We start from the raw sequence: 225,909 nt of genomic DNA on the forward strand, positions 1-225,909 counted from the left end.
CTGACGCCAAACTGGCTTGCATCCATGCAAGCCACCCTGCGGGCTGATCCTCCGCCCGCCCGCCGCTGCAGAGGGGCCCCGGGAAGAGCGCCGCGCCATCGTGGCGCGGACTCGGTGCGCCGCGGCGTTGCCGCGGCGAGAGCGCGGTGGCGTGCGGCTTTCGGTGCTTCCTCTTGCCTCCGATCGCCCTGAGCGTAGCCGCGCAGCGGCGAAGTCGAAGGGTGCGGTTGGCGGGAGCCCTTCGACTTCGGCCTTCGGCCTACGCTCAGGGAGAACGGCTGAGGGTTGGCGAAGAAGCGCGGTGCTTTGCTTCTGCTTTGTTTTTGTCTTTGCCTTGGCTCCATCCCGAGTGCGGGCCAGGAGGGCCCGCTGCTCTACCCGGGGCCCCTGTGCGGCGATGAGTTGGGTCGACAGGCCGCGCAGCGGGCGAGTCCATGGATGGACTCGCCTTTTCGCGCGGGCAGGCGACGGCATGGATGCCGGAGTTGAGGCAACGCAGGAGCGGTTGCCCGAGCCCGCTCGAAAAGCCCGACCCCGGCTCACGGACTTGCCGGGCAGGAAGCCCGGCAAGCGCCAAGCGGGGTGGCCTTCTCTTTGGTTACTTTCTCTTTACTCCGGGCATCCTGCCCTACGCCCTTCGGGCCAGCTTCGCTGTTCGCACGTGCTTCCTGCGCGTGCGTGGCCACGCAAAGAGAAAGTAACTCGAGCGCCGCAGGCGATCGAAAGCTCTTGCTCTGGGCCACACCAAACCAAAAGCGTCGCGACTGAAGTCGCTCCTACGAAGGGCCAAAGGCAGCGCGCACAGGGTGCGCTCCTACAAACAGCGGGAGCATCGTGGCTGAAGTCGCCCGCGCGCTACCTACCGAATCTTCTGCAACTGCGCCGGCGTCAACGCGCCGCTGATGCCGGTGCGGCTGCCGTCGGCGCGGATCACCAGGACACGCGGCGTTTCCCCGCCCCAGGTCGGGTCGAGCAGGAAATTGATCCGTTCGGGGCTGGCTTCGGCGTAGGCGCGGGCGGGATAGGTATCCATCTTCATGCGGCGCAGGCGTGCTTCGATCGCCGGGCGCTGGGCGATGTCGTCGGTGGTCACGGTGATCAGTTCAATTGACTGCGGATGCGCGCGCTGCAGCGTGGCCAGCGCTTCCAGGTTGGGTTCGCAATAGGCGCAGTCCAGTGCCCAGATCGCGATGATCCGCTCGCCGTGGGCGGGCGGTTGCAGCAGCGCGGGCACGTCGGTGGTGCCCAGCGGTTGCAATGAGGCGGCGCTGGCGATGGCGGGGATCAACAGCAGCAAGAAGCCAAGCAGGTATTTCATGGCGCGGGCTCCGTGGCGACCAGGCGGAAGCCATCGGCGGTATTCCATGCCACGAACACGTGCCCGTTTTTCCGCAGCAGTTGCGGCGAGCCTACGGCGACCGCGCTGTGGGCGATGTCGCGCGCGGGGCCGAAATGCGCGCCGTTGTCGGTGGAACGGCGCAGCGCCAGCGAGTAGCCGGTGGCGCTGACCTGGTTCCACGCCACCCAGACATCGTGGCCGTTTACCGCCACGTCGGCATGGCTGGCGCCGGCGGTGGCGATGGCCAGGCGATGGCGGGGCGCGTGGCCGGGATCGAGCTGGCCGTACCAGATCGTGGGTTGCGTTTTCGCCTCGTACCACACCGCGTGGCGGGTGCCGTCGGCGCCGATGGCCAGGCCCGGGCCATGATGCGGGCAGCCGGCGATCTGCCAGTCGCTGAAGGTGGCGCGCGTGGCCGTTGCGGCTGGCCCTTGCGTGGTCAGCACGGCGTAGGCGTGGTCGCGGATGTTGTCGCCATAGATGCTGCGGAAGAACGCGGCGACGTCGCCTTGCGGTGTTCTTGCCAGCGCGATGCGGCAGCATTCGCAGCTCTGGTCGACCAGCTTGCGTTCGGGAACGAAGGTGACGCCACCGTCGTCGGACCAGCTGTAGTACACCGCTGCGCCAAGGTACGGCTTCTTGGCGGCTTCCGCGTCCAGCAGGTCACGCTTGTCGATCCAGGCGATCACGATGCGGCCTTTTCCATCGACCGCCAACGCGTCGAAGCGGTGGGTGATTTCGGCGCGGTCGTGGTGCACGGTGATGGGCGCGGAGAAGTGTGCGCCGCCGTCGAGTGATCGGGCAAACCGCACGAAGCCGGTCCATGGCATGGCGCGCGGCTGCGACCAGCTCACGTAGAGTTCGTCGTGCGGGCCGAACGCCAGCTTGGGGCGGTTTTCGCCTTCGGCGTAGATGCGTTCGGGCTGCGTGTTCACCAGCGTCGGCGCGCTCAAGTGGCGGCCGTCGTCGTCGGAATGGCGCAATCGCACGTGGCCGTCCAGTGCATCCACCACCCACAGCCGGCCGTGGCTGTCGAAAGCGGCGCTGGCGCCCAGTTCCGGCGCTTTCGCCATGTGGCCCATGTCGTGCGCGACGACCAGCGGCGAGAGCAGGCACAGCAGGATGGCTAGCAGATGGCGCATCAGGTTCCCTCGCAGTGGCTTTGCTCCCGCCCCTGAAAACAGGGAGGAGCGTTGATTCACAACTCCCAGCGCACCTCGCCGAACCAGGTTCGGCCGGCGTAGGGGTGGTAGACCCAGTAATGCGTATCGGTGAGGTTGTCCACGCCCAGTGAAGCGGTCCACTGCGGCGCGAATTTCCAGCTCAGCTTGGCGTCGACGACGGTGAACGCGCTGACCGCGCCGTAGGTGTCCACGAAATCGCTGTTGTCCAGCGAGCCGTACTGGCGGCCCGAGCGACGCACGCCCAGCGACGCGTCCCAGCCATCGGCAAAGCGGTAATCGGCGAACAGGTTGGCGCGAAGCTTCGGGATGCGTGGGAAATGGTGGCCTTCGGCCCGCGGGAACTGGCGGTCACGCAGGGTCTTTGCATCGTTCAATGCGAGGCTGGCGGAAATGTCCAGTCCGGACGTCCAGACGTCCGTCAGCACCAGCTCGCCCTCGATGCCGCGCGAGCGCACCAGGTCGATGTTCTGCACGCTGGTGACGGTAGGTGTCACGGTGATGTCGGTTTGCGAGTAGAGCGAATCGGTGATGCGATCCTGGTACAGCGAGAGGCGCCAATGGCCCTTGTCCAGCTGGCGGGTCAGGGTGAGGTCGGTGGACTGGTCGCGCTCGGGGCGCAGCGCGGGGTTGTTGTTGACGATGGCGTTGGCGGCGATCGAACCCTGGAACAGCTCCGACACGGTGGGGTAGCGCACCGCCTTGCCGTAGGCCAGGCGCAACTGCCAGTCGGTGGCGAAATCCCAGGCCAGCGAGGCCTTGGGCGAGAAATCGGTGCCCTGGCGATCGGCGTAACGCAGGCTGCCGTCGGCATTGCCCAGCACGCCGCCGTAGGCACGCCACTGTTCCAGCCGGCCGCCCACGGTGAGCGCCCAGGCGGGCGCGAGGCTCCACACATCCTGCAGGTAGGCTGCGCGCGTCTGCGTGCGGCCGGCGAAGGTGCTGATCAGCGGGCCATCGGCTTCACCGGTCCACCACTGGCGGCTGTTGCGCACGCGCGAATCCAGCAGGTAGCGATCGCCATGAATGCCTGCATAGAGCATGTGCCGATCGCCCAGCGGACCGGAGCTGCGCAGGTCGAAGGTGTCCCAGCCCGAGCCGCCCTTGTCGGCGACCGTGCCGGCCGCGCCGGTCGGGGTCAGCGCGTTGCGGCTTTGCGAGCGCAGGAAATCGTAGTGGCTGGCGACGGCCGTCCAGCGCCAGCCGCTGTTGAATTTGCCGTTGAGCTCGATGCCGTAGAGCGCGTGGGAGTCGCTGGCGGATGAAGGTGCCAGACCGCTGGGCGGCAGGGTCCAGATCTGCCCGTTGGCATTGATGACGCCTTCGTCGACCAGCTCGCCCGCGCCATCGCGGATCAAGCTGCGCGTGCGGTCGTCGGCGCGGTTGTGCCACCAGCCGAGGGTGAACAGGGCATCGATGTGCTCGGTGAGGCTGACGCCCAGTTTCAGCTTGGCCTGCGTCTGCACCGTGTGCTCGATGGTGTTGGCGCCATAGACCAGCCGCGGCGAACCGTTGGGGTTGCGGTCCGCCGTCGCGCCCGTTACCGGCACCGCGGCGGCGGCATCGCCACCGGCGCGGGCGGTGGCGTACTGCATGGGTTGGCCGTGGTTGTCGAGCCGGTTCACCGACACCAGCCAGCTCCAGCGGCCCTGCCGGTTGCCCAGCGTGGCGGAAAGCTGGTGGCCGTCGTAGCGGCCGCCGGCACCGTAGGCGTCGCGGTAATCCTGGCTGAAGAACTGCGCGCTGGCGCTGGCCATCAGCCGGTTCGGCAGGACGGTGTGGATCAGCACGGTGGTGCCCAGCGAGTTGCCCGGATACAGCGCGGAGTACGGGCCGTACAGGATGTCGACCGCGCCGATCTCCTGCGGCGCCACCATGCCCCAGCGCGGCGCGCCGTCCCAGCCGTTGGTCATCAGGTTGGAAAGCAGCAGGCCGTCGGCATAGAGCAGGCTGCGCGCGCTCTGCAAGGTGCCGGTGTTGCGACCGCTGATGACGGCGTTGGGATCGCCGATATAGCGTTTGCGCACGATCATGTTCGGCGCGTATTTCAGTGCGTCGGCGCTGTCGCTGACGTTCTGCCGTTGCAACTGGATCCGGTCGACCCGCACCTGCACGCTTTCGGCGCTCATCACGTGGGTGTCGCTGGCATGCACCGAAACCGGCGCCAGCGTGGTGGCGGCGACGGCGGGTCCGCTGGCCATCGCCGGACTGGTGGAGATCGCGAGTGCGGCGGCGCACAGACCGAGCGGGAAGGCGTTCAAGCGGGACTCTGGATGGGGGTCTAGGGTTGCAAGGATAGTCCGATGGCACGCGCGCAAAAGATGGCGCGTTGTCGCAGTGGCGCGCGGACGTGATGGGATGGGCTGGCAGGGCGAAAGGTGCCCGTCCCGCATCTTTTGTAGGAGCGCACCCTGTGCGCGAATGCTTCTGCTTTCGCGAATCCCGAATCCCGAAAAAGCATTCGCGCACAGGGTGCGCTCCTACCGACGGCCGCGCGATTACTCGTCGCGGTCGGGCCGCTCGCGTACCGGATGCTTGCTGAGCTTGCGCTGCAGGGTGCGGCGGTGCATGCCCAGGCGGCGGGCGGTCTCGGAGATGTTGCCGTCGCATTCGGTCAGCACGCGCTGGATGTGCTCCCACTCCAGCCGGCGCAGTGCCAGCGGTTGTTCCGGCGCGTCGGGCAGTTCGCTGTCGTCGCTTTCGGCGTCGCCGTCGAGCAGGGCGCGCACCACCGCGTCGGCGTCCACCGGCTTGGCCAGGTAGTCGTGGGCGCCGCGCTTGATCGCCTCCACCGCGGTGGCGATCGAGGCGTAACCGGTCAGCAGCAGCACGCGGATGTCCGGCACCAGTGTGTGCAGTTCGGGGATCAGCCGCAGGCCGTTGTCCTCGCCCAGTTTCAGGTCCAGCACGCAATAGCGGGGATGATGGCGGCGCGCCAGTGCCCGCGCCTCGTCGAAGCTGGTGGCGGTGATGACCTCGAAGCCGCGCGAGCCCAGGGCGCGTGCCAGCACGCGGACGAAGGTGGCGTCATCGTCGACCAGCAGCAGCGGGCGGCCGGACAGCGGGCTCGGTGATTCGGTCATCATGGTCTCCATTCAGTGCCGCCATTTTGCCGCAAGTGCGGCGCGGGAAGGGATGCCGGCCGCGGGCGCGAGGATGCGGTGGCCGCCGTCACCGGTCACGGTGTCCCGGCGATCACCGCCAGCGGCAGGCGCAGGCAGACCTCGGCCCCGTTTCCGTGGTTGCCCGCGATGAGTTCGCCGTTGAGCCGCTCGGCCGTGGCCTCGGCCAGCGCCAGCCCGATGCCCAGCCCGGTCTGTTTCTGCGAGATGCCCAGTGCCAGCTGCTGCCCGCCTGCCACGAAGCCCGGCCCGTGATCGCGCACGCTCAGCTGCAGCCACTGGTTCTCGTGGTGCACGTCCAGCTCCACTTTCTGCGAATCGCGCAGCGCGGACGCGTCGGCGGCGTTGTTGAGCAGGTTCAGCAAGGCGTGGCGCAGGCCCGGCGGCGTGCGCAGCACGATGTCCGCGGTGGCGCTGTCCAGTTGCACGGTCAGGTCCGCCTCGGGGCGCAGCAACTGGAAACGCTCCAGGCAGCCGTGGATGAATTGCGCCACGCTCAGATGCTCGGGCTCCTGCGACAGCTGCGCCTGGCCGAACGCCACCATCTCGCGCAGGATGGTGCGGCAGCGATCCACCTGGCCTTCCAGCAGCGCCAGGTCGTCGATCAGCGGGGCGTCGGCCGCGTGTTCGCGGCGCAGCTCCGGCAACAGCGTGCGCATGGTCGACAGCGGCGTGTTCAACTCGTGCGCGGCGCCGGCGGCCTGGGTGGCGATGGCCAGGATGCCTTCGTCGCGCAAGGCGCGCTCGCGCACCCGCTGCACTTCCTGCTGCTGCAACCGCAACACGTTCGCCAGCCGGTTGATGAAAAAGCCCAGCAGCAGGGCGCTGATCACGAAGTTCACGCCCATGCCTGCCACGTGCAGCGAAAACCGGCCGCTGGCGTTTTCGTGCATCGCCGTCGGCAGCGGCACGTGCCAGTACAGCAGCACCAGGTAGGCGATGCCGGCCAGCGTGGATACCGTGGCGATCGCCCGCGCCGACAACGCCGCGGCGGACAGCGCGATGGGCACCAGCAGCAAGGTGATGAACGGGTTGCTGGCGCCGCCGGTGAAGTACAGCAGGTAACCGAGCACCAGCGTGTCGAAGGCGATGTGGCCGATGGTTTCCGCCTGGCGCACCGGCCACGGCTGGCGCAGCCGCCAGGCCGCGAACACCGCGAACACCGCCAGCAAGCCGATGCCGATCAGCAGCGGCAACAGCGGGATCGCCAGTTGCATCCACCACGCGCACACCAGCACCGCCACGCACTGCCCGGCGATGGCGCACAGGCGCAACCACGCCAGCGTGCGTGTGAGGGCGAACGGTCCGACGCGTTGGGTCAGTCGATGCATGGGCAGCGCGCTCGCCATGGAATCAGGAGGAGGGCGGGATGGTTTCGCTGTGCACCGGCGGCAGCGGGTCGTTGTTGGTGGCCGCGTCGGAGTGGCTGGCCGAGAGCTTTTTCATCAGCGGCAGCATGGCCAGCGCGATCGCGGTGCAGAACACGCCCGCCACGCCAAGCTGGTTGAACAGCCGGGTATAGATCGGCAGCGACACGGTCGGGTCGGCCACCTGCTGCGGAATGCTGGCGAAGTTCGCCACCACGCTGCCCAGGTACTGCGAAATGCCGACGGCGACGTAGTACGCGCCCATCATGAAGCCGCCCATGCGCGCGGGAACGTAGCGGGCGATCATGGCCAGGCCCAGGCCGCTGACCAGCAGTTCGCCCAATGAATACAGCCCGTAGCCCCACACCATGAACCACGACGAGATCTGGCCGTTGACCGCAAACCGCGCGCCCACGCCATACATGAAGAATCCGGCCGCCACCGCGGCGAAACCCCAGGCGAATTTCACCGCCACGCCGGGATTCTTGCCGACCTTGCCCAGCGTGTTGTAGATCAGCACCAGCACCGGGCTCAGCAGCACGATCCAGATCGCGTTGAGCGACTGGAACTGCTCGGGAATCCAGTTGAACAGGTGCAGGCCGAACAGGTCGAACGAGAGATCCACGTTCTTCTGCGCGAACAGGTTCAGCGAGGTGGACATCTGCTGGTAGAAGATGAAGAAGAAGATCGTCTGCGCGGTCAGCACCAGGGCGGCGATCAGGCCGGCGCGTTCGTGCTGCAGGCTGCTGCGGATCAGGTGGATGAAGATACCCAGGATCGCCACGCCCGCGGCGTACACGCACACCCGCGCCACCAGTTCGCTCTGCAGGATGAACGCGGCGACGAACACCATCGCCGCGCCGGCGGCCAGCAGGCCGCCCAGGCGCTTCACGTTCACCGGCTGGCTGTCCGCCGGCGCGCCCACGTGCGCCAGCGTGCGATGCATCAGCGAGTAGTTCAGCAACCCCAGCACCAGGCCGATCGCGCACACGCCGAACGCGGTATGCCAGCCCCAGGCGTCGCCGTATCTGGCGCCCACGTGATCGCGAATCCACGGCGTCAGCAGCATCGAGATGGTGGAGCCGATGTTGACCGCCATGTAGTAGATGGTGAATGCGCTGTCGATCTTGGTGTCGTCACCCTCGTAGATCTTGCGCACCAGGTTGCCGGCATTGGGCTTGAAGAAGCCGTTGCCCACGATGATCACGCCCAGCGAGCAATACAGCAGGAATTCGCTGCCCGACGGAATCCACAACATCGCGTAACCCAGGGCCAGCACCACCGCGCCCAGCAGCATGGTGCGGCGGGTGCCGATGAGCTTGTCGCCGACCCAGCCGCCGATCGCCGGCGTGGCGTAGATCAACGCCGCGGCCGCGCCCCACACCAGGTTGGCCTTGCTGTCGACGAAGCCCAGCCGCTTCACCATGTAGGTGACCATCAGCACCTGCATGCCGTAGAAGCCGAATCGCTCCCACATTTCGATCAGGAAAACGGTGCTGAACGAGCGGGTTTGCGAAACGGGGGGATTGCTGGTGGCCATTGACGGTTCCGTACACGATTCAAAACAACGGTGCGGCGGGCACGTGCGCCATGCGCGGCCGGCCCGCACCACAACCGGGCGAGGGTAACCCACTTCGCCACGGGCGCTAGCTGCACTGCGGCGTGACAGCGCCCGCAAATCGTGGGCGACTGGGCCGGGTTTTCGATGCCTGTGGCGGGCGTGCTGTGGCATCATCGGCGCTCGGCGCCATCGCCGCCTTACCGAGAGTTTCGTCCGCCATGCTCCATGGTTTTTGCCGCGAGGCCCTGCGGCCGCCGCTCCCCGATGGTCGATCGCGCCGCGAGGTTGCCGCGCATGGCTGCTGAAGGTTTTCGCGGCCCGCGGCAGGTCTGGAACGCCTTTCGCTGGTCGATGAAAGGCCTGAAAGCGGCATGGCGGCACGAGGCCTCGTTCCGGCTGGAGGCCTGCCTGGCGATCGTGGTGGTGCCGCTGGGCCTGTGGTTGGGGCACGGGCCGCTGGAGAAGCTGGCGCTGGTCGGCCCGCCGCTGCTGGTGCTTTCGGCCGAGTTGCTCAATTCGGCGATCGAGGCGGTGGTGGACAAGGTCTGCCCGGAGATCCACGAGCTTGCCGGCCGCGCCAAGGACATGGGCTCGGCGGCCGTATTCGTGCTGATGATGCTGGTGGTGCTGAGCTGGGCGCTGGTGCTCGGCCCGCGCTTTCTCGGCTGAGGCGTCTCGTGCGGCGCGGGGGCGCTGCACCGCAAAAAGGGGAGACAACATGGCTTGCGAAAATCCGCTACTGCGCGGGGCACTCGGCGTGCTCGCCTGCGCCCTGTGGTTGCTGCTTTCCCCTGCCGCGCAGGGCGCCGTAGCGCCGCTGTCCACGCGCGGCAACCAGGTGCTGATCGATGGCCAGCCGGGCAGCGTGTCGGGCAGCAGCTTCTTCTGGAGCAACACCGGCTGGGGTGGCGAGCGCTTCTACAACGCCCAGGCCGTGGCGTGGCTGAAAAAGGACTGGAACGCCGGCATCGTGCGCGCCGCCATGGGCGTGGACGCGCCCGGCGGCTATCAGGCCGATGCGTCGAACAGGCAGCGCGTCGTCACCGTGGTGGATGCGGCCATCGCCAACGACATGTACGTGATCATCGACTGGCACTCGCATCATGCCGAGCGGTACCGCGTGCAGGCGATCGCGTTTTTCCAGGACATGGCGCGCCGCTATGGCGATCGCGACAACGTGATCTACGAGATCTGCAACGAGCCGCTGGACGTGTCGTGGCGCGATACGCTCAAGCCCTACGCCCAAGCCGTGATCGCCGCCATCCGCGCGATCGACCCGGACAACCTGATCGTGGTGGGCACGCCGCACTGGTCGCAGGATGTGGACGTGGCGGCGGCTGACCCCATCACCGGCTACCCCAACATCGCCTACGCCCTGCATTTCTACGCCGGCACCCATGGCCAGGCCCTGCGGGACAAGGCACAGACTGCACTGGACAACGGTGTGCCGCTGTTCGTGACGGAGTGGGGCACGGTGAACGCCGATGGCAACGGCGCGGTGGCCGAGGAGGAAACCCGCGCGTGGATGGCCTTCCTCCGGGCCAACCGCATCAGCAACGTCAACTGGAGCATCACCGACAAGGCCGAAGGTGCCGCCGCGCTGGTACCCGGCACCCGCTCCACCGGTGGCTGGACCCAAGCACAGCTCACCGCATCGGGTACCCGCGTCCGTGCGATCGTGCGTGGCTGGCAGGAGCCTGATGCCAACGGCTGGCCAGGCCACCGCGTGCGCATGTCCTCGATTGCCGCCCTGGGCGACGCGCGCCCGGATTTGCGCGGGCCTGGCGGTAATGCTGCAATGGCGCCTCGACCGATCGGAGCCCCCTCCCCATGAAACTCCTGCGCCCTCTCGTGTTGCTGCTGCTGGCTTTCAGCCTCACCGGTTGCGGCTACAACGCCATCCAGAAACAGGACGAGGCGGTCAAGGCCGCCTGGTCCGAAGTGCTCAACCAGTACCAGCGCCGCGCCGACCTGGTGCCCAACCTGGTCAACACGGTCAAGGGCTACGCGCAGCACGAGGAAAAGGTGTTCACCGAGGTGACGCAGGCGCGCGCCAAGGTCGGCAGCCTGCAGGTCAACGCCGATTCGCTGGACGACCCGCAGAAGATTCAACAGTTCCAGGCGGCCCAAGGCGAGCTGGGCAGCGCGCTGTCGCGCCTGATGGTGGTCAGCGAGAACTACCCCGAGCTGAAGGCCAACGGCCTGTTCCAGAACCTGCAGGCGCAGCTGGAAGGCACCGAGAACCGCGTCACCGTGGCGCGCAACCGCTACGTGCAGGCGGTGCAGCAATACAACGGCATGATCCGCACCTTCCCCAACAACCTCACCGCCAGGATGTTCGGCTACAAGGTCAAGCCCAACTTCAGCGTGGACAACGAGAAGGTGATCTCCACCGCGCCCACGGTGGATTTCGGCAGCACGACGCCCGCGCCCGCCGCCACGCGTTGATGGATTTCCCGCGCATGCCGCGCTGGTGCGCCGTGCTGGCGCTGGCGCTGCTGTGGCCGTTCCTGCTGCAGGCGGCCGATGCCGTGCCGCAACTGAAGCGCCACGTCACCGATCTCAGCGGAACGCTCACCGCCGCCCAGGTCGACCAGCTCGACCAACAACTGGTGGCGCTGGAGCGCACCAAGGGCGCGCAACTGGTGGTGCTGATGGTGCGCAGCACCGGCGGGCAGGACATCGAAAGCTATTCGCTGGCGGTGGCCGAAGCCAACAGGATCGGCCGCAAGGGCACTGATGACGGCGTGCTGCTGCTGGTGGCCAGGGACGACCGTCGCGTGCGCATCGAAGTGGGCTACGGGCTGGAAGGCGCCATCCCGGACGCCGCCGCGGCGCGGATCATCCGCGAGTACATCGCGCCTAAGTTCCGCACCGGGGATTATTTCGGCGGCATCAACGATGCGGTCGGCGCGCTGACCCAGCTCATCAATGGCGAACCGCTGCCGCCGCCGGTGCGCGGCAACGGCGAACGCGAGCGGTCCGGTTCCGGCATCCAGGGCGCGCTGATGATGGGTTTGTTTGCCGCCCTGTTCCTGCGCGGTGCGTTGTCGCGCGCGCCTTCATGGTTGCGCGCGCCGGTGGGCGCAGTGGTGATCGGCGGCTTGCTGTGGCTGCTGATCTCGCTCGGCGCCGGCATCGTCGGCGCCATCGTCGGCGGCCTGCTGATGCTGTTGCCCGGCAGCGCGGGGCGCTCGATCGGCCACGGCGGTTGGGGCGGCTTCGGTGGCTTCGGTGGTGGTGGGTTCGGCGGTGGTGGCGGCTTCGGTGGTGGCGGTTTTGGCGGCGGTGGCGGCAGCTTCGGCGGCGGCGGATCGTCGGGGAGCTGGTGATGGGACTTTTCCGGCGACTGCGGGCAAACCTGTTCGGCAGCTGGTTCCAGTTGCGCCGGCGCTTTCCGGCCGCGCTGCTGGACGAGATGGCCGCGGCCATTGCCGCCGGTGAAGCCACGCATCTGGGCGAGATCCGTTTCGCGGTGGAATCGCGGCTGGCGCCGCTGGACGTGCTGGCGGGGCTCGATGCCGCCACCCGCGCCCGCCAGGTGTTCGCCCAGCTGCGCGTGTGGGATACCGAGCTCAACAGCGGCGTGCTGTTCTACGTGCTGATGGCCGAGCACCGTATCGAGATCGTCGCCGACCGCGGCATTGCCGCCAAGGTCAGTGCGGGCGAATGGGACGCTATCTGCGCCCGCATCCGCCATTGCTATGCCGCGGGGTCATGGCGCGAAGGCAGCCTTGAGGGCATCGCCAGCGCCCACGCCTTGCTGGCGCGGCATTTCCCCGCCGGGGACGACCACGGCAACCCCGACGAGTTGCCGGATCGGCCGGTACTGCTCTGACGCATGGCGGGGCGTGTCCCTCATGCGCCCTTGCCGATGTGCTTTTCCAGGAAGGCCTGCAGGCGGTTGTAGAACTCGATGTTGTTCTTCTCGTCGTAGAACCCGTGGCCTTCGCCCGGCTTGCTCAGCCATTCGTAGGGCTTGTGCGCGGCATCCAGTGCGGCGCGCATCGCCTTGGCCTGCGCGAACGGTGCGCGCTGGTCGTCCTCGCCGTGGATCAGCAGCACCGGCACGTCGATCCGGTCGGCCAGCTTGTCGGGGGAGTTGGCGGCAAGGTCGGCATCGTCCTTGCCGATGACCGTGTTGAGGTAGTTGCGGCCGGACTCGTCGCTCTTGATGTCGCCCTTCTTGTACATCATGGCCAGGTCGTAGATGCCGGCGTAGCCCACGGCGCACTTGAACATGCCCGGTGCGCGGATCGTGGTCATCATGGCCGAATAACCGCCAAAACTGCCGCCGTAGACGCAAATGCGCTGGGGGTCGGCATAGTTCTCGGCGATCGCCCACTTCACGCCGTCGATCAGATCCTGCTGGATGCGGGTACCCCACTTCAGGTAGCCGGCCTCCCGGAAATCCGCGCCGCGGCCGCCTGAACTGCGGTAGTTCACCTGCAGCACGAGATAGCCGCGATTGGCCAGGAACTGGGCGTCGTTGTCGTAGAACCAGTCGTCCTGCACGCCGACCGGGCCGCCGTGCGGAAGCAGAACCATCGGCAGGTCGTGCAGGCTGACGCCGTTGGGAATGGTCAGGATGGCATCCAGCTCGACACCGTCGTCGGTCCGGAAGTGCAGCGGACGTCGCTCGGCCATCTTTGCCGGATCGATCCACGGCGCCACGTCGAACAGCCGGGTTACCTTGTAGACGTGGGTATCGATCAGGAAATACGTCCCAGGGTCGCGGTCGCTGCGCACCGAGAACAGCAGCTTGCCGCCGTCCTCGCTGTAGTTGATGAAATCGACCAGCTTGCCGGGGAATTTCAGGCTCAATGCCTGATGCAGCTTCGCCTCCGGTGAGGTGGGGTCGATATAGCTGACCATCGGCAGCCCGGTGGCGGGCGTGGTGGCGAATGGCCGGTAGGGCAGCGCCGTCCACTGGATGTTTCCGATGTCGCTGAAGGCGTCGCTGGCGAGCGTCTTGCGGTTGCCGCCGTCCTCGTCCTGCTCCACCAGCGAGAGCGGCCCGCCGCCGGCATCGTATTTGGCGTAGACGCGCTTGCCGTCAGGGGCGGGAAAAAGCGGGGTGAAGCTGCCACCGATCGTGGCCGGGCTCAACTGCACCCAACCATGGGGGCCCTGGCGATAGACGACATAATCCCACTGCTCGTTGCGGCCGTACGCATAGATGGCCCGTCCCGCGGCGCCCACCATGAAGCCCAATCCGCCGACGCCGATCTTGCCGATCAGCTTTCGGGTATTGGCGGTCGCGTCGACGTCGTACAGCGTGCTGTAGTCGTTGTTGTCCCAGCTCTGCGTGGCCATGTAGAAGTGGCCATTGGCGGGCGTGGGCAGCCCGTCGACAAAGCCCCAGCCGCGGTCGGTGCCGCGCGTCGCCGCCCGCGTGCCGAACGTGCTTTCGAAACCGTACAGGTAATCCTGGTGTTTGCCGTCGATATCGGTGGCGAGGATCTCGCCGGTGCTTTTCGGCTTGTCGATGGAACCGAATTGCTTGCCCTTCTCAACCACCAGCCGGGTATTGCTCACCCAGGTGATGCCGGTCGCGAGCTCGTATCTGGGCAGCCGCAGCATGCTTATCGGGCGGCTCATGTCGCCCACGTCGTAGACCGCCAACATGTGCGAATCGCCGTCGATGGCGTTCATGTTTACCGCCAGGTGCTTGCCGTCCGGCGAGAGTGTCGGCATGGACAGCAGCGCGTGACGGGCGAAATCCTCGACCGGAATCAGGTCGGTCGCTGCCGCGGCGGCAGGCAGCAGCAGGCAAAACGCGGACAGCGCGGTCCGCACGAAGCGATGAGACATCGATTTTCCCCTGGTACGTTCCCTGTGAAGGCATCCGCCGCGGCACGCGCGGCGATCCGGTCGAACATGCATGGGCCGGCCTGCCACGCGCTCCCCCCGCGGAACCGGTCGGCTCCGGCCGATTCTAGCCACGGAAAAACGGGCCGGTAAGTGGGTGTCCGCGCATTCGCCGCCCGCTACACTAGGCAATTCACTGCCGGCCTGGACGCCATGTCCCAACCCTACGTCGTCGACTTCGATCCGGTTGCCTTCCAGCTCGGTCCGGTCCAGGTGCACTGGTACGGATTGATGTACCTGCTGGGGTTTTTCTTCGTGGCGGTGCTGGGGGAATACCGTCGCCGCCACGGCCGCTTGCCGGTGACCCGCGAGGCGCTGGGCGACCTGTTCTTCTACGGCATGATGGGCGTGATCGTGGGCGGGCGCGTGTGGTACATGCTGTTCTATTACGAGGGCGGTATCGGCTGGATCTGGCGCGATCCGCTGGCGCTGTTCAAGGTGTGGGACGGCGGCATGAGCTTCCACGGCGGCCTGTTGGGCGTGCTGGCGGCGGGCTGGTGGTGGTCACGGCGGCAGGCGCTGCACTTTTTCGACACCATCGATTTCGTGGCGCCGCTGGTGCCCATCGGCCTGGGCCTGGGGCGGCTGGGCAATTTCATCAACGGCGAACTGTGGGGCAAACCCGGCGACGTGCCGTGGGCGATGATCTTCCCGCAGGCGCCGGATCGCCTGCCGCGGCATCCCTCGCAGCTGTACGAGATGCTGCTGGAAGGCGTGGTGATGTTCGTCGTGTTGTGGCTGGTGTCGCTGAAGCCGCGGCCGCGTTATCTGGTTTCCGGGCTGTTCGCGCTGCTTTATGGCAGCTTCCGCTTCGCGGTGGAGTTCGTGCGCGTGCCCGATCCGCAGCTGGGCTACCTGTTCGGCACCTCGTGGGTGACGATGGGGCAGATGCAGTCGCTGCCGCTGATCGCGATCGGCGTGGTGCTTATCGCCATGTCGCGCCGCGCGCCGACGCTTCCGTTGGCGAGCGCCTAGCGGGCGATTTGCCGAAGATGTCGTTGTAGGAGCGACTGAAGTCGCTCCTACATTCAAAGGTCAGAAATTGCGGTCGCCGCCCAGGATGTCGCCCAGGCCGCCGAGTAGCGAACCCTCGCCACGGCGCTGGCCGCCGCCCTGCGGCGCGGCCGCCAGCATGCGGCCGGCCATGCGCGAGAACGGCAGCGACTGCAGCCAGACCGTACCCGGGCCGGTCAGCGTGGCCAGGAACATGCCTTCGCCGCCGAACAGCATGCTCTTGATGCCGCCCACCGGATGGACGTCCATGCTGACGCCGTCATGGAACGCCACCACGCAGCCGGTATCCACGTCCAGCCGCTCGCCCGCGGCCAGCTCGCGCTGCATCACGGTGCCACCGGCGTGCACGAAGACCCAGCCGTCGCCTTCGAGCTTCTGCATGATGAAGCCTTCGCCGCCGAACAGGCCGGTGAGGATCTTGCGCTGGAAGAAAATGCCCAGCTGTACGCCGCGCGCGCCGGCCAGGAAGGCGTCCTTCTGGCAGATCAGCCGGCCGCCATGGTCGGACAGCTTCATCGCCATCACGGTGCCGGGGTAAGGTGCGGCGAATGCCACTTTCGCCTTGCCCTGGCCGCGGTGGGTGAAGACGGTGGTGAACAGGCTTTCGCCGGTGATCACGCGCTTGCCGGCGGAGAGCAGCTTGTCCATGATGCCGCCGCCGGACTGGCCGCCGCTGGAGCCGTCGCCGAACACGGTATCCATCTGCACCGCCGATTCCTTGTACATCAGCGCACCGGCCTCGGCGATGGCGCTTTCGCCGGGATCAAGCTCGATCTCGACGAACTGCATGTCGGTGCCCACGATGCGGTAGTCCACCTCGTCCGCGCGGCTGCCACTCATCGATGGCACCGGCGGGGGCACCAGCGAGGTCTCACCGGCCAGCGCCGCCACGCTGCGGATCGGTTTCCATTCGGTGAAACCCTCGCTCCAGCAATAGCCGTCAGGCTGCCGCCGGGCCTGCGCCTTCGCCGCGGTATCGTCGAACGGCCCCAGCCGCTCGGTGTTCTTGCCGTAACTGAAATACCACTGCGCCATGGCGTCGTTCCCGTCGTTGGAAAAGCCCGAGTCTAAGCCCCGTTCGAATCGAGCGGGAGTGGCGAGAGACGCGGCCCCGACGGTTCGCGCGGGCGGCGTGGCCACCTATACTTGCCCGATGCGCGCCTATCTCGATCTGCTTCGCCACGTCCTCGACCATGGCACCGAAAAAAGTGACCGCACCGGCACCGGCACGCGCAGCGTGTTCGGCTGGCAGATGCGTTTCAACCTGGCGGAAGGCTTTCCGCTGGTCACCACCAAGAAGCTGCACCTGAAGTCGATCGTGCACGAGCTGATCTGGTTCCTGCGCGGCGACACCAACATCGGCTACCTGAAAGAACATGGCGTGCGCATCTGGGACGAATGGGCCGACGCCGAGGGCAACCTGGGGCCGGTCTACGGCCAGCAATGGCGGGCCTGGCCGACGGCCGATGGCCAAGCGGTGGATCAGATCCGCTGGGTGGTCGACGAGATTCGCCGCAACCCCGACTCGCGCCGCCTGATCGTCAGCGCCTGGAACGTGGGCGAGCTGCCGAAAATGGCCTTGATGCCATGCCACACGCTGTTCCAGTTCTACGTGGCCAACGGCAAGCTCAGCTGCCAGCTGTACCAGCGCTCGGGCGACATCTTCCTGGGCGTGCCGTTCAACATCGCCAGCTACGCCCTGCTCACCCACATGGTGGCGCAGGTGTGCGGCCTTGAGGTGGGCGATTTCATCCACACGCTGGGCGACGCGCACCTGTACAACAACCACATCGAACAGGCGCGGCTGCAGTTGACGCGCGAGCCGCTGGCCTTGCCGCGACTGGCGTTGAACCCGGCGGTGCGCGAACTGGGCGACTTCCGCTACGAGGACATCGCCATCGAGGGTTACATGTCGCACCCGGCGATCAAGGCCCCGGTGGCGGTGTAGCCATTCGACGCGGTGCGGGTCACCGCGGCCGTGTTCATCGCTAGAATGGGGACGCAACGCACCGTGTCCGCCGCAGGCTCCTGTCCGATCATCAAACTTTTGCCTTCCGGAGTTTCTTCATGGCCATATCGCTGATTGCGGCACTCGACGAGAATTTTGCCATTGGCCGCAACGGGCAACTGCCCTGGCATCTCCCCGACGACCTGCGCTGGTTCAAGCAGCTGACCGTCGGCAAGCATGTGTTGATGGGTTACAACACGGCCGTATCGATCGGCCGCGCCCTGCCGGATCGCACCAACCTGGTGTTGTCGCGCAAGCATGACGCGCCGTTCCCTGGCCAGATCACCGTGCGCTCGGTGGAAGAGGCGCAGGCGCGCTGCGGCACCGGGCTGATGGTGATCGGCGGCGGCCAGGTGTTTTCCGAAGCGTTGCACAAGGCGCGGCGGATGTACCTCACCTGGGTCAGTGCAGCCATCGAAGGCGCCGACACGTTCTTCCCCGGCGTGCAGTTCAGCGAATGGACCGAGGTGTCGCGGGTGCACCACCCGGCCGATGCGGAGCATGCCTACGCCTTCGACATGGTTGAATACCTGCGCAACAGCTGAGCGTCCCGGTTTCGCCGCCGTGCACGTGGTCGCGGCCGCGTTGATCGATACCGGGGGCCGGCTGCTGCTGGCCCAGCGGCAGCCGGGCAAGCACCTGGCCGGCGCGTGGGAATTTCCCGGTGGCAAGCTCGAAGCAGGCGAGACGCCGCTGGCAGCGCTGGCGCGCGAACTGCGCGAGGAACTGGGCGTGGTCGTGGAGCAGGCCGTGCCGCTGGTTCGCATCCCCTGGCGCTACGACCAGCGCGAACTGTTGCTGGATGCCTGGCGCGTCACCCGCTGGCGCGGCGAGCCGCAATCGCTGGAAGGCCAGGCACTGCGCTGGCAGCGCCCGACCGGGGTCGATCCAGCGCAACTGGCGCCGGCCGACCGCCCGCTGTTGCAGGCGCTGCGCTTGCCCACGCGTTATCCGATCACGCCGGCCAATGTGCCGCTTGCCCAACGCGAACGATGGCGCGAGCGGCTGGCTGCCGCGATCGGGCACGGCGAGCGCCTGCTGCAACTTCGCCTGCTGTCGTGGCCGCGCGCGGCAGTGCGCGAGCTGGCGGCGGAGTTGCTGCCACTGGCGAACCGGCACGGCACCGGCTTGCTCTTGAACGGGGATATCGAGGGCGCGCGTACGCTGGGCATTGGCGTGCATCTGAAGTCGTCGCAATGGGCTGCGTTGGCGGAGCGGCCGCTGCCGTGGCGGCAACTGATTGGTGCGAGTTGCCATGATGCCGGGCAGCTGGCGCGGGCCGTAGCGCTGGGCGCGGATTTCGCCACCTTGTCACCGGTGGCCGCTACAGCGAGTCATCCTGACGCCGCACCGCTGGGTTGGCCCGCATTCCACGCCTTGGCCGAGGCGGCCGCGTTGCCGGTCTATGCGCTGGGCGGCATGGACCCGTCGATGCTGGAAGAGGCGTGCGCGGCGGGGGCGCAGGGCGTGGCGGGCATCGGCGGTTTCTGGCCGGCGAACCTGTAGGAGCGGCTTCAGCCGCGACGCTCTTGCCTGGGGTGCGGGGCAAAGGCGTCGCGGCTGAAGCCGCTCCTACAAGAGCAGTGTCAAGGGGTTTCGTCCGGCGCCTGATCGCTTTCACCGTCGGCGGTCACTTCCTTCAGCAGCTGGAAAATCTCGCGGTAGGCGCGCGGCGGCTTGTTGGCGTCGCGCTCGCTGCGCGCCTGGCGGATCAGCGAGCGCAGGTGCTGACGGTCCAGGTCGGGATGCCGGGTGATCAGCGCCGAGAGCGCGCCTTCGTCGTCGCCCAGCAACTGCTCGCGCAGCGCTTCCAGCCGGTGCATGGCGGCCTTTTCCTGGCGCTGGCGATCGCGGTTCTCGCCCAGTTCGGCACGCACCGACTCGAATGCCTCGTCGCCATGCCGGCGCATGATCTTGGCCAGGTAGGCCAGCTGCCGCTTGTGCGCGATGTGGGCGGTGATGCGCCGCGTGGCGGCCACCTCGTCGCGCACGTCGTCGGGCAACTGCAGCTTGGCCAACCGGGTGGGCGGCAGCTCTACCAGCTGCCTTGCCAGGGTCAGCGTGGCCAGTGCCTCGCGGCGTTGCTGGGTGCGGCTGGGGCCGTAGTCCTCATCGGACAGTTCGGTCTGGTTGCGGCTGCGGCTGGGGCTCACGGTGTGTTCCTGTGGTGGGTCAGGCGTCGGCCTGTTCGAGGGCGAAGCGCGCTACCGGCACGCCGTCCACCTCGACGGTTTCGCTGAACATCGCCGCCGGTCGTACCCACAGGCCGCGCTCGCCGTACAGCGCCTGGTACACGACCAGCGGCTCCATCGTCTCGCTGTGCCGGGCGGTGCCCAGCACGCGATACGGCTGGCCCTTGTAGTGGCGGTAGACGCCAGCGACCACGGTCATGGCGGTTTTTTCCTGCTTTGGTCTGTCGCGCTTTTCATTTGGCCGCACCGACCCCATGTCGGGCAGTCGAGCGGTTGCGAACCGTGCATTCTACCCTCTTCAAATTGCAGGAAACCGATGTGAGCGAAGTGACCAGCCAGGATCGCAGCACCCGCGACAGCAGCCAGCAGGATCTGGACCGCCTGGCCGAACTGGCCGAGGACGTGATCCGCCGTGCCCGTGCCGCCGGCGCCAGCCAGGCCGAGGTGGCCGCCAGCATCGATACCGGGCTGAGCGTGAACGTGCGCCTGGGCGAGGTGGAAACGGTGGAGCACACGCGCGACCGCGGCTTCGGCCTCACCGTGTATTTCGGCCAGCGCAAGGGTTCGGCCAGCACCGCCGACCTGCATCCCGATTCGCTGCAGGCCACGCTGGACCAGGCCTGCGCCATTGCCCGCTATACCGAGGAAGACCCCGCCGCCGGCCTGGCCGATCCGGCGCGCATGGCCGATGCCTTTCCCGACCTGGACACCTGGCACCCGTGGGACATCGACACCGCGCAGGCGATCGAGCTGGGCATCGCGATCGAGGAGGCGGGCCGCGCCCATGCCGGCATTACCAACTCCGACGGCGCCGGCGTGCAGGCTGGGCAGGGGCTTTCGGTGTACGCCAACTCGCATGGCTTCGTGGGGCGCGAGCGCGGCACCCGGCATTCGCTGTCGCTTTCGCTGATTGCCGGCGACGACGACGGCATGCAGCGCGACTACTGGTACGACAGCGTGCGCGCGGCCGGCGATTTCATCAGCGCCAGGGCGCTGGGCGACAAGGCCGCCGAGCGCACGCTGGCGCGGCTGGGCGCGCGTCGCCTGTCCACGCGGCAATGCCCGGTGCTGTTCGCGCCGGAGTTGGCGCGTGGCCTGGTCGGCCACCTGCTGAGCGCGGTGAGCGGTGGCGCGCTTTACCGCCAGGCCAGCTTCCTGCTCGATCACGTGGGCAAGCCGGTGATGCCGGCCTGGCTCGACATCAACGAGCGGCCGCGGCTGCCGCGTGGCCAGGGTTCGGCCAACTTCGATGCCGAAGGCGTGGCCACGCGTGACAGCGCGCTGGTCGAGGGCGGCGTGCTGGCACGCTACGTATTGGGCAGCTATTCGGCGCGCAAGCTGGGGTTGGAATCCACCGGCAATGCCGGCGGCGTCCACAATCTCGTCGTGGAGGCGGGCAGCATCGATGGCACGCGCCACGATTTCGCGGGCATGCTGCAACGCATGGGCACCGGCTTGCTGGTGACCGAGGTGATGGGCCAGGGCGTGTCCACCATAACCGGCGATTATTCCCGCGGCGCGGCCGGCTTCTGGGTCGAGAACGGGGTGATCGCCTACCCGGTGGAGGAGATCACCATCGCGGCGAATCTGCGCGACATGTTCGCCGGCATCGTGGCGGTGGGCACGGACGTGGACCGGCGCTCGCACATCCTCACCGGCTCGATCCTGGTGGAGCGGATGACCGTGGCGGGGGAATAAGCAGGGCAACCGGGTGCGCGCAGCGAACCGCCTGCGGCCGCGCTGCGGGGCAGGCGACGATACTTGCGCAAACCGGCGTCAGCCTTGCTAGCATCGGCCCGACCGGCATTGGCCGGCGATTGCCAACGCAAGTTTCCACGCCAAGGAGATGCGTAATGAGCGTTCCACCCGAGTCTGTCATTCCGCCACCGCCGAGCGAGCCGCCGATGGTCGGCGAGCCTTCTGCCGAACAGCGCCAGTGGGCGATGTTCGCGCATCTTTCCGCGCTGGTCGGCGCCATCCTCACCGGCGCATGGGGCGGCGGTTGGGGTTGCTTCATCGGCCCGCTGATCATCTGGCTGATGAAGAAGGAAACCATGCCGTTCGTCGACGACCAGGCCAAGGAGGCGCTGAATTTCAACATCACCGTGGCCATCGTGGCGGTGGTGCTGGTGCTGCTGACCGTGATGACCCTGGGCATCGGCCTGGTCATCGCCATTCCGGTCGGCATCGTGGTCGGCATTGCCTGGCTGGTGTTCACCATCATCGCCGCGATCAAGGCCAACGAAGGCGTACGCTACCGCTATCCGTTCACGCTGCGGCTGGTGAAGTAGCGGTTCGTCGTCAGTGACCGAAAAAGGCAGCCGCGATGGCTGCCTTTTTCCTTTGCGGGGCGCTGGCGGCGCGGCGCTTCAGTTGGCGCGATCGGCCGCGTAGCGCGCCAGTTCCTGCAACAAGGTGCCGCGTGTGCCCAGTGGTGCGATGGCGGCCAGCGCGGTGTCGGTCAGCTCGGCCAAGCGTGCGCGCGAGGCGTCGAGGCCGATGATCGAGGGGAACGTGGGCTTGCCGGCGGCCGCATCCTTGCCGGCCGTCTTGCCGATCACGCTCGATTCGCCTTCCACATCCAGGATGTCGTCGCGCACCTGGAATGCCAGGCCCACGGCGCTGGCGTACTCGTCCAGCGCCAGCAGCACGTCGGCATCGCCGCCCGCAGCCAGTGCACCCAGTTGCACCGAGGCGCGGATCAGCGCACCGGTCTTGCAGGCATGCATGTGTTCGAGCTGGGCCAGCGTCAGCGGCTGGCCCACGGCGGCGAGATCCAGCGCCTGGCCGCCAGCCATGCCCTCGGCGCCGCAGGCGCGGCCAAGCGCGCGCAGCATGGCCATGCCGGTTTCCGGGCGGGTCTGGCGGGCGGTATCGTCGGCCAGGATCTCGAACGCCAGCGCCTGCAAGGCATCGCCGGCCAGGATGGCCATGGCTTCGCCGAACACGACATGGCAGGTGGGGCGGCCGCGGCGCAGCGCGTCGTCGTCCATCGCGGGCAGGTCGTCGTGCACCAGCGAATAGGCGTGGATCAGTTCGACCGCGCAGGCGGCGGCGTCCAGCTGCGGGCCATCCACGCCCAGCGCCTGCGCGGCGGCGTATACCAGCAGCGGGCGCAACCGCTTGCCACCGCCGAGCACGGCATAGCGCATCGCGCGGTGCAGGTCGGCGGGGGATTGGTCGGCGGCGGGCAGGCGGTGATCCAGCGCCTGTTCGGCGCGCAGGATCAGCGCTTCAAGATTCGGGTTCAAACGGCTGGGCGTTGTCGGGGGCATCGGGATCAAGCAGCAGGCGCACGCGCAATTCGGCCTGCTCCAGCGACTGCTGGCAGTGGCGATACAGGCCGATGCCGCGCTCGAAGGAGGTGAGCGATTCGTCCAGGCTCAGTTCGCCACCTTCCATCCGTGCCACCAGTTGCTCCAGCTCGTCCAGCGAGTGCTCGAAGTCGGCGGCGGGCGGTGTTGCGGATGCGGGAGCGGTCTTGGCCATGGCCCGCAACGCTAACGCAGTGACTGCGGGGAATCAATCCGAGAACGCGATCTGGGGGGAAGCCTCAAATCACAACGCGCTCGTCATGTATGAAGGCGCGAGCCCGCTCGGCACGTTCGCCTCCTCTCCCGCTTGCGGGAGAGGATTGAGGAGAGGGAGCGCGTTCCCATGGCGTCGGTCAACGCGGATCAGCGCGCCGGCCGCCATTGCGGGCGTGCGCCGGCTTGCCGAAAGATCGCCTCGCCGCGCGCGCTGGCCCAGCGGTCGGCCACGGCAATCAATTCGTCTCCGGCATACAGCATCGGACAGGCGGGGCGTTGCCAGGGCGGCACCATGCCTTGCTGAAACAGGTCGCGCAGCTCGCGCGTATGCGCATCGCCCGCCGGCTTGATCCTTTCGCCGCCGCGGCGCAGGCGCACGGTGATCGTCGGAGTGGGTTGCGCCTCGGATGTCCATTGAAGCTCGCCACCATCGGGCAGGGGAAGGCGCCCGCCATCTTTCCAGTCGGCTTGCCATTGCGGGTCGATGGCGGGCGCGGGCGGCACGCTCCACAGGCGTCCTCGCCAGATGTGCAGTTCGGTGCCGGGCCAGCGGATGCAGGGCAGGGTTCCGGGCCGCGATTCGCGCAGTTGCCGTTCGATCTGCCGGCGCTGGGCAGTGGTGGGTGCGGTCAGGCCGCGCGCATGCAGCCAGTGGTCAAGCAGCGGATCGCGCAGCGCGGGCGCCAGGGCAAGCCAGCCGTGGGCGTCGAGGCTGTCCGTGGCCGGATCGCGCAGGCGTTCCAGCGCCTGCAGCCACTGCGTGCGCAGCGCGTCGGCGGCGGCGCGGCTCAGCGCGGCGCTGTGCAGGATGGAGTCGGTCGCCTGCGGCCAGTGGGCCTGCAGCCGCGGCAGGATCTCGTGGCGCAGATAATTGCGTGACAGCTGCCTGTCGGCATTGCTGGGATCGTCGATGAAAACCAGTCCGTGCCGCTCGACGTACGCGCGCAATCGCGAACGCGGCACGTCCAGCAACGGCCGCCATAACTGGCCACGGCCCAGCGCCCGCAGCGCATGCATGGCGCCCAGCGCATCCGGCCCGGCGCCGCGCAGCAGCTTCAGCAGCACGGTTTCCACCTGGTCATCGCGATGGTGCGCCAGCACCAGCCGTTCGCCTTCGCGCAGATGCGCGGCGAAGGCCTGATGGCGCGCGCGTCTGGCCGCCGCTTCCAGCCCCTCGCCGTGACCGCCCACCCGCACGCGGACGATCTCGCACGGAATGTCGAGCGTGGCGCAGAAGCGCTGGCATTGCGCGGCCCAGGTGGCGCTGGCGTCATGCAGCGCATGGTCCACGTGAAAGGCGCGCAAGCCTCGCGCACGCGCCTGCCGCAACTGCGCCAGCGCATGCAGCAAGGCGGTGGAATCCGCGCCGCCGCTGAAGCCCACGCATAGCGGCGCGGCATCCGCGGCGGCCAGCGCGGCGGCGAGATGCTGCGGCAGCGTCTCGCTCATTTCTTTCCGGGGCGCGATCGCACGTAGATGTGCTTGCCATTGCCCACCTGGCGCTCCTCGGCGTCGAACAGGCCGATGGCGGCGATCAGCCCGCTGAGCTTGGCATAGCCGTAATTGCGCGAATCGAACTCCGGCGCGCGCTTGCTCACCAGGCTGCCCACGGCGCCCAGCCCGGCCCAGCCGGTGTCGTCCGCCGCGGCGGCCGTGGCTTCGCGCAACAGGTTCAGCAGGCGCGAATCCTGGCGCAGCTCCTGGGTGGTCATGCGGTGCGGCGCGTCGTCGGTTTTCTCCGGGCCGTCATCGCGTTCGGCCAGCACATCGGTGTAGACGAACTTGTCGCAGGCGGCCACGAACGGGGTGGGCGTCTTGCGCTCGCCGAAACCGTAGACGAACAGGCCCGATTCGCGAATCCGCCCCGCCAGGCGGGTGAAATCGCTGTCGCTGGAGACGATGCAGAAACCGTCGAAGCGATTGGTGTACAGCAGATCCATCGCATCGATGATCATGGCCGAGTCGGTGGCGTTCTTGCCGCTGGTGTAGCCGAACTGCTGGATCGGCTGGATCGACTGGGTCAGCAGCTGGTCTTTCCAGCCGCGCAATTGCGGGCTGGTCCAGTCACCGTAAGCACGCTTGACGTGGGCAGTGCCGTACTTGGCCACCTCCGCCAGCAACCCTTCGGCCAGCGATGGCTGCGCGTTGTCGGCGTCGATCAGTACAGCCAGTTTGGCGGCGTCGTGGGCCATGGCGGTTTCTCCCGCAAGGTTCGGAACCGTGATGGTAGCGCGCCCCGTGGATTGGCCAACGGCTTCAGTGCAGCACGCCCGCCGCCTGCAAGGATTGTTTCAGTGTCGTCGCATTGGACCAGCCGCTGAACTTCTTCACCAGCCGGCCGTGGCGGAACACGTAGAACGTGGGCATGGCCCAGCTGTCGAGCATCGACCACTCGCTGTCCTGCCACGCCACATGGATCGGTTGGTCGGGAAACTCGCGATTCCAGTCGATGACGGCGCTGAGGCGCTCGCCCTGGCTTGCCAGCCATATGGCGTCGGCGGCGAAGATGGGTCGCAGTTGCGCATCGGCCTCGATCGCACGGGCGGCGTCCCGCGAAAAATGGCAGGAGGCAACCACGACAATGCTCAAGGGGCGGGACAGGTCGAAGGCCTGGCGCGTCATGGTGCCGTCGTGCATGTCGACAGTGAGCGCCGTAGGTTGCCCCGCCGGCAATGCGACCGGTTTGCGAAAGGTCGGTACGGCCTCCGTCTCCATGCCACGATGGTGCAGAGCCAGCATCTTCGCGCCATCGAAATCGCGGCGGGCGACCAGTGCCTGGTGCAGCGTCGAGTAATCCTTGTCCGTTGCCATATGCCGACGTTGCATTTCGTCCAGGTCCATCCGCAATTGGCTGATATGCGTGTCGCTGGGCACGTAGTACACCGCTTCGTCAGCGGCACGCTTGAGCAATCTCAGGTCAACGGCGCCGAGCGAATGCAGGCGATCGGCGATCTGGTAGCGGCCAAACAATTTGTCGTAGCGCTGACCGGCAAGCGTGAAGCGCTGCGCTTCGGGCATCGCAAAGTCGGCCTGGTACAGCACGAACTGGTCATAGCGCTGCTCGAGGTCGCTTTCGGCGCAGGTCGTCACGGTGCACCCGCGAGCGCCGGCGTCCTGCCGACGTTCGTTCTCTCGGCGGGCGTGCTCCGCTGGAGCCAGGCCTGCCGTGGCGTACTCTTGCGCACCGAAAAGCGCCAGCAACTGCACGATCTGTGGATGCGTCAACTCCTCGTCCAGGTCGCGCAGTGGGATGCTGCGCAATCCCCGCGGACCGAAATCGAGTTGCGCCAGGAACCGTTTGCGCGCACCCGGCGACAGGCGATCGAGTGGCGAGGTACCGGCCGGGGTGTGTTGCAGATAGCGGGTCAGCGCGGCTTCGGAACGGATCGGCGGTTGCGCGGCAAGCGCCGGCGCCGGCGCCGGCGCCAGGGCCAGCGTGGCGTGGAGCACGAAAAGCGCAATGGTCTGCGGCAAGCGCTTCACGGGCGTTCGGCGCGGGCAGGGGACCCTTTGCGCGATGTGCGGGCCAACGCATCGTGTCATTTGCTTGCCCTTGGAGCCCCCCGGTGGCGCGACCTACTCCTGATACGCGCCGTAGCCGCGCAGGCGCTGGTAGCGTTGTTCCAGCAGGTCGGTCATCGGGATCGCCTGCAACTGGTCGAGCTGGTTGAGCAGCACGGCCTTCAGGCGTACCGCCATCGAACGCGGGTTGCGGTGGGCGCCGCCCAGCGGTTCGCGCACCAGCTTGTCGACCAGGCCCAGTTCCAGCAGGCGCGGGGCGGTCATGCCCAGCGCTTCGGCGGCGTCTTTCACCTTGTCGGCGCTTTTCCAGAGGATCGAGGCGCAGCCTTCGGGCGAGATCACCGAATAGGTCGAGTACTGCAGCATGATCGTGCGGTCGCCCACGCCGATGGCCAGCGCGCCGCCGGAGCCGCCTTCGCCGATCACGGTGCACACGATCGGCACCTTGAGCTCGGCCATTTCCAGCAGGTTGCGGGCAATCGCCTCGCTCTGGCCACGCTCCTCGGCGCCCACGCCGGGGTAGGCGCCGGGGGTGTCGATGAAGGTCAGCAGCGGCAGGCCGAAGCGCTCGGCCATCTTCATCAGGCGCAGCGCCTTGCGGTAGCCCTCGGGGCGAGGCATGCCGAAGTTGCGGCGGACCTTGTCCTTGGTGTTGCGGCCCTTCTGGTGGCCGATGATCATCACCGGCCGGCCGTCGATGCGGCCCAGGCCACCCACGATGGCGGCGTCGTCGGCGTACATGCGGTCGCCGGCCAGCTCGTGGAATTCCTCGCAGATCACGCCGATGTAGTCGAGTGTGTAGGGTCGCGCGGGATGGCGCGACAGCTGGGTGGTTTGCCAGGAATTGAGATTGCGGAAGATCTCCGCCGTCTTGATCTTCAGCTTCTCGCGCAGACGGCCGACTTCCTCGTCGATATTGAACGCCTGGCCATCGCTGGCGTGGCGCAGCTCCTCAATTTTCGCGTCCAGTTCGGCGATGGGTTGTTCGAAGTCGAGGAAGTTGGGATTCATCCGTTTTCTTTCGCTAACGATAGCCTTGCAGTATACCGCCATGGCTGGATTTCACGGGAACGCGACCGTATGGCGGCGTTCATCGCCCAACCGCCCGCAACGGGCCGGTTCTGGGCCGGTTTGCGCTATGGTCGGAGCCTCCGATTTCGCCCCCGGAACCCGCATGCCCATCGACAATGCCAAACTGGACCGCATCGTGGCCGAAGCGCGCCGCAACGCCGAGCAGCGCGAGCTGGGCTATCGCGAGCGGGCGCTGAAAATGTACCCCTGGGTGTGCGGCCGCTGCGCCCGTGAATTCACCCGCGCCAACCTGCAGGAATTGACCGTCCACCACCGCAACCACGACCACGATTTCAACCCGCCGGACGGCAGCAACTGGGAGCTGTTGTGCGTGTATTGCCACGACAACGAGCATTCGCGCCACATCGACCACGTGCGCGGCGGGGTGATGGCGGTGGACGAGGCGCCGCCGGCCACGGGCAATCCGTTTGCCGATTTGAAGGCAATGATGGAGCGGAAAATGTAGGAGCGCACCCTGTGCGCGAACGGCGGGCATCGCCCGCCACTGACCCAAAAGCATCGCGCACAGGGTGCGCTCCTACCCGGTCAAGGCAAGCTCAATCCTGCTGTTTGACGATGCGCAGGCGGGCGGCCTCGACGCCGGGCATGGCGCGGACGGCGCGCAGCAGGTCGGGGATGGCGTCCACGCGCCATTCGTCGCCGAGTTCCAGATCGGCCTGGGCGGCGTGGTTGCGGTAGTTGTGCAGGATCACGCTGGCGCGGCCGCCCCGGTAGCCGGCGAGCACGCGCTGCAATTGGGCGGGGAAGTCGGCGCCGATGCCGTCCAGCTTCAGGCGCAATAGCCGCGCGTGCTTGTGGCAGGCCTCGGCCAGGGAGAGCGCGCTGCGGGCGCGCAACTGGAAGCCGCCGCCGGAGAAGTCGTCGATGCGCAGGCCGCCCTCGACCACCAGGATCTGCTCGCGGGTGAGCAGCGGCGCGATCTGCTGGTACAGCTCGCCGAAGAAGCTCACCTCGATGCTGCCGCTGCCGTCCTCGATGCGCACGAACGCGTCGCTGTCGCCGCGCTTGCGCACGGCGGCGACCATGCCGGCGATGGTCCACGGCGTGTCGGGCCCGCGGCGGAAGCGGTTGTCGCCGTCATCGTTGCGGCGCGGCTTGGGTGGCTGGTAGCGATCCACGATCTCGCCCAGCGGGCAGGTGGAAAGCTGCGCCAGCTCGTCTTTCCACGGGTCGGTGGGGTGGCCCGAGAGATAATGGCCCAGCGTGTCGCGTTCGCCCTGCAGCTTCTGCTCCAGCGGCCATTCCGGCACCGTGGGCAGATCCACCTTCAACACCGGCGTCGCGCCGCCCATGGCCGCGCCGAACATGTCGTTCTGGCCGGACTGCTTGTCGCGCAGGTGCTGTTCGGCGGCCTTCATCGCATTGGGCAACTGCTCCATCAGGCTGGCACGCGTGGCCGCCAGGGCGTCCAGCGCACCGGACAGGATCAGCGCTTCCAGCACGCGCCGGTTGAGCCGCGTGGGATCGACGCGGCGGCAGAAATCGGCCAGGTCGGCATAGGCACCATGGGCACGTTCGGCCACGATCGCCTCGCAAGCGCCCTGGCCCACGCCCTTGATCGCGCCCAGGCCGTACTGGATCGTCTTCGGTTCGACCGCCACGAACATGTAATCGGACGCGTTGACGTCCGGCGGCCGCACGTCGATGCCCAGCGCCCGCGATTCGTCCAGGAAGGTCACCACCTTGTCGGTGTTGTCCATGTCCGAGGAGATCGTGGCGGCCATGAATTCGGCCGGGTAGTGCGCCTTCAGCCAGGCGGTCTGGTACGACACCAGCGCGTAGGCGGCGGCGTGCGACTTGTTGAAGCCGTAGCCGGCGAACTTCTCCATCAGGTCGAAGATGGCGTCGGCCTTCTCGCCGCTGAGCCCGTCCTTGGCCGCGCCCTCGCGGAACACCGCGCGGTGCTTGACCATCTCCTCGACTTTCTTCTTGCCCATCGCGCGGCGCAGCAGGTCGGCGCCGCCGAGCGTGTAGCCGCCCACGATCTGCGCCATCTGCATCACCTGCTCCTGGTAGACCATGATGCCGTAGGTCTCTTTCAGGATCGGCTCGACGCGCGGGTCGGGATATTCCACGTCCTCGCGGCCGTGCTTGCGCGCCACGAAACTGGGGATCAGGTCCATCGGGCCGGGGCGATACAGCGCCACCAGCGCGATGATGTCCTCGAAGCGGTCAGGCTTGGCGTCCTTGAGCATGCGCTGCATGCCGGAGGATTCGAGCTGGAACACGGCGACTGTCTGCGCCTTTTTCAGCAGATCGTAGGGCGCGGGATCGTCCAGCGGCAGGGCGGCGATATCCAGCGGCGCCTCGCCGGTTTTCGCGCGCCGCGCGTTGATCGCCTTTACCGCCCAGTCGATGATGGTGAGCGTGCGCAGGCCCAGGAAGTCGAACTTCACCAGGCCCACGGCCTCGACGTCGTCCTTGTCGTACTGGGTGACCACGCCGCCGCCGCCCGGCTCGCAATACAAGGGGGCAAAGTCGGTCAGCGGGGTCGGCGCGATCACTACGCCACCGGCGTGCTTGCCGGCGTTGCGCGTGAGGTTTTCCAGCTTCAGCGCCAGGTCGATCAGCGCGCGCGCGTCTTCATCCTGCTCGTAGAGGTCGCAGAATTCGTGCACGACGCGCTCGGGTTCCTTCTTCGCCTTTTCCGAGCGGTTCAGCGCGTCGGACAGGGTGAGGTCGAGCGGGCGCGGCGGGATCAGCTTGGCCAGCTTGTCGACCTGGCCGTAGCCCATGCCGAGCACGCGGCCGGAATCGCGCAGCACGGCCTTGGCCGCCATCGAGCCGTAGGTGATGATCTGGCTGACGCGGTCGCGGCCGTATTTGCGCGATACGTAGTCGATCACCTCGTCGCGGCGATCCATGCAGAAGTCGATGTCGAAGTCGGGCATCGACACGCGTTCGGGGTTGAGGAAGCGCTCGAACAGCAGGTCGAACTGCAGCGGGTCGAGGTCGGTGATCTTCAGCGCCCACGCCACCAGCGAGCCGGCGCCCGAACCGCGGCCGGGGCCGACCGGAATGCCGTTGTCCTTGCCCCAGCGGATGAAGTCCGAAACGATCAGGAAGTAGCCGGGAAAGCCCATCTTCACGATCACGTCCAGCTCGCGTTCCAGCCGCTGGTCGTAATCCTGGCGCGTGTGGTTGTTGGCCAGCGGCGCCAGCGCCAGCCGCTGCTCCAGGCCCTCGCGTGCCAGTTCGCGGATGTAGCTGTCCAGGTCGTGGCCGTTCGGCACCGGGAAATCGGGCAGGTAGTAAGTGCCGAATTTCAGTTCCAGGTTGCAGCGCCTGGCCAGTTCGACCGTGTTTTCCAGCGCCTCGGGCAGGTCGGCGAACAGCGCGGCCATTTCCTCGGGTGTTTTCAGGTATTGCTGGTCGCTGTAGTCGTGCGGGCGCTTGGGGTCGGCCAGCACGCGGCCCTGGTTGATGCACACGCGCGCCTCGTGCGCCTCGAAGTCGTCCTGCTTCAGGAAACGCACGTCGTTGCTGGCCAGCACGGGCAGGTTCAGTTCGGCGGCCAGTGCCAGGGCCTGCGTGTTCCAATGCTCCTCGTTCTCGCGGCCGCAGCGGGTCAGTTCCAGGTACAGCCGGTCGGGAAACAGTCGCGCCAGCGGCTGAAGCTTCGACAGCGCCGCGGGCGTGCCCTGGCTGAGCGCGACGCGGCCGGTTTCGCTGTCGCGCCCCAACAGCGCGATCAGGCCGTACGTGGCGTCGGCGGTCAGCCAGTCGGCCTCGACCAGGGCGCGACCGCCGTGCTGGCCTTCGCGCCAGGCGCGCGAGACCAGGCGCGACAGGTTGAGGTAACCGGCGTGGTGCTGGCACAGCAGCGTGAGGCGCCAGGGGCGCGGATCGCCCGGCGAGCTGATCCACAGGTCGCAACCGCCGATCGGCTTGATGCCGGCGGCACTGCATGCCTTGTAGAACTTCACCAGCGCGAACATGTTGCTGTCGTCGGTGAGCGCCACCGCCGGTATGCCATCGCGCACGCAAGCGGCGACCAGCGCCTTGATGCGGATGGTCGAGTCGACCAGCGAGTATTCGCTGTGCAGGTGCAGGTGGGTGTAGCGGACGGTCATGCAATCTTACGCGCTGAATCCATGCAGGCTACCGGTCGCCCTGCACATCGGCAAGATTGACATGTGCGCGGTTTGCGGCAGGAGCCGCGCGCGCTGCCGGCGTCAGAACAATCCCGGCTGCAACAACCGACCCACCGGCGCAAAGCTGCGCCGATGCTCGCGGCAGGGGCCAAGCTGTTCCAGCGAGGCCAGGTGCAGCGGGGTGGAATAACCCTTGTGCAAGGCGAATCCGTAGCCCGGGTGCACGTCCTCCATCGCCACCATCAGGCGATCGCGGCTGACCTTGGCCAGGATCGACGCGGCGCTGATCGCCGGCACCCGCGCGTCGCCGCCGATGATGGCGCGGCCGGGGCAGGGCAAGTCCTTCGGCAACTGGTTGCCGTCGATCAGGACTTCTTGCGCCGCGTGTTGCAGCCCGGCCACGGCGCGGCTCATGCCGGCCATGGTGGCGTGGAAAATGTTGAGGCGGTCGATCTCTTCCACCTCGATCATCACCACGCACCAGGCCATCGCGCGTTCCACGATGCGCGCGTACAAGGCCTCGCGCTTGGCCTCGGTGAGTTTCTTCGAATCGTCCAGCCCGCGTATCGGCCGCGAGGGATCGAGGATCACCGCCGCCACCGCCAGCGGACCGGCCAGCGGGCCGCGACCGGCCTCGTCGACACCGGCCACCAGCATGCCCCGGGTGGTGGCGACGTAACCCTTGCGACGGGAGAACGGGGTGGCGGCCCGTGTCCGCGTGGGACGCTCAAGCACGGGCATGGTCGTGCTCCAGCAACTCGGCCACCGCCGCGGCGGCGCGGTCGGCGGCGTGTTTTTCGTCGTTGCCGCGCAAGGCCTGGTGCAAATGCTCGAACGCCGCCACCACGGCGCCGCGGCGTTCGCTGTCGCGGAACAGCGCCAGCGTGGCGTCGGCAAGTTTCGCGGCGGTGCAGTCGTCCTGCATCAACTCGGGCACGGGCAGCTCGGGCAAGCCTTCGGCGCGCGCCAGGATGTTGGGCAGGGTAAAGATGTCGGTCTTCAGCATGTTCAGCGCGCGGGCGATGCGGTAGCTCATCGGCGCCACGCGGTAACCCACCACCATCGGCCGCTTGGCCAGCATCGCCTCCAGCGTGGCAGTGCCGGAGGCCAGCAATACCAGGTCGGCCGCCATCATCGCCTCGTGGGCCTGGCCATCGAGCAGCAAGGGCGCGCTTTCATCGCGCGCGCCCTTGGCCAGCATGGTTTTCAGCATGCCGTGCACCTGCGGGTTGGCGGCAGGTATCACCACGCGCAAGCCCGGAATGACCGCGGTCACGCGCTGCGCGGCGTCGATGAAGATCTGGCCCAGCCGCGACAGCTCGGACGGGCGGCTGCCAGGCAGCAACGCCAGCACGGGCGCCTCCTGCGGCAATTGCAGTGCCTCGCGTGCCGCCACCCGGTCAGCCACCAATGGAAAGCGGTCGGCCAGCGGGTGGCCCACGAAACGGGCGTCGACGCCGTGCCTGGCGTAGATCGCCGGCTCCATCGGAAACAGGCACAGCACGCGATCCGCGCTGCGGCCGATGTTGGCGGCGCGCTTTTCGCGCCATGCCCAGACCGACGGGCTGACGTAATGCACGGTGCGCAATCCCGCCTCTTTCAGGCGGCGCTCGACGGCCAGGTTGAAATCAGGGGCGTCAATGCCGATCACCACGTCGGGCCGCGTCTGCAACAAGCGGGCGACCAGCGTGCGGCGCAGGCGCAGCAGCCGCGGCAGATGCTTCAGCACCTCCACGAAACCCATCACCGACAGCTCGCGGATGTCGTGCCATGACTCGAAACCCTGACGCTGCATGCGCGCGCCGCCGATGCCCACGAAACGTGCCTGCGGATAGCGCCGGCGCAATGCCTCGATCAGGTCGGCGCCCAGCTGGTCGCCGGAGTCTTCGCCGGCGATGAGGGCGATGGTTGGGGGCTGCGTGTCGTTCATGCGAAAAGCAAAAGCCCGTGCCTGATTGCCCGATAAGCGAGGCGCTTATCGGGCGAGCGACCGCTCGCTGCGATCGATGAAATCCAGCATGGCGCGCACGTCGTCGCTGTCGCGCGCCTGCGTGGCCAGTTGTTCGCGCGCTTCGGGCAACGACAGGCCGGCCATGTACAGCGTGCGGTAGGCGCGCTTGATCGCGGCGATGCGCGCCGGGTCGAAGCCGCGACGCTTCAGGCCCTCGCTGTTGATGCCGCGCGGGCGGCCCTGCTGTTCGTTGGCCATGGTGACGAACGGCGGCACGTCGTGGCCGACCAGGCAGCCCATGCCGATGAACGCATGCGCGCCCACCTTGCAGAACTGGTGCACGCCGGAGTAGCCGGAGAGGATGGTCCAGTCGCCGATTTCCACGTGCCCGGCAAGCGCCGAGTAGTTGGAAAACACCACGTTGTTGCCGATCTGGCAATCGTGCGCGATATGCACGTAGGCCAGCACCCAGTTGTCGTTGCCGAGGCGGGTGAAGCCGCCACCGTCGCCGGTGCCGCGATTGATGGTGACGAATTCGCGGATCAGGTTGCGGTCGCCGATCACCAGCTCGGTGTGCTCGCCGCCGAACTTCTTGTCCTGCGGGTCGCCGCCGAGCGAGGCGAACTGGGCGATGCGATTGTCGCGGCCGATGCGCGTGGGTCCCTCGATCACCACGTGCGGCCCGATCGTGGTGCCCTCGCCGACATGCACGTCCGCGCCGATCACGCTGTACGCGCCGATGCTGACGTTGGCGCCGATGACGGCGGCCGGATCGACCTGCGCGGTGGGATGGATCGAGGCGGGCCGGGTCATTTCTCCGACCTCGCCGCACACATCAGTTCGCAGCAGGCCACCTCCTTGCCGTCCACCAGCGAGCGCGCCTGGAACAGGCCCATGCCGCGCATCACCCGCTTCTGCGTCACTTCGAAACGCAACTGGTCGCCCGGCACCACCGGCGCGGTGAAGCGCGCGTTGTCGACCTTGACCAGATAGAACAGCGGCGCGCCGACCAGGCCTTTGGCGCTGTTGCTGAGCTGGGTCAGCAAGCCGGCGGCCTGCGCCATGGCCTCGATGATGAGCACGCCGGGCATCACCGGGTGGTTCGGAAAATGGCCGTTGAAAAAGGGCTCGTTGATGGTGACGTTCTTCAACGCCACGATGCTGGTTTCCGGCACGATCTCGATCACCCGATCGACCAGCAGGAAGGGATAGCGGTGGGGCAGCAACTTCTGGATCTGTTCCACAGTCACCGGCAGGGCGATCGCCGGGGTGTTCTCACTCATGATTCTTGTCCTTTTCCAGCGCCGAGAGGCGGCGCGCGTACGCATCCAGATGTTTGAAGCGCGCGGCATTCTTCCGCCATGGGCGACTTTCCTGCAACGGTACCCCGGATGAATATTCGCCCGGCTCGTGGATCGAATGGGTGACCAGGCTCTTGGCGGTAATGGTAACCCGATCAGCCAGTTCCAGATGGCCGAGCACGCCGGCATTGCCGCCGATCATGCAATAGCGGCCGATTTTCGCGCTGCCTGCCACCGCCGCGCAGCCGGCCATGGCGGTGTGCGCGCCCACGTGCACGTTGTGGGCGATCTGGATCTGGTTGTCCAGGCGCACGTCTTCTTCCAGCACGGTATCTTCCAGCGCGCCGCGATCGATGGTGGTGTTGGCGCCGATCTCGCAGTCGTCGCCGATGCGCACGCCGCCCAGTTGCGGCAGCTTGATCCAGTGGCCGCCGCGGCGGTCGAAGGCCAGGCCGAAGCCGTCCGAGCCGATCACGGCGCCGGGATGAACCAGCACGCGCTGCCCCAGCGTGACGCGAACCACCAGCGTCACCCGCGCGACCAGACGCGAATGCGCGCCGACGGTACAGCCGTCGCCGACGATGCAATGCGGCCCCAGCACCGCGCCGTCGTCGATCACGGCGTCGTCGCCGATCACGCAGCACGGCCCGACGCTGGCGCTGGCGCTGACCCGTGCGGTTGGCGCGACCACCGCGCTGGGGTGGATGCCCACCGGCGCCGCCGGCAGGCGTTCGAACAGTGCCGCGATCTTCGCGTAGGCCAGGTACGGGTCGGCCGCCACCAGGGCGGCGCCCGGACACTCGGCCAGGTTTTCCGCACGAACGACCACGATGCCGGCGCGGCTGGCGGCCAGCTGGGCGGTGTATTTGCTGTTGGCGAGAAAGCTGAGCTGGCTCGGTCCGGCCGCCGCCAGGGTGCCAACGCCGTCCACGCGCACGCTCGCGTCGCCATGCGCGGCCAGGTCGAAGCGCTCGGCCAGTTCGGCCAGGGTGTAGCTGATGGTCGCGTTCACGGGTTTCTCCGAAGGCGCGAGTGACGCGAAACGGAAAAGCGCGGCATCGCCGCGCTCGTTTCCAGCATGTGCGGGGAGCGTGCTGTCAGAACTGGCTCCCGAAGGTGAACTGGATGCGCTCCTCGTAATGACGGTCTTCCTTCTGCGAGCGGACCGGCACGGCCAGGCTGATGATCAGCGGACCGATCGGTGCCTGCCACTGCAGCGACACGCCGGTGGAGGCGCGCAACAGGCTGGCGTCGAAGCTCTTGTAGTCCTTGTACGCATTGCCGACGTCCATGAACCAGGACACGCGCGCCGTGTTGATGTCCTTGAGGAACGGCAGCGGGATGAACACCTGCGCCGTGCCCAGCACCTTGAACGCGCCGCCGATCGGTTGCGCGTAGGAATAGTAGCCGCCGCTGCAGGTGCCGTTTTCGTTCATCATCGTACCGGCGGGACCGGCGCAGGCGCGCGGACCCAGCGTGTTGTCCTGGAAGCCGCGCACGTCGCGCACGCCGCCGGAATAGAAGTTCTGCCAGAACGGGAAGTCGTTGCGCCGGTCCGCCATGACCTGACCGGGGTTGGCCGTTTCGTAGGCCTTTTTCAGCACGTCGAACTGCTCGTCGCTGATGCCGTTCTTGCCGTAGGTCTGGCCGTAGCCGACCTGGCCGTCCAGGTACAGCACGAAGCCCAGGCCCACCGGCCAATAGTGGTTGGCCTCGGCAAAGAATTTCCAGTATTTCGCGGTCGAACCGGGCAGGGCGACGTCCACCGATGCCGCCAGCAGACCGCCACGGGTGGGCGCCCAGTAGCCGTTGCGGGTGTCGTGGTTCCAGCCCAGCGTGCCGGTCCAGGCATGCTCGGTGCGATGGCCCAGCTGGTTCTGGTAATCCACCAGCAGTTGCGGGCTGAAGCCGGGAATCGTGTTGATGCGGTTGCTGCTGACGCCCAGGCCCAGGCGCATGGAGTCGGTTTCGCCCAGCGGCAGGCCCAGATAGGTGGAGAACGCCTTGGTGCTCGTCTCGTAGTTGGCGAAATCCGTATTGCCGTAATCGGTCTTGGAATAGGTGGCGTTGTAGCCGATGCCAATGCCGTTGTCGGTGAGATACGGGTTGTAGTAATTGAGGTTGAAGCGGGTGTAGTAGCTGCTGCGCTCGCCGCTCACCGCGAAACTGTCGCCGCTGCCGAACAGGTTGTTCTGCGACACCGAGGCGGACAGGATCATGCCCGAATACTGCGAGTAGCCCACGCCGAACTGCATGCTGCCGGCGGATTGCTCCTCCACCTTCACCGTCACGTCGACCTTGTCCTGGGTGCCGGGGACCATCTTCTTGTCGATGTCCACCTTCTTGAAGTAGCCCAGCCGCTGCAGGCGGATCTTGGAGCGATCGATGGCGGCCTGCGAGTAGAACGTCCCCTCGAGCTGGCGCATCTCGCGGCGCAGCACGCCGTCCTCCGTGCGGGTGTTGCCCTGGAACACCACGCGGCGCACGTACACGCGCTCGCCCGGCTCGACGTACAGCGTGAGGTCGACGGTGCGCTTTTCCTTGTCCAGCTTGGGAATCGAGGTGACCTTGGCGAACGCGTAGCCCAGGTTGGCCAGCAGCGCCTTGATGCCGTCGGTGCTGGCTTCCACCGCGGCGCGGTTGAAGGTGTCGCCCGGCGCCACGATGATCATGCGCTGCAACGTCGTCTCCGGCAGCACCAGGTCGCCGAGCAGCTTCACCGCGCTGACCTTGTAGATCTCGCCTTCCTTGACGTCGGCGGCCACGTACATCGAGCGCTTGTCCGGCGCGATCGTGACCTGGGTGGAGTCGATGCCGAAGTCCGCATAGCCGCGATTCATGTAGTAGGACTGCAGCTTTTCCATGTCGCCGGAGAGTTTTTCGCGCGAGTACTGGTCGTTCTTCGAGTACCAGGACGTCCAGTTGGTGGTGCCCGATTCGAAATCGCTGCGGATCTCCTTGTCGGTGAAGGCATGGTTGCCGAGGATGTTGATTTCCTTGATCTTCGACGCCTTGCCTTCGCGGATCTCGATTTCCACCGCCACCCGGTTGCGATCCAGGTGGGTGACGTGCGGCAACACCGAGACGTTGTACTTGCCGCGGTTGTAGTACTGGTGGATCAGCTCCTGCCGGACCCGGTCCAGTGCCAGGCGGTCGAAGGTCTCGCCCTCGGCCAGGCCGATTTCCTTCAGGCCCTTCTTCAGATCGTCGGACTTGATGTCCTTGTTGCCGCGCAAGGTGAGCTTGCTGATCGATGGCCGCTCGACCACCTTGATCACCAGGATGTCGCCTTCGCGGCTGAGCTCCACGTCGGTGAAGAACTTGGTGTCGTACAACGCGCGGATGGCCCGCTGGGCCTGCGCATTGGTCATGCGGTCGCCCTTGTCCACCGGCAGGTAGTTGTAGACCGTGCCGGCCGCGATGCGGCTGAGGCCGTCGATGCGGATGTCCGACACCACGAAGGGCGCGAACGCCAACGCGTTGGCGGAGAGGGAGGCGAGCAGGAGCAGGGCGGCGACACGCTTCATCGTCGATTCCGATGGGTTATTTGGACGAGGCAGCCGGTACGGCCGCCTCGATCAACAGTGAAGCTAAGGACGAGTCCCGCTTCGAGAAAGTACTTGCACGTGGCCGCGGTGCATCGCGGAATCCGCCGTCGCGATGCCACGCACGGTGGCGTGCCGCGGCCATGCGCTGGTCGTGAAACGCTGACGTCACGACAGCAGCATGCGGTGGATATCGTTGTAGAACGCCAGCCCCATCAGGGTGAACAGCAGCGCCAGGCCAATGTATTGACCGACGATCATCACCTGTTCGCTGACCGGACTGCCTTTGACCAACTCGACAAGGTAATACAGCAGGTGGCCGCCGTCCAAGACCGGTATCGGCAGCAGGTTGAGGATGGCCAGGCTCAGCGATACCAGCGCCAGGAATTGCAGGAACCACGGCAGGCCCATGCTGGCCGACGCATTGGCCACCTCGGCGATGCCGATCACGCCGGAGAGATTCTTGGTCGATGCCTCGCCGGTGAGCATCTTGCCCAGCATGCCAAAGGTCTGGGTGGTATTGCGCCAGGTCGCATCCAGCGACGCGCCCAGCGCCCGCAACGGGCCGTAGTGCAAGGTGGCCAGCTCGGCCACCGGCGAACCCACGCCCATCACCCAGCGCGCCGGCTGGCCCTGCAGCGATTCGAAACGGGTGGTGACGTCCAGCTTCATCCGCTGGCCGTTGCGGTCGACCACCAGCGCCAGCGTTGGCGACTTCGCCGCCTCCTGCTGCACCAGCTCGCCGAACGCCGAGAAATCCGCTACCGGCTTGCCATTGACGCTGACGATGCGGTCGCCACCCTGCATGCCCGCCAGCGCGGCGGGCTGGCCGGGAATCACGGTAGCCGCGACCGCCGGTGGCGGCGCCAGCTTCAGGCCCAGTGTGTCGAGGTAGTGGCCCACGTCCTGGCCGGCGGGCAATCGATCCAGCGGCAGCACCAGCTGGCGTCGCGTGCCGTCCGCGTCGCGCACCGTCAGCGGCAACGGTTGACGACCCAGGGTCGCATTGGCCACCGCCGCCATGGCGTCGCTCCAGGTCGTCACCGGCTCGCCGTCGACCGCCAGGATGCGATCGCCCGCCTGCACGCCGGCCGCGGCCGCCATGCTGTTGGGCGCGGCGGTTACCACCGGTGCCACGTCGGGCTTGCCCAGCATGAACATGGCCCAGAACGCCACGATGGTGAAAATCAGATTGAACCCGGGACCGGCGGCCACGATGGCGATGCGCTTCCACACCGATTTGCCGGTGAACTCCTGCCCGCGCAGGGCCGGATCGACCTCGCCCTCGCGCGCGTCCAGCATCTTCACGTAGCCGCCCAACGGAATCGCGGCGATCTGGTACTCGGTGCCGTCGCGGCCGATCCGTTTCCAGATCGCGCGGCCGAAACCCACCGAGAAACGCAGCACCTTGACCCCACAGCGGCGCGCGACCCAGTAATGGCCAAATTCGTGAAAGGTCACCAGCACGCCCAGCGTGACCAGCAACCAGAATACCGAGCCGAAGAAGGAAGTCATCAAGTGCCGAAGTCGAGGAAAATCGCGGCCTACAGAATATCAGCAAGCATGCTGCAGAACGCGCCGCGCCGCGGCGCGGGCGATGCGGTCGCGTTCACATAGCGCCCCCACATCGACCACGGTCTGGGCCGGCAGTTCCGCCAGCACGCTCTCGACCACGTCGGCGATCGACAGGAACGGCAGCGCGCCGGCAAGAAACGCCTCCACCGCAACCTCGTTGGCGGCATTGAGCACCGCCGAGCTATCGCCGCCGGCACGCAAGGCCTGGTAGGCCAGCGCCAGGCAGCGGAAGGTGGACAGGTCCGGCGCCTCGAACGCCAGCGGCGCGCAGGCGGCCAGGTCCAGCGGCGGCACGCCCGATTCGACGCGTTCGGGCCAGGCCAGCGCGTGGGCGATGGCGGTGCGCATGTCCGGGTTGCCGAGCTGGGCCAGCACCGAGCCGTCGACGTACTCCACCATCGAATGCACCAGGCTCTGCGGATGCACCAGCACGTCGATGGCGTCGGCCGGCGCGCCGAACAGGTGGTGCGCCTCGATCACCTCCAGCCCCTTGTTCATCAGCGTGGCCGAGTCGACCGAAATCTTGCGCCCCATCACCCAGTTCGGGTGCTTGCAGGCCTGGTCCGGGGTGATGCCGGCCAGTTCGGCGCGCGTGCGACCGCGGAACGGACCGCCCGAGGCGGTGAGGATCAGCCGGCGCACGCCGCTGCGGGCCAGCTCGGGGCGCCCGCCGGGCAGGCACTGGAACACCGCGTTGTGCTCCGAATCGACCGGCACCAGCGCGCCGCCGCCGGCACGTACCGCTTCGAGCAGCAGCGTGCCGGCCATCACGATCGACTCCTTGTTGGCCAGCAGCAGGTGCTTGCCCGCCCGCGCCGCAGCCAGCGTGGAATCGAGCCCGGCGGCGCCCACGATCGCGGCCACCACGGTGTCGCACAGGTTGCCGGCAGCCGCTTCGGTGATCGCCTGATGGCCGCTGGCCACGTCGCAGCGCACGCCGGCGGCGGCCAGGCGTCGCGACAGTTCCGCTTCCAGCGCGGGATCGGCGATCACCGCCAGCTCGGGCCGGTGCCGCGCGCACAGTTCGGCCAGCGCGGCGACCTGCCGGTTGGCGGTCAGCACGGTGGCGCGGAAACGTTGCGGGTGGCGCGCGATGACGTCCAGCGTATTGCCGCCGATCGAGCCGGTGGCACCCAGTACGGCGACCTTCTTCATGCCCGGGCCGTCACGTCAGAGGCCCAGCAGCCACAGGCCGGCAGCGAATACCGGCAGGGCGGCGAACACGCTGTCCAGACGGTCCAGCAGGCCGCCGTGGCCGGGGAAGATGCTGCCCGAATCCTTCACCTTCGCGTGCCGCTTCATCAGGCTCTCGACCAGGTCGCCGACGATGGACGCGGCCACGGTCAGGCAGGCCAGCACGGCCAGGCCAACCAGCGAGGCGCCGCGCACTTCCAGCAGCCAGCCGCCGATCAGGGCGATCAGGGTGCCGGCGGCCAGCGCGCCGTAGGCGCCGGCCCAGGTCTTGCCCGGGCTGATCTGCGGCGCCAGCTTGCGCTTGCCGAAGGCGCGGCCGCTGAAATACGCGCCGATGTCCGCGCTCCATACGATCAGCAAGGCCAGCATGGTCCACCAGTGGCCGTGCACTTCGCGATCGTGGATCGCGATCAGCGCCATCCAAGCCGGGAAGATGATCAACGCGCCCGCCAGCAGCTTCAGCGTGCGGTTTTCGCGGGTGGGCGCGGCGGCGAAGGCGAAATGGCGCAACCACAGGCAGGCCACCAGCCACCAGGCCACGCCCAGCAGCAGCGCCAGCGGCATCGCCACGCTGGCATGGCCCCACCACAGCAGCGCGAAGGCCGCGATCGCCGCCAGCAGCAGCGCGACGGAGGCGGCGCGGCTTTTCAGGCCGGACAATTGCGCCCATTCCCACCATGCGGCTAGGAAGGCAGCGGCGCAAAGCAGCGCGAAAATCGCGGTGGGCGGCCACAGCACGATCGCGATCGCCAGCGGGGCAAGAATGAGGGCGGTGAGGACGCGCTGGATCAGCATCAGGAACCCTGGGCAGTAAGGGCGGCAACCTGCTCGCCGGTGCGGCCGTAGCGGCGTTCGCGGCGGGCGTAATCTTCGATGGCCCCGCGCAGGCACGCCTGGTCGAAATCGGGCCACAGGGTATCGGTGAAATAGAACTCGGCGTAGGCCGCCTGCCACAGCAGGAAATTGCTGATGCGCGTTTCGCCACCGGTGCGGATGAACAGGTCCAGCGGCGGTGCGTCGGCCAGGTTCATCCACTGGCCCAGGCAGGCCTCGTCGATCTGCTCCGCTTGCAGTTCGCCGCGCGCCACCGCGGCGGCGGCCTGGCGGCTGGCCTGCACGATGTCCCAGCGGCCGCCGTAATTGACGGCCACGTTCAATTGCAGCTTGTCGTTGGCGGCGGTGCGCGCCATCGCCGACTGCATGCGCCGGCGCAGCGGTTCGTCGAACGCGCTGAGGTCGCCGACGAACCGCAGCCGCACGCCGTAGCCGTGCAGCTCGTCCACTTCCTTGTCCAGTGCGCGCACGAACAGGCTCATCAACGCGCCGACTTCGTCCTGCGGCCGCTGCCAGTTCTCGCTGGAAAACGCGAACAGGGTCAGTGCCTGCACGCCTTCGCGCAGGCACGACTCCACCGCCTCGCGCACGGCCTTGCGGCCGGCATTGTGGCCGAAGCTGCGCGGCTGGTGGCGCGCCTTGGCCCAGCGGCCGTTGCCATCCATCACGATCGCGATGTGGCGCGGCACGGCCTTCCCGGGCGCGCCGGTCATGCGGCCGGCCGCGCGTGCCGGAATACGGCGGCGGCACCCGACGAACGCATCGTCAAATCGCCATCAGCTCGTCTTCCTTGGCTTTCACCACGGCATCGACGTCCTTGACGGCCTTGTCGGTGAGCTTCTGAATCTCGTCGTCCACGCGGCGGTCGTCATCCTCGGTGATCAGCTTTTCCTTGAGCAGATCCTTGACCTGCTGCAGGGCATCGCGGCGCACGTTGCGGATGGCGATCTTCGCGTTCTCGCCCTCGTGGCTGACCATCTTGGCCAGCTCGCGGCGGCGCTCCTCGGTGAGCGCGGGCATGTTGAGGCGGATCACGGTGCCGGCGGTGGTCGGCGTGATGCCCAGGTCGGAGGCCATCAGCGCCTTCTCGATCGGCGCCACCATCTGCTTTTCCCACGGCGTGATCACGATGGTGCGGCCGTCGGCCAGGCTGACCGAGGCGACCTGGGTCAACGGCATGTCCGAGCCGTAGTAGGGCACCTTGATGTTGTCGACCAGCGCGGTGCTGGCGCGACCGGTGCGCAGGCGCAACAGGTCGTGCTTGAGGGATTCGATGCTTTTGCCCATGCGGGTCTGGGCATCGTTCTTGATGTCGTTGAGCATGTGGCTTTCCCGAAGAGCTCTGGCAAGCGGACGATTATAGCAGCCGGGTCGCGTCGACCGGCGTCGTCGCGGTGCTCAATCGCCGCAGACGAGGGTGCCGATCGGCTCGCCGCGCATGATCCGCATCAGGTTGCCCGGCACGGTCATGTCGTAGATGCGCAGCGGCATCTGCTGGTCGCGGCACAGCGCGATGGCGGCGGTGTCCATCACTTCGAGCTTGTGCTCGATCACCTTGTCGTAGCCCAGTTGCTCGTAGCGTACGGCGTCGCTGTGCTTGGCCGGATCGGCGGTGTAGACGCCATCGACCTTGGTGGCCTTGAGCAGCAGGTCGGCGCCGATTTCCACCGCGCGCAGGGCGGCGGCCGAATCGGTGGTGAAGAACGGGTTGCCGGTGCCGGCGGCGAACAGCACGATGCGGCCTTTCTCGATGTGCCGGATGGCGCGGCGACGGATGTAGTCCTCGGCCACGTCGTGGATCTGGATGGCGCTGGTGACGCGGGCGAAACCGCCGCGTTTCTCGATCGCATCCTGCATCGCCAGCGCGTTCATCACGGTGGCCAGCATGCCCATGTGGTCGCCGGTGACGCGATCCATGCCCGCGGCGGCAAGGCCCGCGCCGCGGAAGATGTTGCCGCCGCCGATCACCACGCCGATCTGGATGCCGGCGCGCTGCACCTCGATGATCTCGTCCGCCAGGCGGCCGATCACCTTCGGATCGATGCCGTAGTCGGCATCGCCCATCAATGCTTCGCCGGAGAGTTTGAGCAGGATGCGTCGATACTTGGGCGGGTTGCTCATGGGGACTCCGGATTGTGTGAGGTAAACCGGCACATTGTAGCGGAGCGGCGGAACGATGAGTGACTGTGCGGGGCCGATAGCGTCGCCCTTCTCCCTCCCCTGCGCAGCGAGGGGAGGGTCGGGGAGGAGCGAAAAGCTCTACCCCCTCCCGGCCTCCCCCTGCAAGCAGGGGAGGGGCAACAACGTCGCGCCAACGAAAAAGGCCGCGGTTTCCCGCGGCCTTCGTTCTCGTCAAGCAGTCGGGATGGCTTACGCCAGGCCAGCCTGCTTCATCACCTCGGCGGCGAAGTCCTCGGTGACCTTCTCGATGCCTTCGCCCACCGCAAGACGGGCGACGGAGACCACGTCGGCGCCTTCCTTCTTCAGCGCGTCGGCGACGGTCACGTTGGTGTCCAGCACGTACGGCTGGCCCAGCAGGGTGACCTCGGAGATGATCTTGTTGACCTTGCCGGCCACGATCTTTTCCAGGATCTCGGCGGGCTTGGCCTTGTCCTTGTCCGACATCTGGCTCAGTGCGATGTCCTTTTCCTTGGCCAGGAAGTCAGCCGGCACGTCGTCCGCGCGCACGTACGGCGGGTTCATCGCTGCCACGTGCATGGCGATGCCCTTGGCCAGCTCGTCGGAGCCGCCCTTCAGGCCCACCAGCACGCCGATGCGGCCGCCGTGGATGTAGCTGCCGATCACGCCGTCGTTCTCGACGCGCACCAGGCGGCGCACTTCGATCTTCTCGCCGATGGTGGCGATCAGCGCCTTGCCCGCTTCCTCCACGTTGGCGGCGCCAGGGTAGGCGGCAGCCTTCAGCGCGTCGATGTCGGCGGCGCCGGAGTTCAAGGCCACGTCGGCCACGGTGTCGCTGAACTTCAGGAAGCTGGCGTCCTTGGCCACGAAGTCGGTTTCGCAGTTCACTTCGACCAGCACGGCCTTGCCGCTGGCCTGGGCGGCCACGATGCGGCCTTCGGCGGCGATGCGGCTGGCCTTCTTGTCGGCCTTGGCCAGGCCGGACTTGCGCAGCCACTCCATCGCGGTCTCGATGTCGCCGTTGTTCTCGACCAGTGCCTTCTTGCACTCCATCATGCCGGCGCCGGAGCGCTCGCGCAGTTCCTTCACCAGTTGGGCGGAAATATTGCTCATCGGTAGTCCTCTAATGCTTGAAAGCGCCGGGGCACGCGGCCCCGGCGCGGTTATCGCGTGCGGCGAAGGCAACGGCGGCAGGAGCCGCCGCTGTCGCGCTTACCTGGCGGCGGGAGCGCCGTCGCGCGAGCCACGGCCGCCATCGCGGCGCGGGGCGGACTTGCGCGGGGCGGCGTCGCGGCGCGGGCGGTCGACCTTGGCGACCGGATTGCCTTCCTCGTCCAGCTCGACGAAGTCGTTGCCGTCGCCCTGGGCGGCGGACGGCGCGGCGGCCTTGCCTTCCAGGATCGAGTCGGCAGCGGCGCGGGCGTACAGCTGGATCGCGCGGATGGCGTCGTCGTTGCCCGGGATGGCGTAGTCGACCAGGTCCGGGTTGTAGTTGGTGTCGACCACGGCGATCACCGGGATGCCCAGCTTCTTGGCTTCCTGCACGGCGATGTCTTCGTGGCCGATGTCGATCACGAACAGCGCGTCGGGCAGGCGGTTCATGTCCTTGATGCCGCCCAGCGAGGCCTGCAGCTTCTCGCGCTCACGGCGACGGGCCAGCACTTCGTGCTTGACCAGCTTGTCGAACGAACCGTCGGTCTCGGCCGCTTCCAGCTCCTTCAGGCGCGACACGGACTGCTTCACGGTGCGGAAGTTGGTCAGCATGCCGCCGAGCCAGCGCGAGGTGACGAACGGCATGCCGGCGCGCGCGGCCTCTTCGGCCAACGGCTCACGGGCCGAACGCTTGGTGCCGACGAACAGGATGGTGCCGCGCTTCTGCGCCAGGCCCGACAGGAAGTTCATCGCGTCGGTGAACAGCGGCAGGGTCTTTTCGAGGTTGATGATGTGGATCTTGCCGCGGGCGCCGAAGATGTACGGCGCCATCTTGGGGTTCCAGTAGCGGGTCTGGTGACCGAAATGGACGCCCGCCTCGAGCATCTGGCGCATGGTGACTTGTGCCATGGGGTATGACTCCGATTGTCGGTTCCCGTGGAGGGAACCTGGGGTTGGGACCTCCACGCATCCCCGGCTTCGACCGCGACCGCCCGGTTTGTTGGTGGGCGAGGCGCGGCACCCCGAAGACGGTGCCGATGCGTGTGTGGCGTTGGTTTGGGTGTTGTACCGCGGGGGGTTACAATCCCGGCTCGCTTTGCGCCGGGCGGCTGCCAAAACAGCCGCGTCAGATCAGCAAAACTCCGAAATTGTAGCCGGTGCGCCGGCCGAGCGGCAAGTCACCGGGTTCCGGGCGCTGCCGCCATAGAAAAGTGGAAGCCATGGCCATCACCCTGAAATCCCCCCAAGACCTCGAAGGCATGCGTGTCGCCGGCAAGCTGGCCGCCGAGGTGCTGGCCATGCTGGTCGAACACGTCAAGCCGGGCGTCACCACCGAGGAGCTGGACCGGCGCGCCTACGAGCACATCGTCAACGTGCAGAAGGCGATCCCCGCCAACGTGGGCTATCACGGCTTCCCCAAGACGCTGTGCACCTCGGTCAACCATGTGATCTGCCATGGCATTCCGAACGAGGGCAAGGTGCTCAAGGACGGCGACATCGTCAATCTCGACGTCACCGTGATCAAGGACGGCTGGCACGGCGACACCAGCCGCATGTACATCGCCGGCACGCCGTCGGTGCTGGCCAAACGGCTGGTCGACACCTCGTTCGAGGCGATGATGCGCGGCATTCGCGCGGTGCGTCCGGGCGCCACCCTGGGCGACGTGGGGCACGCCATCCAGCAGCACGCGGAGGCGGCCGGCTTCAGCGTGGTCAGGGAGTACTGCGGCCACGGCATCGGCAAGATCTACCACGACGAGCCGCAGGTACTGCACTACGGCAAGCCCGGCACCGGCGTGGAGCTGAAGAAGGGCATGACCTTCACCGTCGAGCCGATGATCAATGCCGGCAAGCCGCAGACCCGCCAGCTGCCCGACGGCTGGACCGTGGTGACCAAGGACCACTCCCTGTCGGCGCAGTGGGAACACACCATTGCGGTGACCGACGACGGCTTCGAGATCCTCACGCCCTGGCCGGATGCCTGAAGAGCCGGGATTCGGGATTCGGGATTCGGACGAGCAGGTGGTGGCGGCGTGCCCTTGCCGGTGCCTGAAGCGGCAGTGAGCGGAGACGGGTGAGCAGAGGGTCGGATGCGCGGCGCCGGGACATGGCAGACTGCCACTCTCGCTTCTCTCCTCTTCACTCACTCCTCGCTCCCGCATGGCCATCAACCCCCCAGTGCTTCCCCCCTTGCCGCGGCTGCCCGTGGCGGTGCCGCGTTCGGGTGTTTCCAGCGATGCGCGTCGTGCCCTGAGGCAATTGCTGGGCGATGTGGATCGCGGGCTGACGGTGGCCTTTCGCGACGGCGCCGATGCCAGCGTGCTGGCGCGCCGGCGCAGCGAATCGGTGGATCGCATGGTGGCCCACGTGTGGACGGCTTGCCTGGGCGAGGTCGACAACGCGGCGCTGTTCGCGGTGGGTGGCTACGGGCGCGGGCTGCTGTTTCCGTATTCGGACGTGGATCTGCTGGCACTGGTCGACGCCCCCGAGCCGGCGCGGTTGCGCGCGCTCGAGCAGTTCTTTGCCACGCTGTGGGACATCGGCCTGAAAGTGGGCCACGCCGTGCGCGAGCTGGCGCATTGCCGCGAGCTGGCATCGAGCGACGCCACCGTGTTCACCAGCCTGCTGGATGCGCGCCGGCTGGTGGGCGACCCCGCTTTCGACGCGACGCTGCGCGCGATCATCGACGATCCGCAGTTGTGGCCGCCGGCCGACTACCTGGCCGCGCGCCTGGCCGAGCGCGATGCCCGCCACGCGCGCTACGACGACACCGCCTACAACCTGGAGCCCAACATCAAGGACGGCCCCGGCGGCCTGCGCACGCTCGATTCGCTGCGCTGGCTGGGACGCCGGCTGGCCCATGCGGGCGGGTTCGAGGACATGCAGATCGAAGGCCTGCTCGATCCGGCCGAGCGCACCAGTCTGTGCGAGGCGGAGTCCACGCTGCGCCGCTACCGCTATGCGCTGCACCTGGAGGCGGGGCGTCCCGAGGAGCGCCTGCTGTTCGACTACCAGCGCGCGCTGGCCGCGCGGCTGGGCTTCGAGGACGAGCACGAGAAGAACCTGGGCGTGGAGCAGTTCATGCAGGGCTATTACCGCGCGGCCAGCCAGGTGGAACGGCTGGGCGTGCAGGTGGCCGAGCGTTTCGTCGAGATGCTTGAGCCGCCTGGCGACGAGGAGCCCGTCGGTACGGACTTCGTGCGCTACGGCCGGCGGCTGGCGGCGCGCGATCCCGAGCTGTTCATGCGTCGGCCGGCAGCCCTGGTCGAGATTTTCATCGCGCGGCTGGACGTGCCCGGCGTGGTCGGTTTCAGCGCCGACAGCATGCGCCGCATCCACCAGGCCACCGCCGTGCACGAGGCGATGCTGGCCACCGACCCCGACGCGCTGGCGGCGTTCCTGCGCCTGCTGCGCCGAGGCGCGCCAGCGGTGGATGCGCTGTGGCGAATGAACCGGCACGGCCTGTTGGCGGCGATCCTGCCTGCGTTCGGCAAGGTCTTCGGCCGCATGCAGTACGACCTGTTCCACGTTTACACGGTCGACGAGCACACGCTGCGCGTACTGCGCAACATGGCGCGCTTTGCCGACCCCGCCGCGAAACGCGATTTCGCATTGGGCTGCGAGATCTGGGCCGACATGCCCAAGCCCGAGATCCTGCTGCTGTCCGCGCTGCTGCACGACATTGCCAAGGGCCGCGGCGGCGATCATTCGGTACTGGGCGAGGAGGAGGCACGCGCCTTCTGCACCCGGTTGGAGCTGTCGCGCGGCGATGTCGAGCGCGTGGCCTGGCTGGTGCGCTGGCACCTGCTGATGAGCACCACCGCGCAGCGGCAGGACATCACCGATCCGGAGGTGGTGCAGCGCTTTGCCGAAAAGGTGGAGAACCGCGAACGGCTGGGCCAGCTGTACCTGCTCACCGTGGCCGACGTGATCGGCACCAGTCCGCGCCTATGGAATGCCTGGAAGGATCGCCTGCTGGCCGACCTCTACCACGCCACTCGCTACGCCCTGAGCCGCGACGTGGACCTGCCGCGCGATGCCGGCGAGCGCGTGCAGGAATGCGCGGAATACGCGCTGGCGCTGCTGATGGACCAGGGCGTGGCCGAGGCCGACGTGGAGCGCGTCTGGGCGGATTTTCCGCAGCTCAGCTTCCTGCGCCATCGGCCCGAGCAGATCGCCTGGCAGACAACGGCCATCCTGCGCGCCGGTGGCGCCGTGCCGCTGGTCGCCGTGCACCCGATGTCGGTGCGCGGCAGCACCGAGCTGTTCGTCTGCACGCCCGATCGCGATGGCCTGTTCGCCACCGTCACCGCGATGCTCGACCGGCTGCGTTTCTCGGTGATGGAAGCGCGCATCCTCAGCTCGCCTAAGGGCATGGCGATGGACACGTTCCTGTTGCTGGAATCGGACAGCCAGCAACCGGCCAGCGCCGCGCGCGCCGACGAACTGCAGCAACGCCTGCAGCGGGCGCTGGCGCAGTCGACCGGCGTGCAGCCGGGCAAACGGACCATGTCGCGGCACCAGCGGCACTTCCAGACCGCGCCCAAGATCAGCTTCGACGACGCCGGCGACCGCACCCAGCTGGCGCTGGTCGGCACCGACCGCCCCGGCCTGCTGGCGGCGGTGGCGCAGGTGATCCTGGAGGCCGGCGCGCGCGTGCACGATGCACGCATCGCCACCTTCGGCGAGCGGGTCGAGGATTTCTTCCTGCTAAGCGATCGCCACAACGCACCGCTGGACCAGGCCCTGCGCGACCGCCTGCTGCACGCACTGCTGGAGCGCATCGGGCCGTCCAAGGACTGAGTTCCTGTAACCTTGGCGGTCCGTTTGCGCGGCCGTGGACAGGCCGCGCGTTCAGCCATCCAGATACGCGAGCGAACCCCAGCCCATGCAAGCCATCGAAACCCTGATCAACGACGCGTTCGAGCGTCGCAATGAACTGACCGCCACCGAGATCGAAAACCAGTTGCGCCCCGCCGTGGAGCAGGTCATCGACCTGCTCGAATCGGGCGAGCGCCGCGTGGCCGAGCCCGATGGCCAGGGCGGCTGGACAGTGAACCAGTGGCTCAAGAAGGCGGTGCTGCTGTATTTCCGCCTCAACGGCAACCACGTCGTCGACGGCGGCGCGGCGCAGGCGTTCGACAAGGTGCCGCTGCGTTTTGCCCACGGCAACGATGCCGAGCTGCAGAACCTGGGTGCGCGCGTGGTGCCCGGTGCGCTGGTGCGCCGCGGCGCCCACATCGCCAGGGATGCGGTGCTGATGCCCAGCTACGTCAACATCGGTGCCCATGTGGGCGCCGGCACCATGGTCGATACCTGGGCCACGGTGGGTTCGTGCGCGCAGATCGGCGCAGGCGTTCACCTGTCCGGCGGCGTGGGCATCGGCGGCGTGCTGGAACCGCTGCAGGCCGGCCCCACCATCATCGAGGACAACTGCTTCATTGGCGCGCGTTCGGAAGTGGTCGAAGGCGTGGTGGTGGAGAAGGGCAGCGTGATTGGCATGGGCGTGTTCCTGGGCCAGTCCACCCGCATCTACAACCGCGCCAGCGGCGAAACCAGCTACGGCCGCGTGCCCGCCGGCAGCGTGGTGGTGGCCGGCAACCTGCCCGCGAAGGACGGCAGCCACAGCCTGTACGCCGCCATCATCGTGAAGCAGGTGGACGAGAAAACCCGCAGCAAGACCGGCATCAACGAGCTGCTGCGCGCGCTGTAGCAAAATTCTCCGGGGACGGGTGGGAGCGACTTCAGTCGCGATGCTTCTACTCTGAAACCTCCGAGGCAAGAGCATCGCGGCTGAAGCCGCTCCTACAGGAATTGCGCGTGACCGAACCGACGCTTTACGGCCTCCCCAACTGCGATACCTGCAAGAAGGCCCGCAACTGGCTGGGCCGCTTTGATGTGGCCCACGACTTCATCGACTACCGCGCCAACCCGGTGCCGGCGGCCACGTTGAAAGACTGGGCGGCGCAGCTCGGCGGCTGGGAGAAGCTGGTCAACAAATCGTCCACCACCTGGCGCAACCTGCTGCCGCAGCGCAAGAACCCCGGCAGCGACCCGGAGTGGACGCTGCTCTTGAAGGAATACCCCGCGCTGATCCGCCGCCCCGTGGTCGTGCAGCCCGATGGCAGCGTGAGCGTGGGCTTCAGCGACAACGGCTTCAAGAAGCTGTTCACCCGCTGAGGAGCGCGGCATGCCGATACGCCTGTCCCGAATCCTGCTGATGCTGGCGATCACGTTGTGGCTGGCCCTGGTCGCGTTCGGCAACATCACCGACTACGGCAGCAATTTGGCTTTCGTGCAGCACGTGCTGGCGATGGACACCATCTTTCCCGACGCCCGCATCCACTATCGCGCCATCCACGCGCCCTGGCTGCAGCAGTCGGCCTACCTGCTGATCATCGCCTTCGAGATACTGGCGGCCGTGCTTTGCGGCGTCGGCAGCTGGCGGCTGTGGCGTGCGCGAACGTCTTCCGCGGCGGCATTCCATCGTGCCAAGCGCGTGGCGGTGCTGGGTCTGGGCGCGGGCGTGCTGCTGTGGCTGGGCGGGTTCATGGCGATCGGCGGCGAATGGTTCGGCATGTGGATGTCCAGCCAGTGGAACGGACTGGAAAGCGCCTTCCGGTTCGTCGTCGTGCTGCTGCTGGCCCTGGTCTACCTGGGCCAGCGCGATGACGAACTGGATCGCTGAATCCCCGATGCCGACATGAGCAATCATCGCGCGCGCCGTTTCCGCAACAACCTGCGCATCGAGCGCGACAACGCCGCGCTGTACGGGCGGCTGGCCGACCTGGCCGCCGACGCGCGGCTGGCCCAGGCCTATCGCCGCATCGCCGCCGGCGAAACCCGCAATGCGGCGTTCTGGGAGGCGCGTCTGCGCGAACTGGGCGAGCACGTGCCGTCGCCACGCATCGGGCTGCGCGTGCGCGCGTTGAGCGCGTTCGCGCGGCACTTCGGCACCGGCTTCGTGATGCCCACGGTGGTGCGCCTGGAGCACGCCGACCACGGCGCCACGCCGGTGGATCGCAACGGCCATCGCGACCATTTCAGCTTGCCGGGCGGCCCCGGTGCGCATGGCCGCCGCGACCGTCCGCAAAGCGGCAATACCTTGCGCGCCGCCGTGCTGGGCGCCAACGACGGGCTGGTGTCCAACGTCAGCCTGGTGATGGGCATGGCCGGCGCGGCGGCCGGTGATCGCGCCGTGCTGCTGGCCGGCCTGGCCGGCCTGGTGGCTGGCGCCTGTTCGATGGCGCTGGGCGAGTGGCTTTCCGTCAACAGCTCGCGCGAGTTCTACCAGGCGCAGATCACCGAGCGCGCCGAGCGCTTGGCGGTGTCGCCCGAAGACGGCCAGCGGCATATCGCAGGCCTCTACCGCGAGAAGGGGCTGGACCCGGCGGCTGCGGACCATCTGGCCGGCCACGTCACCGAAACCCCGCGCGCGGCGCTGGACATGCTGGTGCGCGAGGACCTGGGCATCGATCCGGGCGAACTGGGCGGCTCGGCCTGGGGGGCGGCCATTTCCTCGTTCTGCCTGTTCGCCTGCGGCGCACTGTTTCCGGTGGCGCCGTACTTTTTCCTGGGCGGTCGCCCCGCGTTGCTGGCCAGCGTGGGTTCCACCGCTGCCGGCCTGGCGCTGATCGGCATCGGCACCTCGCTGTTCACCGGGCGCAGCATGCTGTTCTCGATCGCCCGCCAGTTCGCGATCACCACCGCTGCCGCGGCGGTCACCTTTGCGGTGGGCCATGTGCTGGGCGTGATGGTGGCCGGCTGAGCAACCTCGCGTCGCCTGCTTGATATGCTGCGCGTTCCTATTTTTCGCCGCCTTAGCGAGAGCGCATGTCCGCCGTCTTCGATCTCACCTGCGATTTGATCCGCCGCCGCTCGGTCACGCCCGACGACGCCGGTTGCCTGCCGTTGATTGCCGGGCGCCTCGAGCGCGTGGGATTCCGTATCGAGCACCTGCGCTACGGCGACGTCGACAACCTGTGGGCCACCCACGGCGACGCCGGTCCCACGCTGGCGTTCCTCGGCCACACCGACGTGGTGCCCAGCGGGCCGGAGGCGTCCTGGCAGAGTCCGCCATTCGAACCGTCGATTCGGGATGGACGTCTATACGGCCGCGGCGCCGCCGACATGAAGGGCTCGGTGGCGGCGATGGTGGTGGCGCTGGAGCAGTTCGTGGCGGCGCATCCGAATCATCGCGGCCGGGTTGGGCTGCTGCTGACCAGCGACGAGGAAGGCGTGGCGATCGACGGCGTGCGCAAGGTGGCCGATCGCTTCCGCGAGACCGGCGAGAAGATCGACTGGTGCGTGGTGGGCGAGCCTTCGGCGAGGGAAAAGCTGGGCGACCTGATCCGCGTCGGCCGTCGTGGCTCGCTGTCGGCCACGCTCGCCGTGCGCGGCGTGCAGGGCCATGTGGCCTACCCGGAGAAGGCGCTGAACCCGATCCACGCTTTTGCGCCTGCATTGGCCGAGCTGGCGGCCGAGCGCTGGGACGAGGGCAACGCGGATTTCCCGCCCACCTCGATGCAGGTATCCAACCTCAACGCCGGCACCGGCGCCAACAACGTCATCCCCGGCACGCTCACCGCACTGTTCAACTTCCGCTACAGCACGGCCAGCCGCGCCGACGACCTGCGCGCGCGCAGCGAGGCGATCCTGCATCGGCACGGCGTGGATTTCCACATCGACTGGCATCTCTCCGGCGAGCCGTTCCTCACCCTGCCAGGCGGCCTGCTGCGCGAGACCGTGGTGGCGGTGTGCCGCGATCTCTGCGGCCTCGACCCGGAGCAGAGCACTGGCGGCGGTACATCGGACGGCCGTTTCATCGCGCCACTGGGCGCCGAGGTGGTGGAGCTCGGCCCCGTCAACGCCACCATCCATAAGACCGACGAATGCGTGGCGCTGGACGAGCTGGAACAGTTGCCGGCGTTGTATCAGGCCATCTGCGAGCGCCTGCTGCCCAGCGCGTAGGAGCTTTTGACGGGAATCAGGAATCGGGATCTTGTGGGAGCGACTTTTGTAGGAGCGACTTCAGTCGCGATGCTCTTTGCTGGAATCCCGGAGCAAAAGCATCGCGACTGAAGTCGCTCCCACACGAACGGACGGTCGTCGCCATGGCGGGTTGTTTCAAGCTTCCGGCTCCAGCGTCAGCTCATGTTGCGCAGGTCCCGGCAAAAGCGGGGTGGGGCGGCCGTTGGCCCAATCGTCGTGGCCGGCGCCATAGAACGGTGACAGTGGGTGGTCGCTCTGGCCGCCGGGCATCTGCAGGATGCCGTGGGCTTCGTGGCCGGGCGCCACGTCCAGCCGCTCGGAGGCGCCGAACGCGGGGGCGGCCACGCGCGGCATGTTGCTGTCGCCGGGCTGCGGTTGCGAGGGCATGTCGAGGTAGCGGCCCAGCCACGCCGGCAGCGCGGCCGACAATGGATGGTCGATCCGGCTGCGGTTGTGTTCGCCCCATGATCGGGCGGCGAGGCCGCCGGGTTGCTTGCCCAGCTCGGTTGCCACGCGCTTGGCGCTGGCTACCAGCAGGGCGTGCCAGTCGGCGTAGGTGCGGTCCAGCAGGTAGGGCGGCTGCGTGTGCACCAGGGCCCAGACCGCGGCTTCCGCGCTGTTTTCGCCGGGCCAGCTGAAATCGGGATGCTGTTGCGCCACGCGGGCGGCAAACGGCGCCAGCACGGCCTGGGTCACCTCGGTTCGGAACGCGCGCACCAGCCGGTAATCGACGCTGCCGACGGAAGCGTGGCCGTGCCAGTGCGCGGTGAGGTCGCGCAGCTGGCGCAGGTCGGGGTCGTCGCTGTCGGCAAGCGTGTTCTGCAGCAATCCCTGCCAGCGGCTGAGAAAGACCGCGCGGTCGTCGAGCTGGATGTCCAGCAGGCTGCCCGGCGTGAAGCCGGTGCGCGCATGCAGGTCGTCTCGGATCTGCTGCGCGCGGGCGCCCAGGTCGTGGCCGCCGTTGCCGAGCAGGGCCAGTGCCTCGCCGTCGACGGTGCGGTTGTTGGCGGTCCACAGCCGGCCACCGGCGGGGTCTTCGATGCGCGGATATTGCGTGGGGGCGGCCCAGCCTTGCCAGCCGATGCCGGGTTTTGCACCGTCCACGGGCATGGCGGGATCGCCTTCGCCGCGCAGCGGTACGCCATTGCCGGCGATGCTCCAGCCGATGTGCCCGGCGCTGTCGGCCACCAGGATGTTCTGCACGGGGATACCGAACGTCGGCGCCAGGTCCAGCGCCGCGTGCGTGTCCGGCGCGCGTTCCATCTGCATCAGCGCCAGGTTGTAGTTGCGCGGCTGGCGGCCGGTCCATTGCAGCGCCAGCGGCGTGCCGTCGGCATCAAGGGCCATGATCGGTCCCCAGCGCGTGTCCTCGACGGTGAGCAGCGTATCGGGCTGGCCTTTCACCTGGATGTGTTCGACATGGCGCTCGATGGCGGCCCAACCGCCGGGCACCTTGTAGCGGCTGGCATCGTGCGGGTCGCGCTGCACGCGCACCCAGTCCAGCCAGTCGCCGTAGCTGTTGGTGAAGCCCCAGGCAACCTGGCCGTTGGAGCCGACCACGACGGCCGGCGTGCCCGGCAGGCTCACGCCGTTGACGTCGCGCTGGCCACCCGGTGCGCCGGGGTCGGGGTAACGCAGGCGAACGCGAAACCAGATGTTGGGCACGCGCAGGCGCAGGTGCATGTCGTTGGCCAGCAGCGCCGCGCCATTGCTGGTGAGCGCGCCGGCGACGGCGAAGCTGTTGCTGCCGGGGCGCGAGACCTGAAGCGCGGGTGCCAGCGCGGCGGTCAGGTCGGCGGCTTTGGCGGGCGCCAGCTGGCGCAGGTCGAACACGCCCGCGCCGGGAATCACCGGCGAACGCGACAACCGCCCGCGCAGCGGCGCCTCCCAGTCAGGGTCGGGTGACAGCAGGAAATCCACCAGGGCGCCGGGCAACACCGCGCGCATCTGCGCGATGTGCCGTTCGCGCGCGTTGAGGCCGTCGCCGTTGAGGTCCAGGTACATGGCGGCGATCAGCAGCAGGCTGTCCGGCGAGCGCCACGGTTGCGGCTTGCTGCCCAGCAGCAGGTATTCCCACGGTTTCACATGCAGGTCGGCGAGGCCCGCATTGACGCCGTCGCGGTAGCGGTCGAGTTGCTGCTTCTGGTCCTGCGGCAACCGGGCATAAGCGGCATTGGCTACTGCACGCAGGCGATGGCGCCGGTGGTTGAGGTCGGCCGGCAGCGCCGCCGGCCCGACCAGCGCCGACAATTCACCGGCGGGCATGCGGCGCATCAGGTCCATCTCGAAGAAGCGCTCCTGCGCGTGCACGTAGCCCAGGGCGTAGCTGAGGTCGTCACGGCTCTTGCCGGTGAGCGTCACCGTGCCGCGTGCGTCGCGTTGCACGCTTACCGCGGCCTGCAATCCGTCCAGCTGCAGCGAACCATCCAGCCGCGCGCGGCTGCCGGCGAGCAGCCACCACAACGCGACGCCGGCGATCATCAGCAGGGCCAGCAACGTGAGTGCCAGCCAACGCCACCACTTGCGCCGTCGCGCCATCACGGCGTCGCGAACACGGCAAAGATGCCGGCGTATGGCTTGACCATGAAGGCCGGCGCGCCGGCGTAGCCTTCCTCGTCCACGTACAGCTGCGAGATGCTGCCGTCCAGGTAGAGCGCGTCGCGGCAGCCGAGCTTGTCGCGGAACAGCCGTCCAAACGTATGGAAGTTGACCGGCGCTTCGCTGACCGCAAACACCACCTCGTGCGGGCTGGGCGCGCAGACGCCGCTGCGCCATTTCAGGCTGGCCGAGTCACCCACGAATTGCGGGTTGAGCTTGCCGTCGATCAGCAGCATCGGACCGGACTGGCTGGCCCACTGCACGGGTTTGCCATCCGCCTTGAAATCGGCGCTGGTGCGCACGGCGGCGTGGCCGTCGGGGTACACCGCGAACACGCCGTTGGGCAGCAGCGAGAAGTTGCCCGCGACCGGGTTGCCGTGGGCCAGGTTCAGCGGTACCAGCGTCTTGCCGTCTTCCACGTACAGGCCCAGCGGGGCGAATTGCTTGTCGTAGATGCCCGCGTTGGCGGCAAACAGCAGGCGCTGGCCGCGCGCCTCGCCCCAGCGCCGCAGCGCGTCGATGCTGCCGAACGGCTGGCCGCTGGCCGGCTCGCGCCAATGCAGGGTGAGGGCGTGGCGGCGCAGGTCCAGTCGCACCACGCGATAGTTCTGGCCCTCGAAAGCGACCTCGTCGCTGGTCACCGCCCGCGCCCGCGCGCTGCAGCCGGCAAGCATGGCCAGGACGAGAAACACGATGAGCACGACGGGCGCGCAACGCGGGCCGCACGTGCGTGGATGGGGCGGAAAACGGAAAGACGGCATCCCCCGATGGTCGCCGCCCCGGCTGTCTCCATGCAAGCCCGCCCTTGCCTCGTGCGGCGCGATGACGGGCGCATCAGCGGTGCAGCGGCTAGACTTGCGGTTTTACGTCAGCGGTTTGCGCATGTCCGCCTCGCCCCCGTATGCCCCCATCGTCGCCACGCTCGGCTACGTGCTGTCGCCGGATCGGCGCCAGGTGCTGATGATCCACCGCAACACGCGTCCGGACGACCACCACCTGGGCAAGTACAACGGCCTGGGCGGCAAGATGGAGCCGGGCGAGGACATTGCCAGCTGCATGCGCCGCGAGATCATGGAGGAGGCCGGCATCGGCTGCGAGTCGATGCAGCTGCGCGGCACGCTGAATTGGCCCGGCTTCGGCAAGCACGGCGAGGACTGGCTGGGTTTCATCTTCGTGATCGACCGCTACAGCGGCACCCCGCTCACCGCCAACCACGAGGGCACGCTGCGCTGGGTGGATCGCGACAAGCTGATGGAGCTGCCGATGTGGGAGGGCGACCGCCACTTCCTGCCGCTGGTGTTCGATGGCGACCCGCGCCCGTTCCACGGCGTGATGCCGTACCAGGATGGGCGCATGCAGTCCTGGTCGTACACGCGGCTGTAGCCGCAGGAGCGCACCCTGTGCGCGATGCTCCGGCAGCTCGGCGCAGAGCATCGTGCACACGGTGCGCTTCTGCGTTCCAGGCGATCAGGGCTTGAACACGGTGAATTCGCCGTACGGTTTCAGCTGCGCATCGATCGCCTTGGGGTCGCCGACGATCACGATGCTCTGGTCCTTGGCGGCGAAATATTTCCGCCCCATCGCCTGCACCTGATCGGCGGTGACCTTGTTGGCCTCGGCCACGTAACTGCCCAGGAACGTCGGCGGCAGGCCGTCGACCCAGTAGTTCGCCAGCGTGGCGGTCAGCGAACCCTGGATCTGGTTGCGCAACAGATAGATGCCGCCGACCAGGCGCTTGGCGCCGGCAAGCTCCTGCTCGCTGGCCGGCTGGCTGGCCATGCTGTCGTACAACTTGGCCAGCTCCGCCAGCGTGGCACCAGTGACCTCGTTGCGCACGTCGACGGTGGCGACCGTGCTGCCACCGGCGCGGTTGGCGCTGTAGCGCGACCACGGGCTGTACGAGTAGCCCTTGTCCTCGCGGATGTCCTGGGTGATGCGGCTGGTGAAGCCGCCGCCCAGGATGGTGTTGGCCACGGTCAGCGGGATGTAGTCCGCATCGCTGGCCGGCACGGCGGGCCGGCCGTAGCGGATGTTGCTTTGCACCGCGCCTTCGCGTGGCACGATCAGCCGTTGTGGTGCCGCCGTGCGCGGTGCCGGTGCGGTATCGGCCAGCGCTTCGCCGCTGGCTTTCCAGCCGCCAAACTGCTGCTGGGCCAGCTTGAATGCCTCGTCCGCGTCGATCCGCCCCACGATCACCAGCAGGGCGCGGTCCGGCCGGAAGCGTGCGTCGTGCAATGACTTCAGCCGCTCGGGCGTCGCAGCCGCGATGCTGGCCTCGTTGAGCGAGTCGCGCGCGTAGGGATGCTCGCCGTAGGCGGCGTGGCCGAACGCGCGCTGCGCCTGCCAGTCCGGATCAGACTCCTGCACCTTCAGGCTCTGCAGCGCGTTGGCCCTGGCCAGGGTGACCTCGTTGGCGGGAAAGCTGGGGTGCAACGCCGTATCGGCCACCAGCTCCAGCAACTGCGGTGCGTGCGAGGACAGCGCGCTGGCGCGGATGTTGACCGCGTCGTCGTCGGCGCTGGCGCGGTAGTCGCCGCCGATCGCCTGCAGCGCTTCGGCGATGCTGCGCGAATTGCGGCTGGCGGTGCCTTCGTTGAGCAGGCCGGCCATCAGCTGCGACAGCGCCGGCGTCGCCGCGTCGTCGGCCGCGGTGCCACCGAGCACGGCCAGCGCCACATCGACCTTGGGCAGGCCATCGCGCGGCACCACCCACACGGTGAGCCCGTTGGGCAGGGTGCGCTGGGCGATCTGCGGGACCGGCAGCGGCTTGTCCGGGCCGTAGGCGGGCAAGTCCTTCGGCAGCGCGGTGGTGGATGCCTGCGCCACGCCGGCGAGGGCCAGGCCGAGCGCGACAGCGAGCGTCTTGAATGTCGTCTTCGTCTTCATGGCGGTCCTCACTTGGCGGATGTCTTGGCGGATGTCTTGGCGGCGGCCGCGGCCGCGGGGCGGCGCACGATCACGCTGCGGTTGGCGTCGGTGAGATAGGTGCGGGCCACGCGCCTGATGTCGTCGGACGTCACCGCCTCGATCCAGCCGGGCATGCGGTTGGCGACGTTCGCATCGCCCCACAGCGTCTGCAGCTTGGCCAGGGTGTCGGCCCGATCCATGAAAAATTCCAGCTGGCCGTACCAGTCCGACAGCATCTTGGTTTTCACGCGCGCCAGGGTGGCGTCGTCGACGCCGTCCTTGGCGACCTTGCCGATCTCCTCGTCGAGCGCGGCCAGCACCTGGTCCGGCGTGGCGTTGGGCTTGTACAGCGCGAACAGGCTCAGCAGGGTGGGGCCGGCGTAGTCGCTGCCGTCACCCAGCGGGTAGTTCACGCCGCCCTCGATGTTGAGCAGCAGCTCGCGGCCCTTGACCAGCCCCTGGTAAAACCGCGAGGCGTCGTCGCCAACCAGCAGCTGCGACAACACCATCATGGGTATCTGGTCCTTGCTGCCGCGCGCGGGCATTTTCCAGCCGATCGCCAGCGCCGGCACCTTGGCCAGCGCGTCGGTCTGTTCCGCATGCCGCGGCTTGGTGTTCAGCGGCTCGGTGACGTCGGGGCGCGGCGGCAGCGCACGCGCGGGCAGCTGGCCGAAGTATTTCTGCGCCAGTGCGAACGCCTGCTCCGGCGTGACGTCGCCGGCGATGCCCAGCACCGCGTTGGCCGGCTGGTAGAAGGTGTCGTGGAAGGTCTTCACGTCGGCGATGGTGGCGTGGTCCAGATCCTTGAACGAGCCGTAGCCGTCGTGGTTGTTGGCCCACTTGTCGAACGCGAGACGGTTGAGGTCGGTCCAGAAGAACAGGCCATACGGCTGGTTCTTCACGTTGACGCGAATCTCCTCCTTCACCACGTTCTGCTGGTTGGCCAGGTTTTTCGCGCTGAAGTCCAGGGACTTCATGCGGTCGGCCTCCATCCACAGGATCGGTGCCAGCGCGGACGACGGTGCCGAGGCGATGTAGTTGGTGTAGTCGGCGCGGGTGGAGCCGTTGAATATGCCGCCGCCACCCTGGATCACCCGCTCGAACGTGCCCTTGGGCGCGTCCGGCGTGCCCTCGAACATCAGGTGCTCGAACAGATGGGCGAAGCCGGTGCGGTTCTGCGGCTCCAGCCGCATGCCGACGTGGTAGACCATGCTGATGCCGACGGTGGGCGAGCTGTGGTCCTCGGAGACCACCACGGTGAGGCCGTTGTCCAGCTTCTTCACCGCGACCGGCAGCTTCCAGGTGTTCGTATCGGCGGCGTGGGCGGTGAAGGCCAGGCACAGTGCCGCGACGAGTGCGGGTAGTCGTAAAGCGCGCATCTACGTCTCCTTGTCAACGCGAAGGGAAGGCCGATCCTCCTGCGATCGACCCGCGTCGACAAGTGACGAATGGGGGAGGGCGCAACGCCCGGCGCCGTTGCGGGAGCGACTTCAGTCGCGATGGTCCCCCTCGGCCACACCGGCCACCCGGGCCAGCATCGCCGCCCGCCTGGAGCAAGCATCGCGGCTGAAGTCGCTCCCACGAGACGAGGGATCACGCCACGTCGGCCAGCCACGCCGGGTTGCCGAACTTGGTGCGAGCGAGCGCCTTGGCCTGGGCCAGTTCATCGGCGCGCAAGTTGCCGTCGGCGAGCCCGTGCAGGCGGCGAAAGGTGGCCACCATGCGCGCGATCACCGCCTCGCGCGGCAAGCCGGTCTGGCTGCGCAACGGGTCCACGCGTTTGGCGGCGCTGGTGGTGCCCTTGTCGGACAGTTTCTCGCGGCCGATCCGCAGCACGTCCAGCATCTTGGCCGCGTCGATGTCGTAGGCCATGGTGACGTGGTGCAGCACCGCACCGCCGCGATGCGCCTGCGCCGCGCCGGCGATCTTGCCGCCTTCGGAGGTGATGTCGTTCAGCGGCTGGTACCAGGCCTTGATGCCCAGTTCGCCCAGCGCCTCGATCACCCACGCATCCATGAATGCGTAGGCCTGCTGGAACGACAGCCCCGCAATCAGCGACAGCGGCGCGTAGATCGAATAGGTGATGGTGTTGCCCGGCTCGATGAACATCGCGCCGCCGCCGGAGATGCGCCGCACGACCTCGATGCCATGGCGCCGTGCGGCAGCCATGTCCACCTCGTTGCGCAGCGACTGGAAGCGGCCGATCACCACCGCGGGCGCGGCCCATTCCCAGAGCCTCAGCGTGGGCGGCCGGCGACCGGCGCCGACCTCGTGGGTCAGCACCTCGTCCAGCGCCATGTGCAAGGTGGGTGATTGCGGTGCAGCGTGGATCAGCTGCCAGCCATGGTCGTGCCAAGCGGTGCGCTTCATGCGGCGTGCCCCGCTTGCAGCGCGCGGTGCACGGCCGCCGCGATGGCTTCGGGCGAGATGCCGTACATCATGACATCCGGCCCGAGGGCATCGTGGATGACGCGGGCAAAGCCGGCCTCGTCCGTCCTGGCGGACAGGCCTTCGAGCGCGGCATCGATGGCACGCAATGCGCTGTCCGGCTCCAGGAAAAAATCACCGCTCAGCTGCACCTGGGCCAGTCGCCCGTCGCGGACATCGAGGTCGATCACCACCAGCTTGCCGCCGGGCATCTTGTACTCGCCATGCATGGACGGCTTTCCTCGGGAAGAAGGACGGGATTATTGCGCGTGATGGGAAGCGGGGTGGGCGAAGGTTCGCCGTCACGATGGCAGCTGGCTCCAGCGCTTGGCGCGCAACTCCATTTACGCGGCCGGCCACACCAGCGACCGATGGATCTGCGCGCCTGCCCACGCGCCATCGGCCACCGCGAGTGAAACCGAGTGCGGCATCCTCGCGGCGTCACCGCAAGCGAACACGCCCGGTACAGTGGTCTCCTTCGTCTCGCCGGTTGATATCTGCAGGCCCATCAATGTCTCTACGAGTTCGCAACCAAGCTGGGTGGCGATCGGCGTGGACGGCTCGTTGTGCGGCGTGGTGAACAAGCCGCCGAAGCGCAGGCGCCGGCCGTCCGTGAGCACGGCATCCGCGTTTCCGTCGATCTCACGAATGAGGGAGGTGTCGATTGTCACGCCACGGCGCGCCAGCTCATCCGCGGCGGCTTGGTCAGGTTCGAACGTGCCGTTGAGGAAGAACGTGGTGTCGCCCCATTCCGGCAGCAGCTGCGCCTGATGGATCGACATCGGGCCGGTGGCGATGACGCCGATGCGGCCCTGGTCCAGTTCATAACCGTGGCAGTACGGGCAGTGGAAGATGCTCTTGCCCCAGCGTTCGGCCAGGCCGGGGATGTCGGGCAACCGATCCGACACACCGATCGCAAGCAGCAACCGTCTAGCCGAATGGGTCTCGCCACCGCAGTCCACCTGAAAGTCGTCCTTCGTACCCGTTGCCCGCTCGACGTGGCCGTCCAGCCAGGCCAGCGTGGGGTAGGCCTCGAGTTGCGCGCGGGCGACGTGAGCCAACTCGGCAGGATCGACGCCGTCCATGCCCAGGAATCCGTGGGAATGGCTGGCGCGGCGGTTGCGCCGCTTGCCACCGTCGATGATGAGTACGCTGCGGCGTGCCCGCAGCAATTGCAGGGCCGCAGCCATGCCCGAATAGCTGCCGCCGACGATGATCACGTCGTGCTTTATCGCGTCATGCTTCATGCCGGTGCCTCGATCGATGGGCGCCATGACGGCGCGTGAAATCCGCGGCCAGCGCGGCCAGGGTGACCGATTCGAAGCGCTGCAGCAGCAGCGCCTCGGCATCGGCGAAAGCGGTGTCGAGCGCCGCATTGATCACCTGCTCGACGAGGCAGGACGGGTGCTCGCTGCGGTTGCCCACGGCGAACAGCGCGGGCTCGCCGAGCGCTTCGTGCAACTGGCGTAGCGTGACCTTGGCCAGATCCGCCGAAATGCGCCAGCCGCCGGCGTGTCCCCGATCCGCCTTGACCAGCCCCGCATCCCGCAACAGGCCCATGGTGCGCCGGACCACGACGGGATGGGTGCCCAGGCACTGCGCCAGTGCGTCGGACGTCATCGGCGTATCGCGCTCGGCCATATGCAGCAGGGCGTGGAGCACGGCGGAAAGTCGGCTGTCTCGTCTCATGTAACAAACGATGTTACGTTAACGCTTCCATGTCAAGCGGCGAGGGCAGCATGTCTTCTTTCAACGATCCACAAGCGGTTGCGCGGTATACGGAGGGACCGCGGCGTCAGGTTCCCGGATTGCATGCACTCCACCGGATGACCGGCCTGCTCCTGCACGAGCACGTGCCGTCCGATGGGCGCGTGCTGGTGCTGGGCGCCGGTGGAGGCCTGGAGCTCAAGGCCTTCGCCGAGACCTACCCGCACTGGCGTCTGCTCGGCGTCGACCCGTCAGCGCCGATGCTGGAATTGGCCGTCCAGACGCTGGGGCCGCTGGCGCCGCGGGTGGAGCTGCTGGAGGGCTACATCGATGCGGTTCCGGCCATCGAATTCGACGGCGCGGTTTGCCTGCTGACCATGCACTTCCTGTCCATCGAGGAACGCCTGCACACGCTGCGTGAGCTGAGGCGCCGGTTGAAGCCCGGCGCCCCGCTGGTGATGGCCCATCACAGCGTTCCCGAGGCACCGGACGAAAAGCTGCGCTGGCTGGGCAGGCACGTGGCTTTCATGACTTCAAACGGCATGCCGGTGGCAAACCCGGCCGCCACGATCGAAGCGATGGCCCGCCGCCTCCCGCTGCTTCCCCCCGAAGCCGAGGTCGGCTTGCTGGAGCAGGCCGGCTTCGAGCGACATGAGCTGTTCTATGCGGCTTTCACGTTCAAGGGGTGGGTGGCGTATGCGGCTTCGTGAAGTCCCCCAACCTCGCGCCTTGATCGGAAGTGCTTGCGCGGCAGACAGGCCGCGTGGATACCGAGCGCCATCGTCTTGCAGGCCGGCGCCATTCGACACGCGTCAACGCGCGGTCATCCCGCCATCGACGCGGTAGTTCGCGCCGGTGAGGAACTTGCCACGATCGGACACGAGCAGCGCGACGACCTCGGCGATGTCCTCGGTGGCGCCGATGCGGCCCAGCGGCAGATGCTGGAGCCAGGCCTCCGTGGAGAATCCCGGAGTCGTCCTGGCGAACTCGTCGGAACCCGGCGTCGCGATGACGCCGGGCGACACGACGTTCACGCGGATTGCCGGCGCGACTTCCAGTGCGAGCGTGCGCGAGTAGTACTCGAGCGCCGCCTTGGCAGCGCCGTAGTGCGCAAAGGGGCCGAACGGCATCGCCGCCGCTGCCGACGAGATGTTCACCACGGCGGCAACCTTCGAGGCCCGCAGCGCGGGGAGCACCGCGTTGGTGAGGCGGATCGCGGCGAAAAGGTTGAGCTCGAAGCTGTCGTGCCATGCCTCGTCGGGAATCGTCGAGGCCCCTTCCAGGAACGCGCGCGCACCGCCCGCATTGTTCACCAGGATGTCGAGGCCGCCGAGCGCCGCCAGCGCCTGTGTCGCGATCAACGCCACGCCTTCGCTCGTGGCGACGTCGCCGGCGACGAAGGTTGCCCGGCGGGCATGGCGTCGTCGGGCTTGCGTGCGGCAATCACGACCCTGGCACCGGCATCGAGCAGGCGCTGCGCGACGACCGCGCCGATGCCGCGCGTGCCTCCGGTGATCAGGGCACGGCGGCCGCCGAGTTCTTTCGAGAGATCGGGATTGTTGGACATGGGAGGTTCCTTTGACGAGGGTTGATGTTGATGGCGCAGTGATCGGCCTGCAGGGCGGTCACGATCGTGTCGTGATGGCCGTGCATCGCCCACGGCCTTCTTGAATTTGGACAGGCCCAGGGAAGTCGGTGATGCGGGCGGCTCGCCGTCAGCGCTTCACGAACCGATAGGCGAAGCGATCGGTCTCGCCCTTGATCGACGGGTCGAACACCTTGAGGGAGTGCGGATCGTCCTTGTTCGCCAGCACGCTGCTTTCGGCGTCCAGCACGAAGCCCGCCGCTTCCACTTCCTCGCGAACGACGGCGGGTTCGATCCGATGCAGCGAGCCGGCGTTGCTTGCGCCCGTCCCGATGGCGGCGACGTGGTCGACGATGACGTAGAACCCGCCGGGCTTGAGCCGCTCATAAACGGCCCGGTTGAAGTCGGCCGGGGTGGCGCCCCGGGTCTGGAGAAGCGCCGCATGGAGATCGTGATAGAACAGGTGCAGCCACACGACATCCGCGGGTGGCGAACTCTCCGGCAGCGCCACGAGGTCCGCCGAGATCGCCCGCACATTCTCTCGCCCCGGTTTCCCGGCCAGCGCGCGGATGCGGCCGACCGGATCGTTGCCGAGATGAGCGACCTCGGCCGGCACGAAGCTGTAGATCCTCCCCTCGGGCCCGACGATGTCGGAAAAGAGGCTGCTCCAGTCACCGTCGCCCGGAAACACGTCGATCACGGTAGAGCCCGCATCGACGCGTGCGAACCTCAACAACTCGGATTGTCTGGCGTGCTGGTACATGGTGGCCTCCGAAGGGGCGTGACTTCTGAAAAGCTCGTGGCGGATGCCGGTCGGGCCTGGCGCGTCAGATCTGCGCCAGGCCACCGTCGACGGCCAGCTCGCTGGCGGTCATGAAGCTGCTGTCGGGCGACGCGAGGAAAGCCGCCGCCGCTCCGATCTCGGCCGGCTCGGCCATGCGTTGCAGCGGATTCATCGAGGCGAATACCTTCATGCCTTCCTCGCCCACCGCCGCCTTCGCCAGTTCGGTCGCCGTCGGCCCGGGCGAAAGCACGTTGACCCGGATGCCGGTGCCTTTCAGGTCCTCCGCCCAGGTCCGCGCGAGGTTGCGCACCGCCGCCTTGCTCGCGCTGTAGACGCCGAATGCCGGGGCACCGGTGGTGCCGGCGCTCGATCCGGTCAGGATGATCGAGCCGCCCTGGCCCATCAGCGGCAGCGCCTTCTGCACCGTGAAGATCGTGCCCTTCACGTTGGTGTCGAAGGTTTCGTCGATGTGTCCGGCAGTGATCTCGCCCAGTGGAAGCAGGCTTCCCGTCCCGGCATTGGCGAAGACGATGTCGAGCGTGCCGCGCTCGGCCTTCACCGCCGCGTAGAGGCGGTCCAGGTCGGCCAGGTCGGAAACCGAGCCCTGCACCGCGCGGGCGTTGGGGCCCAGCTCGGCGACCGCGGTGTCGAGCACCTCCTGTCGGCGCCCGAAGATGAAGACGAAGGCACCTTCCTCGATGAAGCGTTTTGCTGCCGCGCGGCCGATGCCGGTGGCGCCGCCGGTGATCACGGCGGTCTTTCCATTCAATTTGCTCATGGCATGAATTCCTGGTTGGAGGGGGCTGGCCGCGATCCTGTCGTGACGGCCGTACGCACTTACGGCTCCTGCTTGAACAGGTCCTGGAAAATCAGCGGGCCCCAGACCGGACCGCGTGCCTGCACCAGCGTGCCGCCCTCGTCGAACTTGCCGAGATTGACGGGGGCGAAGCCGAGCCGCCTGGCAAGGTCCGCCACGTCCGCGGTGGCGGCCGCGTCGTCGCTCGACAGGAACACGACCCTATGGCCGCCCTCGACGTTCGGGTCGGCGGCCAAAGTGCGCGCCAGCAGGTGGTTGAAGCCCTTGACCAACCCGGCGCCCGGGAACGACCTGGCGACGAAGGCGGAGGAGGGGAGCCCGTCGAGTGTTTCAACGGGGGCGTTCGTGTTCATCGCGTCGATGATCGTTTTGCCCCGCCAGTCCGGGAGCGCCCTGGCGACGTCGCGATGCCCCTCGAACAGCACCGCCAGGATGATCACGTCCGCCTTGACGGCTTCCTGCAAGGTCCTGGGGATGACCTTGGGCCCGATCGCCTGCGCCTGCGGCAACAGGTCTTCCGGCCGCCGCCGGCTGGCGACCGTGACTTCGATGTTGTTGCGAGCAAAGGCGCGGGCGAGCGCCTGGCCGATGGAACCGAAACCGATGATGGCGTAGCTCATGGGGATGATCCTTTTCAGTGGAGTGATCCGACCCGTGCAGGCCGGTTGCCCGAACGATCTGGGTCGCTTGACCAATCAACACAATTGACGAAAGATCGCTTGATACGATCTACTTTTTGGATGGCTCGTGCTCGACAACGTCACCATCAACCAGCTGCGCGCGTTCGTCGCGGTATGCGACCAGGGCAGCTTCTCGGGCGCGGCGCGCAAGCTCGTGCGCGCGCAGTCGGCCATCAGCCACGCGATCAAGGCGCTGGAAAGCGCGTTCGACGTCGAGCTGTTCGAGCGCAACACGCGCAAGGCGCAGCTCACCGCGGCAGGGCGCAGCCTGCTGCCGGACGCACGGGCGGTGATCTCGCGCACGGAGGAAATGAAAAACCGCGCCGGCGCCATCGCGAAGGCGGGCGTGCCGCAGGTGTCGGTCGCCGTCGACGCCTATTTCCCGCGCCGCCACCTGGTCGACTGCCTGCGCACCCTGCAGGGCGAGTTCCCCACCGCCGCGATCAACCTGCGCATCACCACCATGCAGGGCGGCGAAAACCTGGTGCTGGAAAAAGTATGCGCCCTGGCCGTCACCATCGAGAACGTGCCGGAGGTGAATCCGGACGCCATCGAACGCCACTGGCTGCGCGAGGAGGGCATGGTGACCGCCTGCGCGCCAGGCCATCCGCTCGCTTCGACGCCAGCGCCCATCCCGATGGACGAGTTTGGCCGCCACCCGCAGATCGTCGTCACCGACAACCAGCCCGGCGCGGAAAAGACCCAGCACGGCGTCGCCGGCAAGCGCCAGTGGCTGGTCAACGACCTCGGCGCCAAACGCGATCTGCTGAAGGCCGGCCTCGGCTGGGGGCACTTGCCACGGCATCTCGTGGACGAGGATCTGGCCAGTGGCCAACTGGTGGAGCTGGAGCGCCGTGCCTGGCACATGGGGCCGCTCACCTTCGTGATCTCGCGACGGCGCGGACACGATCTGTCGGCCTGCGAGGAGCGGCTGGTGGAGTTGCTGGGGGAGGGCTAGTTTCGTGCGGGTGGCGGCGTAACCCGCAAGAGGCGGCGTCGTCCGACGCAGGCGTTCGTCAAGGCAAGGAACGGCGCAAGGTACGCGGCTGTCCTGACGTGATTTCAGTTTTCTTTCGGGCGGCAGGAATTCACGTACAACGCGCTGGGCGCGCCGGAACGCGCAGCCACGATGTCCGGGCAGTCGTCGCCGGTCATATCGCCGATCGCCAGGCCATACATGGCGCCGGCGCCATCGCCGAAGCGGATGTTCTGGAAGCTTCGGCCGTCGCCGCGATTGATCAGCACCACGCCGGGCGTGGCCTGGTTGCCGAGCACCATGTCGATGCTGCCGTCGCCGTTGAGGTCGGCCGTGGCGATCGAGTACACGTCGTCGTTTTCATCACCCGCCGCGATCGGAGCGGGAAACCGTCCCTGGCCCTGGTTGAGATAGATGAGCGCGCCGCCTTGATCGTCGCCCATGATCAGGTCGGGCAGGCCGTTGCCGTCCAGATCCCCCACCGCCACGGCGCGGGTCGCGGACTTGGCCGGGCCGATGGGCTGCTTCGTGTTGAAGTGGCCCGTTCCGTCGTTCGGAAAGATGTAGCTTTGACCGCCATCACGATGCGGGACGACCAGGTCGATGGTTCCATTGCCGTCGAAATCCGCGGCGGCGATCGTCGTTGCCGATTCCCCCGACAGCACGACGCAGGACGGAAAGCGTCCGCCGCCGTCATTGAGACAGACCTGATTCTTGCTGAGGTTATGCGGTCCGCCGCGGTTGGCGACAATGATGTCAGCCCGATGATCGCCATTGAGGTCGGCGAGAGTGATGTTGCGCGTCGACCAATTCGCCTCGCCGAACGTGCTGGCCTGCGTGAAGTGGCCGTGCCCGTCGTTGAAGTAGATCCGCTTCGTGTCGGGGCGGTCGTTGCCCACTGCCAGGTCCAGGTCGCCATCCCCATCCAGATCCGCCAGGGCGGCCGTGTAACTGCGATCCGCCGTGGCGTCCAGCGCATGCCGGTCGTCGAAGTGGCCGTGGCCGTCGTTGAGCAGGACCAGGTCGTGCAGCGGCCAGTGCCGGCCTTTCGCCAGGACGATGTCCGGATCACCGTCGCCGTCCAGGTCGCCGATGCTGGCGTTCGCCGTGGTTTCAGCAACGTTCTCGAGAAACACGGCCCGATTGAAATCGGGGCGGTACGCCACCGCTTTGTGCGCCGGTTCGCGTTGCAGACCCTGGCACCCGGCAAGCAGCACAAACGCGACAACCAGCGCCCAGCGACTGCCCGCCCCGACGGCCGCCAGGGAGGCGATACGGATCTTCATGCGGCGTCCCCTATTCGTCCGCGCCAGGCCGGCGCGAGTTCGAAGTGTAGGCGGTTCGTGCGGCTGTTCGGGCAATGGCGCCAGCGGGCGATGGTGTGCCATGCCATTGTCCGGCAACCTGTCGGATGGTCTTACAGTTTCCGCGAATCGCTGCCGTGTGGTTTCACACAAGGCATTGAAAATCGGTGGGTGATCGGACGGCATGGACAGTGCATGAGCCTGGGCTGCCCAAGGCGAAATGGAGGGTCACCATGCAACGTCCAATTCTTGCTTTTGTCGCTGCGGCGTTGTTGCTGGTCGCTTCATACAGCGCAAGCGCCACCGCGGTGTATTCGTGGCAACCGCTGACGCCAGGGGTGGATCCCGTAGGCGACGATTTCCTGTTCGTCGAGGGAAAGATGGTTGCGACGGCACCGCTGCAGTACGAAGTGTCTCTTCCTTCCCTTATTCCCGGCGTGGACTACCACAGTCCATTTTCGTTGCTTACCTTGTCTGTCCAGGGGGGCTACGGCTTCTACCTGGGCCCGAATCTGACCGGAAACCTGGGCGCCGTGTACCTTTCCATGGACATGACGCCGATTGGCAGTGGGGTCGGCAGCCTTTTGAAGGGATCGTTGCAGGCGAACAATGCGGGAATGGATTTCTACATGACATCGAGCGACGGTGTCTGGTCGATCGGGGCCGCGCATTCGGACTTTCCCACCTGCTTTTCCAGCCCATGGTGTAGCGGTGGAACGGGGCGGTGGGTGCTCACGGAGGTGCCGGAGCCGCGGTCCCTCGGGATTGTTTTTCTCGCGCTGGGCGCTTTGGGGATGATGCTGCTGGCAAGGCGACGCGCTTCTTCCACGTGAACGCGCCTGGGGGCGCGGCACGCGCCAGTGTCGAGATGCACGGAACCTGGGGACGAAACGCTGCGCGACATGACGCACGCGAACCCTTTCGCCGCGGACAGGCACGTGGCGTCGATGCCCGGCGGCTCGCCCATCGGCCGGTGCCGCTCAATGCAGATGGATCGTCGGCCCCAGCACCACGGCAAAAGCCACCGTCACCAGCACGCCGAGGATGATCAACACCGGTTCGCGGCCGATGTGGAAGTCCTGGGCGGGCAGGGTCGAGCGGCGGGCGTAGGCGACGTTGAACAGGCCCGCCGTGCCGCCGAACGACGCGGCGATGGCCGAGGTCAGCGTGATCACCATGCCAAGCGGATTGAACAGGCTGACCAGCAACGCGCTCACCCCGCCGACCACGTACAGCGTCATCGCGGTCTGCCGTTGGGTGCGCGCCGCCTGTTCGCCGCCGCCGAGCATCGCCCCGAGCATGCGGATGGCGGCGCGAACGACCTGGATGTAGGCAACGAGGCCAGCCACGAACAGCACGACCCGCCACAGCCACGGCCAGGGCAACGGCCCCAGCCCGCCGCCCACGTCCGGGCCCCAGTCGCCGAGATTGGTGACGCCGGAGAACATCCAGTAGCCGGCGGCCACCATGCCTTTCACCGTGAACACCGCCCATGCCACCAGGCGCGGCAGCGGCCGACGCAGGCGGCGCCAGGCCAGGTAGGCCAACACGGCCAGCACCACATCCATGCCGGTGCCGGCCATCGCCACGATGCGGCTGGACCAACCCTGCGTACCGGGACACTCGACGTAATACGCGCCCAGTTCGCCGGGCTGGTGTCCGGTGGCAACGCAGGCCACGGCATGGCCAAGCAGCTCGTGCGCCATCGTGAGCAATGGCAGCAGCAACAAGGCCAGGCCCGCCAGGGTCCACCGATCGATCCACGGGCGCGGGTGCGTGTCGTCCTTCGTCATCGCCGATTCCCCTTGAGACATGCCTCAGGATCCCGCGCACGCCGCATGCAAACCAGTGCGGGTCACAGGTATCTGGCCTGACAGGTGTCAGGCACGCCGCACGATAGCGCCTGGGAATGCGCCTGTCCTCGGGCCGTCGCGATCAAGCCGCGTCGATGCCGGCTCCCCCGCCGCGGGCCACGCGTCGGGCAGCGGCCTCAACGCCCGCGGTGATCGCGGTCGGGGAAATGGCTGCGGCTGCCGCCGACCGAAATGCTGACGCCGCCGGAGGGCTCGTCGCAGCTGCCGAACGCCTGGCTGACGCTGACGTGGCCCGAATTCCAGTTGCCGGTACCCATGTGGCTGCCGGTGACGATGCCGGTGCCGACGCTGCCGTGGACTTGCGGCTGGTTGTAGGTGGAGTCGTCGCAGTCGGGGGCTCCGGCAACCGGCTCGGTATTGCCCATGCGGCCGCTGGTGTCGCCGTAATAGACGCCCGGTGCGTCGCCTGCGGTTTTCGGGGTTGGCGGCTGCGGCGCGGTGGCGCTGGCGGCAGGCAGATCGCCGGGTGGCAGCTTCAGATTCAGCGGCTTGCCGGCGGTCTGCGCCCACGCCGTGGTGGCCAGCAGGCTGGCAGCGATGGCGACGAGGTGCCGTTGGATGTTCATGCGTACTCCGGGTGGATACCAGCGCCAACGCGCGAGCTGCGGTTGGCGTGCACATCCGGGTTGGAAAGGTGGGGCGGCGACAAGTTCCGATAGCCGCCGCGAACCCTCCGTTATCTGTAGGAGCGCACCCTGTGCGCGATGCTTTCATGACCCGACGAAGAGCTATCGCGCACAGGGTGCGCTCCTACAACAGCTTCGATCACCCGGTGGTTTCGATGCGCTCCACGCGGCGCAAGCCGCGCGGCAGCAGGCCGCCGCGGCTGGCGCGGGTGCCGCCGTATTCCACCAGGTCGGCCCAGCGCAGGGTGAGCTTGCGCTGGCCGGCGTAGAGCGTGACCTCGCCCTTGCTTTCGGCCACCACGGCGACGCCGGCCACGCGTTCCTCGCCACTGGCGAGCTTGGCCTTGGGGATTTCGATCAGCTTGTTGCCCTTGCCCTTGTCCAGCTCGGGCAGCTCGGCCACCGAGAACATCAGCAGGTGGCCTTCGGTGGTGACCACCACGATGCGGTCGCGGGCGGGGTCGGCGCTGATCTGCGGTGCCAGCACGTGCGCGCCGTCGCTGAGGCTGATGATCTGCTTGCCGGCCTTGTTGCGGCCGGTGAGCGCCTCGAAGCGGGTGACGAAGCCGTAGCCGAAATCGGTGGCCAGGATCAGCCGCGTGGCGTTGTCGCCGGCAACCATGGCGTCGAAGCTGGCGCCGGCCGCGGGGCTGAAGCGGCCGGTCAGCGGCTCGCCGTTGCCGCGCGCCGAGGGCAGCGTGTGCGCGGGCGTGGAGTAGGCGCGGCCGGTGGAATCGATGAACGCCACCTGCTGCGTGGTGCGCGCCTTCACCGCGGCCAGCAGGCCGTCGCCTTCGCGGTAGTTCAGGCCCTCGGCGTCCACGTCGTGGCCTTTCGCGGCACGCGCCCAGCCTTTCTGACTCAGCACCACGGTGACCGGTTCGCTGGCCACCAGCGCGCTTTCGTCCAGCGCCTGGGCGGCGTCGCGCTCGACCAGTGGCGAGCGGCGGTCGTCGCCGAACTTGGCCGCGTCGGCGCGCAGTTCCTCCTTCAGCAGGCTTTTCAGCTTGGCCGGCGATTTCAGCAGCACGTTGATGCGCGCGCGCTCCTCTTCCAGCTGGTCGGCCTCGGCGGAGATCTTCATTTCCTCCAGCCGGGCCAGCTGGCGCAGGCGTGTTTCGAGGATGTAGTCGGCCTGCTCGTCGCTGAGCCTGAAGCGGGCGATCAGCACCGGCCTGGGCTCGTCCTCGGTGCGCACGATGCGGATCACTTCGTCCAGATTGAGGTAGGCGATGCGCAGCGCTTCGAGCAGGTGCAGACGGCGCTCCACCTTGGTCAGCCGGTTCTGCAGGCGGCGGGTGACGGTGCTGGTGCGGAAGCTCAGCCACTCGGTGAGGATGCGCTTGAGGTTCTTCACCTGCGGGCGCCCGTCCAGGCCGATCATGTTGAGGTTGATGCGGAAGCTCTTTTCCAGATCGGTGGTGGCGAACAGGTGCTGCATCATCTCGTCGGCATCGACGCGGTTGGAGCGCGGCACGATCACCAGGCGGATGGGGTTCTCGTGATCGGACTCGTCGCGCAGGTCCTCGATCATCGGCAGCTTCTTGGCGCGCATCTGCGCGGCGATCTGCTCCAGGATCTTCGACGGGCTGACCTGGTGCGGCAGCGCGGTGATCACGATGCTGCCTTCCTCGCGGCGATACACGGCGCGGGCGCGCACCGAGCCGGTGCCGTTCTCGTACATCGCCAGCAGGTCGCCGCGCGGGGTGATGATCTCGGCCTCGGTGGGATAGTCCGGCCCGCGCACGTGCTCGCATAGGTCGGCCACGGTGGCGTCGGGATCGTCCAGCAGGCGGATGCAGGCGCTCACCACCTCGCGCAGGTTGTGCGGCGGGATGTCGGTGGCCATGCCCACGGCGATGCCCATGGAACCGTTGAGCAGCACGTGCGGCACGCGCGCAGGCAGCCAGCTGGGCTCCTCCAGCGTGCCGTCGAAGTTCGGCACCCAGTCCACCGTGCCGTGCGCCAGCTCGCCCAGCAACGCCTCGGCGATCGGGCTGAGCTTGGATTCGGTGTAGCGCATCGCCGCGAAGCTTTTCGGATCATCCGGCGAGCCGAAGTTGCCCTGGCCGTCCACCAGCGGATAGCGGTAGGAGAACGGCTGCGCCATCAGCACCATCGCTTCGTAGCACGAGCTGTCGCCGTGCGGATGGAACTTGCCGATCACGTCACCGATGGTGCGAGCGGATTTCTTCGGCTTGGCGGTGGCGGCCAGGCCCAGCTCGCTCATGGCGTAGATGATGCGCCGCTGCACCGGCTTCAGGCCGTCGCCGACGAAGGGCAGGGCGCGGTCCAGCACCACGTACATCGAGTAATCGAGATAGGCCCGCTCGGCGTATTCCTTCAGCGGGATCTGTTCGTAATTGGCTTGCAGGTTCATGCAGTTGCATCATTCGGTCGGCGCGCAGGCTGCGCGGTTAACCGGTCGATGGTGCCAGAAAGCGCCCGTTTCTTGTAGGAGCGCACCCTGTGCGCGAGCTTTCGCGATGTGGCGGAAAGCCATCGCGCACGGGGCGCGCTCCTACAGGCGTGGCGTTTCGATGCCCTGCTTGTTCAACTGCGCCTGCACGCTGTCCGGGCCGGCCAGGTGGGCGGCGCCGACGGCGATGAAGATGGTGCCGGGCTGTTGCAGCATGGCGGCGATCTTCGTTGCCCAGGCCTGGTTGCGCGCCACCAGCAGCCGTTGATAGAGCTCCGGTGCGGTCTGGCGCATGTCCTCGTCCTCGAGCCGGGCGATGGCGGCGACGTCGCCGTTCTTCCAGGCGTCGATCACTTCGTCCAGCTGGGCTACCCCCTTGTCCACATCGCGCATGGCCGAACGCAGGAAGTCCAGTTGCACCGCATGGGGCATGTCGGCCAGGAAGCGCATCTGCTGTTCGGCGGTTTCCAGGCCCAGCACCGTTTTGCCGGCCGCGGCCATGCGCGCCTGCAACTGCTTGTCCACGCCGTGTTCCGGATCGAGCCCGGCCTTGAGCAGGGGCGCGGTGGTCAGGGTCAGCGCGGCCAGCCACGGGCGCATCATGTTCAGCGCCTGCATGCCGCCGGGCACGCCGGCCTTGGTGGCGGCCGTACTCAAGCGCAGTTGCTCGGCAGCGTCGAGCTGGCTCGTCAGCGGATGCGCCGCGTCCATCCCGTAGCGCAGCACCAGCGCCATCATGTTGGCCGGGTCGTCGTCGGTCAACTCGATGTAGAGCGTCTGGCTGTCGGCCACCGCGCGGTCCAGCGTGTCGTTGTGCCAGTCGGTGTCGTTCGGCAGCAGGTGCACGGTGCCGAACAGGTAGATCGTGGTGTCGGCATCCTTGGCCACCCACAGCGCGGGTTTTGCCGTTGCGCAAAGGCTGGCCAGGAACAGGGCGGCGCCAGCGAGCAGGCGCAGGGCGATCGGGGGCTTCATGGCGTCGGCATTTCCCGGGTCATGAACACGCTGTACGGATCGTCGACGTAGTCGGCGAACGGCGCGCAAGGCTGGAAGCCGAAGCGGGCATAGAGCCGGCGGGCCGGGGCGAACGCTTGCGCCGATCCGGTCTCCAGGCTCAGCCGCCGGTACGAGCGGCGGCCGGCCTCGTCGATGATGTGCTGCAGCAGCCGCGCCGCCACGCCCTTGCGCAGGTGGGCCGATACCGTGCGCATCGACTTGATCTCGCCGTGCTCGCCATCGAGTTGCTTCAGCGCGCCGCAACCGAGCAGCTCGTCACCCTCCCACGCGCTCCAGAAGGAGACATCGGGCTGGCGCAATCCGTCGAGGTCGAGCGCATGGACACTTTCCGGTGGCGAGTGCCGTGCCATGCCCTGCAGGTGTTCGCGCAGCAGCTCGGTGATTTGCGCGCTGGTGAGGTCGTCGAGGCGGATGTCCATGGGGCTCGGCTTTGCGGCAGGGAGAGGTGCGGCGGGGCGCAGACGCCGTCAATTATGCGGCGTCTTGCCCGCAACTTCCGCGATGAAATGCGCGATCGCGTGTCTCGCGCGATGCGCCGACCTTGCCGAGTAGACCCGCCGCGCTGTGGGGTCGGTGCCCGCGTCCGGGTTGTCGAAAGCATGGTGCGTCTGGCTGAAGAGTTCGAAGCGCACGTCGTTGCCGGTACGTCCATCTCGGCGATGGCGGCGAGTCAGGGCGGCCAGCGAGCACTATTTCGACGCATCGGACACTGCCACGGTGCAACTGCCGGTGCAGCGGAACCAGGCGGCGGCGTGCGGGTAGTCGATCGTCAGGCGGAATCGCGCGAGCACGTTGGCGCCGATCGCGCCTTCGGGCGAGGCATCCATGAGGCTGGCCATCATGCCGTGGAAGGCCCGGTCCGGTCGTTCGGTGAACCACACCGGACCCACCGACCATCCGGCGATCTCCACCACCGGCACCTCGATCAATCGCGCCTTGAAGCGCGGCGCCATGAGGTCATCGCCGTCCTCCACGATGACCCACCCGGGATGCGCCTTGTGCCAGCTTTCCAGCATGCTCGTGGTGATGTAGCTGGTGACGCCAAAGCCGTTCACGGTCTCGGTGCCGGCGGCAGCCTTGCCGGCGGGCGTGGGGTGCGCAGTGGCGCCGGTGTCCAGCAGCATGTCCAGCGGTTTGCCGTCGATGTGCACCACGATGCGCGGGAAGTGCTGCATCACCTTGCCGTGCGTATCGGTCTGGAAACCGAGCGGGGTGCGGTGGGCGGCGGGGTCGGGATGCCAGTTGCCGCCTTCCACCCGCAACTGGCGCGCGGGGTAGTCGAACGTCCAGACCCGGCTGCCGAGGTAGGCCGCGCCGAGCTGACCGTCGTCCGGGTACGGGCCGGGGTTGACCAGCAGCTTGCCCGCGCACGGGCCCTCCGGTGGCGGCAATGGCTGGCCCGAGCGATAAGGTGGTGGCGTGGCCACCATGAGAGCGTCGCCCTCGACCATGCAGGTGCCGGTCTTCAGGCCGAGCCGTTGCGCGGCCTTGGCCGACAGCCAGTACATCCCGGCCGCGCCGCCGCCACCGGTATCCACCAGCAGCCGCAACGAGGCGCCATCCACGGTCTGCGGCGTGGCGTAGAAATGTCCGGCTTCGTAGTGCGTGGGAAGCGCCTGCGCCGGGGTGGCGCTGGTCAGCGCCAGGGCGGCCGTCCATATCGTGATCATCGGAATCCTCCAGCGCCGGTGTCGTTGCCATGCCGGTGCCGCGGCTTCGCCGTGGTGGCCCGTCGCGGCGCCGACGGTTCGTTTCCTCAGCGCGGCACGCGGTAGCCACCGGGCACGCCGCGCGCGCTGAGGGTGAGTTGCCACAGCTGGTCGCGACGGCTGCGGAAGACGGCAGCCGAGGTGCTCAGGTAGAAGCGCCACATGCGGCGGAAGCGTTCGTCGTAGTGCGCCGGCAAGGAGTCCCAGGCCGCTTCCACGTTGGCGTACCAGGCCATCAGGGTGCGGTCGTAGTCGGGGCCGAAGTTGTGCCAGTCCTCGACCACGAACAGGCCTTCCAGCGCGCTGGTGACCTGGCTGGCGGCGGGGATCACCGAGTTGGGGAAGATGTATTTCTCGATCCACGGGTCAGGTTGCGCGGGTGCGCCATTGGTGCCGATGCAATGCAGCACCGAGAGTCCGCCCTCCCTGAGGCAGCGGTCCACGGTTTCGAAATACGCGCGGTAGTTCTTGCCGCCCACGTGCTCGAACATGCCGATCGAATACACCGCATCGAAACGCTCGTCGATGTCGTGGTAATCCTGCAGGCGGATCTCGATGGGCAGGCCGGCGCACAGCTCGCGGGCGAACTCGGCCTGCTGCCGCGACACGGTGATGCCCACGCCGCTGACGCCGTAGTTTTCCGCCGCGTATTTCAGCGCCTCGCCCCAACCGCAGCCGATGTCCAGCACGCGCTGGCCCGGTTGCAGCTGCAGCTTGCGGCAGACCAGGTCGAGCTTGGCCGCCTGCGCGTCGTCGAGATTGTCGGCGGCCGCCCAGTAGCCGCAGGAGTACACCAGCCGCTTGCCCAGCATGGCCTGGAACAGGTCGTTGCCCAAGTCGTAGTGCGCCTTGCCGATCTCGAACGCGTGCTCGCCGCGTTGCAGGTTGATGAAGCGCGCCTTCAGGTGGGCGATCACCGCCTCGAAGGTGTGCAGCTTCTGGTCCAGCCCGGAGCGCAGCATGCGGGTGAACATGCCGGGCAGGTCGGCGGCGTCCCACCAGCCGTCCATGTAGGCCTCGCCCAGGCCCAGTGACCCGTGGGCGAACACGCGTGGATAAAGCCGCTCGTCGTGCACCTGGATGTCGGTGGGTGCGGGGCCGTTGATGGTGATGCCGGCGCCCTGCAGCAGTTCGCTGGCGCGATCCTTCAAGCTGTCCTGGCTCATGCTTTTCCTCGCGGAGTGAAACAAACAGTCGTCAGCGCCGGGTGGAGGGCTCCCGGCGTGCGCAAACGTCGATGCGCGCAGTGTTCATCGGGTTTTGGCCGCTCCCAGCACGCCATAGTTCGCCGGCGACCGTGCATAAACCGTGTCGATGCCTGCCGCGCGCACGCGCTCCAGCAGCAGGTCGGCCTGGCTCTCGCGCAGCAGGAATTCCACCTTCACCGGCAGGTCGTCGGCCAGCTCGAAGAACTGCTCCTCGCGCAGCACGCCATGGCGGCCGAAACCGGCGATGGCACGAAACACCGAGCCGCCGCCGAGGCCGTCGCGGCGGGCCTGCTCCAGCAGCCATTGCGATACCAGCATGCCGTCGTGGCGTGCACGCACGTGGCAGTAGAACGTCAGGTGCACGCCTTGTTGCAGGTTGTCCTGGTTCATGCCGGTTCCCCGATCAATGGCGCAGCACGCTGCGGGTGAGGGCGATGCCTATTACGGTCATGCCGATCGAGCCGACCAGGTGCAGCGCCACGTGGCCGCTGAACCACAGGTATTGCTGGCGCAGCAGCAGCGTGGCCGATTCCGCCGAGAAGGTCGAAAACGTGGTCAATCCGCCAAGAAAGCCGGTGAACACGAACAAGCGCAGTTCCGGCGAGAGCGTCTGAAAATGATCGAACACGCCCATCACGCAACCCATCAGCAAGCCGCCGACCAGGTTGGCCGCGAGCGTGCCCAGCGGCAGCGTGGGAAACAGGGGGTTGAGCGCCATCCCCAACAGCCAGCGCGACCAGCAACCGATGGCGCCGCCAAGGCCGATCGCAACGAATCCGGTAACACCCACGAGCGCGTCTCCTGACCAATGGAAGTGTCCGGTTGCCGCGGCGGCAGGCACGCCTGCGCCGCCGGAAACCGGTGGTGCAGGCATCATCAGCCCCTGCAACGATGCGGGGCGGTTGGTTCCATCGAACGCGTTCGACGGAACGGGAGGCATGCCATCTCCCGGAGCGGCCATGCTAGGAGCCGGGGCGATGGAAACGCAAGCGCGGCGGCGTTGTTCCGGGCCGCTCCCACAGGCGACGCCGTACCGCCACATGATCCATGCAGACCGCACGCTGGCTACAATGCGACTCCTGTTGCCGCCCGACGTTGCCGCTTCGATGAATCCACCCTCGCGCACGGCACGCCGCAGCCTTCCCTGGTTGCTGGCGGCGTTGTCGATGATCGGCCCGTTTTCGATCGACGCGATCTTCCCGGCTTTCCCGCTGGTCGGCGCCCGTTTCCAGGTGGACGACGCAGCCTTGCAGCAGCTGATCAGCGTCTACCTGCTGACCTATGCGGCGATGAGCCTGTTCCATGGCGCGATCTCCGACGCGATCGGGCGCAAGCCGGTGATGGTGGTGGGCATGCTGGTGTATGCGCTGGCCTCGGGGCTGGCGGCGGTATCCGGTTCCTTCGCGATGCTGCTGGCCTGCCGCGCGTTGCAGGGCGCCTGCGCGGGGGCGGGGCTGGTGGTGGGGCGCGCGGTGATCCGCGATACGTTCGAGGGACCGGCGGCGCAACGCCTGATGTCGCAGGTGATGATGATCTTCGGCGTATCGCCGGTGATCGCGCCGATGGTGGGCGCATGGCTGCTGCCGCTGGGTGGCTGGCACGGCATTTTCTGGTTTCTGCTGCTGTTCACCTTGCTGCTGGCGGCGGCTGTCGCGATCTGGCTGGAGGAAAGCCACCCGCCCGCGCGGCGCACCACGTTCGCGCTGCGCCCGCTGCTGGCCGGCTATCTGTCGTTCGGTCGCGACCGGCCGTTCTGGCCGCTGCTGATTTCCAGCTCGGTGAATTTCGCCGGGCTGTTCCTGTTCATCGCGTCGGCGCCGCGGATCGTGCTCGACCTGCTGCATCTGTCGGCGCAGGATTTTCCCTGGCTGTTCGTGCCCGTGGTGGTGGGGCTGATCAGTGGCGCCTGGCTTTCCGGGCGGCTGGCCGATCGGCGCAGCGTGCGTTTCACGGTCAACCTGGGCTATGCGGTGATGCTGCTGGCGTGCACGCTGCACGTGTCGCTGGCGGCGGCGCTGCCGCAACCGCGACTGCCGTGGTCGATGCTGCCGCTGGTGCTGCACGGCGTGGGCGTGCAGCTGGCGTTTCCCACGCTCACCCTGCTGCTGCTGGATCGCTTCCCCCAGACGCGTGGCGGCATTTCCTCGGTGCAGGCGTTCGCCAGCCTGCTGCTCAGCAGCGTGGTCGCCGGCGTGCTGTCGCCGCTGCTGTCCTCCACCATGTTGTCGCTGGCGCTGGGGTCGTCGTCGCTGACCCTGATCGGTGTGGCGGCGTGGTACTGGTACGGACGCATCAGCCGCGTCCCCATCGCGCCGGGCCTGGCCCGCGACGTCGAATTGCAGGCCCAGATCACGGGGCCGCGCTGATCCCACGAAGCATTGCCCATTCCATCCCTTGCCCGCGAGGAACCGCATGAAAGCACGTATCGATTTCCGCAACGCCGCCCCCGACGTGTTCAAGGCGATGCGCGACCTGGAAGCCGGCGTGCGCCGCAGCGCTCTGGAGCATTCGCTGCTGGAGCTGGTGAAGGTGCGGGTGTCGCAGATCAACGGCTGCGGCTACTGCCTGGACATGCACATCAAGGAGGCGCTTGCCGCCGGCGAGACCGGGCAGCGGCTGTACCTGCTGTCGGCCTGGCGCGAGGCGCCGTTCTACTCGCCGCGCGAACGCGCCGCGCTGAGCTGGGCCGAGGCGGTGACGCTGGTGTCCACCAATGAGCTGCCCGACGAGCTGTACGCCGAAGTGCGCGAGCAGTTCGACGAGAAGGCGACGATGGAGCTGACGCTGGCGATCATCGCCATCAATGGCTGGAACCGGCTGGTCAAGGCGTGTCGCACCGAGGTGGGCAGCTACGTGCCGGCGGCGGTTGCGTGAGGCCGCGCCGGGCTTTTTGACGGCTGCTTGACCGCCACGGGTCCAGGCTGCGGGGACGCCATCGATCCGGCAGGCCGGATCGCCGATCGCCTCACGGGAGCGCGCCATGCCTTACAAATCCATCAGCGACCTGCCCGACTCGGTGCGCGACAACGTGCCCAAGCATGCGCAGGAAATCTACAAGGAAGCGTTCAACAGCGCGTGGGACGAATATGCCGACAAGGACGAGCGCCGCGGCGACGCATCGCGCGAGGAAACGGCGCACAAGGTGGCCTGGTCCGCCGTGAAGAAGGATTACAAGAAGGGCGACGACGACAAGTGGCACGCCAAGTAGGCCGCGCGGCGCCCGCGCACCGGGCGAGGCCCGTCAGAGCAGTTGGCGCGAGGCCAGAAACGCCCGCGCTTCGGCGGCGTCGTTGTCGAACCAGGCGCGGGTCGAGCCCAGCCGAAAGGTGTAGCCCCACGCATCCATGTCGGCCATCAGCCGGTCGCGACCCACGCCGGGCAAGGCCTCGGCCAGCACGATCTGCAGGTAGCAGGTGGCGTCCTCCTCCTCGATCGAATCGGTGGCGTTGGTATGGACGTCCAGACGTCTTTCTGGCGGCATCACGATCAGGTGGCAGGCCTCGTGCAGCAATGAGTGCAGCGGCGTGTCCGCCCGGGCGTAGACCGTCGTGCCGATGATGCCGGCCTCCTCGTCGCCCCAGAAACTGCCGGGGATGGGCGCGCCGTCGTCGACGCGTTGCAACGTCAGGTTGTAGCGAGCAAGCAGCGCGCCGGGCGCGTCGAAGCCGAGTTCGGCCAGCCGCAACACGGTGTCGGGCGAACCGGCCGGAGAGGGGTGTTCGTAGGGCATGCGTGGCACGGTGGCGAAAGGCGGGGCGAGCCGGCGGTGGGCGCCGGCCCGCGGCCGTCGGGGCGCTCAGTCGGCGGTGGTGGCGTCGGTGGCGCCCGTCTTCGCCTTGCCGTCCGGAAGCGTCACCGACAGCTCCAGGATCTCGTGGCCGCTGTCACGCTCAAGGTTGATGTTGATGGCCTCGATGTCGACGTGCACGTATTTCTTGATTACTTCGAGCAGTTCGTTGCGCATCATCGGCAGGTAGTCGGGCGCGCCGCGGGAGGAACGTTCCTGCGCCACGATGATGCGCAGCCGTTCGCGGGCCACGCTGGCGGTCGGCTCGGGCCGGCGCTTCAGGAAATCAAGAATACCCATCGTGATCAACCTCCGAACACGCGCTGGAGAAAGCCCTTCTTGGGCACGTCGATGAAGCGCAGCGGGCGCTCTTCGCCGAGGAGGCGGGCCACCGTGTCGCTGTAGGCCTGGCCGGCGGTCGAGTTGGCGTCCACGATCACCGGCACGCCGTTGTTGGAGGCGGTGAGCACGTTCTCCGATTCCGGGATCACGCCGACCACCTTGATACCCAGGATCTCCTCCACGTCGCCGACGCTGAGCATCTCGCCGATCGCCACGCGGGCCGGGTTGTAGCGGGTCAGCAGCAGGTGCTGGGCGACCTGGCCCTCGCCGCGCTCGGCGCGCCGCGTCTTGCTGGCGAGCAGGCCCAGGATGCGGTCGGAGTCGCGCACCGACGACACTTCCGGGTTCACCACCACCACCGCCTTGTCGGCGAAATACATCGCCAGGTGGGCGCCTTTCTCGATGCCGGCGGGCGAGTCGCAGATGACGTAGTCGAAGCCGTCGGCGGAGAGCGCGTCGAGCACCTTCTCGACACCTTCCTGGGTCAGCGCATCCTTGTCGCGCGTCTGGCTGGCGGCCAGCACGTACAGGTTCTCGTAGCGCTTGTCCTTGATCAGCGACTGTTTCAGGGTGGCTTCGCCGTGCACCACGTTGACGAAGTCGTACACCACGCGCCGCTCGCAGCCCATGATCAGGTCGAGGTTGCGCAGGCCGACGTCGAAGTCGATCACGGCGACTTTCTTGCCGGCCATGGCCAGGCCGGTGGCGAGCGAGGCGCTGGTGGTCGTCTTGCCGACGCCGCCCTTGCCGGAAGTGACAACGATAATCTCAGCAGTCAAGAGCCCATCTCCGCAAGGTTGTTGTTGCAGCCGATCACAGTTTTGCGATCAGCAGTTTTTCGCCCTCGAGCCAGCATTGCACGGACCGGCCCTCGAGGTCGTCGGGAATTTGTTCGAACACGCGGTACTGGCCCGCGATGGCCACCAGTTCCGCCCGGAAATCGGACACGTAGATGCGTGCCTTCTCGTCGCCCTGGGCACCGGCCATGGCGCGGCCACGCAGGCCGCCGTAGATGTGGATGTTGCCGTCGGCGATCACTTCGGCGCCGTTGGCGATCGCGCCGGTGACGATCAGGTCGCGATCGCGGGCGTAGACCTGCTGGCCGGAACGCACCGAGCCGTCGTGATGCTGCGCGCCGAGGGCGTGGCCCGATTCGGGCGGCGCCAGGATCGGCTCCGGCCGCGCCACCGGTTCGGCCGGACGCGTTTCGGCGGCCGGAGCGGCGGCGGCCGGCTCGTAGGCGGCGCGGAACTTGGCGATCAACGGCAGGCCCATGCGGCTGGCCAGCGCCTCGGTTTCGCTGGTGCCGTAGGCCAGCCCCACCGGCAGCATGCCGGCGCTGCGCACCGCTTCGAGCAGCGCGTCGACGGTGCCGTCGTCGGGCAGGTGTGACAGGTGGCTGAGGTCCAGCACGACAGCCGCGCGCGAAAACAGCTGCGGCGCGGACCGCACGCGGCGCTCCAGTTCCTCGCACAAGGCGGCGGCGTCGACCCGGCGCACGCGGACGCAGGCGATGCCGACCTGGCCGAAGCGCAAATCGCAGGCGTCGGATGTTTCGGTCTTTACGTTCATGGGTGCTGTCTTCCTGCCGATGCGCGCGCGCCGGCAGCGGTCGGTGAAGGCATGCTGCGCTCGGTCAGCCACGGCACGTCGGGCAGGCCACCCTTGTCGAGCCAGGTTTCGCGCACGTAGGCGTAGCTGGGCAGGTCCAGCGCGAGCAGGCTGACTTGCGGGCCGTCCTTGCCCATGCGCTGCTGGCCCACTTCCTGGAAGCCGTAGGTGCCGTGGAAAAGCACGACGACATCGTCGCGCGGTTCCAGCAGTACTTCGCAGGTGAGCAGCGGCACGCGCACTTCGGCATAGCTGTGCACGTCGCAATAGAGCACGCGGCCAAGGCCGTGGCGGTGGTAGTTGTTGGCGATCACGATGCGGTCGATGTACATGAACTGCGGGTAGTGCTCGCCGAACCAGCGGTAGTTGGGGCTGTCGTACTGGCCGCCGTCGCGCAGGGCGATCAGGAAACCCGCCAGTTGCCCGTCGACCTCGGCCACGCGGAAGTATTCCGCGTGCTCGTAGAAATAACGCAACCGCGCGGAATCGAGTGCCAGGATGGAGCGGCCGGCGGCGTTGTTGAGCGCCAGCACCGCATCCAAGTCGTGCTCGCGCACGTCGCGGATGGCAAGAACCATTCGTTGCTCCGCTTGATGGAGTCGGGGAAAGGCCAACGCACGGCCTCGCAAAGTCGCCATTATGCCATGCGGCCATGCCCCGTACACCGGCGAAAGTCCATGTAAAACCTTTGTAAAGCGGTGGGCAGCACCGGTCGGCGAGGCGCGGCGGATTGCGCTGGAGGCCGGCTCGGCCAATGATGCGCGCCATGCGTTGGCCATTCTTCAATCACATCCGCCTGCTGCTGCGCTATGCGGGTTTCTTCACCTATCTGTCGGCCGGGACCCCGCTGGTCACGACCTGGGCGGCCGAGCGGCTGAACCAGCTGCAGCGGCCCAGTTTCTCGCTGCTGCTGTGGACGCTCTGCTACCTGGTGTTCGGGCTGATGTACTGGCTGCTGACCAGCAACCTGGGCTCGCGCCGGTATCCGGCGCTGAAGCTGCTGGGGCTGGCCCTGATGACGGCAGCGGCGGTGGCGGTGGGCTGGTACAGCCACAGCGGGCTGTCGGCCATGCTGATGGTGGTGGCCTCGGTGGTGCTGCCGTGGCTGCTGCCGTTCTGGATGGGCGGCCTGTGGCTGGTGCTGCAGCACCTGAGCCTGGTGGCGGTGTTCGCCACGTTTCCGGAGTACGACCACAGCATCACCATCGGTTTCGTGCAGGCCAGTGTCTACCTGGGCATTTCCGTGCTGGTGTTCACCACCTCGGCGATCGCCAGCCAGCAGGCGGAGGAGCGCGAGGAGCAGCGCCGCCTCAACTCGGAGTTGCGCGCGACGCGGGCGCTGCTGGCCGAGTCCAGCCGCCTCGCCGAGCGCATGCGCATCGCGCGCGACCTGCACGACGTGATCGGCCATCACCTCACCGCGCTCAGCCTCAATCTCGAAGTGGCCAGCCATCTCACGAACGAGGCGGCGGGCGCGCATGTACGCAAGGCGCAGAGCACGGCGCGGCATCTGCTGTCCGATGTGCGCGAGGCGGTGAGCGAATTGCGCCAGGACGATGCGGTCGACCTCACCCGGGCCCTGCGCACGCTGACCGACGGTGTCCCCGGCCTGAAAATTCACGTGGAGATGCCGCCGCGTTTCAGCGTGGAAGATCCGCGGCGGGCCCACGTGTTGCTGCGTTGCGCGCAGGAGATCATCACCAACGCCGCCCGCCACGCCGGCGCGCGCAACCTGTGGCTGGATTTCGCCTATGCCGAAGCCAGCGTGGTCGGCCTGCAGGCGCGCGACGATGGCCGTGGCGCGGCCCACGTCAAACCCGGCAACGGACTGTCGGGCATGCGCGAACGGCTGGCCGAGTTCGGCGGCAGCGTCACCCTGGATACCGGCGTCAGCCGCGGCTTTGCGTTGTCGGTGCGATTGCCGCTGGGGGAACACCCGGCACTGGCCCACGCACCCACCCGTTTCGACCCGCCGGCGCTGCGGATGCCCTGACGGGCGCGTCCCGCCAGCGGCACGGCGATGCCGGCGTGGAAGGTTGCGGCCAGCGGCCGCGGTTTTCCGTGGCCCGCATGGACATGCAAGAATGCTGCGTTGACGGGGGCGATGCGCCGTGTCGACACCGCCCATGGGCCTACTGCTTGAGGATGCGCGATGATTTCCGTTTGTCTCGTCGACGACCAGAATCTGGTGCGCCAGGGCGTACGTTCGCTGCTGGATCTCGCGGCCGACATCCGCGTCGTGGCCGAATGCGCCGACGGCGCCCAGGCGATACGGGAGATTCCGCGGATCAAGCCCGACGTGGTGCTGCTGGACCTGCGCATGCCCAACATGAGCGGGCTGGAAGTGCTGCAGACGCTGGCGTCGCGCAACGAGCTGCCGCCCACCATCATCCTCACCACCTTCGACGACGACCAGCTGGTCCTGCAGGGCCTGAAGGCCGGTGCGCGCGGTTACCTGTTGAAGGATGTGTCGCTGGAGCAACTGGTGGAAGCGGTAAGGGTGGTGGCCGGCGGCGGCTCGCTGGTGGCGCCGATGGTCACCCAGCGCCTGATGGCCGGCGTGGCGCGCATGCAGAACCAGTTCACCAGCCTGGAGCAGCCCGACCCGTTGACCGAGCGCGAAACCGAGATCCTGCGGCTGCTTTCCGGCGGCTACAGCAACAAGGAGATCGCCAACTCGCTGAAGGTGGCCGAGGGCACGGTGAAAAACCACGTGTCCAACATTCTCTCCAAGCTGGGCGTCCGCGATCGTACCCGTGCCGTATTGAAGGCGCTGGAGCTGGGCATCGTCTGAAACGGCGTCGTCCCGCGGCGACGGTTCGTTTTCGGCCGGGCGCCGCGGCAGCGGGCGAGGGCGGAAAGCGGCTCGCCGCGGCTGCCGGAACGGGGTTCAGGGGCCGTTTCCCGTGGCCATCCATATGGATATTCCCGGCAATAGCGTTCCAGCCCGCGAGCAAGTAACATCCGTAGCTTCGGCAATTGCCGACCCCCTTTTTGCGTCCCTGCAGTGGCTCATGGGAGGCACCGCGCCACGCGGTTGGGGAGACCATCCTGGTACTGCCATCCTGGTACTGCGTAGAGACGTTCGGAGACCCTTGGAATGATGCGTGTCCTTGAATTTTTTGTTGCCCTGATCATCGTCGCCCTGGTCGGCGTGGTGGCGGGTGTGGTCATGCCGGGCCACGGTCACGTGGAGCGGTCGCTGGTAATCGGCAAGGACATGCGGCAGGTCTACGACGTGCTCGACAATCTTCGCCGCGTGCCCGAGTTCTCGGTGCTGCGGTCGTACGATCGGAATACCAAGTTCACCTTCTCCGGCAACGCCTACGGTCCCGGTGCCGAGCTGAGCTGGAGCAGCAGCAACGAGAAGGTCGGCAACGGCAAGCTGACGATCGCCAGCGCGACGCCGTCGTTCGACCAGATCACCAGCGCCACCAAGACCGCCAGCATCGTCTGGAACCTGGACAACGACTGGCGCGGCCAGGACAAGCACTTCACCCTCGACCTCGAGCGCCAGGGCAGCCGCGGCCAGCTGACCGAGGTCACCTGGTCCTATGACGTGGCCTACGGCTGGAACCTGGTCAACCGTTTCGCCAACCTGTACATCCACGGCGATCCGGACTCCTTCGTGGACGTCAGCCTCACCAACCTGCAGAACGCGCTGGCGTCGGTGCCCAACATCGACTATTCCGAGCTGATCCCGTACATCGTGCAGACCCAGCAGACGCCGGTGTTGCTGGTGCCCACCTCGATCGCGCGCAAGGACGGCCTCGAGGGCTTCGATGCGGCCACCGAGAAGGCCGTGGCGCAGTTGCAGGCCACCGCCAAGAAGCTGGGCGTGAACGTGACCGGTCCGCGGATCGTGTTCACCACCAACTACGGCGACCAGACCTACACCTTCGATGTGGCGCTGCCGATCGACAGCACCAGCGTCACCATCAACGGGCAGGCCGAGCAGCTGACCCCGCCCACGCCGCCGGCGCTGGGCGTGCCGGGCGCGGCGCCGGCCGAAGCGAGCAGCAGCGCCGAGGCCGACAGTGCCCCCCTCGCCGTGGACAGCCGTGATCGCTACGGCCGCCTGGTGGTCGACGGCAATGTCCGCGCCACACTGGCCTTCGGTGGCCCCGCCCTGCGTGGCATCTGGAACGGCACGTTCGCCGGTGTGCCGCAGACCCGCGACATGCTGAAGGCCTATGCGCAGACGCATGGCTACACCTTCGACGACGTGGTCAACCGCCCGTACAACATCCAGACCAAGGTCGGCGACAACGTCGAGACGTACTCGCAGTTCGAGATCTACCTGCCGCTCAGCAACGCACCGGACCAGACTCCGGAGCAGGCCGCCGGCATGAAGCCGCCGTCCCTGGAGGAGGCCCCGGCCGAGGCCGGTTCGGCACCGGCTCCGGCCAGCAGCGTGGCGCCGGCCAGCAGCAGCGAAGCGCCGGCAGGCGAGTAAGCAGCGACCGCGGCACCAGAGAAGGGCTCTTCCTGACGGAGGAGCCTTTCTTTTTTTGCATTCGGTCAGCCCTTCGCCGAACGCTTCACCGCTTGCGGTACATTGTTTCGATGGCGGCGGCGCCTCGAGCGCAGCCACCGTTCCCGATCCCCGACCGGACATGATAGAAACCGATCATCTCACCCGTTGCTATGGCCACCTGACCGCGGTGGATGCGCTGAGCATCCGCGCCGAGCCGGGCCAGGTGCTGGGCCTGCTGGGGCCGAACGGGGCAGGCAAATCCACCGCCATGCGGATGATCGCCGGCTTCCTGGCGCCCACCTCGGGCACGGCGCGGGTATGCGGCTACGACATCCGGCGCGAACCGTTGCAGGCAAAGCGGGCGCTGGGTTATCTGCCGGAAGGCGCGCCCAGCTACGGCGAGCTGACGGTGCGCGAGTTCCTGCAGTTCATCGTGCGCATGCGCCGGTTGAAGCCGGACGTCGGTTACCGGCGCGTCGACGAAGTGGTGCACCTGCTGCAACTGGACGACGTGCTGGAGCAATGCATCGACACGCTGTCCAAGGGCTTGCGGCGGCGGGTTGGCCTGGCCCAGGCGATCCTGCATGACCCGCCGGTGCTGATGCTGGACGAGCCCACCGACGGCCTGGACCCGAACCAGAAGCACGCCGTGCGCCAGTTGATCGACACCATGGCGCGCGAGCGCACCATCCTCATCTCCACGCACCTGCTGGAAGAAGTGCACGCGCTGTGCAACCGCGTGGTGATCATCGCGCACGGCAGCCTGATGGCCGACGCCACCCCGGCGGAGCTCGAGGCGCGGTCGCGCTATCACGGCGCGGTATCGTTCAGCGCGCCGGGCAGCGGCGTGTCGCAGGAGATGCTGGGGCGGTTGCCGCAGGTTGCCGCGATCGAGGTGGACCCGCTGGACGGGCGCATCACCGTATTCCCGAAGCCCGGCATGCGCATCCTGGAGCCGGTGCAGATGCTGCTGCGCGAGCAGGGGCTGGAGGTGTCGGAGATCCAGCTCGAACGCGGCCGGCTGGACGAGGTTTTCCGGCAGATCACCACCGGCACGGCGGGCGTCGCATGAGCCCGGTCAGCGCGGTGCTGCGACGCGAGCTGCGCAGCTATTTCGTGACGCCGGTGGCGTACGTGTTCCTGGTGATCTTCCTGGTGCTCGCCGGCATCCTCACCTTCTACGCGGGCGATTTCTATGCGCGCGGCCAGGCCGACCTGCAGCCGTTTTTCGTGATGCATCCGTGGCTGTACCTGATCCTGGTGCCCGCGATCACCATGCGCATGTGGGCCGAGGAAGCCAAGGGCGGCACGCTGGAGCTGCTGCTGACGCTGCCGGTGACGTTGTGGCAGGCGCTGCTGGGCAAGTTCCTGGCGGCGTGGCTGTTCATCGGGCTGGCGCTGGGGCTCACCTTTCCCATCTGGATCACGGTCAACTATCTCGGCTCGCCGGACAACGGCGTGATCCTGGCCGGTTACCTGGGCAGCTGGTTGATGGCCGGCACGTTCGTGGCGATCGGCGCGTGCCTGTCGGCGTTGACGCGCAGCCAGGTGATCGCGTTCATCCTCACCGCGCTGGTCTGCGTGCTGCTGATCCTGGTCGGCCAGCCGCAGGTGCTCGAATTTTTTCAGGGCACCTTGCCGCGCAAGCTGATCAACGCGGTGGCACACCTGAGCATGCTGCGCCATTTCGGCTCGATCGCGCGCGGCGTGCTCGACCTGCGCGACATGCTGTATTTCCTGCTCAGCATCGTGGGCTGGCTGGTGGCCGGCGTGTTGCTGCTCGACCTGAAAAGGACGCGCTGACCCATGCCGCGCCTGCGCTTGCCCGCCTTCCTGACCCGGCCGCGCCAGCTGACGCGCAGCTCCCTGCTGTACATGGCGCTGGCGTTGCTGGTGCTGGTGTTCGTGCCGCTGATCGTGACCACCAGCCGCTGGATGCATGCGGTACGCATCGACCTCACCGCCGACAAGCTCTACACCTTGTCGCCCGGCACGCTGCACATCGTCGATGGCCTGCAGCGGCCGCTGAAACTCACCTTGTACTTCTCCGAGCACGCCACGCGCGACCTGCCGCAACTGCGCAGCTACGAGCAGCGCGTGCGCGAGATGCTGCAGGAAATGGTGGCGCGTTCGCACGGCCGGATCCGGCTGCAGATCATCGACCCGGTGCCGTACTCCGACGACGAGGCCAATGCCGAAGGCAGCGGGCTGACGGCCGCCAGCGGCGGCAGCAATGGCGAGCGGGTGTTCTTCGGCCTGGCCGGCAGCCGGCTTTCGCCCGACAGCGAGAACGGCGCCATCAACCAGGTGCCGGAAAAGGCATTGAGCATCGCCTTCTTCGACCCCGCGCGCGAGGCGTTCCTGGAATACGACATCGCCAAGCTGCTGTATGAGCTCGACCAGGTGCGCAAGCCGCCGATCGGCGTGATCAGTTCGCTGCCGGTGGAGGGCAAGCCGATCCTGGGGCAGCAGCCGTGGGCGGTGATGCGCCAGCTGGGCCAGCTGTTCGATCTGCGGATGCTGGACCCGGCGCAAGTGAAGCGGGTGGACCCCCATCTCAAGATGCTGTGGCTGATCCAGCCCACGCACCTGTCGGCCGACGCCTTGTACGCAATCGACCAGTACCTGTTGGGCGGTGGTCACCTGGCGGTATTCGTCGATCCCGATGCCGAGATGCAAGGCTCTCCGTACGACGTCGGTGGCGTCTTGCCCGAACACAGCTCCGACCTGCCGCGGCTGTTCGCGGCATGGGGCGTGATGTACGACCCGCGCAAGGTCGTGCTGGATCGTTCGCGCGCCCTGCAGATCGAGCTGGCCGGCAGCAGCCTCAACCATCCGGCGATGCTGGGCCTGGGTGCGCAGGAGCTCAACCGCAACGACGTCATCACCGCCAGCCTGCAGCGCGTGAACCTTTCCACGGCCGGCTATTTCGAGCTTGCCGCCGACGCCAGCACGCGGCTGATTCCCCTGTTCCAGAGCACCGGCGATGCCGAGGCGGTTTCCACCCAGCGCACCATGCAGGCCAGCGCCGACCCCGCCTCGCTGCTGCAGGACTACCAGCCCGACAACGTCCACTATGTGCTGGCGGCGCGGCTGCAGGGCCCGTTCCACAGCGCGTTCCCCGAGCGCTCGGGCGAGAGCGGCCATCTGGTCGCTTCGCGCGGCAACGCCGAGGTGGTGCTGGTGGCCGACACCGATCTGCTCAGCGACCGGTTGTGGGTGGAGACGCAGAACATCCTGGGCCAGCCGATGATGAGCGCGTTCGCCAACAACGGCGATTTCGTCGCCAACATGGTGGACAACCTCAGCGGTTCGTCCGCGCTGCTGTCGATCCGTGGCCGCGCCACCTCGCAGCGGCCGTTCACCCGCGTGCAGGCCTTGCGCAACGTGGCCGACCAGAAGTTCCTGCAGAAGAAGCAGGAGCTGGAGCGCGAGCTGGCCGACACGCGGCGCCGGCTGGAGGAGCTGCAGCCGCCCAAGGGCGCCAACAGCGACACGCTCACCACCGAGCAGCGCCGCGAGATCGAGCAGTTCCGCCAGCGCCAGATGGTGATCCATACCGAATTGCGCAACGTGCAGCACCAGTTGAACGCGGAGATCGACGCGCTGGGCCTGCGCCTGAAGTTCATCAATATCGTGCTGGTGCCGGCGCTGGTGATCCTGATCGGCCTGCTCTACGGCTGGCGGCGCACGCGGCACAGCCGGCGCCGGCGCTCGTGAGGGCGGCAATCTGCCGCAAGCCCGCCGTGCCCGCGGCACGGACTCCGGCGTCGTGCCCGATTATGCTGGCGGGATCGCACTGGCCCGTCCGTGCGGATTCGTAGTGGTGTCCTGACGTGATCGCAACGCTGTTGAAATGGATCGTGCCGTGGGAGTTCTCGTGGATCTTCCTGGTGTCTTTCGCGCTGGCCTGCGTGCTGTACTGGCGCGGCAGTCGCCGCGTGCCGGTGAGCTTTGCCCGCAAGCTGGCGTTCTGGAGCGGCATGGCGATCATCTACCTGTCGCTGCACACCTATCTTGATTACTACGCCGAGCACGAATTCCTCGTGCACCGCGTCCAGCAATTGCTGCTGCACCATCTGGCGCCACTGCTGATCGTCACCGCGTTCCCCGGTACGGCGCTGCGCGCGGGCATGCCGTTCTCGTGGCGCATGCGGCTGTGGGTGCCGCTGCGGCGTTCGTGGCCGTGGCGCGTGGTGACCGGCGTGCTGCTCAATCCCACCGTGGCTACGGTGCTGTTCATCGCCTTCATCCTGGTGTGGCTGATCCCCTCGATGCAGACCCTGGCGATGCTGGACTGGCGCATCTACCGCTTCATGAACTGGAGCATGCTGATCAGCGGATTCGCCTACTGGTCGCTGGTGCTGGACCACCGGCCGCACCCGCCGGGGCGGATGACCGCCGGGCTGCGCGTACTGTCGCCGGGGATCACCATGACGCCGCAGATCGTGGCCGGCGCCATCATCACGTTCTCGCACACTGATCTCTACCCGATCTTCGAGATCTGCGGTCGCGCGTTCACCTTCAACGTGCTCACCGGCCAGCTGATCGGCGGCGTCATCATCTGGGTGCCGTCGGCCCTGCTGGAATCGATCGGCGCGTTGATGGCGCTGCGCCAATGGCTGCGGCTGTCACGCAACGGCCGCCTGCCGCGAAGGCCGCCGCCGCGTCGTACGGAAGTGGGCCATTCCGCGTAGCGCCGTTCAGTGACCGGCGTGCGGCTCGCCCGCATCGATGGCATTGGCCGGGCGCGCCAGGAAATCGGTGGCCAGCGTGCTGCCGTCGCTGAACGTCAGCGTCAACCGGACGGTGTCGCCGGGTTTCACCGGCGTCTTCGCCTTCATCAGCATCAGGTGGTAGCCGGCCGGGGCCAGCGCCACATCGCCATGCGCCGGCACGGTCAGTGTGTCGACCATGCTCATGCGGCTCATGCCGCCCGCGGTCGAGCTTTGATGCAGCATCACCTCGGCGTAGGCCGCGCTGCTGGCGCCGGTCAGGGCCACCGGTTGCGCGCTGTCGTTGTGCAGCGTCACGTAGGCGCCGGCGGGGAGGTCGCCGGGCAGCACGCGAATCCAGGCGTGGCTGGCGTGGACGTGGTCGGCCGCGCTGGCCTGCACGCCGCCGGCCAGCAACAGGCTGGCGAGCACAAGCGGCAATCGGTATTTCATGGCGTGGCTCCGGTGTCGAGCAGCAGGTGCAGGTCGTGGACGAGGTCGTCCTGCGAGGCCGATGGCGTGGCCAGCAGGCGTGCCTTGCCGTCGCGGTCGAAAATGTAGATGGCCGAGCTGTGGCTCACCTCGTAGTTGCCGTCGGGGTCGCCCGGTTCGCGGGTGAAGGCCGAGCGATAGCGCTTGCTCAAGGCCTCGACCGCGCGCGCGCTTCCCACCAGCCCCACCGCGCGCTTGTCGAACGCGTTCACGTAGGCATGCATCACCGCGGGCGTGTCGCGCGCCGGATCGACGCTGACGAACAGGATGCGCGCACCGTCCGCCAACGGCCCCAGCCGCTGCATCACCACGTGCAGCTGGGCCAGGGTCAGCGGGCAGACGTCGGGGCAGTGGGTGTAGCCGAAATAGAGCAGCACCACCTTGCCGCGATAGTCGGCGCCGGTCACCGCCTTGCCGTTGTCGTCGGTGAGCTTGAAATCCAGGTTCGGCATGTGCCCGCTGATATTGGTCAGCCGGAACGGCGGCTGGTCGTGCCGGCACCCGCCCAGCAAGGCGCCAACGGCAAGCAGCAACAGCAGCGCAAGGCACGTCAGGTAGCGGGGCTTCATGCGAAAATCCGGAATCTTCATCCGTTCAAGCATACGACACCGACCGCGCCGCCGGGCCGGTTCGGCCGGAGATCCGCCGCCGATGCGACAACCTGCCCATGTCCGTCCCGCTCTGCTGGTCGGCCTTGCCGGCGCCAGCGCGGTGCTGCTCGGCGCGTTCGGTGCACATGCCTTGCGTGGCGTGCTGGATGCCCGCGGCATCGAGCTGTGGCACACCGCGGTGGAGTACCACGCCTGGCATGCGCTGGCATTGGCCCTCGCGGTCGCGCTCGGTCGCGGCCGCGGTGGCCGGCTGGCGACCGCGGCGTTTGCCGCGGGCATCGTGCTGTTCAGCGGCAGCCTGTACGCGCTCGCGCTGGGCGCGCCGCGCTGGGTCGGCATCGTCACGCCGTTCGGCGGGCTGGCCTTCGTCACGGGATGGCTGGCGCTGGGGTGGGCGCTGCGGCCGCGTCACGAATAGTTCCGGCGCGTGTCATGCGGCGGTCATCGTCGAGCGGCAGGGTGCCGGCATGGACATGCGCATCTCACCCTGGCGTCGCTCCGACCTGACCGCGTGGACCGGACAAGGGCCGCGCCGCCTGCGCCGATACGGCCTCGCGCTGTTCGTGTTGCTGTCGGCGTGGCTGTCGTGGTCGTGGTTTTCGGCACCCGATGAAACCGGCGCGCTTCCCGCGGTGAATCAGCTGGTGCATTGGCAGGATGCCGCGCATGACTGGCTGCTGGTGATCGATCCGGCAACGCGCGAACTGGTCGTCTACGACGCCGACGACGGTCGGCCGCTGCGGCGCCTGGGTGCCGCCGACGGCCTGCCGCCGGTACGTCGCATCGCACAGCTGGGGCCATGGCTGTTCGTGAGCGGCGGACCGCAATCCGGTGGAAGCCTGCTGAGGCTTCCGCAGTTGCAGCCGGTGACGATGGCCGGGCGATGATCGGGCTGTCGTCAGCTCTCGTCGCTGTCGGGCGCCGGCTCGGTCTTGCCGGCCTTCAGCCGGCCGGCCTTGCGCAGCGCCTCGCGCAGCACGTATTCGATCTGGGCGTTGACGCTGCGCAACTCGTCGTCCGACCAGCGTTGCATGGCCTCGAGCACGGCGGCGCTGATGCGCAGCGGATAGGCTTTCTTGTCGCCGGCCACGGAGCTAGTACAAGGTGCCGGTGTTCAGCACCGGCTGGGTGCCGCGTTCGCCGCACAGCACCACCAGCAGGTTGCTGACCATCGTCGCCTTGCGCTCCTCGTCGAGCTCGACCACGCCTTGCGCGCGCAGCTGCTCCAGCGCCATGCCGACCATGCTGACCGCGCCTTCGACGATGCGGGTGCGGGCGGCGATGATCGCGCCGGCCTGCTGTCGCTGCAGCATGGCCTGGGCGATTTCCTGGGCGTAGGCGAGGTGGCTGATGCGCGCCTCGATCACCTCGACGCCGGCCTTCTCCAGCCGCGCCTGGATCTCGTCGCGCAGATGGTTGTTGATCACCTCGCCGTGGCTGCGCAGTGAAGGCTGGCCGTCGTCGTGGGCGTCGTACGGGTAGCTCTGCGCCATCTGGCGCAGCGCGGATTCGCTCTGGATGTGCACGAAATCCTCGTAGTCGTCCACGCAGAACACCGCCTCGGCGGTGTCCAGCACCTGCCACACCACCACCGCGCCGATCTCGATCGGGTTGCCGTCGTTGTCGTTGACCTTCAGCTTGCCGCTCTCGAAGTTGCGCACGCGCAGCGAGATGCGCTGGCGCGAATAGAACGGGTTGGTCCAGCGCAGGCCCTCGATGCGCACGCTGCCGGCGTACTTGCCGAACAGCTGCAGCACCTGCGCCTCGTTCGGCGCGACCTGGAAAAAGCCCTTGAGCAGAAACACGTCGATCGCCAGAACGATCATGCCGGCAAGCAGCTGCGCCAGCGGCGGGGCTTCCGGATGGCCGTGGATGGCGCCGACCACCAGCCACACGCCGATCGCGGCCATTGCCAGGCAGAAGCCGACGAAGGGAATGCCGGCGACGGAAAAGCCTTGATGTTCGTTCATGAGTGGTCTCCCCAGAGGTGGGAGAAGTAGATATCAAAATGATATCCAATGCAAGCAGGCTTCCGGCGCGCCGCCCGTGCGGCCGCCGGAGCCCGCGCGCGGCCGCATACAATGCCGGTTTGTCCGCACCGGAGACTCCCGTGAAGCCATTCGGCACGCCCCATACCGACCATGCCCTGCGCGTGCTGCTGCTGGGCGCCGGCGAGCTCGGCAAGGAAGTGGCGATCGAGCTGCAGCGCTATGCGGTGGAGGTGATCGCGGTGGATCGCTATGCCGACGCGCCGGCGATGCAGGTCGCCCATCGCAGCCACGTCATCGACATGCTGGACGGCGCCGCGCTGCGCTCCGTGATCGAGCTGGAGAAGCCCGACCTGGTGGTGCCGGAGATCGAGGCGATCCACACGCCGACCCTGATCGAGCTGGAGAAGGAAGGCCAGCGGGTGATCCCCACCGCCCGCGCCGCGTGGCTCACGATGGATCGCGAAGGCATCCGCAGGCTGGCGGCCGAGGAGCTGCAGTTGCCGACATCGCCGTACCGCTTCTGCGACGACGAAGCGCAGTACCGCGAGGCGGCCGCCGCGATCGGCTATCCGTTCGTGGTCAAGCCGGTGATGAGTTCATCCGGCAAGGGCCAGAGCGTGGTGCGCAGTGCCGACGAGCTGCAGCATGCCTGGGAGTACGCGCAATCCGGCGGACGTGCCGGCAAGGGGCGGGTGATCGTCGAGGGCTTCGTCGACTTCGATTACGAGATCACCATGCTCACCGTGCGCCACGTCGACGGGGTGAGCTTTTGCGCGCCGATCGGGCACCGGCAGGAGCACGGCGATTATCGCGAATCGTGGCAGCCGCAGCCGATGAGCCGGGCCGCCCACGCCGAAGCGCAGCGGCAGGCGGCCGCGGTCACCGGCGCGCTGGGCGGCTGGGGCGTGTTCGGCGTGGAGTTTTTCGTCAAGGGGGATCGGGTGATCTTCTCCGAGGTCAGCCCGCGGCCGCACGACACCGGCCTGGTCACGCTGATCTCGCAGGAGTTTTCCGAGTTCGCGCTGCATGCGCGGGCGATCCTGGGTCTGCCGATCCCGGTGATCCATCAGCACGGCCCCTCGGCGTCGTGCGCGGTGCTGGTGGAAGGCAATGGCGCCGGGCCGCGCTACCACGGTGTGGCCGACGCGCTGGCCGAGGCGGATACGCAACTGCGCCTGTTCGGCAAGCCTGCGGTCAGGGGGCGGCGCCGCATGGCCGTCACTCTGGCGCGTGCCGATACACTGGAGGCGGCGGTCGACAAGGCCGTGCGCGCTGCCGCGAAGTTGCGCGTCGAGCTGTAGCGCAAGCGTCCAACACACACCAAGGAGCACCGCATGCCATCCACCGGTTTCGCGCACTGGCTGATCGTCCTGGTCGAGACGCTGGCCGCGCTGTTCGTGTTGCTGCTGGCGCTGTTCGTGGTGGTGCTGCTGGTGACCTGGCTGGTGGACCGCAACCAGACCGGCAACGCGGTGCTGCGCAATTTCCCGGTGATCGGCCACTTCCGTTACTGGTTCCTGCACCTGGGCGAGTTCTTTCGCCAGTACCTGTATTCCAGCGACCGCGAGGAAATGCCGTTCAACCGCGCGCAACGCACCTGGGTATACCGCGCGGCCAAGAATGTGGACAACACCGGTGCGTTCGGCTCCAGCCGCGACCTGCGGGGCGAGGGCGTGCCGTTCTTCGTCAACGCGCCATTCCCCGATCTGGGCGTGGACCACGTCGAACCGATGCCGGTCACCATCGGCCCGTATGCGCGCGAGCCGTACAGCCATGCGGCGTTCTTCAACATCTCCGCGATGAGCTTCGGCGCGCTGTCCGCGCCGGCGGTGCGCGCGCTCTCTCGTGGCGCGGCCAAGGCGGGCATCTGGATGGATACCGGCGAGGGCGGGCTGGCGCCGTACCACCTGGAAGGCGGCTGCGACATCATCTTCGAGATCGGCACCGCCAAGTACGGCGTGCGCACGCCCGAGGGCAAGCTGGACGACGGCAAGCTGCTGGCGATCTGCGCCCATCCCCAGGTGAAGATGGTCAGCATCAAGCTCGGTCAGGGCGCCAAGCCCGGCATGGGCGGCCTGCTGCCGGGGGCGAAGGTGACGGCCGAGATCGCGGCGATCCGCGGCATCCCGGTGGGCGAGGATTCGCAGAGCCCGAACCGTCACCTGGACATCGGCAACGTGCAGGAACTGCTCGATGCGATCGACCACATCCGCGAACTGACCGGCAAGCCGGTGGGTTTCAAGGCGGTGCTGGGCGGGGTCGAGTGGATCGGCCAGATGTGCGACGAGATCGCCCGCCGCGGCATCGAGAGTGCGCCGGATTTCATCATCGTGGACGGCTCCGAGGGCGGCACCGGTGCGGCGCCGCAGACGCTGATGGAAGGTGTGGGCCTGCCACTGCACGAGGCGCTGCCGGCCTTGCTTGATATGCTGATCGTCAAGGGGTTGCGTGAACGCATCAAGGTGGTCTGCTCGGGCAAATGCATCACCGCCTACGATGTGGCGTGGGCGTTGTCGGTAGGCGCGGATTTCGTCAACTCTGCCCGCGGCTTCATGCTGGCGCTGGGCTGCATACAGTCGCTGCAGTGCAACCGCAACACCTGTCCCACCGGCATCACCACGCAAAACCCAAAGCTGCAGCGTGGCCTGGTGGTGGCGGACAAGAGCGAGCGGGTCTTCCACTACGCCCGCAACGTGATGCACGAAGTGGGCATCATCGCGCACAGCTGCGGCGTGGCCGAACCGCGCCAGCTCAACCGCAGCCACTGCCGCGTGGTCGGCGACGACGGCCTGTCGATTCCGCTGGAGAAATTGTTTCCCTACCCGTTGAAGCTGGAAGTGAGTGAAGAGAAGTGAGGAGTGAGAGAACGGCACTCCGCAGTCGAGTGCGCGAGGGAGTCGAAAACGCTTTTACTCACTCCTCACTCCTCTTTACTCACTCCTCGCCCAGCGTTTTCCAGCCATCGGGGCGGCGCACCTGCAGCGGCCGGAAGCGGCGCTTGTAGTCCATCTTCGGGTGGCCCTCGATCCAGAAACCCAGGTACAGCCACGGCACGGCGCGCCGCCGCGCCAGCGCGACCTGTTGCAGGATGGCGAACGTGCCCAGGCTGCGCGATTGCTCCGTCGGGTCGAAGAAGGTGTACACCGCCGACAGTCCGGCAGGGCACACGTCGGTCACCGCCACGCCCAGCAGGCGTGGCCCCAGGCGCAGTTCCAGGAACAGGGTGGGGCTCCATGGCGCGGTGAGGAAGCGGGTGAAGTCGCTGGCCTCGGCATCGTCCATGCCGCCGTCGGGGTGGCGGCTTTTCAGGTAGCTCGCGTACAGCGCGTGGCGTTCGGCCGTATAGCCGGCCATCGCCTCCACCACGGTGAGGTCGGCATTGCGCTTCAGGCAGCGCCGCTGCGAGCGGTCGGGGCGGAAGTTTTCCGCATCGATGCGACATGGCGTGCAGGCGTTGCACTGCGGGCAGTGCGGAAAATAAAGGTGTCCACCGGCGCGGCGAAAGCCGCGCTCCAGCGCCGGGCCGTACAGCGCATCGAGCTGCGGCGCGGCCGGGTCGATCACCAGGTTCTGCGCGCTGCGCCCGGCGAAATACCCGCAGGGGTGCGGCAAGGTCTGGAACAGGCGGACTTGTTCGGAGCGCATTGGCTGATTCTATGCCTCCCGTGGGTGGCACTTCAGATCACGTGCATGTAACGCAGCATCACCATTGCAAACGCCGCCAGCAGCACGGCCAGCGCGATCCGGCGCGCCCGCGCCACGGCGTTCTTGCGCTTTGTGACGGGCGAGGGGTTGCGTGCTTCGGCCAGCTCCTCGCCATGGCGGATCACCGGCTCGATGCCCAGCTCGCGCAGCAGCACGCGGGCGCGGGTGAAATCATCGGCACGGGTGACCCATACCTGCGGCCAGCGATTGCGGTCGTCGAACTGCGCCGAATAGCTGAAGCGATCGTAGCTGGGCCGGTTGTACCGGGAGCGGTTGGTGACCGTGCTTTCGATGTCGTGCTCGGCCAGCAAGGCGACCACGCGATCGATGTTTTCGGCACGGGGGGAGGTGTAGATCAGGCGCATGCGGGCAGTCTAGCAGGCTGCCGAAAGCAAGCCGCGCGGCTGGTTATTCCGCCCGCAGCCGGATCAGGCCTTCCTGCGCGGTCGATGCCACCAGCACGCCGTCGCGGCTGAATATCTGCCCGCGCGCCAGCCCGCGTCCGCCCTGGGCGGTGGGGCTGTCGAAGGAGTACAGCAGCCATTCGTCGACGCGAAACGGGCGATGGAACCACAGCGCATGGTCGAGGCTGGCCATCTGCACGTTGTGGGTCAGGTAGGAGATGCCGTGCGGCAGGGTGGCGGTGCCGATCAGGTGGAAATCCGAGGCGTACGCCAGCAGTGCGCGATGCAGGATGGCCGCGTCGTCGATCGGCGAGGTGAGCTTGAACCAGATGTGCTGGATCGGCGGCCGCTTGGCCGGGTGGCGCTCGTCGCGCGGCCACACCTGGCGAAACTCGAACGGGCCGTCGATACCCAGCCAGCGCTGCAACTTCACCGGCAGCCGCTCCAGCTCATCGGGCGGCAGGGGATGCAGTGGCTCCACGTCCTCGGGCGCGGGCACCTCGGGCATGGTGGTCTGGTGCTCCACCCCGTGCTCGGGCAACTGGAACGAGATCGAACCGTTCAGGATCGGCTGGCCGTGCTGGATCGCCACCACCCGCCGCGAGGAAAACGTGCCGCCGTCGCGGGTGCGCTCCACGTTGTAGACGATCGGTGCCTCGATGTCGCCGGCGCGCAGGAAATACGCGTGCAGCGAATGCGCCTCGCGCGCCACGTCCACCGTCTGCTGCGCCGCCGCCAGCGCCTGGCCGAGCACCTGGCCGCCGAACACGAAGCGGGTGCCGATGTCGCGGCTCTGGCCACGGAACAGGTTGTCCTCCAGCTGCTCCAGTTGCAGCAGTTCGACCAGTTCGGCGACGTGGTTTGGCGACATGGGGAAGGCTCGCGACGATGACGAAGGCGCGATTATAGGTGACCGGCAATACTTGCCGGTCTGGGGAGCACCTACGGGTGGTCGCCACCGATCCGCAGCAAGCCGCTGTCGCGGAGCACGGCATCCCAGGGAAACATCGGCCCCGGATCGAGCTTGCGGCGGATTTCCAGCGCGGGGTCGTCGGTCGCCGGCATCATCGCCGTATCCAGGTCCTCGTGCCCGGCGATTTGCGTGAGGTTGGGGAAACTGCCGCGCAATTGCGCCAGCAAGGCGCGCAAGGCGTCGATCTGGAGGGCGGGATAGGGCTCGGTCATGGACTGCCGCCGCGAATCCCACCAGTCGGGATAACGCCCGCGGTTGACCAGCTCGATGCCGATCGAGTGCTCGTTGTGGCCGCGCACATGGTGGGCCACGCGCTCGCCCGGCGCATAGCGACAAATCGTGCCGTCGCGGTCGATGTAGTAATGGCCGCTGTTGCCGGTGCCGCTGGCGTGCAGCACGCGCTCACCGTATTCGCGGGCCATCGCCAGGTCGGGCAGCTCGGTGCAGTGGATCACCACCAGATCGACCGCCTCGGCGGCCCGCTCGGGCAGCAGGTCCACGTAGGGCAGCGGTTGCTCATGGATGCTCGGGTTCATGCGCGGCAGTTTCGCATGCGGCCGGCCGGAAACGCCGCCTGTTACCATGCGCGCCTTGCATCATGCCGCCCCAGGAGTCCGCCATGCGCGGCCACGTCATACTTTCGCATGGCTCCGATTCCAGCCCGGATGCCACCAAGGTCAGCGCGCTGGCCGCGCTGGCCGAATCGTTGGGCTGGCAGACCCAGCGGCCCGATTACGGCGCCGATGACGCGCACGGTTTTGCCGGATCGGTCGCGCCACGCGTCGCCCGCCTGCGGGCGGCGATCGAGGCATTGGATGTGCCACCCGTATTGGTCGGTTCCAGCATGGGCGCGTTCGCTTCCGCGCTGGTGTCACTGGCGGTGCCGGTGGCCGGTCTGCTCTTGCTGGCCACGCCGCCAGCGATCCCTGGCTATGCGCATGCGCTGGATTTGCGCCGCGACGTGCCCACGATGCTGATTCATGGCTGGCGCGACGACGTCTGTCCCGCGTCCGACGTGCAGGCGTTTGCCGCCGCACGCCGCCTGCCGCTGCTGATGCTGGACGACAACCATCGCCTGGGCGCCAGCATGCCCGCCATCGCGGCGCAGTTCCGCCTGCTGCTCGACACCGTGGCGGCTGCCGCATGAACGCGTATTTCGCCACTTGCCCCAAGGGGCTGGAATACCTGCTGCGCGACGAGCTGGTCGCGCTGGGCGCCAGCGATGTGCGCGAGACGCTGGCCGGCGCGCATTTCTCCGGCACGCTGGAAACCGCCTACCGCGCCTGCCTGTGGTCGCGCCTGGCCAGCCGCATCCTGCTGCCGCTGGCCGAGTTCGATGCCGCCGACGAGGACGCGCTTTACCGCGGCGCGCAGCAGATCGACTGGAGCGAGCACCTGGCCGCGCACGGCACTTTCGCGGTGGACGCGGGCACCGCGCTGAGCAAGCTCAACCACAGCCAGTTCGTGGGCTTGCGGGTGAAGGATGCGGTAGTCGACCAGTTCCGCCAGCGCGACGGCAACAGGCCCGGCATCGACACCGAGGAGCCGGACATCCGCATCAACGTGCGGCTGCGCCGTGATCGCGCCACGCTGTCGCTGGATCTGGCCGGCTCGCCGCTGCATCGCCGCGGTTGGCGCGAGCTGCAGGGCGAGGCACCGCTGAAGGAAAACCTGGCCGCGGCGATGCTGCTGCGCGCGCGCTGGCCGGAAATCTACGCGGCCCGCGGCGCGCTGCTCGATCCGATGTGCGGCTCGGGCACCTTGCTGATCGAGGGCGCCCTGATGGCGGCCGACGTGGCGCCAGGCCTGCGTCGCGACTATTTCGGTTTCCTCGGCTGGCAGCAACACGACATCGCGCTGTGGCGCGGTCTGCTGGACGAGGCGCGCCAGCGCGCCGAAACCGGCCTGCGCGCCTTGCGCAGCGCGTTCTTCGGCAGCGACGCCGATCCGCGCATGATCCAGACGGCCAAACGCAACGCGCAGGAAGCGGGCGTCGCCGGGTTCTTCACCCTGGACCGGCTCGACGTGACCCACGCCAGGCCGCCGGCAGGAATCGCCTCGGGCCTGGTGATCACCAACCCGCCGTATGGCGAGCGCCTGGGCGATCGCACCGAGATGCCCCGGCTGTACCGCGCCCTGGGCGAAACCTTGCGCACGCATTTCAACGGCTGGCGCGGCGCCGTGCTGGCGGGCGACGTGGAGCTGGGCCGCGCGATGCAGCTGCATGCGGACAAGCGTTACGTGCTCTACAACGGTGCGCTCGAAACCGTGCTGCTGACCTTCGACCTCAAGCCGCGCGACACGGCGCCGCGCGAGCCGAAGCCGCTGTCGGCCGGCGCGCAGATGCTGAAGAACCGGCTGGAAAAAAACCTGCGCCATCTGCGCAAGCGGCTCAAGCGCGAAGGCATCCACTGCTGGCGCGCCTACGACCAGGACCTGCCCGAATACGCCGCCGCGATCGACGTCTACGGCGACACCGGCGGCGACGATCACCTGCACATCCAGGAATACCGCGCGCCCGCCGAAGTGCCGTCCGAGGTGGCGCGCCTGCGCCTGCGCGAGATCGCGCGCGTGGCTGGCGAGGTGCTGGGCGTGCCGCGCGAACGCATCGCGATCAAGACCCGCGAGCGCGGCAAGGGCGGCTCCAAATACGGCCAGCTCGACCAGCGCGGCGAGTTCATCGAGGTGGAGGAGGGCGGCCTGAAGTTCCTGGTCAATCTCACCGATTACCTCGATACCGGCCTGTTCCTCGACCATCGCCTGGTGCGCGCGAAAGTGCGCGAACTGGCCGAGGGCAAGTGCTTCCTCAACCTGTTCGCCTACACCGCCACCGCCAGCGTGCACGCGGCGGCCGGTGGTGCGCTGGAAACCACCAGCGTGGACCTGTCCGCAACTTATCTGGAATGGGCCTCGCGCAACCTGGCGCTGAACGGTTTCAGCGGCGCCAGCCATCGGCTGATGCAGTTCGATGCGCTGGATTTCCTGCAGCGCGACCGCGGCCATTACGGGCTGATCTTCGTCGACCCGCCCACCTTCTCCAACTCCAAGCGCGCCGAGGATTTCGACGTGCAGCGCGACCACGTGAAGCTGCTGGAGGCCTGCAACGAGCGGCTGACGCGCGATGGCGTGATCGTGTTCTCCAACAATTTCCGCCGCTTCAGGCTGGACCGCGAGGCACTGGAAACCCACTTCGACGTCGAGGACTGGAGCGCGCCCAGCATCCCGTTCGATTTCGCCCGACGCGCCGATATCCACGGCTGCTGGCTGCTGCGCCGGCGCAAGCCCGAGCCGGGTATCAACCCGTGGGATACGGCGCGCATCAAAAAGTGAACCTTTCAGTCCATATTAAGCGTGCGCGGATGAGCATGGCGGCGTACTACGGAGAAAACCTCATGACCAAGCGTTTCGGCGTTACCGGCAAATTCGCGGCCCTCAGCCTGGCAGTGATGGCTGCCGTGGCGATGCCGCTGGGCGCTTCGGCGCGCGGGCATGGCGGTCACTACGGTGGCTACCATGGCGGCCATTACGGCGGGCACTACTACCGTGGCGGCCACGGTTACGGCTATGGACACGGCTATCACGGCGGCCATTGGAACGGTGGGCGCTGGGTCGCCGGCGCCATCGTCGCCGGCGCGGTGGCGGGCCTGGTCAGCGATGCCATGCGGCCCACGTATTACGACCCGCCGGTGGTGTACACCCGGCCGCGCACCGTGATCTACGAAAGCGCACCGGTGGTCACCCGTCGCGTGGTCGAAACCCGCACGGTCTATACCGACTCGACCAACACGCGCTACATCCGCGACGACGGCTACTACGGCGACTGAACCCGTCGGTTGAACGCCCCAGGAAGAAGCCCGGCCGGTCCGGGCTTTTTCTTTGCGGGGGTTGCGATGAGGACGCCATGCATCCGGGTCACGATGGATGCCGGAACATTGCCGGCGGTCGCGTGTCACAAAAAGTGAACGCGTGGGGCGGCATGCTTCACGCATGTATCGAGCCCCCTTCCTCGCCGCGCCGCCAGGCTTTCTTTCTGCGGTAGCTGCCATGTACCGGGACGGGCTGCGGTGACGGTGGCGGTATCGCCGGTTGAACCGGTCGGCATGGCCGCGCGCTTTCGCGGCGTGCGCCAGCGCACCCTCGACCTGTGCGCCGGGCTGTCCGCCGAAGACCTGCAGATCCAGTCGATGGCCGATGCCAGCCCCGGCAAATGGCATCTGGCGCACACCAGCTGGTTCTTCGAGCAGTTCGTGCTGGCCCGCGACCCAGCTTGGCGACCGCGCAATGAAGCGTGGCTGTATCTGTTCAATTCCTACTACCAGTCGGTCGGCCCCATGCATGCCCGCCCGCAGCGCGGGCTGTTGTCGCGCCCCTCACTGGACGAGGTGCTCGCCTATCGGCGCTACGTCGATGATGCCGTGGGCGAGCGACTGGCAGGCACGGCGGATGCCGAACTGGCGGCGCTGGTGGAGCTGGGCCTGCAACACGAACAACAACACCAGGAGCTGTTGCTGACCGACATCAAGCATGCGTTCTGGTGCAATCCGCTGCGGCCTGCCTACCACGCGGCGCCGGCAGTCGATGCGCGTGCGCCGGTGGCCTTGCGCTTCATCCCCGGCCGTGACGGCCTGGTCGAGATCGGCCAAGACGCGGAAGGCTTTGCGTTCGACAACGAAACGCCGCGCCATCGCGAGCTGCTGCACCCGCATGCGCTGGCCAACCGGCTGGTGACCAACGGCGAATACCTGGCGTTCGTACGCGAGGGCGGCTACCGCGAGCCGGGGTTGTGGCTTTCCGATGGCTGGGCCACCGTGCAACGCGAGGGCTGGTGCCACCCGCTGTATTGGGGTGACGACCTGGCCAGCGAGTTCACCCTGGCCGGCATGCAGGCGCTGTCGCCGCACGCGCCGGTGTGCCACTTGAGCTACTACGAGGCGGACGCCTTCGCGCGCTGGGCCGGCGCGCGCCTGCCGACCGAGGCCGAATGGGAATCGGCCGCCGCGCCGCTTGCCGTTGCCGGCAACCTGCAGGACACCGGGCGCCTGCAGCCGGCGCCCGCGACCGGCGGCGGGGACAGGCTCCAGATGTATGGCGACGTGTGGGAATGGACCGCCTCGCCCTACATCAGCTATCCGGGCTTTCGCCCGTTGCCCGGTTCGCTGGGCGAGTACAACGGCAAATTCATGTGCGGCCAGTGGGTGCTGCGTGGCGGATCGTGCGCGACACCGCGCGATCACGTGCGCGCCAGCTACCGCAACTTTTTTCCGCCTCATGCCCGCTGGCAGTTTTCCGGGCTACGACTGGGACAGGATCGATGAACACCATGCAACCGTGCGGCGTCGAGGACGACGATCGCCAGCCACCGATCAACGGCCTGCTGGAAATCGCGCAACGCGGGCTGGGCCTGAAGCCCAAACGCCTGCCGTCGTGGCTGTTCTACGACGAGCGTGGCTCGGCGTTGTTCGAGCAGATCTGCGAGCAGCCGGAGTACTACCTCACCCGCCGCGAGATCGCCCTGATGGACGAGCACGCGGCGAGCATCGCCGACTGCCTCGGCAGCGACGTGCGGCTGGTGGAGTACGGCAGCGGCAACGCGCACAAGACCCGCCAGTTGCTGCGGCACATGCATTCGCCCGTGGTTTACGTACCGGTGGAAATTTCGCCGGAGCCGCTGCACCAGAGCGTGGAGCGCCTGGCCAGGGAATTTCCGTCGTTGCCGGTGCAGCCGCTGTGCGCGGACTTCAGCAAACCACTGCGCCTGCCGATTCCGCCGCGGGCGCCGCGCCGCACGGTGGTCTACTTTCCCGGCTCGACCATCGGCAATTTCGAGAGCCGCGAGGCGGTCGCCCTGCTGCGCAAGATCCGCAACGAGATGGGCGACGCCGGCGGTGTGCTGATCGGCGTGGATCTGAAAAAGGACCCGGCGCTGATCGAGGCGGCCTACAACGATCGCGCCGGGATCACCGCCGCTTTCACCCTGAACATGCTGGCGCGACTGAACCGCGAGATCGGCAGCGATTTCGTGCTGTCGCAATTCTCCCATCGCGCGCACTACAACCCGATGGCCGGGCGCATCGAGACGCACATCGTGAGCCGTTGCGCGCAACAGGTGAAGATCGGCCGGGCCCACGTGGCTTTTCGCGAGGACGAGGCGATCCAGGTGGAGTACAGCTGCAAGTACTCGCTCGAGGATTTTTCGGCGCTGGCCGAGCGCGCCGGCCTGGCCGTGGAACGGGTATGGATGGACGCGCAAAAGATGTTCAGCGTGCAGTACCTGGTGCGGGCCAGCACGTTCGTGCGCTAGGCGCCTGACTGTCGAGCCTGGCGCCGGCCTAGCCGAGGACGACCGGCGTAGGCAGCGCGTTTCCGTACCATTTGCGCCGTTCCTCGCGGCAGGCGGGACCGCCCATGGCGTACTTGCGGCAGATCGCGGGGCGGTCGGCGTAGATGGTGCAGCGCATGGTCAGTGGATCGAGCGCGGCGCACCAGCCGTCGTCGCCCTTGGCGAGAATTTCGATCCCGTGGTCATCGTGATCGACCAGCCACTGCGGGACGTGATCCTCCGGCATCAGGATCACCGTGAGCCTGCAGCACACCGCGTCGCACGACGCGCAGTGCACGCTGGGGTCGATGCTTTCAGGCTCGGTGGCTGGGGATTTGTCCACGCGTCAGTATGACCGGTCGTGCGGGACGAGGATGAACCGCACCCGCTTCAATCATGGTGGCGGTGCGCTGGCGGGGCAGGCCGACGATGCGGCGGCGGGGGCGATTGCCAATGGTGCGGCAGACGGTGCCCGGGCGGGCGGGGTCTTGCCGGCGGATGCTGGAAACGGCGCGGCGGCGGCCGGTGCCGGATCGGGTGCTGATACCAATAGCTGCGCTGCCGGTAGAACGGGCGCTCGCGATAGTAGTTGCCCCAGTAGCTGTCGATCACGAACGTAACGATGGGAATGCCGGCTCGGGCGCCGTAGGCGGGCAGCAGCACGCGTCGGGTGCCATCGTCGTAGCGCAGGTAGTCGCCGATCACCCAGCCGCGATGGCCGAAAGCCATGACGTCGCACCAACCCCAGCCCGCCGTGCATCCCAGGATGGATACGCGACTGCCGGCGGGAATCGTGGCGATCCACGGGTAGTCGACGTCCGGCCCCGCACGCAGGTTCACGTTGGCAGTGACAAACCCGTCCGACGCCCGCGCCCACAGCGGTGCAAGCAGCAGCAGGGCGAAGCTCATCCAGCGTAGACGTTTCATGGACGGTCTCCTGTGTGGTCGTGCCCGGTGCCCGCCGCGCGTCGATGCCCGTTTCTGCGTGACGCGCCATCGATGCGCCGGCTTCATGCACAGGGGGTTGAACGTGCCGCCGCGCTTGCGGTGTACCGCGTGCGCTGTACAAAGGTCAGGCTGGCTTCATCGGCAGGCGGCGGGACCGCCTGCCGACGTGCTGATCAGCCGCGCGCCAGCGCGCCTTCAATGAACTGCTGCAATTGGGTGGCGCTCAGCGCACCCGATTGCCGCGCGATCTCGCGACCGTGCCGGAGCACGATCAGGGTGGGGATGCTGCGGATGTTGAAGCGCTGGGCCAGATGCGGCTGCGCCTCGGTGTCGAGCTTGGCCAGCCGTGCGCGTGGCTCCCACTGGCTGGCGGCGTTGGCGAACACGGGGGCGAAACCCAGGCAGGGGCCGCACCACGGCGCCCAGAAATCCACGACCACAGGCACGTCGCCGCGTGCGCCCAACGCATCGAAGTTGGCGGCGGTCAGCTCGAGCGGGCGGCCCTGGAACAAGGCCTTCTTGCAACGACCGCAGTGCGGCGCCTCGCTGATCCGCCCGGCCGGTACGCGGTTGAGCGCATGGCAATGCGCGCAGGGAACATCGATCGACGTGCTCATTGCTGACTCCATCGCAGCCGGCGTGCAAACCGCTGGATACCCGCCATCCGTCACTCCTCGCGAAGCGGCGGAAGGCGATTCACTCAGTGCAACGGTGTGCCGCGGGCGTATCGGCGGTCATGGTAGACCCGATGGACGTGGCCGGCACCCAGGCTGCCGCCGATGGCTGCGGCGATCAGCGACAGCAGCAAACTGGCGAACAGCACCCACATCGCCATCGCCATGTAATGCGCGGCGCTGTCGGCGGCGGCCTTGATGTCGCTGCGGGCACGCGCCGCGGGAGCGGCGAGATCCTGCACGCTGCTGTCGATATCGGCGGGCGACAGGTTGGTGTTGGCCGTCAGCAGCGCCTTGGCGGTGTCGGGCCGGTTGGCGATCAGGGCCATCGTGGCGGCGTTGGCGGTGCGCGGGTCCAGCCGTGCCGGGGCCGTCGCCATGGCGCCGGTCGTTGGCGCGTAGATCGAGCCCGAGGCCGCGCCGCCGGCTTGTCGCAGCCGCTGCATCAGCTGGGCCTGCAGCAGCACGCGGGCATCGATCCCCGCCTGCTGGCCGTGCGCCATGCGGGCATGCGCGCCCAGGCGGGCGCCGCTGCCGATCGCGCCGCCCATGCCCAGCGCCAGCAGCAGCGCGGATGCGGCCACGGAAAGGCCCCAGACGGCAATGCCGTGCATGACGCCCATGTTGCGGTCGTCGCGGCTGTCGAACCAGCTGGCGAACATCCCGCCCAGCAGCAAGGCCACGATCCAGGTGACGACCATCCACAACGCCGTGCCGATGCCGATGCCCCTGGCCGTCGCTTCCGCGTCGTGGGGATCGAACACGGAAAAACCCATCGCCAGGCCGCCCACATACATCAGGAAGGCGACGCCGACGGCCACCAGCCAGCCGGCGATGATGGCACCCCAGTTCATCGATGGGCGGTTCAGCTCCACGATTTCGGTGCGCTCGATTTCCACCTGTGCCATGTCGTTCTCCCGCGGTGCGTGGTTGGATCGGAAACTCCCGCGCGCGATCAGGTGCAGCCGCGCAGCAGGAACAGCACGATCAATACCGGGATGGGAACGCCAAGCAACCACAGCAGCACCCAGCCGATGCCGCCTTTCTGCTTTTGCCGATCGAGTTGACGGCGGTAGGCCTCAACCAAGGTTTTCATGCAGCTCTCCCTGAGGTGGAATGCGGCACCGCGGGCGCGGATACGCCCAGGCTCCCGTGGGAAAGTGCTACGACGCGCGTGGATGGATCGTGACGCGGCAGCCTCAGATCGCGCGATCCAGCTGTCCCTGCACCTCGTTGATCGAGTCGCGGATGCGCTTGCTGAAGACCGAATCGTGCCGGTGGATCAGCAGCAGGCGCTCGGTGGCGCGGGTCATGGCCACGTAGAGCAGTCGCGCCTCGGCGGCTTCGTCCTCGGTGGTGTTCGGCATCTCGCCCAGGCCGGGGATGATCACCAACGGAAATTCCAGGCCCTTGCTGGAATGCATGCTGACGATCTTCACGCTGTCCTTCACCAGGAACAGCGTGGCCTTGCCCTCACCGCTGGCCAGCTTGCAGGCGATGCCGGCCGCCTGCAGCGCGTCGCGTATCGCGCGGCCCTGGCGGTCGTGCTGGTACAGCACGGCGATGTCGTCCAGCGCGCGGCCGCGCGCCTTTTCGTCGCGAATGTGCGCCACCACCACGGCTGCCTCGGTGGTGTCCCCGTCCACCCGGATCAACTCCGGTACCGCGCCGCGCCGGCCGGCGCTTTCCGGTGCGATCAGCGGCACGCCGTCATCGTCGCCGTCCTGGGCCAGCAGCAATTCGCTGGCAAAGCTGCGCGCCACCGCCAGGATCTCCAGCGTGTTGCGGTAATTGAGCTTGAGGATGGTGGTGCGCCCGCGCGCCTGCACGCCCAGGCTCTTCCAGGTGAACTTGCGCCGGTCGGCGCGGCCGTTGATGTTCTGCGCGTCGTCGTAGAGCACCAGCAGCGAGTTGGTGCTCGGATCGATCATCTGCACGATCAGCTTGTACCAGTCCGGCTCGAAATCGTGGCCTTCGTCGATCAGCACGGCGCCGTACTGGAAGCGCGGGATCTGGCCCTGGTCCACCCCGTCGATCACCCGCTGCACCATCTGCGCGAAGAAGTCGCGGCTGCCCCGGGCTGGCGGCTCCACGTGGTAGGCCGCCAGCATCCGGTGGCACCACTTGTGGAAGTTGTAGACCTGCACCTTCTCGGCCAGGCCGCGTTCGCCGATCAATTGGTCCAGCCGCGCTGCCAGCGTCTTGTTGTAGCAGAGCACCAGGATCGGCCGCGACAGCTCGCGCGCCAGCTGCATCGCGCGAAAGCCCAGGATCATGGTTTTGCCCGAGCCGGCCACGCCATGGATGATGCGGTGCTCGTCGCCCAGCGAGCGTGCCAGCTGCTCCTGCTGCGCATCCATCACCCGGATCAGGTCGGGGATCTCCAGCGGCCTGGATACCGGTGCGTCCGCCTGGTCGAACAGGCCGAACTGGCCCTCGCCCGAGGCCACGCGTATCTCCGGAAACAGGTGCCAGCGCACCCGGTCGATCTGCGGCAACGTGAGCGCGGTGGGGAACACGTAGGGGAACATCGCCCACAGGCGCTCCTGGAAATCCTCCGCCTCGATGCTTTCGTAGATCTCGTCCTGGCAGATGGCCAGGTGGGCCGGGACCACCGCATCGAGCTGGCCATCGGTGAACTGCCGGCGGCTGATGTTGGCGAACACCACGCCGTAGGCCCACGGCATCACCAGCTTGCCGGCGTGGGGGCCGTCAGCCGGCTGGCGCAGGGCCGGGTCCTTCTGCAGCTGCATGTAGACCTCAGTGGCGTAGCCCCGGGCCTGCAGCAGCGGGTTGTTCTCCTTCACCAGCCCGCGCGGGGTGAGCAGGGTGAACTGGGTCTTGTCGGCGTGCTGGATGGTGTCCGCCTTCCAGTCCTTCACCTCCAGCACCAGCAGGCCGCGGCGCGGATGGAACACCATGAAATCGGGGCGCAGCTGTTTCAGCCCGACGGGGACGTCGTACCACAGCAGGTAATCGTCCTCGAGTTTCTGTTCCAGCCGTTCGGAGAAGCGCTTCTCGCCGCCGGTCATGCGCGGCAGGCAGCCGTTGCGGGTGGGGATGAGGGTGGCCACGAAAGTCCCTGGAAAAGCCGGTCACGGGACGTTAGCCGATCAGGGGAGCGTGTCAACGTGCGCCATGGTGCGTTGCACGATCAAAAACGATGTGCTATTTGTAGCGGCCATGAATCGCGTCCACGCCCACCAGTACTTTTGGTTTTATACCTATCCGAAATTGCTGGCGGAGGCGCAGTCGCGATCATCTTGAAGTCCCGAAGATCATTCCCGAAAAGCCGCCAGCGCCACCGGCGGCTTTTTTTGTGGCCGTCGCTGGCACCAACCGAAGGAACCGCCACCGTGTCTCAGCCCACCGACGATCTGCGTATCCGCAGCCTTGACCCGCTCAGCACGCCTGCCGAGGTGATCGACGATTGCCCCGCCAGCGACGTCGCCGTCGAAACCGTCGCCGCCTCGCGCGCGGCCCTGCACCGCATCATCGGCGGGGCGGATGACCGCCTGGTGGTGGTGATCGGCCCGTGCTCGATCCACGACCCGCGCGCCGCACTGGAATACGCCGGCCGGCTGGTGGCCCAGCGCCAACGCTACGCGGACACGCTGGAAATCGTGATGCGGGTGTATTTCGAGAAGCCGCGGACCACGGTGGGCTGGAAGGGGCTGATCAACGATCCCGATCTCGACGGCAGCTTCCGCATCGACAAGGGCCTGCGGCTGGCGCGGCGCGTGCTGCGCGACATCAACGAGCTGGGCCTGCCGGCCGGCTGCGAATTCCTGGACATGATCTCGCCGCAGTACATCGTGGACCTGGTGGCCTGGGGCGCGATCGGTGCGCGCACCACCGAGAGCCAGGTGCACCGCGAACTGGCCTCCGGCCTGTCCTGCCCGGTGGGCTTCAAGAACGGCACCAGCGGCGACGTGAAAATTGCCGTCGACGCGGTGCAGGCCGCCTCGCAACCGCACCATTTCATGGCGGTCACCAAGGACGGCCGCGCCGCCATCGCCGCCACCGCGGGCAATGAGGATTGCCACGTGATCCTGCGCGGCGGCCGCCAGCCCAACTACGACGCGGCCAGCGTCGAATCGGCCTGCGCCGCGATCGGCAAGGCCGGCCTGGCGGCGCGGGTGATGATCGACGCCAGCCACGCCAACAGCGCCAAGAAGCCGGAAAACCAGCCGCGCGTGATCGACGACATTGCCGCGCAACTCGAAGCCGGCGAGCGGCGCATCATCGGCGTGATGGTGGAAAGCCATCTGCTGGGTGGCCGGCAGGACCTGGTGCCGGGCCAGCCGCTGGTCTACGGCCAGAGCATGACCGACGGCTGCATCGACTGGGACAGCTCGCTGCACGTGCTGGAGCGGCTGGATCAGGCCGTGCGTCGGCGCCGGGAATTGGCGGCGGCGACGGCGGCGACCGCAGCCGCCTGACCACGTTTCCCTTCTCCCGCTTGCGGGAGAAGGTGCCCGAAGGGCGCAAGAGGGGCTCTTGATCTTGCTCCGCGCAACGCAACCTCCCCCTCAGCCCTTCGGGCAGCTCCCCCGCAAGCGGGGGAGCGAAAGCAATCACCCCTCCAGGCTGGCGTCCAGCGTTATCTCCGCATTGAGCACCTTGGACACCGGGCAGCCCTCCTTGGTGGCCTGCGCGATCTTCTCGAACGCGGCCGCGTCCGCCCCCGGCACCTTGGCCTTGCAGGTCAGGTGCACGGCGGTGATGGCGAAGCCGTCGCCATCCTTGTCCAGCGTCACCTCGGCGGAGGTTTCGATGCGGTCGGCGGTGAAGCCGGCGTTGCCCAGTTCCAGCGACAGCGCCATCGAGAAGCAACCGGCGTGGGCAGCGCCGATCAACTCCTCCGGGTTGGTGCCGGGGCCGTCCTCGAAACGGGATTTGAAGCCGAACGGTGCCTCGCGCAGCACGCCGGTCTCGGTGGAAAGGGTGCCCTGGCCGTCTTTCAGGCCACCGATCCAGTTGGCCGATGCGGATTTCTTCATGGCATTGCTCCAGGCTGACGGGGGAAACGCCAGTGTGCCGGGGCATCCATTCAAGCGGCGCGAAGAAGGACGGCTGTTCACGCACGTTTTCCGCCGCGGCGGCTTATCCTGTGCTTCCGCCAGTGGAGCCCGCCATGGATCTCGAAATCACGCACGACCGCACCGGCCGTCGTTTTGAAACCACCGTCGACGGTGCCGTCTGCGCCATCGACTACACCCTGGCCGGCGGGGTGATGAACATCCACCACACCGGCGTGCCCGGCGCGGTGGAAGGCCGCGGCATTGCGTCGGCGCTGATGAAGGCCGCCACCGATGCGGCGCGCGACGAAGGCTGGAAAATCAGGCCCTCGTGCTCCTACGCGGCGGCCTGGATGAAGCGACACCCGCAGACAGCCGACCTGCTGGCCTGAGAACCCGGCCGCGGCCGTCCGCCGCTTCAGTCGCGGAAATTGTCGAACTGCAGCGGCAGCTCCACATCGGCACCGCGCAGCACCGCGATCGCCTGCTGCAGGTCGTCGCGCTTCTTGCCGCTGACGCGCAGCTTGTCGCCGTTGATCTGCGCCTCGACCTTGAGCTTGGCCGCCTTCAGCGTGGCCACCAGCTTTTTCGCCACCGGCTGCTCGATACCCTGCTTGACGGTGATCTTCTGCCGCGAGCCGCCCAGGTTGGTCTCCGGCTCGGCCACGTCCAGCGCGCGGATGTCGATCTTCCGCGCCGCCAGCCGGCCGCGCAGGATGTCCAGCATCTGCTGCAGCTGGAACTCGCTGGGCGCGGCCTGGGTGATGATGTAGTCGTCCAGCGTATAGGTCGCTTCGGTGCCCTTGAAGTCGAAGCGGGTGGCCAGTTCGCGGCTGGCCTGGTCGACGGCATTGGTCAGTTCGTGCTTGTCGACTTCGGAAATCACGTCAAACGAAGGCATGGCGGCAACTCCTCGGCAACGGCTGTCCAGTGTAAGAGCAGCCGGCCGCTGGGCGATAATGCCGCGCTCTGTGCAGGGTGACGGGTGACGGGCGATGGCCGGATGAAACGGGATGTGCGCGATGTCGACGTGCTCGTGGTTGGAGCTGGCGCCGCCGGGCTGATGTGCGCGATCGCCGCAGGCCAGCGCGGCCGCCGGGTGCTGGTGGTCGACCACGCCAACAAGGTCGGCAAGAAAATCCTGATGTCCGGTGGCGGGCGCTGCAATTTCACCAATACCGGCGCGGGGCCGTCCAACTACCTCTCGGCCAACCCGCACTTCGCGAAATCGGCGCTGGCGCGCTACACGCCGGCCGACTTCATCGCGCTGGTGGAAAAACACCGCATCGCCTACCACGAGAAGGAGCTGGGCCAGCTGTTTTGCGACGAGTCGTCGAAGCAGATCGTGCGCATGCTGCTGGACGAATGCGCCGCCGCGGGCGTCATCATCGAAGTGGACTGCGCCGTGCAGCGCATACGCAAGATGGCGCACGGTTTCAGCGCCACGACGGCGCACGGTGAAGTGCATGCCCAGTCGCTGGTGGTCGCCTGCGGCGGCCTGTCGATTCCCAGCATGGGCGCCAGCGGGTTCGGCTACGAGCTGGCGCGCCAGTTCGGCCACGAGGTGCTGCCCACGCGCGCCGCCCTGGTGCCGCTGACCTTGAGCGGCAAGCACCACGATCATTACCGCGACCTCGCCGGCGTGGCGCTGCCGGCGGTGGAGGCGCGGGTGGGCAGGCAGGCGTTTCGCGCGGGGTTGCTGTTCACCCATCGCGGCATCAGCGGGCCGGCGATCCTGCAGATCTCCTCGTACTGGCAACCGGGCGACGACCTGCGCATCGATCTTGCGCCCGACCAGGATCTCGCCCTCTGGCTGGTCGGCCAGCGCGCGGCACGGCCCGCGGCGGAGCTGAAGACGGTGCTGGCCGACGTGCTACCCAGGCGCCTGGCCCAGCGGCTGTGCGAGCAATGGTTCGAAAGCAAACCCATGCGCCAATACCGCGAGGCGGAGCTGGCCGGCATCGGTGCGCAACTGGGCCAGTGGCCGATCACTGCCAGCGGCACCGAAGGCTATCGCACCGCCGAGGTGACCCTGGGCGGCGTCGATACCGCCGGCCTCTCGTCCAGCACCATGCAGTCGAAACACGTGCCGGGGCTGTACTTCATCGGCGAAGTGGTGGACGTGACCGGCTGGCTGGGCGGCTACAACTTCCAGTGGGCGTGGGCGTCGGGGCAGGCCGCCGGCATGGTGGCGTAATGGCATTTCGCATGCGCTGAACGTGGGCCGTGCTTCACTGCGCGGCCACGCTTATCGAGGACGCTTCATGAAAGTGGGATTTATCGGATTGGGCGCAATGGGCAGCGCCATGGCCAGCAACCTGCAGGCCGCCGGCCACGCCTTGACGGTATGGAACCGCACGCCCGAAGCCACCGAACCGCTGGTATCGCTGGGTGCCAGGGCCGCGCGCACCGCCGATCGCGCGGCGCAGGGCGAGGTGCTGTGCAGCATGCTGGCCAATGACGCGGCGGTGCGCGCGGTGTTTCTCGATGGCGGCCTGCTCGACGCGATGGACCCGGGCACGGTGCACGTCAACCACGCCACCATCTCGGTGGCGCTGGCCGAAACGCTGGTGGCCGAACACGAAAAACGCGGCCTTGGCTATGTCGCCGCGCCGGTGTTTGGCCGTCCGGATGCCGCCGCCGCGGCGCGGCTGAACATGCTGGTCGCCGGCAAATCCGCGGCGGTGGAGCGGGTGCGGCCGGTGCTGGAGGCGATGGCCTCCCGTCTCTGGCCCCTGGGCGAGGCGCCACAACGCGCCAACGTCGCCAAGATCGCCGGCAACTTCATGCTGGCCGCCGCGATCGAGAGCATGGCCGAAGCCACCGCACTGACCCGCGCCCACGGCGTCAGCGCGGCCGAGTTCCTGGACGTGATGACCCAGACCCTGTTCGCCGCACCGGCCTACCAGGGCTACGGCAAGCTGATTGCCGAACAGCGCTTCAAGCCCGCCGGCTTCACCTTGCCGCTGGGCCTGAAGGACGTGGGGCTGGCGCTGGCGGCCGGTGAAGCCGCACGCGTGCCGTTGCCGTTTGCCGGTGTGGTGCGCGACAGCATGCTGGAAGCCTTGGCCGGCGGCGACGCCGAGCTGGACTGGTCCGCGCTGTCGCTGGTGGCGGCGCGGCGCGCGCACCTCCATGAGGGTGGACCGGGCTGATCGCGAAAGAACGCCGCGAAGCGTCCCTTCTCCCGCTTGCGGGAGAAGGTGCCCGACAGGGCGGATGAGGGCGCTCTCGATCTTGCCGACGAACAGGCGATGCCCGGTGTTTCACCCCAGCCCGACAAGCCGCTCCGCCGACGCCTCCACGACACGCGTTTCCGACGCGTCGCGAGTGATCCAGTCCAGGCTGCCGTCCACCACCGTATGGCTGCGACCACCGATCCAGGTGGTTGCGCCGTCGATACGCGCCACCAGCCGCGCATCGTGCCCCACCTCGCGTCCCTGGCTGACGCGGTAACCGTGCGACAGCAGGCCGTGCGGTTCGGCGTGGGCGATGTAGGCCGCGATCAGGCCGTTGGCCGCGCCGGAGGCCGGGTCCTCCACCACGCCCACGCCAGCGGGAAACGCGCGCACGGCAAGTTGATACTCGGCGTGTGCGCTGCGTGCGAAGACGCACAAGCCCATGCTGTCACTGGCCTGCGCCAGCGCGCCGATCGCCGCGTGGTCGGGTTGCCAGGCGCGCAGGCTCGCCTCGTCGGCGAGTTCGGCCAGCCACCAGCGGCGGCCGCCGTCGATCAGGGCCGGCGGCAGCGCACCGGCTTCGACACCGCCCAGCGCCGCTGCCAGCAGCGGATGCGCCTCGTGGCCGGTGGCCACGATGCGCGAGGGCGGCGATTGCAACAGCAGTTCACGCTCGGCGCCATGGCCTTCCACCCGGATCGGCAACACGCCGGCCCCGCATTCCTGCCACAGGATGCCGTCGCGCGGTGCCGCCAGTCCGCAGCTCAGCACGGCGTGAGCGCTGCCGACGCTGGGGTGGCCGGCGAACGGGATCTCCTTGTGCGGCATGAAAATGCGCACGCGATAGCTGGCGTCCGGCGCGGTCGGTGGCAGCAGGAAGGTGGTTTCGACCAGGGCCGTCCAGCGCGCGAAACGCTGCATCTCCGCGGTGCTCCAGCCGTCGGCGCCAATCACCACGCCCAGGTGGTTGCCGCCACCGGGTGTGGCCGCAAAGACGTCCATATGCAGGTAGCGCAAAACAGTCATGGGATCGGTTGCCGGGGAACCATCGCGCATCATAACCACCTGCGGCTGTGCGCGACAGCGATGCCGCCCGTTCGCACCCGGCGCGCCCGCAGTCGACAAGCGGCGCGGCTCTCGCCAAGATGCCGAAGCCTGTTTCACGCCTGGAACCGTTCATGCCGATCACCCTGATCATCATCGCCATCACCTGTGTGGTTTCGTATCTCGCGTTCAAGAACGTGCGCCTGATGAACGACCTCATCCTGTGGCCGCCGGCCATCGCCCGCCAGCGCGAGTACTACCGGCTGGTGACCTACGGCCTGGTGCATGCGGATTTCGGCCACCTGCTGTTCAACATGTTCACGCTGTTCTTCTTCGGGCGGGTGATGGAGGGCTTTTTCGCCCAGCGGTTGGGCAGTTTCGGTTTCGTGCTGTTCTATATCGGCGGGTTGGTGTTCTCGATCCTGCCGACCTACCTCAAGCATCGCGCCGACCCGAATTACCGCAGCCTCGGCGCTTCCGGCGCGGTATCGGCGGTGCTGTTCGCCTTCATCCTGCTGGCGCCATGGCAACGCATCCTGGTGCTGGTGGTGCCGATGCCGGCGATCGTCTACGCGGTGCTGTACACGGCGTATTCCATCTACATGGATCGGCGCGGCCAGGACAACGTCAACCACAGCGCCCACCTTTGGGGTGCGGCCTACGGCGTGATCTTCACCCTGCTGATGGATGGCCGCGTGCTGCCCTATTTCCTCAACCAGCTGCTCCATCCCTCGTTCTGAGGGGGCGGAAGCGGCGGCTTCAGGTGCCTGTCACGGCGAGGGCGTGCATACTGGTTGCGGTCCCATCGATCATCCGCAGGAGAACCACGCATGGCTATGACCCGCAAGTCGGCAGCGAAGAAGTCCGCGGCAAAGACGAAATCCACCCGCAAGAAGACGGCATCGAAGGCGGCTGCCACCAGTCGCAAGCCGGCTCCGCGCAAGTCGGCTGCCGCTCCTGCCGCGGCCCGTTCAACCGCAAAAAAGACCGCCGCAAGAAAGTCGGCGGCAAAGAAGGCTCCAGCCAGAAAAATCGCATCGAAGAAGACGGTGGCAAAGAAGACGGTCGCCAAGAAGGCTGTCGCAAAGAAGGCCGTGGCGAAGAAGACCGTCGCCAAGAAGCCGGTGGCCAGGAAGGCCGCCGCCCGGAAAGTCGCTACCAAGAAGCCGGCGGTGAAAAAGACGCGCGCCCAGGTCACGGCAACCCAGCAGGCCGAAGCCCGGAAGGCCTCGGCAAAACAGGCTTCCGCCAACCGGCCCGCCGCGAAAGCGGCGCCGAAGAAAGCCGCCGCGCGCAAGTCCGCCAGCTATGCCGCCACACCCGCGAAGGCCGCGCCGCGCAAGCCGGCCACCCGCAAGGTCGACGAGCAGCAAGCCGCGGTGAAGAAGACCGCCAAGCCGGCCGCCCGGCCTGCGGCCGCAAAGTCGCCTGCGAAAACGTCGTCGCCGGCCAAGCCGCGGGACACCCAGGCCCCACCGCAGCGCGAGACGGTCGAGGTTCCGGTCAAGCACATCAGCCCGGAAGAGGCGGTGGCGCACATCCAGGCCCTGCTGGAGGTAAAGCACGAACGCGTGCGCCAGGGGCCCACCTGGCCGGACGCCGACCCGCAAGCGCATGGCGGCAACGCGGGCATGCATCCTCCTGTATCCGGCGACATCGCCAGCAACGGCGACGTGGCCGAGAGCCATGCGCTGCCGGCGCCGCGCAATGATCTGGGCAAGCGCAAAAGCTGAGCGGCTCACGATCCGGGCAAGCGGGAGTGCGGCATCCGCGCCGCACGTCCCGCGGCTCAGTACGGGTTCAAGCTTCGCGGTCTACCGTGGAGCATCGCTCCCGCGGAGACCGCTCATGAAACGCCGAATCGCCATCGTGGGCCTGGTTGCGGCGATATCGCTGTCCGGCTGCTACTACGACCCTGGCTACAGTTACGTGCGCAACAACGGCTACCAGGGCGACGTCTACTACGGTCGCAGCGCCCCCGTGTACGACGATGGCTATTACGGCTATGACGGCTGTTGCTATGGCTACGGCTATGGCTACGCGCCCGGCGTGAGTATCGGCATCAGTCGCACATGGTATGGCGGCCCGCGCTATCGCCACGACGATCGCGGTCGTTGGCGTGGCGGCCACGCCCATGGCGGCGGCCGCCGGCCTGCCTACCGCGACGATCACCCGCGCGGCCACGACCGCCATGACCACGACCGCGGCCGCGGGACATCCGACCGCCGCAACCACGACGACCACCGAGGCCACCGCGATCGTGATCACCGCCGGTGATGCGCGAGGCGCTTCCCGGCCGGCTCATTTTTCGCCGGCTCGCCGGCGTCCGGCCATGTGCCGCAGATAATCCAGCAACGCGTCCAGGTCGGCGTCAGGCAGCGCCTTTTCGTCGAACGCGGGCATCCGCGCCTGCGGCCATTGCCTGAGCGATTGCGGGTTGCGGATGAAGCCTCGCAGCAGGTCGGCGCGCAGGTACTCGGTGGGGCTGTAGGGCCGGTTGAGATCCGGCCCCAGCGTGGCGGCGCCTTCGCCATTGAGCGTATGGCAGGCGAAACAGGTGCGCTGGAACACCGCGAAGCCGCGCCGGATGGAACTGTCTGCCGGCAGCGCATCGGCCGGCCTGATCGCGGGAAACCTGACGTCGGCCGCCGGCAGCACGCGGATCGCCGCGAGCTGGTAAGGCCACTGTTCCTGGCTGATGTTGCCGGCGCGCGGCCGGGTCCAGACGACATAGAACGGCCCGGCGCCGCCCTGGCCACCGCCCAGTGCAGGCCAGGGATGGGCCGGGTCGTCGATCGCCAGCCACGCTTCGCTGCCGCCGCGCTGCAGCAGCGCGGCCGCCGGGATTTCCGCCACGAACCCGTCCAGCGCGGTGAACTGCAGGTGGTCGCCGAGGCCGATGCCCGGAAGCAGGGCGGTCAACGGCACGGCACGGTAATGCATGGTGCGGCGGAAGGCCACGTCGTCGGGAATCGTGATGGCGCGAACGTCGGGACGTTCCAGCAGCGCTTCCGTGCGGTACACGTCGCTCCCGCGGCGAGCGTCCACCCGCAGTTCCGCGGCCCGGGCCAGCAGCGGCAGCAAAAGCAGGCCTGTGGCAAAAAATCGCAGAAAATTCACAGCGGACTCCGATAAAATATCCAGACGATTTTAGTAGTGGGGCCAGGTGGATGTTCCCAGCTGTCGCGGACCTGAACGGTTGCGAGGCGGCCCTTGAACCACCGCCACCGTGACCACACTAACCTTGTGTATCGCCGTGATGGCGACCAGAGGTGGCAAGCAACATCCCGCCACCGAGGGGTTGGCCCTTCCTCCCCTGGAGGCCAGCCTGACAAACCCCATCAGTCCTCCCCTGGCTGATGGGGTTTCTTTTTGCCCGCAGCTTTGCCCGCCGAAGGGGCGAAAAAACCGGCTCCCGCATGCGGTGATAATGGGCGAACGCATTGGCGAATCTCCGGGCATCCGATGATCATCGATTCACTGCTGGACACCGACCTGTACAAGTTCTCCATGATGCAGGTGGTCTTGCACCAGTACCCCGCGGCGCAGGTCGAATACCGCTTCAAGTGCCGCAACCCGGGCATCGACCTGGTGTCCTGCATCGACGAGATCCGCGTGGAGCTGGCCGCGCTGTGCCAGTTGCGGTTTCGCCCCGACGAACTGGCCTACCTGCGCACCTGGCGGTTCATCAAGAGTGATTTCGTCGATTTCCTGGGCCTGTTCCAGCTCAACGAAAAATACGTGGAGATCGCACCGTCGGCAGCCGGCAACGGCGAGATCGAGATCCGCATCCGCGGGCCATGGCTGCATACCATCCTGTTCGAAGTGCCGTTGCTGTCGATCGTCAACGAAGTTTATTTCCGCCGCACCAGCGCCGGCCTCGACCTTGCCGAAGGCCGCCGGCGGCTGCAGGAGAAAATCGCCCTGCTGCGCGACAACCCCGATTACGCCGACTGCCGCATTGCCGACTACGGCACCCGCCGCCGCTATTCGCGCGCCTGGCAGGAAGAGGTGGTGACCACGCTCAAGCGGGACCTGGGCGCCCAGCTGGCCGGTACCAGCAACGTCTGGCTGGCACGCAAGCTCGACCTCACGCCGCTGGGCACGCTGGCGCACGAATACCTGCAGGCGCACCAGGCGCTGGGGCCGCGATTGCGCGATTCGCAGGTGGCGGCGCTGGAGGCGTGGGCGAAGGAATACCGCGGCGACCTGGGCATCGCGCTGTCGGACGTCTACGGCCTCAATGCCTTCCTGCGTGACTTTGACATGTACTTCTGCAAGCTGTTCGACGGTACCCGCCACGATTCGGGCGACCCGTTCGACTGGGGCGAGAAAGTGCTGGCGCACTACCAGGCCAACCGCGTCGATCCGCGCACCAAGGTGCTGGTGTTCAGCGACGGGCTCGACATCCCCCGGGTGATGCAGCTGTACGCGCATTTCCGCGGTCGCTGTCAGCTGGCCTTTGGCGTGGGCACCAACCTCACCAACGACGTGGGCCCGGAGGCGCTGCAGATCGTGATCAAGATGATCCGCTGCAACGGCCAGCCCGTGGCCAAGCTCAGCGATTCGCCCGGCAAGAACATGTGCGAGGACCCGGCGTACGTGGCGTATCTGCGCCAGGTGTTCGAGATACCGGAGACGCAGGGCTGAGCGCGGCTTTGCTCCTCCCCCTGCGTGCAGGGGGAGGTTGGGAGGGGGTGCTCGGGCTGGCGGGGAAGATCAAGAGCGACCCCTCCCCAGCCCTCCCCTGCAAGCAGGGGAGGGAGTGTTTCGTCAGAACGCGGGCAGCACCGCGCCGTGATATTTCTGTTCGATGAACGCCTTGACCCCGGGGCTGGTCAGCGCCTTGGCCAGTTTCTGCACGCGCGGATCGTTCTGGTTGTCCGGCCGGCCGACCAGGTAGTTCACGTAGGGCGAGTTCTTGTCCTCGATCAGCAGCGCGTCTTTCGTGGGATTCAGGCCGGCCGCCAGGGCGTAGTTGGTGTTGATCAGCGCCAGGTCCACCTCGTCCAGCGTGCGCGGCAGCATGGCCGCTTCCAGTTCGCGGAACTTCAGGTGCTTCGGGTTGGCGGTGATGTCCTTCAGCGTGGACATCTCGTTGCTGGGGTCGGTCAGCGTGATCAGGCCGTTTTTCGCCAGCAACAGCAGCGCGCGGCTGTTGTTGCTGGGGTCGTTCGGCAAGGTGACGCTGGCGCCGTCGGGCAAGTCGGCGATGCTTTTGTATTTGCGCGAGTAGGCGCCGAACGGCTCGATATGCACGCCGGTGATGATGGTCAGGTGGGTGCCGCGCTCGCGGTTGAACGCGTCCAGGTAGGGCTTGGTCTGGAAGTAGTTCAGGTCGATGTGCTTCTCGGCCACCTGCATGTTCGGTTGCACGTAGTCGGCGAACACCTTGACCTGCAGGTTCACGCCCTCGCTGGCCAGGATGGGCTTCACCTGTTTCAGGATTTCCGCATGCGGGATGGCGGTGGCCGCCACGGTGAGCGTCTGCGCATCCTTGCCGGCATCGCCGGGGGCGGAGCAGCCGGCCAGGAGCAGGGCGGCGAAAAGGGCGAGGGCTTTTTTCATGGTGAAGTGTCGGCGCGGCGCTCAAGAATAGCCGTCCATACTGCCACGTGTAAAAGGCCGCGCCCGCGCGCTAGTGCCGGCCGAAGCGGGCCACGATGCGGTCGCCGATCATCTGCAGGAGCTGCACCAGCACGATCAGCAGCACCACGGTGACCAGCATGTAGTCCGACTTGTAGCTGAGATAGCCGTAGCGGTAGGCCAGGTCGCCCAGGCCGCCGGAGCCGATCGCGCCGCCCATCGCGGTGTAGCCCACCAGCGCGATGGCGGTGACGGTGATGCCGGCGAAGATGCCGCCGCGCGCCTCGGGCAGCAAGACGTGGCGCACGATCTGCCACAGGCTGGCGCCCATCGCCTGGCTGGCCTCGATCACGCCTTGCTGCACTTCGCGCAGCGCGGTTTCCACCAGCCGCGCGAAGAACGGCGCCGCGCCGATGACCAGCGGCGGTATCGCGCCGCGAATGCCCAGCTTGGTGCCCACCAGCACGTAGGTCACCGGCATCAGCACGATCATCAGGATGATGAAGGGCACCGAGCGCAGGATGTTCACCAGCAGCGAGGTGACGGCGTAAAGCTTCGGCATCGGCCGCAACTGGTTCGGGGCGGTGAGGTACAGCAGCACGCCCAGTGGCAGGCCGATTGCCACCGTAAGCGCCAGCGAGCCGCCCAGCATCAGCAGGGTGTCGATGCAGGCGCGGCCGATCTCGCCCCAGTCGTCGATATTGGGAAACAACCGTTGCAGCAGGTTCATCGGGGCAGCTCCTCGATCTCGATGCCGGCCTGGCGCAGCGCGTCCAGCGCCGCGTCCACCCGGTCGCCCTGCATCGCCAGGGTGAGCTGGCCGTAGGGCAGATCCTTGATGCGGTCGATGCGGCCGGCCAGGATGTTGAAGTCGATGCCGGTCTCGCGCGCCACGCGGCCCAGCGCGGGCGTCATGGTGGCGTCGCCGCGGAAACTCAGCCGCAGCAGGCGACCGGGGACCTGCGCGTACGGAAGATGCGCGCCGGCCGCTTCCTCCGGCAGCGCCTCATTGACGAAGCGCATCGTGGTCGGGTGTTGCGGGTGCAGGAAGACGTCGGCCACCTTGCCGCGCTCCACGATCGCCCCGCCATCGAGCACCGCCACGCGGTCGCATACGCGGCGCACCACGTCCATTTCGTGGGTGATCAGCACGATGGTGAGTTTCAGGTCCCGGTTGATCTCGGCCAGCAGGGCGAGCACCGAGGCCGTGGTCTGCGGATCGAGCGCGCTGGTGGCCTCGTCGCACAGCAGGATGGACGGCCGGTTGGCCAGTGCGCGGGCAATGCCGACACGCTGCTTCTGCCCGCCGGAAAGCTGCGAGGGATATTTGTCTGCGTGATCGGTCAGCCCCACCCGCGCCAGCAGTTCATCGACCCGCTGGCGCACCACGGCGGCGCGGCGCTCGCCGGCCAGCCGCATCGGGAACGCCACGTTGTCGGCCACCGTCTGCGACGCCAGCAGGTTGAAGTGCTGGAAGATCATGCCGATCCGCCGCCGCTGCGCGCGCAGCGCCGGCTCCGCCAGTGCGGTCATCTCCACGTCGTCGACGAAGACCTGGCCGCCGCTGGGCCGCTCCAGCAGGTTGATCAGGCGGATCAGCGTGGACTTGCCCGCGCCCGACAGCCCGATGATGCCGAACACTTCGCCATCGGCAATATCGAGGCTGAACCGCTGCAGCGCGGGAATGTCGCGACCGCCGGCGCGGTACGACTTGTGGACATCGACGAAGCGGATCACGTGGCATCCCGGGCGGGCGAAAGGAGCGCCATTGTAGGCCGCGGGCCGTCGGCGGCGATGGCGTAGACTCCCCAAGGGAAGCTCTGATCTTGCTCGTCATCCCCGCTTGCGCAGCAATGGCGGGCATGAAGCCGATTGATCAGACCCTCCCAAGGTTCACCCAACGGAGCATGACATGACGAATGTCTACGATTTCAGCGTCCGCGATATCGACGGCAACCCGCGCTCGCTGGCGGAGTGGCGTGGCAAGACCCTGTTGATCGTCAACGTGGCCTCGCGTTGCGGTTTCACGCCGCAATACGCCGGACTGGAAACGTTGTGGCAGGACCAGCGCGACAAGGGACTGGTGGTGCTGGGCTTTCCCTGCGACCAGTTCGGCCACCAGGAGCCGGGCAGCGAGGCCGAGATCAAGGCCTTCTGCAGCACGAACTACGACGTGACCTTCCCGATGTTCGCAAAGGTCGAGGTGAACGGCGAGCACGCCGACCCGCTGTACAAATGGCTGAAGAGCCAAGCCAGGGGGCTGCTGGGCAGCGAGGCGATCAAGTGGAATTTCACCAAGTTCCTGGTCGACGCCGATGGGCAGGTGGTGAAGCGCTACGCCTCGACCGATACGCCCGAAAAAATCGGCAAGGACACGCTGGCGCGGCTGGGCGGCTGATCCTCAGCCACGGTTGGCGAGGTTGGCCAGCATCACCGCGATGGCGTCCACGTCGGCGCTGGCGCGTGGCGCGCCGGGCGTCGGCACGTAGTTGTTGAGCATGATCGCAAACGCCAGGTGCTCGCCCGCGGCGGTGGTGACGTAGCCGGCAAGGCACTGCACGTAGGCCATCGAGCCGGTCTTCGCGTGCACATTGCCCTGCGCTGCGGTGCCGCGCATGCGCCAGGCGAGCGAACCGTCGACGCCCGCGATCGGCAGCGATTCGCGCAGCAGTGCCGCCTGGGGTTGCGCGGCCAGGTAGACCAGCAGCCGCACCAGCGCGTTCGGCGTGACGAGATTGCGCCGCGCCAGGCCGCTGCCTTCCACCAGCACGCTGGCCGAAGCCGGCACTCCGATCCTGTCCAGCAGGTGATGCAGCGTTTCGAGCGCGCGTTGCGCGCTGCTGACGAAGCCGGTGGACGCGGGCGCGTCCGCCAGCGGACTGGCGCCGACCGCCAGCAGCAGGTTTTGCAGGTACAGGTTCTGCGAACGCTTCAGGCCGCGATGCAGGATCTCGCCCAGCGGTGGCGAAAGCACCTCGGCGACGACGCCCGCGCCCGCAGCCAGGCCAGCGTCGCCTTCGGGCCAGTGCCGCACCTGCAGCTTGCCGTCGACGCGAATGTGCCGCTGCCGCAGGGCCTGCAGCAACTGCGCGCCCGCCAGCGCCGCGGGATCGGCCAGCGACAGGCTGTAGTGTCGCGGCGCCGCGCCCATCGCCACGCTGCCGAAGGCGTGCAGCGTCGTGCTTCCCGGTGCGCGATAGAGGCTGATGTCGTCGGGTGTTCCTTCGGGGATGGTCGCCAACGCGTTCGCGACCGTCAGGCCCGCGTCGGCCGGGTCGAGCGTGACCTGCGCGGGCTGGCCAGCGTGGGTGGCCGGCGTCACCGTTACCCTGACCGCATTCTCGTTCACGCTGAGCGCGGAGGCCGGTGCCGCGAACGCGCTCTGCAGGTCGTCCGCTTCCCAGCCATAACCCGTCAGCGGCCCGCGAAAATAGCTGTCGTCGGCGATCACGTTGCCGTGCACCCGATGCACGCCACGCGCCGCCAGCTGGCTGGCCAGTTGATCGGCCCAGTCCGCGCTGGTGTTCGCCGTGCCAAGGGTCGGGTCGCCCATGCCGTAGAGAATCAACGGGCCGTCCAGACGTCCATTTGCGAGGGTGCCGCTGGCCAGCAGGCGGGTGGGCAGGCGGTAATCCGCGCCCAGCGTCGACAACGCCAGCGCGGCGGTGAAAAGCTTGGCGGTGGATGCCGGCTGCAGCAGGCGATCGGCGCGGTGAGAGTAGAGCGTACTGCCGTCGTCCAGCGAGACCACGGCAATGCCCCAGTCGGCGGCGGCAAAGCGCGGTGCGCCGATATGCGCGTCTATCCGCGCGGCGAGCGTGGTCGTCACTGGCGGCGCCGCGGTAGCGGCCAGCGAAACGGCCATCAACAGAACGGACACGAATTTGTTATGCACGGATCGGCAGACTGTTCTCATCCCCACAGTATCGCCAATTGGCCATCGCGCCGGACGCCGACGCCCCTTCTGTTAGTCTTGGAACTTCGTGCCGGCAGCTGGCCGGCGGTTTTGAACCCACACGCGAGAGTCTCATGCAGATTGCCCAGAACGCCGTTGCCGCCTTCCACTACACGCTGACCGACGACGAGGGTCAGGTCATCGACAGTTCGAAAGGTCGCGAGCCGCTGACCTATCTCCACGGTGGCGGCCAGATCGTGCCGGGCCTGGAAAAGCAGATGGAAGGGCGCGGTGCCGGCGACAAGTTCACCGCCGACGTGTCGCCCGAGGAAGGCTACGGCGTGCATCACGCCGAACTGCTGCAGGAAGTGCCGCGCGAGGCGTTCCAGGGCGTGGACGATATCCAGCCCGGCATGCAGTTCCAGGGCCGTGGCCCGCAGGGCGAGATCAACGTCACCGTGACCAAGGTCGAGGACGGCAAGGTCTTTATCGACGGCAACCATCCGCTGGCCGGCAAGACCCTGCACTTCGACATCGAAGTCACCCACGTGCGCGAGGCCACCGGTGAGGAGCTGGCGCACGGCCACGTGCACGGCGAGGGTGGTCACCACCACTGATCCGAAGGCCTTGCCCTGCAAGCGTCGCCGGAAGCGACAAGGCGCTTTCCCTTCTCCCGCTTGCGGGAGAAGGTGCCCAAAGGGCGGAAGAGGGGCTCTTCTCAGTACCAGTCCAGCAGCGAAATGCCCAGGCCCAGATAAGTGGCCTTGTGGTTGTAGTCGATCAGGCTTTCGCCGTAGCCGTGGAAGATCTCGGCGTAGCCGCGCAGGTTGCCGGCCATCGGAAACGTCCAGGTGAAACGCGCGGCGCCGTGGCTGCGGTCGCCGCCGCGCAGGGAGTGGCGCAGCATCAGGCCGAATTCCTGGCCGTTCGCCTCATGCACGATCTGCATCTCGCCGCGGCCCATGTAGTCGCTGATGTCGGGGTTGTTGTCGTCGCTGCGCGACTCCGGGATGCGCCACCACGGGCGCAGCATCACCGTCCAGCCTTCGCGCTCGAAACCGATGTTGCCGATCACGCGGTTCCAGCTGCGCGAAAGCGGGTTGCCGCGGCCGTTGGATTGATGGTCCACGCCGATGCCCAGGATGCGCCCCGTCCAGCCCAATGCCTGGTAGTGCGTGTTGAACATCAGCATCGCTTCGGGCTCGTAGTCGGTCTCGCGGAACGGACGCGACAGGCGCGCGTTGTAGACCTGCCAGCGCGAGGATTGCGTGTACCCCACCCACAGGTCGCCGGCATCGCCGAACACGCCCTGCCACACCTTGGTCTTCAGGCTCAGCTGGAACTTCGCTTCCATGTTGTCCAGCTGCTGGTTCTCGCTGACCGTGTTGTCCGGGTTGGGGCTTTGCGGCCGGTTGTTCTGGTGGTTGGTGATGAACACCGGCAGCACGTAGACGGGTTTGTAGCCGCGCACGTTGAACGTGCCCAGCTTGCTCTCGGGCGCGAGCTCCCAGCGGCTGTCCAGCAACGACAGCGGCTTGGCCACGTCCGGATTGGCGGGCACGCCGCTGTCCGGCGCCGCGGCGACGTCATGGCTGAAGATGTTCGGGTTGGAGGTTCCGGCGTCCGGCCGCTTCTGCGCGGTCGGCAGGTTGACGCGGCCGGTGGCGTGGTCGTAGCACGCCAGGCGCTGCGAATCGGTTTCGATGCCCGTGCAGGCGCGGATGTCGGTAGGGTCCGGATTCTGCGCATGTCCCGGTGCGGCGGCCAGGCTGAACGCCAATGCCAGCGGCCATGCGGCGGAATGAGGCTTCATCGATGACTCCGAAAGGGGTGGGAACGGCGGCGGCGCGCCGTCGGGGTACAAGCGTAAAGGATCGCAAATGAAGGAGGCCGGCCACGTTGCGTTGTGGCCGGCCTCCGGGTGACGAAACGGCAGCGGACAGACGGGCTCGTCAGGGTTGTTTGGCCCAGCGCTCGTACTCCGCCTTGCTGATGCTGCCGTTGCGGTTGCTGTCGGCGTGGAGGAAATCATTGGCCAGCGGCGGGTAGGCCGCAGCCTGCTCCTCGGTGATGCCCTTGCCGCCGGCCGCCAGCTGCGCGAAATCGGGCGCCGGGCCGATTTGCGGCGCCGGTGCCGGCATGCTGCGCACGGTCAGTTCGCCCTGTGGGGTCTGGTAGGCAGCGGTCTGGCCGGCGGCACCGGAGGCGGCCGGAGCAGTGGGCGCGGCTGGCGCGGCCGGAGCCGCCGGAGCAGCGTCGGCGGGGGCGGGCATGTCCGAGGACGGCGGTACCGGCGCCGGTGGTGGTACCGGCGGCATCGGCGTGGCCCCCGCCGGTGGCGGTGGCGGTGGCATCGGCGCGGTCTGCGCCAGCAACGAACCGGCGAACAGCAACGACCCGGCGGCGATGAAAGGCAGCAATGGCTTGCGAGATTTCATGATCGATACTCCATGCCAGAATGAGGGTTCCAACGTTGTGAGCGCATGTCATCCACCGAGGGCATGCGGGCCGGATTTCATGGCCACGCTTCACGGCGGATGCTCCCGGAGACTTCCGTACATGCCGGTTCGCTATGCTGATCAAACCGTCGTGAAGCTGCCGTGTCGCCGCGCCCGGCCGGCGGCATGCTGACAGTCGGGCAGGCACGGGCGCTGCAGCTGGCGGCGCAGGGACTGTTGCAACCGTTGCGGCGGCGGCCGCGCCGCGACGATGTGGTGGCAGCGGTCGAACGCATGCGCCTGCTGCAGATCGACACCATCAACGTGGTGGCGCGCAGCCCCTACCTCGTGCTGCATGCCCGCCTGGGCGACTACCCCACGACCTGGCTGGACGAAGCGCTGGCCGCGGGCAAGCTGGCCGAATGCTGGGCGCACGAGGCGTGCCTGGTGGGCGCGGCCGACATCGGTTGGCATCGCGCCTGGCGCGCCCAGCGCCTGCAGCATTGGGCCCAGCGCCATGCGCTGCGCGTGCAGCACGAGCATCGCGCCGAGATGGACGCGCTGCTGGACCATATCCGCACCAACGGGCCGGTGCGCGCCGCGGATTTCGCCCGCGCACCGGACAGCATCGCCGGCAAGCCGGGGTGGTGGGAGTGGAAGCCGGAAAAGCGCTGGCTGGAAGCGTGCTTCGCGCTGGGCGAGCTGATGGTGGCGCGGCGGGAGCGTTTCCAGCGCGTGTACGACCTTGCCGAGCGGGTACTGGCGCGGCTCGATACGCCGCCGGACGCCGCCGCCGAGACGGCATCCCCGGCGCGCGTGCGCCAGCGCTTCATCGCCGACACCGTGCGCGCGCTGGGGATCACCACCGCCGCCTGGATCGCCGACTACCATCGCCTGAAGCCGGCGGTCAGCGAGCGGGAGCTGGCGCCGTTGCTGGAGAGCGGCGAGCTGGTGGCGCAACCGGTGCAAGGCTGGAAAACGCCGGGCTATGTCCATCGCGACCACGCCGAGGCCTTGGACAAGGCCCGCCAGGGCCGGCTGCGGGCCACCCACACGGCGCTACTTTCGCCGTTCGACCCGCTGGTGTGGGATCGCGCGCGGGCAAGCGCGATGTTCGATTTCGACTACACGCTGGAGTGCTATGTGCCCGCGGCGAAGCGCCGCTACGGCTACTTCGTGCTGCCCATCCTGCATCGCGGCCAGCTGATCGGCCGGCTCGATGCCAAGGCCCACCGCGCCGATGGCGTGTTCGAGATCAAGGCCCTGTTCCTGCAGCCTGGCATCGCCCCGGAACCGCGGCTGATCCAGGCGCTGGCCGCCACCATCGGCGATACCGCGCGCTGGCACGGCACGCCGCGGGTGCGCCTGGAGCGCTGCGCGCCCGCCGCCGCGGGCGCCGCGCTGCGGGCGCGCTGGCGCGCCGGCTGAGCGGGCGTCAGGGCGTGCTGCTGGACGGGGCCGGGCTGACCTGGCAGGCCTTGCCGTGCAGGGCGGTGCGCAACTGGGTCGCCAGCGAATTGCAGCGGGCGGCCAGCTGCGGGCGGATGTCCGGGTTCTGCGAGTCGCGCAGCAGGCTGGTGCGCATGGCCTCGTAGCGGTCCTGCAACTGGCCGGGAGCGAAGATCTCGGCGGCGCGGTGGCAACCGATGTAGCTGGCCAGGTAGTCGTCGCAGGCGGGAATGCCGGTGCGATCGGGCAGGTTGGCGCTCGAGGTGTCCGCGCTGGCGCGATGCGCGCTTTCGCGGGGCGCGGAAGTCGTGGCGGCCGGCGGCGTTGCCGGATGGGGCTTGCGCGCCGTGTCGCGGACCGTGGTGCTGGTGCCCGTGGTGCGGGTGGTGGTGGCCGTCTTGTGGGCGGCGCAGCCGGACAACAGCAAGCCGGCGAGCAGAGCGGTGGCCGCTACCGAACAAGTCGCAAACGGGCGTGCTGAGAGGGTCATCGAGGCTTCTCCATGGGACGATCGAAAGCGGCAGGCGGCAAGCGCCTGCCGCAACGGCTACCGACGCACAGTAGACAGCAGGAAGTAAAGAAAACCTGAAAACCGACCGGTCGGGAAACCCGATCCGGAACCTCGGGAGCATGGGCGGCCTGCCGCCGCGGACACGGTCGGATGGCCCGGCGGCCGGCGGCGATTTTTCACGGCCGGCACCCCGGCGCGGAGCCCTGTTTTGGGCGGCTACTTGCGCCCGAAAAATCCGTTATGCTTGCCCGACTGCGTTTGCTTGGCGGCGTGCGTGCCGGTTTGGATTGCATAATCCGCATCGTTTCACCCGACCCTGCATGCTCAGTAAGCGTCGGCCTGTTGGGGCCGGTTTGTCTCAGCGTCAGGATTGGATCGGAGTGAGCTATGTCGGATCGTGAAGTAGGTACAGTCAAATGGTTTAACGACGCCAAGGGTTTTGGTTTCATCAGCCGTGAGGCGGGCCCGGATGTGTTCGTGCATTTCCGCGCCATCACCGGCTCGGGTTTCAAGAGCCTGCAGGAAGGCCAGAAGGTGAGCTTCAAGGTGGTCACCGGCCAGAAGGGCCTGCAGGCCGAAGACGTCACGGCGGTCTGACCCGCGACACCCTATTGCAGGAGGCCGGTGCGAGCCGGCCTCCTTTTTTGTGCCCGCAACGGGCTGCTCCGCCCGCTGCCCCTTGTGTTACTGGCGCGCGGGCTCCTAACGTGAGTGGATGACCGATCCCGTTTCCGGTGCCGCCATCGCGCCATCGATCCTGCCGGTGTCCAGTGGCGATGGTGCGCGTTTCGACCTGCTGTGCGTGCATCGTCCCGGCCCGGTGCGCCAGTGGCTGTACTGGTTGCCGGCGATGGGCGTGCCGGCGCGGCAGTACTTGCCGCTGGCCCAGGCACTGGCCGAACGCGGCGTGGCGGTGGCGCTGCACGAATGGCGCGGCATCGGCTCCAGCGACCGGCGCGCGGGGCGCGGTTGCAACTGGGGGTATCGCGAACTGCTGCAGTTCGACCTGCCGGCCGCGCTGGCCAGGATGCGTACGCACTGGCCCGAGGCGACGTGCTGGCTCGGCGGGCACAGCCTCGGCGGGCAACTGGCGACGCTGTACGGCGCGCTGCATCCCCGGGCATGCGTCGGCCTGGTGCTGGTGGCCAGCGGTGCGCCCTACTGGCGGCGGTTTCGCCACGGCTGGCTGATCGGCCTGGCCTATGCCGTGGCGCCGTGGCTGGCGGCCGCGGTGGGGCATCTGCCCGGGCGGCGGATCGGCTTCGGCGGCAACGAGGCGCGTGGCGTCATTGCCGACTGGGCGCGCAGCGGCCGCAGCGGTCGTTACGCGGCCGCCGGCATGGCATCGGATTTCGAACAGCGTCTGGCGGCGCTGCGCCTGCCGGTATTGGCCTTGCGCCTGCGCGACGACTGGCTGGGCCCGGCGTCCTCGCTGGATTTCCTGCTGGGCAAGATGCCGCAAGCGCACGCCGATACCGACGTGATCACGCCGCAGGACCTGGATGGCGCCACCGCCGACCATTTCCGCTGGATGAAAACACCGGCGCCGATCGCCGCGCGCATCGCCGCATGGATCGATGCCAACGCCCCGGCGTCCGCCACGGTGGACCCGCACGACCCTTGAGATGGCGACGTGCGGCGTCATCTCTGACCCTCGCCCCCAAGCCCGGTGCATCCGATGAACCTGTTCGACCCGTTGACTCAACGCAGCCTCACCTTGCGCAATCGCCTGGTGATCTCGCCGATGTGCCAGTACTCGGCCACGGACGGCGTGCCCGATGACTGGCATCTGGTGCACCTGGGCAGTCGCGCGGTGGGTGGCGCCGCAGCGGTGATCGCCGAAGCCACGGCAGTGTCGGCGCAGGGGCGCATTTCTGCGGGCGACACCGGCCTGTGGAACGATGCGCAGCAGGCGGCATGGCAGCCGATCGCGCGCTTCATCAAGGCGCACGGTGCCGTCGCCGGCGTGCAGCTGGCGCACGCCGGGCGCAAGGCCAGCGCGCAACGCCCCTGGGAGGGCGGTGGCCCGCTTTCGGCGGGGCAGGGCGACTGGCCCACCGTGGCGGCGTCCGCGCTGCCGTTCGATGCGGGCTGGCCGGTGCCGCAGGCGCTCGACACCGCCGGCATCCGCGGCGTGATCGACGATTTCCGTGCCGCCGCCAGGCGCGCGCTGGCGTCAGGCTTCGAGTTGATCGAGCTGCACGCGGCGCATGGCTACCTGCTGCATCAGTTCCTGTCGCCGTTGAGCAACCGGCGCACCGACGACTACGGCGGCAGCTTCGACAACCGCAGTCGCCTCGTGCGCGACGTCATCGCCGCCGTGCGCGAAGTCTGGCCGGACAGGCTGCCGTTATGGCTGCGTGTTTCGGCCACCGACTGGGCGCCGGCCGACGGCACGCGCGGCTGGGACATCGAGCAGAGCGTGCAACTGGCGCAACAGGTGAAAGCGCTGGGCGTGGATCTCATCGACGTTTCCAGCGGCGGCTTGCTGCCGCACGTGAAAGTCCCGCTGCAACCGGGCTACCAGGTGCCTTTCGCGGCGCGCATCCGTGCCGACGCAGGGGTGGCCACCGGCGCGGTGGGCCTGATCACCCATGCCGAGCAGGCCGCGCGGATCATCGCCAATGACGAGGCGGACGTGGTGCTGATGGCGCGCGAAAGCCTGCGTGATCCTTACTTCCCCTTGCGTGCAGCGCAGGAACTCGGCGTGCAGATCGACGTGCCGCTGCAATACCAGCGGGCCTGGTAACAACGCCTGTGGCTGTGGGAGCGACTTCAGTCGCGATGCTCTTCGTTGGGCATCCAGAGCAGAAGCATCGCGACTGAAGTCGCTCCTGCAGGGGCGCGGTCACATGAAGTCGCTTCTGCGACTCAGCGGTACTGCTGGTGGCAGCTCTTGCAGGTTTCGCCCACGGGCTGGATGGCGGCCGCCAGCGCCTCGCACGTGGCGGGTGCGGCCTGCACGGCTTGCTGCAGGCGGGTCTGCAGCTGGGTGGCGTCGTCGGTGAACGCCTTCTCCTCGATGCCGAACACCGGCACGATGTCGCTGGCCGTGGACTGCAGCCTTGCCAGGTGATGCCGCGTCGCCGGCGTGTTGCACTGCTTCGCCTTCAACGCCTGCTTCAGTTCGCCGATGTGGTAGCCCATCGTGTCCATCACCGCCTTGGGCATCGGATTGCGGGCGGCCAGCGCGTTCATCACGTTGACGGTGCCGATCACGCCAATCACCAATCCCAGCAAGATCATCAGGGCAACACGCATCGACAGTTCCTCGATTGATGGACGACAAGCCGCAGGGTAACCCGCCGCATGCATCGTCGGCCACGTCGACGCGATAAAATGCGCGCTGCATCGTCACCGGTCGTCACCGTGAACCACACCTGCGAGCCCCATCATCCCGGCGTGCGCGCATGAGCGCGCCATCCTTTCCCGCCGAGCGTTTCGCCGGCGTCGAGCGCCTGTACGGCAGCGGCAGCGTCGAGCGCTTCTCCGAGGCGCACGTGTGCGTGATCGGCGTGGGTGGCGTGGGCTCGTGGGCCGCCGAGGCACTGGCGCGCAGCGGCGTGGGCCGGCTCACGCTGATCGATGCCGACGAGGTTTGCGTGTCCAACACCAACCGCCAGCTGCATGCGCTGGACGGCGAGTTCGGCAAGCCCAAGGTCGGCGTGATCGCGGCGCGCGCCCATGCCATCAACCCCTCCATCCGGCTGGAGGCGATCGAGCGATTCCTCACGCCGTCCACGCTGGACGAGCTGCTCGACCGCGGCTATGACGTGGTGCTGGATGCCTGCGACGCCTTCCGCGTCAAGCTCGAGACCATCGCCTGGTGCCGCCGCCGCAAGCTGCCCATCGTCAGCGTGGGCTCCGCCGGCGGTCGCACCGATCCCACCCAGATCCGCGTGCGCGACCTGTCGCGTACCGAGCACGACGCGATGTTCAGCCTGATCCGCAAGAAGCTGCGCACGGATTTCAATTTCCCCCGCAACCCGGACCGCTACTTCGGCGTTTCAGCCGTCTATTCGCTGCAGAACGTGCAATACCCGCAACCCGACGGCACGGTCTGCGGCACCCGTCCACCGGGCGGCGATGCGATGAACCTGGCCTGCGGCGGCGGGCTGGGTGCGGCCACGCATGTCACGGGGACGTTCGCGTTCGCGGCGGTGGGGAAAGTGCTGGAGAAGCTGCTGGATGGAAAATCGGGGTGACCCTCGATTCCGATGGAGCTGCGCGAACTGCCTCCTCTCCCCTGCGGGGAGAGGATTGAGGAGAGGGGCGGGTGCTTGCGGGAGAGCTGATGGATGGAATTTTCGGTGCCGTGGAGGGCTTCGTTGTTGCTTCCCCGCGGCATGTCCCCCTCTCCCTGCCCTCTCCCCGCAGGGGAGAGGGGATTACGGTTTCTTTCGGCGCTGAGGTGGGTTGTGTGGGCTTGCCGTGCGCCGATAAGCGGAAAGCCTGAAGGCACCGCAATCCTCCTCTCCCCGGCGGGGAGAGGATTGAGGAGAGGGGGCGGGTGCTTGCGGAAGAGCTGACGGATGGAGCTTTCGGTGCCGTGGAGGGCTTCGTTGTTGCTTCCCCGCGGCATGTCCCCCCTCTCCCTGCCCTCTCCCCGCAGGGGAGAGGGGATTACGGTTTCTTTCTGCGCTGAGGTGGGGTGTTGTGTGGGCTTGCCGTATAAGCGAAAAGCCTGAAGGCACCGTAATCCTCCTCTCCCCTGCGGGGAGAGGATTGAGGAGAGGGGGCGGGTGCTCGCGGGAAAGCTGGTATGCGAGCTGCGCCTCTGGGAGCTGAGGCAAGCAGGCATCCATGCGACGCTGCCCGTTCGGCATCCATGCCTCACCTGGTAAAACCCGCTGAAACTGCCACTGGCAGTTTCATCACGCGGGTTTTACCAACCCATGTAGTGCCCGCCGTTGATGGCGAGGTTGGCGCCGGTGATCCAGCTGGTTTCCTCGCCGGTGAGGAAGGCGACGGCGTGGGCGATTTCTTCCGGACGGCCGAGGCGGCCGACGGGGATCTGCGCCACGATCTTGGCGCGCACGTCTTCCGGTACCGCCATCACCATGTCGGTGCCCACGTAGCCGGGCGATACGGTGTTGACGGTGATGCCGAACTTCGCGTTTTCCTGCGCCAGCGAGATGGTGAAGCCGTGCATGCCGGCCTTGGCGGCGGCGTAGTTGGCCTGGCCGTACTGGCCCTTCTGGCCGTTGATGGAGCTGATCTGCACGATGCGTCCCCACTTGCGCGCGCGCATGCCTTCGATCACCGGGCGGGTGACGTTGAAGCAGGCGTTGAGGTTCGTGTTCACCACGTCCATCCACTGCTGGTAGTTCATCTTGTGGAAGGTGGAGTCGCGGGTGATGCCCGCGTTGTTGACCAGGATTTCCACCGGGCCGCATTGCGCTTCGATGGCGTGGATCATCGCTTCGGAAGCCTCGGGGTCGCTGACGTCGCCGGGCACCATGGTCACGTCGATGCCGTCGGCGGCCATGGCCTGGCGCCAGGTTTCGGCTTTCGCCGCGTCACGGTAGTTGGTGACCACGCGATGCCCCTGTCCGGCCAGGTAGCGGATGATCGCGCTGCCGATGCCGCCGGTGCCACCGGTAACCAATGCCGTGCGTTGCGTCATTTTCCTTCTCCTGTAGGTGATGCGGATCGGCGATGTGCGCCGTGGCGTGCCGACCCTTGCACTCTCCGCGATGACATGGCCGTTCGCAACTGTTTTATGGACTTTTGGCCGTCCATCGACGGTTGTGGCGGGGCAACCGGTCAGGCTGCACCTGCGCCAGCAGCGCCGCCAGCGCCGCGTGCACGTCGGCGACGCCGTCGCGCCATGGCAATGCCAGGAATTGCGCGACGCAACGCAGCGCCGGCAGCGGGTCGGTCGCATCCACCGGCAACGCCTGCGCGGATTTGGACAGCTTGTGGCCGTGCTCGTCCAGCACCAGGGGCAGGTGCCGATACGTGGGCGTGGGCAAGCCCAGGCAACGCTGGAGCCAGATCTGCCGGGGCGTGGAATCGAGCAGGTCGTGGCCGCGCACCACCTCGGTGACCTGCTGGAACGCGTCGTCGACCACGCAGCCGAGCTGGTACGAGTAGATGCCGTCGGCGCGGCGGATCACGAAGTCGCCCACCTGCTGGCGCAGGTTCTGCCGCTGCGGCCCCTGCAGGGCATCGTGGAAATCGATGTCGACATCCGGCGCGCGCAGGCGCCATGCCGGCGCGCGGCCGGACCCGGTGCCGACGCAGCGGCCGTCGACATGGCGCCCACCGGTGGCCGCCAGGTCGGTGCGGCTGCATGTGCAGGCGAACAGGTGGCCGGCGGCGCGCAGTTGCTCGAATGCGGCGTCGTAGGCGGCGCGGCGGCGGCTCTGGAACAGCACCGGCTCGTCGGCGACCAGGCCGAAGGCCGGCAGCGTGGCAAGGATGCTGCTGGCCGCGCCCGCCACCTCGCGCGGCGGGTCCAGATCCTCCATGCGCAGCAGCCACTGGCCCCCTGCCTGCCGTGCACACAGCCAGCTGGCCAGCGCCGCCACCAGCGAGCCGAAGTGCAGCCGACCGGTGGGCGAGGGGGCGAAACGGCCGCGATAATCCATGGCCGCATTATACGTTGGCGTCCCGTGGCGACATCCTTGCGTTCACCCGCATGCAACGAGAACCGGCGGAGCATCCATGCTGGCCGACCGCGACCAAGCGCGCGGCCGCGGCACGCGACGGAGAACGATGATGACCGGGCACACAAGGTATGCGGACAGCGATCCGCGCCACCACACCGACAAGATCAAAGGCATGCTGCGCGACACCATGGACCACGTCCGCGAAGACGTGTCCAAGGTTTCCGACCCCAAGGCCCAGGCGCTGTTCGAAACCTCGGCCGAGGTGCTCGGCGGCCTGATCACTGCCTACGAGCATTTCGAACAGAAAAGCGAGCCGGCCTGGCGCTGAATCCGGCCGATCGCGCGGCGGCCTCGAGCCGGCGGCGAGCCCTTGAAAACCCGTCCGCCGTCCCGAAACTTGGGTGGTCCCGGAGCGGGGTGCGTACAGCGTGCCGCTGTTCCGGGGAGCCAGCATCTTCCCTGACTGCCCAAGAGTGCCATGCGCCGCATCGTCCTGTTTCTCGCTACCAATATCGCCGTCCTTTTGCTGCTGGCCATCGTGTGCCGGCTGTTCGGCATCGACCAGATGGCCTCGGCCAACGGCTACGGCGGCATGACCGGCCTGCTGCTCTACGCCGCCGTGTTCGGCATGGGCGGCGCCTTCATTTCGCTGGCGCTGTCCAAGTGGATCGCCAAGCGCAGCACCGGCGCCCGCGTGATCACCCAGCCGCGGAACGAGACCGAGCGCTGGCTGCTCGACACCGTGCGCCAGCACGCCCGGAACGCCGGCATCGGCATGCCCGAGGTGGCCATCTACGACGCGCCGGAAATGAACGCGTTCGCCACCGGCATGACCAGGAACAGCTCGCTGGTGGCGGTGAGCTCCGGCTTGCTGCAGCAGATGGATCGCGAGCAGGTCAGTGCCGTGCTGGGTCACGAGATCGGTCACGTGGCCAACGGCGACATGGTCACGCTGACCCTGATCCAGGGCGTGTTGAACACGCTGGTGATCCTTGCCGCGCGCGTGGTCGGGCGCGCCATCGACAGCTGGATGAGCGGCGGCCGTGACGAAAATCGTGGCGGCGGCCTCGGCTATTTCATGGTGGTGATGGTGCTGCAGGTGGTGTTTGGCCTGTTCGCCTCGATGATCGTGGCCGCGTTCTCGCGCTGGCGGGAGTTTCGCGCCGACTCCGCCGGTGCGCAGTTCGCCGGCCGCGGCGCGATGATTTCCGCGCTGCAGCGCCTGAAAGCCGACCACGGCGAAAATACCCTGCCCAGCACCATCGCCGCGTTCGGCATCTCCGGACCGCTGGCCGATGGCCTCAGGCGATTGTTCATGAGCCACCCGCCGCTGGACGAGCGCATCGCCGCGCTGCAGAACGCCGCCTGATACCCGCATTTCCCCCTCTCCTGCATGCAGGGGAGGGTTGGGGTGGGGTGCTCTTGACCTTATCTTTGAGAGCCCGGATCAAGAGCCAACCTTCCGACTCCCTCTGCGTGCAGGGGGAGGAGCCAGTGTCCATCGTCAACTTCAGTACGGAACATCCACGCATGAACGCACCCGCCACCGAAACACGCAAATTCGAAGCCGAAGTGGCCCAGGTCCTGCACCTGGTCACGCATTCGCTGTACTCGCACAAGGAGATCTTCCTGCGCGAGCTGGTTTCCAACGCGTCCGACGCCTGCGACAAGCTGCGTTTCGAGTCCATCGCCCATCCTGAATTGTCGGCAGGCGACAGCGAGCTGCACATCGACGTGAGCTGGGACCCGGAGGCGCGCACCGTCACCGTGCGCGACAACGGCATCGGCATGAGCCGCGATGAAGTCGTGGCCAATATCGGCACCATCGCCAGCTCGGGCACGCGCCGTTTCCTGGAGGCGATGTCGGGCGAGCAGAAGGCCGATGCTCGCCTGATCGGCCAGTTCGGCGTGGGCTTCTATTCCGCCTTCGTGGTCGCCGACAAGGTCACCGTGCTGAGCCGCCGCGCCGATGCGCCGGCCGGTGAGGGCGTGAAGTGGGAGAGCGACGGCAAGGGCGAGTATTCGCTGGAGCAGGTGGAGCTGGCCGAGCGCGGCACCTCCGTCATCCTGCACCTGAAGGCCGACGAGGACGAGTTCCTGAAGCGCTGGCAGCTGCGCTCGCTGATCACGCGCTATTCCGACCACGTGGCCTTTCCGATCCGCATGCCCACCGAGAAGGACGACAAGCCCACCGGCGAGTGGGAAACCATCAATGCCGCCTCGGCGCTGTGGACCAAGCCCAAGAGCGAGATCAGCGACGAGGACTACCAGAGCTTCTACAAGTCGCTGGGCCACGACTTCAACGACGCGCTGGCGTGGACGCACAATCGCGTCGAGGGCAGCCAGAGCTTCACCACCTTGCTGTACCTGCCCTCGCAGCCGCCGTTCGACCTGATGATGGGCGCGCGCGACGAGCGCAAGGGCCTGAAGCTGTACATCAAGCGCGTGTTCATCATGGACGCCGCCGAGGAGCTGCTGCCGAACTACCTGCGCTTCGTGCGCGGCGTGGTCGACGCGGACGACCTGCCGCTCAACGTCAGCCGCGAGATCCTGCAGCACAACCGCCAGCTTGATCGCATCAAGGCCGCCTGCGTGAAGCGCGTGCTCGACCTGATCGAGAAGCTGGCGCGTGACGAGCCGGAAAAATTCGCCACCTTCTACAAGGCGTTCGGCAACACGCTCAAGGAAGGCATCAGCGAGGATGCCAACAACCGCGAGCGCATCGCCAAGCTGCTGCGCTTTGCCAGCACCAAGGGCGAGGGCACCGCGCAGAACGTGTCGCTGGACGACTACATCGGCCGCATGGCGATCGGCCAGGACGCCATCTGGTACATCACCGCCGACAGCTACAAGGCCGCCGCCGGCAGCCCGCAGCTGGAAGCGTTCAAGGCCAAGGACATCGAAGTGCTGCTGATGTCCGACCGCATCGACGAGTGGATGATCGGCTCGCTGAGCGAGTACGAAGGCAAGAAGCTCAAGAGCGTGGCCAAGGGCGAGGTGCCGCTGGACGAGGCCGACAAGAAGAAGCAGGAAGAGGCCGCGAAGGAGGCCGAGCCGCTGCTGAAGAAGCTGAAGGAGCTGCTGGGCGACCGCGTGGGCGAGGTGAAAGTCTCCGCCCGCCTCACCGACTCGCCTTCATGCCTTGCGCTCAGCGATTACGAAATGGCTCCGCACCTGGCCCGCCTGTTGCGCGAGGCAGGGCAGGACATGCCCGAATCCAAGCCCACGCTGGAGATCAATCCGGCGCACGCATTGGTCAAGCGGGTCGAGGCGGAAAGCGACGAGGCCAAGGCGAAGGACCTGGCCACCTTGCTGCTGGAACAGGCGGAGATTGCCGCCGGCGCCCAGTTGCCCGATCCGGCCGCCTTCGTGCAGCGGATGAACCGGGTGCTGCTGGGCTAGCGCCATCCCGCGTGGCCCGATACCAAAAGCCCGCCTTTTCCGGCGGGCTTTTTTCATTCGTTGCGAGGGGCTGCCCCGAAGCTTTATCGGCCGGGGCGGGATGCCGCCGGTGGCTGCGAGGCGTTGCGGATCGGCGGCGGCAACTGCCGAACAGGGATGGGTTGGGGACGAAAGCCGGCCCGATAGTGGTTGAACTCGAAGAGCCTGCGGTTCACCCGATAGTCCCGGTTGGCGAGCGCCAGACGGTGTCCGTCGACGTGCACCCAGTACCAGGAGCCCATGGGCACGGGTTTGGTGGAGACGTAGGCGAAATTCGCGTCGTAGTCGCCCTCGGCGCGGGGCGAGGTCTGCAAGGCCACGTTGATGATGACCTGGCTGGCGATCGGGTGGCCGTGGCGATCGGTTGCCGGCTTGCTGACCATTTCGGCCAGGTTTTTCCGCAACAGGCGGTCGAGTTGCGGCGAGAGCCTCGTGGGAGGCGAGGCGTCGGTGACCCTGCCTTGCGCATCCACCTGCACCAGCACGGGCATGATCGCGGACGGGAATTCGTTGAGCGAATCGGTGGAGGCCGTGGCGGCACCGCCGGTAGCCAACAGGGTGAAAAGCGCGAGCGGGAGTAACGGTTTCATGGACCCTCCGGGGAGCCGGGTGTTGCCATGGACCAGGGGGAGTGAATCCCGGCTGCCGTGCTTACTTTCCTCCCTGGCGGGCGCCTGGTCAAACGCCGGCGCCGATCGCCCGGCGCGATCGCGGTCTTGGACAGCGCCCTGCTGACAGGCCGTTGTCAGCAGCGCCGCGCCAGGCTTCACGCCTCTTTCCCCACCGAGCATCGCCATGTCCGACTCCGGCATCACCCTGCATGTCACCCGCGCCGCCTTCGAGCTGCCCGACACCAGCCCGTTCGTGATCAAGACCGAGGTGCAGCTGAACATGGCCGGGCTGGCCTACGAGCGGGTGCCGATGGTTCCGCCGCAGGCGCCGTTGGGAAAGCTGCCCTTCATCGACGATCACGGCGAAGTGGTGAGCGACTCCACCTTCATCCGTGCCCATGTCGAGCGCAAGTACGGGGTCGACCTGGACGCGGGCCTGGGCGCCCGGCAGCGGGCGCAGGCGTGGGCGATCGAGCGCCTGCTGGAGGATCATCTCTACTTCGCGATGGTCTGGTTTCGCTGGATCGATCCGGACAATTTCGCCAGGGGCCCGGCGCGGTTTGCCGACAGCGTGCCCGAGCCGCAGCGTGCGCAGCGACGCGAGCAGATGCAGGCGGGCAAGCGGGCCGAGCTGCATGCGCAAGGTATCGGCCGGCACAGCGCGCAGGGGATTGCCACACTCGGCGTGCGCTCGATCGATGCGGTGGCGGCCTTGCTGGGCGAACAGCCGTATCTCATGGGCGCCTCGCCCAGCGGCGTGGATGCCACCGCGCTGGGCGTGCTGGCCGGCGTACTCACTCCCTTCTTCGATACGCCACTGCAACGCGCCGCGGCGGCGCATCCCCATCTGGTGGCCTACGTGGCGCGCATGATGCAGCGCTATTACCCGGCGCACGCCTGGCCGTTGTGAGAGGCGTGTAGGGAGCGCCCGGGTCGTCGCATGGCCGAGGCTGGCTAACGCTTCCGTCCGGCACGCGGCTGGCAGGCCGGGCAGTAGTACGCCGAGCGTCCCGCCACACGCGAGCGGTGCACGGTGCCATTGCCGCGTGGGCAAGCGGCGCCGTCGCTTCGATGCGGCAGGAGGTAGGAGCGCGGCATGCGGTCGGGCTCGCCCTGCACGTCGATGGCCTTGCGCAGCACCTTGCGCATCATGCGGTAGATGCGTTTGCGATCGGCGGGGTTCAGGGCGTCGACCGGCGTGGCCGGGTGGATGCGGGCCTGGAACAGGATCTCGTCGGTGTACGTGTTGCCCAGCCCGGCCACGAGCGACTGGTTCATCAACGTCGACTTGATGGCACCGCCGTGGGACCGCAGCCGTTCGTCGAAGGCGTCGGCACCGATCTCCAGCGCGTCCGGGCCCAGCTCGAGCTCGTCTATCAAATCGTCGAAATCGTCCACCAGCCGCACCCGGCCCAGCATGCGCTTGTTGTCGTAGTCGAGCCGATGGCCATTGTCGAAGGTGACGATCATGCGCGCGTAACGCGAGTCGGGATCGTCCGGGTCGACGTAATGCAGGCAGCCGGTCATGCCGAAATGCAGCACCATCTGCTTGCCGTCACCCACGTCCACAGCCAGGTATTTGCCGTGGCGTTCGGTCTTGCGAAAGCTGTGGTTCTTCAATGCCCCGGCGAGTTGGCGCAACGACACGCCCTTGAGAATGCGCTCTCTGGTGACGGCGACGTCGCGGATCTTCTGGCGCAGCGAGGTGTGGTCCAGATAGCGCCTGAAGGTTTCGATTTCGGGGAGCTCGGGCATGGCGCCGGTATAGCCGCGGCGGCGTCCACGGCGCGTGCATTGGACGTCCAGCCGTCGATTCGGCTCACGCGTCTATGATAGAAAGATACCATTGACACGTTTATGTTAATAGCGTAACACTGCGTCCGAGCTCATCCGCATGCCTGCCCCCGGGGAGAACGTCATGGAATTGCGCCACCTGTCGCACCGTCGCGGCATCTGCATCGCCATCGCCCTTGCGCTGCTCGCTCCGCTGGGGGTGATTGCCCAAACCCCCGCCGGCGGTGCGGTGGTTGCCGGGGATGCCGACCCCTCCCTGGCGGCGTCGCCAGATGCGCAGACATCACCGCCTTCCCCGACCGCATCGACCCAGTTGGGCACCGTGGTGGTCACCGCCAACAAGCGCAGCGAACGCCTGCAGGAGGTGCCGATGGCGGTGTCGGCGGTGTCCGGCAACGATCTGCAGCGACAGGGCGCGCAGGGTTTCTCCGATTACGCCAGCCAGGTGCCGGGCCTCAACGTGGTATCGCAGGGGCCGGGCCAGACCCAGCTCACGCTGCGCGGCGTCACCTCCGGCGCCAACACGCCGAACGCCACCGTGGGCACGTATATCGACGACACGCCCTACGGCTCCAGCACGGTCTATTCCGCAGGCAGCGTGCTGACGCCGGATATCGACCCGGATGACCTGGAGCGCATCGAAGTGCTGCGCGGCCCGCAGGGCACGCTGTACGGGGCGAACACGCTGGGCGGTCTGCTGAAGTTCGTCACGGTGAAGCCGGATGCCACGGCGGTGGCAGGGCGCCTGTCGGTGGGCGGCAGCAGCGTGTCCGGCGGCGAAAGCGGCATGAATTCGCACGCCATGTTCAACGTGCCGCTGATCAAGGATGCGCTGGCACTGCGGGTGAATGCGTACGCGCGCCACGACCCCGGCTACATCGACAACGTTGCCACCGGCGAGAAGGACGTCAACGACGCCGAAGTGCGCGGTGGCCGCGCGCAACTGCTGTGGACGCCGTCGGAAGCGTTCTCGCTGCGCCTGTCGGCGCTGGCGCAGAACCTTCACGGCAACGCGCTGGCCAACGGTGGCGTCGACGTGGACCCGCTGACGCTGAAACCGCTCTACGGCGACCTCAAGCAAAGCCGCGCGCCCGGCACCGGCAATTTCGGCGTGCGCTATCGCCTGTACGACGCCAGCATCAATGCCGACTTCGGTTGGAGCCAGCTCGTTTCGGTGAGCAGCTACAGCACGCTGGATCGGCAGGCCAACCCCGACGCGACCGTCGCCTATGGCCCGATCGTCAATCCCGCGCTCGGGCTGGACAACGGCGGCTATTCGATCAACGGCCCGATCACCCTGGGCAAGTTCACCCAGGAGCTGCGCCTGCAGTCGCCGGAAGACCGCACGCTGGAGTGGCGCGCCGGTGTGTTCTACACCCGCGAGCACACCACCAACCAGCAGGACGTGCTGAGTTTCGACGCCACCACCGGCGCGCCGATCGATCTGCCTTTCACGCTGGGGCACATCGCGGTGGGCCCGGCGACGTTTACCGAATGGGCGGGCTACGGCGACATCACCTGGCATGCCAGCGCGCAGTTCAGCCTGTTGCTGGGCGCGCGCTACACGCATGACCGCACCACCTTCAACCAGAGCGGCACCGGCATCCTGGTGGGCGACAGCGACTTCACCATCAAGGGCTCGGACAGCCCCACCACCTTCCTGGTGAACCCCAGCTTCAAGTTCAGCGACGACCTCATGGCCTACGTGCGCATTGCCTCGGGCTATCGGCCGGGCGGCCCCAACGTGGGCGTGCCGCCGGGGCTGGGCGCGCCGGAGACGTTCGGGCCGGACAAGCTGGTGAGCTACGAGCTGGGCCTGAAATCGACCCTGCTCGACAAGCGCATGGCGCTGGACGTGGCCGCCTTCTACATCGACTGGGACAAGATCCAGCTCACCTCCTTCGCTGGCGGTTTCAGCTTCCTGGGCAATGGCGGCAAGGCGCGCAGCCAGGGCGTGGAGGCGAACTGGCAGTATGCCGCGGCACCGGGCCTGGTGCTGTCGGCCAACGCCACCTGGACCGATGCCGAACTGACCGCCGACACGCCGCCGGGCCTGTTCGGCTACAAGGGCGACGCCCTGCCGTGGGTGCCGAAATGGAACGCCCACGTCGGCGTCGATTACGACTTTCCGCTGGCCGGCGCGTGGTCGGGCTTCGTCGGTGGCAGCTACAGTCATGTCGGCAAGCGCAAGACCGATTTCCAGGCCGTGCCCGGCCCGCGCTTCGACGCGCCCGGCTACAACGGTGTCGATCTGCGCGTGGGCGTGAACATCGACAACTGGACCCTCAAGGCCTACGTGAAGAATCTCACCGACGACCGCGGCATCAGTTCGATGGCATCGGAAACCACCGATCCCCTCGGCAGTCCCTTCGGCGTGGTGTACGTGACGCCGCGCACCGTTGGCGTGTCGGCCACCGTCAGCTTCTGAGCCTTGCCGTTGTCGCCATCTGCTGGAGTGTGTCCATGAATCGTTATGCGAAGCTCGCCCTGGGGTTGGCCCTCAGCCTCTGTAGCGGCCTGGTCGCGGCGCAGGTGCCGCCGTCGCCGGCCGTCCCGGCGCCCGCCGGCTCGACCGTGTTGCCGACGGCGGCCAAGGTGATGGCCGACACCGCCGTCGCCGCGCCCTCCGGCGCCCACGCCCTGACCGAGGCGGACCTCACAACCTTTTTCGACGGCCTGGTGCCCTACGCGATCAAGCGCGGCGATATCGCCGGTGGGGTGATCAGCGTGGTGAAGGACGGCAAGCTGCTGTTCGCCCGTGGCTACGGTTATGCCGATCTTGAGACGCGCCAGCCGCCATCACCGGAAACCACGCTGTTCCGCCCCGGTTCCACCTCCAAGCTGTTCACCTGGACGGCGGTGATGCAGCAGGTGGAGCAGGGCAAGCTGGATCTGGACACCGACGTCAACACCTATCTCGATTTCAAGATCCCCGCGCGTGACGGCAAGCCGATCACGCTGCGCCAGATCATGACCCACACGGCGGGCTTCGAGGACACCGCGCGCGGCCTGCTGCCGGCAACCACGGATGAGGTGGACCTGGAGAACTACCTGAAGACCCACATCCCCGAGCGCATCTATCCGCCCGGCCAGATCGTGGCGTATTCCAACTACGGTTGCGGCCTGGCCGGCTATATCGTGCAGCGGGTGTCGGGCGAGAAATTCGCCGATTACATCAAGCACCACATTTTCGATCCGCTGGGCATGACGCACTCCAGCTTCGCGCAGCCGTTGCCGCCGGAGCTGGCACCGCTGATGGCGAAAGGCTACGAAAGCGTGTCCGACGGCAAGCCGCGCGCGTTCGAGCCGGTGGATCCGGCACCGGCCGGCGCGATGAGCAGCTCGGCCACCGACATGGCGAAGTTCATGATCGCCCAGCTGCAGGGCGGCCGCTACGGCGACACCCGCATCCTGCAGCAGGCCACGGCCGAGCTGATGCACAGCCCGCAGTACACCGCCGCGCCAGGCCTGCCCGGTTTCGACCTGGGCTTCTACCAGGAGGACAGCCACGGCCAGCGCATCATCGGCCACGGCGGCGACACGGTGGTGTTCCATAGCGACCTGCACCTGCTGCTGGATGCGAACGTGGGCATCTTCATGTCGTTCAACAGCGCCGGCAGCGAAGGCGGCGCGCACGTGGTCCGCAAGGCGATCTTCCAGTCCTTCCTCGACCGCTATTTCCCCTATGACGCGCCCGCCGAAGCCACCGTGGCCAGCGCGAAAAAAGACGCCGCGCGCGTGGCTGGCTGGTACGAATCCAGCCGCCGCAACGACAGCGCGCTGCGCCCGCTGTACCTGCTGGGCCAGACCAGCGTGGTGCCGCAGGAGGACGGCACCATCGTCGTCTCGATCTGGAACAACTACGCGGGCAAGCCGCTGCACTGGCGCGAAGTGGGGCCGCTGACCTGGCGCGAGGTCAATGGCGATGCGCACCTGAAGTTCGTCACCGACGACAACGGCGACATCGCGTACTGGGCCACCGACGTGGAGGCGCCGGTGTTCGTGTTCCAGCGTGTCCCCACCGCACGCTCGATGGGCTCGGTGAGCCTGTGGGGCGGGTTGTCGTTGCTGGCCGTGATCGTGGCGCTGCTCAGCTGGGGCATCGGTGGCTGGGTGCGTCGCCACTACGGCCGGCTGATCGCGCTGAACGCGCCGCAGCGGCGCTCGCGCCTGCTGTCGCGGCTGGGCGCGCTGTTGCTGTTCATCGACATCGGCGGCTGGATCGCCCTGCTGGTGAGCTCGATGATCAGCGAGGACATGCTGCTGCAGGGCACGATGACGCCGTGGCTTTACCTGCTCTACGTGCTGGGCGTGCTGGCCCTGCTCGGCGCGCTTGCCGTGGTGGTGCACGCGGTGCGCTGCTGGATGGCCCCGCGCCGCGGCCGCTGGGTGCTTGCCGGTGAAACCCTGCTGGCGCTGGCGGCGATCTACCTGAGCTGGTTCATCGTGGCGTTCGGGCTGATCAGCTTCAGCGTCCGCTACTGACTCCACCCGCGCGGCGGCCGGGCCTCGCCGCCGCGCTTCAATCCGGGAATACACGCATGAACGTTCATGGGTGCGGGCGCTTGCGCCTGCAGGCAAGACAAAAGAGCTGGGCGATCAAGGCGCCGTTCCACATCACCGGCTACACCTTCATCGCGTTCGATGCGCTGATCGTGGAGCTGACCGACGAAGAGGGCCGCACCGGCCGCGGCGAAGCGCAGGGCGTCTACTACCGCCACGACACGCCGTCCACCATGCAGGCGCAGATCGAGGCGCTGCGTGCGCCGGTCGAGGCCGGCATCGATCGCCAGGCGCTGCAGAAACTGCTGCCCGCCGGCGGCGCGCGCAATGCGCTCGATTGCGCGCTGTGGGATCTCGAAGCCAGGCGCAGCGGCAAGCCGGTGTGGCAACTGGCCGGGCTGGATGAGCCCAAGCCACTGCGCACCACCTACACGCTGGGCGCGGAAGAACCCGAGGCGATGGCCGAAGCCGCCAAGGCCTATGCCGACGCCCGCGCGATCAAGCTGAAACTCACCGACGACGGCCGCAGCGCCGAGCGCGTGCTTGCCGTGCGCCAGGCGCGGCCGGACGTGTGGCTGATGGTGGACGCCAACCAGGGCTTCACCCGCGAGTCCTTCGCGCGCCTGCTGCCCACCCTGGACCAGGCCCGGGTGGACGTCGTCGAGCAGCCGTTCCCGGTCGGCAAGGAAGACTGGCTGGACGGTCTGGATCGGCCGATCCGCATCGCCGCCGACGAAAGCGTGCAGGACCGCCGCGACCTCAAAAAAATGGTGGGCCGCGTCGACGTCATCAACATCAAGCTGGACAAGTGCGGCGGCCTCACCGAGGCGCTGGCCATTGCCGGCGAGGCGCGCGCCCTGGGCTTCGAATTGATGGTGGGCAACATGGGCGGCTCGTCGCTGGCGATGGCGCCGGCCTTCGTGGTGGGCCAGCTGTGCGACGTGGTCGACCTGGACGGCCCGATCAGCCTGATCGACGATTACACCCCGTCGGTGGTGTACGAGGACGGCAGCGTGTGGTGCCCCGAAGCGGTCTGGGGCGGCGCGTAATCCGCCCTGTAGGAGCGACTTCAGTCGCGACCTCGGTCGAAGCCTGTTTGCCGGTCGCGGCTGAAGCCGCTCCTACAGGTGAAAATTGGAGAGAGTGAAAGCATGATTCCAGCCACGCGCGAGAAAAACTGGTTCGGCCACCCGCGCGGCCTGAGCGTGCTTTTCCTCACCGAAATGTGGGAGATGTTCTCCTTCTTCGGCATGCGCGCGCTGCTGGTCTATTACATGACCAAGCACCTGGACCTGGACCAGGAATACGCCTCGCTGGTGTATGGCGCCTATGCGGCGTTCGTGTATTTCACGCCGGTGTTCGGCGGCATGATCGCCGACCGCTGGCTGGGCCGGCGCAACGCGGTGGTGATCGGTGGCGTCACCATGGCGATCGGCCATTTCATGATGGCGTCCGAGCCGCTGTTCTACCCGGCGCTGACCACCATCGCGCTGGGCAACGGCCTGTTCCTGCCCAGCCTGGCGAGCCAGATCGAAGGCCTCTACCGCGACGGCGATCCGCGCAGCAAGACCGCGTACAACATCTATTACGTGGGCATCAACCTGGGCGGCTTCATGGCGCCGCTGGTATGCGGCACGCTGGGCGAGTGGTACGGCTGGCATTGGGGCTTTGCCGCCGCCGGCCTCGGCATGTTGCTGTCGGTGACGATCTACCTGGCCGGCCGCCGCTACCTGCCGCCCGAACCGCCGCGCCGCGAACGCGTGGCCACGCGGCCGCCGGTGGATCGCGCGGTGATCGACCGCTTCATGCTGCTGATCGGCATCGCCGCCATCGTGGTGGTGTTTCGCGGCGCCTACGAGCAGACCGGCAACACCATCGCACTGTGGGCCGACCAGGGCGTCGATCGCCAGTTGGGCAGCTGGATGATTCCGATGACCTGGTTCCAGGCGATCAACTCGCTGGTGGTGTTCGCCTTCACGCCGCTGCTGGTGGCGCGCTGGGCGCGACTGGCGCGCCGTGGCGTGGAGACGCCATGGCTGGCCAAGATGGCATTCGGCGCGTTGATCGTGGCCGGCTCGTTCCTGATGCTGGCGGCAGTGGAAGCGTGGTGCGCCGCGCATGGCACGCGCGCCAACTGGCTGTGGCTGTTCGCGTTCTTCGTGCTGCTGACCACCGGCGAGCTCTACATCCTGCCAGTGGGGCTGGGCCTGTTCGGGCGCATGGCGCCGGAGGGTTTTCGCGCCACCAGCATCGCCACGTGGTTCTTCGCCGGCTTCTTCGGCAACCTGCTGGCCGGCGCGCTGGGCACCTTGTGGAGCCGGTTGGGCCACGCATGGTTTTTCACCCTGATTGCCGCGGTGGCCGGCGTGTCCGCCTTGCTTCTGTATATGCTGGGCCGCCGCATCGGCGACGTGGAAACCCATGCCTCCGCGGCCGTGGTGCTGGCGCGGTGAGAAAACGATGACCAAAGACCTGCAAAAGAAACTGAAAAGCCGCTGGGACAGCTTTACCGCATCCGAGCAGAAGATCGCCAGCCACCTGCTCAACAACATCAGCGGCATCCCGTTCGAGACGGCTGCCTCGCTGGGCAAGCGGGTGGGCGTGAGCGCCATGACGGTGGGCCGCTTCCTGCGCAATCTCGGCTATGCCGGGCTGGGCGAATTGAAGGAGGAGCTGCGCGGCGACGCGCCCTGGCTGAAGCTGTACAAGGTGCCGCTGCCGGCCAGCGATGCGGATTTCGTCAGCGAGAACCTGCAGGCGGAAATCCGCGGCCTCACCGACGTGCACGAGCTGGCGCGTACCGAGGAGTGGCGCACCATCGTCAGGATGCTGATCGACGCGGACAAGGTATCCATCGCCAGCTTCCAGCACGGGCGCTTCCTGGGCCTGGGTTTCGCCAGCCTGCTCGAGCACGTGCGGCCGCGGGTCACGTTCGACTCGGGTGCCGATGGCGCGTACACCGAGCTGCTGCTCGATTCCACGCCGCAAAGCTGCGTGGTGCTGATCGACGTGCGGCGCTATTCGCGCCATTTCCGGCTGCTGGCCGACGAGGTGGCGGCACGCGGCATCCCGCTGGTGATCATCACCGACACGCAATGCTACTGGGCGCGCCAGCTGACGCCGAACGTGCTGATGGTGCCGCTGCGCGCCGAACGCGCCTGGCACAGCCTGGGCACGTTCACCGCCCTGTTCAGCCTGTTGATCAGCGCGATGACGCGCGAGATGGGCGACGTGTTGGGACGCATCGGCGAGATCACCGCGCTGCGGCAGAAGTTCGTCGGCTACGTGGGGCCGTCGCTGGCCGCGCGCGTCGACACCAAGCCGCCGGTCGGGCCGAAACCCGCCACACGGCGGCGCAAAAAATCGGACCCTCTGTAGGAGCGCACCCTGTGCGCGAATGCTTTTGCTTTTGCTTTCGCCAATCCCTAATCCCGAATCCCGAATCCCGAATCCCGAATCCCGAATCCCGAATCCCGAATCCCGAATCCCGAATCCCGAATCCCGAAAAGGCATTCGCGCACAGGGTGCGCTCCTACAGGAAGCGGTTGCGCTCAGCAGCGCAACCGGCCGCCGGCCAGGGTTTCGCAGGGGTGGAACGCCGGGGGTCTTGGCCCGATCGGGGGATGATCGTCGCGGTCCCGATCATGGTCGCGGTCACGATGTCCGTCATGGCGACGTGGCCAGCGCGGTGGCGGCACGCCCCAGTACGGCGAAGCATAGATGCCCGGTGGCTGCGCCAGTTCATCCTGGTACTGCGCGTTCTGCTGGCGCAGCGCCTCGTTCTCGATCAGCAGATGCTGGCGGTTCGCCTCCGCGTCGGCCAGCGCCTGCTGTTGCGCCTGCTCGTCACGCTGGCGCTCGGCAGCAGCGGCCTCCTCGGCCTGACGTTGCGCCCGTTCGGTTTCTGCCCGCACATGCGCTTCCAGGCGCTGCTGGTAGAGCGCCTGCAACTGGTGCGCATCGGCATAGCTTTTTGCCGCGTCGACCTGGCCCAGCCGCAGGTAGCGGTCGATGATCTCGGTGTCGTCCGCGCGATGCAGCAGCTCGCCGCTGCCGGGGCAGGGTTTGTCGGTGTATTCGACCTGGCCGCCGTGGCTGCACTTGTAGATGTTCTGCGCCAGCGCCGGCGAGGACGCCGCCACCGACAGCAGCAGCGCCAGACAGGGCGACAACCGGGCGAGCGTCGGCGTGTTCATGGCCACGGCATTCTGCACCGAAACGCGTCAGGAAAAAGTTGCCAGCCTGAACCGATGCAATCCGTGGGACCTGCGCTGCCAAGAAAGGTCTGAACAAGTCGTCATCCCAGCGAAAGCTGGGATCCAGCGCCTCGGTAACTGCGTGAGGGCACTGGATTCCAGCCTTCGCTGGAATGACGAGCAAGGCTTGGTCAGGGCGGCCCTAGGCCGTCACGACGCTGCTCGCCGAACGGCGCCATGCCCGCAGGCCGATCACCGCCAGCACCACGAACGCCACGTACAGTACCGCGGTGATCAGCAGCGACTTGTACACGTACTCGCCCACGTACAGCACATCGACGGTGATCCACAGCCACCACGCAGCAATGTGCCGGCGGCCCTGCCACCATTGCGCCACCAGGCTGAAGGCGGTGAGGGCGGCATCGAGCCAGGGCAGGGAGGCATCCGTCCAGCGATGCATGGCGAAGCCCAGCGCCAGCGCGCCCAGCGCGCCGATGCCGACGTGCTGCAAGGCGTGCTGCAGCGGCAGCGGCGCCAGCTGCACGCGGCCCTGGTCGTCCAGGTGCTGCATCCAGCGCACCCAGCCGTAGACGATCATCACCGCGAACGCGCCCTGCAGCAGTGCGTCGGAGTAGAGCTTCGCGTCGATGAAGATCCACGCGTAGATCACCACCGACACCAGCCCGATCGGCCAGCACCAGGGCCGCCGCCGTGCGGTGAGCCACACGGCGAGCGCGCTGATCGATGCGCCGGCGAGCTCGACCCAGCTCATCAGAAACCGACCGTGACCGACAGGCGTGCCAGGCGCGGCGCGCCGGGGAACAGGTAGCTGTCGCCACCGGAGCTGCCGGTATCGCGCCAGTAGAAGCGGTTGAACACGTTGTCCACGCTGAGCCGCACCGCCAGCGGCTGCTGCCGCCATTGCGTGGCGTAGCGCAGGCCGGCGTCGAACACGTGGTACGCGGGCACGCGCTCGCGGCCGTCCGGCGTGGCGACGTTGGAGGAGGCATAACGCCAGCCACCCAGCACGCTCAACGCGGGCGCGAACGGCAACCGGTAATCGGCATGGATGGCCGCGCGCAGGCGCGGCACGTTCACCACCTGATGGCCTTCGTAGGCGGCGGCGCCGGTGTCTTCGGCACGGGCGCGGATGAAGCTGGCGCTGGCGGTGATCCCCAGGTTGCTGCCCAGCTTGCCGCTGGCGCCCAGCTCCAGCCCGGTGTGCATTTCTTCGCCCTGCTGCACGAAGGTGAAGCCCGCCTCGGTGTCGTCCGGTCGCGCGAACTGGTACGGCTGGCGGATGCGGTAGACCGCGCTGGTGAGATTCAGCGCATCGCTCACCTGGTATTTCACCCCGGCCTCGACCTGCCGCGACAGCCGCGGCGCCAGCGTGCTGCCGTCGTTGCTGGTCCAGTATGGTGCTTCCTGTCCCAGCGAAAGGCCTTCGCTGTAGCTCAGGTACGCGGTCAGCGGCTCGCTCGGCTGCCACAGCACGGCGGCCTGCGGCAGCGCCTTGCCGAGGCGGGTGTTGCGCTCGGGCACGCCGTCGCTGTCATAGGCGCGGTCGTGCAGGCGCACGAAGCGGTCGCCGGCAATCAGCTGCCAGTGCTCGCCCAGGTGGATGCGGTCCAGCGCAAACAGCGAGTGCTGCCAGCTTGTCAGCCGCCGCGCCGAGGCGCCGGGCTGGTTGGGCGAGGGTGCGAACACCGGCGGGTCCACGTCGGCGATGTTTGCGGTGCCCACGTAGTCGTAGACATCCTGGCGGCGGTCGATCGTGCGCTGGAACGCGCTGGCGCCCACGCTGATCTGGTGGTCAAGCGCGCCGGTATCGAAGCGGCCTTCCAGCACCGCGCGTGCCTCGTTGTCCACGCGGGTGTCGTCGGGGCTGCGGTAGTCGTAGACGTCGTAGTCGCCGTTCGGCGCGAAGTAATTGCCCGGCGTGGCGCCGCTGGCGCAATCGGCCGCGTAGAAGCAGCCATAGGCAAACGCCACGTTGTCGTCGATCAGGCTGCGGCTGTGGCCGGCGGAAAGGCGCGCTCGCCAGTCGTCGTTGAACGCATACGCAAAGCGCGCGCTGCTGTTGGCGGCGTGGATGTCCACCGGCTTCTGCCAGGGCTGGAAACCCAGCATGCGCGTGGCGCTGGCGTGGGCAGGGATGGTGCGGCCACCCAGCAGTTGATAGCCGGATACCGAACGCTGCGCGCTGGTCTGGTAGTTGCCATCCAGCTGCAGCGTGGCCTTGGGCGAGATGTTCCAGTCGATGGCCGCCGCGTAGAAATTGCGCCGTCCGTCGGCGTGCTGCACGTAGGAATGGGTGTCTTCGTAGGCCGCGTTGACGCGCACGCCGAACGCCGGCGTCAGCCAGCCGCCCACGTCCAGCGCGCCGTAGCGCGAACCATGCGAATCGACGCCCAGCGTGACGCTGCGGACATGGTCCGGCCGCTTGCTGATGTAGTTCACCACGCCGCCCGGTTCCATCACACCTGCTTCCAACCCGGCCAGGCCCTTGAGGATCTGCACCTGCTGCTTGTCTTCCATCGCCACCGGCTGCTCGCCGGCGATGGTGAGGTTGTTGAGGCGCAAACCGGTGGCCAGGTCCAGCGGATAACCGCGGATGGCGATGTCCTGGTAGTAGCCGACCGGCGCGTAGTTGTCGCCCAGCGAGGCATCCTCGCGAGCCAGTTCGCTCAACGTGCGGATCTGCCGGTCGTCGATCTGCTGGCGACTGACCACAGTGATCGCAGCGGGCGTGTCGTGCAGCGACTCGCTGCCGTAGCTGTCCAGCCCGGTGCCCGGCGTGGCCTCGCGCTCGGCCGTGGCCTGCACGTCGATGGTCGAAAGATCGGTGGTGCGCGGTGGCGTGTTCTGGATATCGTCAGCGTGCGCCACGCCAAGGGAAGCCAGCAGGGCAAGCAGGAGGGGAGTGCGGGGAAGAGTCATCGTCGTCGTCGGTTCGGTGGACACGCGAAGCGACGGCGGATTGACCCATCCACGATGGATGCGCCGATCCGTATCAAGCTCCCTACGCCGGTGCAAACCGGATCAGGTTCCAAGGGACTCTCTCAGCCCGGCAAACGCCAGGCACCCCCGCTTCAAGAACGGGTATTTAAGCACGGAATGGCCCAGGACCGCTGCATTCCCTGTAGGAGCGCACCCTGTGCGCGAATGCCTTTTGCGGGAAGGGGGCGTCGCGAAAAGCATTCGCGCACAGGGTGCGCTCCTACACGCAGGCGCGGATGGCCTGCAGCAGCGACTGGCCCTCCCGCGTGCCGAACCACGCCGCGTGCCCGCGCAGGAAGGTGTCGTAGGCCACGTCGGCATTGGCGCGCGATTGCGTGATGCCGTGGAAGTACTCCACTTCGGACAAGGCGAAATCCACGTGCACCAGCGGCAGCAGGTCGGCCAGCAGGTGGATGTCCGCGGCATCGAGCGGGCGCACCTGCCGGTAGCCTTCGATCAGGGCGCGGGCGATGTCGGCATGGGCGGCATCGGCGTCCAGCGCCAGCCATGCGATGGCATTGCGCTCGATGGCGGTGGCGATGTCGAACAGCGCGAAGTTGGCCGCCGCGAGGCCGAAATCCAGCACGTCGGTGATGTGCGCCTCCGCGCCGCCGTCGCTCCAGCACAGGTTGGAAACGTGCCAGTCGCCGTGGGCCCACCGCCGCGGCTGGCGTACCAACCGCGGCTGCGCGGCGGCATGCCATGGCGCCAGCACGTCGGCAAGTTCGGACGTCCAGTGGCGATCGGCGAGGTAGCTGGCCAGGCCGGGTCGTGAGGGCAACTGCGCACGCAGCGCCGCGATGGGATCGGCCGCGAGGATCAGTTCGCTGCGCGCGACCAGGATGTGCGTATCGCGCTGGGGCGCGGCATACGTTTCGGCGGCGTCGTGCAGCATGGCCAGCGTGCGCCCGGCCATCCGCGCGTGATCGGGGATGGGCAGCGGTTCCCACGAGATTGCCTCGCGGTAGAGGTCGATGCCTTTCGCCCGCTGATGCACCTCGTAGACCCAGTCGCCGATGGCCACGGCCGTGCGCCCCTGCGCGTCGTGCAGCAGCGCGGGCACCGGCATGCCCGCGTCGCGCAGGTGGGCGATGAAGCGGTGCTCCTCGCCCAGCGTGGCGACCGAACGCACGCGGCGGTGATGCCGCTTCACGAACACGCTGCCGCTTGCCGTCTGCACCAGGCAAGCCGCCGACAACGGGCGCGGGCTGTGCCAGCGGATGGTCTCGAAGCGGCCGGCCTGCGGATAGCCGGCCAGCAGCGTTTCCACCTCGGCGCTCGCCAGCGCCGGCCAATCGGGCAGCGTGCTGTCGCCGGCCAGGCCGTGGGCGCGGTGGGCAAGGTCAGTCATGGATGTTTTACCCGGCTCGTCATTCCGCGCGGTGAGAACCCAGAGCTTTTCGGTTGATCCCGGAGGCGCTGGATTCCCGCCTGCGCGGGAATGACGGATTCAAGTTTTCGGCACGGATGGCGCAAGACAAGCGCTGGATTATCGCCGAAACGCACCATCCCACGCTTTCGTGCCGCCGCCGCATCGCGTCTAATGGACGGCTGTTTCGTCCATGTATGCCGCCGATGAGTGCGATGTTGATGTTGTTCGTGTGCCTGGTGCTGGGCGCGCTGGTGGCGCGTTACGCGCGCCCGCCCGCGGGAATGGTCGCTTCGCTGAACTGGTGGGTGCTGAACGTGGCGCTGCCGGCGCTCGTGCTGGAGCTGATTCCGCGCGTCAGGTTCGATCCGCAGCTGTGGTTCCTGGTGGCATCGATGTGGCTGACCTTCGGCGGCGCGTGGCTGCTGTTCGGTCTGTTGGGAGTCCGGCTGGGCTGGTCGCGCCAGCGCATCGGCGCGCTGATCCTGGTGTGCGGCCTGGGCAACACCGGCTTCATGGGCTACCCGCTGCTGCAGGCGCTGCGCGGCAAGGAAGGCCTGGCGCTGGCGATCGTGGCCGATCAGCTGGGCACCTTCATGATCCTGGCGTCGGCCGGCATCGTGGTGGCGTCCATCTACGCCGGCGCCGTCGCCAGCCCGCGCCTGATCGCGCGGCGCGTGGTGCTGTTTCCTCCGTTCATCGCGCTGGTACTGGGCGCGATCGCCGGCCAGCTCGGCGGCTGGCCGCCGTTGCTCGACGGTGTGTTTTCGCCGATCGGCGCCACCATGACACCGCTGGCGCTTTTTTCCGTGGGCATGCAATTCAGGCTGCAGGGCGGGCAGGGGCAATGGGTGGCGGCAAGCCTGGGCCTGGGCTGGAAACTCGTGCTGGCGCCGCTGCTTTGCCTGGCGCTGGGCATCGCCACGGGTATCGACGCTGTGGTGCTGGCCGTGGGCGTGTTGCAGGCGGCCATGGCGCCGATGGTGTCGGCGGCCATCCTCGCCGACGAATACGGCCTCGATCCGGAGCTGGCCAATACCGTGCTGGGCGTGGGCATCCTGATATCACTGTTGACCGTGCCCCTGGCCAACCTCTGGCTGGCCGGCTGACGCATTGTCTTGCGTGCGAACGCTTATCCACCGAGACTAACCGCACTATCCAAACGGGGGCGAGTTTGCTATGGCGGTTTTTGAACGGATCAAGCGATGGTTCGGAAAGGGCGCGCCCGCTGACCGCCGCGCGGTGCCCCGTACCGACACGCCCCGCGGCGCGCGCGTGCTGGTCGTGGATGATTCGTCCACCATCCGCGCCGTGCTGGGCAAGATGCTCAGCCAGGAAGGCCACGTGGTGTTCAAGGCGCCCGATGGCGAAACCGCGCTGGAAATGGCCCACGCCGAGCTGCCTGACCTGATCTTCCTCGACATCGTGCTGCCGGGCATGAACGGTTTCGCGGTACTGCGCGCGTTGCGCCGCGACCCGGCCACCCAGACCATCCCCATCGTGATGATCAGCGGCAACCTGCAAGCCACCGAGCAGTTCTACGTGCAACGCTTCGGTGCCGACGACTTCATGAAAAAGCCGTTCGGCCGCAGCGAGGTGTTTGCCCGCATCCAGCACCTCACCAAGACCGGCCGGCTGGTGATCCGCGAGCGCATTGACGAAGCCGCGCCCGCGCACACGGACCCGGAGCTCGACCACGACGCCATCCCCGATATCGCCATGCCCGATCCGCACGACCTGTTCCGCTAACCCGCGATCTGCAGCATGCCCTGCAGGAGCGGCTTCAGCCGCGATGCTTGAGCGTCGCAATCGAAGTCGCCGGACGGAACTGCTGATCTGTTTCCGACATAACTGGTGATCATGGATGGTAGACTTAGCCACAAGACTTAGCTAAGGAGGTCGCCATGTCGGACATTATCAATGTGCATGAAGCCAAGACCCACCTCTCCCGGCTCTTGGACAAGGCGCACGCGGGAGAGGAGATTGTGCTTTCCAAAGCAGGTAAGCCGTACGCGCGGTTGATGCCGCTCGAGACGCCGAAGCGGAAGCTGGGTTTCATCAAGGGACAAGTGGATAGCAGTTTTTTCGATGCATTGCCGGATAGCGAACTGGCTGCCTGGGAAGGCAAATGAAAATATTGCTCGATACGCATGCCTTTCTGTGGGCATTGATCGAACCGCGACAGCTTTCCGCGCGCGCGCGGGGTTTGGTGGAGGATGACAGCACTGAGATCATGGTCAGCGCTGCGTCTGCCTGGGAGATCGCCACCAAGTTTCGTCTCGGCAAGCTGCCCGGAGTGAAGCGGGTGATTGCCGATTACCCGGCCGCTCTGCACGGCCTGCGCGCCATGCAGCTTTCCATCACGACTGAACATGCACTCAAGGCTGGCATGTGGCCGGCAGATCATCGAGACCCTTTCGATCGCATGCTGGCCGCGCAATCCGAACGGGAAAAGCTGCCGCTGGTCAGCTGTGATCCTGCGATGGAGCAGTTCGATATCGAGGTGATTTGGTAACGCATGCGGTGAGTGCAAGCATGCGCGCACCCTTGTGGGAGCGGCTTCAGCCGCGATGCTCTTGCTTCGCATCAGCAGCGTTGAAAGCATCGCGACTTAAGTCGCTCCCACAAAATCCGCTTCCCCGACAACCTCCCCGCCTTCACGCTATGATCCCGTTTCACCCGGGGGAGCAACCGTTTGAACCGCCTGAGCATCGTCCTGCCCGCCAAGAACGAGGCGTCCGCGCTGGCCGAGTTGCTGCCGCGCCTGCGCGCCATGCATCCCGATGCGGAAATTATCGTGGTCGATGACGGCAGCACCGACACCACGCGCGACGTGTGCGCCAATGCCGGCGTGCAATGCCTTTCCTCCCCGTACTCCATGGGCAACGGCGCGGCCATCAAGCGCGGCGCGCGCATGGCCAGCGGCGACGTCCTGGTGTTCATGGATGGCGACGGCCAGCACGACCCCGCCGACGTGGCACGCCTGCTGGAAAAACTGGAGCAGGGCTACGACATGGTGGTCGGCGCGCGCGACTGGGGCAGCCAGGCCGGCGTCGGCCGCGGCCTGGCCAACACTTTGTACAACTGGCTCGCCAGCCGCATGACCGGCCATCACGTGGCCGACCTCACCTCCGGCTTCCGCGCCGTGCGCGCCGAAAAATTCCGCGAGTTCATCCACCTGCTGCCCAACGGCTTCAGCTACCCCACCACCAGCACCATGGCGTTTTTCCGCAGCGCCTACCCGGTCACCTACGTCCCTATCACCGCCGCGCAGCGCCGGGGCAAAAGCCACATCCGCCCGCTGCACGACGGCGTGCGCTTCCTGTTGATCATCTTCAAGATCGCCACCCTGTACTCGCCACTGAAGCTGTTCGTGCCCGCCAGCGGCGTGTTCTTCCTGCTCGGCCTGGCCAACTACGCCCGCACCTTTTTCCTGTACGGGCGGCTCACCAACATGAGCACGCTGATGTGGAGCGCGGCGGTGATCGTGTTCCTGATCGGACTGATCTCCGAGCAGATCACGGCGTTGACGTACCGGCGTGATGATTGAGCATGACGGTCATGGTATCGGCCGCGGCTCGAGCGGCATTCCGCTTCATCTCCCGCGGGCGGCGGAGCGCGCACTGTCGAGTCCGAAGCATGGAATCTAGTGTCTGACCCATGGCGAAGCATCTCGTTTTCATTATTGGAACGCGCGCGCAGTTGATCAAGGTCGCGCCGGTAATCGCGGCGTGCGAGCGTCTTTCCCTGCCTTGCACGCTGTTGATGACGGGTCAGCATCAGGAAACCATGCAGGACCTGATCGCCGAATTCGCCATCGAGTCACCCCAGGTGCCGGCAGTACAGGCTGATGAGCATTCCACCATTGCGTCGCTTTTGCGCTGGTTGCCAGCGGCCTACAAGGGCGTGCGCAACAAGCTGCGCGAGCTGGCGTCTGCCGATGCAGACATCAGCGTGTTGGTGCATGGCGACACGTTATCCACCCTGGTAGGTGCGTTCGCTGCCAGGCTTCACAAGACGCGTGTCGTGCACGTGGAGAGCGGTTTGAGTTCCGGACGATGGCTCGACCCTTTCCCGGAAGAGATCTGTCGCCGCATGGTTTTTCGCATGACTGACGTCGCCATTTGTCCCAACAAGCAAGCCATGGTGTACATGGCAAAGCATCACCCCCGGGCGCGGATTCTGGATTCGCAGGGCAACACGATCGTGGATGCGGTTGCCCTCACGGGGGCGTCGTCGATTCTGCCGGACCTTGCTTCGCCGTATCTGGTCGCGTCATTGCATCGTTTCCAGAACATTTATGAGGCTGGCCGTCTTGCTGCGCTGGTTGCGCTGATGAAAGACCTTTCCGATCACGTCGACGTGCGATTCGTCCTGCACCCTGCGACGCGTGTTCGCCTTGAAAAGCAGGGCCTGTTTTCGTCGTTGTCTGCTTCGTCGCGTATTCATCTGATGCCACGCATGGGCTACGGCGATTTCCTGCGCATGGCCGCGGGTGCGCAGTGCGTGTTGACCGACGGCGGCTCCAACCAGGAGGAACTTGCCGCGCTGGGTGTTCCCACCATCATCATGCGTGAGCGTACCGAACGGCCCGACGGACTGGGCGCCAACGCCTTGCTGGAAGCGGATGCACCCGGTGGTATCTATCGATTCATCGTCGATGGGGGCGTGGCAAACCTGCGCACCCGGCCGGCAGCGCTTTCGGGCGTCGGGCCGTCGGCGCGGATCGCGCAGGCACTGGCGAGCTGATTGATCGTGCGCGGCCGCCAGGTGACCAAACCGCATGTATCGGCACGCTTGCGGGGCGCGCAACGGTGAAGATCGACAAGCGGAAGCCGTCCCATTGGCTTGGCCTTTTGCAGTTCGCGATGCAGGTTGTGGCGGCCATGACCTTGCGGCGTTTCAGGCGGCGGCAAGCGAGGGCGCAGGTGGTGCTCTACGGCCACAAACTCACCGGCAATCTGCTGGCTATCCACCGCTACATCAGCGCGTGCGAACACGACATCGATCTTGCGTTTCTCACCATGGATGCCGCCTACCATCGCCAGCTTCTGGCGGCGGGCATCCACAGCGTCCTGGCCACGTCGTTCGCGTGCCAGGCGTTGTTGCGTCGTGCCGACGTGGTCATCAGCGACCATGGCCTGCATGCGTTGTCCTGGATGCTGGGAACGCCCGGTCTCAAGTTCGTGGATGTCTGGCACGGTTTCGGTTTCAAGGGCCATCACCCGGACGAGTTCCGCCTGTTGCGCCGCTACGACGAGGTGTGGGTGGATTCGCCGCTGCAACGCTCGTTTTATGTCGAACGTTTCGGCTTTGCGCCGGAGCGCGTCATCGCCACGGGCTATGCGCGCATCGACGCGCTGGTGAAGCCCGGGGCGGACCGCGCGATGCTGCGTCGGCAATTTGGCCTGCCGGAAAGCGGCAAGGTCGTGCTGTTTGCGCCGACCTGGCAGCATGCCGGACTGGGCAGTGGCCTTTTCCCCTTCGGCGCGTCACCCCAGCAGTTCTATGCCGCCATGGCCGCGATGGCGGCGCGCACCGATAGCGTTTTCGTCACCCGCGCACACTTGAACGCGCCCATCCACGAAACCGGCGACGATGCTCGGCTGCGATTCTTGCCGTTCGCCCTGTACCCGGACACCGAAGCGCTGTTGCAATGCTGCGACGTGTTGCTGGCCGACTGGTCATCCATCGTCTTCGATTGGCTGCTGCTGGCGCGGCCAACCGTTTTCCTGGACGTCCCACCGCCGTTTCCGGTGGGTTCGACCCTGCTGCCGCGGCATCGCTATGGCGAACGTGCCGCCAGCCTGGATGACGCCGTGGACGCAGTGGAGCGCTATCTCGTGCAACCGCAGAATTACACGACGCACCATGGCGCCATGGCAGCCAAGGTGCGCGAGGAGGTGTTTGGCCATTGCGCCGATGGCCGCGCCACGCAACGTTGTGTCGAACGCCTGATGCGGCTGCTTGCCACGGCAGCTTAAGCGCACTTCATCGACGTACGTCGATGACTTCGCCGGTAGCATCGGACAGCAGCGTCGCCAGCGTGGCATGCGCCACCACATCGGGCGACAGCAATGCTTGCGCCGGTTCGTTGCCGAAATTGGCCACGCGCATCGGCGTAGCGGTGCGCTCGGGGTTGATCGCATTGATGCGCACGCCAAAGGGCAGGTATTCGGCGGCCAGCCCCTGCATCAGGTTCACCACGGCCGCCTTGGTGGCCGAGTAGACCGCCGACATGGCCCGCCCACGCGTATACGAGCTCGAGGTGAACAGCGCTATGCTGCCGCCGTTGTCGCGCATGGCCGCGAATGCTTCGCGCGCCACAACGGCGGACCCGCGCAGATTGGTGGCAATCTGCTCGTCGATTTCGTCGTAGCCCTGCCCGGCCAGCAGGCCCGTGCGCAACAGTCCAGCGGTATTGGCCACCAGGTCGATACGCCCGTAGGTGTCGACGGTATGCGCGATCGTGCGGCGCACGGAAGCGGGGTCGGCCACGTCCACGCCATCGGCGCGCGAAACGGCCACCACGCGGGCACCGGCCTCGGCGGCCTGCCGCGCGATTTCCTTCCCTATGCCGCGGCTGGCACCGAACGCCACGAGCACCTTGCCGGCGAGCAGGGCGCCTGTACCGTTCGTCGGGGCAGGGCGCGCGCGCAATTGGAACAGGCGATCGGCGAGATAGATGTCGGAAGGATAGGTGACCTTGATGTTGTTCACGTCCCCGGCAACCACGTGCACTGGCGCCAGCGAAAAATGCAGCACCAGCCCGCAGTCGTCGGTGACCTTGATGCCTGGTGCGCGAGCGGCCAGCGCATGGGCCTGGCGCAGCACCCCGGCACGAAAAGCCTGGGGCGTCTGCCCCAACCGCAGGCTGGCGCGCTCGGGAATGTCGACAATGGTGTTACTGGTGTCGATACGGATGACCGTGTCGGGCGACGCAATGCCGGTATCCACAGCCTCATGCGTATCGAGCGCATCCAGGCAGCGGTCGATGGTGGCTGCATCCAGCAGCGGGCGCACGGCATCGTGCACCAGCACCTTGGCGTCGTCATCTTCCACGGCGCCGATGCCGGCCATGCTGCTGGCCTGCCTCGAATCACCCCCGCAAACGATGCGGCCCACCTTGTCGTACCCGCCCTGCCGCACCAGTTCGCCGGCCAGCAACGCGTGTTCCTCCGATACCACCAGCACGATCCTGTCGATACGCGGGTGGCGCTCGAAGATATCCAGCGTGTGCTCAAGCACGGTTTTTCCGGCGAGCTTGAGGAACTGCTTGGGCGTTTCGGATCGGAAACGGCTGCCTGTACCGGAGGCTAGAATGATGGCGATGGCGGACATGGTTTGACCTTGTCAGTGGCGGGCGCGGACGGTATCTCAGCGTAACGGCTTTGGCGATTTCGTTGCGTGCGCCGTGCTCATGAGCGCGCGCGAGAAAGCCATCGGCGGTGAAGGTGCGCGGCGCCCAGTGCCATGGTCATGGGCCAGCGTATCCAGCGGGCAGAAATCACCGTCGAGCCTTCGAGCCAGCGAAGCGGGACAGCCTCGAAACGTTGCTTCGCCGAAACGATACCTTTGCAAAAGCGCAAGATGTCGCGAGCGTGAAGCGGTCGGCATAGTGGTTCCCGGAGATCGCGCCGCTCGCGCACGTCCGCTTGCACATGGAACTGCGCCAAGGCGGTCACCGACTCCCGATCTGGCTTGCTGATGAACCGTTCTGCGGTCGCAACGATGGTAGGTGTGTGGGTCTCGAAAGCCGCGCGAAGAACCGCGTCCCCCGCCAGCAGACGAGCCGCAGATACGGCAAGCTGATCCAATTGGTTGGCGTAGGCCAACTGGCCCGGTGAGCGTGTCGCTTCGTCGAAGATGGGCTGCATTGTGCTGCCATGTCGCGTGTAACCCCGAGTGGAGGCGTGTGGCGCCGGGAAAAAGACATGGTCCATGAGATGCGTGCGGCTCGCCAGCAAGCGTCCTGCTGGGGCCGCAAACGTAGTTGCCAGACCGGCCTGGACCTGGTTGAGGTGATCGCGAACGAGCGCAAGGTAAATGCCCTGCACGGGTGCGCTAACTGCTGCACCAGACAGCACGCGCTTCAACGCCGCCTGTGCATTCAATCCCCAGCCTGAGTCCACAAGTGCCCACGAGCGAGAACCCAGCACCCCTTGCTGAGCGAAGTAAGCTAAAGCATCTTTTCGGGCACGTCCCGCAGCGTCGTCTACCAACGCGCGTGCATCCGCATTGCTGCGCAACTTCCGCATGAAGGTGACACAGGCGTCTCGCGACAACGGCCGTTGCCAGTCGCTTTCGGGCATGGCCATGGCGCGCAACACGTCACGCACGCAATCGTCGTCCAGGTTTAGTCGCTGCAGGATTTGTACGGGCGTGGAACGTTGGCCAGCCAGAACAATGGTGCGGTCGAGAGTTAAATCACCCCAAGGCCAGGATGGCAGCATCCACGCGCGCCGCGAGCCGTACAAGTAATACAACTCCGGACGTTCACTATCGCCGGCCAGTTCGCGCGCTATGCGGAGCAACACATGCCCATCGCGGGCCACGAAATAGAGGCGTTCAATTCCCTCTTGGCGCGCATGCGCCAACAGCCACGTGACATATGCCAGCAACAGCGGAACCACTACCGTGCACTGGATACTAGTGAGGGCATCCGGCAACGGCTCGCCTTCGATGTCGGCGTGCAGCCGGATGCGGCGCGCAAAGCCGGCCAGGAACGACTCGCTCGTCGGTCGTGGCAGTTGTCGCCACGTTCTCTTGCTGGCAACGCGCTCTTCCAAGCCGCGAAGTGATCCCTTTGTGAGATGACGCGCATCGATACCGATCTTGCCTGGCACGCGCACGTCGCTTTGCGCATTGTCACCGTGGTGGATGAGCTCCGACGGCGCAAGGCCTTCCTGCCGCAATACATGTCTGAATAGCTCACCGCTTCGTTTGTTGCACCCGGCATCGCACGATACGTACAGCCGATCACCATCACCCATGATCCCGAACTCCCGCAACAGCGGTTCCAGCACCGCCCCGGGAAGGTACGTGTCGGAAATGAAAATAATGCGGTGTCCGGCAGCGCGTAATTTCGCAATGCGGGCACAGGCGTGCGGAATCGGGTACAGGTTACGCCGCTCGATCTCTATTTCCGCCCTGACAAGCCCAACCGGAGCGATGGAAAGCCCGGGAAGGGGGCGGAAATACGTATAGATGCGCTCGAGAGGCACCACGTCGGTACTCCCGGCGATACGGCACGCCGCCTTCTCTGCAAAGATGCGCCGTCGTTGGAACCGCGCTGCAAACCGAGCTCGTGCCCTCAAGTCCAGCGCCGCCGGTGCAAGCTGTAGGCCCAACGCATGGAAGAGGTCGCGCGGATGCGCGAACGTCCTGGTGATGCAGGTATCGAACACATCAAAGGAGTGAATCTGCATGCATCAAGCCGCTCTGCGATGACCGTGCCTAAATATTGACAAGTAGAGCGCGGGGCGAGGAAGCGAAAAGTAACGGAATTTTAGATACGTTAGCAACGGCCGTTCATAAAAACACATAAGTTCGGGGCCGACCTTAATCAAAGAGAACGGATAAGTATTTCACGGCAATCCGATCTATATCGAATTCCCCGAGATAGTCATCTTCAGCCACGGGACGTGCCTCTCCATCTAATATCCGTATGATGGCTTTTGCTATGGACCTATCGTCCCCCACAGGAACTAAAACTCCATATCTGCCGCCCGCAAGCATCTCGCCAACGCCACCGTGACAATCCGTCGCAACGATAGGGCACTTGGCAGCCAGCGCCTGAAGCAATACGTTGCTGCAACCTTCGTACCGCGATGTATGTACGAACACGTTTGCTTGGAGCATGTAGTCGAAAGGATTCGAGACAAAGCCTCTGAATTGAACGTCGCCAACAACGCCTAACTCTTCAGCTTGTTGAACAAGTTCGCCCTTAAGAGAACCGCTCCCCAGCAAGACGAGCTGCACATTCCGCGAACGTCTGACTCGCGCGAATGCGCGCAGCAAGGTCGCATGATCCTTCTGGCTTTCCAGTCTACCGCAAGCCAAAATTATGGGGCGGGACTTATCAACTATTGCATCTCCTTGAGCTACGCAGTCTATAATTGGATTCCTGATTATGACTTGCTTTGACTGAGGGACAAACTTTAGCGCACTTAAGCTCTTTCGCACGTCGTCTGATACACAAATGGCAGCATGAGCAGTTGGGTACAACATCGAAACCACCGCTCGGTCAAAATATTTTCTCCAGATATTGGGAGACCAAGTATCGTGTTCTATGGGGTTCGACTCGCGGATGACTATTCGAGCGTGGGATCTCGCGATAATTCTGGCGAGGAGCGCTCGTACATTTGCTTTAAAAATACTAGAAAGTACTGCGTCCGGTTGCTCCCGTCGTAAATACCTTGCTAGTTCAAGGGAGCAGCCGGCGGTGCCGTCATGCTTGAGTTTTATCAGCCGCACTGACCGTGGAGCCTTGTCAATGAGCTCCCCTTTTGAGCGTGCGACAATGAGGTCGCAGCGAATCCCCATTTCAGAGAAGCACTTGGCTAAAGCAAGCAAAACCGCCTCCGCGCCACCGCCATTGAGTGATGGAAGAAATATCGCAAGATGACGTTTTGCGCGTGGGAAAAATGGTTTTGTCATAGATATCAGTACACGAAATTTCTGTTAATCTTCGTTCTCTTTAATATCATTTCAAGCGCCTTATCCGAGTTCAGCTATCGCGCAACTGAAATTACCTGTTCTGGAGTTGACGATATAAATAACACGTCGCCTTATGGTAGGGTACGGTTTGAGGTGCTTGCTCTCACGCGGTAACCTAGAGTCGCTGTGACACCTGCTCATAAATGGACTCAAGTGTCTTAGTGCACGTGCTTATGTTGAATTTCTCCTGCGCAAACCTTATTGCAGAGTTAGATGCCGACTGTAAAATCTCTTGGTTTGAAAATAGCATCAATATTCTCTGTGCCAACGCTTCCGCATCGCGCTCCTCGAAACTGAAGCCAGTGACCCCCGGTATGATGCCTTCAGTCGCTCCGCCTCTCGCCGATGAAATGACCGGGAGGCCACAACTTTGTGCCTCTAATATTGCAATGCCAAGCGCTTCAGATTCACCATTTTCAATTGTTTCGCTTGGTTGACAAAGAATCTTCGCGAAACCCATTTGCGCTTGAACCTCCGCATCGGAAGCTACCCCCAAGAATTTCGCATCGACCTTCATGGAGGCCGATAGCGACTCAAGCTGCGCACGCTGGGGTCCATCTCCAAGAACAAGGAGCTCCGTATTTGGCACATATTTTTTGACACGAGCGATGGCATCAAATAACGTTGTTAACCCTTTATTTGGTACGAGTCTTCCAACGAAGAGGATTCGGTTCTTTCGCTCTGTGATTGGTGGTCCGCTGGGGACGAAAAAGCTCGTGTCAACTCCGATATACGAAAGCGTTACCTTGTCCTTGGGTATGCCGAATTCAATAGCTCGCCGTTGAATGGCTTGCGATACCGCGATGAAGTGCACTCTTTTGTGTTGGGAAAGTTCTATCAATTGTGCTGGATAACGTCGGCGTCGCCATCCGCCACGTCCCGACTCCCACCAGCCCCGATGTGTATTGATATCGGCGCCATGCAGGGTAATTAGCATGGGTAGCTTCAGCGCCTTTACCAGTGGCCAGACATCAACAGCCGCAGTACCGAAATGTGTGTGAAATAGTGAGGCTTGAAGAGCCCGAAGGGCCCTTACGGAGGGTGGGTGAGCGACACGAGCCAGACGACACGTCACGTACATCCACCGATTCAGGTTACCTGCTTCGGTTGGCGTAAGCGTCGTGTGTTCCAGAGAATTCAAGGGCAACCCTTTGGGTTCCAGTTTTTCTCCAGCCAAAATTGGTTTCCAATCTCTCAGTGCGAGAGCTTGTGCTCGGATGAATGTTTGTGACCACGGGAGTAGGCGTGGCGCATAGATAATCACCCTAGGCTTTGGTGCGGCGTTGAACGGTGGGGCTTGTGCTGCTATTTGATCGGTCATTTGTTAGTTGCTTTTGACGTGCTCAAAAGTGCTGGGTAGCGCTGGCTAAGATTTCATTGCTTGGCGCCCTGCTTGCTCTGATGGCTAGTTAATAGATGGCTTAAGCCGGCTCTTTCTCCTTATCCCCTTCGGTCAAATCAATGATCGAGGCGAAGATCATGCGGTAATTTGCGCCTGCGTATTGCGTGTATTTCTTTAGGTAATAGACTTTCTTTGCTCGGAGCAGATCGGTAGCATGGGCAAGGCTTCTTAATCTTAGCTTCGTTGAAGCAATCGAACTAAAATGCGTATATCCAAGTGATTCGAGGTAGCGAATGATCTTGTCGGCAAAGGCTGATGATAAGGCTTCAAGACAGATCACTGGGTGCTGCGAAAGGAGGCACTCATGTAAGCCTCCTAGAACGTTCAGTTCCATCCCTTCTACATCTACTTTTACGAAATTAATGTTCTCATTCGCTAGCTTCGACTCGGAGATGAATGCGTCACCTACAACTAATTTTGCTGGGGGTAAGCTGATGCTTTTTTGTTCCTTGTCATGCAATGGATCGAGAGTGTGAGTTTCGTTGTGGAGGCTGAATCTTGCTGTCCCTATATTATCCTCTCTCGGAATTCGCATTTCCGCTATTTCTGCCTTGTCTGAAAGGCCGAAATTGTAAACATTTATGTTACCTATATGATTAGCAGTAATATTGGCCAGCTGCGCGTAATAGGAGGATAAATTTGGCTCAAAGGAATAGACGCGTTTGAATAATTTGGATAACCTTATGGCATGATTCCCTATATTGGAGCCGACGTCGAACGCAATCGCGTCCGGGCATAAACGAGATTTTATGATTGACGCAATAATTTCAAGGACCGGTTGTTCGTATGTGATACCCGCTTGTATTTGCGAGCCAATGTCGTCGTTTGTTCGAACGAAGAAAGTGGCGTCGCGTTCTTTCAATTTTGCTTCGCCCATTTTGATGAGGATTCGGCGGAGCTTTTGTTGGATGAAGTTCGCATATGAAATCTGAAAGGTAGCCATAATCTGTCACTCTTAGCGGGGAGGACTATTCGGCGCTGGTGCAAGGATGTGAGCAACCATTTATTGTCGCTGCTCCAGCTTGATAACGTACTCACAGCGTTCCAGGGAGCTACGTTTATGCGCGATTGCGACAACCGTTATTTCACCAGAAAGATTTCCGAGCGCCTCGGCTACGGCGGACTCGGTGTCTGTGTCCAGCGCACTCGTGGCTTCATCAAAAAGCAGCACGGGTGGGTTGCGGTACAGCGCCCGCGCAATGCCAATACGCTGGCATTGCCCCCCGGATAGTCGCACGCCGCGGTCGCCGACGTGTGTTTCGTAACCCTGAGTCAATTCTCCGACAATAAAGTCGTGGATCTGAGCGGCGCGGGCGGCGCGCTCAACGGCGGCCATGTCGATGTCGGCGGGTTCAACGCCAAAGGCGATGTTCTGCACCACGCTGGCGTCGGCCAGGTAGATATGTTGCGGTACGTAGCCTATCGCGCGTTGCCATGCCGCAATGTTGCTGGCGTCGATGGTGACGCCGTCGACGCTGAGTGTGCCGCGTTCGGGTCTGAGCAAGCCCAATAGCAGGTCCATGAGCGTGCTCTTGCCCGCGCCACTGCGACCGCTGATGCCGACGCTGGTGTTGGCGGGAATTACCAAGTCGAAGTCGTTGAAGACGGGCTTGTCGTCCGCGCCGGGATAGGCGTAGCGAATGCCCTGCAGGCGAATTTCGTTTTTCGGCACCAGCGGTGGCGCGCTGGGCGGCGGTGCCTCCTGCGGTAGCGAGAGGTCGTGGTGCAAGGTGTTCAAAGCCGCCGAGGTGAAGCGCAGTTTGGCAAAACCCCGGTACATGATCTGCGCGGCCGGCAGCATGCGATAGGCGGCAAAGCCGTACAAGCCCAGCGCGGGCAGCACGTGCGCCACGTCGTTGGACTTTGCCAGCAGGCTCAGGGCAATGACGATCAACATGCTGTAGCCGGTGGCTTCGACCAGGTACAGCGGCGACTGGGCCAGGGTTTCGCTGGTGGCCATATGCCGCGAGTACTGGCGCGATGCATTGTTGAATTTGTCCTGATAGGCCGCCGCCGAGTGCGTGATCTTGACGTCCTTGATGCCGGCCAGCGCTTCGTTGCAGGCCTGGTAGCGCTGGCCGTTTGCGCTCTGGCGCTCGTGCCCGATGCGGGCAAGGCGCTTGCGCACCAGGCCATAGATGCTTCCGTACAACACCCCCAGCACCGCCACCAGTACCAGCGCGGTCAACGGGTCGTAGACGAAAATGAGCACGGCCATGGCGAGTACGATGGCTCCTTGGGCGACCAGTTGCGACAGTGGCTGGATCAGCCCGAGCACGGTCTGGTCGACCTCCGACAATACGTTGCGGCTGAGAATGGACGGGTTGATGGCCAGGAAAAATTCGTACGGCTGGTGCAGATAGCGCGACAACAGCCGTGCACTCAGCGAGTGGCGCTGGAAGTGCACGAAGCGGTTGAGTACGTGCAAGGTGACGGTCTTGAACGCCGAGGACAGCACCACGAGCGCGATCGAGGCCAGGCCCAGCGCGAAAATGAAACCGCGCGGCTGGTGGAAACCCAGTTGCTGGTACAGCGCGTGCAACAGCGCGTTTTCCTGGATCACCGCGGGTCGGCCAAGCACCGACAGGAACGGCATGATCGACAGTACGCCGACGGTGTCGGCCAGCGCCATCAACATCACCAGCAACAGCATTCCTACTGCCTTGCGGCGTTCGGTAGGCGGAAAAAGCGTCCAGATCTTGCGCAGGTCGGCGATCATCGTGTCGACCCGATCACGGCGCTGTGCTTGGCGCGGCCGGCTGCATGCCGGGCAGGCGACGCAGGCCTTGGATGCTGCCGTCCAGCCGCCCGGCGATGTTCAATGTTTCCAGTTGTTCCAAAGCCTCGCGTGCTTCGTTGCCGCGCCCCTGCGCCGCCAGCATGCGCACCAGGGTGATGCGATAGGCCGGCTCGGTGGGCTGTGCTTTCACGGCTTCTTCGGTCATGCGTTCGCCCAGGGCGTGGTCTTTCAGTACATTCCACGCGTAATCGCCGTAGGTGGCAAGCAGGCGCGGACGGGGATGGGGGTGATGCAAGGCGGCAAGGAAAGCCTCGACCATGCGTCGGGTAGAGAGCTCACAGCTACCCTCGCGGGCACATTCGGTGAGGGCACCCAGCGAACTTTCGTCCTGCACGCCTGGCTTGGACGCCTTGAGCTTGGCGATCATGCTGTCCCACCACGCGTCCTTGATGGGAAGGTGCATTCGCGCGTTCATGAAGATCAGCGCCTGTTCCGGCAGGATCGATGAGTTGGGCAGGGCGGCGGCTTTTTCCAGTGGCGCGTACGCCATCCGGGTGAACGGCGAGTCGGGCTTGTAGTGGGAATAGATGATATAGGTGCGGCCCAATTCGTATTGCGCGCGCGGCGATTGTGGCGCACGGGACGCGAGGTCTTCGGCGAGTCTCAACGGATTGCCCCAGGCGTACGCCGTGAGTGCAGTGAGTGCAGCCCAACTCACTATCAAGCCGGCGAGCAAGGTGTAGCGGGGGAGGGCGAAGGGTTGGGAGGGGTTGGGATGTCCTTCACGCGCGGCCACGACTGAAGTCGCTCCCGCAGAAGGGCGAGGCGGGGCGGCGAGATAGGGGACGATCGCCAGAAGCAGACCGAAGCTGGCGAAGTAGTTGCGGTGTTCGTAGATCAGCTCGAGCGGCAACACGGTACCGGTGAGCAGATGGCAGCCCAGGAACAGTGCAATGCCCAGCGCCACCAACGGCTGGCGCTTGCGCAACCAGAGCACAAGGACGACCAAGCCGACGAGAAACAACAGGCTGATGAGCGTGGTCCACGGTGTCAGCAGGCCGGTCGAGATGGGGAAGTCGTCGTGGTAGAACGACAGCGCGCCCGGGGTGGGGAAGAGGGTCCATGCCACGTAATCGGTCACGATACGGGCTTCGCTCAGCAGGCGCGTGCCCATGGTGAAATCGCGGGTGGCCCAACGACCCGGATGGAACAGGCCGGGCAACAGCCAGGCGAGGCCTATCGCCATGGGCAACAGCAACAGCACGACGAACAAGGCGATGATGCGGCGGTCGGATTTGCCGTTTCCGTGAGCGGCGCGTGCGATCTCGGATGACGCGACGATCGCCGTCGGCGGTGCGCGAAAACGAAACACGACCCACTCGATCAGGAAGGCGTACAGCGGCAGCATCACCGCGGTTTCCTTGGCCAAAAGCCCCAATACGGTAGGTATCGACAGGCTGGCCAGGCAGAGAAGCAACCCGCGCCCACCGCTGCCGGCCAACAATCGCTGACGCCCGACGACATAGCCGATGAGACCCAGCAACACGAAGAGATTGGCCATGCTCTCCATGCGCTGCACGACATAAATCACCGCGGTCAGATTGATCGGCAGCAACATCCAGGCTCCGGCGATCAGCGCCGCCGTAACACCAGCGTGGCCGTTCCATCCATTCGGAGCCGCACCTGCAGGAGCGGCTTCAGCCGCGATGCTCGTGCTCACTGCCGCGAACAACGTCCGCGCCAGCAAAAACACCAACAAGCCGTTCAACAGATGGATGACCAGGTTGGTCAATTTCATCCAGTACGGATCGAGTCCCGTGGCCAGGTAGTTGGCGGCAAAACTCAGCGATGCCAGCGGACGCTTGAACTCGCTGGAAGGTGACGACAGCGCGGCGCGAACCAATGAAGGTAAGCTGGCATCGGACGGCTGCACGCCATGGTTCTCGACAATGTTGGGGTAATCGTCGAACAGGAACCCGCCGCTCAGGCCGGACCAGTAGACGGCTATCGTGGCCAGTAGCGCCGTCGCGAAAATCAGGTGGGGTAGCAGGCGACGGATGGATGCGCGCATTATCGGGTGACGCTCTGGTCAGGGTTCGAAGGCCCAGTATTGACGTTTGCAGCGCGTGCGTCGAGGTTTAGCTGATGACGCAAATGAGCCACTTCGTTGGGCCAATAATGCTGACGTGAAAGAACCCACTCGTGCAGCATGGACATCCCGAACCGCGGTGGCATCCTGCGCGCTTTGACCCGCTCGTAGTGCTCCAGCAGACTGAGCCCCTGCTTCGGATAGCCGGCTGAACCGAGTGCGGCGGCACCTTTGAGGGCCAGCGCAGGGCGTACCTGAAGATCGAGTGCCCGAATGAAATCCCGCAACGCTGCTTCCGCCTGGTGGCTTGCCAGCGCAACGGTACCGCGTAGATAGATCAGATCCTGCTGACGTCCTGCGCCGGCCAGCTTAGGGTTCTGCAAACCTGCATCGATGAGATCCAGAAGCACCTTGGTAGTCAACCCCGGGCAACTGCCCGCCGTCGCCACAGGCAGGGTGCGCTCGAACCAATGCGCGAACAGCGAACCGGTATTCGCGCTGCCCTGCATCGCCAACCGCGCGGCATCGATATCCGCCTGTGTGATGCCGCCGGTGAGGCAATGCGCCTCGATCAGGTTGAAGGCCAGTTGAGTTTCGTCGGGCTTGGTTGCCAGCAGTGCCTGCAATCGACGAACCGCCTCCTCTGGCTGCCCCGACTGCATCAGTATTTGCGCTGCGTTCGCTTGCGCACGCGGTGAATCGGGGTTGATCTGTGCCCAGACCAACGCCTGGGTCCGTGCATTTCCCCACACGGTCGCGCGAGCATGCGTCATCAGCGCCAGACCCAGCGGCAGTGCAAGCGCCAGCGATTGTTTGAGCAGTTTCAGCTTGCGCGTATCTGCGAGCCATAAACCCAGGGGCCAGAACATCAACAACGCGGGGACGTAATTGCGGTGCTCGAAATACAGTTCCAGCGCAATGGATGAAGATTCGAGCAGTTGCCCCCCGAAATAAAACAACAGCGCCAACGACCACGAAGGATATCGTCGCCGAAACCGCCAGGCGCCAGCGATCAATGCCAACACCACTAGAAGCGCAGGCAAAGTGGATAGTGGTTGGATCAGCGAGGTGGACGCGGCGTATTGATCATTGAACAAGCCGCTGGAGGACGGTCGCGGCAACCACAGTAGTGATAGGTAATCCAGTAGCACGCGCGGCTCGGTCAGCAGACGTTGCGCGTAAGTCCACGGACGTGCGCCCGCTTTACCTCCATGCAGAATGCCGATGGCACCAACGCGAAGCAGATAGACGCAGATCGCTGTTGCCGGAATGATGCCGAGCAACCAGATTACCGTTCGATGTACACGTTGCCCACGCACGCTAGGTATGGGCTGTCGTGAGTGGAGCAGGCTCGTCTCGATCACCACCGCATAGAGCGGCAGAAGGACGCCATTTGCCTTGGACAATACGCCGAGTACGGTGAACACACCCAGGCCTACGACGCTCCAGACCAAACCTTCATGCCATTGGCCAAGGACCAGCTGCCGGCGTGCATGAAGCCAGATCAGCAAGCCGCTCAACACGAAGGTGGCCGGCAACATCGCCTCCCGCTGCACGATGTACAGCGTGGTCGAAACAAGCAAGGGATGTAGCAGCCATAACGCGGCACCAAGCAATGCGGCTGCTCGGGAACGGCGGACGTCGGACGTTACCACCTGACCTAGCTTGTCCAGCAAGGCATACAGCAGCGCGCCGTTGATCAGGTGCAGGATCAGATTGGTGCGTTTGAATGGCAGTGGATCGGCAGGCCAGTTCCGGGCATCGATCAGAAAGGTCAGCAGGGCCAGCGGCCGGCCTGTGGGGTCTGCGGTGCCGGAGGTGATATAGCGCCAGAAGGTGGGCCAGTTGTCGATCGCACCAGTGGCGCCGAGAGTGGGGAGGTTGACGAAGTCGTCGAACAGAAAACCACCCTCCAAGCCGGGCCAATAGGCGGCAAGGGTCGCAAGCAGCAATGCCAGCAGAAGCAACGGGGCAGCGAAACGGTTCTGCATCAGGAATCCAACATGAGGAAGGGCCGCACATGGCGGCCCTTCCAATGATCAACCTTGTCGAAAAATATCAGCGGCAGGAAGTCGGCAGATACTTGGGATCGATCTTACTGCTGCTGTTGCTCCTGCAAGTCCAGCTGATGCTGCCACCATTCGTGATGGCGGAGAATTCCAGAATGCCGCTCTGGATTTTTGCGTTGGACTGATTACCGAACGTGGCTTGGATGACGCCCGCAGTCGTTCCGACGTCGACTTGCGAGACATACTTGCCGGAAATGCTTGCTGCAGGTGCCAAGCCGGCGGATGCGTTGTCCGACGGGAAGGTGCCTTTGTTGCTGTAGAACTCTGCCACGGCCGTCTTGGCGCCATCGGAGAGTACGGCACCTTCCGAAACCTGAGAACGAATCAGGTAATCCTGATAGGCCGGGATGGCGATGGCGGCGAGGATCGCGATAATCGCAACCACGATCATCAATTCAATCAGGGTGAAGCCCTTCTGGATGTTCTTCATGGGTGGTTCCTTGTGTTCTGGTTAGCTAACCGATGATGCCCCCTGAGCCCCAGCCCAATCCCCCTAGGCGGGACCGGGCTCCCCTTACTCGCGGTCAGATGACCAGGAAGCTCGCGGCGAAGTCAAGCATGATGTATGCCATGGATGCCGCCGACGTATTGGCGCATATTTGTGGGTGAGGGGATTGTGCCCACGATCACGAAAGCACACAAGGTTGGCGAGGAAGTCTTGCAACACTTCGGCACTAGGACGAAAAGCCCACAGCTTTTTTGGCTGCCACGCCTCGTCATGTTGTGACACGTTTGGGCAGTTTTTGCGGCCGCATGCGTCGTTGCTAGTTGCGGCAGGAGGTGGGTAGGTACTTCCCGTCGAGCGTGCTTGGCGTGCAGGTCCACTCGATGCTACCGCCTCTGGCTATAGGTGAAAGCACAACATATTTGCCTGAACCGTTGATATGGCTATTGGCTTTCGGGCCTTGGAACAAGATTTTTATCTGGCCGTTGGTCACGTCCACATCGGATACGTAAGCACCTGAAATGGAACCACTGGATGCCAGCCCGGCCGAGCGATTGTTCGGTGGGAATCGTCCTGTGTTGGATACGAAATCCCAGACCGCTGCCTTTGCGCCCGAGCCCAGACTCATCCCCTCCGTCACCTGTGCCCGGATCAGGTAGTCCTGATACGCCGGGATGGCGATGGCCGCGAGGATCGCGATGATCGCCACCACGATCATCAGTTCGATCAAGGTAAAGCCGGCGGAAATACGTTGACGCATGGTGATCTCCCCTGTGAGTGATCCGGGGGAGGCACGTTTCGTACCAAGCATGCGCAGGTACCGTGCGCTCGATCACGTTTGTCGCTCGACGCTATGAGGGGCGATGGATTGGGGGTTTGATCGCATCGATCAGGTTATTTCGGTACGTTCGTCCTTTGCCGGTATGCGGGGGTGCTCGATGACGTGCTTGTGATGTTGCCACCATCGCGCAAGCCCGTAGAGGGTGGTAACGGCAAGCAACATTTCAAACGGTCGGAACGGCACGGAATAGCGAGGCTCCGCCTGCAGCGTTGCATACACCACCGTTACGTACGTGAGCAGGCAAATTACGCTGACAAGCGCGGCCCGATCGGTGGCCTTACCCCACATCACATCCACGTTGCGCCGCCAGACGATGAGCAGGCTCGCCAGCGCCAGCAGCATGATCAACATGTTCATGGCGCGGCAAATTGCCGCCAGTGCTATCCAGGGAGGACTGGTTTGGAATGGCGAGTTTCTGGTTGGGTAAACGTAGATATCGCCCTGCCCAATGACGATCGCCCATGACCACAGCTCATGCGGCTTCCCGAACAAGTACCAGCCGGCGTAGTGCAGAGGGTCTTGGCTAAAGCGCCGCAGCACCGCTCGGCTACCTGCCGTGGACGATGCCTGGAATGTCGCAATTTCCGTTTTGACGGCGTTTAACGTGACGTGCGCTCTGGATCGAGTGGTTGCATCGCCGAATATCGAATCCCTGTAGGCGGCATGGAAACCTGGCCATGCACCTTGCACAAAGTTTTGCAGCGCCCGGTCCTTCGATGTGTTGCCAACGGTGGGCGGCGGAATATGCAGGTTTCGCACGGCCCAAGCGCCTGGCAGCAACAGTGCACCGATAGCCAGCGCTGCGCAGACTTTCCGGGATGCGAGTTTTCGCCCCGCAAGAAGACCCGCCAGCAGGACCCCGAACGGCAGTAGCACAGCATTGGTCAATGCCGCGGCGCCAAGTACAAGGCCGCCCGCGAGGGCCCACGCTGCGTTTCCATGCAGGCATCCACGGGCACTCAACAGCAAGCCAAGTGCGCAGAGGAACCCGAACAGGGTTTCGGTGAGGAGGTAGCCATTGATCGTGATGCTGTGCGGCCATACGGCCATCAGCAGGCCGGTAGCTATGGCCCATCGCGCTGGCAGCCAATGCCTACCTAGCTGGGTAACCGCGGTAACCGTCAGCGCTCCCAGCAAGGCCTGGCACAGAAGGACGGCGGCATACCAGGTGCCGCCGGTGCCCAGTGCTTTCATCCAGAGGGCCAAAAAGATGGGGTAGCCGGGATCCCGATAACTGTCCGGGATAAGCGCCGGAGCACCGGGAGGCGTCTTGGCAAAGACGCCGTGATGTATCAGGTTCCATGCGTAGGTGAAGTACTGCGTGGCGTCTCCACGGACCGGATTGAGCACCAATGCGGTGCTCACGTAATACCAGCGCAACACAAGTGCCAACACGGTGATAGTGGATAGCGCCAACAACCAATGCCAGTGCTTTTCGGGATGAGCGGAAGTTGCCATGCGTGGCTATCTTCAGTGCGAGGCCTCTAGTATGCATGGCGGCGCCAGTCAGCGAGCAATAGTTGATGCGCGGAGATCGTTGGACGGCGTGGCGCAGAAGCATCTGCCTGAGGAAGCGTGCTACCGCGGCGCGGAATCACCGCGCCTGTCGATAGGTCCACAGGCTGTGCAGCGCGAAGGTGGTCGGTGTGACTAGCGCAATCACCAGCAGTATGCCGAGGCGATAATCCAGATGGGCACTTTCGGCGGTGGCCGCTATCGCCATGGTGGCGAAACAGCCGAGCGCGGCAACACATGCATAACGCAAAAGCGTGCGGTGATTCATCCGGCTGGAAAAGCTCCATAACGTATTGGTCGCGTACGAGAATCCAGTGGCAATCAGAAACGCGATCGCGTTGGCTACCGAGGGAGTGATCTCGAGCGGAGCGATCAGCGTTATGGCGACGGCTACATGAATGCAGGTGGCCAGCAGACCCGTGGTGCAGAATCGAACGAGCCCCGAGAAAAGAGGGCGCCTCCCATCCTCATGCGACACGTGCGACACCCATCAAGGAGACGCCAACAGGAAGATTGAATCGCTTCAACATGTGCCGCTCGCTGCAAAAAACGGCGTGCAGCGTTGAGTTGACAAGTGGCGATGGGGTCGCGGTACCGGACGACTTTTTACTCAAGGTGATTCGATCCTTCAGTCGCGCCACCGCCACAAGCGGTAGCAGCCACATGTTGAAGTAGGTTATCCGATCCACATGAAGCCCACTTCTATTGAAGGTATGGCGCAGCGTCCGCGCGGTATAGCGCCGCTTGTGATGCAGGAAATCGTCGTGTGCGCTCCATAGCCAAGGATACGCGGGTACGGTGATCAACATGCGGCCGCCCGGTGCCAAATGCTTTCGAAGTGTGGTTAGTGTCTCTACATCCTCGTCGATGTGTTCGAGTACATCGAACATGCAGATGAGGTCGAACCGCTCATCCGCTAAAGGGAGATTGTCGGGGCAGTTGCCGGCACGTACGGTGAACTTTCCGTTCGTCTTTTTGACAGAGAGTTCCCGCGCGCTTGCGTCCATTTCGATGGCGCTGAGTTTGCCGTATTGCGACAGCATCACCAGGTTGCCACCTGTTCCCGAGCCTACTTCAAGGATGCGCGCATCGGGCGGTAAGTCCATGGCTTCGATGGCGCATCCAAGGATCTTACGGCGGGCGCAAAACCACCAGTGTGTGGACTCGGTGGCGGCCATGTCCACATAGGCTTCAGGATTCATGATTGTCGCCGTAAGTCTGGCGCACGACGTACAGCGGGCGCTGCTTCGATTCCATGTATATCCGGCCGATGTATTCGCCGAGTATGCCGATGCTGAGCAACTGCAAACTACCGAGAAACAGAATGGATACCAGCAGTGAGGCATAACCCGGCACGTCAATGCCGTAGATGATGGTTCGAATAACGATGAAAGCGAGATAGGAGAGTGTCAGCAATGTTCCGCACAAGCCAATGTAGGTCCAGATACGCAGCGGCACACTGCTGAAACTGGTGAAACCTTCCAGTGCGAAATTCCACAGCTTCCAACCAGTGAACTTGCTTGTTCCACTCGCCCTGGCTGGCCGCATGTAGTCCACCACCTCGGTGCGAAACCCGATCCACGCAAACATGCCTTTCATGAATCGCTGCCGTTCGGGTAGTCGCTTCAACGCATCTACGGAGGCGCGGTTCATCAATCGGAAGTCGCCGACGTTGCTGGGTATCTCCACATGCGAAACCCGATTGTGGATCCGGTAGAACAGGTTCGCGGTACCGCGTTTCGCCATCGAATCACCATGTCGATCAGTGCGTCGGGCCAGTACAACGTCTGCGCCCTGACGCCACCTGTCGATCATTTGGACAAGCAATTCGGGTGGATCCTGAAGGTCGGCATCCATGGGGATCACTGCGTCACCAATGGCTGCGTCCAGACCCGCGGTCAATGCCGCTTCCTTGCCGAAGTTTCGCGACAGTTCGATGACCCTTACCCGGGAGTCGGATCGTGACACCGCGAGCAGCCTCGCGAGGGTGTCGTCTTTACTCCCGTCATCGATGCACACGATCTCGAATTCGACGGCGTCGATGTTGTCGATGGCCGAGGTAATGGCGTCAAAGAACATCTCTATGGTCGCCCCTTCGTTGTAGAAGGGGACAACTAGCGATACAACGGGCTTGCCCTGCATGTTCGAGTTTCATCCCCTGTCGAAGCGTCGCCGGTTTCGGTGTTTCAAACCCAGTGTATTCCCTTCACTCGTAAATGAAGCACTGGCGTTTGGGCCGAGCGGTCGCGCGCGCTGCGGCTTAGAAGTCACTTGGTATTGCGTGCCAGGTATGCCGACGTCGGTATGGCGTGTCTTTGGCGCCATGCGATTGAATGTTTTACCTCAGCCGATCCATGCCTTTCTCCGTTCCGCCAGAGTGCGTTCCACATAGGGCATGAAATCCTCCATGGCGTAGACATGCCGCTGCATCAGCAGCGCGCGGTCGGCAGGTTTGCCGCGAATCTGCAGGCCATGTTTCAGGATCTGCCCGAGCAACGGCTCACCCACCATGCGCAGGTCGACCAGGTCCACCGCGCGGCCAGTGGCGGCGGCGATGTCTTCGATCAGACGCATCTTTTCGTCCGCGCCCAGCGGTGCAGGCGCCTGCACCGCCACGTCGACGTCGCTGTCGCGACGGGCCTGACCCCGGGCGACCGATCCGTAGACGAACGCCAGCTCGATGTCCGGGTGCGCCGCGAGCGCTGTGATGACTTGTTCAGTCGACATGGTGCTCTCCATGAATGAAGTCGCGTTCGGCATTGTCCACCAGTGCATGCCCGAACGGTTCGATTACAACTTCCATGTGTCGGTACCGTAGCTCAGCCAACGGTTGCTGGTCGTGGGCGATGTTGGTCGAGCGTCGCGACGATCGAGGGGCCCAGTTGCGGTGCCATGCCCATGGCACGCAAACATTCATCGCGATACCGGTCGTCGCTCAACAAGTCCAGCCCACGGTCGAAGTAATGGTAGATGGCCTGGCCATAGGCGGCTTCGGCTTTTTTCAGTGCGGCCGCGGGTATCGGGCCCCAAGCCTGGATCATCATGGCCAGGTCGATCAGGTCGCGGCTCATCTGCGAGCGATCCATGGCGCGGTCGGTGTTGGCCAGCAGTTTTTCGGCATACATGTCGTCACGATCGAGGCATGGCACGCCAAGCTCGGGATGGAAAGCTCCGCCGATCCCGATGCGTCCTTCCAGCACGAACTCGACCTTGATGGGCACTTCATCGATTTCCAGGAACGCGGATATCTTGTCGCGATGGGTGCGTACCTCGCGCAGATGCTTTACCGGGGAGCGAAGCACGGCGCCCAACGTGGGCGGCGTGATCGCGTTGCGCAACAGGCGGTAGCCCTCCCTGTTCGAGCACAGAAAGTCGACGTCGACCGACTCGCGATATTCGCCGAGCTCGAGCGCGATGGCGGTACCCCCGCCGAAATAGCACTCGGCCCGCGCCAGCAGCTCACCATCCATGAGGTGCAGCAGCTTCGCAATGCGTTGATGGTGCGGACGCTCAAACATGCAGGACACCCTTTCCGTATTTCTCCACCAGCCGCTGCAGGAGGGCGCGTTCGCGAGGAAGCATTTCATCGCTGTCGAGCAGGTCCCAGTAGCGTTCGTACAGGGAAAATGCATCGCGTTCGGCAAGGCTTGCCGCGCCCGGCCGGTTCCAGGTCAGTCGCTTGAGTTGGGGGTATTCGGCGACGCGGATTTCTGCGGGTTCGACCGTTGGCGCCAGCCCGAGCGCATCCATGGCGGCGGCGTAGGCGGCCAAAGCCACGCCGGGCTTGCCTTGTTCCACCTGGATCAACTTCTGTCGACCGATGCCCGCGCGCCGCGCCGCTTCGGCCTGCGTCAGCCCCTGGGCGCGGCGTTCGGCGCGCAACGCTTCGCCGAGTTGGCGAATGCGTTGAGCAAGAGGTGTCACGGTTTCCATGTCGCGAATATACGACATTGGGCAGGTGATGTCGTGAATATGTGACTTTTCCCGGATGGAAGCGGATGCGGCCAGTGATTCATTGGGCCGCGGCGCCACAGGCGGCAAACCTTTGCCCGTCGCACGTGGGCCGGTTAACGTGGCGCTTTATTTATCCAAGGAACCCGCCATGAAACCTCTGATTGCCTGCCTGCTGCTTGCGCTGGCGGCCGCGCCTGCGCTGGCGACCGATGTCGATGTGGTGGATACCAGCTTCGTCAAGGCGCAAGGCCCGCATCCGTTCAACGTGCGTGACCTGGTGATGATGGATCGGGTGAGCGATCCGCAGTTGTCGCCGGATGGCCGTTACGCGGCGTTCGGCGTGCGCAGCACGGATTACGCCGCGAACAAGGGCGTCAACGCGGTCTACGTGCTGGACCTGGCCAAGGGCGGCCAGCCGGTGAAGGTGGTGGACAAGGGCAGTTCGGCGCGCTGGTCGCATGACGGGCGCAGCCTGTATTTCCTGGCGCCGGCCAAGGGCGTGACGCAGTTGTGGCGGCTGGATCTGGCCGGCGGCAATGGGCTCGATCTGGCCCGGCATGGCGCGCCGGTGCAGGTGAGCCATGGCGTGCTGGATCTGGGCGGCTACAAGCTGTCGCCCGATGGCGATCGGGCGCTGCTGTCGTATGAGGTGTTCACCGATTGCGCCAACCTGGCGTGCACGCATGAGCGCCTGGCCGCGCGCGAGAAGGACAAGGCCAGTGGCACGCTCTACACCAAGCTCTTTGTGCGGCACTGGGATACCTGGGCCGATGGCCGGCGCAACCAGCTGTATGTAGGGCGGTTTGACGGCAAGGGGCAGTTGCCCGCGGAGCCGACATTGCTGAGCCGCGGCATCGACGGCGATGTGCCGAGCAAGCCGTTCGGTGACGACAGCGAGTTCACCTTTGCGCCGGATGGCAAGAGCGTGTTTTTCGACGTCCGCATCGCGGGCACCACGGAGCCGTGGTCGACCAACTTCGACGTCTATCGCGTGCCGGTGGATGGCTCGGCTGCACCCACCAACCTCACGGCGGACAACAAGGCGTGGGATGGCTTTCCGGTGGCATCGCCCGACGGCAAGACGCTGTACTACCTGGCGATGAAGAAGCCCGGTGCCGAGGCGGATCGCTTCGCGATCATGGCGCTGGACCTGGCCACGGGCGCAAAGCGCGAGGTCGATCCGCAATGGGACCGCTCGCCCGGCGGCCTGGCCATTTCGGCCGACGGCAAGACGCTCTATGCCACCGCCGATGACGAGGGCCAGCATCCGCTGTTTGCGATCGACACGGCCAGCGGCAAGGTGCGCCAAGTGGTTGGCGATGGCACGGTGGGCGGCTACTCGCTGGCGGCCGGCAAACTGCTGCTTTCGCGTGACGACCTGAAGCGCCCGGCCGACCTTTACCTGGCCGGCGCCGATGGCAGCCAGTTGAAGCAGGTTACCCATTTCAACGCTGCGGACCTGAAAAACGCCCAGGTCGGCGATGTGGAGTTCTTCAACTTCAAGGGTGCCGGCGACGCGAACGTGCAGGGTTACGTGGTCAAACCGGCCAATTATCGGCCCGGCGAGAAGTACCCGGTCGCGTTCATCATCCACGGTGGCCCGCAGGGTGCGATGGGCAATGGCTGGAGCTATCGCTGGAATCCGCAGACCTACGCCGGCCAGGGCTTTGCGGTGGTGACGGTGAACTTCCACGGCTCCACCGGCTACGGCCAGGCCTTCACCGACGCCATCTCCGGCGACTGGGGCGGCAAGCCGCTGGAAGACCTGAAGCTGGGCTGGAAGGCCGCGCTGGACAAGTACAGCTTCCTCGACGGCGACCGCGCCTGCGCGCTGGGCGCCAGCTACGGCGGCTACATGGTGTATTGGATCGCCGGCGTGTGGAACCAGCCGTGGAAATGCCTGATCGACCACGACGGCGTGTTCGACACCCGCGCCATGTACTACGAAACCGAGGAGCTGTGGTTCGAGGAGATGGAGAACGGCGGCACGCAATACGACCACCCCGAGAACTACGAGAAATTCAACCCGCTGAACCACGTCAAGAACTGGCGCGTACCGATGCTGGTGATCCACAGCGCCAAGGATTACCGCATCCCCCTCAGCCAGGGCCTCAGCGCATTCACCGCACTTCAACGGCGCGGCATCCCCAGCGAATTCCTCACTTTCCCCGACGAAAACCACTGGGTGCTGAAACCGCACAACAGCGTGCAATGGCACGACGCGGTGAATGCGTGGTTGAGGAAGTGGACGGCGGAGGATGCGCCGAAAGCGGCGTCGAACTGAGACCGTTCCCAATCTAAATTGTAGGAGCGGCTTCAGCCGCGACCCGATAGCTCACGGTCGCGACTGAAGTCGCTCCTACAGGGGTTTCGGTGTCGTCACAGCCACTTCGCCCGCTTCAACCCCAGATAGATGCCGCCCACGATGCAGCCCATGACCACGATGATGGCCGGGTAGGCCCAGGGGCGGCTGAGTTCGGGCATGTGGGTGAAGTTCATGCCGTACCAGCTGGTGAGCAGGGTGGGGGCGGCCAGCATGGCGGCCCAGCCGGCGAGCTTTTTCATCACCTCGTTCTGGCCGAAGGTCACCAGCGAGAGGTTGACGTTGATGGCGGCGGTGAGCATTTCGCGCATGGCGCTGATCGATTCGTTGACGCGGAACACGTGGTCGTAGACGTCGCGGAAATAGGCGCGCAGCTTGTCGGGGATCAGGTTCGGGTGCAGCCGCACCAGCTGGCTGATGATGTCCTGCAAGGGCGCCACCGCCAGGCGCAGGGTCATCAGGTCGCGTTGCATGTCGTACAGGCGCCGCACGGTGCTGCGCTTGAAGGTTTCGGCGAAGATGTCCTGTTCCAGTTGCTGCAGCTCCTCGCGGAAGTCGCGCACGATCGGCAGCAGGTTGTCGACGATGAAATCGAGCACGCTGTAGAGGCCGTAGCTGGGGCCGAGCGCCAGCAGTTCGGGGGTGTGCTCGCAGGTGCGGCGGGCGGGCGCGTACGACATCGATGCGCCGTGCCGCACGGTGACCAGATAGCGCGGGCCGAGGAAGATGTGCGTCTCGCCGAAGGTCAGCTCGCTGCCGGTGAGCTGGGCGGTCTGCACCACGAGGAACAGGGAGTCGCCGTAGGTCTCGATCTTGGTGCGCTGGTGTGCGTTGTGCGCATCCTCGATGGCCAGGTCGTGCAGGCCGAACTCCTCCTGCATTTTCTCCAGCAGCGTTTCGTCGGGCTCATACAGGCCGACCCAGACGAAGGTGTCCGGTTCGGCCAGCACGTCGCTGATGCGATCCAGCGTGATCTCGCCGATGCGATGGCCGTCGCGCCGATAGGCGATGCAGTTGACCACCTGCTGGTCGGGCGGCGTGGATGGGGCAACGGGAGGCGTGGCGAGATTCATCGACGCATGATGCCCCGCGGCCTGAAGCGGGGCAATGAAGCGCAGGGCGGCGTTGCCCTAGCCGGGACGACGCAGGCGCCAGGCCAGCACCAGCCAGATCGGCAGGGCAAACAGCAGCCAGGGCTGGTTCTGCTGCACCACGCCGGGCAGCAGGTGCAGCAAGACCGCGATGACTCCTGCCAGCATCTGCACGGCGATCACGCCATCGATGAAGCGCGATGGCCTCACGCCGCGACGTGCGCGCCACAGCGCAGGCAACAACAGCCAGGCCAGCGGATTGAACAGCAACAGGTTGGCGTTGGCCCAGGCCGAGTGGTGCGCGGTCAGCGTCCACAGCACCAGCAGCACCAGTCCCACGAAGCCGGCGGCCAGCACGTACACCATGCCCAACAGCGTGAACCCCATAGGCCAGAAGCGTTGCGCCAGCAGCATCCCCATGGCGATCGACAATCCCGCCAGCGCCAGTGGCCAGCGCAGATCGGGTGCGCTGGGCGGCGGCGTGTCGAGACGGTTCGCCGACACGATGCGGCTGTCCGACACCAGCGGCTGTGATCCACCCTTGCCGTCGTCGACGCGCACGTTCTCGACGGCGCGCTGCAGGACCATCGGTATGAAGCTCTCCTGCCACAGCGTCAGCGGGTGATCGGCGTACGGCCCCAGGCCAAGGTCGAGCACCAGCATCAGCGCGGGCTGGTTGCTCATCAGGCGCAGCGTCTGCTGGCGGTAGGTCATGCCACCGGGGCGCGCCGCGAGCTGGGCCTTCAACGCGCCGCCCAGCGCCTGGTTCAGCGCATCGCGCACCCGCGTGGCGCAGTTGTCGACATAGTAGTCGTAGCCGTAGTGGCTGTTTTCCGGGCGCAGGTTCCACAGCAGGAAATCACGCAGCGCGCCGGCCTGCGCCGCATCCAGCGCCAGGCGCTGGCGGGTGATCGAGCGGCCCGTTTCGATGTAGTAGCTTTCGTCGATGTCGCTGAGCGCCGCGCCCATCATGTAGTTCATGCGGCCGCGGGCGAAGTTCAGGAAGAAATTCTCCTGATCGAAATCGAACTCGCCGTAGTTGAAATTGACCGACTCGCCCGAGACCGTGTCGCGCACCTGCAGCGCGTCATGGCCGAAGCGCTCCCAGTAGGTTTCGCCCGGGCCGTAGGTGATCAGCGCGATCTCCAGATTGGCCGCCGGGGCGTTGGCGACGCTGGCGCGGGCGGGCAGGGCCGGAAGCAGCCACCACAGGGTGATGCAGAGCGCGAGGCCGATGGTGCGCAGAAATGTCATCGTGCATGGCTCCGATGGCTGGTGAATGCGGCGATTGACGGTTTCGTAGGAGCGGCTTCAGCCGCGACCCCGCACCCCCGGTCGCGACTGAAGTCGCTCCTACAGTCGCCCTCGCAATGGTGAGCTTCAACCCGCCTGACGGATGACGCGGAACTGCTGCACGCGGCGGTCGTCGGCCTGGGTGACGTGGAACAGGTAGTCGTCGATGGCCACTTCCTCGTCCACTTCCGGCAGGTGGCCGAACTCGGAGGTGACCAGGCCGCCCACGGTGTCGTACTCCTCGTCGGAAAACGCGGCGCCGGTCTGTTCGTTGAAGTCCTCGATCGGGGTCAGCGCGCTGACCAGCCAGTCGCCTCCGGGCTGGGCGTGCATGAGGACGGGCTCTTCCTCGTCGTCGTGCTCGTCGTCGATCTCGCCCACGATCTGTTCCAGCACGTCCTCGATGGTGATCAGACCTGCCACGCCGCCGTACTCGTTCACCACCAGGGCCATGTGGTTGCGCGACAGGCGGAACTCCGCCAGCAGAATGTTCAACCGCATGGATTCGGGAATCAGCACCGCCGGGCGCAGGATGGTGCGGATGTCGAAATCGGCGCCGTTGCCGAAGAACTTGAGCAAGTCTTTGGCCAGCAGGATGCCCAGGATTTCGTCCTTGTCCTCGCCATGCACGGGGAAGCGGGAGTGGCCCGATTCGACCACGGCGGCAAGGATGTCGGGCAGGGAGGATTCGGCCGCGATCATCACGATCTGCGCACGCGGCACCATCACATCGTCCACGCTCAGTTCGGTGACCTTGATCGCACCTTCGACCATGGTGAAGGTGTCAGCGGACAGCAGTCCGTTGGCCTGGGCGGCGCGCAGTTCGTCGAGCAGTTCGTCGCGGTTGCGGGCCTCGCCGGAAAAAAGATGGCCCAGTCGATCCCACCAGGTGCGGTGAGCCGGGCCGCTGGTACTGCCAGGGTCGTCGTTCATTACTCGTTTGAATTCAGCCCGAAAACGGGCGGAAGGCCGATTCTAGCGGAAAATTTTCGATGGTTCAGGTGGTTCGGACGGCACCCGTTTGTTCGTCATCCCAGCGAACGCTGGGATCCAGCGACTCCACGCCTGAAGCCAAGGCACTGGACCCCAGCATTCGCTCGGATGACGTTCAAACAGGGGCGTACGGGTCGGGAATACCCAGGCCGGCCAGGATGCGGGTTTCCAGCGCTTCCATCGCTTCTGCCTGCGCCTCCTCGATGTGGTCGTGGCCCAGCAGGTGCAGCACGCCGTGCACGGTAAGGTGCGCCCAATGGTGGCGTGGCGGCTTGCCCTGTTCGGCCGCCTCGCGCGCCACCACCGGCGCGCAGATCGCCAGGTCGCCGATCAGCGGCAGCGCCACGCCCGGCGGCAGATCGGCGGGAAAGGACAGCACGTTGGTAGCGTAGTCCTTGCCGCGGTAGTCGCGGTTCAGCGCGCGCCCTTCATCGGCGCCGACGATGCGGATGGCCAGCTCGGTGGGCTTGCGCCGCCGCGCGCCGCGCAGCGCGGCCTCGACCCAGCGGCGAAAACTGGCCGCCGCAGGCACGCCTGCGCGGGGCACCGCGTAGCCGACGTGCAACTGCACGTTCTCCTGCAGGAGCGACTTCAGTCGCGACGCTCTTGGGCCAGCCCCGGTCGCGACTGAAGTCGCTCCTGCAGGGATACGGCGGGTCACTCGCCGTCCCCGTCTTTCTGCTCGAAGGCCTCGTACGCACGCACGATCTTTGCGACCAGCGGATGGCGCACCACGTCGCGCGAGGTGAAGAAGGTGAAGCTGATGCCGTTGACGTCGCGCAGTACCTCGATCGCCTGGCGCAGGCCGGACTTGGTCTGCCGCGGCAGGTCCACCTGGGTGACGTCGCCGGTGATCACCGCCACCGTGCCGAAGCCGATGCGGGTGAGGAACATCTTCATCTGCTCGATGGTAGTGTTCTGCGCCTCGTCCAGGATCACGTAGGAGTCGTTGAGCGTGCGCCCGCGCATGTACGCCAGCGGGGCGATCTCGATCACGTTGCGCTCGATCAGCTTGGCCACCCGCTCGAAACCCAGCATTTCGTACAGCGCGTCGTACAGCGGGCGCAGGTAGGGATCGACCTTCTGCGACAGGTCGCCCGGCAGAAAGCCCAGCTTTTCGCCGGCCTCCACCGCCGGACGTACCAGCAGCAGCCGCTGCACGCGGTTGGCTTCCAGCGCCTCCACCGCGCTGGCCACCGCCAGGTAGGTCTTGCCGGTGCCGGCAGGGCCCACGCCGAAGTTGATGTCGTGGGTGGCGATGGCGTGCAGGTAGCGCTCCTGGTTGGGGCCGCGGCCCTTGATCAGGCCGCGCTTCACCTTGATCAGCACTTCGGGCGTGCTTTCGGCCGCGTCCGCGCTGAGCGCGTCGACGCCGGATTCGGCCAGGTGCAGGTTGATGCGGGCGCCGGTGAGCGATTCGTCCTCGGTGCAGGCGTACAGCGCGCGCAGCACTTTTTCGGCGCCGCGCGTGGCCGCCTCGTCGCCGATCACCTGGAAAATGCCGCCGCGGTGGTTGATCTCCACACCCAGGCGCAATTCGATCTGGCGCAGGTGCTCGTCGAACGGGCCGGACAGGTTCGCCAGGCGGGCGTTGTCTTCGGGGTCGAGGGTGAAATCGCGCTGGTTGAGGCCGTTGGTCATGATCGGGCGATGCGGTAGCCGCGGAAAAAGACAGTAAGGATAGCGGATGCGCGTGGCGGCGCCGTCGATGGACATCCGGTTGCGACCGGCGCGCAACGCCCCACAATGCAGGCATGACCAAGCCACAAACTCCGCTTCCCGAGGTGCGCGTCGATGTATGGCTGTGGGCCGCGCGCTTCTTCAAGACCCGCAGCCTGGCCAAGCAGGCCATCGACGGCGGCAAGATCCAGGTCAACGGTGCAGGCTGCAAGCCGGCCAAGGTGCTGCATGTGGGTGACCGATTGATGATCAGTCGTGGCGAGGAAAGGCTGGAAGTGATTGTGCTGGCGCTGGCCGACAAGCGCGGGCCGGCGCCGGTGGCGCAAGGTCTGTACGCCGAGACGGCGGCGAGCCTGGTGTTGCGCGAGGCGGCGCGGGAGCAGCGGCGGCTGGTGGGTGCGGCCGGGCCGTCGAGGCGGCCGGACAAGCATGCGCGGCGGGAGTTGATGCGGATGAAGGATGGGCGGTGAGGCTGGGTGAAAAGCGGCCCTCTTCCGCCCTTCGGGCACCTTCTCCCGCCAGCGGGAGAAGGGAGTGATGAGGTTTCTCGAGGTCGCTGGCTGTGTGCTCCGACGCGGCAGATAGCCAATCCCTTCTCCCGCTCTGCGGGGGAAGGTGCCCGAGGGGCGGAAGGGGCACTCTTAATCGACCAACGCCTTCAACCGATACAGCGCCTCCAGCGCTTCGCGCGGCGTCAGCGCATCCGGATCGACGTCATCCAGCGCCTGCTCCACTGCCGAGGGCGGCGCCGACGAGAACAACCCCAACTGCGGCGAGCTTTCCGGCATCGCCGCGGGTGCACCGGCATGCTGGTGCATGCCTTGCTCCAGCTCCGCCAGCGTGCGCCGCGCATCGGCGATCACCGATTTGGGCAGGCCGGCCAATGCGGCCACCTGCAGCCCGAAGCTGCGGTTGGCCGGGCCTTCCTTCACCGCATGCATGAAGACCAGTTGCTCGCCGTATTCGACCGCGTCCAGGTGCACGTTGGCGATGCCGGGATGCATGCTGGCCAGTTCGGTCAGCTCGAAATAATGGGTGGCGAACAATGTGTAGGCGCGGCAATGGCGCGCCAGGTGCACGGCGGCGGCGCGCGCCAGCGCGAGGCCGTCGTAGGTGCTGGTGCCGCGGCCGACCTCGTCCATCAGCACCAGGCTGTGATCGGTGGCGTTGTGCAGGATGTTGGCCGTCTCGCTCATTTCCACCATGAAGGTGGACTGGCCGCGCGAGAGATCGTCGCCGGCGCCGATGCGGGTGAAGATGCGGTCGATCGGGCCGATCACGGCGCGCGTTGCCGGCACGTAGCTGCCGATGTGGGCGAGCAGCACGATCAGTGCGTTCTGCCGCATGTAGGTGGACTTGCCGCCCATGTTGGGGCCGGTGATGACCAGCATGCGGCGGTGGTCGTCCAGCACCAGGTCGTTCGGCTCGAACGGCTCGTCGCGTACTTTTTCCACCACGGGATGGCGACCGCGCTCGATCGCGATGCCGGGCTCGTCGGTGAGTTGCGGCGCGCTCCAGTCCAGCGTCTCGGCGCGTTCGGCCAGCGTTGCCAGCACATCGAGTTCGGCGATCGCGGCGGCGGCGGATTTGAGCGGCTCCAGCGTTTCGATGAGGGTGTCCAGCAGCGCCTCGTACAGCGCGCGCTCGCGCATCAGCGAGCGCTCTTTGGCCGAGAGCACCTTGTCCTCGAAGTTCTTCAATTCCTCGGTGATGTAGCGCTCGGCGTTCTTGGTGGTCTGGCGCCGCGTGTAGTGCGTGGGCGCCTTGTCCGACTGCGCCTTGCTGATCTCGATGTAGTAGCCGTGCACGCGGTTGTAGCCGACCTTCAGCGTGGTGATGCCGCTGGCAGCCTTCTCGCGCTCTTCCAGTTCCACCAGGTACTGGTCGGCGTGGGTGGACAGCCGGCGCAGTTCGTCGAGCTCGGCGTCGTAGCCCTCGGCGATGATGCCGCCGTCGCGCTGCAGCACGGGCGGCTGCGGCACGATGGCGCGGGCCAGCAGGCCGGCGGTTTGCTCATGGTCGCCGATGCGTTGGACCAGGTCGCGCAGCAGCGGGCTGTCCATGGCGGCGATCTGTGCGCGCAGTTGCGGTGCGGTGGCCAGGCCGTCGCGCAGGGTGGACAGGTCGCGCGGGCGCGCCGAGCGCAGCGCCACGCGGGCCAGGATGCGCTCCAGGTCGCCGATGCCGCGCAGCTGTTCGCGCAGCGGTTCGTGGCGGCGGCCGTCGATCAGCGTGCCGATGGCCTGGTGGCGGCGACGCAACACCTCGCGCGAACGCAGCGGACGGGTCAGCCAGCGGCGCAGCGCGCGGGCGCCCATCGGCGTCACGCTCTCGTCGAGCACACCCAGCAGGCTGTGTTCGGTGCGGCCGCTGGGGTGGGTGTCCAGCTCCAGGTTGCGCCGGGTTGCGGCGTCCAGTGCGATGGTTTCGTGGGCCGCTTCCACCGCCATGCCGGTGAGGTGCGGCAGCGCGCTCTTCTGGGTTTCCTCGATATAGCCGAGCAGGCAGCCGGCCGCGGCCAGGCCCAGCGGCAGGCCGTCGACGCCGAAGCCGCCCAGGTCGCGGGTGCCGAAGAAGCGGTTCAGCTCGCGCCGCGCCGCGTCCACGTCGAAATGCCACGGCGGACGCTTGCGCAGGCCGGGCAGGGCGCTGACCAGCCGCGGCCAGGCCACGTCTTCGCACACCAGCGTCTCGGCCGGCTGCAGCCGCGCCAGTTCGGCGGCCAGTGCTTCGGCGCCGGGCACTTCGCTGAGCAGGAAACGGCCGCTGGAAAGGTCCACCCAGGCCAGGCCGTAGGCATGGTTGGCGCCGGCATGGATCGCCAGCAGCAGGTTGTCGCGCCGGTCCTCCAATAGCGCCGCGTCGGTCACCGTGCCCGGCGTGACGATGCGCACCACCTTGCGCTCGACGATGCCCTTGGCCAGCGCCGGGTCGCCCATCTGCTCGCAGATCGCCACCGACTCGCCCAGCCGCACCAGCCGCGCCAGATAATTCTCGGCCGCGTGGTACGGCACGCCGGCCATCGGGATTGGCGCCCCGGCGGACTGACCGCGCTGGGTCAGGGTGATGTCCAGCAGCCGCGCCGCCTTGCGCGCGTCGTCGTAGAACAGCTCGTAGAAATCGCCCATGCGGAAGAACAGCAGCACGTCGGGGTGCTCGGCCTTGGCCGCGAGGTATTGCCGCATGAAGGGTGTGTGTTCTTTCAAGAGCGCGTTCTTTGTGCAGTGGCGGTCGGCATTGGGGGTGCCATCGTAGCCGCTCTGGCCGCACGGTGTTTCGTCCCGCCGCGCTTGGGGGTGCTCTGGTTTTGCCCGTCATCCCGGCTTCCGCAGGAATGACGAGCAAAAGCCGAATGATCGGACCTTTCTCAGGCCTGGCTGCGCGCGTTGGGCACGAAGCCGTCGGTGCTCCACGCCTCGCTGCCCACGCCGTGGTGAACCACGAACAGGCCGTCGGGGTCGTAGCGCCGCTTGGCGCGCGCCAGTCGCGGGTAGTTCGTGCCCCAGAAGCCATGTTGCCAATCGCGCAGGAAATAGTCGCTTTCGGAAACGTAGGAGCCGGCATCCGGCGCCACCTTGCGCAAGGCGGCCATGGCCTTGTCCACGCCGCTGGCGTCGCGCCGGGCCTTGGCCAGGTCGGGCGGCGTGCTGTGCAGGCCGGGATAGGCGGGGTCGCCGCTGCTGCCGATGATCGCCAGCGCAAACGCGCCCAGCACGTCAGGGTGCGTGGCGGTGCCGGCGCTTCGCTCGATCGCGTCGGGCGCGCCGCCGGCCAAGCCCTTGTTGAAGTGAAGCCCTACTTCCCAGGCCTGCGAGGCGGCGAACAGGGCGTCGACGAGTTTGGTCTCCGTTGCGAGCAGCGAGGCGGGCAGCCAGGCCGACTGGTAGGCGTGGATGAACCAGCCGACCTGGCCTTGGTCGCCCGCCCACAGCACGTGGTTGTCGGGCGCGCCGGGGCGGTCGTCCGCCACCATCAGTCCCGGCGCGTGCTGGCGGAAAAACCCGGCATCCCAGAAATGCCGGGCCGGCACGGCCAGGATCTTCAGCGGCTCGACCACGGTGTACTCCGGGCGCGCCGCCACCCATGCCACGAACGGCGCCCAGCAGGTGCGCGCCTCGGCCTCGGTCAGGCCCTGGAACACCATGGAGATGACCAGGGTGTCGCCGTCACGCAACGTCATCTGTTCGCCCCAGTGCGGGTTGAACAGCGCCTTGCGGTAGAAGCGCATCGCCTCGGCGATCAGCGCGCGGAAGGCGGTGGGCGAGGACGCCTTGATGCGACCGAACGCGCCACCGAAAAACGCGGGCAACGCGAACGTGCGCAGCGTCAGCCGCGTCACCACGCCCAGGCTGCCGCCGCCACCGCCCTTGATTGCCCAGAACAGCTCCGGGTCGCGGTTTTCATTGACCACGCGGACCTGGCCGTCGGCGGTGACCACTTCGGCCTCCAGCAGGTTGCCCGCCGCCGTGCCCCAGCGTTTGGAGAAACTGCCGAAGCCGCCGCTCTGCACCAGCCCGGCCACGCCCACCGTGGTGCAGCCGCCGCCTTGCACGTAGCGGCCGCCGCGCGTGGTCACTTCGGTATATGCGTCGATCCACATGGCGCCGGCGCCCACGCTCACGGCCGGCTGGGGCACCCCGGCGCCGTCGCGCGGAACGAAGCCGTCGTGTATCTGCACCTGGTTCATGTGCCGCGTCCACACCAGCAGCGAATCAGGCGCGCTGGAGGTGCCCTGGTAGCTGTGGCCACCGCCCTTCACCGCCAGCCGCAAATGGTGTTTGCGGGCGAAGTTGATGGCCGCGGCGACGTCGGCGGCCGTCTCGGCGGCCACCGCGTAGGCGCTGGGGCGGGATGTCCACGCGTCGGCCCAGCCACTGGTCTGGGTCAGCGCCGGCTGGTCGCCGAGGTAGAAGGGATTGTTCAGCTGTTGCAGCGCCTCGGCCCTGGCGGCGGCCGGCGCTTCCGGGGCGAACGGCGATTGCAGCTTCTGCAGGCGACCGCCGGTCTCGCGCCGCAATTGATCCCAGCTGGCCTCGCTGGGCCATCCCGGCTCGCCGGGCCGGATCTTGCGGCGCAGGCGCGGCACCCACGCATCCGTTCTGGCCAGCAGGCGCTGGACCGGCAGCAGCGAAAGAAGCGGGGCGGCCAAGGCGGCCTTGAGCAGGTCACGACGGTGCATGGGGATGTCCGGTGCGGGAAAAGTCGGTCCATGGTGCGGCAGCGGGGGCGTGCCATCGCCGGCAAAGTGACCAACCGATCCGTCCCGGGGACGGATGGCGGGCGGCGGGGACGGTGCGGGGTGGTTTGCGTAGAATCCGCGCATGAACGAACCGGCGCGTTTCGATTTTCGCGACTTCCAGCGCTGGCGGCGGCCGATCGAAGTCGGCTTCTGGGTGACGCTGACCGTCCTCAATACGGTGTTCAACGCCCTCGTCTCGCGGATCGACCACGCGCGCACGGCGCCGTGGGAGCCCTGGGTGTGGGAGTGCACCAGCTCGTTGCTGATCCTGGCGCTGATCCCCGTGGTGGTGGCGCTGGAGCGCCGCTGGCCTGTCAACATCGACAGCTGGCGGCGCAGCCTGCCGCTGCACCTGCTGGCCACGATCCCGTTCAGCGTGGTGCACGTGGCGGGCATGGTGGCGCTGCGCAAGCTGGCCTACGCCTTGGCCGATGCCCAGTACCGCTTCGGTGCGCAGTGGGGCTACGAATACCTGAAGGACATCCGCACCTATTTCCTGATCATCGCGCTGATCTGCCTGTCGCGGCTGTGGCTGATGCGCTGGCAGGGCGAGGCGCGGCTGCTGGCCGAACCGGACGAGGGCCAGGCGGCCGAGCCGGTGGACCGGCCCGATCGTTTCCTGGTGCGCAAGCTGGGCCGGGAGTTCCTGTTGAATGCCAGCGAAGTCGAATGGCTGCAGGCCTCGGGCAATTACGTGAACCTGCACGTGCGCGGCCGCGACTATCCCTTGCGCTCGACCATGGCCGCGATCAGCGAGCGCTTGCATCCGGAGCGCTTTGTGCGCGTGCATCGCAGCTATTTCGTCAACCTGGATTACCTGGTGCAGATCGAACTGCTGGACACGGGCGACGCCCGGTTGACGCTGCGCGATGGCGCCACGATCCCCTGCAGCCGCCGTTATCGCGCCGCCTTGCGCGAGCATTTCGGCAGTTGATGGGCGCCAGCGGCGGATGCGCGTGCGCTTTCCCCCGGCGAGGGCTTGGCGCGGTCGCCATGAACGGGTAGAACGGGGTGTTTGCAGCGCCGCGACCGCCGCTCCGGAGATCCCATGGAACCGTCATCCATTCCCACCGACGCCCAGTTGGTGGCGCTGGCCGCCGAGGTGGCCGCCGAAGTGCTGCAGCACCGGCTGATGCTGGTGACCGCCGAGTCGTGCACCGGCGGCTGGATCGCCAAGACGCTGACCGACCTGGAGGGAAGCTCTGCCTGGTTCCATGCCGGCGTGGTCACCTACAGCTACGAGGCGAAGGAGGCCTTGCTGGGCGTCAACCCGCACACGCTGGAGCAGACCGGCGCGGTCAGCGAGGAGACGGTGCTGGAGATGGTTTCCGGCGCGCTGGCGCGGCTGGGTGCTGGCGTGGCGGTGGCCGTGACCGGCATCGCGGGCCCCTCGGGCGGTACGCCGGAAAAACCCGTCGGCACGGTCTGGATCGGCTGGAAACGCCGCGGCGGCTACGGCCATGCGCAACTTTTCCATTTTTCCGGCGACCGCGAGGCGGTGCGCCGGCAAACCGTGGCGGCGGCGCTCACGGGCTTGCGCAAAACGCTGACGGAATAGGGCGCCCTGGGCCGCCAGGCCGGCTTGACCGGTGTGGGATAATCAACCCTTATCGCAGCCCGTGAGACACCGCCCGGGCATCATGCTTCCATTCACAGCCCAACCGGAATACCTACGATGGATGACAACAAGCGCAAGGCGCTCACCTCCGCCCTTGGCCAGATCGAAAAGCAGTTCGGCAAGGGCGCCATCATGCGCATGGGCGACCGCGTCAACGAGGCCATCGAGACGGTCTCCACCGGGTCGCTGGGCCTGGACATCGCCCTGGGCGTCGGCGGCCTGCCGCGCGGCCGCGTGATCGAGATCTACGGGCCGGAATCCTCCGGCAAGACCACCATGACGCTGCAGGCCATCGCCAGCTGCCAGCGCGCGGGCGGCACGGCGGCCTTCATCGACGCCGAGCACGCGCTCGATCCCACCTACGCCGAGAAGCTGGGCGTCAAGGTCGAGGACCTGCTGGTGTCGCAGCCCGATACCGGTGAACAGGCGCTGGAAATCGCCGACATGCTGGTGCGCTCGGGCGCGGTGGACATGGTCGTGGTCGACTCCGTCGCCGCGCTGACGCCCAAGGCGGAAATCGAAGGCGAGATGGGCGACTCCCACGTCGGCCTGCACGCCCGCCTGATGAGCCAGGCGCTGCGCAAGCTCACCGCCAACATCAAGAAGGCGGGCACCCTGGTGATCTTCATCAACCAGATCCGCATGAAGATCGGCGTGATGTTCGGCAGCCCGGAAACCACCACCGGCGGCAACGCGCTGAAGTTCTACGCCTCGGTGCGCCTGGACATCCGCCGCATCGGCGCGGTCAAGCGCGGCGACGAGATCATCGGCTCGGAAACCCGCGTCAAGGTGGTCAAGAACAAGGTGGCGCCGCCGTTCCGCCAGTGCGAGTTCGAGATCCTCTACGGCGAAGGCACCTCGCGCGAGGGCGAGATCATCGAACTGGGCGTGGCGCAGAACCTGATCGAGAAATCCGGCGCCTGGTACAGCTACAACGGCGAACGCATCGGCCAGGGCAAGGAGAACGTGCGCCAGTACATGCGCGAACATCCCGAAATGACCAACGAGATCGACCGCTTGTTGCGCGAGCGCCTGCTGATCCCCGTCGGCAAGCCGGCGGCCGCGGCGGCCGAAGAGGCTCTCGAGGAAGCGTGATGGTTTATCGGTAACGACCCGCTGCAGACACATGGCCCGGCACGCCCGGGCCATGTGCGTTTCGGCACTCCGGCGGATTGAAAGGTGGAGAGCAGCCCTTTGACTGCTGCGCTACGCGCAGGGCGAACGATGTAGGCGGCCATACGCATTCCCTCAACCGTTCTCCCTGAGCGCAGGCCCGACGGGCCGAAGTCGAAGGGCCGCCAACCTCAATGCGCACTGGACAGCCCACATGCCCACCCACCGCCGCCCCCCAGCCGATCCCGCCAAGCCCAAGCGCAGCGCCTACGACAAGGCGCTGGGCCTGCTGGCGCGCCGCGAACACTCGCGCAAGGAGCTGAAAACCAAGCTGCGCCAGGGCGGTTATGAAGGCGAGGAAACGGCCGACGCGCTCGATCGTCTGGGCGCGCAGCACTACCAGGATGACGACCGCTTCGCCAAAGTGCTGCTGCGCAGCCGTATCGCCCAGGGCTACGGCCCGATGCGCCTGCGGGTGGAGCTGAAAAGCCATGGCCTGGCCGATGCCCGCATCCGCGAGTTGATGGATCAGGCCGAGGTCGACTGGGATGCTTCCGCCGCCGCGCAACTGCGTCGCCGTTATGGCGCGGCGGGCACCGCCGACCCCGCCGAACGCAACCGCCGGGCGCAATTCCTCTTGCGCCGCGGCTTTGCCGCCGCCACAGTACGACGTGCTACCCACGCCGAAGTGGACGAAGCCGCCGACGATATTTCCTGAAACCCCCGCGGGATCATGGAGAAACCACCGGGGCGCGCCACGGTGTGGCCTTTTGTCGTCCGCCATCCCTGATCCGCATGAAAACCTCCGAAATCCGCGCCACCTTCCTCGATTATTTCCGCGCCAAGGGCCACACCATCGTGCCGTCCAGCTCGCTGGTGCCCTCCAGCGATCCCACGCTGCTGTTCACCAATTCCGGCATGGTGCAGTTCAAGAACGTGTTCCTGGGCAGCGAGAAGCCCGGATACGTCCGTGCCGCCGACGTACAGCGCTGCCTGCGCGCGGGCGGCAAGCACAACGATCTCGACGCCGTGGGCTACACCGCCCGTCACCACACGTTTTTCGAGATGCTGGGCAATTGGTCCTTCGGCGATTACTTCAAGCGCGACGCGATCGTTTACGCGTGGGAGTTGCTGACCGGCGTATTCAAGCTGCCGGCCGAGAAGTTGTGGGTCACCGTGTACCAGACCGACGACGAGGCGTTCGACATCTGGAACAAGGAGATCGGCGTGCCGGCCGAGCGCATCGTGCGCATTGGCGACAACAAGGGTGCGCCGTACGCGTCCGACAATTTCTGGCAGATGGCCGATACCGGCCCGTGCGGGCCGTGCACCGAGATCTTCTATGACCATGGCGCGGACATCGCCGGCGGTCCGCCCGGTTCGCCGGACGAGGATGGTGACCGCTACATCGAGATCTGGAACCTGGTGTTCATGCAGTTCGACCGCGCGCCGGACGGCACGCTGAGCCCGCTGCCGGCACCGTGCGTGGATACGGGCATGGGCCTGGAGCGCCTTGCCGCGGTATTGCAGCACGTGCATTCCAACTACGAGATCGACCTGTTCGCCAACCTGATCCGTGCGGCGGGCGAGCTCACTGGCACGGCCGACCTGGCCAACAAGTCGCTGCGCGTGATCGCCGACCACATCCGCGCCTGTTCCTTCCTGATCGTCGATGGCGTGCTGCCGTCCAACGAAGGGCGCGGCTACGTCCTGCGCCGCATCATCCGCCGGGCCCTGCGCCATGGCTGGATGCTGGGCGTGCGCGGCGACTTCTTCTGGAAGATGGTCGCGCCGCTGGTGGCGGAAATGGGCGCGGCGTACCCGGAGCTTGCCGCGAAGCAGACGTTCGTCGAGGACGCGCTGCGCACCGAGGAGCATCGCTTCGGCGAGACCCTGGAGCACGGCATGCGCGTGTTCGACGAGGTGGCGCACAAATCCGCCAAAACCATTGCCGGCGACGATGCGTTCCGGCTGTACGACACCTACGGTTTCCCGGTCGATCTCACCGCCGACATCGCGCGCGAGCGTGGCCTGGATATCGATATGGACGGCTTCGAGCAGGCGATGGAAGCCCAGCGCCAGCGCGCCCGCGCTGCCGGCCGTTTCGAGGCGAAAGGGCAGATGCCGGCCGAACTGGCCAGTCAGTTGCAGCCCACCGTGTTCCTCGGTTACGAGGCCTTGCAGAACGAGGGCAGCAAGCTGCTGGGCATCGTGCGTGACGGCCGCCAGGTGGACCAGCTGGGCGACGGCGAAGAGGGCTTGCTGATCCTCGACCGCACACCGTTCTACGCCGAGTCCGGTGGCCAGGTGGGCGACCAGGGCGAGCTCCTCCACGCCCACGGCCGTTTCCAGGTCGACGACACCTTGAAGATGGGCGGCGTGTTCTTCGGTCACGCGGGCCGCTGGCAGGGTACGCAGCCGCTGCGCACCGGCGACCTGCTGGCGCCGCGCGTGGATGCGGCGCGGCGCCAGGCGATCGTGCTCAATCATTCGGCCACCCATCTGCTGCACGCGGCGTTGCGCCAGGTGCTGGGCGACCATGTGGCGCAGAAGGGCTCGCTGGTGGCGCCAGAGCGTTTGCGTTTCGACTTCTCCCACTTCAAGCCGATGAGCGCTGAAGAGCTGCAGCGGGTCGAGGCGATGGTGAATGCCGAAGTGCGCCGCAACGCTGCCGCCGAGATCCACAACATGGGCTACGACGACGCGATCGCGTTTGGCGCTGTGGCCTTGTTCGGGGAGAAATACGGCGACGAAGTGCGCGTGCTGAAGATGGGCGATTTCTCCACCGAACTGTGCGGCGGTACCCACGTGGGCCGCACCGGCGACATCGGCCTGTTCAAGATCGTCAGCGAGGCGGGCGTGGCTTCCGGCGTGCGGCGCATCGAGGCGGTCACCGGCGCAGGCGCGTTGGCGCACGTCGCCGACGAGGAGCGTCGCCTGGCCGAGTTCTCGCACCTGCTTTCCAGCAGTGGCGACGACGCCGTGGACAAATTGCGCCAGCTGTTCGATCGGCAGAAGAAGCTCGAGCGTGAGCTGGAGGCACTGCGCAGCAAGGCGGCCGGTTCCGCTACCGCCGACCTCGCCGGCAGCGCCGTCGACGTCAATGGCATCAAGGTAGTGGCCGCGCGGCTGGAAGGGCTCGATGCAAAGTCGCTGCGCGATGGCGTGGATCAGCTCAAGCAGCAGCTCGGCGACTGCGTGGTCCTGCTTGCCGGTGCCGCCGATGGCCGGGTTTCGCTGATCGCCGGCGTCCATGGCAAGGGACTGGAGCGCACCAAGGCCGGCAACGTGGTGGCGCACGTGGCCACGCAGATCGACGGCAAGGGCGGCGGTCGCGCCGACATGGCCCAGGGCGGTGGTCGCGATGCGCCGGAATTGCCCGCCTTGCTGGCCGCCTTGCCGCAGTGGGTGGCCGCCCAATGAGCAAGCATGAACGCTACCCTGCCCGTGCCATTTTTCACTGCCGTGATGCGTTGCGCGCAGTAATCACGCTCAGTTAGTATCGGCGATAGTGTCGGTGCTGCCGGATAACGGTGGCGTCGCCAGTCAGGACGCTAAGGAGTGTTTTGGCTGTGAGCCGGGAAGGCGAGAGGGCCTTCGACGGATCAATCGTCGAACTGCGCAAGAGGAACTCAGGGGTGAGGTTCCTTCGACCGCAGGCCTGTGAACAACAGCATTATGGAGTAGCAAAATCATGTTGATTCTGACCCGCAGGGTCGGTGAAACCCTGATGATCGGCGACGAGGTGACCGTCACCGTTCTCGGGGTAAAGGGCAATCAGGTGCGTATCGGTATCAACGCGCCCAAGACCGTCGCCGTCCATCGCGAAGAAATCTATCAGCGGATCAAGGGCGAAAACGACGCCGGCGACACGCCGGGCGAGCCCGCCGAACACGACCACTGAATTAAGCCTTTACCTGGACCCTGCCGGTCAGTATCCTTGCCGGCTTCGCAGCAATGCGGCCAAAACCCCGGAGAGATGCCCGAGAGGCTGAAGGGGCTCCCCTGCTAAGGGAGTATAGGGTCAAAAGCCTTATCGAGGGTTCGAATCCCTCTCTCTCCGCCAGATACATCAACTAAAGCCATGATTTTCGTGGCTTTTTTTGTGCCCTAAGGAAAGCTGGTGTGCCATTGGGTATGCCAGTGATTGTTGCTTCTGGTTGGGTCTTGTTGGGCTTTGTTCAAGAGATGGTTCCGACCTATGCGTCCGACGAGGAAGCGAGGTGCACGGGCGCAGGGAGCCATACAGGATCAGGAAGCGTGGCGGATGGGTGGAGTCGGCCGGCAGGGGCCAGCTTGGCCAAGCTGGGCGTTTCCAGCACATCGGCAGCAATGTGGGGCAGGTCCTGCATCGTCATGAACACGGTTCCCGTTACCTCGAACGGGTCCCGTTGCCTTGATTTGATTATTCTACCATTATGGAATTATAGAATTTAACCCGAGACCGTCATTGCAGCCGTGCCGCGTTCTGTTCATCTGCACGGGCAATTCCGCCCGCAGCATCCTGTCCGAAGCGACCCTCAACCATTTGGGCAAGGGCCGCTTCGAAGCGTTCAGCGCCGGCAGTCAGCCGACCGGCCGCGTCAATCCCCATGCGATCGAAGAGCTCAAGGCATTCGGCATCTGTACCGAAGGTCTCAGTAGCAAGTCGTGGGACCGTTTCACCGGGGAAGATGCCCCACCGCTGGATATCGTGATCACGGTTTGCGACAACGCCGCCAATGAGACGTGTCCAGTGCTGTTCGGCGATTTCGTAAAGGCCCACTGGGGCCAGCCCGATCCGGCGGCGGCCCAAGATGCCGGTGCTGCGATCGAGGCTTTCCGCTTGGCCCACACGCTGGTGCTTTATCGAGTTACCGCACTGGTGAACCTGCCGGTGGAAACGATGAGCCGGGACGCATTGAAGCAGGCGCTGGATCACATCGGCACCCTCACCGACGTCGAAGAGGCACACGCGTGAGCCAGCTGTCTGCCGATGTGATCAAGGCCCATCCGGATGCGGCCAGCGGCACCCGCATCGGCTTCTTCGAGCGCTACCTCACGGTCTGGGTCTTGCTGTGCATCGTGGCGGGCACGGTTCTGGGCCACTGGCTACCTGGCACCTTTGAAGCCTTGGGAGGCATGCAGGTTGCCCAGGTCAATCTGCCGGTGGCCGTGCTCATCTGGTTGATGATCATCCCAATGCTGTTGAAGATCGATTTCAGCGCGCTCGGTGGCGTGCGCCAGCAATGGAAAGGCATTGGCGTCACACTTTTCATCAATTGGGCCGTCAAACCGTTCTCGATGGCGCTATTGGGTTGGATCTTCATCCGTCACGTCTTTGCCGGGTATCTGCCTGCGGACCAACTCGATTCCTACATCGCCGGCCTGATCCTGCTGGCCGCGGCGCCGTGCACGGCGATGGTGTTCGTGTGGAGCAATCTGTGCCACGGCGAACCGAACTTCACGCTGAGCCAGGTCGCCTTGAACGACACGATCATGGTGGTCGCGTTCGCACCCATCGTGGCGCTGCTGCTGGGCATTTCCTCGATCACGGTGCCGTGGAACACGTTGCTGTTGTCGGTACTGCTCTACATCGTCGTGCCGGTGGCCATCAGCGTGGTGCTGCGTCGCTGGATGCTTTCACGAGGTGGCGAGGCACGGTTGCAGGCATTGCTCCAACGGCTGGGGCCGGCGTCCCTGTTAGCGCTGCTGGCCACCCTCGTGCTGCTGTTCGGTTTTCAGGGCCAGCAGATCCTGGCCCAGCCGACAGTGATCGCCATGCTGGCTGTGCCGATCCTGATCCAGGTGTATTTCAACTCGGGGTTGGCCTACGTGCTCAACCGTCGGTTCGGGGTAGCCCATTGCGTGGCCGGACCGTCGGCGTTGATCGGAGCCAGCAACTTTTTCGAGCTGGCTGTTGCCACTGCCGTGGGTCTGTTCGGTGTGCACTCCGGCGCCGCGCTGGCCACCGTGGTCGGCGTCCTGATCGAAGTGCCGGTGATGTTGTCGGTGGTTCGCATCGTCAACGGCAGCAAGCGTTGGTATGAAACAAGGCAGGCTTGAATGGAGCATCGTCATGCGAGGTCATTACAACGTATTGTCCGTGTGCGGCCGGCTGATCCGTGATGAGCGCAAGCATTACACTGCCCACGACGATCACCGCACGCCGTTATGAGCCGACCACCCCCATCATGCAGACCAAACAAGCTCTCACGATCCTTTCCGCGCTAGCGCAGGAGTCGAGGTTGGCGGTCTATAGGTTGCTGATCGAGCACGCTCCGGACGGTCTGGCCGCCAGTGCGATTGCCGAGAAGCTGGGACTGGCCAATGCCACGCTTTCGTTCCATCTGAAGGAGCTGTCGCACGCCGGTCTTGTGACCAGCCAGCAGAGTGGGCGTTTCGTCTACTACACGCCGGTCATCGAAGCCATGAACGACCTGATTGGCTATCTTACGGACCACTGCTGCAATCAGTCTGACGGCAGCTGTGGGGTCGCCAAAACGCCGTGCAAACCACTAATCGTTGCCAACCCTCGTAAGCGTCGAACGTCGTCGCTCTGACCATCGAGACTCGGTAATTACTTCGATTGCAATCGGCTAGGCAACACCAACCTTCGGGTGACATCAGTCACCGACATGCCTTCCCGCGGCACACTGGCTCCTGATACAGGCTCGGTGGACGCCCTGGCGGAGGTGATGTGCTGGCGAATTCCTCAAGGACGAGTATCATCTATTAGATGATAACGAATCGTATTCGCACCGCTTTTCGTGGTCTTTCCATGGCGCTGCTTCTCTTGTTCGGCACGATGGCCTTTCCGATCTTGGCTCAAGATGTCATCGCGTCGGTGCCGCAAACCTGGCAGATGCTCGACTATCTGGCGACGGACTACGCGGGTGCGGTGAAAGATGGCGCGGTGATCAGCGCATCCGAGTACGCCGAGATGCGGGAATTCACATCGACGGCGCGATCACGCATCGGCGCGTTGCCATCGACCGCGACCACGCCTGCACTCATGAAGCAGGCCGATAAACTGGTGGCCTCCGTCGATGCCAAGGCGGCGCCCGCCCAAGTGGCGACGCAAGCGCATGCGCTGGCCGATGCGTTGCTGCAAGCGTATCCGGTGCCGACCGCACCGGAACACGTCCCCGACCTGGTGCGTGGGGAGGCGCTCTATCAGAACCAGTGTGCCGCCTGTCATGGCGTCACCGGACACGGTGACGGGCCCGCTGGCATGCAACTGTCGCCTCGTCCGGTGAATTTCACCGATCAGACGCGGGCAGATCAGCGCAGCGCGCTGTCGTTGTACGAGGTGATCAGCCAAGGCGTGGAAGGCACGCCGATGGTGAGCTACGAGCAGCAGCTGTCGTCCGATGATCGTTGGGCACTTGCGTATTACGTGGGCTCGCTGGCGTATACGAAGGAGGCGTCCACCGGTGCCGATATGTGGCAGCACGACACCGCCGCACAAGCACAGGTTGCTGACCTGAAGGAGCTGTCGCGCGCTCGCGTCACGCAATTGACGCCCACGCTCGATGCAGCGCGCGCACGGGCGATCCTAGGCTATCTAAGGGCACACCCTGAGGCCATTCAGCAGCAGGCCCTGGCGGGAATTCCTCTGGCACGAGCGCGACTGACGGCGAGCCTGACGGCTTACCGGGCCGGTGCCAAGGCGCAAGCCACCCAGCTGGCGCTGTCCGCCTACCTCGATGGCGTGGAGCCCGTCGAGCCGCAACTCAATGCACGGGACGGCGCACTGCGCGCCCAGCTTGAAACGGCGATGGGTGCCTATCGCACCGCGCTGACGAGCAGCACCTCGGTTGCATCGGTGTCGAAACAGGCCGATGAGGTCGATGGTCTGTTGCTGCGCGCGCAAGAAGTCACCGCCGATGCTGCAGGCGATGCGGCCACCACCTTCCTGGGTGCTTTCACCATCCTGGTGCGTGAAGGTCTGGAAGCTCTGCTGGTCGTTGTCGCCTTGCTCGCCTTCTTGCGCAAGGCCGCGCGGCCCGAAGCGCTGCGCTACGTGCATGCCGGCTGGAGCCTGGCGTTGGTCGCCGGGGGTATCACCTGGGCGATCGCCAGCTACGCAATTTCCATCAGTGGTGCCGGTCGTGAGTTGACCGAGGGACTGTCATCGCTGTTTGCGGCGTTCGTGCTGCTTGGGGTCGGTCTGTGGATGCACCAGAAAAGTATCGGTGGTCGCTGGCAGGCGTATTTGAAGGAAAAGATGGCCGCCGCACTCGACCGGCGTTCGGCGTGGTTCCTGTTCGGGCTGGCCTTCATCTCGGTCTATCGCGAGGTATTCGAGAGCATCCTGTTCTATGCGGCCCTGTGGAATGACGGCCAGGAAGTGTGGCTACTCAGCGGCATCGCCGCCGGTGCGGCCGTGCTGGGGCTGATCGCCTGGGTGCTGTTGCGCACCAGTCGTCGGCTGCCGATCGGTACGTTCTTCTCAGCCAGTTCCGCGCTGATCGCTGTGCTCGCCGTCGTGCTGACCGGCAAGGGCGTCGCCGCCCTGCAGGAAGCCGGCTGGGTGGCAGTGAGTGTCGCGCCGGTGCCGCATATCGAACTGCTGGGCATCTATCCGACCTGGCAATCCTTGCTGGCCCAGTTGGCGATTCTGATACTGCTGGCGGTCGGATTCGTGTTCAATATCCACCGAGGCCGTCAGCCGATGCCTTCATGCCCTACGACTAGGGAAGTATTACCCGATGCCGATTGAAGGCGACGCGATATGAGTGACTGCGGTTGCCACGCAGAAGCATCCAATGCGACGGAACACGGATCCCGTGTCTCGCCCTGGGGCTCAATGCCACTCGGCTGGTCCAAGCCCTGACCATACCGCCGTCATCCGTTACCCTTTTCGCATCCCGGCCCGCAAGGCGTGGCTTCGATTTGCAGCGTCACGTGATGGATCTCAAAACGTGCCTCAAGCAGTTGCTCCAGCTGAATTCGCAAGGCATCGCCATCAGATGCGTCTTCTTCGGCGACCACATGAGCCGCCAGGGCCGGCTTGGTACTGCTGAGCGCCCAGACATGCAGATCATGCAATGCGGCCACGCCCGGCGTGGCCAACAGCGCCGCGCGAACTTGCTCGGTGTCGATGCCTCGGGGCGCACCCTCCATCAGCACGTTGCCTGCCTCCCGCAACAATATCCAGGTTCGCGGCAAAACCCACAGCCCAATCAGTACCGCGATGATCGGATCGGCGATGTAGAAGCCGGTGAACGTGATGATCAGCGCTCCGACGATCACGCCGACCGAGCCGAGCATGTCGGCCCACACTTCCAGATAGGCGCCCTTGACGTTCAGGCTCTCGCCGCTGCCTGCCTTGAGCAATCGCATCGAGATCAGGTTGATGACCAGGCCCAGCGCCGCGATTACCAGCATGCCGGTAGAGGCCACCGAGGGCGGTTCGCTGAAACGCCGCACCGCCTCCCACAGAATGTAGCCGGCGACCAGGAATAGCAGACCGCCGTTGACCATCGCGCCGAGCGCTTCCAGGCGCGCATAGCCGTAGGTGCGTTTGGCATCCGGCGGACGCCGGCTCAAGCGTACCGCAGTCAATGAAATGCCCAGCGCGATCACATCGGTCGCCATGTGTGCCGCGTCCGACAACAGCGCCAGGCTGTTGGTCAGCAGGCCACCCACAACTTCAGCGATCAGAAAGGTGGCGGTCAGGCCGAGCGCCCACCACAGCGGTTTCTCGTGCTTGATCCCGCCGCCGCCGTGATCGTGTCCAGCTCCCATCACGCCTCTCCCATCTGGTAGCTGCGCCAAGCCGAGCGGAACACCCGCCACGCCGAGCGCAGAAACATCACCAACAGCGCCGCGGCGATGACCAGATCGGGCCAACCGGCCGCAAACAGCCAGACGCCAGCGGCCGCGAGCAGAACCGCAAAGCCCTCGAATACGTCGTTGCGCGAGCATTCCCACGCCGAGGCCATGTTCACGTCGCCATGACGGTAGGGTGTCAGCAACCACAGGCAAATGCCGTTGAAGGCCAGGTTGATCACCGCGGCGAGACCGATGGCCTCGAAGATCGGCACGTTCGGATGCGCCAGCCGCCAGCCGATCTGAATGGCGACAGCTACCGCAGCCCCGAGAATCAAGGCACCCTTGAGCAGCGCTACCTTGGCCTTGGCCCGTCCGCTGGCGCCGATCACCGCCAGACTCAGCAGGTAGGTCAACGCATCGCCCAGATTGTCCAGCCCACCCGACAGCAGCGACGAGGAGCCACTGTAGATCGCCGCCGAAATCATCATGGCGAAGGTGACGACATTGATCGCCAGCACGATCATCAGCACCCGCCGCTGCTGCGCCTGCAAGGCGCGGATGTCGACGGTGCCGCTGCAGCAACAATCGGCCATGACTCAACCCTCCAGCATCTGCTGACGCGACTCGGTATCGCCATGCAGCCAACGGTAAAGCGCCGTCAGCGCCGGAGGAATGCCACTGAACACAATCGCTACGTCCTTGACCGAGCCGAAGGCCATGAACTGCAGGCCGCAGATCACGAATCCTTGCCGGCCCTGCTTCTCGTTTGCACCGCACAGCACGCCGTGACCGTGGCCGCGATCGTGTTCGTCGGAGTCTGTCGTGCTCATGCGGGTCTCCTGTGCGGTGGTCACTCTACGCGAGCACCGCGGTGTTATGACATGACACCGAAAATGATGGGCGGGGAGTACCCCCGCCCAATCATCGTCAGCCCATTTGGCCGTCGATCGGCCACGCCCGATCCACCGTGCTCTGGTAGACCCAGCCCGCCACGCTCTGGCCGGTGCGCCCGTGCAAACGGATCAGTTGCACGGCACGCTCTGCCTGGTCGTCTTCGCAGAACACCTCCAGCTTGATCTGCCTGGTCACGCGTTCGCCCAGTTCCATCGAATAGCTCTGTTCCTGGGCACTGAGTGCAGTCAACTGGCCTTTGACATCGCTAAACGACAGGTAGTGGAATCCACCGTCCTCCAAGGCGTGGATGACGTCGACCACGCGGCCGCGATGGATGAATGCCTTCACTTCTTTCATGGGGCGTTCTCCTTGGTGAGGCGCCGGGCGGCGCGTTCTTCGATCCAGTCGTAGAGCACTGGCAGCAGTACCAGGGTCAGCAGGGTCGAGGTGATCAGACCGCCAACCACGACAGTGGCGAGTGGACGCTGGGTTTCCGCACCGACGCCGCTGGAAAGCAGCATCGGCACCAGGCCCAGGATCGCCACGCTCGCGGTCATCATCACCGGCCGCATGCGCAACGCGGTGCCGCGGATCACGGCTTCCCGGACGGGCAGCCCCTTTTCACGTTGCTCATTCAGGAAGCTCACCAGCACGATGCCGTTCAGCATCGCCACGCCGAACACGGCGATGAAGCCGATCGCCGAGGGTACCGACAGGTATTGCCCGGTGATCGCCAGCCCGACGATGCCGCCGATGGTGGCGAACGGCACGTTGGCCAGGATCAGCGCGGCGTACTTCACCGAGTTGAAGGCGGTGTAGAGCAAGACGAAGATGAAGAAGATCGTTGCCGGCACGATCAGCGACAACCGCTTCAATGCCCGCTGCTGGTTCTCGAACGCGCCACCCCATTCGCTGTAGTAGCCCGTCGGCAACTTCACCTGCTGCGCGATCGCGGCATTGGCGTCCTTGACGAAGCCGTCGATGTCGCGGCCGCGCACGTCCATCTGGATGACGGCGTAGCGCTGCAGCTGCTCGCGACGGATGAACGAATAGCCTTCCGCATCACTGACCTCGGCCACCTGCGACAACTGCACCAGCGCGCCGCTGGCGGTGCGGATCGGGATGCGCTGGATCGCTGGCAGGGATGCCTTGTCGGCATCGTCCAGCCGCACGGTGATGTCGAAGCGCCGGACGCCGTCGAGTAGGGTGGAGACCGGCTCGCCGCCGATGCCGTTCTTGACCACGGTGAGCACGTCGTCGGCGTTGAGCCCGTATCGTGCCAGCGCATCGCGGTCGACCTGGATGCGGATCTGCGGTTTGCCGATGTTCGCTTCCAGCGCGAGGTCCGCCACGCCGGGCACACCGGCCAGCACGTCCTTGATCCGCCCGCTTAGCCGGTCCAGTTCACCCAGGTCGTTGCCGTAGAGCTTCAACGCCAGGGTGGCACGCACGCCGGAGATCAGTTCCTCGATGCGCATCTGGATCGGCTGGGTGTAGCTCACCACCGCGGTGGGCAGCGCGGCGGTCAACTCCTTCTGCATAGCCTCCTCGATGCTTTCCAGCGTCTGCCCGTCGCGCCACTGGTCCTTGGGTTTGAGCGGCGTATACACCTCCATGTAGTTGACGTCCGCCGTCTCACCCTTCTCGGCGCGGCCGATCATCGCCAGCGTGGTTTCCACTTCGGGAAACTTCTGCTTGATCAGCGTAGCGACCTGCTTGGAGATGTCGATCGATTCGTCCAGCGAGGCCGAGGGGATGGAGGTGATGCGCCACATGATCGCGCCCTCCTTGAGGTTGGGCATGAACTCCTTGCCCAGGAAAGGGAACAGCGCCAGGCTGCCCACCAGCGCCGCACCAGCAATGGCGAGCACGACCTTGCGGCGGGCCAGCGACCAGGCCAGCACCGTGGCGTAGTGGCGCTTGAGGAAGGCCACCAGACGGGTGTCCTTCTCCTCCTTAGGCTTGAGCACCAGCGCGGCGAGCACCGGGATCAGCGTCAGCGCGAGCAGCAGGGAGCCGCCCATGGCGAAGCTGATGTTGAAGGCCATCGGCTTGAACATCTTGCCTTCGAGCCCCTGCAGGCTGAACAGCGGCAGGAACACCACGATGATGATGAGGATCGCGAACGCCACCGGGTTGGCGACCTCACGGGCGGCCGCCAGCACGGCGGCGGTGCGGTCCACCGGCAATCCGTGGGCCTTGCGCTCGGCCATGATGCGGAAGGCGTTCTCCACCATGACCACCGCGCCGTCCACCATCATGCCGATGCCGATCGCCAGGCCGGCCAGCGACATCAAGTTGGCCGAGAGGCCGACCTGGTCCATGCAGATAAAGGCGATCAGCATGGCAAGCGGCAGGGCCACCACCACGACCAGCGCGCTGCGGAACTCGCCCAGAAACAGAAAGAGGATGATCGCGACCAGGATCGAGCCTTCGATCAGCGCCCGCACCGCGGTTTCCACCGCTGCGTTGACCAGCTCGGTGCGTTCGTACACCGGCTTGACGACCACGCCCGGCGGCAACGCCTGCTTGACCGTATCGAGTTTGGCCTTGACTGCATCGACCACGCTCTTGGCGTTCTCGCCGATGCGTGCCAGCGCCTGGCCCATGACCACTTCCTTGCCGTCGCGGGTGACCGCGCCGGTGCGCGGTGCGCCGGCTTCCACGATATCGGCAACGTCGCGCACGTAGACCGGTGTGCCGTCCTCGCTCTTGAGCACAATGCTGCCGATGTCCTTGGCGTCCTGCACCAACCCTAAGCCACGCACGAGGTACTGCTCGCGGCCGACGTCGATGAAGTTGCCGCCGACTTGCGCGTTGTTCGCCTGCAAGGCCTCGATCACGTCCTTGAAGCCCAGCCCGTGGGCGATCAGCTTCATCGGATCGATGCGCACCTGGTACTGCTTCTCCTGGCCGCCCCAGGAGGTGACATCGTCCACGCCGGGTGCGGTGCGCAGGATCAGCCGGATGGTCCAGTCCTGCAGCGTGCGCAGGTCCATGTCGTTGGGTGCCTTGGCGGCATCCTTGAGCGTGGCGTCGGCGCGCTCCACGGTGTACCAGAACACCTGGCCCAGGCCCGAGGTGTTCGGACCCATCTCCGGCTTGCCGTAGCCGGCCGGCAGGCGATCGCCCACCTGCTGCAGCCGTTCGTTGACGAGCTGGCGGGCGAAGTAGATGTCCATGTCGTCATCGAAGTAGACCGACACGTAGGACAGACCAAACAGGCTGACCGAGCGGATCTGCTGCACCTTGGGCAGGCCGGCGAGCGCCGACTCGACCGGGGTCGTGAGCAACTGCTCCACGTCCTCGGCGGCCAGGCCAGAGGCTTCGGTGTAGACGTTGACCTGCACCGGCGTAACGTCGGGGAAGGCATCGATGGGAAGCTGGCGCACGGCCTGGAAGCCGAGGAAGCCGATCACCGCGAAGGCGATCAGCACCAGCACCTTGTAGCGCAGGGAGAGTTCAACGAGGCGTTCGAGCATCATTCCTCTCCCAGTTGCGAGCGCAGCAGGCGCGCCTTCAGGGCGAAGGCGCCCTTGCGCACGTAGGTGTCGCCGGGCTTGAGGCCCTGGGTAATGACGGTCCAGCCCTCGCGGGTGTCGCCGGTGACCACCGGTGCCGGCTCGAACTGACCCTCGCCCTTGGCCAGGAACACCGTGGGCTGGTTCTGCAGCAGGACGATCGCCTCGGCGGGTACCGCCAGTGCCTTGGAACTGCCGCCGACGGCCAGGCGCGTCTCGACCAGTTCTCCCGGGTGCAGCAGATCCTTGCGGTTGTCGACCTCGATACGCACCGGCACCGTGCGGGTGCGCTCGTTGGTCTGATGCGAGCGCTGCACCACCCTGCCGGGCAGGGACGTGTCGTGTGCAATCACGCGGGCCCGACCGCCGGCCTCGACTCGCTCGGCATCGGCGGGCGCAAGCTGTGCCTCGACCCATACCGAGTCCTCCTTGACGAGGGTGAACAACGTGCGGCCGGGCTCCACGCGCTCGCCGACCAGGAAATCGTCGGTGGTGACGCGGCCATCGGCCGGAGCCAGCAGTTCAAAGCTGCCGTCGGCGGCCGACGAGCCCTTGTGCAGCAAGCCGTTGATCTGCCCTTCGGACAAGCCGTAGGCGCGCAGCTTGGCGCGAGCCTGGTCGCGGGCCACCTTGGCTTCGTTGTAGCGGCGCGCCGAAACGGCTTGCGGACCCAGCGCCGCGATGCGCTGCCAGTCCTGCGCGGCCACGATCAGCGCCCCCTGGGTTTCGGCCACTTCCACGCTCGAGAGCACCACCAGCGGATCGCCGGCTGTTACCACGTCACCGAGCTTGGCCTTGCGCGCGAGCACCTGCGATTCCACGCGCGGTGACACGAGCACAGTGGAATAAGCGTCGGCCTTCACTTCACCGGGTGCCTTCAGCTCATCCGTCAGCGTGTGCGGCGCGGCCTTGTCGAGGACAAGGCCGGCGTCCTTGATCGCCTTGGCGTCCAGCGCGAGCGGATTGGCGGGTGCCGGTTCCTGCGCCATGACGGGGCCGGCCAGCGCAGTAAACAGTGCCATGCCCAGCAGGCTGCGTTTCAAAAGAGAGAGATTCATCGGGAGACTTCCAGATTGGGGCCGTTTTGAGTACGGCCGTCGAGCCAGTCGGTCAGACGGCCCGCAGCGGTGAGGTAGTCGAACCAGGTCTGCCAGGTCTGGCTTTCCAGTTCCTGGCCGGACAGTGCGGTGTCGAGACTTTGCTTGAGCTGTACGAGGTAATCGGAGGTGCTGATTTCGCCGGCACGCCAGAGCTTTTCCAGCAGCGCGGTGCGATCCTCGAACGCGGCGGCACGGCCGGTGCGGAATGCCTCGGCGGCACCGCGCAAGGCGGCGTAGCGCGCTTGCGCTTCCTGCTGTCCGGCACGCAGCACAAATTGGCGCGAGCGCACGTCCGCGGCGGCCGCATCGGCTTCCGCACGAGCGGCATCCACTTCGGCGCGTCCCGTATTGAGCACCGGCAAGGGAATGGACACACTCACGCCGATCACCTGATCGGTCCGTGGCCCGCTGCGCACCTGGCCACCCGTCAGGCTGAGCGTGGGATCGGGGATGCGCGCCCGGCGTGCGACCTGCACGCCGGCCTCAGCGCTCGCTTGCCGGGCGCGGGCCTGACGCAGTTCCGGCAGCTCGTCGACGGGCAACGGCGCGGCACTTTCGAGTGCCGGTGACAGGCCCTTGGGCAACGGAGGCAGCGCGGTCAGTTGATCGCCGCTGATGGCCAGCAGCGCCGCACGGGCCGCGGCCTCATTGCTCGCGAGCGTCGCCTGTTGCACCTGCGCCTCACCCAAGGCCAAGCCGGCCAGATCGCGCTCCGGACTGCTGATATCGCCGACCTTCAGTCGCTGCGCGGCCAGGTCATCGAAGCGCTGCATCAGCGCTAGGCGACGCTGACCCAACTCGCTCTGTCGAGCCGCAAGTGCGGCCGTCGACCACGCTTTCAGCCAGCGGGTGGCGACGTCACGGCGCCGCAGGTTGTACCCAGCTTCGGCAGCCAGCAGGTCGGCCTCACCCTGGCTGGCCCGGGCACGACGCTTGCCGGACAGATCCAGCGGCAGGCTGATGCCCGCCGTGCGCCGATTGGCGTCCGCGTTCTCCGCATCGAGCGACAGTGAGGGGTTGTACAGCGGCTGCGCAGCGGCACGCGCACGGGCCTGGGCAGCATCAAGGTCTGCCCGCGCGGCCTGCACCTCGGGACTGGCTTGCCAGATACGGCGCACCGCATCCTGCAAGGGAGACGTCGCCAACGATGTCGGCGGAGAAGCTACCGGTGAGGAAGGATGGGATACGGGGGCGGCACTGAGCATCGCCGCATACAACAGACACACGGCGCCGATCGGCACCGAACGAAAAACAGACATGAAGCCATCTCCTGAAAACGATCACGAGGCGACGCACCGCACAGGCGGTGGCATCGCGAAACGGAACGGGTTCAGACGATGGGGGGGCGTAGCAGCGAGCCGGTCGTGGCCGGCGTGAATCCCGAATGGCGGGTGAGCGGTGCGAAGCGTGCTTCCATCATGGCGATGGGGAGCGGCGTGCTGGCCGGCAATGTCACCGAATGCGCACAGGCACAATGGCAGCTGCGCCCTTCACCCAGAAGACAGGGGTTCGCGTCGTCAGCCGATACCGTACTGACGGCGGTATCCGCCAACAAGGTGGTCGGGGCAGCAGCGGTCGCCGAAGCGAATTGCGCCCCCGGTCCATCGGCCACGCAGATCGATCCACTGACCAGTTTGATCAGCAACACGGCCACGGCCAACACCCACAATCCGCGGTGGCGGCGCAGGCGAGTCAGCAGTGATGGTGCAGACCGATACATCGTTCGATCCTATACGACAACCGCGCTGTTAGACAATTTCATTTGGGCGCCGGTCGTGATGAATTCAGACAGCCACTACCGGCACCGTTTGACCCCTACGAAGGATGGTCTATCCGCAGCACGGCGTCAGGTGCAGTCATTTCGATCGCCGCCCGAGCGCGGGCGCGCTGCGCGGAAGCGCGAGACGGCGCGTCGGCATAGCCGTTCCGCTCGGTCACGAACTTGCGACAGGCTATCGCCTACCTTGTTGCCGTTTCCTACGGAGATCCGCGATGAAGAATTCCTACGTGCGTTTCCTCGCCATGATTGCCACCGCCACGGTGGTCATGTTCGGCGTGATGTACCTCAACACTTACCGGCTGGATCACGTGTTCTGGAGCCAGACCCGCGCCTGGATGGCGCTGGTGATGGGCGCGACCATGGCGGTGATCATGCTGGGCTTCATGCTGCACATGTACGCCAGCCGCACGGTGAACCTCGCCATCGTTGGCGGCGCCGTGGTGGTGTTTGCCGCGGCGCTCTATCTCGTGCGCAGCCAGGCTACCGTGGAAGATATTTCCTACATGAAAGCGATGATTCCGCATCACTCGATCGCCATTCTCACCAGCGAACGTGCCCACATTTCGGATCCGCGCGTGCGCAAGCTCGCCGATGAAATTATCGCTTCGCAAAAGCGCGAGATCGGCGAGATGAAGGCACTGATCAAGGATCTGGAATCGAAGCAGGCGCAGCCGTAAGCATTTGTTTGGCGGCCGCCACCGTGACGGGCGCTGGTCTATGTCGATAGATGCATGCGATCTGCCGCTTATGGCTGTGCTGGCGCGATCGCGGTCACCGTGCTGGCCATGCCGGCCGGATGCAGGCTGAAGCGCACTTTGTCGCCGACCTTGACGCCCTTGAGCAGATCCGGTGACGCCAGCTTGAAGGTCATCGTCATCGCCGGCCACCCGATCGCGGCGATGGCTTCATGCTGCAACGTGACGGTGCCCTTGGCGGTGTCGATCGCCTTGACCACGCCCACGCCCTGCACGTCGGCGGGTGTGGCTTCGTGCATCCCTGCCATGCCCGGCATATTCGGATCCATCTGCTGAGGGTTGGCAAACACCGGAGCGGTGAACAGCGCAGCGGTAATCGCAAGGGTGATGAATGGCTTTTTCATGGGTCAGTTTCCTTGTGGGTTGGAGTGAAGTGTGGCGTTTGTCTTGCTGGCTTTACGCAGCCGATAACGGACCAGCAGGCGGTACGCCGCGGGTATAACGAGCATGGATAGCAAGGGTGCAGTGACCATGCCGCCGATCATCGGGGCGGCTATGCGCTGCATTACTTCTGAGCCGGCGCCATGGCCGAGCAGGATCGGAAACAGGCCGGCGAGGATCACCGCGACGGTCATCGCCTTCGGGCGCACACGCTGCACGGCGCCTTCGCGAATTGCTTCATCAAGCGCTTCTGGGCCGGCGTGCGGATCGAGCGCAAGTTGGTGCTCCCACGCATGGTGCAGGTAAAGCAACATCACCACGCCGAATTCGGCAGCCACGCCGGCCAACGCAATGAAGCCGATGATCGTGGCCACCGATACCGCATGCCCAAGCAACCAGATCAGCCACAGGCCGCCGACCAGTGCCAGCGGCACGCTGGCCATGATCAGCGCGGCTTCGCTCACGCGGCGGAACACGGCATAGATCAATAGAAAAATGATCACCAGCGCAATCGGTACCACCACCTTGAGTCTTTCCATGGCGCTGGCCAGGTATTCGAACTGACCGGACCAAGCCACGGTCGTACCCGGCGGCAAGGTGACTTGCTGCGCCACCGCGCGTTGCAGGTTGGCCACTACCGTGCCCAAATCGCTGCCGGCCGTATCAACGTAGACATACGTGGCCAACCGGCCGCCCTCGCTTTTCAGCATGGACGGTCCTGCTTCAACGGCAATGTCCGCGATCTGGCCAAGTGTGATCTGTGCACCGTTGGCAGCGACGATCGGCAACTGCCGCAGCGCTCCGATGGAATCGCGCTCGGCACGCGGGTAGCGCACCACGATGGGATAACGCTCACGCCCTTCGACGGTCTGACTGATCGGATCGCCGCCGACCACGGTCGCGATCAGTTGCTGCACGCGCTCCTGGGTCAGCCCGTAGCGCGCGGCAGCGTCACGGCGGATGGCTAAATCGACGTAGCGACCACTGGTCGGACGCTCGGCAATCGCCGAACTGACACCGGGTACGGTCTTTGCCACCGTCTCGATCCGATCGGCCACGGTCTGCAGCGTGACCAGGTCGGTGCCTAGCACCTTGATGCCGATCGGGCTCTTGATGCCGGTGGAGAGCATGTCGATGCGGTTGCGGATCGGCGGCACGAACAGGTTGGTGAGCCCCGGCACATGTACCGCCTTGTCCAGTTCCGCCTTGATCCTGTCCATCGTCATGGCCGGCCGCCACTGGTCCTTCGGCTTGAAGGTGATCGTGGTCTCGAACATCTCCAGTGGCGCCGGATCGGTGGCGGTGTCGGCGCGCCCCGCTTTGCCAAACACGTGATCAACCTCGGGCACGGTCTTGATCATGCGATCGGTCAACTGCAGCAACTGCGAGGCCTTGCCGGCGGACAGCCCGGGCAGCGCGGTGGGCATGTACAACAACGTGCCTTCGTCCATCGCGGGCATGAATTCGCTGCCTAGCTTGGCCATCGGCACGAGCGCGGTAAGCAGCAGCACACCGGCCAGCACCAGGGTCGCTTTCGGATGCTGCAGCACGGCTTCAAGGAGCGGGCGATAGCCGCGGATCAAGCCACGGTTGAGCGGATTGTCGCCCTCGGCACGGATACGCCCGCGGATCAGATAACCCATCAGCACCGGCACCAGCGTCACCGCCAGCCCGGCCGCTGCCGCCATCGCGTAGGTCTTGGTGAAGGCCAGGGGTTTGAACAGTTTGCCTTCCTGTCCCTGCAGCGCAAAGACCGGCACGAACGACAGCGCGATGATCAACAGGCTCACAAACAGTGCCGGGCCCACCTCGGCGGCGGCATCGGCGACCAGCGACCACCGCTGCGCACCTTGCGGTTCACGGCCGTCGTTCGCGTTACGCCAATGCTCCAGATGCTTGTGCGTGTTCTCGATCATCACGATCGCCGCATCCACCATCGCGCCGATCGCGATCGCGATACCGCCGAGCGACATCAGGTTCGCCGTGACGCCTTGCAGATGCAGGGCAATGAAGGCCACCAGCACGCCCAGCGGCAGCGTGATCACGGCCACCAGCGCCGAGCGCAGGTGCCATAGAAACAACACGCAGACCAGTGTCACGACCAGAAATTCCTCGAACAACTTGGTCCACAGATTGCTCACCGCGGCGTCGATCAGTTGCGAGCGGTCGTAAGTCGGCACGATCTCGACGCCGGCCGGCAGGCTGCGCTGCAGTTCCGCCAGTCGTGCTTTCACGGCGGCAATGGTGGCCTTCGCGTTCTTGCCCGTGCGCATCACGATAATGCCGCCGACCACTTCACCTTGCCCGTCCAGCTCGGCGAGGCCGCGACGAAACGTCGGGCCACGCCGCACCGTCGCCACGTCGCGCAGCAGCACCGGCACGCCGCCGGCGTTGGTCGTGATGGGTACGTTTTCGAAGTCCGCGCGACTCTTCAGATAGCCTTCGCTACGCACCATCAGTTCCGCTTCACCCTGTTCGATCACCGAACCGCCGTTGGCGCCGTTCGCACTGCGGATGGCATCGACCAGTTGCTCCACGGTGATGCCACGCGCGGCCAGCGCCTGCGGATCGGGCACGATCTGCCACGCCCGTTCCATGCCGCCCAGGGTGGCGACTTCGGCGACGTTGGGTACGGTCTTGAGCTGATAGCGCAGGAACCAGTCCTGCAGCGCACGCAACTGGCCAAGATCGTGCTGACCGGTGCGATCAACCAGCGCGTATTCGTAGATCCAGCCGAGTCCCGTGGCATCGGGACCAAGGGCGGGCGTAACGCCGGCCGGCAGTTGATCGCGTGCCTGGCTCAGGTATTCGAGCACGCGCGAGCGCGCCCAATACAGATCGGTGCTGTCATCGAACAACACATCGACGTAGGAGTCGCCAAAGAACGAAAAGGCACGCACCGTCGTCGCGCCGGGCACCGAGAGCATGGTGGTGGCCAGTGGATAGGTAACCTGTTCCTCGACCACCTGCGGCGCTTGACCCGGGTAGCTGGTGCGGATGATCACCTGGGTGTCGGACAAATCGGGCAGCGCATCGACCGGCGTGCGCGTCACCGAGAACATGCCCATCAGGGCCAAGGCCAGGGCAGCCAACAGCACGAACACGCGATGGGCGATCGCTGCTCGAATCAGGGCGGCGATCATTGGCCGTCTCCCATCGGCATGTCGTGCATGGGCGTGCTCGCGGTCGGCGCCGGTTGGTCGGCGGTGCCGTTCAGGCGTTCCAGAGCGCCGGACAGGCTCGCCTCCGAATCGATCAGGAACTGGCCGGAGACCACCACTTTCTCGCTCCCATGCAGGCCGTCGAGAATTTCCGTATAGCCGCCGGCTGCGCGCCCAGTGCGTACCGATACAGCACGGAAATGACCATCTCCCTCGGCGAGAATGACTCGCGTGTGGGTGCCCGTCGCGATCAGCGCGTCGTCCGGCACCACCGGTACTGCCTCATCCGGAGTCGGGTTGAGTTGCACGCTGGCGAACATGCCTGGACTCAAGGCACCGTCGGGGTTGTCAAGCACGATGCGCGCGCGCTGGGTGCGTGTCATCGCATCCACATCCGATAGCAAGGTTTCCACGGTGCCGTGGAACGATCGACCCGGCAGCGCATCGACCGTGACAACCACCGGCGTGCCGCTGCGCACCGTGCCTGCCGCCGCCTGCGGCAGCGCAGCCTCGATCCACACGGTGGACAAGCCATTCACGGTCATCAAGGTCTGGCCGGCCGTGACACGCTGGCCTTCACGCACATCCAGTGTCGTGACGACGCCCGCCTGTGGTGCATGCAGGGTGATTGCGGCACCCGAACCACGGCGAGCTGCCCGGATGTCAGCAGGGGTCAGGCCCAGCACCTGCAGCCGTTGCCGTGCGGCGGCACGCAGGTCTTTCGCGTCGGCCGATTGCGCTTGTTGAAGCGCGCCATATTCGGCCAGCGCGCTGCTCCATTGCGGAGCCAGCAACTGGGCCAGCGGTTCGCCGGCTTTGACCACGGTGTAAGGCGCGCGCACGTCAAGCTTGCTCACCACCGCATCGGTGCGCGCACTGATGGTGATGGCTTGCCGCAGATCCCAGGTGATGGTGCCCGGCACCTGGATGGCTGATGCCAGCACGCGACGCTCGACCGGGGCCGTGCGCACACCCAGATTCTGCACCGTCGCGGGGTCGATCCTGACGACATCCTCGGCCGCGCCCTCGTCGGCATACTTGGGCACCATCTGCATGCCCATCGGCGACAGGCCCGGCTTGTCGAAGTGTTGCTGCGGCACCATCGGGTCGTACCAGTACAGCACCTTGCCGGCCGTGCCCGGCGCAGTCACCGACGAATGCGCCGGCGCCGGCGCCGTGGTGGCTTGGTGACGGCCACCGAGATAGCCGGCGACGAGCAGTGCAACCGCCGCGACGACGGCGGCAAAGATCACCAAAGGACGCTTCATGGCGTCACCTCCGAAGGCAGCAGATAGGCAAGCGAAGCCCACAACCGTGCGCGTGCGGCCAACGCATCGGCATAGCTCAGGCGCAATTCAATCTCGTCGCGCCGGGCATCCAGCCATGGCTGCAATGTGCCGCCTCCGCGGTAGCCGGCCAGCGCCGTGGTGGCGCGATCCCGATCCAGCGGCAGCAAGGTGTCCTGGTAGCGCTGGATTTGCTGATTCCATCCCTGCCACGTCGCTACGGCGCGTGTGACTGCCTCGCGCTGGGCGCGCCGCGCGTCCTCGTGGTCGGCCTGCACCGCGTCCCACTGTGCCTGCCGGGCGCTGATGCCACGATCCTGCCGATTGCGCGTGAACAGCGGCAGGCTGACGCCCACCTCCAGCATCACCATGTCCGACAGGCCCGGCGCGCGCCGACCATAGCTGGCAGTCACGCTCCAGTCCGGATGCTTGGCCGCACGTGCCCGCTCGAGCGCCGCCTGAGCAACCTGCTCGCGTGCCTGCCACGCCTGCATCGGCGCCTGCTGGTCGATGCGCTCCTCCAGGTGATCTGCCGCGACCGGCAGTTGACCAAAATCCGGCGCTTCGGCGAGGTCGAAAACGCTCGGACCAAGCCAGCGCTGCAGGCCGGCTTGGGCAGCGACAAGATCCGCGTCAATCGCTTCCAGACGGTTATCGAGTGAGGCGGCTTCGGCACGGGCGGCCAGCGCGTCGGTCGCGTTGCCTTCGCCGCCCCGCAATCGCGCCTGCGTGACCTGGACAGCCAGCACGCTTTCGCTGCGCAACGTGGCCAACACCGTACGTTTCTGCTGAGCCGCCCACACGTCGATCCACGCATCGGCGATGCGTTCTTGCACGGTCTGCATCGTGGCCGTGCGGTCAGCTTCCGCCGCATCGATCTGCGCAGCGGCCAGCCCGCGCTCGGCGTCGCGCGCCGCTCGCGATGGAATCGTCTGCATCACACCGACGGTACGCGCCGTCATCCCGTCCGAACGCAGGCTGAAAGCGCCCGGATTGGTGACGGGGAAATTGGAAAGCCCGAACGTCAGAGTGGGATCCGGCAACTGCCCGGCACGCGCGGATTCCTCGCGGGCTGCCGCCGTATCGGCGGCACGCGCATCGAGTTGCGGTGCCCGTGCCACGCCTTGCTGGACAGCCGCTTTCAGCGTCAGCGGCGGTTCGGCGGCATGCGCCGTCGCAGCCACGGCTCCCCACAGGAGCGCGGCCAGACCCGTCACCATCAGGTGCCGGGCAGAGTGAAAGGAGAACATGGTTGAACACTCCGTCGATCTGCGGTTTGCGGCGCGCCACGCAGGCGCGACGCCACGTACGTCGATGCCTCGACGTGTCAGATCAGATCAGGAGTGAGCAGAACAACAATATGGGCGGAGGTGGTGACGCGCGCAAATGCCCGACCCGTTGGAGCGCGCGATTCGATGACAGTGTGACGGCCGCGGCCGATATCAGCATCGGCGGCATGGCCGGCAGTGGGCTCAGGGGCACCGACGCGGTGTGCGCCTCAACCTGCGTGGTGTGCTCGGGCGCGCAATGCTTCTGGCACAGCGGGCTGGCTGGGGACTCTTGATGCTGCGCACAGCCGTCGTCCATGCCCGGCATCGAGTTCACCAACGCGGTCGCCGTCGCCGCTTTGGGTACAGTCGGACAAACATAAGCAGCCAGTGCCGTCTGCTGCCAAAGCATCAGCAGCGTCACCAGCCAGAACAGGCGGCGACGTGTGGTGCGATGCATGCGGAAAGGACGGGCCATGGACACCACTTTATCTCGAAAATATCAAGGTTTGCGTTGACTTGAATCAACTACGGATTGTCCGTCGGGTCTCCTGCGCTGTTCTCATTGGTCAGCTCGAAAACCCCGGGGAGCATCGTAATGGTGAGCCAGACGTGGACGACACCCCCGAAATCACGGGCCAGCGCCTGCCGGGTGAACAGTTACGAAGTAGCCGGAGGTGAGGAAGGAAAACACGGGGTGGGGCGCTCCCGCATTTGCCGGCGACGGCATCGCGCTGGGTCCGCTCCGCTCGCCGGCGTTGGTCAATTCAGCCATGCCGCTTTCGTCCCAGCCGCAACGCGTTGGCAACCACCGACACAGAGCTTAGGCTCATCGCCAACGCGGCGATCATCGGACTAAGTAACAGGCCAGTCAGAGGGTAGAGCACGCCGGCCGCGACCGGTACACCCAATGCGTTGTAGAGAAATGCGAAGCCCAGGTTCTGCTTCATGTTGGCGACCGTGTCGTTGGAAATCGACCGTGCCCGCACAATGCCACGCAAATCGCCTTTCACCAGCGTCACCTGTGCGCTCGACATCGCCACATCGGTGCCGGTGCCCATTGCGATGCCGACATCGGCGCCGGCAAGCGCGGGGGCGTCGTTGATCCCGTCGCCGGCCATCGCCACCCGATGTCCCTTGGCTTGCAGCTCTCGCACGAGGTCGATCTTGTCCTTTGGGCGAACCTCGCCATGGACTTCGTCGATGCCCAGGGTGCGTGCGACCGCATGGGCCGTGGTAACGCCATCGCCGGTGGCCATCACGAGGTTCAAGCCCGCCTCATGCAGCGCCGCGATGGCGTCGGCAGTGCTGCCCTTGATCGGGTCGGCCACCGCGAGCAGGCCAGCCAGGACACCGTCGACCGCCAAATACATCACGCTGGCACCGGCTCGGCGCAGCTCCTCGGCCGGAATGGAAAGCACGGAGGCATCGACCCCGGCGTCGTGCATCAACGCGGTATTGCCTATCGCCAAGGTGGCGCCTCCCACCTTGCCGCGGACCCCGATGCCGGTGGATGACTCGAAACTCTCTGGCGTTTCCAGCGTCAAGTCACGACGGCGGGCTTCGGCGACGATCGCGTCGGCCAGGGGGTGCTCGCTGCCTTGATCGAGGCTGGCCGCCAGGCGCAGCACCTCCTGCTCAGTGAACCCTTTGGCCGCGAGTGCGGTATGGAACGCCGGACGTCCCTCGGTCAGGGTTCCGGTCTTGTCCACAATCAGGGTGTCGATCTTGCGCAGGTTCTCGATCGCTTCGGCATCGCGGAACAACACGCCTTCCCCGGCGGCACGGCCGGTCGCCACCATGATCGACATCGGCGTGGCCAGTCCCAGCGCGCAGGGACAGGCGATGATCAAGACCGAGATCGCGTTGAGCACCGCGAATGTCCACGACGGTTCCGGTCCAAACAGCCCCCACACGACAAAGGTGGCAACGGCAATCGCCAGGACCGCCAGCACGAACCAGAAAGC

At 66.3% G+C, this 225,909-nt stretch carries 216 protein-coding genes, 1 tRNA gene, 2 pseudogenes and 2 riboswitches (1 of these 221 only partly in view); of the genes and pseudogenes, 87 read left to right on the plus strand and 132 right to left on the minus strand.

The features are described 5' to 3' along the window. Window positions 1–859 precede the first annotated feature (859 nt). The 6 genes from ABD017_RS12495 to ABD017_RS12520 form a co-directional block, all read right to left on the minus strand. Complete coding sequence (locus ABD017_RS12495) at window positions 860–1,318, minus strand: thioredoxin domain-containing protein (protein ID WP_343883113.1); 459 nt, start codon at window positions 1,316–1,318, stop codon at window positions 860–862. Continuing rightward, window positions 1,315–2,481, minus strand: coding sequence for a sialidase family protein (locus ABD017_RS12500; RefSeq protein ID WP_343883114.1), 1,167 nt, complete (start codon window positions 2,479–2,481; stop codon window positions 1,315–1,317). Before ABD017_RS12500 ends, ABD017_RS12495 begins: the two co-directional genes overlap by 4 nt. 56 nt (window positions 2,482–2,537) lie before the next feature. Beyond that, entirely contained in the window at window positions 2,538–4,781 is a 2,244-nt protein-coding gene (locus ABD017_RS12505) for a TonB-dependent receptor (RefSeq protein WP_343883115.1), read from the minus strand. Between the two features lie 237 nt (window positions 4,782–5,018). Next, complete coding sequence (locus ABD017_RS12510) at window positions 5,019–5,603, minus strand: response regulator transcription factor (protein ID WP_343883116.1); 585 nt, start codon at window positions 5,601–5,603, stop codon at window positions 5,019–5,021. A 95-nt stretch (window positions 5,604–5,698) separates the two neighbouring features. Continuing rightward, complete coding sequence (locus tag ABD017_RS12515; protein WP_343883117.1) at window positions 5,699–6,973, minus strand: ATP-binding protein; 1,275 nt, start codon at window positions 6,971–6,973, stop codon at window positions 5,699–5,701. 22 nt (window positions 6,974–6,995) lie between these two features. Next, entirely contained in the window at window positions 6,996–8,549 is a 1,554-nt protein-coding gene (locus tag ABD017_RS12520) for a peptide MFS transporter (protein ID WP_343883118.1), read from the minus strand. A gap of 315 nt (window positions 8,550–8,864) precedes the next feature. Here ABD017_RS12520 and ABD017_RS12525 point away from each other — a divergent pair, with 315 nt between their 5' ends. Genes ABD017_RS12525 through ABD017_RS12545 form a run of 5 tightly spaced genes read left to right on the plus strand, consistent with a single transcriptional unit; the run spans window position 8,865 to window position 12,408 of the window. After that, a complete protein-coding gene (locus ABD017_RS12525) occupies window positions 8,865–9,239 on the plus strand; it encodes a diacylglycerol kinase (RefSeq protein ID WP_343883119.1) in 375 nt (124 codons plus the stop codon). A gap of 49 nt (window positions 9,240–9,288) precedes the next feature. Then, window positions 9,289–10,404 (plus strand): glycoside hydrolase family 5 protein, encoded by a 1,116-nt coding sequence (locus ABD017_RS12530; protein WP_343883120.1) that lies wholly within the window; start codon window positions 9,289–9,291, stop codon window positions 10,402–10,404. Further along, window positions 10,401–11,018 carry a LemA family protein gene (locus ABD017_RS12535; protein WP_343883121.1) on the plus strand — a complete coding sequence of 206 codons (618 nt, stop codon included), beginning with the start codon at window positions 10,401–10,403 and terminating at the stop codon, window positions 11,016–11,018. The genes ABD017_RS12530 and ABD017_RS12535 overlap by 4 nt, the downstream gene beginning before the upstream one ends. Before the next feature lie 14 nt (window positions 11,019–11,032). Beyond that, window positions 11,033–11,902: a TPM domain-containing protein gene (locus tag ABD017_RS12540; protein ID WP_343883122.1), complete on the plus strand. Its 870-nt coding sequence runs from the start codon at window positions 11,033–11,035 to the stop codon at window positions 11,900–11,902. After that, the gene (locus tag ABD017_RS12545) at window positions 11,902–12,408 is read left to right on the plus strand and encodes a TPM domain-containing protein (RefSeq protein ID WP_343883123.1); all 507 of its coding nucleotides are present in this window, start codon (window positions 11,902–11,904) and stop codon (window positions 12,406–12,408) included. The genes ABD017_RS12540 and ABD017_RS12545 overlap by 1 nt, the downstream gene beginning before the upstream one ends. A gap of 20 nt (window positions 12,409–12,428) precedes the next feature. On the opposite strand, the gene ABD017_RS12550 is transcribed toward ABD017_RS12545, so the two are convergent. Continuing rightward, entirely contained in the window at window positions 12,429–14,384 is a 1,956-nt protein-coding gene (locus ABD017_RS12550) for an alpha/beta hydrolase family protein (RefSeq protein ID WP_343883124.1), read from the minus strand. 210 nt (window positions 14,385–14,594) lie between these two features. On the opposite strand from ABD017_RS12550, the gene lgt reads away from it, so the two are divergent. Continuing rightward, window positions 14,595–15,416 (plus strand): prolipoprotein diacylglyceryl transferase, encoded by an 822-nt coding sequence (lgt, locus tag ABD017_RS12555; protein WP_343883125.1) that lies wholly within the window; start codon window positions 14,595–14,597, stop codon window positions 15,414–15,416. A 60-nt stretch (window positions 15,417–15,476) separates the two neighbouring features. Here lgt and ABD017_RS12560 read toward each other — a convergent pair whose 3' ends face one another. Beyond that, window positions 15,477–16,490: a TIGR00266 family protein gene (locus ABD017_RS12560; RefSeq protein ID WP_343883126.1), complete on the minus strand. Its 1,014-nt coding sequence runs from the start codon at window positions 16,488–16,490 to the stop codon at window positions 15,477–15,479. 118 nt (window positions 16,491–16,608) lie between these two features. On the opposite strand from ABD017_RS12560, the gene ABD017_RS12565 reads away from it, so the two are divergent. The 3 genes from ABD017_RS12565 to ABD017_RS12575 all read left to right on the plus strand — a co-directional run bounded on the left by ABD017_RS12565 (window position 16,609) and on the right by ABD017_RS12575 (window position 18,969). Next, window positions 16,609–17,403 carry a thymidylate synthase gene (locus ABD017_RS12565; protein ID WP_343883757.1) on the plus strand — a complete coding sequence of 265 codons (795 nt, stop codon included), beginning with the start codon at window positions 16,609–16,611 and terminating at the stop codon, window positions 17,401–17,403. A 119-nt stretch (window positions 17,404–17,522) separates the two neighbouring features. Further along, window positions 17,523–18,008: a dihydrofolate reductase gene (locus tag ABD017_RS12570; RefSeq protein ID WP_343883128.1), complete on the plus strand. Its 486-nt coding sequence runs from the start codon at window positions 17,523–17,525 to the stop codon at window positions 18,006–18,008. 19 nt (window positions 18,009–18,027) lie between these two features. Further along, window positions 18,028–18,969, plus strand: a complete 942-nt coding sequence (locus tag ABD017_RS12575) for a Nudix family hydrolase (protein ID WP_343883129.1) — start codon at window positions 18,028–18,030, stop codon at window positions 18,967–18,969. Window positions 18,970–19,049: 80 nt separating this feature from the next. On the opposite strand, the gene yjgA is transcribed toward ABD017_RS12575, so the two are convergent. Next, window positions 19,050–19,616, minus strand: a complete 567-nt coding sequence (yjgA, locus tag ABD017_RS12580) for a ribosome biogenesis factor YjgA (RefSeq protein ID WP_343883131.1) — start codon at window positions 19,614–19,616, stop codon at window positions 19,050–19,052. 19 nt (window positions 19,617–19,635) lie between these two features. Beyond that, on the minus strand, window positions 19,636–19,854 hold the full coding sequence (locus ABD017_RS12585) for a DUF1653 domain-containing protein (RefSeq protein WP_343883132.1): 219 nt from the start codon (window positions 19,852–19,854) through the stop codon (window positions 19,636–19,638). A gap of 119 nt (window positions 19,855–19,973) precedes the next feature. On the opposite strand from ABD017_RS12585, the gene pmbA reads away from it, so the two are divergent. After that, on the plus strand, window positions 19,974–21,353 hold the full coding sequence (gene pmbA / locus ABD017_RS12590; protein WP_343883133.1) for a metalloprotease PmbA: 1,380 nt from the start codon (window positions 19,974–19,976) through the stop codon (window positions 21,351–21,353). A gap of 155 nt (window positions 21,354–21,508) precedes the next feature. Beyond that, window positions 21,509–21,946: a DUF4870 domain-containing protein gene (locus ABD017_RS12595; RefSeq protein ID WP_343883134.1), complete on the plus strand. Its 438-nt coding sequence runs from the start codon at window positions 21,509–21,511 to the stop codon at window positions 21,944–21,946. Window positions 21,947–22,024: 78 nt separating this feature from the next. Here the strand turns inward: ABD017_RS12595 and ABD017_RS12600 are convergent, their stop codons facing one another. The 6 genes from ABD017_RS12600 to ABD017_RS12625 form a co-directional block, all read right to left on the minus strand. After that, complete coding sequence (locus ABD017_RS12600) at window positions 22,025–22,930, minus strand: polyprenyl synthetase family protein (RefSeq protein WP_343883135.1); 906 nt, start codon at window positions 22,928–22,930, stop codon at window positions 22,025–22,027. Beyond that, a complete protein-coding gene (locus tag ABD017_RS12605; protein ID WP_343883136.1) occupies window positions 22,890–23,144 on the minus strand; it encodes an exodeoxyribonuclease VII small subunit in 255 nt (84 codons plus the stop codon). The genes ABD017_RS12600 and ABD017_RS12605 overlap by 41 nt, the downstream gene beginning before the upstream one ends. A 188-nt stretch (window positions 23,145–23,332) precedes the next feature. Next, window positions 23,333–24,634: a tRNA lysidine(34) synthetase TilS gene (gene tilS / locus ABD017_RS12610; RefSeq protein ID WP_343883137.1), complete on the minus strand. Its 1,302-nt coding sequence runs from the start codon at window positions 24,632–24,634 to the stop codon at window positions 23,333–23,335. Next, a complete protein-coding gene (locus tag ABD017_RS12615) occupies window positions 24,631–25,377 on the minus strand; it encodes an NYN domain-containing protein (protein ID WP_343883138.1) in 747 nt (248 codons plus the stop codon). Before ABD017_RS12615 ends, tilS begins: the two co-directional genes overlap by 4 nt. 64 nt (window positions 25,378–25,441) lie before the next feature. Further along, on the minus strand, window positions 25,442–26,668 hold the full coding sequence (locus ABD017_RS12620; protein ID WP_343883139.1) for a hypothetical protein: 1,227 nt from the start codon (window positions 26,666–26,668) through the stop codon (window positions 25,442–25,444). A gap of 93 nt (window positions 26,669–26,761) precedes the next feature. Next, complete coding sequence (locus tag ABD017_RS12625; RefSeq protein ID WP_343883140.1) at window positions 26,762–27,718, minus strand: acetyl-CoA carboxylase carboxyltransferase subunit alpha; 957 nt, start codon at window positions 27,716–27,718, stop codon at window positions 26,762–26,764. 163 nt (window positions 27,719–27,881) lie between these two features. Here ABD017_RS12625 and ABD017_RS12630 point away from each other — a divergent pair, with 163 nt between their 5' ends. After that, window positions 27,882–28,244 carry a YajD family HNH nuclease gene (locus ABD017_RS12630; protein WP_343883141.1) on the plus strand — a complete coding sequence of 121 codons (363 nt, stop codon included), beginning with the start codon at window positions 27,882–27,884 and terminating at the stop codon, window positions 28,242–28,244. Between the two features lie 91 nt (window positions 28,245–28,335). On the opposite strand, the gene dnaE is transcribed toward ABD017_RS12630, so the two are convergent. The 15 genes from dnaE to rpsB form a co-directional block, all read right to left on the minus strand. Further along, window positions 28,336–31,872 carry a DNA polymerase III subunit alpha gene (dnaE, locus tag ABD017_RS12635; protein ID WP_343883142.1) on the minus strand — a complete coding sequence of 1,179 codons (3,537 nt, stop codon included), beginning with the start codon at window positions 31,870–31,872 and terminating at the stop codon, window positions 28,336–28,338. Window positions 31,873–31,974: 102 nt separating this feature from the next. Continuing rightward, entirely contained in the window at window positions 31,975–32,550 is a 576-nt protein-coding gene (gene rnhB, locus ABD017_RS12640; protein ID WP_343883759.1) for a ribonuclease HII, read from the minus strand. 70 nt (window positions 32,551–32,620) lie between these two features. Further along, window positions 32,621–33,823: a lipid-A-disaccharide synthase gene (gene lpxB, locus ABD017_RS12645; protein ID WP_343883144.1), complete on the minus strand. Its 1,203-nt coding sequence runs from the start codon at window positions 33,821–33,823 to the stop codon at window positions 32,621–32,623. Window positions 33,824–33,868: 45 nt separating this feature from the next. Next, the gene (gene lpxA, locus ABD017_RS12650; RefSeq protein ID WP_343883145.1) at window positions 33,869–34,657 is read right to left on the minus strand and encodes an acyl-ACP--UDP-N-acetylglucosamine O-acyltransferase; all 789 of its coding nucleotides are present in this window, start codon (window positions 34,655–34,657) and stop codon (window positions 33,869–33,871) included. Continuing rightward, the gene (fabZ, locus tag ABD017_RS12655; RefSeq protein ID WP_343883146.1) at window positions 34,654–35,127 is read right to left on the minus strand and encodes a 3-hydroxyacyl-ACP dehydratase FabZ; all 474 of its coding nucleotides are present in this window, start codon (window positions 35,125–35,127) and stop codon (window positions 34,654–34,656) included. Before fabZ ends, lpxA begins: the two co-directional genes overlap by 4 nt. Continuing rightward, the gene (gene lpxD / locus ABD017_RS12660; RefSeq protein ID WP_343883147.1) at window positions 35,120–36,157 is read right to left on the minus strand and encodes a UDP-3-O-(3-hydroxymyristoyl)glucosamine N-acyltransferase; all 1,038 of its coding nucleotides are present in this window, start codon (window positions 36,155–36,157) and stop codon (window positions 35,120–35,122) included. The genes fabZ and lpxD overlap by 8 nt, the downstream gene beginning before the upstream one ends. Window positions 36,158–36,242: 85 nt before the next feature. Further along, window positions 36,243–38,672: an outer membrane protein assembly factor BamA gene (gene bamA / locus ABD017_RS12665; RefSeq protein WP_343883148.1), complete on the minus strand. Its 2,430-nt coding sequence runs from the start codon at window positions 38,670–38,672 to the stop codon at window positions 36,243–36,245. 186 nt (window positions 38,673–38,858) lie between these two features. Then, complete coding sequence (gene rseP, locus ABD017_RS12670) at window positions 38,859–40,205, minus strand: RIP metalloprotease RseP (protein ID WP_343883149.1); 1,347 nt, start codon at window positions 40,203–40,205, stop codon at window positions 38,859–38,861. A 39-nt stretch (window positions 40,206–40,244) separates the two neighbouring features. Continuing rightward, window positions 40,245–41,420, minus strand: a complete 1,176-nt coding sequence (locus tag ABD017_RS12675; RefSeq protein WP_343883150.1) for a 1-deoxy-D-xylulose-5-phosphate reductoisomerase — start codon at window positions 41,418–41,420, stop codon at window positions 40,245–40,247. Between the two features lie 15 nt (window positions 41,421–41,435). After that, window positions 41,436–42,254, minus strand: a complete 819-nt coding sequence (locus ABD017_RS12680) for a phosphatidate cytidylyltransferase (protein WP_343883151.1) — start codon at window positions 42,252–42,254, stop codon at window positions 41,436–41,438. Further along, on the minus strand, window positions 42,254–43,006 hold the full coding sequence (uppS, locus tag ABD017_RS12685; RefSeq protein ID WP_343883152.1) for a polyprenyl diphosphate synthase: 753 nt from the start codon (window positions 43,004–43,006) through the stop codon (window positions 42,254–42,256). Before uppS ends, ABD017_RS12680 begins: the two co-directional genes overlap by 1 nt. Before the next feature lie 52 nt (window positions 43,007–43,058). Then, complete coding sequence (frr, locus tag ABD017_RS12690) at window positions 43,059–43,616, minus strand: ribosome recycling factor (protein WP_343883153.1); 558 nt, start codon at window positions 43,614–43,616, stop codon at window positions 43,059–43,061. Window positions 43,617–43,691: 75 nt separating this feature from the next. Then, entirely contained in the window at window positions 43,692–44,414 is a 723-nt protein-coding gene (gene pyrH / locus ABD017_RS12695) for a UMP kinase (protein ID WP_343883154.1), read from the minus strand. A 249-nt stretch (window positions 44,415–44,663) separates the two neighbouring features. Next, window positions 44,664–45,545 carry a translation elongation factor Ts gene (gene tsf, locus ABD017_RS12700; protein WP_343883155.1) on the minus strand — a complete coding sequence of 294 codons (882 nt, stop codon included), beginning with the start codon at window positions 45,543–45,545 and terminating at the stop codon, window positions 44,664–44,666. A 99-nt stretch (window positions 45,546–45,644) separates the two neighbouring features. Next, complete coding sequence (gene rpsB / locus ABD017_RS12705) at window positions 45,645–46,493, minus strand: 30S ribosomal protein S2 (RefSeq protein ID WP_343883156.1); 849 nt, start codon at window positions 46,491–46,493, stop codon at window positions 45,645–45,647. A 311-nt stretch (window positions 46,494–46,804) separates the two neighbouring features. On the opposite strand from rpsB, the gene map reads away from it, so the two are divergent. From map to dapE, 7 genes are all read left to right on the plus strand, one after another. After that, complete coding sequence (gene map, locus ABD017_RS12710) at window positions 46,805–47,569, plus strand: type I methionyl aminopeptidase (protein WP_343883157.1); 765 nt, start codon at window positions 46,805–46,807, stop codon at window positions 47,567–47,569. A 175-nt stretch (window positions 47,570–47,744) separates the two neighbouring features. After that, window positions 47,745–50,387 (plus strand): [protein-PII] uridylyltransferase, encoded by a 2,643-nt coding sequence (gene glnD / locus ABD017_RS12715; protein ID WP_343883158.1) that lies wholly within the window; start codon window positions 47,745–47,747, stop codon window positions 50,385–50,387. An 85-nt stretch (window positions 50,388–50,472) separates the two neighbouring features. Beyond that, window positions 50,473–51,297 carry a 2,3,4,5-tetrahydropyridine-2,6-dicarboxylate N-succinyltransferase gene (gene dapD, locus ABD017_RS12720; protein WP_343883159.1) on the plus strand — a complete coding sequence of 275 codons (825 nt, stop codon included), beginning with the start codon at window positions 50,473–50,475 and terminating at the stop codon, window positions 51,295–51,297. Window positions 51,298–51,404: 107 nt separating this feature from the next. After that, window positions 51,405–51,764, plus strand: a complete 360-nt coding sequence (locus ABD017_RS12725; RefSeq protein WP_343883160.1) for an arsenate reductase — start codon at window positions 51,405–51,407, stop codon at window positions 51,762–51,764. Between the two features lie 10 nt (window positions 51,765–51,774). Continuing rightward, window positions 51,775–52,272: a DUF2165 family protein gene (locus tag ABD017_RS12730; protein ID WP_343883161.1), complete on the plus strand. Its 498-nt coding sequence runs from the start codon at window positions 51,775–51,777 to the stop codon at window positions 52,270–52,272. A gap of 15 nt (window positions 52,273–52,287) precedes the next feature. Then, window positions 52,288–53,352, plus strand: a complete 1,065-nt coding sequence (locus ABD017_RS12735) for a VIT1/CCC1 transporter family protein (RefSeq protein ID WP_343883162.1) — start codon at window positions 52,288–52,290, stop codon at window positions 53,350–53,352. A 65-nt stretch (window positions 53,353–53,417) separates the two neighbouring features. Next, a complete protein-coding gene (dapE, locus tag ABD017_RS12740) occupies window positions 53,418–54,554 on the plus strand; it encodes a succinyl-diaminopimelate desuccinylase (RefSeq protein WP_343883163.1) in 1,137 nt (378 codons plus the stop codon). Between the two features lie 156 nt (window positions 54,555–54,710). On the opposite strand, the gene ABD017_RS12745 is transcribed toward dapE, so the two are convergent. Next, window positions 54,711–57,113, minus strand: a complete 2,403-nt coding sequence (locus ABD017_RS12745) for a penicillin acylase family protein (protein ID WP_343883164.1) — start codon at window positions 57,111–57,113, stop codon at window positions 54,711–54,713. Next, complete coding sequence (locus ABD017_RS12750; protein WP_343883761.1) at window positions 57,113–57,847, minus strand: phosphodiester glycosidase family protein; 735 nt, start codon at window positions 57,845–57,847, stop codon at window positions 57,113–57,115. Before ABD017_RS12750 ends, ABD017_RS12745 begins: the two co-directional genes overlap by 1 nt. A 208-nt stretch (window positions 57,848–58,055) precedes the next feature. Here ABD017_RS12750 and ABD017_RS12755 point away from each other — a divergent pair, with 208 nt between their 5' ends. Then, entirely contained in the window at window positions 58,056–58,556 is a 501-nt protein-coding gene (locus tag ABD017_RS12755) for an NUDIX hydrolase (protein ID WP_343883165.1), read from the plus strand. An 84-nt stretch (window positions 58,557–58,640) separates the two neighbouring features. On the opposite strand, the gene ABD017_RS12760 is transcribed toward ABD017_RS12755, so the two are convergent. The 6 genes from ABD017_RS12760 to ABD017_RS12785 form a co-directional block, all read right to left on the minus strand. Continuing rightward, window positions 58,641–60,059, minus strand: a complete 1,419-nt coding sequence (locus ABD017_RS12760; RefSeq protein ID WP_343883166.1) for a M16 family metallopeptidase — start codon at window positions 60,057–60,059, stop codon at window positions 58,641–58,643. Between the two features lie 8 nt (window positions 60,060–60,067). Continuing rightward, the gene (locus ABD017_RS12765) at window positions 60,068–61,459 is read right to left on the minus strand and encodes a M16 family metallopeptidase (RefSeq protein WP_343883167.1); all 1,392 of its coding nucleotides are present in this window, start codon (window positions 61,457–61,459) and stop codon (window positions 60,068–60,070) included. Between the two features lie 214 nt (window positions 61,460–61,673). Next, a complete protein-coding gene (locus ABD017_RS12770) occupies window positions 61,674–62,450 on the minus strand; it encodes a lipoate--protein ligase family protein (RefSeq protein WP_343883168.1) in 777 nt (258 codons plus the stop codon). Next, complete coding sequence (gene lplB, locus ABD017_RS12775) at window positions 62,447–62,719, minus strand: lipoate-protein ligase small subunit (protein WP_343883169.1); 273 nt, start codon at window positions 62,717–62,719, stop codon at window positions 62,447–62,449. The genes ABD017_RS12770 and lplB overlap by 4 nt, the downstream gene beginning before the upstream one ends. Before the next feature lie 132 nt (window positions 62,720–62,851). Next, on the minus strand, window positions 62,852–63,739 hold the full coding sequence (locus ABD017_RS12780; protein ID WP_343883762.1) for an NAD(P)/FAD-dependent oxidoreductase: 888 nt from the start codon (window positions 63,737–63,739) through the stop codon (window positions 62,852–62,854). 4 nt (window positions 63,740–63,743) lie between these two features. Further along, on the minus strand, window positions 63,744–64,196 hold the full coding sequence (locus tag ABD017_RS12785; RefSeq protein WP_343883170.1) for an Rrf2 family transcriptional regulator: 453 nt from the start codon (window positions 64,194–64,196) through the stop codon (window positions 63,744–63,746). A gap of 50 nt (window positions 64,197–64,246) precedes the next feature. Here ABD017_RS12785 and ABD017_RS12790 point away from each other — a divergent pair, with 50 nt between their 5' ends. Next, entirely contained in the window at window positions 64,247–64,924 is a 678-nt protein-coding gene (locus ABD017_RS12790) for a class I SAM-dependent methyltransferase (protein WP_343883764.1), read from the plus strand. Between the two features lie 102 nt (window positions 64,925–65,026). Here ABD017_RS12790 and ABD017_RS12795 read toward each other — a convergent pair. From ABD017_RS12795 to ABD017_RS12810, 4 genes and pseudogenes are all read right to left on the minus strand, one after another. Continuing rightward, window positions 65,027–65,781: pseudogene (locus ABD017_RS12795) on the minus strand (oxidoreductase). 148 nt (window positions 65,782–65,929) lie between these two features. After that, entirely contained in the window at window positions 65,930–66,562 is a 633-nt protein-coding gene (locus tag ABD017_RS12800; RefSeq protein WP_343883171.1) for a methyltransferase, read from the minus strand. Window positions 66,563–66,626: 64 nt separating this feature from the next. Further along, on the minus strand, window positions 66,627–67,361 hold the full coding sequence (locus tag ABD017_RS12805) for an SDR family NAD(P)-dependent oxidoreductase (RefSeq protein WP_343883172.1): 735 nt from the start codon (window positions 67,359–67,361) through the stop codon (window positions 66,627–66,629). Between the two features lie 59 nt (window positions 67,362–67,420). Continuing rightward, window positions 67,421–68,020 carry an NADPH-dependent F420 reductase gene (locus ABD017_RS12810; RefSeq protein ID WP_343883173.1) on the minus strand — a complete coding sequence of 200 codons (600 nt, stop codon included), beginning with the start codon at window positions 68,018–68,020 and terminating at the stop codon, window positions 67,421–67,423. Between the two features lie 127 nt (window positions 68,021–68,147). On the opposite strand from ABD017_RS12810, the gene ABD017_RS12815 reads away from it, so the two are divergent. Continuing rightward, window positions 68,148–69,038, plus strand: a complete 891-nt coding sequence (locus ABD017_RS12815) for a LysR family transcriptional regulator (RefSeq protein ID WP_343883174.1) — start codon at window positions 68,148–68,150, stop codon at window positions 69,036–69,038. A gap of 104 nt (window positions 69,039–69,142) precedes the next feature. On the opposite strand, the gene ABD017_RS12820 is transcribed toward ABD017_RS12815, so the two are convergent. Further along, window positions 69,143–70,417 (minus strand): FG-GAP-like repeat-containing protein, encoded by a 1,275-nt coding sequence (locus ABD017_RS12820; protein ID WP_343883175.1) that lies wholly within the window; start codon window positions 70,415–70,417, stop codon window positions 69,143–69,145. A 176-nt stretch (window positions 70,418–70,593) separates the two neighbouring features. On the opposite strand from ABD017_RS12820, the gene ABD017_RS12825 reads away from it, so the two are divergent. Continuing rightward, complete coding sequence (locus tag ABD017_RS12825) at window positions 70,594–71,193, plus strand: PEP-CTERM sorting domain-containing protein (protein WP_343883176.1); 600 nt, start codon at window positions 70,594–70,596, stop codon at window positions 71,191–71,193. Between the two features lie 147 nt (window positions 71,194–71,340). On the opposite strand, the gene ABD017_RS12830 is transcribed toward ABD017_RS12825, so the two are convergent. The 10 genes from ABD017_RS12830 to crcB form a co-directional block, all read right to left on the minus strand. Next, window positions 71,341–72,153 (minus strand): hypothetical protein, encoded by an 813-nt coding sequence (locus tag ABD017_RS12830; RefSeq protein WP_343883177.1) that lies wholly within the window; start codon window positions 72,151–72,153, stop codon window positions 71,341–71,343. A 197-nt stretch (window positions 72,154–72,350) separates the two neighbouring features. Continuing rightward, complete coding sequence (locus ABD017_RS12835; RefSeq protein ID WP_343883178.1) at window positions 72,351–72,800, minus strand: hypothetical protein; 450 nt, start codon at window positions 72,798–72,800, stop codon at window positions 72,351–72,353. 199 nt (window positions 72,801–72,999) lie between these two features. Beyond that, window positions 73,000–75,240, minus strand: a complete 2,241-nt coding sequence (gene parC / locus ABD017_RS12840) for a DNA topoisomerase IV subunit A (protein ID WP_343883179.1) — start codon at window positions 75,238–75,240, stop codon at window positions 73,000–73,002. A 141-nt stretch (window positions 75,241–75,381) separates the two neighbouring features. Then, on the minus strand, window positions 75,382–76,254 hold the full coding sequence (locus ABD017_RS12845) for a TraB/GumN family protein (RefSeq protein ID WP_343883180.1): 873 nt from the start codon (window positions 76,252–76,254) through the stop codon (window positions 75,382–75,384). Beyond that, window positions 76,251–76,715, minus strand: coding sequence for a GNAT family N-acetyltransferase (locus ABD017_RS12850; protein WP_343883181.1), 465 nt, complete (start codon window positions 76,713–76,715; stop codon window positions 76,251–76,253). Before ABD017_RS12850 ends, ABD017_RS12845 begins: the two co-directional genes overlap by 4 nt. Window positions 76,716–76,763: 48 nt before the next feature. Then, window positions 76,764–76,928: a hypothetical protein gene (locus ABD017_RS12855; RefSeq protein WP_343883183.1), complete on the minus strand. Its 165-nt coding sequence runs from the start codon at window positions 76,926–76,928 to the stop codon at window positions 76,764–76,766. A gap of 57 nt (window positions 76,929–76,985) precedes the next feature. Beyond that, entirely contained in the window at window positions 76,986–77,966 is a 981-nt protein-coding gene (locus ABD017_RS12860; RefSeq protein WP_343883184.1) for a hypothetical protein, read from the minus strand. A gap of 86 nt (window positions 77,967–78,052) precedes the next feature. Beyond that, complete coding sequence (cfa, locus tag ABD017_RS12865; protein ID WP_343883185.1) at window positions 78,053–79,171, minus strand: cyclopropane fatty acyl phospholipid synthase; 1,119 nt, start codon at window positions 79,169–79,171, stop codon at window positions 78,053–78,055. Window positions 79,172–79,255: 84 nt separating this feature from the next. Then, complete coding sequence (locus tag ABD017_RS12870; protein ID WP_343883186.1) at window positions 79,256–79,603, minus strand: DUF190 domain-containing protein; 348 nt, start codon at window positions 79,601–79,603, stop codon at window positions 79,256–79,258. A gap of 13 nt (window positions 79,604–79,616) precedes the next feature. Continuing rightward, window positions 79,617–80,003 (minus strand): fluoride efflux transporter CrcB, encoded by a 387-nt coding sequence (gene crcB, locus ABD017_RS12875; RefSeq protein WP_343883187.1) that lies wholly within the window; start codon window positions 80,001–80,003, stop codon window positions 79,617–79,619. Window positions 80,004–80,073: 70 nt separating this feature from the next. Continuing rightward, window positions 80,074–80,171, minus strand: a riboswitch (Fluoride riboswitch). Window positions 80,172–80,319: 148 nt separating this feature from the next. Between crcB and ABD017_RS12880 the strand changes: the two genes are divergently transcribed. From ABD017_RS12880 to chaB, 3 genes are all read left to right on the plus strand, one after another. Next, a complete protein-coding gene (locus ABD017_RS12880) occupies window positions 80,320–81,579 on the plus strand; it encodes a multidrug effflux MFS transporter (protein ID WP_343883765.1) in 1,260 nt (419 codons plus the stop codon). A 46-nt stretch (window positions 81,580–81,625) separates the two neighbouring features. Then, complete coding sequence (locus tag ABD017_RS12885; RefSeq protein ID WP_343883188.1) at window positions 81,626–82,087, plus strand: carboxymuconolactone decarboxylase family protein; 462 nt, start codon at window positions 81,626–81,628, stop codon at window positions 82,085–82,087. Between the two features lie 106 nt (window positions 82,088–82,193). Further along, entirely contained in the window at window positions 82,194–82,421 is a 228-nt protein-coding gene (chaB, locus tag ABD017_RS12890) for a putative cation transport regulator ChaB (protein WP_343883189.1), read from the plus strand. A 33-nt stretch (window positions 82,422–82,454) separates the two neighbouring features. On the opposite strand, the gene ABD017_RS12895 is transcribed toward chaB, so the two are convergent. The 5 genes from ABD017_RS12895 to ABD017_RS12915 form a co-directional block, all read right to left on the minus strand. Beyond that, the gene (locus ABD017_RS12895; protein ID WP_343883190.1) at window positions 82,455–82,943 is read right to left on the minus strand and encodes a hypothetical protein; all 489 of its coding nucleotides are present in this window, start codon (window positions 82,941–82,943) and stop codon (window positions 82,455–82,457) included. Window positions 82,944–83,009: 66 nt separating this feature from the next. Beyond that, complete coding sequence (gene minE, locus ABD017_RS12900) at window positions 83,010–83,300, minus strand: cell division topological specificity factor MinE (protein ID WP_343883191.1); 291 nt, start codon at window positions 83,298–83,300, stop codon at window positions 83,010–83,012. Window positions 83,301–83,305: 5 nt separating this feature from the next. Further along, window positions 83,306–84,121, minus strand: coding sequence for a septum site-determining protein MinD (gene minD, locus ABD017_RS12905; RefSeq protein ID WP_343883192.1), 816 nt, complete (start codon window positions 84,119–84,121; stop codon window positions 83,306–83,308). Window positions 84,122–84,155: 34 nt separating this feature from the next. Next, complete coding sequence (gene minC / locus ABD017_RS12910; protein ID WP_343883193.1) at window positions 84,156–84,914, minus strand: septum site-determining protein MinC; 759 nt, start codon at window positions 84,912–84,914, stop codon at window positions 84,156–84,158. Continuing rightward, window positions 84,911–85,531 (minus strand): GNAT family N-acetyltransferase, encoded by a 621-nt coding sequence (locus ABD017_RS12915; protein WP_343883194.1) that lies wholly within the window; start codon window positions 85,529–85,531, stop codon window positions 84,911–84,913. Before ABD017_RS12915 ends, minC begins: the two co-directional genes overlap by 4 nt. 188 nt (window positions 85,532–85,719) lie before the next feature. Between ABD017_RS12915 and ABD017_RS12920 the strand changes: the two genes are divergently transcribed. The 7 genes from ABD017_RS12920 to ABD017_RS12950 all read left to right on the plus strand — a co-directional run bounded on the left by ABD017_RS12920 (window position 85,720) and on the right by ABD017_RS12950 (window position 94,127). Further along, entirely contained in the window at window positions 85,720–86,946 is a 1,227-nt protein-coding gene (locus ABD017_RS12920; protein ID WP_343883195.1) for a sensor histidine kinase, read from the plus strand. Between the two features lie 159 nt (window positions 86,947–87,105). Continuing rightward, window positions 87,106–87,747: a response regulator gene (locus ABD017_RS12925; RefSeq protein ID WP_343883196.1), complete on the plus strand. Its 642-nt coding sequence runs from the start codon at window positions 87,106–87,108 to the stop codon at window positions 87,745–87,747. Window positions 87,748–88,053: 306 nt separating this feature from the next. Next, complete coding sequence (locus ABD017_RS12930) at window positions 88,054–89,409, plus strand: SRPBCC family protein (RefSeq protein ID WP_343883197.1); 1,356 nt, start codon at window positions 88,054–88,056, stop codon at window positions 89,407–89,409. Window positions 89,410–89,569: 160 nt separating this feature from the next. Beyond that, window positions 89,570–90,502: an ABC transporter ATP-binding protein gene (locus ABD017_RS12935; RefSeq protein ID WP_343883198.1), complete on the plus strand. Its 933-nt coding sequence runs from the start codon at window positions 89,570–89,572 to the stop codon at window positions 90,500–90,502. Continuing rightward, window positions 90,499–91,233 carry an ABC transporter permease subunit gene (locus ABD017_RS12940; RefSeq protein WP_343883199.1) on the plus strand — a complete coding sequence of 245 codons (735 nt, stop codon included), beginning with the start codon at window positions 90,499–90,501 and terminating at the stop codon, window positions 91,231–91,233. The genes ABD017_RS12935 and ABD017_RS12940 overlap by 4 nt, the downstream gene beginning before the upstream one ends. 3 nt (window positions 91,234–91,236) lie before the next feature. Beyond that, on the plus strand, window positions 91,237–93,150 hold the full coding sequence (locus tag ABD017_RS12945) for a Gldg family protein (RefSeq protein ID WP_343883200.1): 1,914 nt from the start codon (window positions 91,237–91,239) through the stop codon (window positions 93,148–93,150). Window positions 93,151–93,266: 116 nt separating this feature from the next. Beyond that, the gene (locus ABD017_RS12950; protein WP_343883201.1) at window positions 93,267–94,127 is read left to right on the plus strand and encodes a cytochrome c oxidase assembly protein; all 861 of its coding nucleotides are present in this window, start codon (window positions 93,267–93,269) and stop codon (window positions 94,125–94,127) included. Between the two features lie 6 nt (window positions 94,128–94,133). Here ABD017_RS12950 and ABD017_RS12955 read toward each other — a convergent pair whose 3' ends face one another. Further along, entirely contained in the window at window positions 94,134–94,598 is a 465-nt protein-coding gene (locus tag ABD017_RS12955) for a copper chaperone PCu(A)C (RefSeq protein ID WP_343883202.1), read from the minus strand. Continuing rightward, entirely contained in the window at window positions 94,595–95,206 is a 612-nt protein-coding gene (locus ABD017_RS12960; RefSeq protein ID WP_343883203.1) for an SCO family protein, read from the minus strand. Before ABD017_RS12960 ends, ABD017_RS12955 begins: the two co-directional genes overlap by 4 nt. Window positions 95,207–95,288: 82 nt before the next feature. Between ABD017_RS12960 and ABD017_RS12965 the strand changes: the two genes are divergently transcribed. After that, window positions 95,289–95,666, plus strand: coding sequence for a DUF423 domain-containing protein (locus tag ABD017_RS12965; protein ID WP_343883204.1), 378 nt, complete (start codon window positions 95,289–95,291; stop codon window positions 95,664–95,666). A 55-nt stretch (window positions 95,667–95,721) separates the two neighbouring features. Then, window positions 95,722–96,135 (plus strand): hypothetical protein, encoded by a 414-nt coding sequence (locus ABD017_RS12970; protein WP_343883205.1) that lies wholly within the window; start codon window positions 95,722–95,724, stop codon window positions 96,133–96,135. Window positions 96,136–96,146: 11 nt separating this feature from the next. Here ABD017_RS12970 and ABD017_RS12975 read toward each other — a convergent pair whose 3' ends face one another. Together ABD017_RS12975 and ABD017_RS12980 are read right to left on the minus strand one after the other, a co-directional pair. Then, the gene (locus tag ABD017_RS12975) at window positions 96,147–96,338 is read right to left on the minus strand and encodes a type II toxin-antitoxin system antitoxin (RefSeq protein ID WP_343883206.1); all 192 of its coding nucleotides are present in this window, start codon (window positions 96,336–96,338) and stop codon (window positions 96,147–96,149) included. Window positions 96,339–96,342: 4 nt separating this feature from the next. Further along, a complete protein-coding gene (locus ABD017_RS12980; protein WP_343883207.1) occupies window positions 96,343–97,218 on the minus strand; it encodes an SPFH domain-containing protein in 876 nt (291 codons plus the stop codon). A 140-nt stretch (window positions 97,219–97,358) separates the two neighbouring features. Here ABD017_RS12980 and purT point away from each other — a divergent pair, with 140 nt between their 5' ends. Then, a complete protein-coding gene (purT, locus tag ABD017_RS12985; RefSeq protein ID WP_343883208.1) occupies window positions 97,359–98,540 on the plus strand; it encodes a formate-dependent phosphoribosylglycinamide formyltransferase in 1,182 nt (393 codons plus the stop codon). Between the two features lie 33 nt (window positions 98,541–98,573). Further along, window positions 98,574–100,094, plus strand: a complete 1,521-nt coding sequence (locus ABD017_RS12990) for an FMN-binding glutamate synthase family protein (protein WP_343883209.1) — start codon at window positions 98,574–98,576, stop codon at window positions 100,092–100,094. Between the two features lie 79 nt (window positions 100,095–100,173). On the opposite strand, the gene ABD017_RS12995 is transcribed toward ABD017_RS12990, so the two are convergent. From ABD017_RS12995 to ABD017_RS13010, 4 genes are all read right to left on the minus strand, one after another. After that, the gene (locus ABD017_RS12995) at window positions 100,174–100,884 is read right to left on the minus strand and encodes an arginyltransferase (RefSeq protein WP_343883210.1); all 711 of its coding nucleotides are present in this window, start codon (window positions 100,882–100,884) and stop codon (window positions 100,174–100,176) included. A gap of 32 nt (window positions 100,885–100,916) precedes the next feature. Then, window positions 100,917–101,309 carry a hypothetical protein gene (locus ABD017_RS13000; protein WP_343883211.1) on the minus strand — a complete coding sequence of 131 codons (393 nt, stop codon included), beginning with the start codon at window positions 101,307–101,309 and terminating at the stop codon, window positions 100,917–100,919. A 43-nt stretch (window positions 101,310–101,352) separates the two neighbouring features. Then, a complete protein-coding gene (locus ABD017_RS13005) occupies window positions 101,353–102,219 on the minus strand; it encodes an acyl-CoA thioesterase (protein WP_343883212.1) in 867 nt (288 codons plus the stop codon). 71 nt (window positions 102,220–102,290) lie between these two features. Further along, complete coding sequence (locus ABD017_RS13010) at window positions 102,291–102,857, minus strand: N-acetylmuramoyl-L-alanine amidase (RefSeq protein WP_343883213.1); 567 nt, start codon at window positions 102,855–102,857, stop codon at window positions 102,291–102,293. An 83-nt stretch (window positions 102,858–102,940) separates the two neighbouring features. Between ABD017_RS13010 and ABD017_RS13015 the strand changes: the two genes are divergently transcribed. The 5 genes from ABD017_RS13015 (at window position 102,941) to egtD (ending at window position 108,622) form a co-directional block, all read left to right on the plus strand. Then, window positions 102,941–103,468: an alpha/beta hydrolase gene (locus tag ABD017_RS13015; RefSeq protein ID WP_343883214.1), complete on the plus strand. Its 528-nt coding sequence runs from the start codon at window positions 102,941–102,943 to the stop codon at window positions 103,466–103,468. Continuing rightward, window positions 103,465–105,651, plus strand: coding sequence for a bifunctional 23S rRNA (guanine(2069)-N(7))-methyltransferase RlmK/23S rRNA (guanine(2445)-N(2))-methyltransferase RlmL (gene rlmKL / locus ABD017_RS13020; RefSeq protein WP_343883215.1), 2,187 nt, complete (start codon window positions 103,465–103,467; stop codon window positions 105,649–105,651). The genes ABD017_RS13015 and rlmKL overlap by 4 nt, the downstream gene beginning before the upstream one ends. A 62-nt stretch (window positions 105,652–105,713) precedes the next feature. Then, a complete protein-coding gene (locus tag ABD017_RS13025) occupies window positions 105,714–106,145 on the plus strand; it encodes a hypothetical protein (RefSeq protein ID WP_343883216.1) in 432 nt (143 codons plus the stop codon). Window positions 106,146–106,421: 276 nt separating this feature from the next. After that, window positions 106,422–107,636, plus strand: coding sequence for an ergothioneine biosynthesis protein EgtB (gene egtB / locus ABD017_RS13030; RefSeq protein ID WP_343883217.1), 1,215 nt, complete (start codon window positions 106,422–106,424; stop codon window positions 107,634–107,636). After that, the gene (gene egtD / locus ABD017_RS13035; RefSeq protein WP_343883218.1) at window positions 107,633–108,622 is read left to right on the plus strand and encodes an L-histidine N(alpha)-methyltransferase; all 990 of its coding nucleotides are present in this window, start codon (window positions 107,633–107,635) and stop codon (window positions 108,620–108,622) included. Before egtB ends, egtD begins: the two co-directional genes overlap by 4 nt. Before the next feature lie 28 nt (window positions 108,623–108,650). On the opposite strand, the gene ABD017_RS13040 is transcribed toward egtD, so the two are convergent. The 6 genes from ABD017_RS13040 to ABD017_RS13065 all read right to left on the minus strand — a co-directional run bounded on the left by ABD017_RS13040 (window position 108,651) and on the right by ABD017_RS13065 (window position 113,336). After that, window positions 108,651–108,983 carry a YkgJ family cysteine cluster protein gene (locus ABD017_RS13040; protein WP_343883219.1) on the minus strand — a complete coding sequence of 111 codons (333 nt, stop codon included), beginning with the start codon at window positions 108,981–108,983 and terminating at the stop codon, window positions 108,651–108,653. A 47-nt stretch (window positions 108,984–109,030) separates the two neighbouring features. Continuing rightward, the gene (locus ABD017_RS13045; protein ID WP_343883220.1) at window positions 109,031–109,567 is read right to left on the minus strand and encodes an SH3 domain-containing protein; all 537 of its coding nucleotides are present in this window, start codon (window positions 109,565–109,567) and stop codon (window positions 109,031–109,033) included. A gap of 194 nt (window positions 109,568–109,761) precedes the next feature. Further along, window positions 109,762–110,205 (minus strand): thioredoxin TrxC, encoded by a 444-nt coding sequence (trxC, locus tag ABD017_RS13050; RefSeq protein WP_343883221.1) that lies wholly within the window; start codon window positions 110,203–110,205, stop codon window positions 109,762–109,764. An 83-nt stretch (window positions 110,206–110,288) separates the two neighbouring features. After that, window positions 110,289–111,170, minus strand: coding sequence for a hypothetical protein (locus ABD017_RS13055; protein WP_343883222.1), 882 nt, complete (start codon window positions 111,168–111,170; stop codon window positions 110,289–110,291). A 47-nt stretch (window positions 111,171–111,217) separates the two neighbouring features. Next, the gene (locus ABD017_RS13060; RefSeq protein ID WP_343883223.1) at window positions 111,218–111,358 is read right to left on the minus strand and encodes a hypothetical protein; all 141 of its coding nucleotides are present in this window, start codon (window positions 111,356–111,358) and stop codon (window positions 111,218–111,220) included. A gap of 103 nt (window positions 111,359–111,461) precedes the next feature. Then, window positions 111,462–113,336: a DEAD/DEAH box helicase gene (locus tag ABD017_RS13065; protein ID WP_343883224.1), complete on the minus strand. Its 1,875-nt coding sequence runs from the start codon at window positions 113,334–113,336 to the stop codon at window positions 111,462–111,464. A gap of 282 nt (window positions 113,337–113,618) precedes the next feature. Here ABD017_RS13065 and ABD017_RS13070 point away from each other — a divergent pair, with 282 nt between their 5' ends. Next, a complete protein-coding gene (locus ABD017_RS13070; RefSeq protein WP_343883225.1) occupies window positions 113,619–114,704 on the plus strand; it encodes a 3-deoxy-7-phosphoheptulonate synthase in 1,086 nt (361 codons plus the stop codon). Window positions 114,705–114,839: 135 nt separating this feature from the next. Here ABD017_RS13070 and ABD017_RS13075 read toward each other — a convergent pair whose 3' ends face one another. Further along, window positions 114,840–115,265 carry an OsmC family protein gene (locus ABD017_RS13075; protein ID WP_343883226.1) on the minus strand — a complete coding sequence of 142 codons (426 nt, stop codon included), beginning with the start codon at window positions 115,263–115,265 and terminating at the stop codon, window positions 114,840–114,842. A gap of 134 nt (window positions 115,266–115,399) precedes the next feature. On the opposite strand from ABD017_RS13075, the gene ABD017_RS13080 reads away from it, so the two are divergent. Beyond that, entirely contained in the window at window positions 115,400–115,675 is a 276-nt protein-coding gene (locus tag ABD017_RS13080) for a GNAT family N-acetyltransferase (protein WP_343883227.1), read from the plus strand. 26 nt (window positions 115,676–115,701) lie between these two features. Here the strand turns inward: ABD017_RS13080 and ABD017_RS13085 are convergent, their stop codons facing one another. Continuing rightward, on the minus strand, window positions 115,702–116,184 hold the full coding sequence (locus tag ABD017_RS13085) for a YajQ family cyclic di-GMP-binding protein (RefSeq protein ID WP_343883228.1): 483 nt from the start codon (window positions 116,182–116,184) through the stop codon (window positions 115,702–115,704). A gap of 102 nt (window positions 116,185–116,286) precedes the next feature. On the opposite strand from ABD017_RS13085, the gene ABD017_RS13090 reads away from it, so the two are divergent. Together ABD017_RS13090 and ABD017_RS13095 are read left to right on the plus strand one after the other, a co-directional pair. Then, window positions 116,287–117,480 (plus strand): BaiN/RdsA family NAD(P)/FAD-dependent oxidoreductase, encoded by a 1,194-nt coding sequence (locus ABD017_RS13090; RefSeq protein ID WP_343883229.1) that lies wholly within the window; start codon window positions 116,287–116,289, stop codon window positions 117,478–117,480. A gap of 67 nt (window positions 117,481–117,547) precedes the next feature. Next, entirely contained in the window at window positions 117,548–118,438 is an 891-nt protein-coding gene (locus tag ABD017_RS13095) for an NAD(P)-dependent oxidoreductase (RefSeq protein ID WP_343883230.1), read from the plus strand. 111 nt (window positions 118,439–118,549) lie between these two features. Here the strand turns inward: ABD017_RS13095 and ABD017_RS13100 are convergent, their stop codons facing one another. Then, complete coding sequence (locus tag ABD017_RS13100; protein WP_343883231.1) at window positions 118,550–119,488, minus strand: PhzF family phenazine biosynthesis protein; 939 nt, start codon at window positions 119,486–119,488, stop codon at window positions 118,550–118,552. 152 nt (window positions 119,489–119,640) lie between these two features. Here ABD017_RS13100 and ABD017_RS13105 point away from each other — a divergent pair, with 152 nt between their 5' ends. From ABD017_RS13105 to ABD017_RS13115, 3 genes are all read left to right on the plus strand, one after another. Further along, window positions 119,641–120,246 (plus strand): rhomboid family intramembrane serine protease, encoded by a 606-nt coding sequence (locus ABD017_RS13105; protein WP_343883232.1) that lies wholly within the window; start codon window positions 119,641–119,643, stop codon window positions 120,244–120,246. 96 nt (window positions 120,247–120,342) lie between these two features. Further along, window positions 120,343–121,239, plus strand: a complete 897-nt coding sequence (locus ABD017_RS13110; protein WP_343883233.1) for a histone H1-like repetitive region-containing protein — start codon at window positions 120,343–120,345, stop codon at window positions 121,237–121,239. Between the two features lie 115 nt (window positions 121,240–121,354). Continuing rightward, window positions 121,355–121,783, plus strand: a complete 429-nt coding sequence (locus ABD017_RS13115) for a hypothetical protein (protein WP_343883234.1) — start codon at window positions 121,355–121,357, stop codon at window positions 121,781–121,783. 24 nt (window positions 121,784–121,807) lie between these two features. On the opposite strand, the gene ABD017_RS13120 is transcribed toward ABD017_RS13115, so the two are convergent. Further along, entirely contained in the window at window positions 121,808–122,626 is an 819-nt protein-coding gene (locus ABD017_RS13120) for a c-type cytochrome (RefSeq protein WP_425543738.1), read from the minus strand. 345 nt (window positions 122,627–122,971) lie between these two features. Between ABD017_RS13120 and pncB the strand changes: the two genes are divergently transcribed. Further along, complete coding sequence (pncB, locus tag ABD017_RS13125; protein ID WP_343883235.1) at window positions 122,972–124,156, plus strand: nicotinate phosphoribosyltransferase; 1,185 nt, start codon at window positions 122,972–122,974, stop codon at window positions 124,154–124,156. Window positions 124,157–124,279: 123 nt separating this feature from the next. On the opposite strand, the gene ABD017_RS13130 is transcribed toward pncB, so the two are convergent. The 3 genes from ABD017_RS13130 to ABD017_RS13140 all read right to left on the minus strand — a co-directional run bounded on the left by ABD017_RS13130 (window position 124,280) and on the right by ABD017_RS13140 (window position 126,829). Then, a complete protein-coding gene (locus ABD017_RS13130) occupies window positions 124,280–125,074 on the minus strand; it encodes a MetQ/NlpA family ABC transporter substrate-binding protein (protein WP_343883236.1) in 795 nt (264 codons plus the stop codon). Window positions 125,075–125,144: 70 nt separating this feature from the next. Then, a complete protein-coding gene (locus tag ABD017_RS13135) occupies window positions 125,145–125,822 on the minus strand; it encodes a methionine ABC transporter permease (RefSeq protein WP_343883237.1) in 678 nt (225 codons plus the stop codon). Then, the gene (locus ABD017_RS13140) at window positions 125,819–126,829 is read right to left on the minus strand and encodes a methionine ABC transporter ATP-binding protein (RefSeq protein WP_343883238.1); all 1,011 of its coding nucleotides are present in this window, start codon (window positions 126,827–126,829) and stop codon (window positions 125,819–125,821) included. Before ABD017_RS13140 ends, ABD017_RS13135 begins: the two co-directional genes overlap by 4 nt. 175 nt (window positions 126,830–127,004) lie before the next feature. Here ABD017_RS13140 and ABD017_RS13145 point away from each other — a divergent pair, with 175 nt between their 5' ends. Next, complete coding sequence (locus tag ABD017_RS13145) at window positions 127,005–127,490, plus strand: glutathione peroxidase (RefSeq protein ID WP_343883239.1); 486 nt, start codon at window positions 127,005–127,007, stop codon at window positions 127,488–127,490. 3 nt (window positions 127,491–127,493) lie between these two features. Here ABD017_RS13145 and dacB read toward each other — a convergent pair whose 3' ends face one another. After that, window positions 127,494–128,972: a D-alanyl-D-alanine carboxypeptidase/D-alanyl-D-alanine endopeptidase gene (gene dacB / locus ABD017_RS13150; RefSeq protein ID WP_343883240.1), complete on the minus strand. Its 1,479-nt coding sequence runs from the start codon at window positions 128,970–128,972 to the stop codon at window positions 127,494–127,496. 149 nt (window positions 128,973–129,121) lie between these two features. Between dacB and ABD017_RS13155 the strand changes: the two genes are divergently transcribed. After that, entirely contained in the window at window positions 129,122–129,604 is a 483-nt protein-coding gene (locus tag ABD017_RS13155) for an FKBP-type peptidyl-prolyl cis-trans isomerase (RefSeq protein WP_343883241.1), read from the plus strand. 101 nt (window positions 129,605–129,705) lie between these two features. Here ABD017_RS13155 and ABD017_RS13160 read toward each other — a convergent pair whose 3' ends face one another. Both ABD017_RS13160 and ABD017_RS13165 read right to left on the minus strand, forming a co-directional pair. Then, window positions 129,706–130,800 (minus strand): phospholipase A, encoded by a 1,095-nt coding sequence (locus tag ABD017_RS13160; RefSeq protein ID WP_343883242.1) that lies wholly within the window; start codon window positions 130,798–130,800, stop codon window positions 129,706–129,708. Window positions 130,801–130,939: 139 nt separating this feature from the next. Further along, the gene (locus tag ABD017_RS13165; RefSeq protein ID WP_343883244.1) at window positions 130,940–131,425 is read right to left on the minus strand and encodes a hypothetical protein; all 486 of its coding nucleotides are present in this window, start codon (window positions 131,423–131,425) and stop codon (window positions 130,940–130,942) included. A 186-nt stretch (window positions 131,426–131,611) separates the two neighbouring features. On the opposite strand from ABD017_RS13165, the gene ABD017_RS13170 reads away from it, so the two are divergent. Next, on the plus strand, window positions 131,612–132,853 hold the full coding sequence (locus ABD017_RS13170) for a winged helix-turn-helix domain-containing protein (RefSeq protein WP_343883767.1): 1,242 nt from the start codon (window positions 131,612–131,614) through the stop codon (window positions 132,851–132,853). A gap of 7 nt (window positions 132,854–132,860) precedes the next feature. On the opposite strand, the gene ABD017_RS13175 is transcribed toward ABD017_RS13170, so the two are convergent. Further along, window positions 132,861–133,364 carry a hypothetical protein gene (locus ABD017_RS13175; protein ID WP_343883245.1) on the minus strand — a complete coding sequence of 168 codons (504 nt, stop codon included), beginning with the start codon at window positions 133,362–133,364 and terminating at the stop codon, window positions 132,861–132,863. A 408-nt stretch (window positions 133,365–133,772) separates the two neighbouring features. Between ABD017_RS13175 and ABD017_RS13180 the strand changes: the two genes are divergently transcribed. The 3 genes from ABD017_RS13180 (at window position 133,773) to ABD017_RS13190 (ending at window position 136,134) form a co-directional block, all read left to right on the plus strand. Then, window positions 133,773–133,982, plus strand: coding sequence for a cold-shock protein (locus tag ABD017_RS13180; RefSeq protein WP_007079831.1), 210 nt, complete (start codon window positions 133,773–133,775; stop codon window positions 133,980–133,982). A gap of 118 nt (window positions 133,983–134,100) precedes the next feature. Beyond that, window positions 134,101–135,009, plus strand: coding sequence for an alpha/beta hydrolase family protein (locus ABD017_RS13185; RefSeq protein ID WP_343883246.1), 909 nt, complete (start codon window positions 134,101–134,103; stop codon window positions 135,007–135,009). Between the two features lie 54 nt (window positions 135,010–135,063). After that, window positions 135,064–136,134, plus strand: a complete 1,071-nt coding sequence (locus ABD017_RS13190) for an NADH:flavin oxidoreductase/NADH oxidase (protein WP_343883247.1) — start codon at window positions 135,064–135,066, stop codon at window positions 136,132–136,134. 122 nt (window positions 136,135–136,256) lie between these two features. Here the strand turns inward: ABD017_RS13190 and ABD017_RS13195 are convergent, their stop codons facing one another. Next, window positions 136,257–136,646, minus strand: coding sequence for a cytochrome c (locus ABD017_RS13195; RefSeq protein ID WP_343883248.1), 390 nt, complete (start codon window positions 136,644–136,646; stop codon window positions 136,257–136,259). A gap of 149 nt (window positions 136,647–136,795) precedes the next feature. On the opposite strand from ABD017_RS13195, the gene ABD017_RS13200 reads away from it, so the two are divergent. After that, window positions 136,796–137,590 carry a tRNA threonylcarbamoyladenosine dehydratase gene (locus ABD017_RS13200; protein WP_343883249.1) on the plus strand — a complete coding sequence of 265 codons (795 nt, stop codon included), beginning with the start codon at window positions 136,796–136,798 and terminating at the stop codon, window positions 137,588–137,590. Window positions 137,591–138,270: 680 nt separating this feature from the next. Here ABD017_RS13200 and phbB read toward each other — a convergent pair. Then, window positions 138,271–139,011, minus strand: a complete 741-nt coding sequence (gene phbB, locus ABD017_RS13205; protein ID WP_343883250.1) for an acetoacetyl-CoA reductase — start codon at window positions 139,009–139,011, stop codon at window positions 138,271–138,273. 94 nt (window positions 139,012–139,105) lie between these two features. Then, the gene (gene gluQRS / locus ABD017_RS13210) at window positions 139,106–139,978 is read right to left on the minus strand and encodes a tRNA glutamyl-Q(34) synthetase GluQRS (RefSeq protein ID WP_343883251.1); all 873 of its coding nucleotides are present in this window, start codon (window positions 139,976–139,978) and stop codon (window positions 139,106–139,108) included. A 76-nt stretch (window positions 139,979–140,054) separates the two neighbouring features. On the opposite strand from gluQRS, the gene ABD017_RS13215 reads away from it, so the two are divergent. From ABD017_RS13215 to htpG, 3 genes are all read left to right on the plus strand, one after another. After that, window positions 140,055–140,327: a hypothetical protein gene (locus ABD017_RS13215; protein ID WP_343883252.1), complete on the plus strand. Its 273-nt coding sequence runs from the start codon at window positions 140,055–140,057 to the stop codon at window positions 140,325–140,327. A 150-nt stretch (window positions 140,328–140,477) separates the two neighbouring features. Next, the gene (gene htpX, locus ABD017_RS13220) at window positions 140,478–141,368 is read left to right on the plus strand and encodes a protease HtpX (RefSeq protein ID WP_343883253.1); all 891 of its coding nucleotides are present in this window, start codon (window positions 140,478–140,480) and stop codon (window positions 141,366–141,368) included. A 161-nt stretch (window positions 141,369–141,529) separates the two neighbouring features. Beyond that, a complete protein-coding gene (htpG, locus tag ABD017_RS13225) occupies window positions 141,530–143,401 on the plus strand; it encodes a molecular chaperone HtpG (RefSeq protein ID WP_343883254.1) in 1,872 nt (623 codons plus the stop codon). Window positions 143,402–143,484: 83 nt separating this feature from the next. Here the strand turns inward: htpG and ABD017_RS13230 are convergent, their stop codons facing one another. Next, window positions 143,485–144,237 carry a hypothetical protein gene (locus ABD017_RS13230; protein ID WP_343883255.1) on the minus strand — a complete coding sequence of 251 codons (753 nt, stop codon included), beginning with the start codon at window positions 144,235–144,237 and terminating at the stop codon, window positions 143,485–143,487. On the opposite strand from ABD017_RS13230, the gene ABD017_RS13235 reads away from it, so the two are divergent. Further along, window positions 144,236–144,961 carry a glutathione S-transferase family protein gene (locus ABD017_RS13235; protein WP_343883256.1) on the plus strand — a complete coding sequence of 242 codons (726 nt, stop codon included), beginning with the start codon at window positions 144,236–144,238 and terminating at the stop codon, window positions 144,959–144,961. The genes ABD017_RS13230 and ABD017_RS13235 overlap by 2 nt on opposite strands. A 44-nt stretch (window positions 144,962–145,005) precedes the next feature. Here the strand turns inward: ABD017_RS13235 and ABD017_RS13240 are convergent, their stop codons facing one another. Beyond that, a complete protein-coding gene (locus ABD017_RS13240) occupies window positions 145,006–145,806 on the minus strand; it encodes an Fpg/Nei family DNA glycosylase (protein ID WP_343883257.1) in 801 nt (266 codons plus the stop codon). 163 nt (window positions 145,807–145,969) lie between these two features. Between ABD017_RS13240 and ABD017_RS13245 the strand changes: the two genes are divergently transcribed. From ABD017_RS13245 to ABD017_RS13265, 5 genes are all read left to right on the plus strand, one after another. Further along, entirely contained in the window at window positions 145,970–148,273 is a 2,304-nt protein-coding gene (locus ABD017_RS13245; protein ID WP_343883258.1) for a TonB-dependent receptor, read from the plus strand. A gap of 35 nt (window positions 148,274–148,308) precedes the next feature. After that, on the plus strand, window positions 148,309–150,330 hold the full coding sequence (locus ABD017_RS13250) for a serine hydrolase domain-containing protein (protein ID WP_343883259.1): 2,022 nt from the start codon (window positions 148,309–148,311) through the stop codon (window positions 150,328–150,330). A gap of 56 nt (window positions 150,331–150,386) precedes the next feature. After that, window positions 150,387–151,397 (plus strand): dipeptide epimerase, encoded by a 1,011-nt coding sequence (locus tag ABD017_RS13255; RefSeq protein WP_343883260.1) that lies wholly within the window; start codon window positions 150,387–150,389, stop codon window positions 151,395–151,397. A gap of 102 nt (window positions 151,398–151,499) precedes the next feature. Beyond that, entirely contained in the window at window positions 151,500–152,801 is a 1,302-nt protein-coding gene (locus ABD017_RS13260; RefSeq protein ID WP_343883261.1) for a peptide MFS transporter, read from the plus strand. Between the two features lie 7 nt (window positions 152,802–152,808). Further along, on the plus strand, window positions 152,809–153,726 hold the full coding sequence (locus ABD017_RS13265; RefSeq protein ID WP_343883262.1) for a MurR/RpiR family transcriptional regulator: 918 nt from the start codon (window positions 152,809–152,811) through the stop codon (window positions 153,724–153,726). A 173-nt stretch (window positions 153,727–153,899) separates the two neighbouring features. Here ABD017_RS13265 and ABD017_RS13270 read toward each other — a convergent pair whose 3' ends face one another. From ABD017_RS13270 to ABD017_RS13285, 4 genes are all read right to left on the minus strand, one after another. Next, window positions 153,900–154,544 carry a DUF4124 domain-containing protein gene (locus ABD017_RS13270; RefSeq protein ID WP_343883263.1) on the minus strand — a complete coding sequence of 215 codons (645 nt, stop codon included), beginning with the start codon at window positions 154,542–154,544 and terminating at the stop codon, window positions 153,900–153,902. Window positions 154,545–154,746: 202 nt separating this feature from the next. Then, on the minus strand, window positions 154,747–155,316 hold the full coding sequence (gene pnuC / locus ABD017_RS13275; RefSeq protein WP_343883264.1) for a nicotinamide riboside transporter PnuC: 570 nt from the start codon (window positions 155,314–155,316) through the stop codon (window positions 154,747–154,749). Beyond that, window positions 155,316–157,484, minus strand: coding sequence for a TonB-dependent siderophore receptor (locus tag ABD017_RS13280; RefSeq protein ID WP_343883265.1), 2,169 nt, complete (start codon window positions 157,482–157,484; stop codon window positions 155,316–155,318). The genes pnuC and ABD017_RS13280 overlap by 1 nt, the downstream gene beginning before the upstream one ends. A 62-nt stretch (window positions 157,485–157,546) precedes the next feature. Continuing rightward, a riboswitch (TPP riboswitch) is annotated at window positions 157,547–157,643 on the minus strand. A 121-nt stretch (window positions 157,644–157,764) separates the two neighbouring features. Beyond that, entirely contained in the window at window positions 157,765–158,895 is a 1,131-nt protein-coding gene (locus ABD017_RS13285; RefSeq protein WP_343883266.1) for a phosphotransferase enzyme family protein, read from the minus strand. 233 nt (window positions 158,896–159,128) lie between these two features. Here ABD017_RS13285 and ABD017_RS13290 point away from each other — a divergent pair, with 233 nt between their 5' ends. The 7 genes from ABD017_RS13290 (at window position 159,129) to ABD017_RS13320 (ending at window position 164,897) form a co-directional block, all read left to right on the plus strand. After that, window positions 159,129–160,022 carry an AEC family transporter gene (locus ABD017_RS13290; RefSeq protein WP_343883267.1) on the plus strand — a complete coding sequence of 298 codons (894 nt, stop codon included), beginning with the start codon at window positions 159,129–159,131 and terminating at the stop codon, window positions 160,020–160,022. A 70-nt stretch (window positions 160,023–160,092) separates the two neighbouring features. Further along, window positions 160,093–160,662 (plus strand): response regulator, encoded by a 570-nt coding sequence (locus ABD017_RS13295; RefSeq protein ID WP_343883268.1) that lies wholly within the window; start codon window positions 160,093–160,095, stop codon window positions 160,660–160,662. A gap of 155 nt (window positions 160,663–160,817) precedes the next feature. Then, complete coding sequence (locus tag ABD017_RS13300; protein ID WP_343883269.1) at window positions 160,818–161,045, plus strand: type II toxin-antitoxin system Phd/YefM family antitoxin; 228 nt, start codon at window positions 160,818–160,820, stop codon at window positions 161,043–161,045. Continuing rightward, complete coding sequence (locus tag ABD017_RS13305) at window positions 161,042–161,428, plus strand: type II toxin-antitoxin system VapC family toxin (protein ID WP_343883271.1); 387 nt, start codon at window positions 161,042–161,044, stop codon at window positions 161,426–161,428. Before ABD017_RS13300 ends, ABD017_RS13305 begins: the two co-directional genes overlap by 4 nt. A 180-nt stretch (window positions 161,429–161,608) precedes the next feature. Continuing rightward, window positions 161,609–162,463, plus strand: coding sequence for a glycosyltransferase family 2 protein (locus ABD017_RS13310; protein ID WP_343883272.1), 855 nt, complete (start codon window positions 161,609–161,611; stop codon window positions 162,461–162,463). Between the two features lie 110 nt (window positions 162,464–162,573). Then, entirely contained in the window at window positions 162,574–163,662 is a 1,089-nt protein-coding gene (locus tag ABD017_RS13315; protein WP_343883273.1) for a UDP-N-acetylglucosamine 2-epimerase, read from the plus strand. Window positions 163,663–163,799: 137 nt separating this feature from the next. Continuing rightward, window positions 163,800–164,897 (plus strand): CDP-glycerol glycerophosphotransferase family protein, encoded by a 1,098-nt coding sequence (locus ABD017_RS13320; RefSeq protein WP_343883274.1) that lies wholly within the window; start codon window positions 163,800–163,802, stop codon window positions 164,895–164,897. A gap of 7 nt (window positions 164,898–164,904) precedes the next feature. On the opposite strand, the gene ispD is transcribed toward ABD017_RS13320, so the two are convergent. The 17 genes from ispD to ABD017_RS13405 form a co-directional block, all read right to left on the minus strand. Then, complete coding sequence (gene ispD, locus ABD017_RS13325; RefSeq protein ID WP_343883275.1) at window positions 164,905–166,254, minus strand: 2-C-methyl-D-erythritol 4-phosphate cytidylyltransferase; 1,350 nt, start codon at window positions 166,252–166,254, stop codon at window positions 164,905–164,907. Between the two features lie 77 nt (window positions 166,255–166,331). After that, complete coding sequence (locus ABD017_RS13330) at window positions 166,332–168,341, minus strand: HAD family hydrolase (RefSeq protein WP_343883276.1); 2,010 nt, start codon at window positions 168,339–168,341, stop codon at window positions 166,332–166,334. Between the two features lie 133 nt (window positions 168,342–168,474). Beyond that, complete coding sequence (locus ABD017_RS13335; protein WP_343883277.1) at window positions 168,475–169,572, minus strand: glycosyltransferase; 1,098 nt, start codon at window positions 169,570–169,572, stop codon at window positions 168,475–168,477. Window positions 169,573–169,747: 175 nt separating this feature from the next. After that, window positions 169,748–170,953, minus strand: coding sequence for a glycosyltransferase (locus ABD017_RS13340; RefSeq protein WP_343883278.1), 1,206 nt, complete (start codon window positions 170,951–170,953; stop codon window positions 169,748–169,750). Window positions 170,954–171,053: 100 nt separating this feature from the next. Then, complete coding sequence (locus ABD017_RS13345; RefSeq protein ID WP_343883279.1) at window positions 171,054–171,977, minus strand: FkbM family methyltransferase; 924 nt, start codon at window positions 171,975–171,977, stop codon at window positions 171,054–171,056. 60 nt (window positions 171,978–172,037) lie between these two features. Next, window positions 172,038–173,753, minus strand: a complete 1,716-nt coding sequence (locus tag ABD017_RS13350; RefSeq protein ID WP_343883280.1) for an ATP-binding cassette domain-containing protein — start codon at window positions 173,751–173,753, stop codon at window positions 172,038–172,040. A gap of 13 nt (window positions 173,754–173,766) precedes the next feature. Further along, on the minus strand, window positions 173,767–175,845 hold the full coding sequence (locus tag ABD017_RS13355; RefSeq protein WP_343883281.1) for a hypothetical protein: 2,079 nt from the start codon (window positions 175,843–175,845) through the stop codon (window positions 173,767–173,769). Further along, window positions 175,845–177,854, minus strand: coding sequence for a tetratricopeptide repeat protein (locus ABD017_RS13360; RefSeq protein WP_343883282.1), 2,010 nt, complete (start codon window positions 177,852–177,854; stop codon window positions 175,845–175,847). Before ABD017_RS13360 ends, ABD017_RS13355 begins: the two co-directional genes overlap by 1 nt. A gap of 67 nt (window positions 177,855–177,921) precedes the next feature. Continuing rightward, a complete protein-coding gene (locus ABD017_RS13365) occupies window positions 177,922–178,362 on the minus strand; it encodes a pilin (protein WP_343883283.1) in 441 nt (146 codons plus the stop codon). Between the two features lie 334 nt (window positions 178,363–178,696). Further along, on the minus strand, window positions 178,697–179,137 hold the full coding sequence (locus ABD017_RS13370; protein ID WP_343883284.1) for a pilin: 441 nt from the start codon (window positions 179,135–179,137) through the stop codon (window positions 178,697–178,699). A 129-nt stretch (window positions 179,138–179,266) separates the two neighbouring features. Then, window positions 179,267–180,676: a glycosyltransferase family protein gene (locus ABD017_RS13375; RefSeq protein WP_343883285.1), complete on the minus strand. Its 1,410-nt coding sequence runs from the start codon at window positions 180,674–180,676 to the stop codon at window positions 179,267–179,269. 136 nt (window positions 180,677–180,812) lie between these two features. Next, a complete protein-coding gene (locus tag ABD017_RS13380) occupies window positions 180,813–181,211 on the minus strand; it encodes a GtrA family protein (RefSeq protein WP_343883286.1) in 399 nt (132 codons plus the stop codon). Further along, window positions 181,201–181,935, minus strand: a complete 735-nt coding sequence (locus tag ABD017_RS13385) for a class I SAM-dependent methyltransferase (protein ID WP_343883287.1) — start codon at window positions 181,933–181,935, stop codon at window positions 181,201–181,203. Before ABD017_RS13385 ends, ABD017_RS13380 begins: the two co-directional genes overlap by 11 nt. Next, on the minus strand, window positions 181,925–182,875 hold the full coding sequence (locus ABD017_RS13390) for a glycosyltransferase family 2 protein (RefSeq protein WP_343883288.1): 951 nt from the start codon (window positions 182,873–182,875) through the stop codon (window positions 181,925–181,927). Before ABD017_RS13390 ends, ABD017_RS13385 begins: the two co-directional genes overlap by 11 nt. A gap of 201 nt (window positions 182,876–183,076) precedes the next feature. Then, complete coding sequence (gene mntA, locus ABD017_RS13395) at window positions 183,077–183,472, minus strand: type VII toxin-antitoxin system MntA family adenylyltransferase antitoxin (protein ID WP_343883289.1); 396 nt, start codon at window positions 183,470–183,472, stop codon at window positions 183,077–183,079. Window positions 183,473–183,552: 80 nt separating this feature from the next. Then, window positions 183,553–184,251 carry a nucleotidyl transferase AbiEii/AbiGii toxin family protein gene (locus ABD017_RS13400; protein WP_343883290.1) on the minus strand — a complete coding sequence of 233 codons (699 nt, stop codon included), beginning with the start codon at window positions 184,249–184,251 and terminating at the stop codon, window positions 183,553–183,555. Further along, the gene (locus tag ABD017_RS13405) at window positions 184,244–184,765 is read right to left on the minus strand and encodes a helix-turn-helix domain-containing protein (RefSeq protein ID WP_343883292.1); all 522 of its coding nucleotides are present in this window, start codon (window positions 184,763–184,765) and stop codon (window positions 184,244–184,246) included. Before ABD017_RS13405 ends, ABD017_RS13400 begins: the two co-directional genes overlap by 8 nt. Before the next feature lie 70 nt (window positions 184,766–184,835). Between ABD017_RS13405 and ABD017_RS13410 the strand changes: the two genes are divergently transcribed. Continuing rightward, window positions 184,836–186,971 carry a S9 family peptidase gene (locus ABD017_RS13410; protein ID WP_343883293.1) on the plus strand — a complete coding sequence of 712 codons (2,136 nt, stop codon included), beginning with the start codon at window positions 184,836–184,838 and terminating at the stop codon, window positions 186,969–186,971. A 95-nt stretch (window positions 186,972–187,066) separates the two neighbouring features. Here the strand turns inward: ABD017_RS13410 and corA are convergent, their stop codons facing one another. From corA to ABD017_RS13435, 5 genes are all read right to left on the minus strand, one after another. After that, on the minus strand, window positions 187,067–188,083 hold the full coding sequence (corA, locus tag ABD017_RS13415; protein WP_343883294.1) for a magnesium/cobalt transporter CorA: 1,017 nt from the start codon (window positions 188,081–188,083) through the stop codon (window positions 187,067–187,069). 57 nt (window positions 188,084–188,140) lie between these two features. Beyond that, window positions 188,141–189,355 (minus strand): lipoprotein N-acyltransferase Lnb domain-containing protein, encoded by a 1,215-nt coding sequence (locus ABD017_RS13420; protein WP_343883295.1) that lies wholly within the window; start codon window positions 189,353–189,355, stop codon window positions 188,141–188,143. Between the two features lie 126 nt (window positions 189,356–189,481). Beyond that, window positions 189,482–190,327, minus strand: coding sequence for a CorC family transporter (locus ABD017_RS13425; RefSeq protein ID WP_343883296.1), 846 nt, complete (start codon window positions 190,325–190,327; stop codon window positions 189,482–189,484). 175 nt (window positions 190,328–190,502) lie between these two features. Then, window positions 190,503–190,958 (minus strand): rRNA maturation RNase YbeY, encoded by a 456-nt coding sequence (gene ybeY / locus ABD017_RS13430; RefSeq protein WP_343883297.1) that lies wholly within the window; start codon window positions 190,956–190,958, stop codon window positions 190,503–190,505. Window positions 190,959–191,044: 86 nt separating this feature from the next. Further along, window positions 191,045–192,028: a PhoH family protein gene (locus tag ABD017_RS13435; RefSeq protein WP_343883298.1), complete on the minus strand. Its 984-nt coding sequence runs from the start codon at window positions 192,026–192,028 to the stop codon at window positions 191,045–191,047. Between the two features lie 113 nt (window positions 192,029–192,141). Between ABD017_RS13435 and ABD017_RS13440 the strand changes: the two genes are divergently transcribed. Further along, a complete protein-coding gene (locus ABD017_RS13440; protein ID WP_343883299.1) occupies window positions 192,142–192,537 on the plus strand; it encodes an RNA-binding S4 domain-containing protein in 396 nt (131 codons plus the stop codon). 171 nt (window positions 192,538–192,708) lie between these two features. Here ABD017_RS13440 and mutS read toward each other — a convergent pair whose 3' ends face one another. Together mutS and ABD017_RS13450 are read right to left on the minus strand one after the other, a co-directional pair. Then, complete coding sequence (gene mutS / locus ABD017_RS13445; protein ID WP_343883768.1) at window positions 192,709–195,252, minus strand: DNA mismatch repair protein MutS; 2,544 nt, start codon at window positions 195,250–195,252, stop codon at window positions 192,709–192,711. A gap of 182 nt (window positions 195,253–195,434) precedes the next feature. Beyond that, window positions 195,435–197,246, minus strand: a complete 1,812-nt coding sequence (locus tag ABD017_RS13450) for an FAD-binding oxidoreductase (protein WP_343883301.1) — start codon at window positions 197,244–197,246, stop codon at window positions 195,435–195,437. Window positions 197,247–197,388: 142 nt separating this feature from the next. Here ABD017_RS13450 and ABD017_RS13455 point away from each other — a divergent pair, with 142 nt between their 5' ends. The 7 genes from ABD017_RS13455 (at window position 197,389) to ABD017_RS13485 (ending at window position 204,103) form a co-directional block, all read left to right on the plus strand. After that, complete coding sequence (locus ABD017_RS13455; protein WP_343883302.1) at window positions 197,389–198,240, plus strand: LytTR family DNA-binding domain-containing protein; 852 nt, start codon at window positions 197,389–197,391, stop codon at window positions 198,238–198,240. A 114-nt stretch (window positions 198,241–198,354) separates the two neighbouring features. Beyond that, a complete protein-coding gene (locus ABD017_RS13460) occupies window positions 198,355–198,864 on the plus strand; it encodes a CinA family protein (protein WP_343883303.1) in 510 nt (169 codons plus the stop codon). 117 nt (window positions 198,865–198,981) lie between these two features. Beyond that, complete coding sequence (recA, locus tag ABD017_RS13465; RefSeq protein WP_343883304.1) at window positions 198,982–200,019, plus strand: recombinase RecA; 1,038 nt, start codon at window positions 198,982–198,984, stop codon at window positions 200,017–200,019. Window positions 200,020–200,251: 232 nt separating this feature from the next. Next, a complete protein-coding gene (locus tag ABD017_RS13470; protein ID WP_343883305.1) occupies window positions 200,252–200,755 on the plus strand; it encodes a regulatory protein RecX in 504 nt (167 codons plus the stop codon). Between the two features lie 77 nt (window positions 200,756–200,832). After that, window positions 200,833–203,460, plus strand: a complete 2,628-nt coding sequence (gene alaS / locus ABD017_RS13475; RefSeq protein ID WP_343883306.1) for an alanine--tRNA ligase — start codon at window positions 200,833–200,835, stop codon at window positions 203,458–203,460. Window positions 203,461–203,731: 271 nt separating this feature from the next. Then, window positions 203,732–203,941 carry a carbon storage regulator CsrA gene (gene csrA, locus ABD017_RS13480; RefSeq protein ID WP_343883307.1) on the plus strand — a complete coding sequence of 70 codons (210 nt, stop codon included), beginning with the start codon at window positions 203,732–203,734 and terminating at the stop codon, window positions 203,939–203,941. A gap of 69 nt (window positions 203,942–204,010) precedes the next feature. Beyond that, window positions 204,011–204,103, plus strand: a tRNA-Ser gene (locus ABD017_RS13485). Window positions 204,104–204,265: 162 nt separating this feature from the next. Here the strand turns inward: ABD017_RS13485 and ABD017_RS16790 are convergent. After that, window positions 204,266–204,395 (minus strand): annotated as a pseudogene (locus ABD017_RS16790) (arsenical resistance protein ArsH); the annotation flags it as partial. A gap of 92 nt (window positions 204,396–204,487) precedes the next feature. Here ABD017_RS16790 and ABD017_RS13490 point away from each other — a divergent pair. The 4 genes from ABD017_RS13490 (at window position 204,488) to ABD017_RS13505 (ending at window position 208,741) form a co-directional block, all read left to right on the plus strand. After that, window positions 204,488–204,997 (plus strand): arsenate reductase ArsC, encoded by a 510-nt coding sequence (locus ABD017_RS13490; protein ID WP_056602711.1) that lies wholly within the window; start codon window positions 204,488–204,490, stop codon window positions 204,995–204,997. Further along, on the plus strand, window positions 204,994–206,082 hold the full coding sequence (gene arsB, locus ABD017_RS13495) for an ACR3 family arsenite efflux transporter (protein ID WP_056602712.1): 1,089 nt from the start codon (window positions 204,994–204,996) through the stop codon (window positions 206,080–206,082). Before ABD017_RS13490 ends, arsB begins: the two co-directional genes overlap by 4 nt. Before the next feature lie 128 nt (window positions 206,083–206,210). Further along, window positions 206,211–206,579 (plus strand): ArsR/SmtB family transcription factor, encoded by a 369-nt coding sequence (locus tag ABD017_RS13500; RefSeq protein WP_056604985.1) that lies wholly within the window; start codon window positions 206,211–206,213, stop codon window positions 206,577–206,579. A gap of 218 nt (window positions 206,580–206,797) precedes the next feature. After that, window positions 206,798–208,741 carry an FTR1 family protein gene (locus ABD017_RS13505; protein WP_343883308.1) on the plus strand — a complete coding sequence of 648 codons (1,944 nt, stop codon included), beginning with the start codon at window positions 206,798–206,800 and terminating at the stop codon, window positions 208,739–208,741. A 125-nt stretch (window positions 208,742–208,866) separates the two neighbouring features. Here the strand turns inward: ABD017_RS13505 and ABD017_RS13510 are convergent, their stop codons facing one another. The 8 genes from ABD017_RS13510 to ABD017_RS13545 all read right to left on the minus strand — a co-directional run bounded on the left by ABD017_RS13510 (window position 208,867) and on the right by ABD017_RS13545 (window position 216,965). After that, entirely contained in the window at window positions 208,867–209,769 is a 903-nt protein-coding gene (locus ABD017_RS13510) for a cation diffusion facilitator family transporter (RefSeq protein ID WP_056602714.1), read from the minus strand. Next, a complete protein-coding gene (locus ABD017_RS13515; protein WP_056602715.1) occupies window positions 209,769–210,389 on the minus strand; it encodes a cation efflux transmembrane domain-containing protein in 621 nt (206 codons plus the stop codon). The genes ABD017_RS13510 and ABD017_RS13515 overlap by 1 nt, the downstream gene beginning before the upstream one ends. A gap of 3 nt (window positions 210,390–210,392) precedes the next feature. Next, the gene (locus ABD017_RS13520) at window positions 210,393–210,626 is read right to left on the minus strand and encodes a hypothetical protein (RefSeq protein WP_156458304.1); all 234 of its coding nucleotides are present in this window, start codon (window positions 210,624–210,626) and stop codon (window positions 210,393–210,395) included. A 97-nt stretch (window positions 210,627–210,723) separates the two neighbouring features. Next, a complete protein-coding gene (locus ABD017_RS13525; protein WP_056602717.1) occupies window positions 210,724–211,047 on the minus strand; it encodes a P-II family nitrogen regulator in 324 nt (107 codons plus the stop codon). Next, entirely contained in the window at window positions 211,044–214,172 is a 3,129-nt protein-coding gene (locus tag ABD017_RS13530; protein ID WP_343883309.1) for an efflux RND transporter permease subunit, read from the minus strand. Before ABD017_RS13530 ends, ABD017_RS13525 begins: the two co-directional genes overlap by 4 nt. Then, window positions 214,172–215,269: an efflux RND transporter periplasmic adaptor subunit gene (locus tag ABD017_RS13535; protein WP_343883310.1), complete on the minus strand. Its 1,098-nt coding sequence runs from the start codon at window positions 215,267–215,269 to the stop codon at window positions 214,172–214,174. The genes ABD017_RS13530 and ABD017_RS13535 overlap by 1 nt, the downstream gene beginning before the upstream one ends. Next, complete coding sequence (locus ABD017_RS13540; protein ID WP_235578660.1) at window positions 215,266–216,429, minus strand: TolC family protein; 1,164 nt, start codon at window positions 216,427–216,429, stop codon at window positions 215,266–215,268. The genes ABD017_RS13535 and ABD017_RS13540 overlap by 4 nt, the downstream gene beginning before the upstream one ends. A gap of 212 nt (window positions 216,430–216,641) precedes the next feature. Next, window positions 216,642–216,965, minus strand: coding sequence for a hypothetical protein (locus ABD017_RS13545; RefSeq protein ID WP_343883311.1), 324 nt, complete (start codon window positions 216,963–216,965; stop codon window positions 216,642–216,644). A 338-nt stretch (window positions 216,966–217,303) separates the two neighbouring features. Here ABD017_RS13545 and ABD017_RS13550 point away from each other — a divergent pair, with 338 nt between their 5' ends. Further along, on the plus strand, window positions 217,304–217,768 hold the full coding sequence (locus ABD017_RS13550; protein WP_056602721.1) for a DUF305 domain-containing protein: 465 nt from the start codon (window positions 217,304–217,306) through the stop codon (window positions 217,766–217,768). Window positions 217,769–217,836: 68 nt separating this feature from the next. Here the strand turns inward: ABD017_RS13550 and ABD017_RS13555 are convergent, their stop codons facing one another. The 6 genes from ABD017_RS13555 to ABD017_RS13580 all read right to left on the minus strand — a co-directional run. After that, window positions 217,837–218,190 carry a copper-binding protein gene (locus ABD017_RS13555; RefSeq protein WP_056602723.1) on the minus strand — a complete coding sequence of 118 codons (354 nt, stop codon included), beginning with the start codon at window positions 218,188–218,190 and terminating at the stop codon, window positions 217,837–217,839. 3 nt (window positions 218,191–218,193) lie between these two features. Next, window positions 218,194–221,370, minus strand: coding sequence for an efflux RND transporter permease subunit (locus ABD017_RS13560; protein WP_056602725.1), 3,177 nt, complete (start codon window positions 221,368–221,370; stop codon window positions 218,194–218,196). Then, window positions 221,367–222,656, minus strand: a complete 1,290-nt coding sequence (locus ABD017_RS13565; protein WP_056602727.1) for an efflux RND transporter periplasmic adaptor subunit — start codon at window positions 222,654–222,656, stop codon at window positions 221,367–221,369. Before ABD017_RS13565 ends, ABD017_RS13560 begins: the two co-directional genes overlap by 4 nt. Beyond that, entirely contained in the window at window positions 222,653–223,924 is a 1,272-nt protein-coding gene (locus ABD017_RS13570; protein ID WP_056602730.1) for a TolC family protein, read from the minus strand. The genes ABD017_RS13565 and ABD017_RS13570 overlap by 4 nt, the downstream gene beginning before the upstream one ends. 82 nt (window positions 223,925–224,006) lie before the next feature. Next, the gene (locus ABD017_RS13575; RefSeq protein ID WP_056602732.1) at window positions 224,007–224,420 is read right to left on the minus strand and encodes a hypothetical protein; all 414 of its coding nucleotides are present in this window, start codon (window positions 224,418–224,420) and stop codon (window positions 224,007–224,009) included. Window positions 224,421–224,709: 289 nt separating this feature from the next. Further along, a protein-coding gene (locus ABD017_RS13580; protein ID WP_235578661.1) for a heavy metal translocating P-type ATPase crosses the window boundary here: on the minus strand, window positions 224,710–225,909 show its 3' portion. It continues 1,056 nt past the right edge of the window; 1,200 of the gene's 2,256 nt are visible here — the last part of the coding sequence; its start codon lies beyond the right edge, outside the window; it ends in the stop codon at window positions 224,710–224,712.

Source organism: Rhodanobacter caeni, assembly GCF_039523575.1.
In the GTDB taxonomy this organism is placed as follows: domain Bacteria; phylum Pseudomonadota; class Gammaproteobacteria; order Xanthomonadales; family Rhodanobacteraceae; genus Rhodanobacter; species Rhodanobacter caeni.

Coding starts and splice junctions, on each gene's coding strand:
- ABD017_RS12495 (WP_343883113.1), bottom strand. CDS start 1,318: ATGAAATACCTGCTTGGCTTCTTGCTGCTGTTGATCCCCGCCATCGCC.
- ABD017_RS12500 (WP_343883114.1), bottom strand. CDS start 2,481: ATGCGCCATCTGCTAGCCATCCTGCTGTGCCTGCTCTCGCCGCTGGTC.
- ABD017_RS12510 (WP_343883116.1), bottom strand. CDS start 5,603: ATGACCGAATCACCGAGCCCGCTGTCCGGCCGCCCGCTGCTGCTGGTC.
- ABD017_RS12515 (WP_343883117.1), bottom strand. CDS start 6,973: ATGCATCGACTGACCCAACGCGTCGGACCGTTCGCCCTCACACGCACG.
- ABD017_RS12520 (WP_343883118.1), bottom strand. CDS start 8,549: ATGGCCACCAGCAATCCCCCCGTTTCGCAAACCCGCTCGTTCAGCACC.
- ABD017_RS12525 (WP_343883119.1), top strand. CDS start 8,865: ATGGCTGCTGAAGGTTTTCGCGGCCCGCGGCAGGTCTGGAACGCCTTT.
- ABD017_RS12530 (WP_343883120.1), top strand. CDS start 9,289: ATGGCTTGCGAAAATCCGCTACTGCGCGGGGCACTCGGCGTGCTCGCC.
- ABD017_RS12535 (WP_343883121.1), top strand. CDS start 10,401: ATGAAACTCCTGCGCCCTCTCGTGTTGCTGCTGCTGGCTTTCAGCCTC.
- ABD017_RS12540 (WP_343883122.1), top strand. CDS start 11,033: ATGCCGCGCTGGTGCGCCGTGCTGGCGCTGGCGCTGCTGTGGCCGTTC.
- ABD017_RS12545 (WP_343883123.1), top strand. CDS start 11,902: ATGGGACTTTTCCGGCGACTGCGGGCAAACCTGTTCGGCAGCTGGTTC.
- ABD017_RS12550 (WP_343883124.1), bottom strand. CDS start 14,384: ATGTCTCATCGCTTCGTGCGGACCGCGCTGTCCGCGTTTTGCCTGCTG.
- lgt (WP_343883125.1), top strand. CDS start 14,595: ATGTCCCAACCCTACGTCGTCGACTTCGATCCGGTTGCCTTCCAGCTC.
- ABD017_RS12560 (WP_343883126.1), bottom strand. CDS start 16,490: ATGGCGCAGTGGTATTTCAGTTACGGCAAGAACACCGAGCGGCTGGGG.
- ABD017_RS12565 (WP_343883757.1), top strand. CDS start 16,609: ATGCGCGCCTATCTCGATCTGCTTCGCCACGTCCTCGACCATGGCACC.
- ABD017_RS12570 (WP_343883128.1), top strand. CDS start 17,523: ATGGCCATATCGCTGATTGCGGCACTCGACGAGAATTTTGCCATTGGC.
- ABD017_RS12585 (WP_343883132.1), bottom strand. CDS start 19,854: ATGACCGTGGTCGCTGGCGTCTACCGCCACTACAAGGGCCAGCCGTAT.
- ABD017_RS12595 (WP_343883134.1), top strand. CDS start 21,509: ATGAGCGTTCCACCCGAGTCTGTCATTCCGCCACCGCCGAGCGAGCCG.
- ABD017_RS12600 (WP_343883135.1), bottom strand. CDS start 22,930: ATGCCCCCGACAACGCCCAGCCGTTTGAACCCGAATCTTGAAGCGCTG.
- ABD017_RS12605 (WP_343883136.1), bottom strand. CDS start 23,144: ATGGCCAAGACCGCTCCCGCATCCGCAACACCGCCCGCCGCCGACTTC.
- tilS (WP_343883137.1), bottom strand. CDS start 24,634: ATGAGCGAGACGCTGCCGCAGCATCTCGCCGCCGCGCTGGCCGCCGCG.
- ABD017_RS12615 (WP_343883138.1), bottom strand. CDS start 25,377: ATGGCCCACGACGCCGCCAAACTGGCTGTACTGATCGACGCCGACAAC.
- ABD017_RS12625 (WP_343883140.1), bottom strand. CDS start 27,718: ATGAATCCCAACTTCCTCGACTTCGAACAACCCATCGCCGAACTGGAC.
- ABD017_RS12630 (WP_343883141.1), top strand. CDS start 27,882: ATGCCCATCGACAATGCCAAACTGGACCGCATCGTGGCCGAAGCGCGC.
- dnaE (WP_343883142.1), bottom strand. CDS start 31,872: ATGACCGTCCGCTACACCCACCTGCACCTGCACAGCGAATACTCGCTG.
- rnhB (WP_343883759.1), bottom strand. CDS start 32,550: ATGCTGGTGGCCGGTGTCGACGAGGCCGGTCGCGGCCCGCTGGCCGGT.
- lpxB (WP_343883144.1), bottom strand. CDS start 33,823: ATGAACGACACGCAGCCCCCAACCATCGCCCTCATCGCCGGCGAAGAC.
- lpxA (WP_343883145.1), bottom strand. CDS start 34,657: ATGACCCGGCCCGCCTCGATCCATCCCACCGCGCAGGTCGATCCGGCC.
- fabZ (WP_343883146.1), bottom strand. CDS start 35,127: ATGAGTGAGAACACCCCGGCGATCGCCCTGCCGGTGACTGTGGAACAG.
- bamA (WP_343883148.1), bottom strand. CDS start 38,672: ATGAAGCGTGTCGCCGCCCTGCTCCTGCTCGCCTCCCTCTCCGCCAAC.
- rseP (WP_343883149.1), bottom strand. CDS start 40,205: ATGACTTCCTTCTTCGGCTCGGTATTCTGGTTGCTGGTCACGCTGGGC.
- ABD017_RS12675 (WP_343883150.1), bottom strand. CDS start 41,420: ATGAAGAAGGTCGCCGTACTGGGTGCCACCGGCTCGATCGGCGGCAAT.
- ABD017_RS12680 (WP_343883151.1), bottom strand. CDS start 42,254: ATGCTGATCCAGCGCGTCCTCACCGCCCTCATTCTTGCCCCGCTGGCG.
- uppS (WP_343883152.1), bottom strand. CDS start 43,006: ATGACCGGCGCGCCCGGGAAGGCCGTGCCGCGCCACATCGCGATCGTG.
- frr (WP_343883153.1), bottom strand. CDS start 43,616: ATGCTCAACGACATCAAGAACGATGCCCAGACCCGCATGGGCAAAAGC.
- pyrH (WP_343883154.1), bottom strand. CDS start 44,414: ATGAGCAACCCGCCCAAGTATCGACGCATCCTGCTCAAACTCTCCGGC.
- tsf (WP_343883155.1), bottom strand. CDS start 45,545: ATGAGCAATATTTCCGCCCAACTGGTGAAGGAACTGCGCGAGCGCTCC.
- rpsB (WP_343883156.1), bottom strand. CDS start 46,493: ATGGCACAAGTCACCATGCGCCAGATGCTCGAGGCGGGCGTCCATTTC.
- map (WP_343883157.1), top strand. CDS start 46,805: ATGGCCATCACCCTGAAATCCCCCCAAGACCTCGAAGGCATGCGTGTC.
- glnD (WP_343883158.1), top strand. CDS start 47,745: ATGGCCATCAACCCCCCAGTGCTTCCCCCCTTGCCGCGGCTGCCCGTG.
- dapD (WP_343883159.1), top strand. CDS start 50,473: ATGCAAGCCATCGAAACCCTGATCAACGACGCGTTCGAGCGTCGCAAT.
- ABD017_RS12730 (WP_343883161.1), top strand. CDS start 51,775: ATGCCGATACGCCTGTCCCGAATCCTGCTGATGCTGGCGATCACGTTG.
- ABD017_RS12735 (WP_343883162.1), top strand. CDS start 52,288: ATGAGCAATCATCGCGCGCGCCGTTTCCGCAACAACCTGCGCATCGAG.
- dapE (WP_343883163.1), top strand. CDS start 53,418: ATGTCCGCCGTCTTCGATCTCACCTGCGATTTGATCCGCCGCCGCTCG.
- ABD017_RS12745 (WP_343883164.1), bottom strand. CDS start 57,113: ATGGCGCGACGGCGCAAGTGGTGGCGTTGGCTGGCACTCACGTTGCTG.
- ABD017_RS12750 (WP_343883761.1), bottom strand. CDS start 57,847: ATGCTTGCCGGCTGCAGCGCGCGGGCGCGGGCGGTGACCAGCGACGAG.
- ABD017_RS12755 (WP_343883165.1), top strand. CDS start 58,056: ATGTCCGCCTCGCCCCCGTATGCCCCCATCGTCGCCACGCTCGGCTAC.
- ABD017_RS12760 (WP_343883166.1), bottom strand. CDS start 60,059: ATGAAGACGAAGACGACATTCAAGACGCTCGCTGTCGCGCTCGGCCTG.
- ABD017_RS12765 (WP_343883167.1), bottom strand. CDS start 61,459: ATGCGCGCTTTACGACTACCCGCACTCGTCGCGGCACTGTGCCTGGCC.
- ABD017_RS12770 (WP_343883168.1), bottom strand. CDS start 62,450: ATGAAGCGCACCGCTTGGCACGACCATGGCTGGCAGCTGATCCACGCT.
- lplB (WP_343883169.1), bottom strand. CDS start 62,719: ATGCCCGGCGGCAAGCTGGTGGTGATCGACCTCGATGTCCGCGACGGG.
- ABD017_RS12785 (WP_343883170.1), bottom strand. CDS start 64,196: ATGAGACGAGACAGCCGACTTTCCGCCGTGCTCCACGCCCTGCTGCAT.
- ABD017_RS12790 (WP_343883764.1), top strand. CDS start 64,247: ATGTCTTCTTTCAACGATCCACAAGCGGTTGCGCGGTATACGGAGGGA.
- ABD017_RS12800 (WP_343883171.1), bottom strand. CDS start 66,562: ATGTACCAGCACGCCAGACAATCCGAGTTGTTGAGGTTCGCACGCGTC.
- ABD017_RS12805 (WP_343883172.1), bottom strand. CDS start 67,361: ATGAGCAAATTGAATGGAAAGACCGCCGTGATCACCGGCGGCGCCACC.
- ABD017_RS12810 (WP_343883173.1), bottom strand. CDS start 68,020: ATGAGCTACGCCATCATCGGTTTCGGTTCCATCGGCCAGGCGCTCGCC.
- ABD017_RS12825 (WP_343883176.1), top strand. CDS start 70,594: ATGCAACGTCCAATTCTTGCTTTTGTCGCTGCGGCGTTGTTGCTGGTC.
- ABD017_RS12830 (WP_343883177.1), bottom strand. CDS start 72,153: ATGACGAAGGACGACACGCACCCGCGCCCGTGGATCGATCGGTGGACC.
- ABD017_RS12835 (WP_343883178.1), bottom strand. CDS start 72,800: ATGAACATCCAACGGCACCTCGTCGCCATCGCTGCCAGCCTGCTGGCC.
- parC (WP_343883179.1), bottom strand. CDS start 75,240: ATGAACCTGCAAGCCAATTACGAACAGATCCCGCTGAAGGAATACGCC.
- ABD017_RS12845 (WP_343883180.1), bottom strand. CDS start 76,254: ATGAAGCCCCCGATCGCCCTGCGCCTGCTCGCTGGCGCCGCCCTGTTC.
- ABD017_RS12850 (WP_343883181.1), bottom strand. CDS start 76,715: ATGGACATCCGCCTCGACGACCTCACCAGCGCGCAAATCACCGAGCTG.
- ABD017_RS12860 (WP_343883184.1), bottom strand. CDS start 77,966: ATGATCACGATATGGACGGCCGCCCTGGCGCTGACCAGCGCCACCCCG.
- cfa (WP_343883185.1), bottom strand. CDS start 79,171: ATGAGCCAGGACAGCTTGAAGGATCGCGCCAGCGAACTGCTGCAGGGC.
- ABD017_RS12870 (WP_343883186.1), bottom strand. CDS start 79,603: ATGAACCAGGACAACCTGCAACAAGGCGTGCACCTGACGTTCTACTGC.
- ABD017_RS12880 (WP_343883765.1), top strand. CDS start 80,320: ATGAATCCACCCTCGCGCACGGCACGCCGCAGCCTTCCCTGGTTGCTG.
- ABD017_RS12885 (WP_343883188.1), top strand. CDS start 81,626: ATGAAAGCACGTATCGATTTCCGCAACGCCGCCCCCGACGTGTTCAAG.
- chaB (WP_343883189.1), top strand. CDS start 82,194: ATGCCTTACAAATCCATCAGCGACCTGCCCGACTCGGTGCGCGACAAC.
- ABD017_RS12895 (WP_343883190.1), bottom strand. CDS start 82,943: ATGCCCTACGAACACCCCTCTCCGGCCGGTTCGCCCGACACCGTGTTG.
- minE (WP_343883191.1), bottom strand. CDS start 83,300: ATGGGTATTCTTGATTTCCTGAAGCGCCGGCCCGAGCCGACCGCCAGC.
- minC (WP_343883193.1), bottom strand. CDS start 84,914: ATGAACGTAAAGACCGAAACATCCGACGCCTGCGATTTGCGCTTCGGC.
- ABD017_RS12915 (WP_343883194.1), bottom strand. CDS start 85,531: ATGGTTCTTGCCATCCGCGACGTGCGCGAGCACGACTTGGATGCGGTG.
- ABD017_RS12920 (WP_343883195.1), top strand. CDS start 85,720: ATGCGTTGGCCATTCTTCAATCACATCCGCCTGCTGCTGCGCTATGCG.
- ABD017_RS12925 (WP_343883196.1), top strand. CDS start 87,106: ATGATTTCCGTTTGTCTCGTCGACGACCAGAATCTGGTGCGCCAGGGC.
- ABD017_RS12930 (WP_343883197.1), top strand. CDS start 88,054: ATGATGCGTGTCCTTGAATTTTTTGTTGCCCTGATCATCGTCGCCCTG.
- ABD017_RS12935 (WP_343883198.1), top strand. CDS start 89,570: ATGATAGAAACCGATCATCTCACCCGTTGCTATGGCCACCTGACCGCG.
- ABD017_RS12940 (WP_343883199.1), top strand. CDS start 90,499: ATGAGCCCGGTCAGCGCGGTGCTGCGACGCGAGCTGCGCAGCTATTTC.
- ABD017_RS12945 (WP_343883200.1), top strand. CDS start 91,237: ATGCCGCGCCTGCGCTTGCCCGCCTTCCTGACCCGGCCGCGCCAGCTG.
- ABD017_RS12955 (WP_343883202.1), bottom strand. CDS start 94,598: ATGAAATACCGATTGCCGCTTGTGCTCGCCAGCCTGTTGCTGGCCGGC.
- ABD017_RS12960 (WP_343883203.1), bottom strand. CDS start 95,206: ATGAAGCCCCGCTACCTGACGTGCCTTGCGCTGCTGTTGCTGCTTGCC.
- ABD017_RS12965 (WP_343883204.1), top strand. CDS start 95,289: ATGCGACAACCTGCCCATGTCCGTCCCGCTCTGCTGGTCGGCCTTGCC.
- ABD017_RS12970 (WP_343883205.1), top strand. CDS start 95,722: ATGCGCATCTCACCCTGGCGTCGCTCCGACCTGACCGCGTGGACCGGA.
- ABD017_RS12980 (WP_343883207.1), bottom strand. CDS start 97,218: ATGAACGAACATCAAGGCTTTTCCGTCGCCGGCATTCCCTTCGTCGGC.
- ABD017_RS12990 (WP_343883209.1), top strand. CDS start 98,574: ATGCCATCCACCGGTTTCGCGCACTGGCTGATCGTCCTGGTCGAGACG.
- ABD017_RS12995 (WP_343883210.1), bottom strand. CDS start 100,884: ATGCGCTCCGAACAAGTCCGCCTGTTCCAGACCTTGCCGCACCCCTGC.
- ABD017_RS13000 (WP_343883211.1), bottom strand. CDS start 101,309: ATGCGCCTGATCTACACCTCCCCCCGTGCCGAAAACATCGATCGCGTG.
- ABD017_RS13005 (WP_343883212.1), bottom strand. CDS start 102,219: ATGTCGCCAAACCACGTCGCCGAACTGGTCGAACTGCTGCAACTGGAG.
- ABD017_RS13010 (WP_343883213.1), bottom strand. CDS start 102,857: ATGAACCCGAGCATCCATGAGCAACCGCTGCCCTACGTGGACCTGCTG.
- ABD017_RS13015 (WP_343883214.1), top strand. CDS start 102,941: ATGCGCGGCCACGTCATACTTTCGCATGGCTCCGATTCCAGCCCGGAT.
- rlmKL (WP_343883215.1), top strand. CDS start 103,465: ATGAACGCGTATTTCGCCACTTGCCCCAAGGGGCTGGAATACCTGCTG.
- ABD017_RS13025 (WP_343883216.1), top strand. CDS start 105,714: ATGACCAAGCGTTTCGGCGTTACCGGCAAATTCGCGGCCCTCAGCCTG.
- egtB (WP_343883217.1), top strand. CDS start 106,422: ATGGCCGCGCGCTTTCGCGGCGTGCGCCAGCGCACCCTCGACCTGTGC.
- egtD (WP_343883218.1), top strand. CDS start 107,633: ATGAACACCATGCAACCGTGCGGCGTCGAGGACGACGATCGCCAGCCA.
- ABD017_RS13045 (WP_343883220.1), bottom strand. CDS start 109,567: ATGAAACGTCTACGCTGGATGAGCTTCGCCCTGCTGCTGCTTGCACCG.
- trxC (WP_343883221.1), bottom strand. CDS start 110,205: ATGAGCACGTCGATCGATGTTCCCTGCGCGCATTGCCATGCGCTCAAC.
- ABD017_RS13055 (WP_343883222.1), bottom strand. CDS start 111,170: ATGGCACAGGTGGAAATCGAGCGCACCGAAATCGTGGAGCTGAACCGC.
- ABD017_RS13060 (WP_343883223.1), bottom strand. CDS start 111,358: ATGAAAACCTTGGTTGAGGCCTACCGCCGTCAACTCGATCGGCAAAAG.
- ABD017_RS13075 (WP_343883226.1), bottom strand. CDS start 115,265: ATGAAGAAATCCGCATCGGCCAACTGGATCGGTGGCCTGAAAGACGGC.
- ABD017_RS13080 (WP_343883227.1), top strand. CDS start 115,400: ATGGATCTCGAAATCACGCACGACCGCACCGGCCGTCGTTTTGAAACC.
- ABD017_RS13085 (WP_343883228.1), bottom strand. CDS start 116,184: ATGCCTTCGTTTGACGTGATTTCCGAAGTCGACAAGCACGAACTGACC.
- ABD017_RS13090 (WP_343883229.1), top strand. CDS start 116,287: ATGAAACGGGATGTGCGCGATGTCGACGTGCTCGTGGTTGGAGCTGGC.
- ABD017_RS13095 (WP_343883230.1), top strand. CDS start 117,548: ATGAAAGTGGGATTTATCGGATTGGGCGCAATGGGCAGCGCCATGGCC.
- ABD017_RS13100 (WP_343883231.1), bottom strand. CDS start 119,488: ATGACTGTTTTGCGCTACCTGCATATGGACGTCTTTGCGGCCACACCC.
- ABD017_RS13105 (WP_343883232.1), top strand. CDS start 119,641: ATGCCGATCACCCTGATCATCATCGCCATCACCTGTGTGGTTTCGTAT.
- ABD017_RS13110 (WP_343883233.1), top strand. CDS start 120,343: ATGACCCGCAAGTCGGCAGCGAAGAAGTCCGCGGCAAAGACGAAATCC.
- ABD017_RS13115 (WP_343883234.1), top strand. CDS start 121,355: ATGAAACGCCGAATCGCCATCGTGGGCCTGGTTGCGGCGATATCGCTG.
- pncB (WP_343883235.1), top strand. CDS start 122,972: ATGATCATCGATTCACTGCTGGACACCGACCTGTACAAGTTCTCCATG.
- ABD017_RS13130 (WP_343883236.1), bottom strand. CDS start 125,074: ATGAAAAAAGCCCTCGCCCTTTTCGCCGCCCTGCTCCTGGCCGGCTGC.
- ABD017_RS13135 (WP_343883237.1), bottom strand. CDS start 125,822: ATGAACCTGCTGCAACGGTTGTTTCCCAATATCGACGACTGGGGCGAG.
- ABD017_RS13145 (WP_343883239.1), top strand. CDS start 127,005: ATGACGAATGTCTACGATTTCAGCGTCCGCGATATCGACGGCAACCCG.
- ABD017_RS13155 (WP_343883241.1), top strand. CDS start 129,122: ATGCAGATTGCCCAGAACGCCGTTGCCGCCTTCCACTACACGCTGACC.
- ABD017_RS13160 (WP_343883242.1), bottom strand. CDS start 130,800: ATGAAGCCTCATTCCGCCGCATGGCCGCTGGCATTGGCGTTCAGCCTG.
- ABD017_RS13165 (WP_343883244.1), bottom strand. CDS start 131,425: ATGAAATCTCGCAAGCCATTGCTGCCTTTCATCGCCGCCGGGTCGTTG.
- ABD017_RS13170 (WP_343883767.1), top strand. CDS start 131,612: ATGCTGACAGTCGGGCAGGCACGGGCGCTGCAGCTGGCGGCGCAGGGA.
- ABD017_RS13175 (WP_343883245.1), bottom strand. CDS start 133,364: ATGACCCTCTCAGCACGCCCGTTTGCGACTTGTTCGGTAGCGGCCACC.
- ABD017_RS13180 (WP_007079831.1), top strand. CDS start 133,773: ATGTCGGATCGTGAAGTAGGTACAGTCAAATGGTTTAACGACGCCAAG.
- ABD017_RS13185 (WP_343883246.1), top strand. CDS start 134,101: ATGACCGATCCCGTTTCCGGTGCCGCCATCGCGCCATCGATCCTGCCG.
- ABD017_RS13190 (WP_343883247.1), top strand. CDS start 135,064: ATGAACCTGTTCGACCCGTTGACTCAACGCAGCCTCACCTTGCGCAAT.
- ABD017_RS13195 (WP_343883248.1), bottom strand. CDS start 136,646: ATGCGTGTTGCCCTGATGATCTTGCTGGGATTGGTGATTGGCGTGATC.
- ABD017_RS13200 (WP_343883249.1), top strand. CDS start 136,796: ATGAGCGCGCCATCCTTTCCCGCCGAGCGTTTCGCCGGCGTCGAGCGC.
- phbB (WP_343883250.1), bottom strand. CDS start 139,011: ATGACGCAACGCACGGCATTGGTTACCGGTGGCACCGGCGGCATCGGC.
- gluQRS (WP_343883251.1), bottom strand. CDS start 139,978: ATGGATTATCGCGGCCGTTTCGCCCCCTCGCCCACCGGTCGGCTGCAC.
- ABD017_RS13215 (WP_343883252.1), top strand. CDS start 140,055: ATGCTGGCCGACCGCGACCAAGCGCGCGGCCGCGGCACGCGACGGAGA.
- htpX (WP_343883253.1), top strand. CDS start 140,478: ATGCGCCGCATCGTCCTGTTTCTCGCTACCAATATCGCCGTCCTTTTG.
- htpG (WP_343883254.1), top strand. CDS start 141,530: ATGAACGCACCCGCCACCGAAACACGCAAATTCGAAGCCGAAGTGGCC.
- ABD017_RS13235 (WP_343883256.1), top strand. CDS start 144,236: ATGTCCGACTCCGGCATCACCCTGCATGTCACCCGCGCCGCCTTCGAG.
- ABD017_RS13230 (WP_343883255.1), bottom strand. CDS start 144,237: ATGGCGATGCTCGGTGGGGAAAGAGGCGTGAAGCCTGGCGCGGCGCTG.
- ABD017_RS13240 (WP_343883257.1), bottom strand. CDS start 145,806: ATGCCCGAGCTCCCCGAAATCGAAACCTTCAGGCGCTATCTGGACCAC.
- ABD017_RS13245 (WP_343883258.1), top strand. CDS start 145,970: ATGGAATTGCGCCACCTGTCGCACCGTCGCGGCATCTGCATCGCCATC.
- ABD017_RS13250 (WP_343883259.1), top strand. CDS start 148,309: ATGAATCGTTATGCGAAGCTCGCCCTGGGGTTGGCCCTCAGCCTCTGT.
- ABD017_RS13255 (WP_343883260.1), top strand. CDS start 150,387: ATGAACGTTCATGGGTGCGGGCGCTTGCGCCTGCAGGCAAGACAAAAG.
- ABD017_RS13260 (WP_343883261.1), top strand. CDS start 151,500: ATGATTCCAGCCACGCGCGAGAAAAACTGGTTCGGCCACCCGCGCGGC.
- ABD017_RS13265 (WP_343883262.1), top strand. CDS start 152,809: ATGACCAAAGACCTGCAAAAGAAACTGAAAAGCCGCTGGGACAGCTTT.
- ABD017_RS13270 (WP_343883263.1), bottom strand. CDS start 154,544: ATGAACACGCCGACGCTCGCCCGGTTGTCGCCCTGTCTGGCGCTGCTG.
- pnuC (WP_343883264.1), bottom strand. CDS start 155,316: ATGAGCTGGGTCGAGCTCGCCGGCGCATCGATCAGCGCGCTCGCCGTG.
- ABD017_RS13280 (WP_343883265.1), bottom strand. CDS start 157,484: ATGACTCTTCCCCGCACTCCCCTCCTGCTTGCCCTGCTGGCTTCCCTT.
- ABD017_RS13285 (WP_343883266.1), bottom strand. CDS start 158,895: ATGACTGACCTTGCCCACCGCGCCCACGGCCTGGCCGGCGACAGCACG.
- ABD017_RS13290 (WP_343883267.1), top strand. CDS start 159,129: ATGTTGATGTTGTTCGTGTGCCTGGTGCTGGGCGCGCTGGTGGCGCGT.
- ABD017_RS13295 (WP_343883268.1), top strand. CDS start 160,093: ATGGCGGTTTTTGAACGGATCAAGCGATGGTTCGGAAAGGGCGCGCCC.
- ABD017_RS13300 (WP_343883269.1), top strand. CDS start 160,818: ATGTCGGACATTATCAATGTGCATGAAGCCAAGACCCACCTCTCCCGG.
- ABD017_RS13305 (WP_343883271.1), top strand. CDS start 161,042: ATGAAAATATTGCTCGATACGCATGCCTTTCTGTGGGCATTGATCGAA.
- ABD017_RS13315 (WP_343883273.1), top strand. CDS start 162,574: ATGGCGAAGCATCTCGTTTTCATTATTGGAACGCGCGCGCAGTTGATC.
- ABD017_RS13320 (WP_343883274.1), top strand. CDS start 163,800: ATGACCTTGCGGCGTTTCAGGCGGCGGCAAGCGAGGGCGCAGGTGGTG.
- ispD (WP_343883275.1), bottom strand. CDS start 166,254: ATGTCCGCCATCGCCATCATTCTAGCCTCCGGTACAGGCAGCCGTTTC.
- ABD017_RS13330 (WP_343883276.1), bottom strand. CDS start 168,341: ATGCAGATTCACTCCTTTGATGTGTTCGATACCTGCATCACCAGGACG.
- ABD017_RS13335 (WP_343883277.1), bottom strand. CDS start 169,572: ATGACAAAACCATTTTTCCCACGCGCAAAACGTCATCTTGCGATATTT.
- ABD017_RS13340 (WP_343883278.1), bottom strand. CDS start 170,953: ATGACCGATCAAATAGCAGCACAAGCCCCACCGTTCAACGCCGCACCA.
- ABD017_RS13345 (WP_343883279.1), bottom strand. CDS start 171,977: ATGGCTACCTTTCAGATTTCATATGCGAACTTCATCCAACAAAAGCTC.
- ABD017_RS13350 (WP_343883280.1), bottom strand. CDS start 173,753: ATGATCGCCGACCTGCGCAAGATCTGGACGCTTTTTCCGCCTACCGAA.
- ABD017_RS13355 (WP_343883281.1), bottom strand. CDS start 175,845: ATGCGCGCATCCATCCGTCGCCTGCTACCCCACCTGATTTTCGCGACG.
- ABD017_RS13360 (WP_343883282.1), bottom strand. CDS start 177,854: ATGCAGAACCGTTTCGCTGCCCCGTTGCTTCTGCTGGCATTGCTGCTT.
- ABD017_RS13365 (WP_343883283.1), bottom strand. CDS start 178,362: ATGAAGAACATCCAGAAGGGCTTCACCCTGATTGAATTGATGATCGTG.
- ABD017_RS13370 (WP_343883284.1), bottom strand. CDS start 179,137: ATGCGTCAACGTATTTCCGCCGGCTTTACCTTGATCGAACTGATGATC.
- ABD017_RS13375 (WP_343883285.1), bottom strand. CDS start 180,676: ATGGCAACTTCCGCTCATCCCGAAAAGCACTGGCATTGGTTGTTGGCG.
- ABD017_RS13385 (WP_343883287.1), bottom strand. CDS start 181,935: ATGAATCCTGAAGCCTATGTGGACATGGCCGCCACCGAGTCCACACAC.
- ABD017_RS13390 (WP_343883288.1), bottom strand. CDS start 182,875: ATGCAGGGCAAGCCCGTTGTATCGCTAGTTGTCCCCTTCTACAACGAA.
- mntA (WP_343883289.1), bottom strand. CDS start 183,472: ATGGAGAGCACCATGTCGACTGAACAAGTCATCACAGCGCTCGCGGCG.
- ABD017_RS13400 (WP_343883290.1), bottom strand. CDS start 184,251: ATGTTTGAGCGTCCGCACCATCAACGCATTGCGAAGCTGCTGCACCTC.
- ABD017_RS13410 (WP_343883293.1), top strand. CDS start 184,836: ATGAAACCTCTGATTGCCTGCCTGCTGCTTGCGCTGGCGGCCGCGCCT.
- corA (WP_343883294.1), bottom strand. CDS start 188,083: ATGAATCTCGCCACGCCTCCCGTTGCCCCATCCACGCCGCCCGACCAG.
- ABD017_RS13420 (WP_343883295.1), bottom strand. CDS start 189,355: ATGACATTTCTGCGCACCATCGGCCTCGCGCTCTGCATCACCCTGTGG.
- ABD017_RS13425 (WP_343883296.1), bottom strand. CDS start 190,327: ATGAACGACGACCCTGGCAGTACCAGCGGCCCGGCTCACCGCACCTGG.
- ABD017_RS13435 (WP_343883298.1), bottom strand. CDS start 192,028: ATGACCAACGGCCTCAACCAGCGCGATTTCACCCTCGACCCCGAAGAC.
- ABD017_RS13440 (WP_343883299.1), top strand. CDS start 192,142: ATGACCAAGCCACAAACTCCGCTTCCCGAGGTGCGCGTCGATGTATGG.
- mutS (WP_343883768.1), bottom strand. CDS start 195,252: ATGCGGCAATACCTCGCGGCCAAGGCCGAGCACCCCGACGTGCTGCTG.
- ABD017_RS13450 (WP_343883301.1), bottom strand. CDS start 197,246: ATGCACCGTCGTGACCTGCTCAAGGCCGCCTTGGCCGCCCCGCTTCTT.
- ABD017_RS13455 (WP_343883302.1), top strand. CDS start 197,389: ATGAACGAACCGGCGCGTTTCGATTTTCGCGACTTCCAGCGCTGGCGG.
- ABD017_RS13460 (WP_343883303.1), top strand. CDS start 198,355: ATGGAACCGTCATCCATTCCCACCGACGCCCAGTTGGTGGCGCTGGCC.
- recA (WP_343883304.1), top strand. CDS start 198,982: ATGGATGACAACAAGCGCAAGGCGCTCACCTCCGCCCTTGGCCAGATC.
- ABD017_RS13470 (WP_343883305.1), top strand. CDS start 200,252: ATGCCCACCCACCGCCGCCCCCCAGCCGATCCCGCCAAGCCCAAGCGC.
- alaS (WP_343883306.1), top strand. CDS start 200,833: ATGAAAACCTCCGAAATCCGCGCCACCTTCCTCGATTATTTCCGCGCC.
- csrA (WP_343883307.1), top strand. CDS start 203,732: ATGTTGATTCTGACCCGCAGGGTCGGTGAAACCCTGATGATCGGCGAC.
- ABD017_RS13500 (WP_056604985.1), top strand. CDS start 206,211: ATGCAGACCAAACAAGCTCTCACGATCCTTTCCGCGCTAGCGCAGGAG.
- ABD017_RS13505 (WP_343883308.1), top strand. CDS start 206,798: ATGGCGCTGCTTCTCTTGTTCGGCACGATGGCCTTTCCGATCTTGGCT.
- ABD017_RS13510 (WP_056602714.1), bottom strand. CDS start 209,769: ATGGGAGCTGGACACGATCACGGCGGCGGCGGGATCAAGCACGAGAAA.
- ABD017_RS13515 (WP_056602715.1), bottom strand. CDS start 210,389: ATGGCCGATTGTTGCTGCAGCGGCACCGTCGACATCCGCGCCTTGCAG.
- ABD017_RS13520 (WP_156458304.1), bottom strand. CDS start 210,626: ATGAGCACGACAGACTCCGACGAACACGATCGCGGCCACGGTCACGGC.
- ABD017_RS13525 (WP_056602717.1), bottom strand. CDS start 211,047: ATGAAAGAAGTGAAGGCATTCATCCATCGCGGCCGCGTGGTCGACGTC.
- ABD017_RS13530 (WP_343883309.1), bottom strand. CDS start 214,172: ATGCTCGAACGCCTCGTTGAACTCTCCCTGCGCTACAAGGTGCTGGTG.
- ABD017_RS13535 (WP_343883310.1), bottom strand. CDS start 215,269: ATGAATCTCTCTCTTTTGAAACGCAGCCTGCTGGGCATGGCACTGTTT.
- ABD017_RS13550 (WP_056602721.1), top strand. CDS start 217,304: ATGAAGAATTCCTACGTGCGTTTCCTCGCCATGATTGCCACCGCCACG.
- ABD017_RS13555 (WP_056602723.1), bottom strand. CDS start 218,190: ATGAAAAAGCCATTCATCACCCTTGCGATTACCGCTGCGCTGTTCACC.
- ABD017_RS13560 (WP_056602725.1), bottom strand. CDS start 221,370: ATGATCGCCGCCCTGATTCGAGCAGCGATCGCCCATCGCGTGTTCGTG.
- ABD017_RS13565 (WP_056602727.1), bottom strand. CDS start 222,656: ATGAAGCGTCCTTTGGTGATCTTTGCCGCCGTCGTCGCGGCGGTTGCA.
- ABD017_RS13570 (WP_056602730.1), bottom strand. CDS start 223,924: ATGTTCTCCTTTCACTCTGCCCGGCACCTGATGGTGACGGGTCTGGCC.
- ABD017_RS13575 (WP_056602732.1), bottom strand. CDS start 224,420: ATGGCCCGTCCTTTCCGCATGCATCGCACCACACGTCGCCGCCTGTTC.